The sequence below is a fragment of the Methyloversatilis discipulorum genome (assembly GCF_000385375.1).
Taxonomy (GTDB): Bacteria; Pseudomonadota; Gammaproteobacteria; order Burkholderiales; family Rhodocyclaceae; genus Methyloversatilis; species Methyloversatilis discipulorum_A.
In genome coordinates, this window is sequence record NZ_ARVV01000001.1 from 3,372,580 (window position 1) to 3,597,819 (window position 225,240).

At 68.0% G+C, this 225,240-nt stretch carries 203 protein-coding genes (3 of these 203 running past the window's edge); 80 read left to right on the plus strand and 123 right to left on the minus strand.

The window, feature by feature from the left end:
• From METRZ18153_RS0115740 to METRZ18153_RS21010, 4 genes are all read right to left on the minus strand, one after another.
• Positions 1-1,044 carry the 5' portion of an AsmA family protein gene (locus METRZ18153_RS0115740; protein ID WP_020165630.1) on the minus strand. It extends 936 nt beyond the left edge of the window, so 1,044 of the gene's 1,980 nt are visible here — the first part of the coding sequence; it begins with the start codon at positions 1,042-1,044; its stop codon lies beyond the left edge, outside the window.
• A 35-nt stretch (positions 1,045-1,079) separates the two neighbouring features.
• The gene (locus METRZ18153_RS0115745) at positions 1,080-1,406 is read right to left on the minus strand and encodes a BON domain-containing protein (protein ID WP_020165631.1); all 327 of its coding nucleotides are present in this window, start codon (positions 1,404-1,406) and stop codon (positions 1,080-1,082) included.
• Between the two features lie 187 nt (positions 1,407-1,593).
• The gene (locus tag METRZ18153_RS0115750) at positions 1,594-3,006 is read right to left on the minus strand and encodes a phospholipase D-like domain-containing protein (RefSeq protein ID WP_020165632.1); all 1,413 of its coding nucleotides are present in this window, start codon (positions 3,004-3,006) and stop codon (positions 1,594-1,596) included.
• Positions 3,007-3,014: 8 nt separating this feature from the next.
• Complete coding sequence (locus tag METRZ18153_RS21010; RefSeq protein ID WP_020165633.1) at positions 3,015-3,167, minus strand: hypothetical protein; 153 nt, start codon at positions 3,165-3,167, stop codon at positions 3,015-3,017.
• Between the two features lie 192 nt (positions 3,168-3,359).
• On the opposite strand from METRZ18153_RS21010, the gene METRZ18153_RS0115760 reads away from it, so the two are divergent.
• Entirely contained in the window at positions 3,360-4,814 is a 1,455-nt protein-coding gene (locus METRZ18153_RS0115760; RefSeq protein WP_020165634.1) for an NAD-dependent succinate-semialdehyde dehydrogenase, read from the plus strand.
• Positions 4,815-4,821: 7 nt separating this feature from the next.
• On the opposite strand, the gene METRZ18153_RS0115765 is transcribed toward METRZ18153_RS0115760, so the two are convergent.
• The 12 genes from METRZ18153_RS0115765 to METRZ18153_RS0115820 all read right to left on the minus strand — a co-directional run bounded on the left by METRZ18153_RS0115765 (position 4,822) and on the right by METRZ18153_RS0115820 (position 19,046).
• On the minus strand, positions 4,822-5,022 hold the full coding sequence (locus METRZ18153_RS0115765; protein ID WP_020165635.1) for a heavy-metal-associated domain-containing protein: 201 nt from the start codon (positions 5,020-5,022) through the stop codon (positions 4,822-4,824).
• Between the two features lie 7 nt (positions 5,023-5,029).
• Positions 5,030-5,731, minus strand: a complete 702-nt coding sequence (locus METRZ18153_RS0115770) for a queuosine precursor transporter (protein WP_020165636.1) — start codon at positions 5,729-5,731, stop codon at positions 5,030-5,032.
• A 74-nt stretch (positions 5,732-5,805) separates the two neighbouring features.
• Positions 5,806-6,153: a hypothetical protein gene (locus tag METRZ18153_RS0115775; RefSeq protein ID WP_020165637.1), complete on the minus strand. Its 348-nt coding sequence runs from the start codon at positions 6,151-6,153 to the stop codon at positions 5,806-5,808.
• A gap of 93 nt (positions 6,154-6,246) precedes the next feature.
• Positions 6,247-7,194 (minus strand): PEP-CTERM sorting domain-containing protein, encoded by a 948-nt coding sequence (locus tag METRZ18153_RS0115780; protein WP_020165638.1) that lies wholly within the window; start codon positions 7,192-7,194, stop codon positions 6,247-6,249.
• 601 nt (positions 7,195-7,795) lie between these two features.
• Positions 7,796-9,214, minus strand: coding sequence for a Re/Si-specific NAD(P)(+) transhydrogenase subunit beta (pntB, locus tag METRZ18153_RS0115785; RefSeq protein WP_020165639.1), 1,419 nt, complete (start codon positions 9,212-9,214; stop codon positions 7,796-7,798).
• Positions 9,215-9,280: 66 nt separating this feature from the next.
• Complete coding sequence (locus tag METRZ18153_RS0115790; RefSeq protein ID WP_020165640.1) at positions 9,281-10,915, minus strand: Re/Si-specific NAD(P)(+) transhydrogenase subunit alpha; 1,635 nt, start codon at positions 10,913-10,915, stop codon at positions 9,281-9,283.
• A 587-nt stretch (positions 10,916-11,502) separates the two neighbouring features.
• Positions 11,503-12,318 carry a PP2C family protein-serine/threonine phosphatase gene (locus METRZ18153_RS0115795; protein ID WP_020165641.1) on the minus strand — a complete coding sequence of 272 codons (816 nt, stop codon included), beginning with the start codon at positions 12,316-12,318 and terminating at the stop codon, positions 11,503-11,505.
• A 102-nt stretch (positions 12,319-12,420) separates the two neighbouring features.
• Positions 12,421-13,275: an HDOD domain-containing protein gene (locus METRZ18153_RS0115800; protein WP_020165642.1), complete on the minus strand. Its 855-nt coding sequence runs from the start codon at positions 13,273-13,275 to the stop codon at positions 12,421-12,423.
• A 389-nt stretch (positions 13,276-13,664) separates the two neighbouring features.
• Entirely contained in the window at positions 13,665-14,897 is a 1,233-nt protein-coding gene (gene glcF / locus METRZ18153_RS0115805) for a glycolate oxidase subunit GlcF (RefSeq protein ID WP_020165643.1), read from the minus strand.
• 10 nt (positions 14,898-14,907) lie between these two features.
• Entirely contained in the window at positions 14,908-15,984 is a 1,077-nt protein-coding gene (gene glcE, locus METRZ18153_RS0115810) for a glycolate oxidase subunit GlcE (RefSeq protein ID WP_029143816.1), read from the minus strand.
• A gap of 2 nt (positions 15,985-15,986) precedes the next feature.
• On the minus strand, positions 15,987-17,495 hold the full coding sequence (locus tag METRZ18153_RS0115815) for an FAD-linked oxidase C-terminal domain-containing protein (protein ID WP_020165645.1): 1,509 nt from the start codon (positions 17,493-17,495) through the stop codon (positions 15,987-15,989).
• 261 nt (positions 17,496-17,756) lie between these two features.
• The gene (locus METRZ18153_RS0115820; RefSeq protein ID WP_020165646.1) at positions 17,757-19,046 is read right to left on the minus strand and encodes a glycerate kinase type-2 family protein; all 1,290 of its coding nucleotides are present in this window, start codon (positions 19,044-19,046) and stop codon (positions 17,757-17,759) included.
• Between the two features lie 210 nt (positions 19,047-19,256).
• Between METRZ18153_RS0115820 and METRZ18153_RS0115825 the strand changes: the two genes are divergently transcribed.
• Complete coding sequence (locus METRZ18153_RS0115825) at positions 19,257-19,823, plus strand: cob(I)yrinic acid a,c-diamide adenosyltransferase (RefSeq protein ID WP_020165647.1); 567 nt, start codon at positions 19,257-19,259, stop codon at positions 19,821-19,823.
• Between the two features lie 39 nt (positions 19,824-19,862).
• Positions 19,863-20,663: a glutamate racemase gene (gene murI / locus METRZ18153_RS0115830; RefSeq protein ID WP_020165648.1), complete on the plus strand. Its 801-nt coding sequence runs from the start codon at positions 19,863-19,865 to the stop codon at positions 20,661-20,663.
• Here the strand turns inward: murI and METRZ18153_RS0115835 are convergent, their stop codons facing one another.
• The 8 genes from METRZ18153_RS0115835 to METRZ18153_RS0115870 form a co-directional block, all read right to left on the minus strand.
• Positions 20,664-21,530 carry a decaprenyl-phosphate phosphoribosyltransferase gene (locus METRZ18153_RS0115835; RefSeq protein WP_020165649.1) on the minus strand — a complete coding sequence of 289 codons (867 nt, stop codon included), beginning with the start codon at positions 21,528-21,530 and terminating at the stop codon, positions 20,664-20,666.
• A gap of 7 nt (positions 21,531-21,537) precedes the next feature.
• A complete protein-coding gene (locus METRZ18153_RS0115840) occupies positions 21,538-23,043 on the minus strand; it encodes an ArnT family glycosyltransferase (RefSeq protein WP_020165650.1) in 1,506 nt (501 codons plus the stop codon).
• A gap of 3 nt (positions 23,044-23,046) precedes the next feature.
• Complete coding sequence (gene aroG / locus METRZ18153_RS0115845) at positions 23,047-24,117, minus strand: 3-deoxy-7-phosphoheptulonate synthase AroG (protein ID WP_020165651.1); 1,071 nt, start codon at positions 24,115-24,117, stop codon at positions 23,047-23,049.
• A 112-nt stretch (positions 24,118-24,229) separates the two neighbouring features.
• Entirely contained in the window at positions 24,230-24,751 is a 522-nt protein-coding gene (locus METRZ18153_RS0115850; protein ID WP_029143818.1) for a DUF2062 domain-containing protein, read from the minus strand.
• A gap of 14 nt (positions 24,752-24,765) precedes the next feature.
• Entirely contained in the window at positions 24,766-26,250 is a 1,485-nt protein-coding gene (gene tldD, locus METRZ18153_RS0115855) for a metalloprotease TldD (protein WP_020165653.1), read from the minus strand.
• An 18-nt stretch (positions 26,251-26,268) separates the two neighbouring features.
• A complete protein-coding gene (locus tag METRZ18153_RS0115860; RefSeq protein WP_020165654.1) occupies positions 26,269-27,051 on the minus strand; it encodes a GNAT family N-acetyltransferase in 783 nt (260 codons plus the stop codon).
• Positions 27,052-27,062: 11 nt separating this feature from the next.
• Positions 27,063-27,881 carry a carbon-nitrogen hydrolase family protein gene (locus METRZ18153_RS0115865; RefSeq protein WP_020165655.1) on the minus strand — a complete coding sequence of 273 codons (819 nt, stop codon included), beginning with the start codon at positions 27,879-27,881 and terminating at the stop codon, positions 27,063-27,065.
• 27 nt (positions 27,882-27,908) lie between these two features.
• The gene (locus METRZ18153_RS0115870; protein ID WP_020165656.1) at positions 27,909-31,829 is read right to left on the minus strand and encodes a YhdP family protein; all 3,921 of its coding nucleotides are present in this window, start codon (positions 31,827-31,829) and stop codon (positions 27,909-27,911) included.
• Positions 31,830-31,988: 159 nt separating this feature from the next.
• On the opposite strand from METRZ18153_RS0115870, the gene glnE reads away from it, so the two are divergent.
• The 4 genes from glnE to trhO all read left to right on the plus strand — a co-directional run bounded on the left by glnE (position 31,989) and on the right by trhO (position 37,013).
• On the plus strand, positions 31,989-34,730 hold the full coding sequence (gene glnE / locus METRZ18153_RS0115875) for a bifunctional [glutamate--ammonia ligase]-adenylyl-L-tyrosine phosphorylase/[glutamate--ammonia-ligase] adenylyltransferase (RefSeq protein ID WP_020165657.1): 2,742 nt from the start codon (positions 31,989-31,991) through the stop codon (positions 34,728-34,730).
• Positions 34,731-34,756: 26 nt separating this feature from the next.
• On the plus strand, positions 34,757-35,134 hold the full coding sequence (locus METRZ18153_RS0115880; RefSeq protein ID WP_020165658.1) for a hypothetical protein: 378 nt from the start codon (positions 34,757-34,759) through the stop codon (positions 35,132-35,134).
• 129 nt (positions 35,135-35,263) lie between these two features.
• On the plus strand, positions 35,264-36,238 hold the full coding sequence (locus METRZ18153_RS0115885; protein WP_020165659.1) for a sulfite exporter TauE/SafE family protein: 975 nt from the start codon (positions 35,264-35,266) through the stop codon (positions 36,236-36,238).
• Between the two features lie 61 nt (positions 36,239-36,299).
• On the plus strand, positions 36,300-37,013 hold the full coding sequence (gene trhO / locus METRZ18153_RS0115890; RefSeq protein WP_020165660.1) for an oxygen-dependent tRNA uridine(34) hydroxylase TrhO: 714 nt from the start codon (positions 36,300-36,302) through the stop codon (positions 37,011-37,013).
• A gap of 37 nt (positions 37,014-37,050) precedes the next feature.
• On the opposite strand, the gene METRZ18153_RS0115895 is transcribed toward trhO, so the two are convergent.
• Together METRZ18153_RS0115895 and METRZ18153_RS0115900 are read right to left on the minus strand one after the other, a co-directional pair.
• Positions 37,051-37,968 carry a DUF808 domain-containing protein gene (locus tag METRZ18153_RS0115895; RefSeq protein ID WP_020165661.1) on the minus strand — a complete coding sequence of 306 codons (918 nt, stop codon included), beginning with the start codon at positions 37,966-37,968 and terminating at the stop codon, positions 37,051-37,053.
• Between the two features lie 92 nt (positions 37,969-38,060).
• A complete protein-coding gene (locus METRZ18153_RS0115900; RefSeq protein WP_020165662.1) occupies positions 38,061-38,333 on the minus strand; it encodes a hypothetical protein in 273 nt (90 codons plus the stop codon).
• A gap of 81 nt (positions 38,334-38,414) precedes the next feature.
• Here METRZ18153_RS0115900 and METRZ18153_RS0115905 point away from each other — a divergent pair, with 81 nt between their 5' ends.
• Positions 38,415-39,083: a biliverdin-producing heme oxygenase gene (locus METRZ18153_RS0115905; protein ID WP_020165663.1), complete on the plus strand. Its 669-nt coding sequence runs from the start codon at positions 38,415-38,417 to the stop codon at positions 39,081-39,083.
• Here METRZ18153_RS0115905 and METRZ18153_RS0115910 read toward each other — a convergent pair.
• The 8 genes from METRZ18153_RS0115910 to METRZ18153_RS0115945 form a co-directional block, all read right to left on the minus strand.
• Positions 39,067-41,226 carry a GAF domain-containing protein gene (locus tag METRZ18153_RS0115910; protein WP_043364276.1) on the minus strand — a complete coding sequence of 720 codons (2,160 nt, stop codon included), beginning with the start codon at positions 41,224-41,226 and terminating at the stop codon, positions 39,067-39,069. The genes METRZ18153_RS0115905 and METRZ18153_RS0115910 overlap by 17 nt on opposite strands.
• 14 nt (positions 41,227-41,240) lie before the next feature.
• Positions 41,241-42,428, minus strand: coding sequence for a transcriptional regulator PpsR (gene ppsR, locus METRZ18153_RS0115915; RefSeq protein WP_232416066.1), 1,188 nt, complete (start codon positions 42,426-42,428; stop codon positions 41,241-41,243).
• 258 nt (positions 42,429-42,686) lie between these two features.
• Entirely contained in the window at positions 42,687-43,178 is a 492-nt protein-coding gene (locus METRZ18153_RS0115920) for a TspO/MBR family protein (protein WP_020165666.1), read from the minus strand.
• A complete protein-coding gene (locus METRZ18153_RS0115925; RefSeq protein ID WP_020165667.1) occupies positions 43,175-44,344 on the minus strand; it encodes a geranylgeranyl diphosphate reductase in 1,170 nt (389 codons plus the stop codon). Before METRZ18153_RS0115925 ends, METRZ18153_RS0115920 begins: the two co-directional genes overlap by 4 nt.
• Before the next feature lie 2 nt (positions 44,345-44,346).
• Complete coding sequence (locus METRZ18153_RS0115930) at positions 44,347-45,711, minus strand: BCD family MFS transporter (protein WP_020165668.1); 1,365 nt, start codon at positions 45,709-45,711, stop codon at positions 44,347-44,349.
• 1 nt (position 45,712) lies between these two features.
• Positions 45,713-46,594: a chlorophyll synthase ChlG gene (chlG, locus tag METRZ18153_RS0115935; RefSeq protein ID WP_081629107.1), complete on the minus strand. Its 882-nt coding sequence runs from the start codon at positions 46,592-46,594 to the stop codon at positions 45,713-45,715.
• A gap of 161 nt (positions 46,595-46,755) precedes the next feature.
• Positions 46,756-48,168 (minus strand): transcriptional regulator PpsR, encoded by a 1,413-nt coding sequence (ppsR, locus tag METRZ18153_RS0115940; RefSeq protein WP_232416067.1) that lies wholly within the window; start codon positions 48,166-48,168, stop codon positions 46,756-46,758.
• A 105-nt stretch (positions 48,169-48,273) separates the two neighbouring features.
• Positions 48,274-49,170, minus strand: coding sequence for a cobalamin B12-binding domain-containing protein (locus METRZ18153_RS0115945; protein ID WP_232416068.1), 897 nt, complete (start codon positions 49,168-49,170; stop codon positions 48,274-48,276).
• A 401-nt stretch (positions 49,171-49,571) separates the two neighbouring features.
• Here METRZ18153_RS0115945 and bchF point away from each other — a divergent pair, with 401 nt between their 5' ends.
• The 12 genes from bchF to puhE are packed head-to-tail and all read left to right on the plus strand — an operon-like array spanning position 49,572 to position 63,686.
• The gene (gene bchF / locus METRZ18153_RS0115950) at positions 49,572-50,093 is read left to right on the plus strand and encodes a 2-vinyl bacteriochlorophyllide hydratase (RefSeq protein WP_020165672.1); all 522 of its coding nucleotides are present in this window, start codon (positions 49,572-49,574) and stop codon (positions 50,091-50,093) included.
• Positions 50,090-51,370: a ferredoxin:protochlorophyllide reductase (ATP-dependent) subunit N gene (locus tag METRZ18153_RS0115955; protein WP_020165673.1), complete on the plus strand. Its 1,281-nt coding sequence runs from the start codon at positions 50,090-50,092 to the stop codon at positions 51,368-51,370. The genes bchF and METRZ18153_RS0115955 overlap by 4 nt, the downstream gene beginning before the upstream one ends.
• An 11-nt stretch (positions 51,371-51,381) precedes the next feature.
• Positions 51,382-52,971 (plus strand): ferredoxin:protochlorophyllide reductase (ATP-dependent) subunit B, encoded by a 1,590-nt coding sequence (gene bchB, locus METRZ18153_RS0115960; RefSeq protein WP_020165674.1) that lies wholly within the window; start codon positions 51,382-51,384, stop codon positions 52,969-52,971.
• Complete coding sequence (locus METRZ18153_RS0115965; protein WP_020165675.1) at positions 52,946-56,722, plus strand: magnesium chelatase subunit H; 3,777 nt, start codon at positions 52,946-52,948, stop codon at positions 56,720-56,722. The genes bchB and METRZ18153_RS0115965 overlap by 26 nt, the downstream gene beginning before the upstream one ends.
• A gap of 31 nt (positions 56,723-56,753) precedes the next feature.
• Positions 56,754-57,680 (plus strand): ferredoxin:protochlorophyllide reductase (ATP-dependent) iron-sulfur ATP-binding protein, encoded by a 927-nt coding sequence (gene bchL / locus METRZ18153_RS0115970; protein WP_020165676.1) that lies wholly within the window; start codon positions 56,754-56,756, stop codon positions 57,678-57,680.
• A gap of 2 nt (positions 57,681-57,682) precedes the next feature.
• Complete coding sequence (bchM, locus tag METRZ18153_RS0115975; RefSeq protein ID WP_020165677.1) at positions 57,683-58,378, plus strand: magnesium protoporphyrin IX methyltransferase; 696 nt, start codon at positions 57,683-57,685, stop codon at positions 58,376-58,378.
• Positions 58,375-59,829, plus strand: a complete 1,455-nt coding sequence (locus METRZ18153_RS0115980) for a BCD family MFS transporter (RefSeq protein ID WP_020165678.1) — start codon at positions 58,375-58,377, stop codon at positions 59,827-59,829. The genes bchM and METRZ18153_RS0115980 overlap by 4 nt, the downstream gene beginning before the upstream one ends.
• A 25-nt stretch (positions 59,830-59,854) precedes the next feature.
• Positions 59,855-60,625 (plus strand): photosynthetic reaction center subunit H, encoded by a 771-nt coding sequence (gene puhA, locus METRZ18153_RS0115985; RefSeq protein WP_020165679.1) that lies wholly within the window; start codon positions 59,855-59,857, stop codon positions 60,623-60,625.
• The gene (puhB, locus tag METRZ18153_RS0115990) at positions 60,622-61,332 is read left to right on the plus strand and encodes a photosynthetic complex putative assembly protein PuhB (protein ID WP_020165680.1); all 711 of its coding nucleotides are present in this window, start codon (positions 60,622-60,624) and stop codon (positions 61,330-61,332) included. The genes puhA and puhB overlap by 4 nt, the downstream gene beginning before the upstream one ends.
• A 10-nt stretch (positions 61,333-61,342) precedes the next feature.
• Positions 61,343-61,813, plus strand: a complete 471-nt coding sequence (gene puhC, locus METRZ18153_RS0115995; protein WP_043364282.1) for a photosynthetic complex assembly protein PuhC — start codon at positions 61,343-61,345, stop codon at positions 61,811-61,813.
• Positions 61,810-62,886 carry a magnesium-protoporphyrin IX monomethyl ester (oxidative) cyclase gene (gene acsF / locus METRZ18153_RS0116000; protein WP_020165682.1) on the plus strand — a complete coding sequence of 359 codons (1,077 nt, stop codon included), beginning with the start codon at positions 61,810-61,812 and terminating at the stop codon, positions 62,884-62,886. The genes puhC and acsF overlap by 4 nt, the downstream gene beginning before the upstream one ends.
• Before the next feature lie 5 nt (positions 62,887-62,891).
• Positions 62,892-63,686 (plus strand): putative photosynthetic complex assembly protein PuhE, encoded by a 795-nt coding sequence (gene puhE, locus METRZ18153_RS0116005; protein WP_020165683.1) that lies wholly within the window; start codon positions 62,892-62,894, stop codon positions 63,684-63,686.
• A 342-nt stretch (positions 63,687-64,028) separates the two neighbouring features.
• On the opposite strand, the gene METRZ18153_RS0116010 is transcribed toward puhE, so the two are convergent.
• The 12 genes from METRZ18153_RS0116010 to METRZ18153_RS0116065 form a co-directional block, all read right to left on the minus strand.
• The gene (locus METRZ18153_RS0116010; RefSeq protein ID WP_020165684.1) at positions 64,029-64,478 is read right to left on the minus strand and encodes a CBS domain-containing protein; all 450 of its coding nucleotides are present in this window, start codon (positions 64,476-64,478) and stop codon (positions 64,029-64,031) included.
• Between the two features lie 199 nt (positions 64,479-64,677).
• On the minus strand, positions 64,678-65,763 hold the full coding sequence (gene pufC, locus METRZ18153_RS0116015; RefSeq protein ID WP_020165685.1) for a photosynthetic reaction center cytochrome PufC: 1,086 nt from the start codon (positions 65,761-65,763) through the stop codon (positions 64,678-64,680).
• Complete coding sequence (gene pufM / locus METRZ18153_RS0116020) at positions 65,760-66,737, minus strand: photosynthetic reaction center subunit M (RefSeq protein WP_029143823.1); 978 nt, start codon at positions 66,735-66,737, stop codon at positions 65,760-65,762. The genes pufC and pufM overlap by 4 nt, the downstream gene beginning before the upstream one ends.
• 23 nt (positions 66,738-66,760) lie before the next feature.
• On the minus strand, positions 66,761-67,585 hold the full coding sequence (pufL, locus tag METRZ18153_RS0116025; RefSeq protein WP_020165687.1) for a photosynthetic reaction center subunit L: 825 nt from the start codon (positions 67,583-67,585) through the stop codon (positions 66,761-66,763).
• A gap of 106 nt (positions 67,586-67,691) precedes the next feature.
• On the minus strand, positions 67,692-67,892 hold the full coding sequence (pufA, locus tag METRZ18153_RS0116030; RefSeq protein ID WP_019916985.1) for a light-harvesting antenna LH1, alpha subunit: 201 nt from the start codon (positions 67,890-67,892) through the stop codon (positions 67,692-67,694).
• Positions 67,893-67,902: 10 nt separating this feature from the next.
• Positions 67,903-68,136 carry a light-harvesting antenna LH1, beta subunit gene (gene pufB, locus METRZ18153_RS0116035; RefSeq protein WP_029143824.1) on the minus strand — a complete coding sequence of 78 codons (234 nt, stop codon included), beginning with the start codon at positions 68,134-68,136 and terminating at the stop codon, positions 67,903-67,905.
• Between the two features lie 138 nt (positions 68,137-68,274).
• Positions 68,275-69,714, minus strand: a complete 1,440-nt coding sequence (gene bchZ / locus METRZ18153_RS0116040) for a chlorophyllide a reductase subunit Z (RefSeq protein ID WP_020165689.1) — start codon at positions 69,712-69,714, stop codon at positions 68,275-68,277.
• Positions 69,715-69,760: 46 nt separating this feature from the next.
• The gene (gene bchY / locus METRZ18153_RS0116045; RefSeq protein ID WP_020165690.1) at positions 69,761-71,308 is read right to left on the minus strand and encodes a chlorophyllide a reductase subunit Y; all 1,548 of its coding nucleotides are present in this window, start codon (positions 71,306-71,308) and stop codon (positions 69,761-69,763) included.
• Positions 71,309-71,318: 10 nt separating this feature from the next.
• Positions 71,319-72,338, minus strand: a complete 1,020-nt coding sequence (locus tag METRZ18153_RS0116050; protein WP_020165691.1) for a chlorophyllide a reductase iron protein subunit X — start codon at positions 72,336-72,338, stop codon at positions 71,319-71,321.
• Entirely contained in the window at positions 72,335-73,270 is a 936-nt protein-coding gene (gene bchC, locus METRZ18153_RS0116055; protein ID WP_020165692.1) for a chlorophyll synthesis pathway protein BchC, read from the minus strand. Before bchC ends, METRZ18153_RS0116050 begins: the two co-directional genes overlap by 4 nt.
• A gap of 92 nt (positions 73,271-73,362) precedes the next feature.
• Positions 73,363-74,556, minus strand: a complete 1,194-nt coding sequence (locus tag METRZ18153_RS0116060) for a methyltransferase (protein ID WP_020165693.1) — start codon at positions 74,554-74,556, stop codon at positions 73,363-73,365.
• 10 nt (positions 74,557-74,566) lie between these two features.
• Positions 74,567-75,460 (minus strand): polyprenyl synthetase family protein, encoded by an 894-nt coding sequence (locus METRZ18153_RS0116065; protein ID WP_029143825.1) that lies wholly within the window; start codon positions 75,458-75,460, stop codon positions 74,567-74,569.
• 141 nt (positions 75,461-75,601) lie between these two features.
• On the opposite strand from METRZ18153_RS0116065, the gene crtD reads away from it, so the two are divergent.
• The gene (gene crtD, locus METRZ18153_RS0116070; RefSeq protein ID WP_020165695.1) at positions 75,602-77,092 is read left to right on the plus strand and encodes a 1-hydroxycarotenoid 3,4-desaturase CrtD; all 1,491 of its coding nucleotides are present in this window, start codon (positions 75,602-75,604) and stop codon (positions 77,090-77,092) included.
• Positions 77,089-78,036, plus strand: coding sequence for a carotenoid 1,2-hydratase (locus METRZ18153_RS0116075; RefSeq protein ID WP_020165696.1), 948 nt, complete (start codon positions 77,089-77,091; stop codon positions 78,034-78,036). Before crtD ends, METRZ18153_RS0116075 begins: the two co-directional genes overlap by 4 nt.
• 10 nt (positions 78,037-78,046) lie before the next feature.
• On the opposite strand, the gene METRZ18153_RS21015 is transcribed toward METRZ18153_RS0116075, so the two are convergent.
• On the minus strand, positions 78,047-78,199 hold the full coding sequence (locus METRZ18153_RS21015) for a hypothetical protein (RefSeq protein ID WP_020165697.1): 153 nt from the start codon (positions 78,197-78,199) through the stop codon (positions 78,047-78,049).
• Between the two features lie 63 nt (positions 78,200-78,262).
• On the opposite strand from METRZ18153_RS21015, the gene bchO reads away from it, so the two are divergent.
• A complete protein-coding gene (gene bchO, locus METRZ18153_RS0116085; RefSeq protein WP_020165698.1) occupies positions 78,263-79,135 on the plus strand; it encodes an alpha/beta fold hydrolase BchO in 873 nt (290 codons plus the stop codon).
• A 10-nt stretch (positions 79,136-79,145) separates the two neighbouring features.
• Here the strand turns inward: bchO and METRZ18153_RS0116090 are convergent, their stop codons facing one another.
• From METRZ18153_RS0116090 to METRZ18153_RS0116115, 6 genes are all read right to left on the minus strand, one after another.
• Positions 79,146-80,195: a phytoene/squalene synthase family protein gene (locus tag METRZ18153_RS0116090; protein ID WP_020165699.1), complete on the minus strand. Its 1,050-nt coding sequence runs from the start codon at positions 80,193-80,195 to the stop codon at positions 79,146-79,148.
• Complete coding sequence (locus METRZ18153_RS0116095) at positions 80,188-81,717, minus strand: phytoene desaturase (RefSeq protein ID WP_020165700.1); 1,530 nt, start codon at positions 81,715-81,717, stop codon at positions 80,188-80,190. The genes METRZ18153_RS0116090 and METRZ18153_RS0116095 overlap by 8 nt, the downstream gene beginning before the upstream one ends.
• A gap of 19 nt (positions 81,718-81,736) precedes the next feature.
• The gene (locus METRZ18153_RS0116100) at positions 81,737-83,563 is read right to left on the minus strand and encodes a magnesium chelatase subunit D (RefSeq protein WP_157257248.1); all 1,827 of its coding nucleotides are present in this window, start codon (positions 83,561-83,563) and stop codon (positions 81,737-81,739) included.
• Positions 83,560-84,579 carry a magnesium chelatase ATPase subunit I gene (gene bchI, locus METRZ18153_RS0116105; RefSeq protein WP_020165702.1) on the minus strand — a complete coding sequence of 340 codons (1,020 nt, stop codon included), beginning with the start codon at positions 84,577-84,579 and terminating at the stop codon, positions 83,560-83,562. Before bchI ends, METRZ18153_RS0116100 begins: the two co-directional genes overlap by 4 nt.
• Positions 84,580-84,697: 118 nt before the next feature.
• Entirely contained in the window at positions 84,698-85,333 is a 636-nt protein-coding gene (locus tag METRZ18153_RS0116110; protein WP_020165703.1) for a trimeric intracellular cation channel family protein, read from the minus strand.
• 28 nt (positions 85,334-85,361) lie between these two features.
• Entirely contained in the window at positions 85,362-85,853 is a 492-nt protein-coding gene (locus METRZ18153_RS0116115) for a hypothetical protein (protein ID WP_020165704.1), read from the minus strand.
• Between the two features lie 231 nt (positions 85,854-86,084).
• On the opposite strand from METRZ18153_RS0116115, the gene METRZ18153_RS0116120 reads away from it, so the two are divergent.
• Positions 86,085-87,221: a M48 family metallopeptidase gene (locus METRZ18153_RS0116120; protein ID WP_020165705.1), complete on the plus strand. Its 1,137-nt coding sequence runs from the start codon at positions 86,085-86,087 to the stop codon at positions 87,219-87,221.
• A gap of 16 nt (positions 87,222-87,237) precedes the next feature.
• On the opposite strand, the gene METRZ18153_RS0116125 is transcribed toward METRZ18153_RS0116120, so the two are convergent.
• On the minus strand, positions 87,238-87,660 hold the full coding sequence (locus METRZ18153_RS0116125) for a CBS domain-containing protein (RefSeq protein WP_020165706.1): 423 nt from the start codon (positions 87,658-87,660) through the stop codon (positions 87,238-87,240).
• 189 nt (positions 87,661-87,849) lie between these two features.
• Between METRZ18153_RS0116125 and METRZ18153_RS0116130 the strand changes: the two genes are divergently transcribed.
• Positions 87,850-88,752 carry a DMT family transporter gene (locus METRZ18153_RS0116130; protein WP_020165707.1) on the plus strand — a complete coding sequence of 301 codons (903 nt, stop codon included), beginning with the start codon at positions 87,850-87,852 and terminating at the stop codon, positions 88,750-88,752.
• A gap of 57 nt (positions 88,753-88,809) precedes the next feature.
• Here METRZ18153_RS0116130 and ssb read toward each other — a convergent pair whose 3' ends face one another.
• The 3 genes from ssb to METRZ18153_RS0116145 all read right to left on the minus strand — a co-directional run bounded on the left by ssb (position 88,810) and on the right by METRZ18153_RS0116145 (position 92,111).
• On the minus strand, positions 88,810-89,343 hold the full coding sequence (ssb, locus tag METRZ18153_RS0116135; protein WP_020165708.1) for a single-stranded DNA-binding protein: 534 nt from the start codon (positions 89,341-89,343) through the stop codon (positions 88,810-88,812).
• 88 nt (positions 89,344-89,431) lie between these two features.
• Entirely contained in the window at positions 89,432-90,778 is a 1,347-nt protein-coding gene (locus METRZ18153_RS0116140) for an MFS transporter (RefSeq protein WP_020165709.1), read from the minus strand.
• Between the two features lie 103 nt (positions 90,779-90,881).
• A complete protein-coding gene (locus METRZ18153_RS0116145) occupies positions 90,882-92,111 on the minus strand; it encodes a M48 family metalloprotease (RefSeq protein ID WP_020165710.1) in 1,230 nt (409 codons plus the stop codon).
• Positions 92,112-92,265: 154 nt separating this feature from the next.
• On the opposite strand from METRZ18153_RS0116145, the gene uvrA reads away from it, so the two are divergent.
• On the plus strand, positions 92,266-95,106 hold the full coding sequence (uvrA, locus tag METRZ18153_RS0116150) for an excinuclease ABC subunit UvrA (RefSeq protein ID WP_020165711.1): 2,841 nt from the start codon (positions 92,266-92,268) through the stop codon (positions 95,104-95,106).
• A 221-nt stretch (positions 95,107-95,327) separates the two neighbouring features.
• On the opposite strand, the gene METRZ18153_RS0116155 is transcribed toward uvrA, so the two are convergent.
• Positions 95,328-95,975 carry a response regulator gene (locus METRZ18153_RS0116155; protein WP_020165712.1) on the minus strand — a complete coding sequence of 216 codons (648 nt, stop codon included), beginning with the start codon at positions 95,973-95,975 and terminating at the stop codon, positions 95,328-95,330.
• Positions 95,972-97,525: a sensor histidine kinase gene (locus METRZ18153_RS0116160; RefSeq protein WP_020165713.1), complete on the minus strand. Its 1,554-nt coding sequence runs from the start codon at positions 97,523-97,525 to the stop codon at positions 95,972-95,974. Before METRZ18153_RS0116160 ends, METRZ18153_RS0116155 begins: the two co-directional genes overlap by 4 nt.
• A 114-nt stretch (positions 97,526-97,639) precedes the next feature.
• On the opposite strand from METRZ18153_RS0116160, the gene METRZ18153_RS0116165 reads away from it, so the two are divergent.
• On the plus strand, positions 97,640-97,837 hold the full coding sequence (locus METRZ18153_RS0116165) for a DUF2970 domain-containing protein (RefSeq protein ID WP_020165714.1): 198 nt from the start codon (positions 97,640-97,642) through the stop codon (positions 97,835-97,837).
• A gap of 15 nt (positions 97,838-97,852) precedes the next feature.
• On the opposite strand, the gene METRZ18153_RS0116170 is transcribed toward METRZ18153_RS0116165, so the two are convergent.
• The gene (locus tag METRZ18153_RS0116170) at positions 97,853-98,668 is read right to left on the minus strand and encodes an IclR family transcriptional regulator (protein WP_020165715.1); all 816 of its coding nucleotides are present in this window, start codon (positions 98,666-98,668) and stop codon (positions 97,853-97,855) included.
• 178 nt (positions 98,669-98,846) lie between these two features.
• Here METRZ18153_RS0116170 and METRZ18153_RS0116175 point away from each other — a divergent pair, with 178 nt between their 5' ends.
• The 9 genes from METRZ18153_RS0116175 (at position 98,847) to METRZ18153_RS0116215 (ending at position 107,152) form a co-directional block, all read left to right on the plus strand.
• Entirely contained in the window at positions 98,847-99,512 is a 666-nt protein-coding gene (locus METRZ18153_RS0116175) for a pyridoxamine 5'-phosphate oxidase family protein (protein WP_020165716.1), read from the plus strand.
• A 101-nt stretch (positions 99,513-99,613) separates the two neighbouring features.
• Positions 99,614-100,159, plus strand: a complete 546-nt coding sequence (locus tag METRZ18153_RS0116180; protein WP_020165717.1) for a DUF1097 domain-containing protein — start codon at positions 99,614-99,616, stop codon at positions 100,157-100,159.
• Between the two features lie 116 nt (positions 100,160-100,275).
• Positions 100,276-101,298, plus strand: coding sequence for an AAA family ATPase (locus METRZ18153_RS0116185; protein ID WP_020165718.1), 1,023 nt, complete (start codon positions 100,276-100,278; stop codon positions 101,296-101,298).
• Entirely contained in the window at positions 101,295-102,158 is an 864-nt protein-coding gene (locus METRZ18153_RS0116190) for a DUF58 domain-containing protein (protein ID WP_020165719.1), read from the plus strand. The genes METRZ18153_RS0116185 and METRZ18153_RS0116190 overlap by 4 nt, the downstream gene beginning before the upstream one ends.
• The gene (locus tag METRZ18153_RS0116195) at positions 102,155-103,186 is read left to right on the plus strand and encodes a hypothetical protein (RefSeq protein ID WP_020165720.1); all 1,032 of its coding nucleotides are present in this window, start codon (positions 102,155-102,157) and stop codon (positions 103,184-103,186) included. The genes METRZ18153_RS0116190 and METRZ18153_RS0116195 overlap by 4 nt, the downstream gene beginning before the upstream one ends.
• A complete protein-coding gene (locus METRZ18153_RS0116200) occupies positions 103,183-104,265 on the plus strand; it encodes a vWA domain-containing protein (RefSeq protein ID WP_020165721.1) in 1,083 nt (360 codons plus the stop codon). The genes METRZ18153_RS0116195 and METRZ18153_RS0116200 overlap by 4 nt, the downstream gene beginning before the upstream one ends.
• Positions 104,262-104,798, plus strand: coding sequence for a hypothetical protein (locus tag METRZ18153_RS0116205; RefSeq protein WP_020165722.1), 537 nt, complete (start codon positions 104,262-104,264; stop codon positions 104,796-104,798). The genes METRZ18153_RS0116200 and METRZ18153_RS0116205 overlap by 4 nt, the downstream gene beginning before the upstream one ends.
• 10 nt (positions 104,799-104,808) lie before the next feature.
• On the plus strand, positions 104,809-105,729 hold the full coding sequence (locus METRZ18153_RS0116210; RefSeq protein ID WP_020165723.1) for a vWA domain-containing protein: 921 nt from the start codon (positions 104,809-104,811) through the stop codon (positions 105,727-105,729).
• A 229-nt stretch (positions 105,730-105,958) separates the two neighbouring features.
• Entirely contained in the window at positions 105,959-107,152 is a 1,194-nt protein-coding gene (locus tag METRZ18153_RS0116215) for an OpgC family protein (RefSeq protein ID WP_020165724.1), read from the plus strand.
• A 404-nt stretch (positions 107,153-107,556) separates the two neighbouring features.
• Here METRZ18153_RS0116215 and METRZ18153_RS0116220 read toward each other — a convergent pair whose 3' ends face one another.
• Together METRZ18153_RS0116220 and METRZ18153_RS0116225 are read right to left on the minus strand one after the other, a co-directional pair.
• On the minus strand, positions 107,557-108,336 hold the full coding sequence (locus METRZ18153_RS0116220) for an SDR family NAD(P)-dependent oxidoreductase (protein ID WP_020165725.1): 780 nt from the start codon (positions 108,334-108,336) through the stop codon (positions 107,557-107,559).
• 33 nt (positions 108,337-108,369) lie between these two features.
• Positions 108,370-108,699, minus strand: a complete 330-nt coding sequence (locus tag METRZ18153_RS0116225; protein WP_020165726.1) for a YnfA family protein — start codon at positions 108,697-108,699, stop codon at positions 108,370-108,372.
• A 135-nt stretch (positions 108,700-108,834) separates the two neighbouring features.
• Between METRZ18153_RS0116225 and METRZ18153_RS0116230 the strand changes: the two genes are divergently transcribed.
• Both METRZ18153_RS0116230 and METRZ18153_RS20275 read left to right on the plus strand, forming a co-directional pair.
• Positions 108,835-110,034: an MFS transporter gene (locus tag METRZ18153_RS0116230; protein ID WP_020165727.1), complete on the plus strand. Its 1,200-nt coding sequence runs from the start codon at positions 108,835-108,837 to the stop codon at positions 110,032-110,034.
• Between the two features lie 69 nt (positions 110,035-110,103).
• Positions 110,104-110,568: a hypothetical protein gene (locus METRZ18153_RS20275; protein ID WP_020165728.1), complete on the plus strand. Its 465-nt coding sequence runs from the start codon at positions 110,104-110,106 to the stop codon at positions 110,566-110,568.
• A 47-nt stretch (positions 110,569-110,615) separates the two neighbouring features.
• Here METRZ18153_RS20275 and METRZ18153_RS0116240 read toward each other — a convergent pair whose 3' ends face one another.
• The 17 genes from METRZ18153_RS0116240 to msrA form a co-directional block, all read right to left on the minus strand.
• Positions 110,616-110,909, minus strand: coding sequence for a type II toxin-antitoxin system RelE/ParE family toxin (locus METRZ18153_RS0116240; RefSeq protein ID WP_020165729.1), 294 nt, complete (start codon positions 110,907-110,909; stop codon positions 110,616-110,618).
• Entirely contained in the window at positions 110,906-111,130 is a 225-nt protein-coding gene (locus METRZ18153_RS0116245; RefSeq protein ID WP_020165730.1) for an addiction module protein, read from the minus strand. The genes METRZ18153_RS0116240 and METRZ18153_RS0116245 overlap by 4 nt, the downstream gene beginning before the upstream one ends.
• A gap of 179 nt (positions 111,131-111,309) precedes the next feature.
• Positions 111,310-111,756: an SRPBCC family protein gene (locus METRZ18153_RS0116250; RefSeq protein WP_020165731.1), complete on the minus strand. Its 447-nt coding sequence runs from the start codon at positions 111,754-111,756 to the stop codon at positions 111,310-111,312.
• A gap of 101 nt (positions 111,757-111,857) precedes the next feature.
• Positions 111,858-112,430: a dihydrofolate reductase family protein gene (locus tag METRZ18153_RS0116255; protein WP_020165732.1), complete on the minus strand. Its 573-nt coding sequence runs from the start codon at positions 112,428-112,430 to the stop codon at positions 111,858-111,860.
• Positions 112,431-112,593: 163 nt separating this feature from the next.
• A complete protein-coding gene (locus METRZ18153_RS0116260) occupies positions 112,594-113,082 on the minus strand; it encodes a VOC family protein (protein WP_232416069.1) in 489 nt (162 codons plus the stop codon).
• Positions 113,083-113,169: 87 nt separating this feature from the next.
• Complete coding sequence (locus METRZ18153_RS0116265) at positions 113,170-113,997, minus strand: DUF817 domain-containing protein (RefSeq protein ID WP_029143829.1); 828 nt, start codon at positions 113,995-113,997, stop codon at positions 113,170-113,172.
• Positions 113,998-114,542: 545 nt separating this feature from the next.
• A complete protein-coding gene (locus tag METRZ18153_RS21305) occupies positions 114,543-114,749 on the minus strand; it encodes a tetratricopeptide repeat protein (RefSeq protein ID WP_415857704.1) in 207 nt (68 codons plus the stop codon).
• The gene (locus METRZ18153_RS0116270) at positions 114,704-114,886 is read right to left on the minus strand and encodes a hypothetical protein (RefSeq protein ID WP_020165735.1); all 183 of its coding nucleotides are present in this window, start codon (positions 114,884-114,886) and stop codon (positions 114,704-114,706) included. The genes METRZ18153_RS21305 and METRZ18153_RS0116270 overlap by 46 nt, the downstream gene beginning before the upstream one ends.
• 101 nt (positions 114,887-114,987) lie before the next feature.
• Positions 114,988-116,226 carry a serine/threonine protein kinase gene (locus METRZ18153_RS0116275; RefSeq protein ID WP_020165736.1) on the minus strand — a complete coding sequence of 413 codons (1,239 nt, stop codon included), beginning with the start codon at positions 116,224-116,226 and terminating at the stop codon, positions 114,988-114,990.
• Between the two features lie 94 nt (positions 116,227-116,320).
• On the minus strand, positions 116,321-116,752 hold the full coding sequence (locus METRZ18153_RS20925; protein WP_157257250.1) for a hypothetical protein: 432 nt from the start codon (positions 116,750-116,752) through the stop codon (positions 116,321-116,323).
• 13 nt (positions 116,753-116,765) lie between these two features.
• Positions 116,766-117,176: a hypothetical protein gene (locus METRZ18153_RS0116280; protein ID WP_017901443.1), complete on the minus strand. Its 411-nt coding sequence runs from the start codon at positions 117,174-117,176 to the stop codon at positions 116,766-116,768.
• 239 nt (positions 117,177-117,415) lie between these two features.
• On the minus strand, positions 117,416-121,375 hold the full coding sequence (locus METRZ18153_RS0116285) for a translocation/assembly module TamB domain-containing protein (protein WP_020165738.1): 3,960 nt from the start codon (positions 121,373-121,375) through the stop codon (positions 117,416-117,418).
• Between the two features lie 58 nt (positions 121,376-121,433).
• Positions 121,434-122,732, minus strand: coding sequence for an HlyD family type I secretion periplasmic adaptor subunit (locus METRZ18153_RS0116290; protein ID WP_020165739.1), 1,299 nt, complete (start codon positions 122,730-122,732; stop codon positions 121,434-121,436).
• Positions 122,716-124,431: a type I secretion system permease/ATPase gene (locus METRZ18153_RS0116295; protein WP_020165740.1), complete on the minus strand. Its 1,716-nt coding sequence runs from the start codon at positions 124,429-124,431 to the stop codon at positions 122,716-122,718. The genes METRZ18153_RS0116290 and METRZ18153_RS0116295 overlap by 17 nt, the downstream gene beginning before the upstream one ends.
• Before the next feature lie 76 nt (positions 124,432-124,507).
• Positions 124,508-126,277, minus strand: coding sequence for an autotransporter assembly complex protein TamA (locus METRZ18153_RS0116300; RefSeq protein WP_020165741.1), 1,770 nt, complete (start codon positions 126,275-126,277; stop codon positions 124,508-124,510).
• Positions 126,278-126,952: an FKBP-type peptidyl-prolyl cis-trans isomerase gene (locus tag METRZ18153_RS0116305; protein ID WP_020165742.1), complete on the minus strand. Its 675-nt coding sequence runs from the start codon at positions 126,950-126,952 to the stop codon at positions 126,278-126,280.
• Positions 126,953-126,991: 39 nt separating this feature from the next.
• Positions 126,992-127,546 carry a peptide-methionine (S)-S-oxide reductase MsrA gene (msrA, locus tag METRZ18153_RS0116310; protein ID WP_020165743.1) on the minus strand — a complete coding sequence of 185 codons (555 nt, stop codon included), beginning with the start codon at positions 127,544-127,546 and terminating at the stop codon, positions 126,992-126,994.
• Between the two features lie 165 nt (positions 127,547-127,711).
• Here msrA and METRZ18153_RS0116315 point away from each other — a divergent pair, with 165 nt between their 5' ends.
• The 11 genes from METRZ18153_RS0116315 (at position 127,712) to METRZ18153_RS0116365 (ending at position 140,500) form a co-directional block, all read left to right on the plus strand.
• Complete coding sequence (locus tag METRZ18153_RS0116315) at positions 127,712-128,731, plus strand: AAA family ATPase (protein WP_019916915.1); 1,020 nt, start codon at positions 127,712-127,714, stop codon at positions 128,729-128,731.
• A gap of 14 nt (positions 128,732-128,745) precedes the next feature.
• Positions 128,746-129,597, plus strand: coding sequence for a DUF58 domain-containing protein (locus METRZ18153_RS0116320; RefSeq protein ID WP_020165744.1), 852 nt, complete (start codon positions 128,746-128,748; stop codon positions 129,595-129,597).
• A gap of 1 nt (position 129,598) precedes the next feature.
• Positions 129,599-130,660, plus strand: coding sequence for a hypothetical protein (locus METRZ18153_RS0116325; protein WP_020165745.1), 1,062 nt, complete (start codon positions 129,599-129,601; stop codon positions 130,658-130,660).
• Positions 130,657-131,685 (plus strand): vWA domain-containing protein, encoded by a 1,029-nt coding sequence (locus tag METRZ18153_RS0116330; protein WP_020165746.1) that lies wholly within the window; start codon positions 130,657-130,659, stop codon positions 131,683-131,685. Before METRZ18153_RS0116325 ends, METRZ18153_RS0116330 begins: the two co-directional genes overlap by 4 nt.
• The gene (locus tag METRZ18153_RS0116335) at positions 131,682-132,221 is read left to right on the plus strand and encodes a hypothetical protein (RefSeq protein WP_020165747.1); all 540 of its coding nucleotides are present in this window, start codon (positions 131,682-131,684) and stop codon (positions 132,219-132,221) included. The genes METRZ18153_RS0116330 and METRZ18153_RS0116335 overlap by 4 nt, the downstream gene beginning before the upstream one ends.
• Complete coding sequence (locus METRZ18153_RS0116340; protein WP_020165748.1) at positions 132,218-133,195, plus strand: VWA domain-containing protein; 978 nt, start codon at positions 132,218-132,220, stop codon at positions 133,193-133,195. The genes METRZ18153_RS0116335 and METRZ18153_RS0116340 overlap by 4 nt, the downstream gene beginning before the upstream one ends.
• A 323-nt stretch (positions 133,196-133,518) precedes the next feature.
• Positions 133,519-135,321, plus strand: coding sequence for a methanol/ethanol family PQQ-dependent dehydrogenase (locus METRZ18153_RS0116345; protein ID WP_020165749.1), 1,803 nt, complete (start codon positions 133,519-133,521; stop codon positions 135,319-135,321).
• Between the two features lie 451 nt (positions 135,322-135,772).
• Positions 135,773-137,575, plus strand: coding sequence for a methanol/ethanol family PQQ-dependent dehydrogenase (locus METRZ18153_RS0116350; protein WP_029143830.1), 1,803 nt, complete (start codon positions 135,773-135,775; stop codon positions 137,573-137,575).
• A 297-nt stretch (positions 137,576-137,872) separates the two neighbouring features.
• On the plus strand, positions 137,873-138,742 hold the full coding sequence (locus METRZ18153_RS0116355) for a quinoprotein dehydrogenase-associated putative ABC transporter substrate-binding protein (RefSeq protein ID WP_020165751.1): 870 nt from the start codon (positions 137,873-137,875) through the stop codon (positions 138,740-138,742).
• A gap of 10 nt (positions 138,743-138,752) precedes the next feature.
• Positions 138,753-139,790 (plus strand): trypsin-like peptidase domain-containing protein, encoded by a 1,038-nt coding sequence (locus METRZ18153_RS0116360; protein WP_020165752.1) that lies wholly within the window; start codon positions 138,753-138,755, stop codon positions 139,788-139,790.
• 47 nt (positions 139,791-139,837) lie between these two features.
• Entirely contained in the window at positions 139,838-140,500 is a 663-nt protein-coding gene (locus tag METRZ18153_RS0116365; protein WP_020165753.1) for a hypothetical protein, read from the plus strand.
• Positions 140,501-140,516: 16 nt separating this feature from the next.
• On the opposite strand, the gene METRZ18153_RS0116370 is transcribed toward METRZ18153_RS0116365, so the two are convergent.
• Genes METRZ18153_RS0116370 through METRZ18153_RS0116385 form a run of 4 tightly spaced genes read right to left on the minus strand, consistent with a single transcriptional unit; the run spans position 140,517 to position 147,987 of the window.
• Positions 140,517-142,610: a putative bifunctional diguanylate cyclase/phosphodiesterase gene (locus METRZ18153_RS0116370; protein WP_029143832.1), complete on the minus strand. Its 2,094-nt coding sequence runs from the start codon at positions 142,608-142,610 to the stop codon at positions 140,517-140,519.
• The gene (locus METRZ18153_RS0116375) at positions 142,591-145,380 is read right to left on the minus strand and encodes a hybrid sensor histidine kinase/response regulator (RefSeq protein ID WP_020165755.1); all 2,790 of its coding nucleotides are present in this window, start codon (positions 145,378-145,380) and stop codon (positions 142,591-142,593) included. The genes METRZ18153_RS0116370 and METRZ18153_RS0116375 overlap by 20 nt, the downstream gene beginning before the upstream one ends.
• Positions 145,377-145,940 (minus strand): YfiR family protein, encoded by a 564-nt coding sequence (locus tag METRZ18153_RS0116380; RefSeq protein ID WP_020165756.1) that lies wholly within the window; start codon positions 145,938-145,940, stop codon positions 145,377-145,379. Before METRZ18153_RS0116380 ends, METRZ18153_RS0116375 begins: the two co-directional genes overlap by 4 nt.
• 1 nt (position 145,941) lies before the next feature.
• Entirely contained in the window at positions 145,942-147,987 is a 2,046-nt protein-coding gene (locus tag METRZ18153_RS0116385; RefSeq protein ID WP_232416070.1) for a TonB-dependent receptor plug domain-containing protein, read from the minus strand.
• Between the two features lie 172 nt (positions 147,988-148,159).
• Here METRZ18153_RS0116385 and METRZ18153_RS0116390 point away from each other — a divergent pair, with 172 nt between their 5' ends.
• From METRZ18153_RS0116390 to METRZ18153_RS0116410, 5 genes are all read left to right on the plus strand, one after another.
• Positions 148,160-150,214 (plus strand): M3 family metallopeptidase, encoded by a 2,055-nt coding sequence (locus tag METRZ18153_RS0116390; RefSeq protein ID WP_029143833.1) that lies wholly within the window; start codon positions 148,160-148,162, stop codon positions 150,212-150,214.
• Between the two features lie 10 nt (positions 150,215-150,224).
• Positions 150,225-150,803 (plus strand): DUF4124 domain-containing protein, encoded by a 579-nt coding sequence (locus METRZ18153_RS0116395; protein WP_043364288.1) that lies wholly within the window; start codon positions 150,225-150,227, stop codon positions 150,801-150,803.
• Positions 150,804-150,905: 102 nt separating this feature from the next.
• Positions 150,906-151,664, plus strand: a complete 759-nt coding sequence (gene xth, locus METRZ18153_RS0116400) for an exodeoxyribonuclease III (protein ID WP_020165760.1) — start codon at positions 150,906-150,908, stop codon at positions 151,662-151,664.
• The gene (locus tag METRZ18153_RS0116405; RefSeq protein WP_020165761.1) at positions 151,661-152,323 is read left to right on the plus strand and encodes a Crp/Fnr family transcriptional regulator; all 663 of its coding nucleotides are present in this window, start codon (positions 151,661-151,663) and stop codon (positions 152,321-152,323) included. Before xth ends, METRZ18153_RS0116405 begins: the two co-directional genes overlap by 4 nt.
• A 12-nt stretch (positions 152,324-152,335) precedes the next feature.
• Positions 152,336-153,115 carry an amidohydrolase family protein gene (locus METRZ18153_RS0116410; protein ID WP_020165762.1) on the plus strand — a complete coding sequence of 260 codons (780 nt, stop codon included), beginning with the start codon at positions 152,336-152,338 and terminating at the stop codon, positions 153,113-153,115.
• On the opposite strand, the gene METRZ18153_RS21310 is transcribed toward METRZ18153_RS0116410, so the two are convergent.
• From METRZ18153_RS21310 to METRZ18153_RS0116425, 4 genes are read right to left on the minus strand one after another with little or no spacing between them, the layout of a single operon-like run.
• On the minus strand, positions 153,112-153,318 hold the full coding sequence (locus tag METRZ18153_RS21310) for a zf-TFIIB domain-containing protein (protein WP_081629108.1): 207 nt from the start codon (positions 153,316-153,318) through the stop codon (positions 153,112-153,114). The genes METRZ18153_RS0116410 and METRZ18153_RS21310 overlap by 4 nt on opposite strands.
• Positions 153,319-153,337: 19 nt before the next feature.
• Positions 153,338-158,446, minus strand: coding sequence for a two-partner secretion domain-containing protein (locus tag METRZ18153_RS0116415; RefSeq protein ID WP_020165763.1), 5,109 nt, complete (start codon positions 158,444-158,446; stop codon positions 153,338-153,340).
• A 14-nt stretch (positions 158,447-158,460) separates the two neighbouring features.
• Complete coding sequence (locus METRZ18153_RS0116420) at positions 158,461-159,189, minus strand: peptidylprolyl isomerase (protein ID WP_020165764.1); 729 nt, start codon at positions 159,187-159,189, stop codon at positions 158,461-158,463.
• A 21-nt stretch (positions 159,190-159,210) separates the two neighbouring features.
• Positions 159,211-160,833: a ShlB/FhaC/HecB family hemolysin secretion/activation protein gene (locus tag METRZ18153_RS0116425; RefSeq protein WP_020165765.1), complete on the minus strand. Its 1,623-nt coding sequence runs from the start codon at positions 160,831-160,833 to the stop codon at positions 159,211-159,213.
• Between the two features lie 176 nt (positions 160,834-161,009).
• Between METRZ18153_RS0116425 and METRZ18153_RS0116430 the strand changes: the two genes are divergently transcribed.
• Positions 161,010-161,207: a YgaP family membrane protein gene (locus METRZ18153_RS0116430; RefSeq protein ID WP_020165766.1), complete on the plus strand. Its 198-nt coding sequence runs from the start codon at positions 161,010-161,012 to the stop codon at positions 161,205-161,207.
• Positions 161,208-161,212: 5 nt separating this feature from the next.
• Here METRZ18153_RS0116430 and rsmA read toward each other — a convergent pair whose 3' ends face one another.
• From rsmA to METRZ18153_RS0116450, 4 genes are read right to left on the minus strand one after another with little or no spacing between them, the layout of a single operon-like run.
• Positions 161,213-161,989 carry a 16S rRNA (adenine(1518)-N(6)/adenine(1519)-N(6))-dimethyltransferase RsmA gene (gene rsmA / locus METRZ18153_RS0116435; protein WP_020165767.1) on the minus strand — a complete coding sequence of 259 codons (777 nt, stop codon included), beginning with the start codon at positions 161,987-161,989 and terminating at the stop codon, positions 161,213-161,215.
• Entirely contained in the window at positions 161,989-162,984 is a 996-nt protein-coding gene (gene pdxA, locus METRZ18153_RS0116440; protein WP_020165768.1) for a 4-hydroxythreonine-4-phosphate dehydrogenase PdxA, read from the minus strand. Before pdxA ends, rsmA begins: the two co-directional genes overlap by 1 nt.
• A gap of 7 nt (positions 162,985-162,991) precedes the next feature.
• Positions 162,992-164,326 carry a peptidylprolyl isomerase gene (locus METRZ18153_RS0116445; protein ID WP_020165769.1) on the minus strand — a complete coding sequence of 445 codons (1,335 nt, stop codon included), beginning with the start codon at positions 164,324-164,326 and terminating at the stop codon, positions 162,992-162,994.
• Positions 164,327-164,338: 12 nt separating this feature from the next.
• Positions 164,339-167,248: an LPS assembly protein LptD gene (locus METRZ18153_RS0116450; RefSeq protein ID WP_232416071.1), complete on the minus strand. Its 2,910-nt coding sequence runs from the start codon at positions 167,246-167,248 to the stop codon at positions 164,339-164,341.
• 198 nt (positions 167,249-167,446) lie between these two features.
• On the opposite strand from METRZ18153_RS0116450, the gene METRZ18153_RS0116455 reads away from it, so the two are divergent.
• On the plus strand, positions 167,447-168,451 hold the full coding sequence (locus METRZ18153_RS0116455; RefSeq protein ID WP_020165771.1) for an aminoglycoside phosphotransferase family protein: 1,005 nt from the start codon (positions 167,447-167,449) through the stop codon (positions 168,449-168,451).
• Positions 168,452-168,459: 8 nt separating this feature from the next.
• On the plus strand, positions 168,460-169,140 hold the full coding sequence (gene murU, locus METRZ18153_RS0116460; RefSeq protein ID WP_020165772.1) for an N-acetylmuramate alpha-1-phosphate uridylyltransferase MurU: 681 nt from the start codon (positions 168,460-168,462) through the stop codon (positions 169,138-169,140).
• A 6-nt stretch (positions 169,141-169,146) separates the two neighbouring features.
• On the opposite strand, the gene METRZ18153_RS0116465 is transcribed toward murU, so the two are convergent.
• From METRZ18153_RS0116465 to METRZ18153_RS20285, 7 genes are read right to left on the minus strand one after another with little or no spacing between them, the layout of a single operon-like run.
• Positions 169,147-170,625 carry an ATP-binding protein gene (locus tag METRZ18153_RS0116465; RefSeq protein ID WP_020165773.1) on the minus strand — a complete coding sequence of 493 codons (1,479 nt, stop codon included), beginning with the start codon at positions 170,623-170,625 and terminating at the stop codon, positions 169,147-169,149.
• A complete protein-coding gene (locus tag METRZ18153_RS0116470; protein ID WP_019916878.1) occupies positions 170,625-171,305 on the minus strand; it encodes a response regulator in 681 nt (226 codons plus the stop codon). Before METRZ18153_RS0116470 ends, METRZ18153_RS0116465 begins: the two co-directional genes overlap by 1 nt.
• A gap of 58 nt (positions 171,306-171,363) precedes the next feature.
• A complete protein-coding gene (locus METRZ18153_RS20280) occupies positions 171,364-172,020 on the minus strand; it encodes a tetratricopeptide repeat protein (protein WP_332308866.1) in 657 nt (218 codons plus the stop codon).
• Positions 172,017-172,829, minus strand: coding sequence for an SDR family oxidoreductase (locus tag METRZ18153_RS0116480; protein ID WP_029143835.1), 813 nt, complete (start codon positions 172,827-172,829; stop codon positions 172,017-172,019). Before METRZ18153_RS0116480 ends, METRZ18153_RS20280 begins: the two co-directional genes overlap by 4 nt.
• Positions 172,826-173,494 (minus strand): TenA family transcriptional regulator, encoded by a 669-nt coding sequence (locus METRZ18153_RS0116485; RefSeq protein WP_020165775.1) that lies wholly within the window; start codon positions 173,492-173,494, stop codon positions 172,826-172,828. Before METRZ18153_RS0116485 ends, METRZ18153_RS0116480 begins: the two co-directional genes overlap by 4 nt.
• The gene (locus tag METRZ18153_RS0116490; protein ID WP_020165776.1) at positions 173,481-174,950 is read right to left on the minus strand and encodes an AMP-binding protein; all 1,470 of its coding nucleotides are present in this window, start codon (positions 174,948-174,950) and stop codon (positions 173,481-173,483) included. The genes METRZ18153_RS0116485 and METRZ18153_RS0116490 overlap by 14 nt, the downstream gene beginning before the upstream one ends.
• Complete coding sequence (locus METRZ18153_RS20285) at positions 174,947-175,627, minus strand: thermostable hemolysin (RefSeq protein ID WP_020165777.1); 681 nt, start codon at positions 175,625-175,627, stop codon at positions 174,947-174,949. Before METRZ18153_RS20285 ends, METRZ18153_RS0116490 begins: the two co-directional genes overlap by 4 nt.
• 138 nt (positions 175,628-175,765) lie before the next feature.
• Between METRZ18153_RS20285 and pepP the strand changes: the two genes are divergently transcribed.
• From pepP to hemF, 9 genes are all read left to right on the plus strand, one after another.
• Positions 175,766-177,079, plus strand: coding sequence for a Xaa-Pro aminopeptidase (pepP, locus tag METRZ18153_RS0116500; protein WP_020165778.1), 1,314 nt, complete (start codon positions 175,766-175,768; stop codon positions 177,077-177,079).
• Positions 177,076-178,251 (plus strand): FAD-dependent monooxygenase, encoded by a 1,176-nt coding sequence (locus tag METRZ18153_RS0116505; protein ID WP_020165779.1) that lies wholly within the window; start codon positions 177,076-177,078, stop codon positions 178,249-178,251. The genes pepP and METRZ18153_RS0116505 overlap by 4 nt, the downstream gene beginning before the upstream one ends.
• A gap of 90 nt (positions 178,252-178,341) precedes the next feature.
• Positions 178,342-179,844 carry an MBOAT family O-acyltransferase gene (locus METRZ18153_RS0116510; RefSeq protein ID WP_020165780.1) on the plus strand — a complete coding sequence of 501 codons (1,503 nt, stop codon included), beginning with the start codon at positions 178,342-178,344 and terminating at the stop codon, positions 179,842-179,844.
• A gap of 2 nt (positions 179,845-179,846) precedes the next feature.
• A complete protein-coding gene (locus METRZ18153_RS0116515; protein ID WP_020165781.1) occupies positions 179,847-181,040 on the plus strand; it encodes a hypothetical protein in 1,194 nt (397 codons plus the stop codon).
• Positions 181,041-181,150: 110 nt separating this feature from the next.
• Positions 181,151-182,185: a tRNA dihydrouridine synthase DusB gene (dusB, locus tag METRZ18153_RS0116520; RefSeq protein ID WP_020165782.1), complete on the plus strand. Its 1,035-nt coding sequence runs from the start codon at positions 181,151-181,153 to the stop codon at positions 182,183-182,185.
• A 50-nt stretch (positions 182,186-182,235) separates the two neighbouring features.
• The gene (locus METRZ18153_RS0116525) at positions 182,236-182,472 is read left to right on the plus strand and encodes a Fis family transcriptional regulator (RefSeq protein WP_019916864.1); all 237 of its coding nucleotides are present in this window, start codon (positions 182,236-182,238) and stop codon (positions 182,470-182,472) included.
• Between the two features lie 53 nt (positions 182,473-182,525).
• Positions 182,526-184,115 (plus strand): bifunctional phosphoribosylaminoimidazolecarboxamide formyltransferase/IMP cyclohydrolase, encoded by a 1,590-nt coding sequence (purH, locus tag METRZ18153_RS0116530; protein WP_020165783.1) that lies wholly within the window; start codon positions 182,526-182,528, stop codon positions 184,113-184,115.
• Between the two features lie 34 nt (positions 184,116-184,149).
• Positions 184,150-185,412, plus strand: a complete 1,263-nt coding sequence (gene purD, locus METRZ18153_RS0116535; protein WP_020165784.1) for a phosphoribosylamine--glycine ligase — start codon at positions 184,150-184,152, stop codon at positions 185,410-185,412.
• Complete coding sequence (gene hemF / locus METRZ18153_RS0116540; protein ID WP_029143836.1) at positions 185,409-186,332, plus strand: oxygen-dependent coproporphyrinogen oxidase; 924 nt, start codon at positions 185,409-185,411, stop codon at positions 186,330-186,332. The genes purD and hemF overlap by 4 nt, the downstream gene beginning before the upstream one ends.
• Before the next feature lie 186 nt (positions 186,333-186,518).
• Here hemF and METRZ18153_RS0116545 read toward each other — a convergent pair whose 3' ends face one another.
• From METRZ18153_RS0116545 to hemC, 8 genes are all read right to left on the minus strand, one after another.
• On the minus strand, positions 186,519-187,154 hold the full coding sequence (locus METRZ18153_RS0116545; protein WP_020165786.1) for an OmpW/AlkL family protein: 636 nt from the start codon (positions 187,152-187,154) through the stop codon (positions 186,519-186,521).
• An 80-nt stretch (positions 187,155-187,234) separates the two neighbouring features.
• Positions 187,235-187,594 (minus strand): M48 family metallopeptidase, encoded by a 360-nt coding sequence (locus METRZ18153_RS21175; protein ID WP_232416072.1) that lies wholly within the window; start codon positions 187,592-187,594, stop codon positions 187,235-187,237.
• The gene (locus METRZ18153_RS21180) at positions 187,594-188,256 is read right to left on the minus strand and encodes a DUF7092 domain-containing protein (RefSeq protein WP_232416073.1); all 663 of its coding nucleotides are present in this window, start codon (positions 188,254-188,256) and stop codon (positions 187,594-187,596) included. The genes METRZ18153_RS21175 and METRZ18153_RS21180 overlap by 1 nt, the downstream gene beginning before the upstream one ends.
• 1 nt (position 188,257) lies before the next feature.
• On the minus strand, positions 188,258-189,343 hold the full coding sequence (locus METRZ18153_RS0116555) for a YjgN family protein (RefSeq protein ID WP_020165787.1): 1,086 nt from the start codon (positions 189,341-189,343) through the stop codon (positions 188,258-188,260).
• A 56-nt stretch (positions 189,344-189,399) separates the two neighbouring features.
• Positions 189,400-190,563 carry a heme biosynthesis HemY N-terminal domain-containing protein gene (locus METRZ18153_RS0116560; protein ID WP_020165788.1) on the minus strand — a complete coding sequence of 388 codons (1,164 nt, stop codon included), beginning with the start codon at positions 190,561-190,563 and terminating at the stop codon, positions 189,400-189,402.
• On the minus strand, positions 190,563-191,660 hold the full coding sequence (locus METRZ18153_RS0116565; RefSeq protein WP_020165789.1) for a uroporphyrinogen-III C-methyltransferase: 1,098 nt from the start codon (positions 191,658-191,660) through the stop codon (positions 190,563-190,565). The genes METRZ18153_RS0116560 and METRZ18153_RS0116565 overlap by 1 nt, the downstream gene beginning before the upstream one ends.
• Before the next feature lie 4 nt (positions 191,661-191,664).
• On the minus strand, positions 191,665-192,462 hold the full coding sequence (locus METRZ18153_RS0116570; RefSeq protein ID WP_020165790.1) for a uroporphyrinogen-III synthase: 798 nt from the start codon (positions 192,460-192,462) through the stop codon (positions 191,665-191,667).
• Positions 192,459-193,469: a hydroxymethylbilane synthase gene (hemC, locus tag METRZ18153_RS0116575; RefSeq protein WP_020165791.1), complete on the minus strand. Its 1,011-nt coding sequence runs from the start codon at positions 193,467-193,469 to the stop codon at positions 192,459-192,461. The genes METRZ18153_RS0116570 and hemC overlap by 4 nt, the downstream gene beginning before the upstream one ends.
• A gap of 196 nt (positions 193,470-193,665) precedes the next feature.
• Here hemC and ppc point away from each other — a divergent pair, with 196 nt between their 5' ends.
• Positions 193,666-196,449: a phosphoenolpyruvate carboxylase gene (gene ppc / locus METRZ18153_RS0116580; RefSeq protein ID WP_020165792.1), complete on the plus strand. Its 2,784-nt coding sequence runs from the start codon at positions 193,666-193,668 to the stop codon at positions 196,447-196,449.
• 137 nt (positions 196,450-196,586) lie between these two features.
• Here ppc and METRZ18153_RS0116585 read toward each other — a convergent pair whose 3' ends face one another.
• On the minus strand, positions 196,587-197,345 hold the full coding sequence (locus tag METRZ18153_RS0116585; protein WP_020165793.1) for a LytR/AlgR family response regulator transcription factor: 759 nt from the start codon (positions 197,343-197,345) through the stop codon (positions 196,587-196,589).
• A gap of 2 nt (positions 197,346-197,347) precedes the next feature.
• On the minus strand, positions 197,348-198,346 hold the full coding sequence (locus tag METRZ18153_RS0116590) for a sensor histidine kinase (protein ID WP_020165794.1): 999 nt from the start codon (positions 198,344-198,346) through the stop codon (positions 197,348-197,350).
• 102 nt (positions 198,347-198,448) lie between these two features.
• Here METRZ18153_RS0116590 and argH point away from each other — a divergent pair, with 102 nt between their 5' ends.
• The 5 genes from argH to METRZ18153_RS0116615 all read left to right on the plus strand — a co-directional run bounded on the left by argH (position 198,449) and on the right by METRZ18153_RS0116615 (position 204,332).
• Positions 198,449-199,885 (plus strand): argininosuccinate lyase, encoded by a 1,437-nt coding sequence (gene argH, locus METRZ18153_RS0116595; protein ID WP_020165795.1) that lies wholly within the window; start codon positions 198,449-198,451, stop codon positions 199,883-199,885.
• Between the two features lie 81 nt (positions 199,886-199,966).
• Positions 199,967-201,268 carry a protein kinase domain-containing protein gene (locus METRZ18153_RS0116600; protein ID WP_020165796.1) on the plus strand — a complete coding sequence of 434 codons (1,302 nt, stop codon included), beginning with the start codon at positions 199,967-199,969 and terminating at the stop codon, positions 201,266-201,268.
• Between the two features lie 4 nt (positions 201,269-201,272).
• Complete coding sequence (locus tag METRZ18153_RS0116605) at positions 201,273-202,607, plus strand: protein kinase domain-containing protein (protein WP_020165797.1); 1,335 nt, start codon at positions 201,273-201,275, stop codon at positions 202,605-202,607.
• A complete protein-coding gene (locus tag METRZ18153_RS0116610) occupies positions 202,604-203,473 on the plus strand; it encodes a fructosamine kinase family protein (protein WP_020165798.1) in 870 nt (289 codons plus the stop codon). The genes METRZ18153_RS0116605 and METRZ18153_RS0116610 overlap by 4 nt, the downstream gene beginning before the upstream one ends.
• A 295-nt stretch (positions 203,474-203,768) precedes the next feature.
• On the plus strand, positions 203,769-204,332 hold the full coding sequence (locus tag METRZ18153_RS0116615; protein ID WP_020165799.1) for a phasin family protein: 564 nt from the start codon (positions 203,769-203,771) through the stop codon (positions 204,330-204,332).
• 72 nt (positions 204,333-204,404) lie between these two features.
• Here the strand turns inward: METRZ18153_RS0116615 and METRZ18153_RS0116620 are convergent, their stop codons facing one another.
• From METRZ18153_RS0116620 to ubiD, 3 genes are all read right to left on the minus strand, one after another.
• Positions 204,405-205,436: a hypothetical protein gene (locus tag METRZ18153_RS0116620; RefSeq protein ID WP_020165800.1), complete on the minus strand. Its 1,032-nt coding sequence runs from the start codon at positions 205,434-205,436 to the stop codon at positions 204,405-204,407.
• Between the two features lie 125 nt (positions 205,437-205,561).
• Positions 205,562-206,314 carry a competence/damage-inducible protein A gene (locus tag METRZ18153_RS0116625; RefSeq protein WP_020165801.1) on the minus strand — a complete coding sequence of 251 codons (753 nt, stop codon included), beginning with the start codon at positions 206,312-206,314 and terminating at the stop codon, positions 205,562-205,564.
• A 76-nt stretch (positions 206,315-206,390) separates the two neighbouring features.
• Positions 206,391-207,884 carry a 4-hydroxy-3-polyprenylbenzoate decarboxylase gene (gene ubiD / locus METRZ18153_RS0116630; protein WP_020165802.1) on the minus strand — a complete coding sequence of 498 codons (1,494 nt, stop codon included), beginning with the start codon at positions 207,882-207,884 and terminating at the stop codon, positions 206,391-206,393.
• 168 nt (positions 207,885-208,052) lie between these two features.
• Here ubiD and METRZ18153_RS0116635 point away from each other — a divergent pair, with 168 nt between their 5' ends.
• From METRZ18153_RS0116635 to METRZ18153_RS0116645, 3 genes are all read left to right on the plus strand, one after another.
• Positions 208,053-208,982 carry a histone deacetylase family protein gene (locus METRZ18153_RS0116635; RefSeq protein WP_232416074.1) on the plus strand — a complete coding sequence of 310 codons (930 nt, stop codon included), beginning with the start codon at positions 208,053-208,055 and terminating at the stop codon, positions 208,980-208,982.
• Between the two features lie 101 nt (positions 208,983-209,083).
• A complete protein-coding gene (locus tag METRZ18153_RS0116640; RefSeq protein WP_020165804.1) occupies positions 209,084-209,752 on the plus strand; it encodes a hypothetical protein in 669 nt (222 codons plus the stop codon).
• A 1-nt stretch (position 209,753) separates the two neighbouring features.
• On the plus strand, positions 209,754-210,302 hold the full coding sequence (locus METRZ18153_RS0116645; protein WP_020165805.1) for a FlgO family outer membrane protein: 549 nt from the start codon (positions 209,754-209,756) through the stop codon (positions 210,300-210,302).
• Positions 210,303-210,325: 23 nt separating this feature from the next.
• Here METRZ18153_RS0116645 and METRZ18153_RS0116650 read toward each other — a convergent pair whose 3' ends face one another.
• Genes METRZ18153_RS0116650 through METRZ18153_RS0116665 form a run of 4 tightly spaced genes read right to left on the minus strand, consistent with a single transcriptional unit; the run spans position 210,326 to position 212,318 of the window.
• A complete protein-coding gene (locus METRZ18153_RS0116650) occupies positions 210,326-211,240 on the minus strand; it encodes an alpha/beta hydrolase family protein (protein ID WP_020165806.1) in 915 nt (304 codons plus the stop codon).
• Positions 211,237-211,737 carry a DinB family protein gene (locus METRZ18153_RS0116655; RefSeq protein ID WP_020165807.1) on the minus strand — a complete coding sequence of 167 codons (501 nt, stop codon included), beginning with the start codon at positions 211,735-211,737 and terminating at the stop codon, positions 211,237-211,239. The genes METRZ18153_RS0116650 and METRZ18153_RS0116655 overlap by 4 nt, the downstream gene beginning before the upstream one ends.
• A gap of 13 nt (positions 211,738-211,750) precedes the next feature.
• A complete protein-coding gene (locus METRZ18153_RS0116660) occupies positions 211,751-211,948 on the minus strand; it encodes a YjiS-like domain-containing protein (protein WP_020165808.1) in 198 nt (65 codons plus the stop codon).
• The gene (locus METRZ18153_RS0116665; RefSeq protein WP_020165809.1) at positions 211,923-212,318 is read right to left on the minus strand and encodes a tautomerase family protein; all 396 of its coding nucleotides are present in this window, start codon (positions 212,316-212,318) and stop codon (positions 211,923-211,925) included. Before METRZ18153_RS0116665 ends, METRZ18153_RS0116660 begins: the two co-directional genes overlap by 26 nt.
• A gap of 193 nt (positions 212,319-212,511) precedes the next feature.
• Between METRZ18153_RS0116665 and METRZ18153_RS0116670 the strand changes: the two genes are divergently transcribed.
• The 4 genes from METRZ18153_RS0116670 to METRZ18153_RS0116685 all read left to right on the plus strand — a co-directional run bounded on the left by METRZ18153_RS0116670 (position 212,512) and on the right by METRZ18153_RS0116685 (position 216,932).
• Complete coding sequence (locus METRZ18153_RS0116670; protein ID WP_020165810.1) at positions 212,512-213,915, plus strand: aminotransferase-like domain-containing protein; 1,404 nt, start codon at positions 212,512-212,514, stop codon at positions 213,913-213,915.
• Positions 213,916-214,043: 128 nt separating this feature from the next.
• The gene (locus METRZ18153_RS0116675; RefSeq protein WP_020165811.1) at positions 214,044-214,607 is read left to right on the plus strand and encodes a PEP-CTERM sorting domain-containing protein; all 564 of its coding nucleotides are present in this window, start codon (positions 214,044-214,046) and stop codon (positions 214,605-214,607) included.
• Positions 214,608-214,650: 43 nt separating this feature from the next.
• A complete protein-coding gene (locus tag METRZ18153_RS0116680; protein ID WP_020165812.1) occupies positions 214,651-216,147 on the plus strand; it encodes a PhoX family protein in 1,497 nt (498 codons plus the stop codon).
• A gap of 71 nt (positions 216,148-216,218) precedes the next feature.
• Entirely contained in the window at positions 216,219-216,932 is a 714-nt protein-coding gene (locus METRZ18153_RS0116685; RefSeq protein WP_020165813.1) for a DNRLRE domain-containing protein, read from the plus strand.
• A 52-nt stretch (positions 216,933-216,984) separates the two neighbouring features.
• Here METRZ18153_RS0116685 and METRZ18153_RS0116690 read toward each other — a convergent pair whose 3' ends face one another.
• The 6 genes from METRZ18153_RS0116690 to METRZ18153_RS0116715 all read right to left on the minus strand — a co-directional run bounded on the left by METRZ18153_RS0116690 (position 216,985) and on the right by METRZ18153_RS0116715 (position 222,501).
• The gene (locus METRZ18153_RS0116690) at positions 216,985-217,866 is read right to left on the minus strand and encodes an alpha/beta hydrolase (RefSeq protein ID WP_232416075.1); all 882 of its coding nucleotides are present in this window, start codon (positions 217,864-217,866) and stop codon (positions 216,985-216,987) included.
• Between the two features lie 76 nt (positions 217,867-217,942).
• Entirely contained in the window at positions 217,943-218,806 is an 864-nt protein-coding gene (gene ubiA, locus METRZ18153_RS0116695) for a 4-hydroxybenzoate octaprenyltransferase (protein ID WP_020165815.1), read from the minus strand.
• The gene (locus METRZ18153_RS0116700; RefSeq protein WP_029143838.1) at positions 218,803-219,345 is read right to left on the minus strand and encodes a chorismate--pyruvate lyase family protein; all 543 of its coding nucleotides are present in this window, start codon (positions 219,343-219,345) and stop codon (positions 218,803-218,805) included. Before METRZ18153_RS0116700 ends, ubiA begins: the two co-directional genes overlap by 4 nt.
• Before the next feature lie 62 nt (positions 219,346-219,407).
• Positions 219,408-219,755, minus strand: coding sequence for a hypothetical protein (locus tag METRZ18153_RS20705; protein WP_019916823.1), 348 nt, complete (start codon positions 219,753-219,755; stop codon positions 219,408-219,410).
• Positions 219,756-219,823: 68 nt separating this feature from the next.
• Complete coding sequence (ccoS, locus tag METRZ18153_RS0116710) at positions 219,824-220,018, minus strand: cbb3-type cytochrome oxidase assembly protein CcoS (RefSeq protein ID WP_020165818.1); 195 nt, start codon at positions 220,016-220,018, stop codon at positions 219,824-219,826.
• Complete coding sequence (locus tag METRZ18153_RS0116715) at positions 220,018-222,501, minus strand: heavy metal translocating P-type ATPase (protein ID WP_020165819.1); 2,484 nt, start codon at positions 222,499-222,501, stop codon at positions 220,018-220,020. Before METRZ18153_RS0116715 ends, ccoS begins: the two co-directional genes overlap by 1 nt.
• A gap of 248 nt (positions 222,502-222,749) precedes the next feature.
• Between METRZ18153_RS0116715 and cfa the strand changes: the two genes are divergently transcribed.
• Entirely contained in the window at positions 222,750-223,916 is a 1,167-nt protein-coding gene (cfa, locus tag METRZ18153_RS0116720) for a cyclopropane fatty acyl phospholipid synthase (RefSeq protein ID WP_020165820.1), read from the plus strand.
• Positions 223,917-223,923: 7 nt separating this feature from the next.
• Here the strand turns inward: cfa and METRZ18153_RS0116725 are convergent, their stop codons facing one another.
• A protein-coding gene (locus tag METRZ18153_RS0116725) for an N-acetylmuramoyl-L-alanine amidase (protein ID WP_043363944.1) crosses the window boundary here: on the minus strand, positions 223,924-225,240 show its 3' portion. It continues 39 nt past the right edge of the window; the window shows 1,317 of its 1,356 coding nt (coding positions 40-1,356); the start codon falls outside the window, past its right edge — the gene reads right to left on this strand; its stop codon occupies positions 223,924-223,926.
• On the minus strand, positions 225,228-225,240 hold the 3' portion of the coding sequence (tsaE, locus tag METRZ18153_RS0116730; protein WP_029143839.1) for a tRNA (adenosine(37)-N6)-threonylcarbamoyltransferase complex ATPase subunit type 1 TsaE. Its footprint extends 500 nt past the window's final position; the window shows 13 of its 513 coding nt (coding positions 501-513); its start codon lies off the right edge, out of view; the stop codon is at positions 225,228-225,230. Before tsaE ends, METRZ18153_RS0116725 begins: the two co-directional genes overlap by 52 nt.

The window sequence follows — 225,240 nt, forward strand, 5'->3', positions numbered from 1 at the left end:
ACCGAGATCGGCCAGCCAGAGTACGCTGCCATTCAGCGTGCCGCCCAACCAGGGCAGCCCGTCGCGCCCCGTCTCATAGCGGAACTGGCCCGCCAGCCGGCTGCGGCCGATGCGTGCGGTGTCGATCGCCGTCTGCCAGGCATCGGGCTTGCGCTGCAGTCTGCCCTGCAGCGAGAACGCGGGGGTCGATGGCAAGGTCATCGCGAGAGCGTCGCCCAGCGCCGCGAGCGAAGGGCCGCTCACCGTGTAGCGCCCGTCCAGTCCGCGCTGCGTCAGCAGATCCTGCACCCGACCGTCGAACGACAGTGCGGCACGACCAAGCTTCAGCGCCAGCGTGATCGGTACGGCCGGTACATCGTCTTCGCCGGACAACCAGGGCAGCGTGGATCCGGTGCTCAGGGTCGCCGTCAGCGGCGACTGCCGATAACGGCCGTCGATCATCGCCCGGATGCCAAGGTCGTCCCGCGCGTCGCCGGCCCGCTCGCTGCCATCGCGCATCGAGAAGTTCGCCGTCAGTGCCAGCGTGAGCGGCGCATCGTCGACCACGAGACGCCCCTGCGTCACTTCGACGTGTGCCGGCTGCACCCAATCCAGCAGTGGTCGGGCCGGTTCATTGCCCGTTCGCTCGAACTGCCAGTTGGCGCGGCCGTCATCGCCGCGGGCGAGGTGGAGGTCCAGCCCTTCGGCGACCAGGCTCTCGATGCGCAGCGGCGCACCTCTCAACATGCGGAACACGTCCGTATAGCGCAGCTTCAGACGGGCTTCACGGGCATCCATCAGCGCCGGCTGCGGCGCCCATTCCGGACCGCCGATGCGCAGACGGCTGACGCGAAGGTCGATGCCACCGAGAAGCCGGAGCGCGAAGGTGTCGCGCCCGCCGAGGTCCACCGGGCGGGCGACTGCAGCCGTCAGCCAGCGCTCGGCCGGCTCGGCCAGAAAGAACCAGCCACGCCATTCGCTCCATGCGAACAGCGCGGCCAGCAGACAGCAGGTGGCAAGGAAGAGACGGCAGGCCAGGCCTGCAGCGATGGAACGCGCGCTCATCTGCCTCTCCGGCTCGCCGCGTTCCCGCTCACGCATCAGCTCTGCTTGGCGCGGATCTGGATCGCGTTCTTGACCGACTTGGCGCCCTTGACGCTCTTGGCGATGCGCTCGGCCTCGGCCTTTTCGGTGGCGTCCTTGGCGAAGCCGGACAGCATCACCTCGCCGTTCAGCGTTTCGACGCTGATGGCCGCCGCGTCGACCGCCTTGGATTCAACGAACTTGGCCTTCACCGACGCGGTGACGGTCGCGTCGTCGATGTATTCACCGACCGAGGACTGGTCGCGCGTGACGGCGCAGCCCGGCAGCACGGTCAGGGCAGCCAGGGCGGAGAAGGCGGTGGCGAGCATGAGATTGGAACGCATGATGGACTCCCTTGTAATGAACGCTGGTCGCCGGTCGCGACCGCTGCGCAATGAACGGAACCGATCTCGACGGCGCCCGGAACCGGGCAGAAGTCATGCATCCGTCAAGTCGATGACTGCAGTCTAGGGGGGACGCATCGGCCCGCCCGTCGGACAAGCGCCGTCCGCCGTGTAGGACAGCGCCGTCCTACCACCAGCGTTCGAACAGCCGCGCTGCGCGCTCCTGCAGACGCGGCCACAGCGGTCGTCTGCGCCAGGTCTGCGCGTCGATCGCCTGCGACGCAGCGACGTCACGCTCGAACATGCGCGTCATCGCATCGCCAAAGTCCTCGCCGAACACCACCGCATTGACCTCGTTGTTGGCGACGAAACTGCGCCAGTCCATATTGCTGGAACCGACCGTGGACACCACGCCGTCGATGACCGCCGTCTTCGAGTGCAGCACCGCGTCCTGCAGTTCATGAATGCGCACGCCGGCGTCGAGCAGTTCCTGGTAATAGCTGCGGCCGGCATGCAGCACCGGCGAGAAGTCGCTGACCGACGGCAGTACCAGCTGCACGTCGACACCGCGCCGTGCAGCGTCGGCCAGCGCGTCGACCATGTCCTGGCCAGGCGCGAAATAGGCCATGGTCAGATGCACGCTGCGGCTGGCGGCGTCGATCGCGGTGAGCAGCAGCGTGTAGATGCGATTCTGTCCGTCGTCCGGCGACGACGGCACGATGCGCACCGCGTGCGGGCCTGCGGCCTTGCCGGCCGCCTGCTCGAGGGGCGGAGGAAGTGCCGGCTCGCAGCGCTGGTTGCGCCAGGTGTCGCGTACCAGATCGTCGAGCGCCGCGGCGGCCGGGCCGCGCAGTTCGATCTGCGTATCGCGCCAGCCGTTCTGCTCCGGTGCGCGCGACTTCCTGCCGAACGAACCGGAGGAATAGACCGCGCTGACGTTGATGCCGCCGGTATAGGCAACATCCCGATCAACCACCAGAATCTTGCGGTGATCGCGGTGAGTGATGTCCTGATAGCGGCGCTTGCGCAGCGGCGACAGCGGATTGAATTCGCAGACGGCGACGCCGGCCGCGCGCAGCACTTCGAAATAGTCGCCACTTGTGCCGAAGGAGCCGACCGCGTCATGGATCAGCGCGACCGACACGCCCTCGGCACGCTTGCGCACCAGCAGCGCGGCGAGATCCTGCGCGATCTTCGCGTCATCGATGATGTAGCTTTCGAGCAGGATGGAGCTGCGCGCGCGCGCGATCGCGCCGAACATCGCATCGAAGGTGGCCGGCCCGTCGATCAGCAGGCGGGCGGCGTTGCCCGCGTACAGGTCGACGTCACCGAACTCGGCCATCGCGGCGAGCTGGCGCTTCAGCGGCGAACCGGCACCCTCGCGGCCGATGCGCTCGACCAGTCGCGCACGCTGATCGTGGTCGAGCCGTCCGCGCGGCCCGGTCACGTCCATCTTCGCAACCACCTGGCGTGCAGCCGGAGCCGGGCCTTCCGCCTTCGTCTGCAGCGTGCGCGCGGACGGCAGCGACGCCGCGCATCCGGCCGCGCAGATCGCCAGCGCCGCGAGCAGCGTCCGGCCGCGACGCCTCGACGCGCACATGACCGTGGTCAGCGCTGCAGCGGACAGGCGGCTGCAGGCAGTTGCAAGGACGGGATGAGGAAGGGCAGCGCGCATTCGCAGCCCCACAGCGCCTGCACATCGTCGCTGTCTGCAGCGGGGCGGAGCGTCGGCTGTTCGAGTTCGGTCGTCATGCTGTTCATCGGCGATCTCCTCCAGAAGCGATTCGACAGCGGCCGCGTTGCCGCGTCGTGCAGCCACTGTACGGAGCGCGGGCGCCGCATCGTGTCGGCGGAGACCGGGCCGCGTGTAGGAATTCATCCCGGTCCGCGTACGCAACCGTCGTTCGCTGGGACAATCGAGGAACTCCCCTGCGCAAGTTCCGCCCCACTGCCATGCTGCTGAACGATTCAACGCTGCTGCACACCCACTGCCTGATCGCTGGCGTCTGGACGCACGCCGACGACGAAGGCGTGATCGAAGTACGCAATCCGGCGAGCGGCGCGCTGCTTGCGACCGTGCCGCGCTGCGGTGTCGCGGAAACACGCCGCGCCATCGACGCCGCCCACGGCGCCCTGCCGGCCTGGCGCGCGCTCGGCGCACACGAGCGCGCACACCGGCTGCGTGCGTGGTTCGCGCTGATCAACCAGCACGCGGACGATCTTGCGCGGCTGATCACCGCCGAGGGCGGCAAGCCGCTGAACGAGGCGCGTGGCGAAGTGCGCTACGGCGCCTCCTTCGTCGAGTGGTTCGCCGAGGAGGCGAAACGCACTTACGGTGAGACCATCCCGTCGCCGGATCCCGGCCAGCGTCTGCTGGTGATCAAGCAGCCGGTCGGCGTCTGCGCAGCGATCACGCCGTGGAACTTCCCGCTCGCCATGGTCACGCGCAAGGCAGCGCCGGCGTTGGCTGCCGGCTGCACCGTGGTGCTCAAGCCTGCCGAAGCGACGCCGCTGACTGCGCTGGCGCTGGCCGATCTGGCGCTGCGCGCCGGCATCCCGCCCGGCGTGCTCAATGTGCTCACCGGCGAGCCGGCCGACATCGGCGGCGAGCTGTGCGCGCATCCCCGGGTGCGCAAACTGTCCTTCACCGGATCGACCGCCGTCGGGCGTCTGCTGATGACGCAGTGCGCGCCGACGCTGAAGAGACTGTCACTCGAACTGGGCGGCAATGCGCCCTTCATCGTGTTCGACGACGCCGACCTCGAACTCGCTGTCGACGCGGCCATCGCCGCCAAGTACCGCAACAGCGGCCAGACCTGCGTCTGCGTGAACCGCTTCATCGTGCAGTCGGGCATACACGACGCGTTCGCCGCCCAACTGGCGGCGCGGACGGCGCAGCTGAAGGTCGGCGATGGCATGGAGGACGGCGTTCAGCAGGGCCCGCTGATCAATGCGGCCGCGCTCAGCCGGGTCGAGGAACAGGTGGCCGACGCCATCGCGCGCGGCGCCACCGCACTGTGCGGCGGACGCCGTCACGCGCTCGGCGGCAACTTCTTCGAACCGTCGGTGCTGGTCGGCGCCCGGCCCGACATGGTGCTGGCGCACGAGGAAACCTTCGGGCCGCTGGCGCCGGTGTTCCGCTTCGACAGCGAGGACGAGGCGATCGCGCTCGCCAACGACACCGAATCCGGTCTCGCCGGCTATTTCTTCACGCGCGACATCGACCGCGCCTGGCGCGTTGCCGAAGCACTGGAGTGCGGCATGGTGGGCATCAACACCGGCCGGCTGTCGAACGAGGTGGCGCCGTTCGGCGGCATCAAGCAGTCCGGCTTCGGTCGAGAAGGTTCTCGCTATGGCATCGAGGAATACCTGGACATCAAGTACCTGTGCTTCGGCAAAGGCCGTTGAGCGCGGATCAAACCGCGTCGTAACCGGCCGCCTCGACCGTCTCCAGCAGCCGCTCACGCGGGAGCGCCGCGTCGTGCTCGATCTCCGCGTCGCCGTGTTCGAAATGCACGGTCACGCGCCCTACCCCGGGCAACGCGGCGAGCGTGGCTTCGAGGCCCGCCACGCATTTCCTGCAACGCATGCCGACGATGCGGATGCGCGTGCGCACGGTTGCCTCAGCCGCGCAGCGAGAAGGGGTTGAAGTCGGTATCGCGGTCATAGTAGTCCTCGTTCTCGGCCCGCTTCAGCCAGGCAACGATGCGATAGGTGAGCGGCGTGAAGGCGACTTCGACCCCGACCTTGGCGACGAACTGCGCCAGCATGACCGCGGGCAGCTGTTCGTCCGGAATGATGCCGGTGCCCCAGAAGGCGAGCGGGTAGAACAGCAGCGAATCGACGCCTTCGCCGAACAGCGTCGACCCTATCGTGCGCATCCACAGCCGGCGCCCGGCCATCCACAGCTTCATCTTGGCCAGCACGAAGGAATTGACGAACTCGCCGCAGCAAAAGGCGATCAGCGACGCGATGGACACGCGCCAGGCCGAACCGAAGGCGACTTCGTACGCCTGCTGGTTGTGCCAGAACGGCGCTGGCGGCAGCGCCACCACCACCGCCGCCATCGTCGAGGCGAAGGCCAGCGCGGCAAAGCCGGTCCAGATGACGCGACGCGAACGCGCGTAGCCATAGACCTCGGTCAGGATGTCGCCGAACACATAGCTGATCGGAAAGAACAGCACGCCGGCACCGAAGGTGAGCGTGCCGAGCAGTGGCGCGTCGACCTGCGCGATCTTGGCCGGGCCGATCAGGTTGGAACAGACGAGCACGGTCACGAAGGCGACCATGACCCAGTCGTAGTAGCGGTATTGACGTGCGGTCACGTGCGCGGCCCGATGAATGCAGACCGCGATTGTGCATCGCCACAGGCGGTCCGTCAGCCCGGACCGCCCAGGACTCAGACGCTTTCGAGGAAGCCCAGGTGGAAGGCCGACACGCGGTCGAGGCCGATGCGACAGACGACCGATTCATTGGCCGGCACCGGGTCCTGCCCCGGCGTGAAGTACATCGCGTCACGCAGATGGATGAAGGCGCGCGCTCCGTCGTCGGTCGGCGAGCCCGCCGCCAGCGCATCCTTGATGCCCTGTTCGATCGACGACGTCAGGACGTGGTGCTGCATGTACTGCGCCCGGCTGATGACGAAACCGGAGATGAGGAAGCCGTCGACCACGAGCGTGACCGCCGTTTCAAGCTGATTCTCGGATTCGGCGAACTTGACGATGAGTTCGAGTATCGGGTCTTGCATGGTCTGCTCCTCCGTATCGATGAGCACAAGCCGCAGGCGTCGGCTCGCTCAGCGCGACAGCCTACGCCTGTTTGGCTCTGGTCGCCGATACGGTCAAGCGGCCGCCGTACGCCGCACCGCGACGATGAGCACGCAGGCTCCGGCGAGCAGCATCCAGACGGTCGCCGGCTCGGGAACGGCCGGCAGCGGCGCGGTGCCCGGGAACAGACCTGAGGACGAGTAGGCGACCACGTCGTCGGCCGCGCTGAAGCGCGCCAGCAGCGTGTTGCCGAAGTCGGCGGACACAGCCGTATTGCTCAGCGACGCATCCAGTTCGGCCACGCTCTGCATCATGACCAGCCACTCGAAGGTGTCCGGCGCATCGAAGGAGACGTCGATCACCGTGGGTGTTTCGCTGTTCGGCACGTAGACGTCGACCGGCGCCATCGAATCGAGGTAGTCCTGGCGTTGGGCTGTTACGGCGTCGAGAAACAGTGCGCCTGAGGTGGTGATCTCCAGGCCCTGGATCTGCGCATACAGCGTGTTTGCCGTGTTGAAGTCCATGTTCTGCAACGCGTCGTCGTACTGGCGCCACAGATCCAGCGCGCCGGTCCGGTAGGCGCCGAAGAAGAAGCCGGTGGACAGCTGGCTGTAGCCCTCACCCGCCACGAAGGGTCCGCTGACGGTGATTTCGCCGGTCAGGTCGAAGGAGAAGGTCACCGTGCCGCCGCCGATCGACGAGAACGGACTGCCGTCACCGAGTGCCAGCGTGAAGCGGTCGCCCATCCAAGCCGAGGCGCGACTGTAGAGCGTACCCGTACCGGGCGCCAGATCGGGGCCACTGACCTGCGCGCCGAAAGCGGCTCTCGCAACCGTCGCGAGGCGACCGGCGGCGAGTTCGCTCTCGGCGCTGCGCGAAACATCGGCGACCTTGTCGGTGATGGTGAAGGGATCGGAGTTGTAGCCGACCAAGCCCTGGTAGCTGGTGGCCGCGGCACTGTAGCCGCCGCCGAGATCCACTGTGCGATCCGCCGCCTGCGGGCCGCTTCCATCGACCGCCACGCCCGAGTACGTCTCCGTCGCAGCTGGGCTCGTTGTCGCGAACAGCCCGCACAGGACCGCACACAGCAGATGAGTTTTCGTCCTCACTCGGCACCTCCTCACGATAGGGAATTCGATTGCACACGAAGCACGGTGCAACGCGCGGACGGCACAGCAAGATCCGAACCCGACCTGAAAAATCGACTTGAATTCAATAACCTGCGCTCCCGCACTCTCGTCCCCGTCAGTTCTCTGTAAAGCTCACCGACACTGCACTGCGACGTGACAGGGACAAAAAAACCGCGTGCCGCTCTCGCGGACACGCGGTTTTGCCGGCGGTGGAACAGAGTCAGCTCTTCCAGTGGAAACTTGGCTGCGACCCCGATTACCTCCGCATTCGCATCTCCATGGGTGTTGTTCAGGCAACCGTCCGGGCTGACGGCAGCGGCACATTGTGTGCCCACCACCATGGGGTCGGCGATTCTGTTCTACCCTGACCCGAGACGGACGCAGGGCCCCAGGCCGCAGCGGGACGTCACGCTGCGCTACAAATAAAAAAGGCGGGCAACAGGGCCCGCCTTGGCACGTCGGGCCGGGCCTTCCGGCCCGACACCGTGTCCGATCAACTCTTGAGCGCCACCAGGATCTCGTCGAGCATCTTCTTGGCGTCGCCGAACAGCATGCGGTTGTTGTCCTTGTAGAACAGCGGGTTGTCCACGCCCGCGTAGCCGCTGGCCATGGAGCGCTTCATGACGATGCTGGTGCGGGCCTTCCAGACTTCGAGCACCGGCATGCCGGCGATCGGACTGGTCGGATCGTCCTGCGCGGCCGGGTTGACGATGTCGTTGGCGCCAATGACCATGGCCACGTCGGTGTCCGGGAAGTCCTCGTTGAGTTCGTCCATCTCGAAGACGATGTCGTAGGGCACCTTGGCTTCGGCCAGCAGCACGTTCATGTGGCCTGGCATGCGGCCGGCCACCGGGTGGATGCCGAAGCGCACGTTCACGCCCTTCTCGCGCAGGGTGCGGGTGATCTCGAACACCGTGTGCTGGGCCTGCGCGACGGCCATGCCGTAGCCGGGAACGATGATCACGTTCTTGGCCTCGCGCAGCATCTCGGCGGTCTCGGTGGCGCTGACGGGCGTCACCTCGCCCTGAGGCTCGGCGGCAGCGCCGTCGGCCTTGGCGGCCGGCTTGCCTGCGCCGCTGCCGAAGCCACCGGCGATCACGCTGATGAAGTTGCGGTTCATCGCGTTGCACATGATGTAGGACAGGATGGCGCCCGATGAGCCGACCAGCGCACCGGTGACGATCAGCAGGTCGTTGCTGAGCATGAAGCCGGTGGCGGCTGCCGCCCAGCCCGAATAGCTGTTGAGCATGGACACGACCACCGGCATGTCGGCGCCGCCGATGGCCATGACCATGTGCACGCCGAACAGCAGCGCGATCACCGTCATCACGATCAGCGGCGTCATGCCGCTCTGCACGTCGTGCGCGTTCAGGAAAACCCGGCCGAACCCGATCACCACCAGCAGCGCGATCAGGTTGAGCCAGTGACGCGCAGGCAGCAGCAGGGGCTTGCCGCCGATCTTTCCGTTGAGCTTTCCGAAGGCAATCAGCGAACCTGAGAAGGTGACCGCACCGATGAGGATGCCCACGTAGATTTCGACTTCATGGATGGCTTTCTCGACACCTTCGAGTTGCAGCGAGGTGTCGACATAGCTGGCGAAGCCGACCAGGCAAGCGGCCAGACCGACCAGGCTGTGCATCAGCGCGACCAGCTCGGGCATCTGGGTCATCTTGACCGTTTTCGCGGCGTACAGGCCGATGCTGCCGCCCACCACCAGCGCGCCGACGATCCAGGGAATGCCGGCGGGTGAAACGCGCGGCCCGAAGACCGTGGCGAGCACAGCCAGCGCCATGCCGACCATGCCGTACAGGTTGCCGCGGCGCGATGATTCGGGGTTGGACAGGCCGCCAAGACTGAGGATGAACAGGATGGCGGCTCCGAGGTAGGCCACCGTGGCAAGGCTTTGGGACATGGGTGTCTCGTCTCTTTCTTGTCTTGATCGGTCGGGGACGGAGCCGAAGGTCCGTCCCCGGGGTCCTTACTTCTGGAACATCGCCAGCATGCGGCGCGTCACGGCAAAGCCGCCGAACATGTTGATCGCGGTCAGCACGATGCCGGCGAAGGCGAGCCAGAGGATGAGCTGGTCCGGTCGACCGTTCGCACCGGCATCGGGCGGCGCGATCTGGATCAGCGCACCGATGACGATGATGCTGGAGATGGCGTTGGTCACGCTCATCAGCGGCGTGTGCAGCGCGGGCGTGACGTTCCAGACGACCATGTAGCCGATGAAGCAGGCCAGCACGAACACCGTGAAGTGGCCCAGGAACGCGGCCGGCGCGAACGAACCGATGGCCCCGAACACCAGAGCCCCCAGGGCGAAGATGATGGCCAGCGTCTTGGCGGGCATCGGGCCGCCGGGGCCGTGCCCATGACCGCTCTTCTTTTCAACCGCTGCCGCGGCCGGCTTGGGCGCGGGCTTCGGAGCGGCGGCGATGGGCGGTGCCGGCCAGGTGATCTCGCCGTCCTTGATCACGGTCAGACCACGGATTGCATCGTCGTCCATGTTGACGTTGATGACACCGTCCTTGGTCTTGCACAGCTCTTCGGTCAGGCGGAACAGGTTGGTGCCATAAAGCGTGGACGACTGGCGTGCCATGCGTGAGGCCAGGTCGGTGAAGCCGACGATGGTCACGCCGTGCTTGACGACGGCCTTGCCGGGCTCGGTCAGTTCGCAGTTGCCGCCCTGCTCCGCCGCCATGTCGACGATCACGCTGCCGGGCTTCATGCTCTTGACCATCTCGGCCGTGATCAGGCGCGGCGCGGGTTTGCCGGGGATCAGCGCGGTCGTGATGATGATGTCGCACTCCTTGGCCTGCTGCGCGTACATTTCGCGCTGCGCGGCCTGGAAGCCTTCGCTCATGACTTTGGCGTAGCCGCCACCGCCCGAGCCCTCTTCCTCGTAATCGACCTTGACGAACTCGCCACCCAGCGAGACGACCTGGTCGGCCACCTCGGCGCGGGTGTCGTTGGCGCGCACGATGGCGCCCAGGCTGGCCGCCGCACCAATGGCGGCCAGGCCGGCCACACCGGCACCGGCAATGAACACCTTGGCCGGCGGCACCTTGCCCGCGGCGGTGATCTGGCCATTGAAGAAGCGCCCGAAGGCATTGGCCGCCTCGACCACCGCGCGGTAGCCACTGACGCCGGCCATGGAGGTCAGCGCGTCCATCTTCTGCGCGCGGCTGAGCGTGCGCGGCAGCGCGTCGATGGCCAGCACGGTGACCTTTTTCGCCGCCAGCTGCTGCATCAACTCCGGGTTCTGCGCCGGCCAGACGAAGCCGATCAGGGTCTGCCCTTCGTGCATCAGCGCCACCTCGTCGGCGGTCGGCGGACGCACCTTGAACACGATGTCGGCGCTGCTCCACAGCTCGGTCGCAGAGCCGGCGATGCTGGCGCCCGCTTCGCGGTAGGCGTCATCGGACAGGTCGGCCAGATCACCCGCGCCGGTCTCCACGACGACGCCAAAACCCAGCTTGGCCAGTTTGGTCACCACGTCTGGCACGGTGGCCACGCGCTTTTCGCCCGGGAAGATCTCTCGGGGGACGCCGATGCGCTGCGGCGTGGGGGCTGCCGCGCTGGCCGCGGCGTTGTCGTTCGATGCGCCAGAACTCATGGGTAGGTCCTCGGTCGGTTTGTTGGAATTTGGTCAGTTGCTGCGCGATGGGCGTATCAGGGAGCGGAAGCAGTGGCGGAACCGTCGGCCTGCGCCGAACACTGAAGACGCTGCCCGTCGCGGCCTTGTGCAGTTGGCGCCCTCAGCGCATGCTGGCGGCGGACACGCCCTTCGGCAGCGGTTCTGTCGATGGCCCAGAGGTGCCGGGGATCACGGGCAAGGCTTCGGGCACCACAAGGCCATCAAATCCACGAAGGCGGCGTTGTAAGGATCGTACCCTCCCCTGTTCGAAAACGGCCCCTGGCCGCACATGACCGGTACGGCGACAGGCGCATGACAGCCCGCTCGGCGCACCTGCCGGTGCGTCTTCTCCTGCCTTCCGGAGCGCGCAGTCTAGCGTGTCGGGCTTCACGGCGCAGCACTTTGTGCCACAAAAGATGCACGTTGCGCCGCAACACGCTATAGCCGCGCAATGTTCTTGACAAAGGGCAAGGCCATGTGCTGCGGCGCAGCACATGCAGAGCCTCGTGCGATGACGATCAACAGGGGATGCAGCAAAGGGACGCGCGGCGAGATGCCGCGGCGGGTCAGGCGGGGAGTTTGCCGAGCTTGCGACGAGCGGCGTCGAGACGCTCTTTTTCGGCCTTCTGGCGGGCTTCGACGTCCACCAGCTTGATGATGATGAGCGACACGTTGTCGCCGGTCGGGCGACCGCGTTCGCGGGCGCGCTTGATGAACACCTCGGCCGCCTCGCGCGCCGAATACACCGACAGCACGCCGCCCATTTCCTCGTCGGAAAAATACGCCCACAGACCGTCGGAACAGATGACGAAGGTGTCGCCATCGGACAGCGTGTCGGTGCCGCCGAAATCGATCACCGGTTCCTTCTGCGCGCCGAGGCAGTGCAGAAGCAGGTTGCGCTGCGGGTGCGTCTTGGCGCCCTCTTCGTCGAGGCGCCCCTGACGCATCAGTTCGCCGACCAGCGAATGGTCCTTGCTGCAACTGACCAGCTTGTCGTCGCGGAAATGGTAGATGCGCGAATCGCCGCAATGCGCCCAGTCGGCGCGGCCACCGTTCATCAGCAGCACGCAGGCGGTGGAATGCGGATCCTGCTCGGACGTGAAGCGGGTGAGCTTGATGACGACGTGCGATTCCTCGACCACGCTGCGCAACAGCTCCTGCGGCGACTCGATCGCCGGAGCGAAGCTCTCGAAATTCTCGCGCGCCTTATGTACGACCTGCTCGGCCGCCATCGCGCCACCGCTGTGGCCGCCCATGCCGTCGGCGAGCACGGCCATCAGCATTCCCTTGTGGCGGGAATGCGGAAACACCGCTGCGCGATCCTGCTGTTCCTTGCGATCGCCGATGTGCTGCGCGACGCAGCTGTCTAGTTTGAGCGCCATGAAGCTTTCCGGATACCTGTAGCCGATTCTAGCTTCTCAACAGCACACGCTCGTGTAAGCAGCTGTTCATGTCTGCAAGCACAGGTGCAATTTCACGATTCTTCACACCGAGAAGCTCACGTGCTGTTCGTTGATCTCGTCGATGTACTCGTCGAGCGCACTCGCGTGTATGCCCAGTTCTTCGAGCACTTCGCCCGAACGCATGCTCCAGATCGGATCCGGCAGGCCCTTATTGCGCAGATAGATGTGCGTGGCCAGCGCGACGATGCCTATCGTGCTGCGCAGGCCGTAGGTGTCGTCCTCCGGCATTTCGTGGTGATAGCGGATGGCCTGCACGATCAGTTCCGGCAGCCCCCAGTTGCGGGCGACCCAGTAGCCGACCGTCGCGTGATCGAGACGGTAGCGGACGTTCTCCATCCCGGTATCGACCCAGTAGGACTCCTCGTCCAGATTCAGCGTCTTCCAGTAGTCGGCGTAGCGCAGCATCAGCAGGGGAACGCCGCAGTCGTGGAACATGGCGGCCAGATACGCTTGATCGGGAAACACGTTGCAGACCGCGACGCGTTCGCCGGCGATCTGCGAGGCCAGGCTGGCAATCGTTTCGCAGCGTTGCCAGAAGCGCTCCATCTGCGGCCCCGGACCGCCTGCCGCCTGTCGGATCGAAATGCCGCGCACCAGATTGATGGTCTGGTTCAGGCCGACCAGCATCAGCACCTGTTCCGCATTGGCGGGCGCACGTCCGCGCCGGTAGGCGGGCGAGCGACATACCTTGAACAGCGCAGCAAGCACCCCCGGATCGCGCGAAATGCTGTCGGCCAGGAAGGCAACCTCGAAATCCGGGTTGCGCATCAGGTTCTCGATTTCCTGCAGCAGTCGGGGCTTGGGGGGAAGAAGGACGGCGGACGATTCGAGTACTGCATCGATGACTTCGGGTGCGGGTACGGCTGCATGCTGCATGGCGGGCTCACTCGGAACTGTATTGCGGGCTGCGAGCATTAACGGCCGCTGCCGACAGTACTTGAGCAAGAAAATGCAACGGATCCGCGGCAAGCGGACCCGGGCCGGTTGCCGCTTCAGGCGCCCCAGGGTCTGTTGCAATTGAATCGCGGGCCGCGCGCGATTCCCGATGCGTCCAGATCAAGGCGGGCCGACGCCGGCTGACTGGCCGTCAGGCCAGGAGGCCCCACGCGGAGCTGGGCGCAACGGGGCTCGCGTCCTTCGGGTTTGCAGCGTGCGAGGCAAGGACCGCGTTGCGCTCTTTGTCGAGACGGCCAGTCTCGACTTCGTCGCACGCCGTGCACGTGCCTCGCAGCTGCAAACGCGGCCCGCGATTCAATAAACAGACCCTAGGTGAGCGCCTGATCGAGCCACTCTATCCAGTGGCGCACCGGCGTCGCGGTCCCAGTCTGCAGGTGGGCAATGCAGCCGACGTTGGCACTGGCGATGCCGGCCGGCTGTTCGGCCTGCAACGAGCGCAGCTTGTTGTCGCGCAAGGTCGTCGCGAGCGCCGGCTGCAGCAGCGAATAGCTGCCGGCCGAACCGCAGCACAGATGACTGTCGGCGACCGGCTTCAGGTCGTAGCCGGCGGCGCGCAGCAGCGCTTCGGCGTGTCCGCGCACCTGCTGACCGTGCTGCAGCGAACAGGGCGGGTGGTAGGCAAGAGGACGACGCCCGGTGCCACCGGCGGCGAACAGCCCTTCGATCTGTACGCGCTCCGCGGCCAGGATTTCCGACAGGTCGCGGGTCATCGCCGCCACCTTCGCCGCGCGCTCGGCGTAAAGCGGGTCATCGGCCAGCAGGTGGCCGTACTCGCGCACCGTGCTGCCGCAGCCGGAGGCCGTCATCACGATGGCTTCGACGTCGCCGCGCTCGATCGCCGGCCACCAGGCGTCGATCAGCGCACGCATATCCTGACGACCGCCGTCCTGGTCGTTGAGGTGGAAACGCAGCGCGCCGCAGCAGCCGGCGCGCGCGATCTCGACCAGCGAAATGCCGAGCAGATCGAGCACGCGCGCTGCCGCGGCGTTCACGTCCGGCATCAGCGCGGGCTGCACGCAGCCGGCCAGCACCAGCATGCGGCGCTGATGGCGCACCGGCGGCCAGGCGCCGGCGCTGCGCGCGTCGGCCACCTTGGCGGCGAGCGGCGCCGGCAGCAGCGGCTTGGCGAGCCGACCGAGCGCCAGCGCGGTGTTGAACACCGCCGGGCGCGACAGCCCTTCGCGCAGCAGCCAGCGCTTCGCGCGCTGCGCCAGCGGGCGCTTTGCACGCCGCTCGGCCACCGCGCGACCGATATCGACCAGTTCGCTGTAGCGCACCCCGGACGGACAGGTCGATTCGCAGTTGCGGCAGGTGAGGCAGCGGTCGAGGTGAGGCAGCACGGTGTCGGCAGGCACCTCGCCTTCGAGCATCTGCTTCATCAGATAGATGCGACCACGCGGACCGTCGAGCTCGTCGCCCAGCAGCTGGTAGGTAGGACAGGTGGCGTTGCAGAAACCGCAGTGCACGCACTTGCGCAGCAGGGTGTCCGCGGCGTCGCCTTCGGGGGTGTTGCGGATGAAATCGGCCAGTCCGGTCTGCATCAGTCGGCGCTCACAGTTCAGCGTACAGGCGTCCGGGGCTGAACACGCCGGACGGGTCGAAAGCCTGCTTCAGGCGGCGATGCACCGCCATCACTTCAGGCGCCAGCGGCTCGAACACGTCGCGTTCCCGATCGACGGCCCGGCCGCCGCGGAACAGCGTCGCGTGACCGCCGACGGCGTTTACCGCATGACGCAGCGCGTCGGCGTCGACATCGCTGCGCAGCCAGCGCTGCATGCCGTTCCACTCGATCAGGCGGGCGCCGTCGAGCGGCAGTACCGGCGTCATCGGCGGCAGCGACAGACGCCACAGCGGTGTGTCACCGGCGAAGAAATCGTGCGTCTGTTCGCGCATCGACTGCCACAGCGCAGCAGCCTCGGCCGCATCGAGCAGGTCGCCGCCGATGTTGCGCACGGCCGCGTCGAGCGCGGTCTGCGCGCCGGACAGTCGCACCGCCAGCCGGCCATCCAGCCAGGCCGTGGCTGACACCGGCAGTGGCTGGGCGCCCCACTCGCGCATGCGGGTCAGCGCCTGCGCCTCGTCGAGCGCGAACACGCGGGTCTGTTCCGCCTGCGGCCGCGGCAGCACCTTCAGCGTCACCTCGAGCACCAGGCCCAGCGTGCCGAAGCTGCCAGCGATCAGGCGCGATACGTCGAAGCCGGCGACGTTCTTCATCACCTGCCCGCCGAAGCGCAGCACGCGGCCCTGGCCGTCCATCAAAGTGACGCCGAGCACGAAGTCGCGCAGGCTGCCGGCACTGATGCGGCGCGGCCCGGACAGTCCGCTGGCGACGGCGCCGCCCAGCGTGGCGTGGGCACCGAAGTGCGGCGCCTCGAACGCCAGCATCTGGCCGTGTTCGGCCAGCAGGCTTTCGATGGCCGACAGCCGAGTGCCGGCGTGCGCGGTGATGTAGAGCTCGGACGGTTCGTAGGCGATAACGCCCTGGGCACCGCGCATGTCCAGCGGCATGCCGTCGAGCGAGCGGGCGAGGAAGTCCTTGGAGCCGCTGCCATGCGGGCGCAGCGCGCGACCGTGCGCGGCGGCCTCCAGCACCTGCTCGCGCAGCACTGCATGAAGAGTGTGGGTCATGGTCAGAAACGCGGCAGTTCGGGATGCGGCAGCTCGCCGTGATGCACGTGCATGCGGCCCATTTCGGCGCAGCGGTGCAGCGTCGGCACCGCCTTGCCCGGATTCATCAGGCCGGCCGGGTCGAAGGCGGCCTTCACGCGGTGGAACATGTCGAGTTCGTCGGAAGCGAACTGGCTGCACATCTGGTTGATCTTCTCCAGCCCCACGCCGTGCTCGCCGGTGATGGTGCCGCCCAGCGCCACCGACAGTTCGAGGATTTCGACGCCGAAGGCTTCGGCGCGGTGCACCGAATCCGGGTCGTTCGAATCGAACAGGATGAGTGGGTGCAGGTTGCCGTCGCCGGCATGGAACACGTTGAGCAGGCCCAGGCCGTACTTCTTCGCCATGACCTCCATCGCCTCAAGCATTTCGGCCAGCCGCTTGCGCGGAATGGTGCCATCCATGCAGTAGTAGTCGGGCGAGATGCGCCCGGCCGCCGGGAAGGCCGCCTTGCGGCCGGCCCAGAAGCGCAGCCGTTCCGCTTCGTCGCTGGAGATGCGGATTTCCGTCGCGCCCGCGGTGTCGAGCAGCGCACGGACGCGGGCGATCTCGTCCTGCACCTCCTCCTCGGTGCCGTCGGACTCGCACAGCAGGATGGCCGCCGCGTTCAGCGGGTAACCGGCGTGCACGAACTGCTCGACCGCGGCGGCGGTAGCCTGGTCCATCATTTCCAGCCCGGCCGGGATGATGCCGGCGGCGATGATGTCGGCCACCGCCTGACCGGCGCGGCGGATGTCGTCGAATGCAGCCAGCACGCAGCGTGCGACGCGCGGCTTGGGTACCAGTTTCACGGTCACTTCGGTGACGACGCCGAGCAGACCTTCCGAACCGATGGTGACCGCCAGCAGGTCGTAACCGGGGCTGTCCGGCGCGGCGCTGCCGATTTCCATCACTTCGCCCGCCATCGTCACCATGCGCACACGCAGCACGTTGTGCACGGTCAGTCCGTACTTCAGGCAATGCACGCCGCCCGAGTTCTCGGCCACATTGCCGCCGATGCTGCAGGCGATCTGCGACGACGGGTCGGGCGCGTAGTAGAGACCGTAGGGCGCCGCCGCCTCCGACACCGCGAGATTGCGCACGCCCGGCTGCACGACGGCCTGCTGGGCGAGGCGGTCGACCGACACGATGCGGTTCAGCCGCGCCGTCGACAGCACCACACCCTGCTTGTGCGGCGTCGCTCCGCCCGACAGGCCGGTACCGGCGCCGCGCGGCACCACCGGCACGCCCAGACGGTGACAGGTGCGCAGCACCGCGATCACCTGCGCTTCGGTGGTCGGCAGCGCGACCGCCAATGGCATCTCGCGCATCAGCATCAGGCCGTCGCATTCATAGGCGCGCAGACGGCCGAGGTCGGTGATCAGACAGTCCTCCGGCAGCACGCGGGCCAGTTCAGCGATCAGGGCCGGGCGGTCGGTACTTCCGGGTGGCGGAACAGCGGTGGCTTCGTGGGCCTGTGGCAGAGCGCTCATGGCGGCTTCCGGTGGGGCAGAGAGACAGGCGGCAGATGATACCCGCAGTGCCCCGGCGGCGCCTCCTGCAGCGCGGGATCGCTGTCCGTGGAAGTCACCTCTGCTCGTAATGCGGCGTCGGAAACCGCGCCGGCTCCCGATACAGGCCGCTGGCGGGGTCAGAAGACCCCTCCCACAAGACCCCGGCTCGCGACTGCGCTTCCGGAGGCGGCAAAAGAAACGGCGCCCGCAGGCGCCGTTTCCGGGGAGAGCCGAGGTCGTTCAGACCTTCTTTTCGACGTAGATGGCGCGGAAGTCGTTTACGTTGGTCAGCGTCGGGCCGGTCACGATGAGGTCGTCGATGCCGAGGAAGAAACCGTAGGCGTCGTGCTGGTCCAGCATCGTGCGGGCGTCGATGCCGGCGGCGCGGGCGCGGGCCAGCGTGTCGTCGGTGACGATGGCGCCGGCGTTGTCCTCGCTGCCGTCGATGCCGTCGGTGTCGCCGGACACCGCGTGGATGCCTTTCATGCCGTCCAGCGCGATCGCCAGCGACAGCAGGAATTCGGAATTGCGGCCGCCGCGCGGCTTCTGGCCCGGCTTGATCTGACCCAGAGTGACCGTAGTTTCACCGCCCGACAGCAGCACGCAGGGCGGTTGGACCGGCGTGCCATTGATCGCGCAGGCCTTGGCGATGCCGGCCAGCACCTTGCCCGCGTCGCTCGATTCGCCTTCGATCATGTCGCCCAGCACCAGCGGGGTCACGCCGTGCGCGCGCGCCACTTCGGCGGCCGCCAGCAGCGAGGCCTGGGCAGTGGAAATGACCCGGGTTTCGCAGCGCGCCAGTCGCGGATCGTCGGCCTTCGGCGTTTCCGATTCCGGCTTCGCCAGCCAGGCCATCACGGCCGCCGGCACTTCGATGTTGTAGCGGCGGATGATGGCCAGCGCGTCCTCGCGCGTGGTGGTGTCCGGCACCGTCGGACCGGAGGCGACCACGGCCGGGTCGTCGCCCGGCACGTCGGAAATGACCAGCGTGAACACGCGCGCCGGATAGGCGGCCTGCGCCAGCCGGCCGCCCTTCATCGACGACAGGTGCTTGCGCACGCAATTCATTTCCTGGATGGCGGCGCCGCTGGCCAGCAGCGCGCGATTCACCGCCTGCTTGTCCTCCAGCGTCAGGCCTTCGGCCGGCGCCGACAGCAGCGCCGAGCCACCGCCGGAGATCAGGGCGATCACCAGATCGTCTTCGCTCAGGCCCTGCACCTTGTCGAGAATGCGCTTCGCAGCCTGCTGACCGGCCGCATCCGGCACCGGGTGCGACGCCTCGACCACCTCGATGCGCTGGCACGGCGCGCCGTGGCCGTAGCGGGTGACCACCAGGCCGGACAGGTCGCCCGACCAGTTCTTCTCGACCGCCAGCGCCATCGACGCCGCGGCCTTGCCAGCGCCGACGACGATGGTGCGGCCCTTGGGCGGCGGCGGCAGATTGGCCGGCACGCACAGATCGGGATTGGCAGCGTCGAACGCCGCCTGGAACAGCTTGTTCAGGAAATCTTTCGGTTCGGGGGTACTCACGGCAACTCCGTCTGTTCTGTTCATTTGCGGGGGATGTGTGGTCTGCGTGTATGTGCATGAACCGCGCAGCGCTGCCGGGTGATGGCCGCCCGCATATCCGGCTGTCGCGGGGTGGGCGCCAGCATGGGATGATGTGCAATTCTAGCGTGCGCCGGCCTTATATTTGCGCGCACTTATAATCAATACCTCTTATCCAAGTCATCACACGCCATGGGTCATCGACTATCCAAGATTGCCACCCGCACCGGCGACGGCGGCGAAACCGGCCTCGGCGACGGCACCCGGGTTTCCAAATCCAGTGCGCGGATACACGCGCTCGGCGACGTCGACGAACTGAACAGCGCTATCGGCGTGCTGCTGTGCGAGGACATGCCGGCCGATCTGTCGGCGCTGCTGACCGAAATCCAGCACGATCTGTTCGACCTCGGTGGCGAACTGGCCATCCCCGGCTACCACCTGATCAAGACCGAACAGGTGGCGCGCCTCGATGCCGAACTGGAACGCTTGAACGCCGAGCTGACGCCGCTGAAGGAATTCATCCTGCCCGGCGGCACCCGCGCGGCAGCCCACGCCCACCTCGCCCGCACCATCTGCCGTCGCGCCGAACGCGCGGTGATCGCTGCGGCCGCCGAAGGCAAGGTGTCGGAGGCGAGCCGGCAGTATCTGAACCGCCTGTCCGACCTGCTGTTCGTGCTCGGCCGCACCTACAACCGGCTGGCCGGCTGCGGCGACGTGCTGTGGCAGCGCGGCCGCGCCCACGACGGCGCAACGGACTGAAGGGATGGCCGCGGACACGTCCGCGACCGAGCACTGCCCGTGACCAGCACTCCCGACGCGCCGATAGGCGTATTCGACTCCGGCCTCGGCGGCCTGTCGGTGCTGCGCCATGCGCGCGCGGCGCTGCCGGCCGAGGATTTCCTGTACGTCGCCGATTCCGGCTTCGCCCCCTATGGCGAGCGCAGCGCCGACTGGATACGCGCACGCAGCGCCGAGTTGGGCGAATTCCTGATCGCACGCGGCGCCAAGGCGCTGTTGATCGCCTGCAACACGGCCACCGCGGCGGCCGCGCAGGCGCTGCGCGAGCGCTGGCCGGCGCTCCCCATCATCGGCATGGAACCGGCGGTCAAACCGGCGGTGGCGGCGACGAAGACCGGCACGGTCGGCGTGCTGGCCACCACCGGCACGCTGGCCAGCAGTCGCTTCGCGGCACTGCTCGACACCTTCGGCCGCGACATCCACGTGGTGACCCGTCCGGGCAGCGGTCTGGTGGAAGCGGTCGAGCGCGGCGACTTCGACACGCCGGCCACGCGTGCGCTGGTGGCCTCGCACGTCGAACCGCTGATCGCCGAGGGCGCCGACGTGATCGTGCTCGGCTGCACCCATTACCCCTTCCTGCGCCCGCTGATCGAACAGTCGGCCGGGCCCTCGGTACGCGTGATCGACACCGGAGATGCGGTCGCCCGCCAGCTCGCGCGCGCGCTCGGCCGGGCCGGTCTGCTGCGCAGCGGCCACCACGGCGGCGAACGTTTCTGGAGCAGCGCGCCGCCAACGCAACGCAACGCTGCGCTGCAGCGGCTGTGGGGGCAGGACGCGACGGTCGAACCGCTGACCGGCTGATCAGCGCAGGATGAGGACGGTGACGACCACCCAGCCCGCCATCGCGACGATCAGGTGGACATCGCGGAACAGGTCGTGCGACGGATCGCCGCCGCCGCCCTGCCGATGCAGCAGATAGAGGTAGCGAAACAGGCCGTACAGCACGAAGGGCAACGTGTAGATCAGGTCGCCGGTGCCGTGGGTGCGCACCGTGTCCTCATCCACCGTGTACAGCGCGTAGGCCACGACGGCGCAGGCGCCGCTGATGGTGATGAACTGGTCGAGCAGTGCGGCCGAATACTGGTCCAGCACCTTGCGGTGGGCGCCGCCGCCCTCCTCCATCAGCATCATTTCGGCGCGCCGCTTGGCGAAGCCGAGGAAAAGCGTCAGCAGCAGGCCACACATCAGCAGCCAGTTCGACGGCGGGATGCCGAGGCCGGTCGTGCCGGCCAGCAGGCGCAGCATGAAACCGGCGCTGATCAGGAACACGTCGAGCACGACCACGCGTTTCAGGCCGTAGCTGTAGCCGAGGTTGATCAGCCCGTAGATGCACAGCAGCCACACCAGCATTTCGCCAACCTGCCAGGCCAGCGCGAGCGAACTGGCGGACAGCGCCCCCATCAGCAGCACCGCTACCGAGGGTGACAGCGCGCCGGACGCCAGCGGACGCCGCCGCTTGACCGGGTGCAATCGGTCCTGCGCGACGTCGCGGAAGTCGTTCAGCGCGTACACGGCACTGGACATCAGGCAGAAGGCGGCGAAGGCCAGCAGCGCCGACTGCACCATGGCTGCCTGATGCCAGGCGTGACCAAACAGCAGGCCGAAGAACACGAAGCCGTTCTTCACCCACTGCTTCGGACGCATCAGCTGCAGGGCGGCGACGATCATCGCGGTCTCAGTTGAAATAGCGTTCCTCGAAATAGCAGCCGCAGTCCGGCAGCCATTTCGGTATTGCGTACCACAGGCGGCGCGCCGGCTCCAGCACGCCTGCATGGTAGGCCGCGTAGTCGAACCCGTGGCCGCGGATGCGCCAGAAGGTGGCACCCCGCACCTGCAGCGTGTCCTCGCTCACCTCGCGGAAATAGGGCGTGTAGTCGGCGAGGTCCGGCTTCTCCTTGCTCAGGATCAGGATGTCGCGGCCGGCCAGCGCGCGGAAGTCGGTCAGCACGTCGTCGTGCCGCGCATGGCTGGACGCCGGGCCGAACACCGGCCAGTAGCGGCCGTGGTTGTAGCCCAGCGTGACCGAGGGCGAATAGCCGTCGGTCATCAACACGTAGCGGTCGACGTCGCTGCCCAGCGCGGCGATCACCTCGTCCGCCTTCACTGTCTGCACGACGCCGGCGTACTTGCGCGGCCCCAGCCGCTGCGCCCAGCTATCGACCGGCTGCGTCGCCACCGCGACCACACCGGCCACGTGCAGCAGCGCCAGTACCGCGGTGATGTTGCGGGTACGACGCAGCATGCCGTCGGGTACTGCGCGCGCATACATCAGGAAGGCCAGCGGCACGAAGGAGAACACCCAGTGCAGGCCTATGGTCTTGACCAGCGACAGCAGACCGAACACCGCCAGCGGCACGACCACCAGCGCCGGCAGCGCGGCCTGGCGCATCCAGGCGCCGGGCGCACGCAGCAGGCGCCACGCCACCATAGGCGTCAGCAGCCACAGCATCATGCCGGCGTACAGCAGCGGCGTCTTCCACGACAGCCCGGCACCGCCGTGTCGATTGAACACGTTGAACATGACGTTGGCCCAGCAGTGCTGGCTGTTCCACCACGCGTTGTACAGACCCGCCGGCAGCGCGCACAGCACGAGCAGCGCCAGCCCCTTCCACTTCCACGCCGCGGGGCGCCACAGCGCCCACACGATGTAGGCCAGTCCTAGCAGCACGGCGAAGTACTTGGACAGGAAGGCGCCGCCGAGCAGCAGACCGGCCAGTGCGAAAGCCGGCATCGACCGTGTGCGCTGCGCGTGCAGGAACACCAGCGCCGAGGCAACGCTGAAATACACCAGCGGGATGTCGGTCGTGATCAGCACGTCGAGCACGCTGGCCGGCGCCAGCAGCATCAGCGTCGCCGCGCCCCAGCGTGTGGCGGCGGCATCGTCGCGCAGAAAGCCGAGCAGCATGAAGGACAACAGCGCCGGCTGCAGGATGGCCGGCAGACGCAGCCACCACTCGGCTTCCGACACCGATATCAGCGCCGCCAGCCACCAGCCCACCATGGGCGGATGGTCGTAGAAGCCGCCAGCCGGAATCTTGCCCCACCAGTAGAAGTAGGCTTCGTCGCCGGTAAAGGGCAGCACCGCGCCCAGCCAGCCGCGGAAAACCAGCGTCAGCAGCAGGCTGATGAAATAGAAACGGCGCCAGCTGGAAGCCGGCGCCGTAGCGAACAGCGTATTCACCGATCAGTCGCGGTCGGCGAGCGCACGGCGACGCGCGCGCACGGCTTCGGCCAGGATGTCGAGCAGTTCGACGCTCTTTTCCCAGCCCAGGCAGGCGTCGGTGATGCTCATGCCGTATTCCGGCTCCTTGCCGGCGACCAGATCCTGACGGCCTTCCTTCAGATGCGATTCGACCATGACGCCGAAGATGCGGTCCTCGCCGCAGGCCATCTGCGCCGCGACGTCGCGCGCGACGTCCATCTGCAGCGCGCACTGCTTGCGGCTGTTGGCGTGCGAGAAGTCGATCATCACCTTGGCCGGCACGCCGGCGGCGGCCAGTTCGCGGCACACCTTCTCAACCGCCTCGGCATCGTAGTTCGGCTCCTTGCCGCCGCGCAGGATGACGTGGCAGTCCTCGTTGCCGGCGGTCGACACGATGGCCGAGTGGCCGGCCTTGGTGACCGACAGGAACACGTGCGGCGACTGCGCCGACTTGATCGCGTCGGAGGCGATGCGCACGTTGCCGTCGGTGCCGTTCTTGAAACCGACCGGGCAGGACAGGCCGGACGCCAGTTCGCGGTGCACCTGGCTTTCCGTCGTGCGCGCGCCGATGGCACCCCAGGCCACCAGGTCGGCCGTGTACTGCGGCGTGATGGTGTCGAGGAATTCGGTGCCCGCGGGCAGGCCCTGCTCGTTCACTTCCAGCAGGATGCGGCGCGCCAGGCGCAGGCCGTCGTTGATCTTGAAGCTGTTGTCCAGATAGGGGTCGTTGATCAGCCCCTTCCAGCCCACCGTGGTACGCGGCTTCTCGAAATAGACGCGCATGACGATTTCGAGGTCGGCCGAAAGACGCTCGCGCTGCGCTTTCAGCAGCTTCGCGTATTCCATGCCGGCCTTGTAGTCGTGGATCGAGCACGGGCCGATCACCACCAGCAGGCGGTCGTCGGCGCCGCGCAGGATGCGGTGGATGGCCTGACGCGCGGCAAACGTCGTTTCGGACGCCACATCGCTGGCCGGCAGTTCGCGCAGCACGTGCGCGGGCGGCAGAAGTTCGCGGATTTCCTTGATGCGGACGTCGTCGGTGATCTTGTGCATGGGAGCGTTCATGGCTACGTTGTTCGGTACCGCGCCGGCAGGTGTGCCGTTGCAAAGCGGTGGATTCTAACCCGGCGCGGGGTTTCCTTCGTTCAAGCGCATCCTGGCCGGCTCAGTTGCGGCGCTCGCGCCACAGCAGGTGGACCGCAAAATAGCCGATCACCGAGGCGCTGCAGGCCATGATGAACAGCCCGGTCACCAGCGGCAGGCCGGCTGCGCTGAGCCAGATCCAGAAACCTTCGAGCCAGCCGGTCGCCAGTTCACCGATCTTTTCCGCACTCTGTTCGATCTGCTGCGATTCGCGGACCGACGCCGGCTTGGCGAGCACGAAGCTGCCCAGTTCGTAGGCCGCCCAGTAGATCGGCGGAAAGGTGAAGGGGTTGGTGATCAGCGTGCAGCCGGCGCTGATGGCGATGTGGGCACGCAGGAAGAGCGCGGTGGCGATGGCAAACAGGAACTGGGCGAACGGAATCATCAGCCCGAAGAACAGGCCGATCGACACCGCCTTCGCGACGCTGTGGCGGTTGGCGTGCCACAGTCTGTCGTCGCGCAGGTGATGGGCGAACGGCGCGACGACGCGGGAGGCGAGGATCTGCTCGCGCGTCGGGAACCAGCGTCTCAACCAGGTAGGCATGCTGCAACTGACCGTCAGGCCGTGCCTCCGACGGTGAGCCCGTCGATGCGCAGCGTCGGCTGACCGACACCGACCGGCACACTCTGACCTTCCTTGCCGCAGGTGCCGACACCGCTGTCCAGCGCCATGTCATTGCCTATCATCGACACCCGTGTCAGCGCATCCGGCCCGTTGCCGATCAGCGTCGCGCCCTTGACCGGATAGGTCACGCGGCCGTTCTCGATCATGTACACCTCGGCACCCGAGAACACGAACTTGCCGCTGGTGATATCCACCTGGCCGCCACCGAAATTGACCGCGTACAGGCCTTTCTTGACCGAACGGATGATCTCTTCCGGCTCGCGGTCGCCATTGAGCATGTAGGTATTGGTCATGCGCGGCATCGGCAGATGGGCGAAGCTTTCGCGCCGGCCATTGCCGGTCGGCGCCACGCCCATCAGGCGGGCGTTCAGGCTGTCCTGCATGTAGCCGACCAGGATGCCGTCCTCGATCAGCGTGGTGCAGCGGGTCGGGTTGCCCTCGTCGTCCACGGTCAGCGAACCGCGGCGGTTGGGCAGCGTCCCGTCATCGACCACGGTGACGCCGCGCGACGCGACCTGCTGGCCGATGCGGCCGGCGAAGGCGGAACTGCCCTTGCGGTTGAAGTCGCCTTCCAGGCCGTGGCCGATCGCCTCGTGCAGCAGGATGCCGGGCCAGCCCGGGCCGAGCACCACGCTCATCGTGCCGGCCGGTGCGGGGCGGGCGTCGAGATTGACCCGTGCCTGATGCACCGCCTTTGCCGCGTAGTCGCGCAGCACCGCGTCGCTGAAGTAGCCGTAGTCGAAGCGGCCACCGCCGCCACTGGAGCCCTGCTCGCGGCGATCGCCGTCCTGCATGATGACGGTGACCGACACCCGCACCAGCGGGCGCACGTCGGCCGCCATGTGACCGTCGCTGCGCATCACCATCACCACCTCGTGCGTGCCGGCGATGTGTGCCATCACCTGGGTGACGCGGCTGTCCTCGGCGCGGGCGTAGCTTTCGAGCCGTTCGAGCAGCTTCACCTTGTCGGTGTCGCTGAGCGAGGCGTGCGGATTGCGCGACGAATACAGCGGCACCGGCGACGCCGAGGTGACCGTGCGTGCGCTCAGGCTCTGCCCCTGCGAGGCGATCGCGCGGGTTGCGCGGGCGGCCGCTTCGAGCGCCGGCAGGCTGATTTCGTCGGAATAGGCGAAGGCCGTCTTCTCGCCCTGGATCGCGCGTACGCCGACGCCCTGTTCGATATTGAAGCTGCCGGACTTGACGATGCCCTCCTCCAGGCTCCAGGCCTCGCTGCACTGGTGCTGGAAGTAGAGATCGGCGTAGTCGATGCGGTGGCCGCCGAGCAGACCGAACACGCGGTCGAGTTCGCCGCGGTCGAGATCGAAGGGGGCGAGCAGCGTGGCACGCGCGGTGCCCATCAGGTCGGCGCCGGTGAGCGCAGTCGGTTCGCGGGTCGTGACGGTGGAGCCGGTGGTCATGAATGCATCAGTCCTGGTTCAGTTGCGCGCCGGACGCCCGAGGCGTTCGGCGATGGCGTCCTCTTCCTGGCGCGGGAAGAAGTACTTGTACATCGATTTCTCTTCCTTCAGATCACGCCAGCGGCCGCCCAGTTCATCGACACGGCTGCGATAAAGCTCGCGCGTCAGCCGCAGCAGGATGGCCGGCGCGCCGACGCGCTTGCACATGCGCTCCTCGGCGGCCGGGACGAAATCGAGATATTTCTCGTAGAAGGCGCGATGGCGCGGGTTTACCTCGATCAGCACGTCGTCGCAGTCCTGGATGCGGAAGGCGTAGATGCACATCAGGTGGAACAGCGTGCCCATCAGCCGCTTCGAGCGCACCGACTGCTCGACCGCGAACTTGCCGAACTCGCACACCTTGCGACCTTCGTCGCGCAGCGCGTGCATCACGTCCGGATAGGTTTCGTCGGCCGACAGGCCGGTGTCGGAGTCGAGATTGACCGTGATGGTGCCGTAGATGTGGCCGTCGAACTCGGCTACAAGGGTGATGCGGTTCGGCGCCTCGTCGATCTGCTTCTTCGTGTGATAGCCGCGCCACGAGTACATCTTCTCGATCAGCAGGCTGGTGCCCTCGCGCTTCTCGTTGTCGCTGCTCAGCAGGCGCACGCGGAACTTGTCCTTCTGCTGCGCCATTTCGCGCGTACCAGGAATGTCCTCCTGCTCGATGCACATCGAGCGCAGCCGTTCGACGTCCATGACCGTCACTTCCGCCAGCGTGTGCGGAAATTTCGACGGATTCCGAGTGGTCTGGTCATTCATGCGGGGAGACCTCAACAAGCGATGCGCCGGTGGCCCAAAGCAGGAAGATTCTGCCTTATTTCAACAAGATAGTCCGAATCCAGATCACCTATGACCACGCCCGGACCACGCGCCAGGCGATTGATCACATTGCCCCACGGATCGATCAGCATCGAGTCACCCCAGGTGCGCCGGCCGGACGGGTGCACGCCGCCCTGCGCCGCCGCCAGCACGTAACACTGATTCTCGACCGCGCGCGCACGCAGCAGAAGCTCCCAGTGGGCCCGGCCGGTGGTTTCGGTGAAAGCGGCACCGAGCACCAGCAGCTTCATGTCACCGAGCGCGCGGAAATACTCCGGAAAGCGCAGGTCGTAGCAGATCGACAGGCCGACCCGGCCGAAAGGGGTCTCGATCGACACCGGCTGATGGCCGGCTTCGATCGTCCGCGCCTCGTCGTAATTCTCGGTGCCGCGGGTGAAGGCGAACAGATGGACCTTGTCGTAACGGGCCACCTGGCTGCCGTCCGGGCCGTAGGCGAGGCAGGTGTTGCGGACCTTGTTCGCGGCATCCGCCACCAGCGGCACCGAGCCGCCGATCAGCCAGATGCCGTGCCGGCGCGCGCAGTCGGCGAGGAAACGCTGGATCGGGCCTTCGCCCTCTGATTCGCGTATGCCTATCTTGTCCGCTTCGTCGCCGGAAATCAGCGGAAAGTACTCCGGCAGCGCCACCAGCTGCGCGCCCTGACGCGCCGCCTCGGCAATCCAGTGCCCCGCTTCCTGCAGGTTGTCCGCCACCACCGGGCCGGACACCATCTGCACGGCAGCAACGCGGGTCTTGGTCGTAGTGTTCATGACGCACCTTTCAATCGGATGACAGGCTCATTCGGCCGCCGGCGCCGTCGACAGCTTGGCCACCAGCGGATCCTCCCACGAGCCGGTGACGGCGTAGCGGAACGAGAATATCTGGCCGAGCGGATCCTTCAGCACCTTCTGCGCCAGATAGGTCGCCACCCCGACCGCCGGATTGGCGATCAGCGCGCCGACCGACACGCTGTCGCTCAGCGCCGGCTGGACGTTCACCGTCAGGTTCTGGGTTTCGGCAGCGATGTTGGCACTGCCGCTGATCTGCACGCGCGCGGCCGGCCCGGCCAGTTCGAGATTGTCGGTGTTCATGATGCCACGCTCGACCGCCACCGTTCCTTCGATGCGATCGAAGGCGAAGCCCTCGCTGAACACGTCGCGGAAGTCCAGCGTGATGCGCCGTGGCAGCGACTGCAGGCTGAGGATGCCGAGCAGGCGACCGGCGCCCGGATTGATCTTGCTGAACTGGCCGTTGCTCGCCTTCAGCTCGAACGATCCGGACAGCGACGGGTAGTCGATCGACAGCGGACTGCCCTGCCAGCGCAGCATGCCCTTCATGCCGGCCGTACCGCGGCGCAACGCGCCGGCGTGACCGAGGCGGTCGAGCAGCTTTCCAGCGTCCTCGCTGTCGATGACGAAATCGAGCCGCGTCTCGCGCGTGCCGCGCAAGCCGGCCAGCGCGCGGCCCCAGGCGCCGCTGGCGACGAAGCTGCCCTCGGGCATGGTCAGCGCCAGCCGGTTGATCAGCCAGGCGCGGCGCTCGTTGCTGGCCTGCAGTTCGAGCCGGCCGAGGTTGCGGCCGTCGAGCACGAAGCGCTCGGCCTCGATGTCCAGCGCCGGCAGTTCGTCCAGTTCCTCGTCCGGCTCGACGCTGCTGACCTGGGCGCCCGCCTCGTCCGCCGTGTCGATGCGCAGCTGATCGAAGCGCGCTTTCACCTGACCCTTGCCCTGCGCGTTCCAGCTCACGCGACCGCGCGCCTGGGTGCTGGCAAGATCGATGTCCCACACCTCGCCACGGCGCGTCGCATCGATCTTCACCGCCTCCAGCCAGTGCCCGGACAGGCGCAGATTCTTCGCGTCGAGCTTCACCCGCGACACCGGCAACGCGTCACCCGTCGTGCCGCCGGCAGACGTCGGCGCGGCAAAGGCGCGGCGCAGCGCGTCGAGATCGACGGTCTCGGTGCTCAGCGCCAGCGCGAGGCCCTGATCGGGAAGAGCGGGCATCTGCGGCAGGCCGACCGCGCCACGCTCCAGCACCCAGCCGGCCGGCGTCGAGCGACGCACGAGGTCGGCGCTGCCGAGCCGGCCGGCGTCGATGTGCAGCAGTTCGCGTTCGGCACCGAGCGCCGGCAGGCCGCGCCGTGCCGCTTCGCGCGCATCGAGCGTGCCAAGGCGCTCGACCTTGAGCGCCAGCGCTTCGCCGACCGACTTGCCGAAGGGCGCCGGCAGCGTCGAGGCGACCTGCGACAGATCGGCGTCCAGAACCATGTCGGTGCCGTTGCGGCGCACGCCCAGCCGCGCCTGCCAGCCGGCGACGCCGGACAGCGCCGCCATCCACGGCTGGCCGAACTGGGCGCGCAGCGCGTCCATCGAGGCGCGGCCGCGCACGTCTACATTGACCGTGCCACCGCCGCCGGAGCCGACATCCAGCGTCATCGGAAAGCCGAGCACGCTGGCCTGGGCGCCGCGGATGGACAGCGAGCTGTCGGTAAAGGCCACCTTGCCCGACGCGTCGGTCAGCGGCGGCAGCGTGCTGTCCAGCACGAGCTTGTTGGCGGTGAAACTGTATTCGCCCTCGACCTTGGTGTCCTTCGAATGGCGCAGCGGGATGGTGAGTGCGATCGCCAGCTTGCCGTTGCCTTCGGCACGCATGGTCGAGGTGAAGCCGTCGATGCGTTCGGCCACCGGGCTGGCGTCGATGTAGCGCAGGAAATCTGCGGTCGCACCGCTGGTCGAGCCTTTCACCAGCAGCAGTTCCTCGGCCGCGTCGAGATCGGGAATCTCGGCCGTGGTCGGGCCCAGCTTGGTGTTCATGATGCGGCCGTCACGCGAGGTGATGAGCATGCGCGGCCCCTCGAACAGCACATCGGCGCGCAGGCCGGTCAGCGGCGGCCAGCTGGGACCGAAATCGACGGTCACGTCCTCGGCCTTCACCTTCACCTGGAAGATGCCGGGCTGGCCACGGTCGAACGGGAAATCATCGAGCCGGCCGCGCAACTTCAGCGTCGCCTCCGGCGCGCGCCCCGCGGTCAGCGCAGTGCGCAGCCAGTCGCGCGTGTCGGGTCCGATGTCGAGCGGCAGATAGCGCCACACCGCCCGCGCGTCGCCGTCGAGCAGCTTGGCTTCGATGTCGATCTCGCCGGCCGTGTTACCCGCCGTGCGGTAGCGCCCGCGCGCCTGACCGTGTACGTCGTCGTTGCGGAAGGCGAGCGATTCGATCACCACCTCGGTTTCGCCGTCGCTGCGCGACCAGCCGGCGCGTGCCTTGAACTGTGAGAACGGGATTTCCGGCTGCGGGAACACCGCCGGCAGGTCGAGCACCAGCTCCGGCGCGTCGATCTGCACGCTGCCGCGCACGTCGCTGCCCTCGATGCGGCCACTCAGCCCGCTGACCCCGGGCAGTGCGCCGTCCGCGCGCAGACCGACCCGGTCCAGCCGCGCGCTGACGCGGAAGGCGGTCGGCGCCGACAGCGGGCCGGTCCACCCACCGTCGAGTTCATGCACGACGCCCTGCGCCGCGTGACGCAGCAGCCGGTCGCGCACCGGGTCCGGCAGCGGAAGGTAGGCCGACAGCCGGGTCAGCGCGTCGAGATCGAGCGCGCTGGCCGACACCTCGCCACGCTCCACTTCATTGCCGGCCGCCGCCTGCCAGCGCAGATCGACGCTGGTCGGCGGGACGCGCAGTCCGTCGCGGGTCGCCAGCTGCAACTGACGGGCCGAGGCGACGACGCGCTCCTGGCTCAGTTGTTCGGCGCTGACGCGGCCGGACAGGCTGACCAGATCGAGCAGCGGCAGATCGGGCGCCAGGCGCAGCCGCACGTCGGCCAGCGCCAGTTCGCCAGTCCCCTCGGCCAGCCGGGCGCCGTCGAAACGCGTCCATGCACGCGCCGCACCACGCCCCTGCGACAGTTCGAGCGGGTAATCGACCCAGGTCTGCCAGACCGCCATATCGGCGCCTTCGAGCGACACGAACAGTTCGCCCGACGCGCTGCGCCAGTCCTCGCGGTCGGGCAGCGTCACGTCGCCGCGGATGTCCAGTCGCTGTGCCAGCTCGCTCGGCGGCCGTGCCGACAGGCCGAAGCGATGGTCGCGCCCGGAATTGTCGAGGCGGAAATCGACCTGGGTGAGCTGCAGCGGCGGCGCCGTCTCGCGCAGCGCGTCGTCCCACTCCAGCCGCGCGCCCCGGATATTGATCTGACCCTGCGACAGCAGCCAGCGCATGAAGCCGCCCCGCTCGCCGTCCTGTCTTATCTCCAGACCGGCGACGAAGAAGCGTCCGTCCGCTTCGCGGCGTATCCAGAGATCGGGGCCGTTGATGTCGAGCCGGTGCAGATGCAGTTCGCCGCGCACCAGCGACGAAAAGCCGAGCGCCGCTTCGACCTGTTCCAGCCGCAGCGCCGGCTGGCCGGCTTCGTCGAGCAGGGTCAGACCGCGCAGCGACAGCTGCGGATGCAGACCGCTCCAGTCGGCACTCAGGCTGTCGATGCGCACCTGGCGCTGCAGTGCGTCGCCGAGCGACTGTTCGATGCGTGCGCGGTGCTGATCCACCTCGGGCAGCACCCAGTGGCGAGCGACCAGCACGATGCAGGCGACGACGACGTAGGCGATCAGCGCCGCGTCGAACAGCCGCCCGGCGATGCGACGCCACATGGAGCGGGCCGCCGCCGCGCGGACGGTGGCGACCGCGGCGGCGAGTTCAGCGTGGGCGGAGTCGGACAAGATTTGCGGGCAGTCAAACCGGCGATGACTGCATTTATGGAACGATGCGGGAGTTTACCCGCAACGCAGGCGCTGTCGCGCTTTGTAAGGCCATGCTTACATGCCGGCCCGCAACGCGGTTTTTTGCATAATCGACATCTTCATACCGGAAAACCTCTCATGGACGCCCCCGCCGCCATTGCCCACGCCCGCCGCCACAGCCGCTACCTCGCCCGCCTGCTGGACGCGCGGCCGGCGCTGGAAGACGCGCTGGGCAGCACGCTGCAGGCCCAGATCAGCGCGGCCCTGCTGGGCGAATGGCTGACGCAGACGCCGTTCGGACACGGCGACGAGGCGGCGCTGAAGTCGGCGCTGCGCCGGCTGCGTGCCCGCACCATGGCCCACCTGATCGTGCGCGATCTGGCGGGTCTGGCCGATCTGGACGAGGTGACCGAGGGCATGACGCTGCTGGCTGAACAGACGGTGCGGGTGGCGGTCGATCAGGCGCGCGCCGCGCTGGTCGAGCGCTTCGGCGAGCCGCGCGGCGAGGCGGACAACGCCGTGCAGCCCTTCATCTGCATCGGCATGGGCAAGCTCGGCGGGCGCGAGCTGAACGTCAGTTCCGACGTCGATTTCATCTTCGTCTACCCGGAATCGGGCGAAACCGACGGCGAAACGCCCACCGGCCCGGGCAAGCGCATCGACAACTTCGACTTCTTCACCCGCCTCGGCCGCAAGGTGATCGAGCTTCTGGCGGACGTGACCGCCGACGGCTTCGTGTTCCGCGTCGACATGCGGCTGCGCCCGAACGGCGATTCCGGCCCGCTGGCCTGCAGCTTCGACATGCTGGAGAACTACTTCGTCACGCAGGGCCGCGAGTGGGAGCGCTACGCCTGGATCAAGGCGCGCGCGCTGACCGGCGGCGTCAATGACGAACTGGAATCGCTGCGCAAGCCCTTCGTGTTCCGCAAATACCTCGATTTCGGCGCGATCAACGCGATGCGCGACCTGCACGCGCAGATCCGGCGCGAAGTGGCGCGCCGCGACATGGCGGACAACATCAAGCTCGGCCCCGGCGGCATCCGCGAGATCGAGTTCATCGCCCAGGTATTCCAGCTGATACGCGGCGGCCGCGAGAGCGCGCTGCAGATCCGGCCGACGCAGAAGGTGCTCGACCGGCTGGCGATGCGCGGCGTGCTGGGCGAGGACGCAGTCGAGCAGCTGCAGTCCGCCTACGTCTTCCTGCGCCGGCTCGAACATCGGCTGCAGTATGTCGAGGACGCGCAGACGCACAAGCTGCCGGCCACCGCCGAAGACCAGGCGCTGATCGCCTCGGCCATGGGCTTCGGCGATTACGCCGCGCTGCTGGACGAACTGGACCACCACCGCGGCCATGTGAGCCGCCATTTCGACGCCGTATTCGGCGCGCAGGACAGCTCGACCCCGACGCCGCGCGCCGTCTGGCAGGACATCGGTCAGGACAGTGCCCCGTGCGACGACTGCCACAGCGCGCTCGATGGCATGGGCTTCGCCGACACCGAGCAGCTGGCGCGCCGCCTGTCCGCCTTCAAGTCGGGCAGCCGCTACCGCCAGTTGCCCGACAGTTCGCGCACGCGGGTCGACGCGCTGGTACCCAAGCTGCTCGAAGCCTGCCGCGATACGCCGCAGCCCACGGCCACCGCGCTGCGCGGCCTCGACCTGCTGGAAACCATCAGCCGGCGCGCCGCCTATCTGGCACTGCTGGCCGAGTTTCCGCAGGCGCTGAGCCAGGTGGCGCGGCTGATCGGTGCGTCGAGCTGGGCGGCGAACTATCTGGTACGCCATCCCATCCTGCTCGACGAACTGCTGGACGCCCGCCTGCTCACCGCCGAACCGGACTGGCCGGCCTTCGAACAGGCGCTGCGCCAGCAGCTGGACGAGCTGGGCGACGACACCGAGCGGCAGATGGACACCATGCGCGACGCCCACCACGCCCAGGTGTTCCGTCTGCTGGCACGCGATCTGGCCGGCGAGCTGTCGGTCGAACGCCTGTCCGACCACCTCTCGGCGCTGGCCGACGCGATGCTGCGCATCACGCTGGACATGTGCTGGCGCAAGCTCACGCGCCGCCATTGCGACACGCCGCGCTTCGCCGTCATCGCCTACGGCAAGCTGGGCGGCAAGGAATTGGGCTACGCGTCCGACCTCGACGTCATCTTCCTGTTCGACGACCCGCACGAGTCGGCGCCGGAAACCTATGCCCGCCTCGCGCAGCGCATGCTCACCTGGCTGTCCAGCCATACCAGCGCCGGCATCCTGTTCGAAACCGACACCCGGCTGCGACCCAATGGCGAATCGGGGCTGCTGGTCAGTTCGATCGAGGCCTTCCGCGACTACCAGCAGAAATCGGCCTGGGTGTGGGAACACCAGGCGCTGACGCGCGCCCGCTACTGCGCCGGCGATACGGCTGTCGGCGAACAGTTCGAGGCGATCCGCCGCGAACTGCTGACCCAGCCGCGCGATGTCGCCGCGCTGCGCCGCGAAGTGCTGGACATGCGGCAGAAGATGATGGACGGCCACGCCAACAAGTCCGAACTGTTCGACATCAAGCACGACGCCGGCGGTCTGATCGACCTCGAATTCGCCGTGCAGTACATGGTGCTGGCCCACTCGGGCGCGCATCCCGAGCTGACCGGCAACCTCGGCAACATCGCGCTGCTGCGCATCGCCTCCGAAGTCGGCCTGCTGCCGGCACTCGATGCGGTCGCCGCCGGCAACGCCTACCGCCGGCTGCGCCACCTGCAGCACGGCCTGCGGCTCAACGATGCGCCGAAAGCCCGGGTGCCGAAGGACGAGGTGGTGGCCGAGCGCACCGCGATACGCGCCGTATGGTCGCGCCTGTTCGACGACGCGTCGAACTCGGGCGACGTCGAGCGACTCTGACGCATGGATACCTGATGGAGTCACGCATGCACACGCTTACCCTGCGCCGCAGCCTGCTGCTCGCCGGCCTCACGCTCGCCCTTGGCGGCTGCGTCACTGCGCCGCCGCGCCCGCCGGCGCCGACCACCGACGAAATCGTGCAGATGTCGAAGGACGGCATCCCGCCGGCGGAAATCATCCAGCGCCTGGAGGAGAGCCGTGCGCTCTACCCGCTCAAGGCCTCGCAACTGGCGAAGCTGCGCGAGGAAGGCGTGTCGGACGAGGTGATCGACTACATGCAGCAGACCCTGATCGAAACCGAGCGCATGCGCGAGGCGATGCGCGAGCGCGACCGCATGTGGATGTATGGCTATCCCTATTACCCGGCCTACCCCTGGGGCTACTGGCGGCGGCCTTACCGGTAGTACGGCCTCGCCCCGGGCGACACCTGCCGATAAATACCGACCGGTGATATCTATAGAACTAAATATCACTTTTTTGAATAAGCATTGCTGACTAGACTGCGCGCTCCCTGAGATATCGAGCGACGCGCAGTGAAAATCCGCCACATCGACACCCGGCCCACCGAGGTCGGACAAGCCCACGAAGCGCTCGGCCTGCCGCCGGTCGAACAGGTGATAGACCGCGCGCACGCGCACCCGCTGGCCACCGTCGCCAGCTGGTTCATGGGCTTCACGCTGTTCGGTCTGGCCGCCATCCTGCTCGCCCGCGGTCTGCCACTGGGCGACCCGTCGGCGGCGCTGGACATCGTGATCGGCGTCGTCACTTCGGACGAATTCCTGAAGGCGGCCGCCGTCGGCTTCATCGCGCAGAGCATCGACGGCGCGCTCGGCATGGCTTACGGCATTTCCGCCACCACCTTTCTGCTCGGCACAGGTGCGTCGCCCGCGGTGGCGAGCGCCAGCGTGCACATCGCCGAAATCTTCACGACAGGCCTGTCCGGCCTGTCGCATCTGCGGCTGGGCAATGTCGATCGCAAGCTGATGCTCAAGCTGCTGATACCGGGCGTGATCGGCGGCGTACTCGGCGCGCTGGTGGTGACGAAGTTCGACGGCGCCGCGCTGAAGCCGTGGATTTCCGGCTACCTGCTGGTGATGGGCATCTACGTGCTGGCCAAGGCCTGGCGCCATCGCCGCAAGCCGGCGCAGGAGCCTAAGCATGTCGCCAAGCTGGCGCTGTTCGGCGGCTTCGTCGATGCAGCCGGCGGCGGCGGCTGGGGACCGGTGGTCACGACCAGCCTGGTCGGCGCCGGCCAGGACCCGCGCCGCACCATCGGTTCGGTGAACTTCGCCGAATTCTTCATCGCCATCGCCAGCGCCGGTGCCTTCGTCATCTTCATCGACGCCGCCCCGTGGGCGACCGTGGCCGGTCTGGTCGCCGGCGGCATGTTCGCCGCACCGCTGGCCGCCTTCCTGTGCCGCGCGCTGCCGGCGCGTGCGCTGCTGGTGCTGGTGGGCACGCTGATCAGCGGCCTCAGCGTCTACAACCTGATGAAGGCGCTGGGCTGAGCGCCGCCGGAGGCGTATCAGGCGACAGGTATACTTGGCGCCTGATCTCCGGACCGTGAGCATGACCCGTTACGCCAACACCGCCGCCTACCGCTTCGTCCGCCTCGACGACCGCGAAGCGCTGCGCACTCGCATCCACGAAGCGGCGCAGTCGCGCCAGCTGCTCGGCACCGTGCTGCTCGCCAGCGAAGGCATCAACATCTTCCTCGCCGGACTGAAGAGCGACCTGCGCGACTTCTTCGCCGACCTCGGGCAGGACCCGCGCTTCGCCGCACTCGACGTGAAATGGAGCGGGTCGGACACGCTGCCGTTCAAGCGGCTGCGCGTGCGTCTGAAGAAGGAAATCGTCACCGTCGGCGCGCCCGACTTCGACCCGACGGAGACGCCGGCGCCCTATCTGCCGCCGGCCGAACTGAAGCGCTGGTACGACGAGGGGCGGCCCTTCGTCATCATCGACACGCGCAACCGCTGGGAAGTCGAGCAGGGCAGCTTCGACAACGCGCTCGATCCCGGCGTCGACAGCTTCGGTCAGTTCCCGGCCGCGCTCGAACAGTACGCCGACCTGAAGGACACCCCCATCGTCACCTTCTGTACCGGCGGCATCCGCTGCGAAAAGGCCGCACCCTTGATGAAGAAGGCCGGCTTCAACCAGGTGTGGCAGCTCGAAGGCGGCATCCTGCGCTATTTCGAGGAAGTGGGCGGCGCCCACTGGCACGGCAACTGCGTCGTGTTCGACGACCGCGGCGCACTGAAGCCCGATCTGAGCCCGGTCTGAGCCCGGTCTGAGCCCGGCCAGCGGAGTCCGCGCCGGGTCAGGCGGTCGCGCTGCCGCGCAGCTTCTTGGCACCCAGCACCACGGCCAGCGTGATCGCACCGGCGACGACGCCGGTCAGCGCGTCGGCGACGAAGGGCAGCAGCACGCCCAACACCGAACCCACCGCTTCCGACAGATGATGTATCCGGTCGTGCAGCGCCGGGATGCCGTGTGTCAGGATGCCGCCGCCGACCAGGAACATGGCGGCGGTACCGGCCACCGACAAAGCCTTCATCAACCACGGCGCCAGTGCGAGGATGCCGCGACCGAGCGCACGCGTCGCACCCGAGGCGGCGCGGCTGAGGTAGAGGCCGGCGTCGTCCAGTTTGACAATGCCCGCCACCAGTCCATACACCCCGACCGTCATGATGGCGGCAATGCCCGCCAGCACCGCGACCTGGGTGCCGAAAGGCGCGTCGGCCACGGTACCCAGCGTGATGGCGATGATTTCGGCCGACAGGATGAAGTCGGTGCGGATGGCGCCCTTCACCTTTTCCTTCTCCAGCGCGACCAGGTCGACCTGTTCGTCGGCCAGCGCCTTCATGTGCTCGGCGTGGTGCGCGGCGTCTTCATCGGCGCTGTGCAGGAATCTGTGCGCCAGCTTCTCGACGCCTTCGTAACAGAGGAAGAGCCCGCCTATCATCAGCAGCGGCGTCACCGCTGCCGGCAGGAAGGCGCTGATGGCGAGCGCCGCCGGCACCAGGATGAGCTTGTTGCGTACCGAACCCATGGCCACCGCCCACACCACCGGCAGTTCGCGATCGGCCTTGACGCCGGCCACCTGCTGCGCGTTCAGCGCCAGGTCATCGCCAAGTACGCCGGCCGTCTTCTTGGCGGCGACCTTGGTCAGGACGGACACGTCGTCCAGTACGCTGGCGATGTCGTCTATCAGTGCGAGAAGGCTGGCTCCGGCCATGGCGAAATCCTGTGAATGTTGTCGGGATCGATCCGTACGGCATGGATCGCGCGGCGCATGCTACCGGAAGTCGGCGATGAGACTGCAGTCGATCAGCGCGCCCGCGGTCGGCGCAGGTAAAGATCGCATCCGTGCGCCACGCCGGACGCCGCCAGCCAGAACAGCACCAGCGTCGCGCCGCCGCCGGTGAGGGCTGCGCGCAGGGCCAGCATCAGGCACAGGCCAGCGGCCAGCGTCGGCAGCCAGCGGCCCGGCGCGAAGCCCAGACCGCGCCGGCGGTGCAGCAGCGCCAGTGCCGCCGCTTCGAACAAAACCCCTATCATGATCAGGTCGATCAACAAACCATTCGCCAACAGGTCGGACATGCGAGCGCTCCACGCTGAGATCGGCAGCAGGCTGCCGCATCCGCACACCGTACACGACTGACAGGCCGAAACACCTCTCCCATGCACGCCACCGAACAGCCCCCGCTGTCGCAGCGCCTCAGACAGGTGACGGCGGCACATCACGCACGCGCCGAGCGCAGCGGTCCGATGCCGGCGCTGCTGCGCGGCGAACTCGGTCTTGCCGCCTACTGCACCCTGCTGCGCAACCTGCACCCGATCTACCGCGAACTGGAGGCCGCGCTGAGGCAGCATAAGACCCACCCGGCCCTGGCCGGGCTGGACATCGACGGGCTGGCGCGCAGCGCCGCGCTGGAAGCCGACCTGGCCACACTGCACGGCGACGGCTGGGGACACGCGCTGCCGCTGGTCGACGCGGCGGCATGCTACGCGGCGCGCCTGCGCGAACTGTCGGCACACCGGCCGGAACTGCTGCTCGCGCACATGTATGTGCGCTACCTCGGCGATCTGCAGGGCGGCCAGATCCTGCAGCGCATCGTCGCCCGCTGCTACGCGCTGGACGGCGAAGCCGGCACGCGCTTCTACCGCTTCGGCGCGCACGCGCCGGCCGAGCTCAGCGCACGACTGCGCGCCGCACTCGATGGCCCGTCGCGCGACGACGCCACGCGGGCGGCCATCGCCAGCGAAGCCGAAGCCGCCTTCCTGCGTCACGTGGACATTTTCGAGGCGCTGCCGGCCGGCGACGCCGCCGCGCTCAGAGTGGGCGGTTGAATTCGCGCAGGCGGGCATAGACCGCCGCGGCGCGCGTCGCCGACGCCTCCAGTTCCTCGATCAGCGTAGCGACCGGGATCGACGCCGTGGTGTCGGTCAGTTCCATCGCCGCCACGCTCGCATTGGCCAGGATGGCGCCCATCACCTCGTCGGGCAGGCCGCGCGCCTCGCGCGTGGTCAGCTGCGCATCGGCCTGGCCGGTCATCGTCAGCGACTGTTCGAGATGGCGACGCGCCGCCTCGGTGCGCTTCGCATCGGTGAGGTCGGTGAAGATCAGGATGCAACCGAGCACGGCATCGCGCGGGCCCGGCACGACGTCGGCGCGCACGCCCAGCGCAATGCCACCGCTCATCCGCCACTCGCCGCGCCACGACACACGTCCTTCGCGCAGCGACCTCAACACATCGCGCACAGAGGCCTGATCTTCGAACAGCGCCGCCAGTTCGTCGAAATTCGCCGGCTGCCGGCAACCGCCCGGCAGGATGCCGGCGAGCGCCGGACTGGGAAACAGGATGCGACCGTCGCCGTCGGCAACCAGCAGGGGCTCCGGCGACTCGTCGACGGCAGTGCGAAATTTTTCAAGCTGGTGCTGGGCGATGAGCAGGCGCACCGCCTGCGTCTGCATGATCACATCGCGCAGCGAGGCGCCGATCGCGCGCGCCAGCGCCAGATCGGCGCGCGACCACGGGGCCGCGGTGCCGCGCACGATTTCCGACCACGCCTCGAAGGAGCGCCGCGGCGACAAGGTCAGCGGATCGTTGTCGACCATGGGCTTCGCGGGGTCGCCGGCCCAAGTCAGCTTGGCACGCTGCTCGCGCCGGAACCACATCAGCAGATTGCGGCCGCGCGTCGACAGATCGATCGCCAGCACGCCGCACACCACCGGCGTCAGGTAGGCCAGCGCCGGGTTGGCGCGCTCGACCGAGGCGCAGCTGAACAGCATCTGCTTCATTTCGCCGGACACCCAGCCGGCCAGCGCGCGCACCGCCTCGGTGGACGGCACCTCGCCGGCGGTCAGCAGTTCGCCGTCGTGCAGCAGCGCGACACCGCTGGCGTCCATCGGCAGCAGCAGCGTGCGCGCGTTGCGCATCAGTGCCGCACGCCAGTCGCCCTCGGTCGACGTCGCCTCGATCAGCCGCAGTTCCATGCGCCGCACCAGCACGTCGACCTGGGTGCGTACATAGTTCTCGATCGCCGCGATGCGCGTCGACATCACCTCCGCCAGCACGTCGACGGCGGCGCGCTGTGCGTAATGGATACGCCGCGGCGCATAGTGATGACAGGCGATCAACCCCCACAGCCGCCCCTCGCGCACCAGCGACACCACCAGCGTCGCGGTCACGCCCATATTGCGCAGGTACTGGATGTGCAGTGGCGACATGCTGCGCAGGTGGCACATCGACATGTCCAGCTCTTCGCCGCTGTGCGGCAGCCGGCGCGGTTCGACGGCGACCGGCAGGTAGCGCGCATCGACCAGCACGCGCACCCGGTTGCGCAGATAGAGGTCGCGCGCGCGCTGCGGAATGTCGGTTGCCGGATAGCGGTGACCGAGCAGGGTGTCGAGCCGGTCGTCGCGCGCCTCGGCGACGATTTCGCCATGGCCATCGGCATCGAAGCGATACACCATCACGCGGTCGTAATGGGTCAGTTCGCGTATCGACTGCACCGCCGTGTCCGCCAGCGCATCGACGCTCATCGCCTCGCTGAAGCGACGCACCGCCGTCGCCAGCAGCGCCTGTGCCGCGACATCTTCGGCCGGTGGCCCGGCGGTTTCGAGCTCGACGATCAGCGTGCCGGACTGCCCGCGATGCGCCATGCCCTCGAAATGCCGCAGCAGCCCGCCGTGGCCGGTGCTGCAGTGGAAGGGCGTCAGTTCGACTTCCGTCAGCGTCCGGCCCAGTTCGCGCACACGCGCCGCCAAGTCGCCGCCAAGCGCCGGCAGCGGCGCCTCGACCACCGCCGCGTGCGGCACGCCCAGCCACTGTTCGGTATTCAGGCTGGCCTGCAGCACCTGCAGGTCGGATTCACGCACGACCAGCAGCACGCCGTGCGGCTGTATCGAGCCGGCAAGGTGGATGAGCTCGCGCTCGCAGTTGGTCAGGTCGGCCTGACCGAAAGGCGGACTGTAGAGAGGATCGTTCACTTTGCGCGACACGCTCAGTGCATGCGACCCCTGACCCCCACGCCGGGACCGCGCGGCTGCACTGCGCGGATGATGAGACCGATGGTGTTCGAGTCTCCGTTATGGATCAGTACTGCCGACAGTTCAACATCGACGTCGTGCCCGCGCTCGTTGCGCATGCGCGTCGCCAGACGCAGCGTGCCGCTCTGCCGCACCGCGGCGAGCAGACCACCCAGTCCGTCGCTCTCGCCCGACAGCCACGCCGCCATCGAGCGGCCACGCAGCGACGCCATGTCGACGCCCTGCACCAGCTCGACGAAGGCCGGGTTGGCACTCAGCAGCACCCCCTGTTCGTCGGTGAAGGCGACCGCATCAGGTGTCAGGCGCACCAGTTCCGGCAGCATCGCATCGTCGACCGCCGGCGGCATCTGCCCGCCTTCGGGCCAGGCGCGCATCAACAGCAGCGTGCTGCCCTCGTCGCGGAACAGCGATACCCAAGCGTGGATGCGGCCGCCCGACGCCAGGTCGAGCATCGCGTCACCCGGGCGCTCGGACACCCGTACCGTGCCCAGTAGCTCCTCCAGCGCGGGCAGCGAGGACGGCGCCAGCGCGTAGCCGGCCTGACGGCCCGGCATGTCCTGCACCGTGCCGCCGAACAGACGGCCGGCGGCACGGTTGGCATCGACGATGCGCAAGGTGTCGGCGTCCACCACCAGCACTGCGTCGGTGGCGATCTGGAACAGCAGGCGGTAGCGGGTTTCCGCCTGGCGCATGCGCCAGTAGTCGCGCTCCATCGATTGCTGGGCGTCGACCAGCCGCTGCTGCATCGCCGAGACGGCGCGCAGGTCGCGTCCGACCACCAGCAGCGGACCGCCGTGGCCGAGGCGCACGGCGGTGTAGGCCACCGGCAGATCGCTGCCGGCCAGCGACGGGTGGTTGATGTGGCGGGTGCGCGAAACGCCGGACTCGGCCGCCTCGCTCAGCAGGTCCTCGACCTTGCGGCGGGTGTCCGGCGTCACCGTGTCTATCCACTGGCGGCCCAGCCATTCGCCCGCCGCTGCGCTGACCGGCTCGGTGCCGCCCAGCGCAACACTGCGGATGACGCCCTTGTCGTCGATCACCAGCGCAATGTCGCTGGCGACCGACACCAGCATGTCGGCCAACTCCGGTGCCACATCGGAGAAGGCGCTCAGGTCTCCTGGATCGTTCGGTAGCTTGTTCACGGCATGGGCCTGGTTAGCAGGACGGAGAGATACGGGACCGACCTGCTGCAAATTTCGGGCCCGGCCTGGACCGGGACATGCGCTGCCGCGTGGTTCGGAAAAGCCCGGTACGCGCAATTCAACGGAAGCACACCCGCTGATCACCGGACTGCCGACGGCGCAATCGCGACAACGCCTTCAATTGCTTGAGTTTAACGCCTGCATGCTACGGCAAGTCGCTTGCCGGCACACGTGACCGGCGTCAAAAAGTGCGGCGCGTCAGCCAAAGGGGGCATTCAGGCGGACGATGGACAGATTCAGCGCTGCCGCAAACGCGACCCACACCGCATACGGCAGCAAAAGCGCGGCCGCACGTGCGGACCATGGTCGCAGGCGGACCATCAGGAACACCACCGACAGCCACAGCAGCACGACTTCGGCCAGCGCCCAGTCGGGACGGCGCAGATGGAAGAACAGCGCACTCCACAGCACGTTCAGGCCACCGTTGGCGGCGAACATCGCCAGCAACTGGCGACGCCCTCGCGCGTCCGGCGCATGGCGCCAGCCGAGCACACCGGCGGCGGCGGCAAGACCGAAGATGAGGGTCCAGGCCGGCCCGAAAGCCCAGTCCGGCGGCTGCCAGGAGGGTTTGGCGAGCGCACGGTACCACTCGCTCAGATCGGTCATGGCACCGCCCAGGCCGGCCACCGCAAGCGCGGCAAGTGCAGCGACGGCCACCGGCTTCCAGCGCGTGGCCGTCCGGGCATTCATGGCGACACGATGCCGCAGAGGTGCGCGAGGTCCTTGAAGAAGATGCGCATGTGCGCCAGCGGCCGCGCGCGGACCAGCCGCTTGTGCATATAGGCCTGCCAGGTGAGCTGCTGCACGTCGGGATCGCGGCAGATGCTGACGAAGCGTTCGCGCCGCTTGTCGCTCGCGTACCAGAAGCGCTGCATGATGCCGAGCACCATGAACACGCGGCCGTGCGCCTTCATGAAACGCTTGCGCGCCAGCCTCAGCGCGCGCGCATCGCCGGTGACCAGATAGGCATCGACCGCCTCGGCCGCCAGCCGGCCGCCACTGAGCGCGTAATAGATGCCTTCGCCCGACGCCGGCGCGACGACGCCGGCCGCGTCGCCGGCCAGCACGACGTCACGCCCGTTGTCCCAGCGCCGCAGCGGGCGCATCGGAATTGGCGCGCCTTCGCGGCGAACGGTGCCGGCGGCGCCGAGGCCGGCGCTGTCGCGCAAGGCGCTGACGCCGCCGCGTATCGAGAAACCCTTGCGCGCCGAGCCGACGCCAACACTGACCGTGTCGCCGTGCGGGAACACCCAGCCGTAGAAATCGGGCGACAGCCGGCCCTGGTAATAGACATCGCAGCGGCTGCCGTCGAAACCGGTTTGCGGCGCGCGCACGATCTCGTGGTAGGCGAACACGCAGGGCACCTGGTCGGCGCCCGGCACACACTGCCGACCGACCGCCGACAGCGCACCGTCGGCGCCGATGATGGCGCGGGCGCGCACGCAGCGTTCGCCCTGCTCGCCGACGCGGTAATGCACGACAGCCGAGCCGGCACCGTCGCGGCTCACCCGCTGAAAGCTGCCGGTGCGCCGATGCGCGCCGGCGAGTCCGGCACGCTCGCGCAGGTATTCGTCGAACTGCTCGCGATCGACCATGCCTACGAAACCGCCGTCGATCGGCATGTCGACCTCGCGCCCGCTGGGCGCCACCATGCGTGCCGAACGGGCACGGGCGACCAGCAACTCATCCGGAATGCGGAACTCCTCGATCGCCTTCGGCGGTATCGCGCCGCCGCAGGGCTTGATCCGCCCGCCGCGATCGAGCAGCAGCACCGCGTAGCCGCGGCGCGCCAGATCGGTCGCCGCGGTGGCCCCGGCGGGCCCGCCGCCGACCACCACCACATCGTAGTTTTCCATGATCAGGCCTCTCCTTCCGCGCGTGGCATCAGCGGCAGCGGCGCAGCCGGCGCACGCGCCGCCACGGTCGCCGGCTGCAGGCCGGAAATCCGCATCGCCATGGCGGCCGATACGATGAACAGCAACGCCTCGCCGGCGAACACCAGCGCGTAGGCGACGCCCGGCTCGGCGATCAGGGCGCGCGTCAGATCGACCGCGACAGTGCCGGCGAAGCCGCCCAGTGCGAAGGCGATCGCCTGCGCCGCACCCCACAGACCCATGCGCACGCCCTCGCGACCGGCGCCGCCCTGGCCGGCCAGGCGCATCATCGACGCGATCGCCGCCACCGCGAACGCGCCATTGGATACGCCGAGCAGGAACACGGTTTCGCGCAAGGGCCAACCCTGGCCGCTGAAGCCGGCGGCGGTCAGGCCCGCCAGCGCGCAGGCCGAGGCGATGCAGCCGCCGATGATCCACAGCCGCAGCGAGCCGATCTGCCGCCCGCCGAACACGGTGCCGGTCAGCGCCACCAGCAGCATGCCGGCGAACACGCCGCCGTGCTGCAGACCCGACAACTGGGTCGACTGCCCGGGCGAGTAGCCGAACACAGTGCCGGCAAAGGGTTCGAGTATCAGGTCCTGCGCGCTGTAGGCGAGCATGGACACGAAGACGAACAGTGTAAAAAGCCGCGCATGCGACTCGCCCCAGACCTGGGCCAGTGCAGCGCGGAATGGGGTGCCTTTGGGAGGAGAGTGCGGCAGCCCCGTCGAAACCGGTTTGGTTGCGGGGCTGACGCCCTCGACGCCGCGCACGGCGACGAGTGCAAGCATGAAGGCGCAGACCGAGGTGCCGGCAACGACCTGCAACAGCCGCTCGCCGGAGAACGGATCGAGCAGCTTGCCGGTGATGCCGGCCGTCACGGCGAAGCCGAGAATCATCATCATCCAGACGATGGTGGCGGCGGCCGCACGGCGGCCGTCGTCCACGCGCTTGGCGAGCAGCACCAGCAGCGAGGTGCCGGCGGCGCCGACACCGACGCCGATCAGCATGAAGGCAAGCACCGCCAGTGCGACACCGGCGACGAAGTGGTCGGCCATCAGCACGGTGGCGAGCGCGGCCAGCGTGCCGCCGGCGGCAAGCACCGCCATGCCGCCGATGATCCAAGGCGTGCGCCGCCCACCCAGATCCGAACCGTGCCCGAGGCGCGGCCGCAGCATCTGCACCGCGTAATGCAGCGCCACCAGGATGCCGGGCAGCATGGCCGGCAAAGCCAGTTCGACCACCATGACGCGGTTCAGCGTCGACGTGGTCAGCACGACGATGGCGCCGAGCGCGGTCTGCACCAGACCGAGGCGGAAGATGCCGATCCAGCCGAGGGCCTGGTTCATGTCAGTCGCCTCCGAGCGCGCGCAGCGCGAAGGCGCTCACCAGCATGCCGAGCACGTAGAGCGTAATGCCGGTGCCGTTGTACCAGGGCGCGCGAGCGCGCGGGTCGTCCAGCAGCCGGGACATCAGCATCAGCTGGGCACCGAGCAGCATGCCCACCAGCGCAGCGTGCGCCGGCGCCCCCCAGTGCGCGAGCAGCGCGACGACGACGACCTGCGGCACCGCCATCACCCAGCAGGCGACCCGACCGGCGCGCGCAACGCCCAGTTGTACCGGCAGCGAAGCGATGCCCATGCGGCGGTCGCCATCGACCGACTTGAAGTCGTTCAGCGTCATGATGCCGTGTGCGCCGGCGCTGTACAGACCGGCCAGCAGCAGACTGCGCAGGTCGGGCATGGCGCCGCCGGCCATCACCGCGGCACCGGTGACCCAGGCCAGTCCTTCGTAACAGAGCGCGCAAGCACTGTTGCCCCACCAGCCGTTGGCCTTCAGCCGCAGCGGCGGCGCGCTGTAGGCCCAGGCCAGCAGCAGGCCAAGCGCGGCGGCGGCAAAACCCCAGGGACCGAGCGCGGTCGCCACCAGCAGCGACAGCACCGTCCAGACGACGGCGATATAGAGGCCCCAGTGACCCGGCATGCGACCGGATGGAATCGGACGCTGCGGTTCGTTGATCGCATCGACGTGACGGTCGAACCAGTCATTCACCGCCTGGCTGGTCGCGCAGACCAGCGGCCCTGCCAGCAGCACGCCGAGCAGCACGACCTGCCAGCGCTCTCCGGCCGGCAGGCCGGAGGCAACGACGCCACAACCGAAAGCCCACATCGGCGGAAACCAGGTGATGGGCTTCAGCAGTTCGGCAACGGCAGAGAGGGCTGGACGAGTCATGAGCTAACAGTAGGCTTGACACACGAGAGCGTCAAGACAAACTTACACTCAGCCAGTCCATTTTGATTGACACCGGACGCAAGGCCGCCGTCCGTGCCTCACGACAGGTCCGCGCGGACGCGGTCGGCGGGGCCCGGCCCGGCCGACCGACCCGCTTCGGATCACTCCTCGCCCGGCTCCTGCCCGCCGTCGTCGCCCTGATCGGCGTTGAGATCGCCGATGCCATAGCGGCGCAGCTTCACGTACAGGCTCTGCCGGCTCAGGCCGAGCATTTCGGCCGCCGACGCGCGGTTGTCGTGCGTCATGTCGAGCGCCGCCTCGATGCACAGCTTCTCGATCAGATCGGTCGATTCGCGCACCAGATCCTTCAGCGACACGCGCCCAACCAAGCCGGTCAACTGCTCGACCGAACGCGGCATCTCGCGGCTGATTCGCGGTTCCGGCTCGATGCGGCGGCTGACGCCGCGCACCGTGAAACCGATGCACGGACGCTCACCGCGGTCCACCGCGACCGCCGACACCTCGACGTCGACGTCCGAACCGTGCTCGCCGCGCAGCACGGTCGAAAACAGGCGGATCGAACCGTGCTGGCGCACGTTCACCATCAGCACCTTGAAATCGACACCGGGACGGCCGAGCCAGCGTTCGAGCGACTGCGTGCGTGCCTGCTCGATGCTCGCCAGCTGGGCGAGATCGACGAAGGCCTGGTTGGCGGTCAGGATGACGCCGTCCTCGCCGGTCAGCACGAAGGCGTCCGGCACCATTTCGACCGCATCGGCCACCGACATCCGCTCGCCGGATTCGGTGCCGGAGGCACCGACCTGCGACAGCCGCACCAGATACAGCGATGTTGCGTCCTGTCGCACCAGCGAAGCGGCCACCAGCCAGTCGCTGCCGCCCGGCCCACGCACGCGGACGTCGTCGGAACGACCGTTGGCACGCACCGCGGCGAACAGCCCCTGCACCGCCTGGTTGCCGGCGTCGTCCAGCCCTTCCGGGAAATTGCGCCCGACCACACTGCGCGCGTCCTCACCCAGCATCCAGTTGGCGGCGGCATTCGCCTCGACGATGCGCTGGCTGACGGTATCTACCACCAGCACCGCTTCCGACGTCATCTGGAACAGCAGGCGGTAGCGCGCCTCGAGCTGGCGCAGGCGCGCGTAGTCGCGCTCGATCGACTGCTGCGCGTCCACCAGCCGCTGCTGCAGCATGGACAGCGCCGTCAGGTCGCGGCCGAGGGCGACGACGGTGCCGTCGTGGCCGATGCGCACGGTCGAGTAAAGCAGCGGCAGATCGCTGCCGCCCTGCACAGGATGATTGACGTGCCGTGCACGGCGGCTTTCGCCACTGGCGGCGTCCTGCAGCAGCGCCTCGACCTTGGGGCGGCTTTCGACCGTCACCACCTCGGTCCACCGGCGCCCCAGCCAGCGCGCGCCGGCTTCGGGCAGCAGCGCGCCGTCGTTGAATGCAAGGTCGCGGATGACGCCCTTGTCGTCGAGCAACAACGCAACGTCGGAGGCGGCGGCAATGAGTCGTGCAGCCGACTCGGCATCGACGCCATGTAACAAACCCATCGGCGAATCAAAAGGCTTCACCGTCAACCTTCCCGCATCGGCGTCCATTTTCGCGATTTGATCGCGCCCCTGCTCCGAACCCAATCGATACCCTCCAGAAACTGATCACCCATGCGCAAATCGCACAGGCAGCAATGCCTCGGCCACATCGACCGCGGCACTCGCATCGCGCGCCGTCGCGTCGGCGCCGACCAGCGGCACCCACTCCGGCCGGCTGGCGAAGATCGGGCCGCCTACCATCACCACGAGGTCGCGTTGCAGCGACACGCGGCGAGCGGCGGTGATCCACTCCGCCAGTTCGTCGAAGCGCGTTTCGCTGCCGAGTGACACGCCCACCAGATCGAAGCGCTCGGCGCGCAGCAGGCGCAGCGCTTCGCCGCGCGGACCCGGTGTGTCGAGGCGCACATCCCAGCGGCGCTGGCGGAAGAAGTCGGCCACCATGGACATGCCGAAGGTGTGCTGCTCCCCCGGCAAGGTGGCGAGCAGCACGCGGCGGCCTGTCTCGCCCGAATGCAGATCGCTGCGGAAACTCGGGCTGACGTCGTGCAGCACCTGCTGGATCCGCCACAGGCCGAGCGTGACCTGAGTGAAATCGCACAGATCCGCTTCCCACAATTCGCCGAGCCGGCGCGCCGCCGGTGCCAGCAGGTCCAGACAGATGACCCGTGGCTCGACGCCGCGGGCGCGGATCGCCTGCACGCAGCTGCGTACGACGCCGGCATCCTGTGCCAGCACGAGATTGGCGAACTCGTGGATTTCGCGCGCCGAGATGGTTGTTGCGCTGACCCCGGCCGGCGGCAGATCGACCAGATCACCGTGCGCCAGCATCAGCCGCGGAATGATTTCCGCCTCTATCGTCTGCGCCAGATCACCCAGCCAGTCAGGGGCAGCGAACACCGGCGGGCCGATCGGCGGCCCGCCGAACTGACTGACCCCGCCCTGCTCCTGCGCGGACAAACCCTCACCCGACATCTGCGCCCTGCGGGCGCTTCGCTGCGTCATCCCGGCCATCTTCCTGCCTCCTTGGGTCTTTTTGTCGTGCCCCGGCCGTGTCGGATGCGCCCCCGGTGGACGCCCCATGGATGCGGACGGGCTTTACGGCTGCTGCGGGTGGTGAACCCAGTGTCCGTGGTGGCACTGACGACGAGGGTGAGCAAGTCTCTGGGCAGGAAGGCGGGGTTCGAATCTGTCTGCAGAACTGGACGCCAACATTGTAGGAATAGAGCGCGGCACCCCGCACTGTCAAGTTAACTTGTCAATTTTGATGACGCTCCAGCCGGAACGGGCCTCTGGACCACGCGCACTGTCATCCGGTCGATGTAATTTCGTCGTGACGTCAATTTACATTGACACTTTGTCCCCAGCCGTCTAGATTCGATTACGAGGACAGAGGAGACGCGACGATGCGCAACAGAGAGGCCTCACCGGCGATGCGGCACACACCGCTTTACACGCCGGAGGAACGCCGCCGGCGGGACGAATCACCCTGGACCCTGGTTCAGGGGGTGCTGGCGCCGGTGCAGTTCGTCGCCTTCGCGATCAGCCTCGTGCTCGTGCTGCGCTATCTGTGGTCCGGCGAGGGCCTGCAGGCTGCAACCTGGTCGGTGGTGATCAAGACCCTGCTGCTGTACGCGATCATGGTCACCGGCTCGATCTGGGAGAAGGCGGTGTTCGGCGTCTGGCTGTTCGCCCGCCCCTTCTTCTGGGAAGACGTATTCAGCTTCGCGGTGCTGGCGCTGCACACCGCCTATCTGGTCGCACTGGCGACCGGCACGCTGGACGGAACCGGCCTGATGTGGCTGGCGCTGGCGGCCTACTTCACCTACGTCATCAACGCCGGACAGTTCCTGCTCAAGCTGCGCGCCGCGCGGCTCGACACGGCGAGTCCGGCGGCCGGCAACCACGGCGCGGTGGTGCAGGCATGAGCAATCTGCACGACATTCCGATCGCCACCCGCAGCGGCTGCGACGAGCGCCCGGTGCTGCGCGAACGCGGCCAGCGCGAGGTGTTCTGCGGTCTGACCGGCATCGTGTGGCTGCACCGCAAGCTGCAGGACGCCTTTTTCCTGGTGGTCGGCTCGCGTACCTGCGCCCACCTGATCCAGTCCGCCGCCGGCGTAATGATCTTCGCCGAACCGCGCTTCGGTACAGCCATCCTGACCGACCGCGACCTGGCCGGCATGGCCGACGCCAACGACGAACTCGACCGCCTGTGCGTCACGCTGCTCGAACGCCGGCCGGAAATCCGCACGCTGTTCCTGGTCGGCTCCTGCCCGTCGGAAGTGATCAAGCTCGACCTCGCGCGTGCCGCCGAGCGGCTCAACGCCCGGCTGCTGCCGCAGGTGCGCGTGCTGAACTATTCCGGGTCCGGCATCGAAACCACCTTCACCCAGGGCGAAGACGCCGCGCTGCGCACCTTCGTGCCGCTGATGCCGCACACCGACGCGCGCCAGCTGATGGTGGTGGGCTGTCTGCCGGACATCGTCGAGGACCAGTTCCGCCGCCAGTTCGAACAGCTGGGCATCGCCAACGTCGTATTCCTGCCGGGCCGCCGCGCGGCCGACGTGCCGGCGATCGGTCCGAACACCGACCTGCTGCCGGCCCAGCCCTTCAATGGCGACACCGTGCGCGCACTGGTCGCCCGCGGCGCCCGGCTGCTGCGCGCGCCCTACCCTTTCGGCGCCGAAGGCACGACCGCCTGGCTGCAAGCGGCCGCCCGCGCCTGGGGCGTAACCCCGGCCGCATTTGACGCGGTGACCGGCCCGGCGCGTGCGCGCACCGAAACGGCACTGGCACGGCAACGCCCGCTGCTGGCCGGGCGCAGCCTGTTCATGCTGCCCGACTCGCAGCTCGAACCTTCGCTCGCGCGCTTCCTGCACCGCGAACTGGGCATGCGACTGATCGAGGTCGGCACGCCCTTTCTCGATCGCCAGATGGTCAGTGAGGAACTGGCGCTGCTGCCGGAGGACATCGTGCTCAGCGAAGGCCAGCACCTCGATCGCCAGCTCGACCGCGTGCGCGCCGCCCGCCCCGACCTCACCGTATGTGGCCTCGGCCTGGCCAACCCGCTGGAGGCCGAGGGGCTGGCCACCAAATGGTCGATCGAACTGGTGTTCTCGCCGATACACGGCTACGACCAGGCGGGCGACCTGGCCGAACTGTTCGCCCGCCCGTTCGCGCGCCGCGCACGGCTGGCCGTCTGAAGGGGCACGCGATGCAGCTCACGCTCTGGACCTACGAAGGACCGCCGCACATCGGTGCCATGCGCATCGCCACCTCGATGCGCGACCTGCACTACGTGCTGCACGCACCGCAGGGCGATACCTATGCCGACCTGCTGTTCACGATGATCGAGCGGCAGGACCGCCGGCCGCCGGTCACCTACACCACCTTCCAGGCACGCGACCTCGGTGGCAGTACCGCCGAGCTGGTGAAGGCAGCAGTGGCCGAGGCTTTCGAGCGTTTCCGTCCGGCCGCGCTGCTGGTCGGTGACTCCTGCACCGCCGAACTGATACAGGACCAGTCCGGCGCGCTGGCCGCCGGCATGCAGCTGCCGATACCGGTGGTGGCGCTGGAACTGCCCGCCTATTCGAAGAAGGAAAACTGGGGTGCCGCCGAAACCTTCTATCACCTGACGCGCACGCTGCTCGCCGACCAGGTGCCCGCGCCCGAAAGCAAGCGCCCGGCGCGTGACCCGGCACGCCGGCCGCGCGCCAACCTGCTCGGCCCGACCGTGCTCGGCTTCCGCTGTCGCGACGACGTGACCGAAATCCGCCGCCTGCTCGACGCGCTCGGCATCGACGTAAACGTTGTGGCGCCGCTCGGCGCCTCGGTCGACGATCTGCGCCGCCTGCCGGATGCCGACTTCAACATCGATCTCTACCCGGAAGTATCGCGCACGCTGACCGGCTGGCTGAGCCGCAGCTTCGGCATGCCGGCCACGCGGACCATTCCGATGGGCGTTGGCGCGACGCGCGACTTCATCGCCGAAGTCGCCGCCCTGGCCGGCGTCGATCCGTCGCCGCTGCTGGCCGCCGAAACGCCGGGCGCCGCCGGCCGTGGCAGCTCGGCCTCACGCCAGCCCTGGTATGCGCGCTCGGTCGACTCGACCTATCTGACCGGCAAGCGGGTGTTCATTTTCGCCGATGCCACGCACGCCATCGCGGCCGCGCGCATCGCCGCCGAAGAGATGGGCTTCACCGTGGTCGGCCTCGGCTGCTACGCGCGCGACTTCGCCCGTGACGTGCGCGAGGCGGCGGCGCGTTACGGCGTCGAGGCGCTGATCAGCGACGACTACCTCGAAGTCGAAAAGGCCATCGCCGCCGCCGCGCCCGAACTGGTGCTCGGCACGCAGATGGAGCGCCACATCGCCAAGCGGCTGGGCATCGCCTGCGCCGTCATATCGAGCCCGATCCACGTGCAGGACGTGCCGGCCCGCTACAGCCCGGTGTATGGCTTCGAAGGCGCCAACGTGCTGTTCGACAGCTGGGTGCATCCGCTGGTGATGGGGCTCGAAGAACACCTGCTGCAGATGTTCCGCGACGACTTCGAATTCAACGATGCCGCGCCCGCCTCGCACCTGCCTGCCGTCGCCGCACAGACGATGGCGGTGGCCGAACTGGGCATGAGCGACGCGGACGACGCCCCGGCCTGGACCGCGGACGGCGAGCGCGAACTGAAGAAGATTCCGTTCTTCGTCCGCGGCAAGGCGCGCCGCAATACCGAAAGCTTCGCCCGCAGCCGCGGACTGAGCACCATCACGGTGGAGACGCTCTACGATGCCAAAGCTCACTTCGCGCGCTGAGCCCTCGACCGCCGATGCCACGCCCATACGCGTGGTCATCGTCACGATGGACACCCACCTGGCCAGTGCCACCGAGCGCGCACGCAGCGCGCTGCGGCGCGAACTGCCCGGTCTGGAACTCGAGGTGCACGCCGCCTCCGAATGGAGCGACCGGCCGGAGGCACTGGCGCGCTGCGAAGCCGCAATCGGCGCCGCCGACATCGTCATCGCCACCATGCTGTTCATGGAGGATCACTTCCGCCCGGTACTGCCGGCGCTGATCGCGCGCCGCGAGCACTGCGACGCCATGGTGTGCGCGATGTCGGCCGGCGAGGTCGCGCGGCTCACCCGCATCGGCCGCTTCGACATGAGCGCGCCGCCGAGCGGACCGATGGCACTTCTCAAGCGGTTGCGCGGCAACGCCGGCAAGGGCGGCAGCAGTTCCGGCGAACGGCAGATGCGCATGCTGCGCCGCCTGCCCAAGCTGCTCCGCTTCATTCCCGGCACCGCACAGGACGTGCGCGCCTACTTCCTGACGCTGCAGTACTGGCTGGCCGGCTCGCAGGACAACGTCGCCAACATGGTGCGCTTCCTGATCGACCGCTACGCCGACGGCCCGCGCGCCCACCTGCGCGGCCGCATGAAACCGGGCGCACCGTTCGACTACCCGGAAGTCGGCGTCTATCACCCGCGCATCGCCCAGCGCATCGCCGAGCAGGTCGCCGCGCTGCCGACTGCGCCGGAAGCGCGCGGTACGGTCGGCGTGCTGCTGATGCGTTCCTACCTGCTGGCCGGCAACGCCGCCCACTACGACGGCGTGATCGCCGCGCTGGAGGCGCGCGGCCTGTCGGTCATCCCCGCCTTCGCCACCGGCCTGGACGCACGGCCGGCGGTCGAGCGCTTCTTCATCCGCGACGGCCGCGCCGTGGTCGACGCGGTGGTGTCGCTGACCGGCTTCTCGCTGGTCGGCGGCCCGGCTTACAACGACGCGAAGGCGGCCGAAGACCTGCTGGCAAGACTGGACGTGCCCTACCTCGCCGCCCACCCGGTCGAGTTCCAGACGCTGGAACAGTGGGGTGCTTCCGAGCGCGGCCTGCTGCCGGTCGAGAACACCATCATGGTGGCCATTCCGGAACTCGATGGCGCCACCAGCCCGATGGTATTCGGCGGCCGTTCGGCCGGAGCCGGTGGCACCTGCGAGGGCTGCGCACGCCGCTGCAGCTTCCCGCCCAGTGAAGGCGGACGCGACATGCACGTGTGCGCCGAGCGCGCCGACATGCTGTCCGACAAGGTGGCGCGGCTGATCGCGCTGCGCCGCGCCGAGCGCGCGCAGCGGCGGGTCGCGGTCGTGCTGTTCAACTTCCCGCCCAATGGCGGCGCGGTCGGCACCGCCGCCCACCTGTCCGTCTTCGCCTCGCTGTACCGCACGCTGGGCGCGCTGAAGCGCGAGGGTTACCAGATCGACATGCCGGCCAGCGAGGCGGCATTGCGCGACGCGCTGCTGACCGGCAATGCCGAGCGCTTCGGCGCACCGGCCAACGTGCATCACCGGATACCGGCGGACGAACACGTGCGGCGCGAAACCTGGCTGGGCGAGATCGAGGCGCACTGGGGACCGGCACCGGGCCGCGACCTGAGCGATGGCCGTCACCTGTTCGTGCTCGGCGCCCGGTTCGGCAACGTGTTCGTCGGCGTGCAGCCGTCCTTCGGCTACGAAGGCGACCCGATGCGCCTGCTGTTCGAACAGGGTTTCACGCCGACGCACGCCTTCTCCGCCTTCTACCGCTGGCTGCGCGAGGACTTCGCCGCGCATGCCGTGCTGCACTTCGGCACCCACGGTGCGCTCGAATTCATGCCGGGCAAGCAGGCAGGTCTGTCCGGCGCCTGCTGGCCGGACCGCCTGATCGGCGCGCTGCCCAATCTCTATCTGTACGCATCGAACAATCCGTCCGAGGGCGCGCTGGCCAAGCGCCGATCCGGCGCCACGCTGATCAGCTACATGACGCCTCCGGTCACTCAGGCCGGCCTGTACGCCGGACTGGCCGAAATGAAGGTGTCGGTCGAACGCTGGCGCGCACGCGAACCGGGCAGCGAGCGCGAGGCACCGGCACTGGCCGCGCTGATCCAGGCGCAGGCGGCGGCGCTCGAACTGAGCGCGGCGACACCGCCGTGGACCGACGCCGAAGCCGCCATCGCGACGCTCGGCCTGCAGATGCATGAACTGGAGCGCACGCTCATCCCCTGCGGTCTGCACGTGGTGGGCGAAGCGCCGACAGAAACCGAACGCGCCGACCTGCTGCACGCGGTCGCCCAGGCCGGTCACGGCATCGAGCTGCCGCGCACCATGATTGCCGCCGTCATGCGCGGCGACAGCCCGGAGCGCATCCGCAGCGCAGGCAATCTGGCCGATGACGACGGCACGCGCGCACTGATTGCCGAACTGACGAAAACGAACAGCCTGCTGGCCAAGGACCACGAGGTCGATGCGCTGGTGCACGCTCTGGACGGCCGCTTCGTGCGTCCGGCCCCCGGCGGAGATCTGCTGCGCACACCGGCGGTGCTGCCGACCGGCCGCAACCTGCACGGCTTCGACCCTTTCCGCATCCCGAGCGCCTTCGCCGTCATCGATGGCGCGAAACAGGCGGCCCGCCTGCTTGCCCGCCACACCGACGACGGTCACCCCTTCCCGGAATCGATCGCCATGGTGCTGTGGGGCACCGACAACCTGAAAAGCGAGGGCGGGCCGATCGCGCAGGCGCTGGCGCTGATGGGTGCGAAGCCGCGCTTCGACAGCTACGGCCGCCTGGTCGGCGCGCAGCTGCTGCCGCTGGAAGAACTGGGCCGGCCGCGGGTCGACGTCGTGATCACGCTGTCCGGCATCTTCCGCGACCTGATGCCGCTGCAGATCCGCATGCTGGCCGAAGCCGCCTTCCTTGCCGCCAGCGCCGACGAGCCGCTGGCGCACAATTTCATCCGCAAGCACGCGCTGGCCTTCCAGGCCACCAACGGCTGCGACCTCGAAACCGCCGCGCTGCGCGTATTCGGCAATGCCGAAGGCGCTTACGGCTCGAACGTGAATCACCTGATCGAGAACAGCCGCTGGGACGACGAGGACGAGCTGGCGGAAACCTATACCCGCCGCAAGGGCCACGCCTACGGCCGCAGCGGCCGGCCGGTTGCCCGCAGCGCGCTGCTCACAAGCGTGCTGGCCGACGTCGAACTGGCCTACCAGAACCTCGAGTCGGTCGAACTGGGCGTGACCACGGTCGACACCTATTTCGACACGCTGGGCGGCATCTCCCGCGCGGTGCGCCGCGCCCGCGGCGCCGACGCCGCGGTGGCACCGGTCTATATCGGCGACCAGACCCTGGGCGAAGGATCGGTGCGCACGCTGGACGAACAGGTGGCGCTGGAGACGCGCACCCGCATGCTGAATCCGAAGTGGTACGAAGGCATGCTGGCGCACGGCTACGAAGGCGTGCGCCAGATCGAAGCGCACATCACCAACACCATGGGCTGGTCGGCCACCACCGGCCAGGTGTCGCCCTGGGTGTACCAGCAGCTGACGCAGACCTTCGTGCTCGACGAAAAGATGCGCAGCCGGCTGGCCGAACTGAACCCCACCGCCGCCGCCAAGCTCGCCAACCGGCTGATCGAGGCGCACGACCGACGTTACTGGCAGCCGGACGACAGCGTGCTCGCGCGCCTGCGCGAAGCCGGCGACGAACTGGAAGACCGCCTCGAAGGCGTGTTCCAGCGGGCCAGCGCATGAAGCACCTCACCCACCTTTCCAGGGCCGCACCGTGAATACAGTCACCACCACCCATGTCCCGCTGTCGTCGCTGAAGACGCGCCGCGGCCCTTCGCATCCTGACGGCGAAGGCAGCGTGCAGGTGCATCAGGACCCGGCGCTGCGCATCGGCACCGCCAAGGTGTTCGCCGTCTATGGCAAGGGCGGCATCGGCAAGAGCACGACATCGTCCAATCTGTCGGTCGCCTTTTCCAAGCTCGGCAAACGCGTACTGCAGATCGGCTGCGACCCCAAGCACGACTCGACCTTCACGCTCACCAAGTCGCTGGTGCCGACGGTGATCGACATTCTCGAGACCGTCGATTTCCATTCCGAAGAACTGCGGCCGGAGGACTTCGTGTTCCCCGGCTACAACGGCGTCATGTGCGTCGAAGCGGGCGGCCCACCGGCCGGTACCGGTTGCGGTGGCTACGTAGTCGGCCAGACGGTGAAGCTGCTGAAGGAGCACCACCTGCTCGACGAAACCGACGTCGTGATCTTCGACGTGCTCGGCGACGTGGTGTGCGGCGGCTTCGCTGCCCCGCTGCAGCACGCCGACCGCGCGCTGGTGGTGACCGCCAACGACTTCGATTCCATCTTCGCGATGAACCGCATCGTCGCCGCCATCCAGGCCAAGTCGAAGAACTACAAGGTGAGGCTGGGCGGCGTCATCGCCAATCGCAGCAACGCCACCGACCAGATCGACCGCTTCAACGAGCGGGTCGGCCTGAAGACCATGGCGCAGTTTCCCGACCTCGACGTGATCCGCCGCAGCCGGCTCAAGAAAGCCACGCTGTTCGAGATGGATCCGACGGTCGAGGTCGAGGCGGTGCAGCACGAATACCTGCGGCTGGCCGCCTCGCTATGGGCCGGCACCGATCCGCTGGAATGCGCGCCGATGAAGGACCGCGACATTTTCGACCTGCTGGGATTCGACTGATCATGGACAGCTCCTACCTCGAACGCCGTGGCGAGATCGCCACCTATTTCGACCGCACCGCGGTGGACGCTTGGAAGCGACTCACCTCGGACGCACCGGTAGGCCGCATCCGCGCCACCGTGCGCGCCGGCCGCGATCGCATGCGCGCCACGCTGCTCGACTGGCTGCCCGACGATCTGAGCGGCTGCCGCCTGCTCGACGCCGGCTGCGGCACCGGCGCGCTGGCGGTCGAGGCGGCGCGCCGCGGCGCCCATGTGGTGGCGATCGACCTGTCGCCGACCCTGATCGGACTGGCGCGCGAACGCATGCCACACGGCCTGGCCGGCCACATCGACTTCCGCTCGGGCGACATGCTGGACCCCGCGCTCGGCCACTTCGACCACGTGGTGGCGATGGATTCGCTCATCCACTACCGTCCGCGCGATGCCGTGCGGGTGCTGTCGGGCCTGGCCGCGCGCACCGCCGCCTCGCTCATGTTCACCTTTCCGCCCAGCACGCGCGCACTCGATGCGATGCACTTCGTCGGTCGCTTCTTCCCGCGCGGCAACCGCGCGCCGGCGATCGAACCGGTACGCGAAGCGGTGCTCGGCCGGCTGATCGCCGAGGAGGACGGCCTGCGCGCGATGGCACCCCTGCGCAGCGAACGCGTCGCCAGCGGCTTCTACACCTCGCAGGCGATGGAACTGGTGCGCACATGAACGCACCGCGCAGAGGGCTCGGCCTGCCCGCACTGAACGCCCGCGCCGCACGGCTGTGGACCGGTGTCGGCACGCGCTTCCTGCCCTTTGCCGACGCCGCCAGCGAGGCGCTGCCGCTTGGCCGCCTGCTGCGCCTGTCGCTGTTCCAGGTGTCGGTCGGCATGGCTACCGTGCTGCTCATCGGCACGCTGAACCGGGTCATGATCGTCGAGATGGGCATGGCGGCCTGGCTGGTCGCCGCGATGGTGGCGCTGCCGCTGCTGTTCTCGCCCTTTCGCGCCCTGCTCGGCTACCGCTCGGACACCCACCGCTCGGCGCTCGGCTGGCGCCGCGTGCCCTATCTGTGGATGGGCACGCTGGTGCAGTTCGGCGGACTGGCCATCATGCCTTTCTCGCTCATCCTGCTGTCCGGCGATACGCGTGGCCCCGAATGGGTGGGTCAGGCCGGTGCCGCGCTGGCCTTCCTGATGGTCGGCGCCGGCATGCAGACGGTACAGACCGCTGGCCTCGCGCTCGCCACCGATCTCGCGCCGCCGGCGGCACGGCCGCGCGTGGTGGCGCTGATGTACCTGATGCTGCTGGCCGGCATGGTGGGCAGCGGCGTCGCATTCGGTCTGCTGCTCGCGGACTTCTCGCAGCTGCGGCTGATCCAGGTGATCCAGGGATCGGCCCTGGTGACCATGGCGCTGAACATCGCCGCGCTGTGGAAGCAGGAGGCGCGCAGCGCGCGCAGCACCGACGCGCCGCGCCAGCCCTTCCGCGCGATATGGCAGCAGTTCTCGACGCACGCGCGTGCCACCCGCTACCTGCTGGCGCTCGGCCTGGGCAGCGCCGCCTTCAGCATGCAGGACATCATTCTCGAACCGTATGGCGCCGAGGTACTGGGCATGGGCGTCGGCGCCACCACCGCACTGACCGCGCTGATGGCCTGCGGCGCGCTGGCCGCCTTCGCCTTCGCGGCACGCACGCTGGCGCGTGGCGTCGATGCCTGCCGCGTCGCCGCCTTCGGCGCGCTGATCGGCATCGTCGCCTTCTCGACCGTCGTGTTCGCCGAGCCGCTGCAGTCGACCGCGCTGTTCCGCGGCGGCGTCGGCCTGATCGGCTTCGGCGGCGGACTGTTTTCGGTCGGCATGCTGACCGCCGCAATGGGCCTCGACAGCGGCGGCATGAACGGGCTGGCGCTCGGCGCATGGGGTGCGGTGCACGCCTGCAGCACCGGCCTGGCGATCGCCCTCGGCGGGGCGCTGCGCGACCTCGTGTCGACGCTGGCAACCGCCGGCGCGCTCGGCCCGGCACTCGCCTCGCCGGCCACCGGCTACAGCTTCGTCTATCACTGCGAAATCTATCTGCTGTTCGCCAGCCTGGTCGCACTCGGACCACTGGTGCGCAGCGCCCCGCGCGCGCCGGTCCCGGCCAGCGCGAAGTTCGGACTGGCCGATTTCCCCGGCTGAACATCCATCACACAGGAGAATGACCATGGAAACCGGCGCCATCACCCAGTACTTCGACGTCGCACAGATCGTGCTGTACGTCTTCTGGATATTCTTCGCAGGGCTGATCTACCACCTGCACCAGGAGAGCAAGCGCGAGGGCTACCCGCTGGAATCGGACCGTTCCGACAGCATCCGCGTGCAGGGCTTTCCGCCTATCCCCGACCCCAAGACCTTCCGCCTGCAGGACGGTCGCACGGTGACCGTGCCCAATGACTTCAGGTCGCCGCAGACGCTGAAGGCCACGCCCAGCGGCAACTGGCCCGGCGCTCCGCTGGACCCGACCGGCAACCCGATGCTCGACGGTGTCGGCCCCGGCGCCTGGGCCGACCGCGCCGACCTGCCCGACCTCACCTTCGACGGTTCGCTGCGCATCGTGCCGCTGCGCGACGCGCCCGACTACGACGTCGCGCACCAGGACACCGACCCGCGCGGTCTGCCGGTGATCGGTGCCGACGGCGCACAGGGCGGTGTGGTGCGCGACCTGTGGGTGGACCGTTCGGAAGCGATCTTCCGCTACCTCGAACTCGACGTGCCGGCAGGCGGCGGCACGCGTCGCGTGCTGCTGCCGATGAACTTCTGCCGCGTCGGCGAACGCGCGGTCAAGGTGGCGTCCATCCTCGGCCACCAGTTCGCCAGCGTGCCGCAGCCCAAGGCGGCCGATCGCATCACGCTGCTGGAAGAGGAAAAGGTGATGGCCTACTACGGCGGCGGCACCCTGTACGCCGAAGCGTCGCGCAAGGAACCCCTGCTGTGAGCGGCCTGCGCGCAGTCCGCCACGACGGCCACGAACACGAGTTCGAAGCCTCGCCCGGCCTGCCGGAGCGGCTGCCGTCAGACGAAACCCTGCTCTGGCAGGGTGGCCCGGACTGGAAGCAACTGGCACGCGAGCGCTTCCACGTGCGCGCGCTGACGCTCTACTTCGCATTCATCCTCGCGCTGCGCGCCGGTTTCGTCGTCGCCGACGGCGGCAGCTTCGGCGACGCAGCCAGTGCCGTGCTGATGCTGCTGCCGCTGGTGCTGGCCGCGCTCGGCATGATGACGCTGCTGGCCTGGCTGAGCGCGCGCACCACGGTCTATACGATCACCGACCGGCGCGTCGTCATGCGCGTCGGCATCGTGCTGAGCCTCACCTTCAACCTGCCGCTGAACCGGATCGAGGCGGCCAGGCTGAAGCTCACGCGCAAGGGGCACGGCAACATTCCGCTGCTGCTGGCCGCGCCCGATCGCATCGCGCTGCTGCACCTGTGGCCGCACGCCCGTCCGTGGCGGGCCGCCCGGCCGGAGCCGATGCTCTGCTGCATCGCCGACGCCGCCCATGTCGCCAGCCTGCTGACCGATGCTTGGCAGGCCGCGCGCAGCGACGCGCCGCAGACGGCTCCCGCAGCGGTCGCGCAGAGGGCCGATGCGCCCGCGCCGCGTGTCCGCCGCACCGGTCGCGCACCGCAGCTGGCCACTCACTGAGGAACGCGGCATGAGCGCACACACCGAAGCCGCACTGCCGCGTTGGCCGCTGCTCGCCATCGGCCTGATGCTGGCCGGCGTGCTGGCCGCGGTGGCGCTGGTCCGTCTGTCCGGGACGCCGATCGCGACGCCGGACGCCGCTGCGGTCGCGGTACGCGAGCTGCGCTTCGAGGACAGGCCGGACGGCAGCATCGCGGTGATCGATGCGCGTACCGATACGCAGATCGAATCCTTCGTCGGCGAACAGGGTTTCGTGCGCGGCACCTTGCGCGGCCTGGTGCGCGAGCGCCGCCGTCAGCAGATCGGGCCGGAACAGCCGTTCTCGCTGATCGCCCGCGCCGACGGCCGGCTCACACTGGTCGATCGGAGCACCGCGCGCCGCGTCGACCTTGAATCCTTCGGCCCGGTGAACGCCGGCGCCTTCGGCCGGCTGCTCGACGCCGGTCGCCCCACCCTGCATGCATCGGGAGCACAGCCATGAGCACTGCCACACAGCCTGCGCCGCAGGTCGCCGTTTCCGCCGAGGCCACCGACAAGGCGCGCGTCAGCACCATGCTGAGCCCGCGCTTCTACACCACCGATTTCGCCGCGATGAACCGCCTCGACGTCGGCCCGGTGCGCGCCGAGTGGGACGCGATGATGCTGGAGTACGAAGGCGACAACAATCACGACCACTTCCAGCGCAGCGCCGATTTCGGCGAACAGATCCGCGACCTGCCGCCGGCGCTGCACCAGGAGTTCATGGACTTCCTGATCAGCTCGATCACCTCCGAATTTTCCGGCTGCGTGCTGTACAACGAAATAAAGAAGAACGTCGACAACCCGGACATCAAGGCACTGATGGCCTACATGGCGCGCGACGAGGCGCGCCACGCCAACTTCCTGAACATGTCGCTGAAGGACTACGGCCTCGGCGTCGATCTGGGCAGCCTGAAGCGCACCAAGCGCTATACCTTCTTCAAGCCGAAGTACATCTTCTACGCCACCTATCTGTCGGAGAAGATCGGCTACGCACGCTACATCACCATCTACCGTCAGCTCGAACGCCACCCCGAACTGCGCTTCCACCCGATCTTTCGCTGGTTCGAGCGCTGGTGCAATGACGAATTCCGGCACGGCGAATCGTTCGCCCTCATCCTGCGCGCCCAGCCTCACCTGCTGCGCGGCGCCAATCTGCTGTGGGTACGCTTCTTCCTGCTCGCGGTGTACGCGACGATGTATGTGCGCGACCACATGCGGCCGCAGCTGCACCAGGCCATGGGACTGGAGGCCGACAGCTACGACTACGCGGTATTCCGCATCACCTCGGACATTTCCAGGCAGGTGTTCCCGCTGACGCTGGACACCGACAGCCCGTCCTTCCGCGCTGGCCTCGAACGGCTGTTTGCGCTGGCCCAGGCAAACGAGGCGGCGAAGCAGCAGGGCGGCATCACCGGTCTGTTCAAGCGCGGCGCCTGCGCAGTGGCCGCCTTCGGCACCTTCGTCCGCCTCTACCTGCACCCGGTCAAGCCAAACGCGGTGCCGGACGACGTGCGCATGTCGCCGGCCTGGTGAGCGCGATGGACGGCGCCCTGCCCGGCTGGGCGCTGCCCCTGCTCTACGCGCTGGCGCTGTGGTGGGCGGCCACCGGCGCCATCCTCTATCTGGACGGTCTGCCGCGACGCACCTTCCGCCTCAGCATGACGGTGGCCAGCGTGCTGGCGATCGCCGCGCTGGCCGGCCTGCAGCACAGTGCGCAGCTCGACAGTGCCCTCGGCAGCTACTGCGGCTTCACCAGCGCGCTGGTGGTGTGGGGCTGGATGGAAATGAGCTTCCTGATGGGCTGGGTGACCGGCCCGCGCAAACACGCCTGCGCCGCGGGTTGCGACGGCGTCGCGCATTTCCGTCACGCGACCGAGGCCATCATCCACCACGAACTGGCCATCGCCGGCGGCGCGTTGCTGATCTGGCTGCTCACGCTGGACGCCGTCAATGCGACCGCGCTGCACAGCTATCTGCTGCTCTGGGGCATGCGGCTGTCGGCTAAGCTGAACCTGCATTTCGGCGTGCGCAACTTCAGCGAGGAATTCCTGCCGCCGCACCTGCTCTACCTGAAGAGCTTCTTCCGCCGGCGCCGCATGAATGCGCTGTGGCCGCTGTCCATCGTCGCCGGTAGCGCGCTCACCGGCGAGCTGATCGGTCACGCCGCCGCGGCAGTACCCGGCAGCGCCGACGCCGTGGCCCTCACCCTGCTCGCCACGATGGCCGGCCTGGCCGTGGTTGAGCACCTGTTCATGGTGCTGCCGCTGCCGTTCAACGCGATCTGGAACTGGGGACTAAAATCTCGCGCTCCGGAAGAGGTGAAGCCGCTCTGACCGCGGGAGCGACCTCTGGTCGCGATGCGGCGATTGCGGACCGCCCAGACCGCTATCGCGAGCAAGCTTGCTCCCACAGAAACCTTGCCCATGCTGCCGACGCGGCGTGTTCTTGTGGGAGCGGCCCTGGCCGCGACAGGGCTTTCGCTGTCCGCCGGCTCCGATCAAGGTCGATGTCGGGGTCAGAAGACCCCTCCCACAGAAACCCGATCCCGGCGCCGGCCGCAGGGCAGACGCACCCCCTGTGGGAGCGGCCTTGGCCGCGACGAGGCTTTCGCTGCCCGCGGGCTTCGATCCAGACCACTTTCGCGAGCAAGCTCGCTCCCACCGGAGCCTTGTGCCCTAGCCGCCAATGCGTGCGAAGAACAGGCCGCGGTTGATGTCGCCGATGCTCACCATGCCGACCAGCTTGCCGTCGCGCGCGACCGGCATGCGGCGGAAGTTCTTGACGCCCATCCACGACGCCGCTTCGAGCACGGGCGTATCGGGTGACAGCGCCAGCGGGTTGCGCGTCATCACCGCGTCGACGCGCATCGCCAGCACGGCGTCGTAGCCCTGCTCCATCGCGAGAAAGTCACGTGTGCCGACGTTGTCGTGGATGTAGTCGCCGAGCTTGGGATACATCGGCAGCATGATGTCGCGCACCGACACGATGCCGACCAGGGTGCCGTCCGGCTCGATGACCGGGATGGCGCCGCAGTGACGGCTGAGCATGTGGATGACGACGGATCTGACGCTGTCGCCGGGTGCTGCGCTGAGCACGCCCGACGACATGACTTCGCTGACCTGCATGACTGTCTCCTCTGCGCGGAGTGCGGGAGGGGCCAGCCGACCCGGGCGCTGCGCGGTCCGGACGCACCGGGTGGCGCGCCCTGTCTGCGTGGTGTCCGGATCCGCTCCCGCAGAGGCGCTGTCTGGCCCAGCGCGGAGGAGAACTGCAGGAGCGGCCGAACGGGGTCGGGTCGGCGCACCGTGGCGCGCCGACCGTGGATCAGGGCTTCGCCGCTTCCGCCTCGGCGGCCGGTTGCGGCGCCTCGGCTGCGGCGGCAGGCGGCAGTGCCGCCTGCGCGCCCGGGGCGCTGAGCGCCAGGTAGTCCTTCAGCATCGGCGTGCCATAGAGCGGCTTGTAGGCGCCCTGGTGGCAGGTCGCGCAGTTCAGCTTGGCAACGTCGCCGGTCGGGCCGAGCCGATGCGCCGGGAAGGTCGCGGTCAGCGGCACCATGTACTCGTTGTTCAGGTCGCGTGCCATCCGTATGCCGTGCCAGGCGGTCTGCCGCTGCGGCGTGCTTTCGGTCCATGGCGCGAAGGCGCGGCTGTTGTGGCAGTAGGTGCAATTGACGCCGAGCGCGTCCGACATGTGCATCATCAGTCCGTAGGTGCCCTCGGTATCGGCCAGCGAACCATGCGCCGCGGTCGGCAGCGCGGTCACCGCATTGACGCGGATTTCCTGCCCTTTCTGCAGATAGCGGGTGAAGGCGTCGTAGGGCAGCGAGGCGTAGGCGACCGCGGCGTCCGGCGTGTTCTGCTGCATTTTCGACCCGGCCATGCGCGTCGCATGCTTCTGCGGCGGCGGCTGGAACCACACCTCGGCCGGTACCGGCATGCCGCGGTGGCAGGTGTAGCAGGTGACGCCGGTGTCGGCGACGTGCGGCTTCCAGTCGGCATTGATGTGCTGCGTCATCTGGATCATCCGCCGTGCCACCACCTTGGTGTACATCGAGTCGTCGGCCATGTTCTCCAGCTTGTGGCAGTAGGCGCAGCCCTGTTCCGGCGACACCCAGGCGGTCATCGCCACCATCAGCCGGGTGAACTCGGCCACGCTGACGTCGCCCAGCACCTTCACGTTCTGGAACACCTCGGACGCCTTCTGCCCTTCGCGCGGCGCCGCCGGTATCGGCTCCGGCACCACGTTCTTCTGCTGCTCGCCCTCGACGATGCGCGGGTTATAGACCTGGACCATGCCGGTGCCGCGCACGCCGCGCTGCACCGTGTCTATCGGCGGTTTCTCGCAGGCGGCGAGCAGCAGCCCCGCCCCCAGCATGGCGACGACACGCAGTGTTGCCTTCAGGGTGTTCATGGCTGCACTCCTTGCACGGTGGCGGGATCGACGACGGTGCCGAACACCGCCGGATACATCGGTGCAACGTGATGCTTGACGGCCCACAGATACCAGTTGTCGACCACGGTGCCGGTCAGCAGGATGCCGATGCCGCCGGTCAGCGGACACAGCACGGCGAACCACCAGGCCCAACGGTGGATGGATTCCATCGACGCGTTGAAGCCCATGGTCCAGCGCCAGAACAGCGCGGCGCGTTCCGACGCGGTGCCGCGATCGACGATCTGTTCGATCTCACGCTCGCCGCCGAAGCGACTGACCGCCAGGATGGTCGCGCCGTGCATCGCGAACAGCAGGGTCGAACCGTAGAGGAAGGCGATCGACAGCATGTGGAAGGGGTTGTAGAACAGGTTGCCGTAGCGGATAGAGAACGCGGCGGTCCAGTCCAGGTGCGGGAAGATGCCGAAGGGCACCGCCTCCGACCACGAGCCCATCAGCACCGGGCGGATGAAGCCGAGCACCAGGTAGAGCCAGATCGCGGCCGCGAAGGCCCACGCCACGTGGGTGCCCATGCCGAGTGCGCGTGCCCTGCGGTACATGCGCACCCACCAGAGCAGGATGGAAGCGGTGAGGAAGAAGCCGGCCATCAGCCACCAGCCGCCCTCGTTCAGCGGTGGTATCGACAGTCCGTAGTGCGGCGCCGGCGGCTCCAGCGCGAGCCAGAACAGCTGGCGCACGAACTCGATCGGATCCCAGTTCACCGAGGCCATCATGTTCAGGCCGATGATCTCGAAGGCGATGAAGCCGCAGATCAGCGACGCCAGCCCAAACCAGCCGAGATAGATCGGCCCGATCTGCGCGTCGCCGAGGCGACCGAACAGATGCACGTGGGTCGGCGTGCCGGTGCGTTCGCGGTCGTCACGACCGACCGAAACACCGGGGAAGGACGGTGCGTGCACCTGCACCTGCGTGAATAGATTCTGGTACTCGGCCATGATGGCACCCTCGCTTTCGTCTGTTATCGCCACACGGGAAGGTTGAGCCACCAGCTCCACCATTCCGGCCACCCGCGTGTCCAGAACGGACCGCTGATGACGATGCACACCGCGCTCCAGAAGCCGGCCGACAGCGCGAGGAAAAGACCCAGCCGATGCACGCCCAGCGTGCCGATCGAGTAGCCGATGGCGTCGCGGAAGAAGGTGTTTTCGTGGTCCGGCGTCTTGACCACACCGTCACCCGGCGGATTGGTCGCCGACAGGATGAGCGCACCGTGCAGCGACAGCGCCAGCGTGGTGGCGAAGAAGCAGCTCACCGCCAGCATGTGCGCCGGGTTGTAGTGGAAGTGCAGATACTGGTAGCCGGTGTTCGACACCCAGTCGAGGTGGCTCATGATGCCGTACGGAAAACCGTGGCCCCAGGCGCCGAGCAGCAGCGGCCGGAACACCACCAGCGTGACGTAGGCGAAGATGGCGAACGAGAACGCCACCGGCACGTGATACCCCATGCCGAGCTTGCGGCAGATCTCGACCTCGCGCAGCGCCCACGACACGAAGGCGCCGATCGCGCACACCGTGATCAGCTGCCACAGCCCGCCTTCCATCAGCGGTGCCATGCCCAGGCCGTACTTCAGGTCGGGCGGCGCGATGTTGATCTGCCAGAGATTCCAGGTGGTGCCCTGCGAGGCGCCCCAGATGATGAGCAGTGTGCCCAGCAGCGCGAAGAACAGGCTGGTGACACCGAAGAAACCGACGTAGAAGGGGCCGACCCAGAAGTCGAACAGGTCTCCGCCGAGCAGCGTCCCGCCACGGATGCGGTATTTTTTTTCGAAACTGAGCATGGACATGCCAACCCCCTTATCCGGAAGCGCGATGCCTCCGCGGTAGAGACGCGCTGCAGCGCTCATGCGAGGCCGGGCAGGCCCGGTCCCCGCACTCCTGCCGTCAGTGCATTTACTGCGTTGTCCGCATCGCGACCGGAGCCGGCATTGCGCTCTGGGCCGTTGCTGCGGGTTTCTTGCTCGGGCCTTCGATCCAGTTGAAGCGATCGGTGCTGAGCAGGATGAAATGGATCAGGAGCGCCAGCACCATGAGGAAGGTGAAGAGCGCGACCAGTGATCTGCGCGGATCGAAAAGCAACCAAATACGCCACATATCTGCGCTCCTATGCCTGGTAGATGTAAGGAATGACCGAGTAGGTCGCCGCCCTGACGCCTTCGATCAGAGACGCATAACCCTCGGAACCCGGCAGCCAGGGGCGCCAGTTCCAGACGAGGATGTGCGCGATGATCGCGACGACCAGAAAGACGATGAAACTGGTCATGAAAATGGCGTGGAATTCCCGCGCCTCGGAATCTGTCAGTCCTGACAGGGATCCGCTTCTAGTGCCATCAGCCATACCGATTACCTCCTGACGGGCCTTTCGGCCATTGCCGCGCAACGCCCGCGCGGCGGGGACTTCCGGGGCTGACTGCGCCCCGCAAGAGGGTGGACGGACGCGTGCTGCGCCCGCTCCGGACGGTGGCCAGACCGGTCCTCATGTCGTTTCCAGCGCACGCTGCACGCGCGCTGCGGTGATGCGTTGCTCGTCGGCGCTGCGTGCCGCCTCCTCCGCCTTGTCGCGCAGCCGCTTGGCAGCCGAGATGCGCACCAGGAAGGGCTGCTTGTCGAGGTACTGATCGAGCAGCCGCTGGGCGTCTTCGTCCCACGGCCGTGCGTCGGCGCGGGCCAGCCGCGACGGTGTGGCATCGACGCGATCCATGTCGCTGCCCAGCGGCAGGATGTGGAACAGCGCGTCGAACAGCGCGTTGCACACCTCCTGCACCAGATAGGTGGCGCCGGCGTAGCCCATGAAGGGCGTGCCGGTATGGCGGCGGATGATGGCGCCGGGAAAGGAGGCAGGGATGTAGCTGCCGCGTGCGCCGCACTCGGCCATGTACATGCGCTCGTTGTAGCTGCCGAACATGACCAGCGGTGCCTTGTCGCGCACCAGCGCGCGCACTGCGTCGTTGTCGGTCTTGGCGCCGGCCCGGCGCGACACCGCGAAGGCACAGGGCAGACCCATGTCCTCCTCAAGGAAGTGGCGGATGCCGCGTGCGTAGGTGTCGTTGGCGACCACAGCGAAGCTGGCGGTGCCGAAGAAGTCCTGCGTCACCGAACGCCACAGATCCCACAGCGGCTTGATCGTCGTGTGCTTCTCGCGCTCGATGAAGGGCTCCGGATCGAGTCCGGTCAGTTCGCCCAGTGCGCGCAGGAAGCGGGTGGTCGAGTGCAGGCCTATCGGCGCCTGCAGATAGGGCCGTTCCAGCGTTTCGCAGAGCAGCCGGCCGTACTCGCGGTACATGCAGATATTGACGTCGGCATCGACCAGTTTCGGCACGTCGGCCAGATGGCTGCCGAGCGGGAAGCTGAGGTTCACCTCGCAACCCATGCCTTCGACCAGGCGACGGATTTCCGCCAGATCGCTCGGCGTGTTGAAGCAGCCGTAGATCGGCCCGATGATGTTCACCCGCGGCTTCACGCCGTCGGCGCGCGGCTTGCGTTCGGGGATGCGCTTGACGCCGTACTGCGTCCACAGCCAGTTGATGGCGCGATTGGCGCACTGCCACTGGTCCTCGTCTATCGTGCGCGGCAGGAAGCGCTGGATGTTGGTGCCTTCGGGCGTCACGCCGCCGCCTATCATTTCGGCGATCGAGCCGGTCACGACCACCGCCGGCTGGTCCGGGTCCAGCACCTGGTGCGCTCGGCGCATGCTGCCTTCGGTACCCTCGCGGCCGAGCTGTTCTTCGGCCAGGCCGGTCACGACGATGGGCAGTTCGTGCGGCGGAAGGCCGTCGGTGTAATGCAGCACCGACGTGACCGGCAGGTTCTCGCAACCGACCGGACCGTCGATCACCACCTGCAGACCCTTGATCGCGGTGAAGGTGTAGACCGCGCCCCAGTAGCCGCCTGCGCGGTCGTGGTCGAGGATCAGCATGTCGCCACCTGCCCGGTGCGGGCTCGCTGCGCGCTCCGATTCGTACTCATATCGCCTCCTCGACGCTGCGCGCGCGGGCCAGCTTGGCCATCTTCGCGCGGTAGGCAGCGCGATACTCCGGCCTGTCCTTCGGCACGTCCTGCCACACGCCGCCGGCGTGACCGCTGCCGACGCCGTCGAAGAACTCGCTCATCGTGTCGAAGCGCGCCTTGTTGCCGATGGCACCATTGATCACCTGCGCCAGCGAGCCGGCACCGGCCGGCCCCATCAGCGGCCGCGCGGAAATCAGGTTGGTGAAGTAGAGCGCCGGGATGCGCGCCTCCTTCGCCGCCTGCACCACCGGCGTGGTGCCGATCGCCAGGTCCGGACTGAATTCGCGCATCGCGGCGAGATCCTGTTCGAGCGAGGCGCGGTACTGCACATGTACGCCGCGCGCACTCAGCCATTCGCGGTCGGCCGCGCTGTGCGGCGTCTGCGGGCAGGCGGTGCCGACGTAGCGCAGATCGGCGCCGCTCTCGACCAGCAGCCGTGCCACCAGCAGTTCAGAGCCTTCGTAGCCGGACAGCGTGATGCGCCCCCTGATCGGGTTGGCCGCGAGCGCGCCGCGTATCGCCGGCAGGAAGCGGTTCTTCGCCGCGTCGATCTGCGCCTGACCGACATTGGCCGCCTGGCCGATGGACTGCAGCCAGGCGTCGGTGCCATCGTGGCCGATCGGCGCCGAACCGACGATGGGTCGGCCGGCCGCCTCAAACTCGCGGAAGCTGGCGGTATAGAAGGGATGGATGGCGCCGACCACCGCGCAGTCGAGCGCGGCATACAGCTCGCGCCACTCGCGCGTCGGCACCACCGGGCCGGCCGCCAGACCCATCGGTTCGAGCAGCGAGCCGATGATGACTGGATCGACCGGGAACATTTCGCCCACCAGCGCCACCGTCGGCCGGTCGGCCACGCCGTTGCGCGGCGCCTGCACCGGCCCCTGCTCCGCCTCCTGGCGGGCATAGCGCAGCATGGCGCCGGCCAGCACGTCCTTCGCCTCGGCGTGGGTCGGTACGCCGAAGCCGGGCACGTCGATGCCGATGATGCGCACGCCGTCGATCTCTTTCGGCAGCAGCTGCAGCGGCACACCGCTGGCCGTCGGCACGCACAGATTGATGATGACGATGGCGTCGTACTGGGCCGGATCGGCCAGCTTGTACACCGCCTCGCGGATGTCCTCGAACAGCTTGCCGGTCACCAGCGTTTCGCTGTTGAAGGGCACGTAACCGACGCTGCGGCGAGCACCGTAGAAATGCGAGGTGAAGGTGAGGCCATAGACGCAGCATGCGGAACCGGACAGCACGGTCGCGGTGCGGCGCATGCGCAGGCCGACGCGCAGCGAACCGAAAGCCGGGCACATGCTCTGCGGCTGGTCGTGCGGGCCCTTCGGATAGTCGGCGGCGTAGCGGTCCAGCGTTTCGCTCTTGCCGGCCGCGCGCGCCGCGCCGTCCAGCTGTTCGCGCCCGGCGTGGCAGCCGATGCCGTCACCGTCGGCCGGCCGACGCTGCGTCGACAGCGCGTCGGTGTTGATGACCTGTGTATGCGTTGTGTCGGTCATGGTGGCCACCTCAGACGGTGTCGTACACCACTTCGAGCGACGGCCGGACCACGTCTTCGCGGCCCAGCATGTCGGCCACCGTGGCCGGCGTCATCACGTAGTCGCGACCGGTCACGTCGGCGGCGAACAGGCCGAGCAGGCCGTCCTGGGTCATCGGCTTCGGCCGCACCGGTGGCGCTTCCGCCACGTTGGTGGCCAGTTCCTCGAACAGCGGCGCCCACTGCGAACCCGGACGGCCGATGATTTCGTAGCTGGCGCTCTTGCGCCGGATGTCGTCGTTGGCCGGAATGGTGGCCAGCACCGGAATGCCGGCCGCATCGGCGAACCTCGCCGCCTCGCCGGTGCCGTCATCGCGGTTGATCACGACGCCCGCCACACCGACGTTGCCGCCCAGCTTGCGGAAGTACTCGACCGCGCTGCACACGTTATTGGCGACGTACAGGCTCTGCAGGTCGTTGCTGGCGACCACGATCACCTTCTGGCACATGTCGCGGGCGATCGGCAGGCCGAAGCCGCCGCACACCACGTCGCCGAGGAAGTCGAGCAGCACGTAGTCGAAGCCCCAGTCATGAAAGCCGAGCTTCTCCAGCGTTTCGAAGCCGTGGATGATGCCGCGCCCGCCGCAGCCGCGACCGACCTCGGGGCCGCCCAGCTCCATCGCGAACACGCCATCGCGGATGAAGCAGACGTCGCCGATGCCGACCTCCTCGCCGGCCAGCTTCTTCTTCGAACTGGTTTCGATGATGGTCGGGCAGGCCTTGCCGCCGAACAGCAGCGAGGTGGTGTCGCTCTTCGGGTCGCAGCCGATCAGCAGCACCTTCTTGCCCTGCTGCGCCATCATGTAGCTCAGGTTGGCCAGCGTGAAGCTCTTGCCGATGCCGCCCTTGCCGTAGATGGCGATGATCTGGGTCTGCTTGGTCACTTCGCCGTCCGCGACGGGATCGGGATCGATCGCCGCCTCGGCGCGCAGCACCTTGGTCAGGTCGAACTTGATGGGGCTGACGGCACCGCCGCCACAGGCTTCGGTCATGACAGCTGTCTCCAGTCGAGGATCATCTTCAGGCAGCCGGGGTCGCCGAATGCCGTGCGGTAAGCGAGGTCGGCGCGGATGGCCGCCTCGCGGTGCGTGATCAGGCCATCGAGCGACAGCCGGCCGTCGGCGGCCATGTCGCGCACGGTGGCCAGATCGGCGTCCTGCCATTGGGCGGCGACGCGCAATCGCGCCTCGCGCATGAAAGCCGGTGCGAAATGGAAGGACAGTGCGTCCTCGTAGAAGCCGGCCAGCACGATTTCGCCCTGTGGCGCCAGCCGTGCGATCAGCGTATCGAGCAGCGTCGCGTCGCCGCTGACGTCGCAGATGCAGCGGTAGTCGCGACGGCTGTCCAGCGCGGCCGGGATGACCGGGTAACCGGTGCTGCCGGCGGCGCGCATCGGATTCGTCTCCCACACCACCGGATCACCGCCGGCGGCGACCGTGAGCCGTGCAACCAGCCGGCCGAGCACGCCGTGACCGATGATGAGATCGGGCAGCGTAGCGCCGCCCATGACCGCGTGCTGCGCGGTGGCGGCCAGCGCCAGCAGGATGCCGCGTTCGGCCAGGGCTTCGTCTATCGGCAGCGCCCGCGCCGCCGGTACCACCAGCCGTGAGGCGGCCCCGCCGAACAGGCCGCGCACCTCGCCGAAACAGCGCGCACCCGGTACGAACACCCGCTCGCCGACGCGCAGTCCTGCGGCGCGCCCGGCGGCGCTGACGCGGCCCACCGATTCGTAACCCGGCACCAGCGGATAACCCATGCCCGGAAAGGGCGGCATGCGACCGGACCACAGCAGGCGTTCGGTGCCGGTGCTGATGCCGCTCCACTCGACATCGACGACGACGTCGGCGTCTCCTGCAGGCGCCAGATCCAGCCGTGTCACGACCAGCTGTTCCGGTTGCTGCAGCACTACGGCCATGCTGTCCATCGCGCCTCCCCGTTGAGGACGGTCGGCTGACGGTGTCAGCACGGCCTGTCGCATAAGTGTCATTCTATGTTTACTATGATCTGTGTCAACGTTTAATTACACTTTGTCGCTTCATCTGCTGTCAGCGGTCGTGGACGCGCCACCAGCACGCAGGTCTGCAGCGGGATCCGCGTCGGCAGACGGCCGATCTGGCAGAAGCCAGCGGCGCGCAACATGTCGGTGAGCCGCGCCTCGCTGCGCGGGCGGCCCCGCCCCATTGCCATCAGGTAGAAGCCGAAATAGGCGTCGCCTACCGGCTCGGCGCCGGCGACGCCGGACATCGGTTCGGCGATCAGCAGCGTGCCGTCGGGTGGCAGCAGCGCGCGGATGGCGCGCAGCAGCTGCATCACGTCGTCGTCGTCGTGGTCGTGCAGCACGCGCACCACCGACACCAGGTCGGCACCACGCGGCAAGGCGTCGGTCTGAAAGGCGCCGCCGAAAACCTCGGCGCGCGTCGTCATGCCCGCCTCGACGAAACGCCGGCGCGCCTGCGCCGCCACCGCCGGCAGGTCGAACAGCTGCAGCCGCAGCTCCGGGGCGCGACGCGCGGCGGCACGCAGAAAGCTGCCATCGCCGCCACCGACGTCGAGCAGGCAGCGGTGCATGGCCACCGGATAGGTATCGAGCACCTCGTCGGCCACCAGCGGCTGCGAAGCCGCCATCAGCGCCGTGTAGTCGGCGATGCGGCCGTCGTCGAGCGCCGCCGCATCGGCATTGCCGGCATAGGGCCAGTAGCCGGACAGCGCAGTGGTGCCGGACAGGCCGCGCAACAGCGCCACCGGGTCCTCGAAATCGCGATAGACCCGACCGTGATGCTCGACCATGTCGGCAATGCCCGGATTGGCCAGCACGGCCGCCCCCAGCATGCCCAAGCCGTAGCGGCCGCCGCTGCGGCGCGACGCCAGGCGCAGCGCCACCGCCGCGTCGAGCAGTCGCTCGGCGGCGTCGCGGCTGAGCCCTGTGCGCAGGGCCACCTGCTGCGCGCTCTGCGCGCCGTCGGCGAGCAATTCGAACAGTTTCAGTCGCACGCAGGCGAGCAGCACCTGCGAATAGACGAAGCCGGCGCACAGATCGAACAGCGCACGCGCCTCGCGGCGCGCCTTGTGGCGCGTCAGCGGAAAGGCGGCCGCCCAGCGATGGAAACGCGGGCTGCTGAGCAGGCGCTCCGCCGCCTGGCGGATGCGCTCGATCAGGCCGCCTTCGTTCGCCGCCATCGACGACGGCCGGAAAGTGTCGGGCAGATCCATGACGCGCGCTTCAGGCGGCGCAGTCGACGATCTCTGCCGGCAGGAAGCGTCGCGCTTCCATCGCGATCACCGCGCGCAATCCGTCGGCACCGGAGCACGCAGGCACTGCGTCCATCGCATCGCTCACCAGTTGCTGCAGCCGTTTCACCGCGCCCGGTATGCCCAGTTCGCGGGCGGCGCTCGGCCGGCCCAGCGCGGCGTCGCGACCGATCGGCTTGCCGATGCGCTCCTGCGTCGAGGCCACGTCGAGGATGTCGTCGGCCACCTGGAAGGCTTCGCCCATGCAGTCGCCGAGCGCGCGCCACGGGCCGGGATCGGCCCCCGCCGCCGCCGCGCCGGCCATGGTCGCCGCGGCAAACAGCGCGCCGGTCTTGGCCTGCTGGTACTGGCGCAGGTTCACGTCGGTTTCGCATTCGAGCGCCTGACCGGCGACGATGCCCGACGGCACGCCGACACCGCGACCGATGATGGACAGCAGCGGCAGCAGACGGTACGGCGCCTGGGCGCCGCCGCGTGCCATCGTCTGGAAGGCCAGCACGATCAGCGCATCGCCGGTCAGCACGGCGATGCGCTCGCCGAAGGCGCTGTGCACCGAAGGCTTGCCCCGGCGCAGCGGCGCGTCGTCGAAGCAGGGCAGATCGTCATGCACCAGCGAGGCGCAGTGCAGCAGTTCGATCGCCGCCGCCGCGTGGTCGGCGATCGACGTGTCGTCCTCGCCGCAGGCGCAGGCCGCGGCCAGACACAGCCGCGGCCGGATGCGCGCGCCGCCCGGGAACACCGCGTGACGGATGGCCGCCGCCAGCAGCGGCGGGCAGCCGGGACCGTCGGCATGCGACAGCGCGGCCACCAGCGATTGTTCGACCGCCATCCCCAGGGCCTGCTCGATGCGCTTCATTCCATCCATGGCCTGTTCCCCGCATGTGTCGGCGCGCAGCTGTGTCCGACGAGTTATCGCGCCAACTGTCAACCTTGATTGTCAGGCGCTGGTGTAATGTAATGTAGACATGACAGGTCGTAACGTCAATGAAGGTTTACAGGAGCCGGCATGAGCGGACAGGACGTGGTGGTGATCGGTGCCGGCGTGGCGGGCCTGGTGGCCGCGCTCGAACTGGCCCGCCGCGGCCTGGCGGTGACGCTGACCGAGCGCGCAGGCACGCCCGGCGGCAAGCTGCGCGAGGTGCACGTGGCCGGTCTGCGGCTCGACGCCGGCCCGACGGTGTTTACGCTGCGCGAGGTATTCGAGGACATCTTCGATGCCGCCGGCAGCAACTTCGCCACCCACGTCGGCACGCGCAAGGTCGAGGTGCTGGCGCGGCACGCCTGGTCGGCCGGCGAGCACCTGGATCTGCATGCCGACGTCGACCGCAGTGCCGAGGCCATCGGCGACTTCGCCGGCGCCGCCGAGGCGCGGCGTTTCGTCCGTTTCACGCGCGAGGCGCAGACCATCTACCGCACGCTCGACAGCAGCTTCATGCGCGCCCAGCGGCCAGGGCCACTCGAACTGGCGCGCCGCGCCGGCGTCGACATCCTGCGCATACGCCCCTTTGCGACGATGTGGCAGGCGCTCGGCAGCAACTTCCGCGACCCGCGGCTGCGCCAGCTGTTCGGCCGCTACGCCACCTATTGCGGCTCGTCGCCCTTCGATGCACCGGCCACCTTGATGCTGGTGGCCCACGTCGAACAGCGCGGCGTATGGCTGATCGAGGGCGGCATGTACCGGCTGGCCGAGGCGCTGGCGGCACTGTGCGTGCGTCACGGCGTGCAGTTCCGCTACGGCGAGCACGTCAGCGAGATCACGCTGCAGGGCGATCACGTCTCCGGTGTACGACTGGCCTCGGGCGAGTGGCTGGCGGCGCGCACCGTGGTTGCCAACGCCGACGTCGCCGCGCTGCCTGCCGGCCACTTCGGTGACGACGTGCGCCGCGCGACGGCCGCCGTCGAGCCGGCCGCGCGCTCGCTGTCGGCGGTGACCTGGAATCTGGTCGCGGCCACACGGGGCTTTCCGCTGCTGCGCCACAACGTGTTCTTTTCCGCCGACTACCGCGCGGAATTCGACGACCTGCAGCGCCATCGCCGGCTGCCGCGCGCCCCCACCGTGTATGTCTGCGCACAGGATCGCGGCGATGCACCGCCGCCGTCGTCACTGCCGGCGGAGCGCCTGCTCTGTCTGGTCAATGCGCCGGCCGATGGCGACCGCAGGCTGGCACGCCCCGGCGAGATCGAGCGCTGCGCTCACCTCGCCTTCCGCCAGATGGAACAGTGCGGCCTGCACATCGACCGCCGCGCCAGCGCCTGCGTCACCACCACGCCGGAAGACTTCAACCGGATGTTTCCCGCGACCGGCGGCGCGCTTTACGGCGAGGCCTCGCACGGCTGGCGCGCCGCTTTCCGTCGTCCCGGCGCACGCAGCCGCGTGCCCGGACTCTATCTGGCCGGCGGCAGCGCGCACCCTGGCCCCGGTCTGCCGATGGCCGCGCTGTCCGGCCGGCTGGCCGCCGACTGCATCCTGCGCGACCGGACGGAGGCCCGCTCATGAATGCACGCAACTTCGACGCCGCCGTCGCGCCGGGTGGCTACCGCTGGTGGTATGTCGACGCCACCAGCGATGACGGCCGCTGCGGACTGACGGTGATCGCCTTCATCGGCAGCGTGTTCTCGCCGTATTACGCACTGGCCCGCCGCCGTCGCCCGGGTGCCGCCGATCCGCACGCGCACTGCGCGGTGAATGTCGCACTGTATGGCGACAGGCGCCGCTGGACCATGACCGAGCGCGGCGCATCGGCGCTGCAGCGCGACACGCACAGCCTGCGCATCGGCCCGAGCCGGCTGCACTGGGACGGCGCGGCCCTCACCATCGACCTCGACGAGATCGGCGCGCCGCTGCCGATGCGCGTGCGCGGCAGCGTGCGCCTGCACGCGCCCACACTGGCGCAGGACGCCTTCGCGCTCGATGCCGAGGGGCGCCATCTGTGGCTGCCGATCGCACCCTGCGCGCGAGTCGAAGTGAGACTGAGCGAACCGGCGCTGCACTGGCATGGCGACGCCTATGCCGACAGCAATGCCGGCACTCGCGCGCTGGAGGAGGATTTCACCCGCTGGCACTGGTCGCGCAGCAACCTGCGCGGCGGCGACACCGCGGTGCTGTACGACGTGCAGCGACGCGACGGCACGCCGCATACGCTGGCGCTGCATTTCGACGCCGACGGCGGCTGCCGCAGCTTCGCCGCACCGGCGGCGCATGAACTGCCCGGCACGCGCTGGGGCATCGCCCGTGCGACGCGCAGCGAGGGCGGCACGACACCGCAGGCGCGCACGCTTGAAGACACGCCCTTCTATGCGCGCTCGCTGCTCGACACCTGTCTGCTTGGCGAGCCGGTGCATGGCGTGCACGAAAGCCTGGACCTCGAACGCTTCCGCAGCGGCTGGGTGCAGATGCTGCTGCCCTTCCGCATGCCGCGGCGCAGCGCATGGGCCGCCTGAGAGGCCGTCGTCAACGCCCGGCTCCGCGCTCCGGCGCTTCGTCCTTGCGGTCGCCCTCGCGCTTCTGCAGGCGGCGCACCGACACCAGCTGGTACACGGCGAACACCAGCACGCCGCCGAATATCAGTACCGCCTCGACAATGACCAGCGTGGTCGGACTCATTGCACGCCCTCCTGTATGGTTGAATCGACTGCACTGAACCTGCCCCCGAAACTTCACAACGCCATGGCCGCAACCGAAAGCCTCGACTGGCCGCGCGACGGCGCCGACTGGCCCAATCGCGATGCAAGCCGCTTCGTCGACGCCGGCGGCGTGCACTGGCACGTGCAGATCGCGGGCAGCGGCCCGCCGCTGCTGCTGCTGCATGGCAGTGGCGCGTCGACCCACTCCTGGCGCGAGCTGCTGCCGCTGCTGGCGTGCGAACACACCGTCATCGCGCCCGACCTGCCGGGCCATGCCTTCAGTTCGACCCCGCCGGTCCACACGCTGTCGCTGCCCGGCATGGCGCGCGCCATCGGCGCGCTGCTGCACGCACTGCAGATCGCACCGGCGGCGGTGGCCGGGCACTCGGCAGGTGCGGCGATCGCGCTGCGCATGCGACTCGACGGCCTGCTGCCAGGCCGCCACCTGGTCAGCCTCAATGGCGCGCTGCTGCCGCTGCCCGGCCTGGCCGGCCTGCTGTTCCCGCCGGCCGCCCGCCTGCTGTCACTGACACCGTTCGCCGCCGCCCTGTTCGCGCGCAGCGCGTCGCGCAACGGTGCGGTCGAGCGGCTGATCGCCAGCACCGGGTCGCACATCGACGCACGCGGCATCGCGCTGTACGCGCGGCTGGTGCGCTGCCGCGCGCACGTCGCCGGGGTACTCGGCATGATGGCGAACTGGGACATCGCGCCGCTGGCGCGCGACCTGCCGCGGCTCGACGCCGCGCTGACACTGATCGCGGCGCGCGGCGACCGCACGGTGCCGCCCGACTGTTCGCGCCGCGTGCAGCGCATGGTGGCGGACGCTCGCCTGATCGAGCTCGACGGGCTGGGCCATCTGGCGCACGAGGAAGCGCCGCAGCGACTGGCCGCACTGATCGCCGAAGCGGTGCAGTAGGCCACCGGCCTCAGCCGCCCTGCGCGCGCGCCCTGTCCTGCCGCTCCAGCCGCTCGAACAGGTCGATCAGCCATTCCAGCCGCTGTCGCGGCGTGCGCGACGGCAGGCGGTCGAGCCGTCCCTGCACGGCCAGCGGCAGCGGCGCCGCGGTGACCGCGTCGACCAGCATCGACACCTCCTCCAGCTCGGCGTAGCGCGCCTCCGCCTGCCGCGCGGCGGCGGTCAGCGAGCCGGCCAGCAGCACCGTCTTGCGCCAGGACGACACGACTGAGCGCTGCGACACTGAATCGTGTCCGTTGGCCACCACGCCGCGGCCGATGTCGCGATAGATGGCACGTGCCGCCCGGATGCCCGGCCGGCAGGCCGGCGGCAGCTGTTCGATGCCGGCAGCGGCGCGCTCGTACAGCAGGTCGGCACAGCCAAGCAGGCGATCGAGCACCGGCACCAGCCGCGCGTCGAACACCGGCCGCGCCAGCCAGTCGTCCGGGTCGATGCCCGCGACGCGCAGCCAGCCGCGCGGCAGGTAGAGCCGGCCGCGCCGCGCGTCCTCGCCGATGTCGCGGGCGATGTTGGTGAGCTGCATCGCCAGCCCGAGGTCGCAGGCGCGCGCCGCCTGTTCGCGGTCGCGCACGCCCATCAGCATCGCCATCATGGCGCCGACGGTGGCCGCGACGCGGGCGCAGTAATCGTACAGCTCGGACAGCGTTTCGTACTGCCGGCCGCGGGCGTCCCAGGCGAAGCCCTCGATCAGCGCGTGCAGCAGTGCCGGCGGTATCGCGAACTGCACCACCACCCGCGACAGCATGCGATCGACCGGATCGTTACGCGGCCGGCCGGCACAGGCGGCGTCGACCCGCCGGCGCAGCGCCTCGACGGTCGCCTCGTCGGCGGCGCTGTCGTCGACCAGATCGTCGGCGATGCGGCAGAAGGCGTACAGCGCGCAGGCCGGTTCGCGCACCGCGCGCGGCAGCAGCAGCGAGGCGGCGAAGAAGGAGCGCGAGCCGTCGCGCAGCAGACGGCGGCAGGCCGCCATGTCCTGGGCTGCGTCGTGGTCAGACATGAGACGGATCCGGCACCAGCCGGTCGAGTACGCGCGCCGAGGACAGCACGCCGGGCAGACCGGCGCCCGGGTGCGTGCCGGCGCCGACCAGATAGAGCCGCTCCAGTTCTTCGCTGCGGTTGTGCGGACGGAACCAGGCGCTCTGCGTCAGCACCGGCTCCAGCCCGAAGGCCGCGCCCTTCAGCGACAGCAGGCGGTCGCGGAAATCGACAGGCGTAGTGACGCGCGAGGTGACGATGCGTTCGGCCAGCCCCGGTAACAGGGTTTCCGACAGGCGGTCCTCGATCGCCTGCCGATAGCGTTCCGCCTCGACTGTCCAGTCGGTGCCGCTGTCGAGATGAGGCACTGGCGACAGCACGTAGAAGGCGTCGCACCCAGGCGGCGCCAGCGACGGGTCGGTCGCGGTCGGCCGGTGCAAGTAGAGGCTGAAATCGTCGGCCAACACCTGGCGTTCGAAGATGTCGTGCAGCAGCGCCCGGTAGCGCGGACCGAGCAGTATCGTGTGGTGCGGCACCGCGTCGTAGCAGCCGCGCGTGCCGAAGTACCAGACGAACAGACTCATCGAATAGCGCGCGTCGTCGAGGCGGCGGTCGGTCCAGCGCTTGCGCCGGGTGGATGGCAGCAGGTGCTTGTAGGTGTAGGCGGCGTCGGCGTTCGACACCACGACGTCGGCCGCCAGCAGTTCGCCGTTGCGCAACCGCACCCCGGTGGCGCGGCCGTTGTGCGCGGTGATCTCGACCACCTCGGCGTCGCAGCGCACGCGGTTGCCCTGCCCCTCGATCAGCTTCACCAGGCCGCTGACCAGAGAGCCGGTGCCGCCCATCGCGAAGTGCACGCCCCACTGCCGCTCCAGGTGGGCGATCAGGCCGTAGATCGACGTGACAGTGAACGGATTGCCACCGACGAACAGCGGATGAAAGCTCAGCACGAAGCGCAGCCGCTCGTCGCGCACATGGCTGGACACCAGGCTGTAAAGGCTGCGGTAACTCTGCAGCTTCACCATCGCCGGCAGCACGCGCGCCATGTCTATCCAGCTGTCGAAGGGCACGTGGCCCAGCTGTTCGAAACCGACGCGGAAGGTGGCCTCGCTGGCCCGCATGAAGCGCTCGTAACCGGCCACGTCGTCCGGCGCCAGCCGCGCGACCTCGCGCCGCATCGCCTCGGGATCACCAGAGCAGTCGAAGCTTTCGCCGTCGTCGAAACGGATGCGGTAGAACGGCGACAGCGGTCGCAGATCGACGTCGTCGGCCATCCGTCGGCCGCAAAGCTGCCACAGTTCCTCGAACAGGAAGGGCGCGGTGACGATGGTCGGGCCGGCGTCGAAGGTGAAGCCGTCCTGCCGGTGTACGTAGGCGCGTCCGCCCGGCGCGTCCAGTCGTTCCAGCACGGTGACGCGGTAGCCGCGCGCCCCGAGCCGGACCGCCGCGGCCAGTCCGCCGAAGCCGCTGCCTATCACCACCGCATGCGGTGCGCTGCGGCGCACGCCGGTCACCGCTGGCGGCAGATCATTCATCGAGGTCATGGCCGCATACCGGTCGTGTTCATCCGTTCTGGCCGGCGGACTGCGCGCCCGCCTGCTTCACCAGCTGCGAGATGCCCTGTGCATCGGCCGCCGACAGCGGTGCATACAGGGCGCCCATGCCGGCCGCCAGCGACTGCGCGGACGGATGCGGCCGCGGCGAGGTGTCGATGAACAGCGTGCGCAGTGCCGACGCGCGCACCCGCCGCGCCGCCGCCTGCGCGTCCTGCTCGGCGCGGGCACGACCGCCCTGACCGTCGCGCGCGACATTGCCCCGGCCGTCGGTGAGCAGCACCAGCGTCGGCGTGTCGCCCTGCCGGCGCAGCGCGTCCGCCAGGCTCCAGCCCGCTTCGATGCCGGCGGCCAGCGGCGTGCCGCCGCCACCGGGCAGGCCGGCCAGGCTGCGTTTGGCACGCACCAGCGAACGGGTCGGCGGCAACAGCAGTTCGGCGCGCGTGCCGCGGAAGGCGATCACCGCCACGCGGTCGCGCCGCACGTAGCAGTCGGCCAGCAGAAGTTCGACCGCGCCCTTGGCTTCGCCCAGCCGGTGCAGCGCCGACGAGCCGGAGGCGTCGACGACGAAGATGGTGGTGGTCTGCGTACGCTGCCGGTAACGGACGACGCGGAAATCCTCGGGCCGCACCGCCACCCGCGTCGCCGGCATGCCCTGGCGTCGGCGCAGCAGCTGCCACGGCGCCGCCGCACGCAGCGTGTCGATGACGCTGAGCCGCAGTCCGCCGCCCGGCCGCCCCTTGCGTACGCCGACCGGCCGGCCGCGCTGGCCGTTGCCGCGCAGCGCGCCGGAGCGCCCGGCGCTGCGCGCCCGCGGCAGACGACCGCCAGCCAGCCGGATGTGCGCCAGCAGGTCAGGGCTCAGCGCGGCGCGTACCGCATCGAGCACGCGGTCTTCAAGTGGCTGTTGCAGATCGGCGGGCCTGTCGTCCTTCTGCTCGCCGCCCGCATCGCCCGGCGGCGGCGCGGCCTCGGCGGGCGTGTTGTCGGGCGCGGGGGAATCGGGTGGCACATCGGCCGACGCCTCGACGGCACTTGCCGGACACTGCGTCGCGCGCGGCGCCAGCACGAGCTGGGCGGCCAGCGTCACGTCCGGCTCGCCCACCTGGTCGCGCCCGTCCAGCGCGGCCGCGGCGCGGGCAGCGCGTACCGCGAGCATGAAGGCGCGCAGCGAATCGACGCCGAAGGCCTGTGCCGCTGCACCGAGCGACTGGATCACCACCGGCGATACGCTGACCGTCGGCAGGCGCGCACGCGCGGCGGCGATGTGTCCGGCATCGAAGGGCAGTTGCGGGCAGTCGCCGGCACGCAGGCCTTCGAGCTCGACGATGCAGGCCAGCCGATCGCACAGCGCGGCCGGCAGGTTCTCGTCGTCGCCCTGTGCCTCGTCCAGCGCGATCACTCCGAACTCAGCCGCCTCGCGCGTTTCCAGCCCATCGCGCAGCATCACCACGACGCCCTCGTCCATCACCGCGGTCAGCCGCGCTGCGGCCGCCGAACTGATGCGCTCGGCCATCGCCAGCAGCACGACGCCGCCGTGCGCCTCGACCAGCAGGCCGCGCTCGGCCACCGGTCGGCCGGCGCGCAGCGTGGCCGCGAGGTCGAGCCCGCCGAGCAGGCGGGCATCGGGTGCGTCGAGCGGAATGCGGCGCAGCGGCGTGCCGGGCGGCAGCAGCGCGCGCAGTTGCGCCAGCCAGGCGTCGCGCGCCGGACCGGCCTGGGCGCGCAGCCGCACACCGCCACATCCGGCCGGATCGAGCGCACACAGCGCGGCCGGCAGCAGTGCGCGCAGCCAGCGCGCCATCGTGTCGTCAGTCTGCATCGGTACCCCGCTCATGCCGGCAGCAGCTCATCGACCGCGCGCGCCACGCGCACGCCGGAGCCGGATTCGTCCAGTGGATCGCGGCGCAGCCGGTGGCGCAGCGCCGACGGCGCGATCCGTCGCAGATGCGCGTCGCCGACCTCTTCGTCGCCGTCATAGGCCGCCAGTGCGCGCGCCGCGCGCACCAGCGTCAGTTCGCCGCGCAGGCCGTCGGTGCCGAGCTGCATGCACAGCCTGGCCGCCTGTTCGAGCGCCGCATCCGGCACCCGCACGGCGGGCAGGCGCTCACGCGCACCGACGATGCGACGACGCAGCTTGGCGTCGCGTCCGGACCACTGCGCACAGAAGCCGGCGCGGTCGCGCTCGAAGGCGTCACGACGTTTCACGACATCGACGCGGGTCGGCAGATCGGTCGGCGTACTCACCTCGACCGACAGGCCGAAGCGGTCCAGCAGCTGCGGCCGCAGTTCGCCCTCCTCCGGGTTGCCGCTGCCGACGAGCACGAAGCGCGCGGGGTGACGCACGCTGAGCCCTTCGCGCTCGACCACGTTCTCGCCGGAAGCGGCCACGTCGATCAGCAGATCGACCAGGTGGTCCTCCAGCAGATTGACCTCGTCGACATAGAGAAAGCCGCGGTGGGCGCGCGCCAGCAGTCCGGGCTCGAAGGCCTTTTCACCGCGGGTCAGCGCGCGTTCGAGATCGAGAGCGCCAACCACGCGGTCCTCGGTGGCGCCAAGCGGCAGATCGACCACCGGCACCGGCACCAGCCGCGCGCGTCGCGATGCGGCAGCGGCGGAACAGACCGGGCAGACCGAGGCCACTTCGTCCGGGTCACACTGGTAGGCGCAGCCCTCGACCGCGCGCATCTTCGGCAGCAGCGCCGCCAGTGCGCGCACGGCCGTCGACTTGCCGGTGCCGCGGTCGCCGAACACGAGCACGCCGCCGATGGACGGATCGACCGCCGACAGCAGGATGGCCTGCTTCATTTCGTCCTGGCCGACGATGGCCGAAAACGGGAAGGCTTGCGACATGGCGCACCTCGCGCGGAAGTCGGGCGCCATGGAAGATCGATGGCACAGCCGATAGTGTCACTTTATGCTGACACTTCGAATGTGTCTACAGATTGACGATCTACGGTGTGCGGCGCGCTCAGCTTTCGTCGCGCGGCCAGCGCGGTACCGACCAGCCTGTCATCACAGCCAGCAGCCGCAGGCCGGCGATCAGCGCGACCGAGACGGCCAGCGACAGCAGCGGTGTCACCGCCAGCGCGTCCATGCCGAGGTAGAGCCAGGCACCGACGAAGGCGCACAGGGCATAGGGCCGGTGGTCGTGGAACACGTTCGGCACCTCGTTGCAGATGACGTCGCGCATGACGCCGCCGAGCACGCCGGTGACGACGCCCATCATGACCGACACGAAGAGCGGCATGCCCATCTGGTGCGCCAGGCTGACGCCGGTGACCGAAAACAGACCGAGGCCCAGAGCATCGGGAATCAGCATCGCGCGTTCGGTGACGATGTCGCGGTGCTTGTGCAGCCACGGTGCTGCCACCAGCGTGAGCACGAAGACGAGCCACACATAGCCCTGGTGCTCGACCCAGAAGAAGGGCCGGCGGTCGAGCAGCACGTCGCGCACCGTGCCGCCGCCAAAAGCGGTGATGAAGGCCACGGCGAACACACCGACCACGTCCATGCGGCGGCGCGCTGCTTCGATAAGGCCAGACACGGCAAAGGCGAGCGTGGCGGCGAACTCGATCGCCGAAATGAGCAGCTGGAATCTGGGCATGCGGCGATTGTAGGCGCCGCGGGCGGTTTCAGCGTTGCCGTGCCTCGAACACGTTGGCGCCTGCCGGCGTCACGAAGGATTCGAGAAAGCGGGTGCGCTGGAAGTCGGCGACGGTCGGCGGATGCGCCCGACAGGGCGCCTGCAGGAAGGGCGTGTACATATAGACGGACATTTCCGGCGATTCGAAATGGACCCGGACCGACGACGTGCGCGCCGCATCGTATTCCGGCGGCAGGCCGATCTGCGCCACCAGCGTGTAGGCGATCAGCTTGTCCTTCCACGCCATCGCCACCAGCCTGTCGTGCAGTATTTCGTACTGCATGTAGTGCGGCAGCGCGTAGTTTGCGGGGTCGGACTCCAGCGGATGGACAAAACCGGCCGGACAGACATAGCTGCCGAAGGGCCACACCGTGCCGAAGCGCCGCAGGCGTTCGCGCGCCTGCCGGTTGCTGCGGTCCAGCAGTTCAAGCAGTTCGAACTCGGCGAGCGGGGAATCGGGCTTGAACAGGGGAAGCGCCATGGTGAAACGGAGGCCGATGAAAATGACCGTTCCAGTCTATGCCGACCGTGCGCACCGGCATGCCCAACGCATCACGCTGATACAAATCGGCGCGAGCAGACGCCACATCGTTGTTTTGAACGGGGAAATTGCCTGATCGGGCTCAGGCATTCGGCTGATTGCCGCGGCGCTGGCGCGCTACGTATAAGTCGGCCCAGTCCCCTCGCGTTTGCCCTGCCCGGAGCCGCCATCGTGAATGCGCACAGCCGACAACGCCAGCTTCGCCGCCTGCTCACGCTGCGCGCCACCCTATGCATCGGGCTGCTGACCGCAGCACTGGCCGGCTGCCTGCTGTCCGGGCTGATGCTGCTGCATGCGCTGGAAGGCGCCTCGACGGTGACGACTGCCGTTGCGCTGGCCGTGCTGCTGACCGTAGTCTGGGTCAGCGTGCGACTTTCGCGCTGGCTCTGGGTACCGACGCCGGACTGCGCGGGCATCGTGCTGCCGGACGCGCTGGCGCCCGGCTTCCGTCGGCGCATCGACCGTCTTTGCACACGGCTCGGCGCGCGCCGCATCGACCGCGTGCTGGCCACGCCGGAGGTGAACGCCGCCGTCGTGTGTCGCCCGGCTTTCGGTCTGTTCGGCCCGATGCGCACGACGCTGCTGCTGGGCATACCACTGGCCCACTGCCTGACGCCGCAGCAACTGTCGGCGGTGCTGGCGCACGAACTGGCTCACCTGTCGGCGCAGCGCGGCCGCCGCGGTGCCTGGGCCGCCCATCTGCGCACCTGGTGGCTGCGCTGTTTCGACCGCATCGACGAGGACGACGGCCCTCTGGCGCGTGCCGCCCGTCGTGCGTTCGCGCGCACCGCGCGGACCGACCTCGAACAGTCCGTACAGTTGTCGCGACTGGACGAATTCGAGGCCGACGCACTCGCTGCCCGCGCGGTCGGTGCACCGGCGCTGGCCGGCGCACTGATCGATCTGGCGATGAAGGACCGCTTCCTGACCGAGAACTACTGGACCAAGGTGATGGAACAGGCGCGCAGCAGGCGCCGGCCGCGCATCCGCCCCTTCCGCGAAATGGGCCTCGGCATGCAGGTGGGCTTCGTGCGCGACGAGGCGCTGGCCGATCTGGAGCATCTGCTCGGCGCCCGCGCCGACACCGCCGCCTTCGACACCCACCCGGCGCTGGCCGAACGCCTGGCGGCGCTCGACATCGACCACGCCGACGGCCTGCCCGACGCGGCCGACGGCCCGAGCGCGGCCGAGCACTACTTCGCCGATCTGCTGCCGACGCTGTCGCTGGCCTTCGACCGCATGTGGTGGCTGGCCTCGTCGCGCGACTGGCGGCAGCAGTACCGCAGCGCGCACGCTGATCGTCGCTGACTCAGCAGATCCTGAATCAGCAGATCCTCTCCCACAGGCTGGTTTCGTCGCCCAGCCGTTCCAGTTCGGCGCCCTTGAAGTCGCCGCGCGACACGATGCCGACGATCACCCCGTTGTCGACCACCGGCAGGTGGCGGAAGCCGCGATCGTTCATTTCGCGCAGCGCGTCGATCGAGGTCTGGTCCGGCGCAATCGTGTGCGGATCCGGCGTCATCGCCTCGGCCAGCGTCATGGCCGGCGCGTGATGCCCTTCGGCAAGTATCCGCACTGCGTCGCGGCCGGTGAAGATGCCGACCAGCTTCTGCTTGTCGTCAACGATCAGCACCGCCCCGGTCCCCTTCTCGTGCATCAGCCGGCAGGCATGACTGACCGTGTCGTTCCGCTGCAGCAACAGCGGTTCCCTGTTCTTGATGATGAAGGCGATGTAGCGCTTTTCCATGATGTCTCCTGAAATGCCCGGGGCGAGTCCCCTTTGAATCTAGCCGCCGGCCGGTCGGCCGTCTTGAGCAGGATCAGGCGGGCGCGCCTTGACTGTGCCGCCGCGCCGACCGGAACAGCCGGCAGCACGACAGGGAGGCGGACCACGACAGGCTCTACACTGATGCCCCGTCAACCGGTTGCCCTCGCAATGCCCCGCTTCACCCTGTCCCCGCGTATCACCGGCTATCTCGCCGCCGCCGGTACCGTCGCCATCTGGACCGGCTTCATCCTGGTATCCCGCTACGGCGGCAAGAGCCCGCTGACCGCCTGGGACACGCTGGCGCTGCGCCTGGGCACGGCCGCACTGTTGCTGCTGCCTTTCGCCGGCAGCCTGCCGCGCGGCGCCTGGCGCGACGCGCAACTGTGGACGCTGACCCTGCTCGGCGGCCTCATCTACGGCCTGTTCGTGTTCGCCGCCTTCAAGTACGCACCGGCCGCGCACGGCGCCATCCTGCTGCCGGGCATGCAGCCCTTCCTGGTCGCTGCGGCCGCCTGGTGGGTGCTCGGCTCGCGACCGGGCGCCGGGCGCATGGTCGGCCTGGCCGGCATTGCGCTGGGCATTGCCTGCGTGGCGGTGCACTACTCCGCCGGCGGCCACGCATGGACGCACGACATGCTGCTGGGCGACCTGCTGCTGCTCGGCGGCTCGGCCGCGTGGGCGCTGTACAGCGTGCTGGCGAAGAAATGGAAGCGCGACGCCTGGACGCTGACCCGCTTCGTCGCACTCGGCTCGACCGCGCTCTACCTGCCGGTCTATCTGCTGTCGCTGCCCAAGGCGCTCGACCAGGTGCCGACCGGCATGCTGGTGCTGCAGGGTCTCTACCAGGGCGCCGGCGTCACCATCGTGGCGATGATGCTGTTCCTGAAGGCGGTGCATGAGCTGGGCGCCGAACGCACCGGCGCGCTGGTGGCGCTGGTGCCGGTACTGGCCGGCGTCGCCGCGGCGCCGCTGCTCGACGAACCGCTGTCCGGCTGGCTGGTCGCCGGCCTGATCTGCGTGTCGGCGGGCGCCTTCGTCGCCGCGCGGCCCGGGCGGGCGACGGCACGCTGAAAAAAAAACGGCGCACCCGCGGGCGCGCCGTTTTTCTGTCCGGACTGACCGTTCGTGTCAGAACGGGATGTCGTCGTCCATGCCGCCGAAGCCGCCGGACGAGGACGGCGGTGCCGACTGCGGCGCCGGCGCCGGCCGGCTGGGCGCCTGACGCGGCGCGGACTGGCGCGGTGCCTGATCGAAATCGTCGCCACCGCCGTAACCACCACCGCCACCGCCGCCGTAGCTTTCACCGCCACCGCCGCCACCCGAGCCCTGCCGACTGCCCAGCATCTGCATCTGCTCGGCGCGGATTTCGGTGGTGTAGCGGTCCTGACCTTCCTTGTCCTGCCACTTGCGGGTGCGCAGGCTGCCCTCGACATAGACGGCGGAGCCCTTGCGCAGGTACTGGCCGGCGATCTCGGCCAGGCGGCCGTAGAAGGACACGCGATGCCACTCCGTCTGTTCCTTCTTCTCGCCGGTCTGCTTGTCCTTCCAGCTGTCGGTGGTCGCCACCGTGATGTTGCAGATCGCGTCGCCGTTTGGCGCGTAGCGGGTTTCCGGATCGCGGCCCAGGTTGCCGACGATGATGACCTTGTTTACTGAAGCCATGATTTTCCTCCCGCGAGATTCGTGTATTTCGTTTCTGACAGAGGCGCTACGCACCGGACGGGCGCTGCGCCATTATTCCATATGAATTTCAGGCAACAACCGGCGCATCGAGCAGCCGGCGTACGCCCTCTTCGTCCCACAGTTCCAGATTCACCTTCAGATACGCCATCCGGCGCTCCCGTTCTACGCTGGCTTCCCTGACACCCGGCAGTTCGAGCAGGCGCTCGCGCAGCCACTCGATGTCGACATGATCGCCGATCGCGTACTCGCGCAGTGCAACCACCGGCGGCGCTTGCATGCTGCGTGCCCACAGCCACCAGGCGATGGCCAGCGCAATGCAGAAGCCGAACACGCCAGCGGCGCCGAAACGCAGCGCGATCGCCCCGCCGATGGCGCTGCCGGTGGCGGCGCCGATGGACTGCGCGGTATTGAACACACCGAGCGCCGCACCCTTGGCCGCCGGCGGCGCGATGCGCGACACCAGCGAGGGCAGCAGCGCCTCCAGCAGGTTGAAGGCGATGAAGAACACGAACAGCCCGCCGACCAGCACCCACATCAGGTCGACCTGCGCCAGGAAGATGAACTGCGAAACGATCAGCGTGACGATGGACGCCAGGAACACCGACTTCACGCGCGCCCGCTTTTCGGCCCAGACGATGGCCGGCACCATGACGACGAAACTGGCCAGCACGATGGGCAGGTAGAGCGTCCAGTGTTCGGCCACCGGCACGCCCATCACCTCGACCAGCGCCAGCGGCACCATCAGGAACATGGCCATCTGCACCATGTGTACGGTGAACATGCCGAAGTTGAGGCGCATCAGCTGACGGTCGGCGATCACCCGCGCAAACGGCGTCGGCTGCACCACCGGCGCGTGGTCCGGATCCGGCACCACCTTGAGCAGCACCGGAATCGCGGTCAGTGCCAGCACGGCGATGAACAGGAACATGCCGTCCATGCCCACCCAGCCGTAAAGCGCCGGCGACAGCACCAGAGAACCGGCGAACACGAGGCCGATGGTCGAACCTATCATCGCCATCACCTTGGTGCGGTGCTGGTCGCGCACCAGATCGGCGGCAAGCGCGGTCACCGCGGCCGAAATGGCGCCGGTACCCTGCAGGATGCGCGCCGCGATCATCCAGTGGATGTCCGGCGCCCACATCGCCATCAGGCTGCCCGCCGCGTACAGCAGCAGACCGACGACGATGACCGGCTTGCGACCGAAGCGGTCGGAGGCAATGCCGAACGGAATCTGCATGAAGGCCTGGGCGAGACCGAACACGCCGAAGGCCAGCCCGGCCATGAAAATGTTGTCGCCGCCGGGCAGCGTCCGCGCGAAAACCGAAAACACCGGCAGCACGAGGAACAGGCCGAGCATGCGCAAGGCGAGAATGAATGCGAGCGCCACGCCCGCACGCCATTCGGTGCGGGTCATGCGGTCTGAAATAGGGGAAGTCATGGCGGGACGGCGAAGGAACCGCCGAATTCTAGCAAAGCCGCGGCCACTGCCACGGCCTCTCCGTCACCGCCGCCCGGTTTCAGCGGCACCAGGACGGCCGGCGGGGCTCAGGTCGCTCGGTCTGGCACTGCCACTGGACCGCGCCGCTGACGTCATCCAGCGAGGGCACGAAGGCCAGCGCGTCGTCCTGGCCGCTGGGCCGGCCCAGCGGCGTCACGATTACTGTACCGCCCTCGCGCATGTCCACGCTTGCCACCGCCTGCAGCGCCTGTACCGCCGGCACGCGGTCGAGCGCGGACAACAGGGTGTTCGCCTGTTCCAGCGTCGCCGCCTCGGTCTGCAAATGCTGCAGCAGCGTGCCGGCGGCCGCATCGACCTGTGCCAGACGGGCGCGCTTCACGTAGTCCTCGTACTGCGGAATGGCGATGGCAGCCAATACGCCGATGATCGCGACCAGCATGATCAGGCCCCCGCCGCCGCCAATCCCGGGAAAGCGCGGCACGAACAGCGCAAGCAGCTTGGCGCGCAGGCTGCGTCGCGGCACCCGCAGTTCGCGGCCGGACGACAGCGCGCGCAGCGCCAGCATGCGCTTGGACAGCCAGGGGTAGTCCGAGGTCAGCTCGTTGAACGACATCCAGAAGCCACCGCTTTCGGCGCTCTGACCGATGAAGGTGTCGCTGTTCAGCGTCATCCACCGGCGCGATCCACCCACCACGACCGCCAGCGCGCGTTCGGCATCCTCCGGCTTCGGGCACAGCGCAAGACCATAACGGTCGCAGGTGTATTCCTGGGCGCGGCGGTAGGCGGCACCGATCAAGGGCAGGAAGGCCGACGGCCAGAGAAAGACCGAACGCAGCAGGCCGGTGTGCTTGCGGTGGATGTGCGCCAGTTCGTGTCCGATGTAGAAATCCAGTGAATCCGGACGCTCCTCCAGCGCATCGACGATGGGCGAGAACAGCACGACGTAGTGGCGACCCAGGAATTTGGCCGCCAGCGCGTTCAGGATGCCGTCGGACTGGATCAGGTAGCACTCGGGCAGTTCGCGTATGCCCAGCCGCTCGCAGGCGCTGACGATGCGCGCGTGCAGGTCCGGAAACTGGTCCGGTCCGATGCGCGCTCCGTTGCCTTTCAGGTGGGTGATGAACCAGGAAAAGCCGAACAGGTAGAACAGTCCGCCGAACAGCAGGTACACCAGCACGAGGCCGAAGGTGGCGACCAGGATGAGCACCCACAGCACTGCGGACAGCACGGCGTGAATTCGGAACAGCGTGTTCTCGCGCGGATAGGGCGCAACGGTCAGTATCTGCATGTCTGTTGTCATCGTTGTTGGAGGGAGACGGCGAGCGGCACGCCAATCAATACGCATGCGCGACGCAAGTGCGTGCAGCCCGACCTGTGCAGCCGCTCGCAATTCGACGGGAAATGGGGTCTCATACCCGGTTTGCCCTGCCCCCGGCCGGACCATGGACTGGATACGCATACGCGGTGCGCGCACCCACAATCTGAAGAACATCAACATCGACATTCCGCGCGACCGCCTGACGGTGATCACCGGGCTGTCCGGCTCGGGCAAGAGCTCGCTCGCCTTCGACACGCTGTACGCCGAGGGCCAGCGCCGTTACGTCGAGTCGCTGTCGGCCTACGCGCGCCAGTTCCTGCAGCTGATGGAAAAGCCGGACGTGGACCTGATCGAAGGCCTGTCGCCGGCGATCTCGATCGAACAGAAGGCGACCAGCCACAATCCGCGCTCCACCGTCGGCACGGTGACCGAAATCCACGACTACCTGCGCCTGCTGTTCGCCCGCGTGGGCACGCCGCACTGCCCGGAGCACGGCGCGCCGCTGGCCGCGCAGAGTGTGTCGCAGATGGTCGATGCGGTGCTGGCGATGCCGGAAGAGAGCAAGGTGGCCATCCTTGCGCCGGTGGTGAGCGAGCGCAAGGGCGAACAGGTCGAGCTCATTTCGGACCTGCGCTCGCGCGGCTTCGTGCGCGTGCGGCTGGACGGCGAGCTGATGGACATCGACAAGCTGCCCAGGCTGGACAAGAACATCAAGCACTCGATCGACGTCGTCGTCGACCGCCTGAAGGTGCGCGCCGACGCGCGCCAGCGGCTCGCTGAGTCGATCGAGACCGCGCTGCAGCAGGCGGAAGGCCGCGCCATCGCGCTGGACATGGACAGTGGCGCCGAACAGCTCTTTTCCGCCCGCTTCGCCTGCCCGGTATGCGGCCACAGCGTGGCCGAACTGGAGCCGCGGCTGTTCTCGTTCAACAACCCGGCCGGCGCCTGCACCAGCTGTGACGGCCTGGGCATGGTCACCTTCTTCGACCCGGCGCGCATCGTCGCCCACCCGCACCTGTCGCTCGCCTCCGGCGCGATCCGTGGCTGGGACCGGCGCAACCAGTTCTACTTCCAGCTGCTGTCCAGCCTCGCCACCTTCTACAAGTTCGACGTCGATACGCCGTGGGAGCAGCTCGACGCGAAGCTGCAGGACATCGTGCTCAGCGGTTCCGGGCGTGACCGCATCCCTTTCCGCTACCTGTCGGAATCCGGCCGCACCACGGTGCGCGAGCACACCTTCGAGGGCGTGGTGCCGAACCTGGAACGGCGCTACCGTGAAACCGATTCGGTGGTCGTACGCGAAGAGCTGGGCAAGTACCGCAACACCAAGGTGTGTCCGGACTGCCACGGCACGCGGCTGCGCTCGGACGCTCGCCATGTCCGGGTCGGCGACCACACGCTGCCGCAGCTCGCTTCACTGCCGCTGCGCGCCTGTCAGCAGGTGTTCGAAGGGCTGGAACTGGATGGCGCGCGTGCCGCCATCGCCGCCCGCATCATGCGCGAGATCGCCGCCCGCCTTGGCTTCCTGATCGACGTCGGTCTCGACTACCTGAGCCTGGACCGCTCGGCCGAGACGCTGTCCGGCGGCGAGGCGCAGCGCATCCGGCTGGCCAGCCAGATCGGCTCCGGCCTGACCGGCGTCATGTACGTGCTGGACGAACCGTCGATCGGCCTGCACCAGCGCGACAACGCGCGCCTGCTGGGTACGCTGAACAAGCTGCGCGACCTCGGCAACACGGTGGTGGTGGTCGAGCACGACCAGGAAGCAATCGAGATGGCCGACCACGTGGTCGACATGGGCCCGGGCGCCGGCCAGCACGGTGGCCAGGTGATCGCACAGGGCACGCCGGCCGACATCGAGGCGTCGGAAGACAGCCTGACCGGCGCCTACCTGTCCGGCCGCAAGCAGATCGAGGTGCCGAAGAAGCGCACCAAGCCGTCGGACGCCTGGCTGCACGTGCGCGGTGCACGCGGCAACAATCTGCGCGGCGCCGACGCGTCGATCCCGCTCGGGCTGATCACCTGCGTGACCGGCGTGTCGGGCTCCGGCAAGTCCACGCTGATCAACGACACGCTGTACACCGCAGCCGCCCATCACCTGTACGGCTCGGCCGCGCTGCCGGCGGCGCACGACGCCATCGAAGGACTGGAGCAGTTCGACAAGGTGATCAATGTCGATCAGTCGCCGATCGGCCGCACGCCGCGCTCCAACCCGGCCACCTACACCGGCCTGCTGACGCCGATACGTGAGCTGTTCGCCGGCACGCCGGAAGCGCGCTCGCGCGGCTACGGCCCCGGCCGCTTCTCGTTCAACGTCAAGGGCGGACGCTGCGAAGCCTGCCAGGGCGACGGCCTGGTGCGCGTCGAAATGCACTTCCTGCCGGACGTGTTCGTGCCCTGCGACGTGTGCAACGGGAAGCGCTACAACCGCGAAACGCTGGACATCCGCTACAAGGGCAAGACCATCCACGAAGTGCTGGGCATGACGGTGAACGAGGCGCGCGAGTTCTTCGACGCGGTGCCCACGGTCGCCCGCAAGCTGGAAACGCTGGTCGAGGTGGGCCTCGGCTACATCGGTCTCGGCCAGAGTGCCACCACGCTGTCCGGCGGCGAGGCGCAGCGGGTGAAGCTGGCGCTCGAACTGAGCAAGCGCGACACCGGCCGCACGCTCTACATCCTCGACGAGCCGACCACCGGCCTGCACTTCCACGACGTCGACATGCTGCTCGGCGTGCTCTACCGGCTGCGCGACGCCGGCAACACCATCGTCGTGATCGAGCACAACCTGGACGTGATCAAGACCGCCGACTGGATCATCGACCTCGGCCCCGAGGGGGGTGCCGGCGGCGGCGAAATCATCGCGGCCGGCACACCGGAACAGGTGGCCGCGGAAGAGCGCTCGCACACCGGGCATTACCTGGCGCCGCTGCTGAAGCCGCGCAAGGCGGCGGGGCGCCGGAAGTAGCGGCGTCCGTGGGAGCGAGCTTGCTCGCGATTGCGGCCTGTATCGAAGCCAGCGGCACGCAATCGCCGCATCGCGACCAGAGGTCGCTCCCACCAGAAGCACGCCCGCCTCGTCGTCGGAGCCCGGCTTCCCGTGGGAGCGAGCTTGCTCGCGATTACAGCCTGAATCGAAGACGGCGGCACGCAATCGCCGCATTGCGACCAGAGGTCGCTCCCACAACCTCAGTCGATCAGCCCGAGCTGCCGCGCCGCGTGCATCAGTTCGATATCGGTCGACACGCCCAGCTTGGACTTGATCTGGTAGTGGATGTTGAGCACCGTCTTCAGGCTCAGGTGCAGCGTGTCGGCGATGTCCTCGCGCGACTTCGCGGCGACCAGCATGCGCAGGATTTCGAATTCGCGCGCGCTCAGCGCGGCCAGCGGGTTCTTCGACGCGCTGCTGGCACGGCGCAGTGCAGCCAGTTCGGTCTGCACGTCCGGGCTCAGCGTCTGCCGCCGGTGGTACACCGCGCAGATCGCCTCGACCAGCAGATCGGGCGACGAGCTCTTGGTGACGTAGCCGAGCGCGCCCGATTCCAGCGCCTTCTCGACGAAAGTGGCGTCGCGGTGCATGGTGAAGATGAGCACGCGCGCGTCGCGGTCGCGCTGCAGGATGTGCTGCAGCGTCTGGATGCCGCTGGCACCCGGCAGCGTGATGTCCATCACCACCACGTCCGGTGCCAGTTCGACGTAGCGCCGGTAGGCCTCCTCGCCCGAACCGGCTTCGGCCGCGATGGTCAGCGGCGGATGCCGCTCGATCAGCCGCCGGTAGCCCTCGCGCACCACCGCGTGGTCGTCGACCAGCAGCACGCTGATCGGTGTATCCGTCATGCCGGTGTTCCTCCGTCTGTCAGTTGCCAGGGCACGACGATGTCGACCGCCAGCCCCTGCGGTTCGCGCGCCGACAGCTGCACGCGGCCGCCGAGCGCGATCACCCTTTCCTTCACGCCGATCAGGCCGAAGCCGCCGGATTTGCCGCGTGGCGCCGGCAGGTCAGGCCCGCGCACGACGCCGTCGTCGCTGACGCGCAGACGGATGTCGTCACTCGCCGTGCGCCGCTCCAGTTGCACGTCGACCGTCGTCGCACCGGAATGTTTGGCCGCATTGGTCAGGCATTCCTGCACGATGCGGTACAGGTTGATCGCGATGTCATCCGGCACGTCGGCGAAATCGCCGCTGACCTCAAGGCGATAGCTGCAGCGGCCGCGCGCCTGCGCGTCCCACATGCGCACCAGCTTGTCGAGGCCGGCGATCAGTCCGTACTCGTCGAGCCCGACCGGCCGCAGCTGGCGCAGGATGCCGTGCAGCGATTCCATCATGCCGCTGACCGTGCGCAGCACGGTGCGGCCGCTGGCGCGCAGCGCGTCCGGCGCCGGCTGTGGCCGCCCCGCTTCGTTCACGACACATGCGGCCTCGGCACTGATCGACGCCAGGCTCTGCCCGAACTCGTCGTGCAGTTCGCGCGCCAGCCGCCGGCGCTCGCCTTCCTGCACGGTGAGCAGCATTTGCGCCAGGCGCTGCTGCTCCCGCGTCTTCTGTTTCAGATTGCCGGCCATCGCGTTGAACACCGAGCCGATGCGGTCGAACTCGATCAGTTCGAAGGCCGGCAGCCGCGCGTCCAGATCGCCGCGTTCGAGCTTGCCGAGGCCGTCCAGCACCGCCGCCGCCGGGCGCAGCGCGCGGCTGATGCTGAAGTAGATCAGCACGTTGAACGCCAGCAGGGCCAGCACCGCCCACATCAGCAGGCGCGTGATCTCGTTCCACACGGCCGCACTTTCGCGGTCGGCATCGACACGTATCAGGACCTCGCCCATCTTCAGGCCCGGTGCGCGCCCGACGTCGAGGCCGACGCCGTAAGGCTGGTACCACAGCACGCGCCGCCCGACCTTCACGCCCGGCGATTCACCGCTGTCGGTGGCCGATTCGGCACCCCGGTCGATGCGCCGGTTCAGCGTGTAGCGGATCAGTTCGCGGAACCACGCCGGCGCCTCGGCTTCCGCCTGTGGCGGCGGCGCCTGCTGGCAGCTGTTGGCCGACAGCGTGCCTTCGAGGTCGAAGTACTGCACGCACAGCCGGGTCACTTCGGAAAACTCGGCGAAGCGCGCGAGGTCGGGCTTGCCGATATTCAGTTCGAGCCCGCTCAACTGACGCGACATCTGGTCGGTGATGAGCCGCGACACCAGGTCGGCGTTGCGCACCGCCTCGGCCTGCAGCCGCGTCGTCGTGCGCCAGATCAGGCCGGCCGACGCGAGCACGCCGATGGCCACGGCGAGCAGCGTGATGCGCAGCATCAGCGTCAGTTTCAGGTTGGTGCCGCGCTTCATCGCACCGATTCTAGCCGGCTGGCGCGCGGGCATCTTGCCCGCGGCGGCGGCCGTCAACTGTGCCGATCCTGTTTCGGCGCGACTGGATCTGTTTCCTCCGTGCGGCCGGCTCTAGTGTGGCGACACGATGCGCCCGCGTGCGCATGCCTTCATCGCTGCAGGAGATCCGTCATGTCCTCGCCCACCGCCCCGTCCGTGCTGCGCATCGCCACCACCGTGTTCTGGAGCTTCTTCGGCGTGCGCAAGCGCAGCCGGCACGACGTCGACACGGTGACGCTGAAGCCGCTGCATCTGGTCGCCGGTGCCGTGCTCGGCGCCGCGCTGTTTGTCGGCACGCTGCTGACGGCGGTGCATTTCATCACTCGCTGAGCGGGCGATCTTCGCTCAGGCCTCGCCATCCGGCAGCGCGAACAGGCGCTGCGCGATGCGCGCAGCCGCCGCCTCCAGCCGCGCGCGGCAGGCAGCGCGACCCGACTCGTCCAGCCAGGCGCTGATGAAGGTGGTGCCGATGCCCGCCACCGGGTAGCCCCCGGCGTCGCAGATCGGCACACCCATGCCGCTGGTGCTGCGGTCCAACACCATGCCGTCGAAACAGCAGTAGCCGTTGGCCAGCGCGAAGTCGATCGCCGTGCGATGGCGGATTTCGTCGTAGCGCTCGACGCGGTGGAAGCGCGACAGATTGATGCGCATCACCTCCCACACCTCGTCCGCCGGCAGCCGCGACATCATCGCGATGCAGCTCTGCGTGATGCCGAAGGCGGTACGCAAGCCGACGTCGCCGCGCCCGACCTGTATCTGCGAGCGCGTGTCGTAGCGGCCGATGCACACGCTGTCCAGCCCGCTGCGGATGTTCAGGAACACCACCTGGTCCAGTTCCTCGGCCAGCGCGCTCAGTTCGGTCGCTGCCGCGCGCTCGACCGGCTGGCGGCTGATCGCCGAATAGCCGAGCGCCGCCAGGTCGCGGCCGAGGTTGAAACGCAGCGTCAGCGGGTCGCGCTCGACCCAGCCCATGTCGATCAGCATGTCGAGCACGCGGTGTATGGTCGGCCGCGGCAGGCCGGTACGCGCGACCAGTTCGGTCAGCAGGCTGCCGCGGCGGGAGCCGCGCGCAATCGTCGTCACCAGCAGCCGCGCGCGGTGCAGGCTGCCTGCCGGCGCCTCGTCCGCCTCGCCGCGCTGCGCTGAAGCTCGTCCGTTCATCCGGCCGTCCGCCCCCTGTCCGTTCATCCGCAAAAACCGTGTCCGATATGCGGACACCTATGTAGGCCCGGCTTATTGCCGCCTGCAGATGCGAACACTAGCATCGGCTCCACACAACAAGACCTCGAACAACCGGTTTGTCCGTTCATCGGACAGCTTTCTTGATTCAGGAGGAGACATGGCCACGCTCTACGGCGCGCAGCACCGCGCGCTGCAGGAAGAGTTCGACATGCGGCCGCTGGCCGACCGCGTGCAGCAGTTCATCGTGCATCCGGACATACAGCCCGAACACCAGGGCTTCATCGAGTCGCGCGACTTCTTCTTCCTCACCACGATCGACCATCGGGGGTACCCGTCCGTGTCGCACAAGGGCGGCAGTCCCGGCTTCGTCCGGGTGGTCGATGGCACGACGCTGGCGTTCCCGAGCTTCGACGGCAACGGCATGTTCCTGTCGATGGGCAATATCGGCGCCAACCCGAAGGTGGGGATGCTGTTCATCGACTTCGAAACACCGCACCGCGTGCGCGTGCATGGCGACGCCACGGTGAGCCGCGACGATCCGCTGCTGCATGAAGGCCTGCCTGCCTTCCACGGTGCGGAATTCGTCGTGCGCGTGAAGCTGGCGGAAATCTTCATCAACTGCCCGCGCTACATCCACCGCTACCAGCGGGTCGCCGGTGCGCCGCACGTGCCGCAGCCCGGCTGCGAAACGCCGCCTGCGACGTGGAAGCGCATCGACGGCCTGCAGGACGTGCTGCCCGCGCACGACAGCCAGGTCGCCGCTGCGCAGGGCCTGATCACGCCGGACGAATACGCCGAACTGGTGCAGCAGGGCCGCACCTGACAGCGCGGCTACGGCCGCTCCCCCTCCCGCCGCCCGAACGCATGCAGCCCCACCGGGGCCGCAGGGGCGGCTGCACGCCCACGCCTCGAAAGGACACCGCCATGCACGCACTGAAGCCCTTCTCCGCCCTGGTCTGCGCCAACGTCATTCTGGCGGTGACGATGACCTTCACGATGCAGACCTTCCCGCTGCCGATGTGGCCGATGGTGATCGCCTGGGCCTGCTTCTTCCACCTCGGCGGCGGCGACCGGCCGCCGGCCGCACTGGCGGCGGTGCTGGCGCACGCGGTGTTCGGCGTGTTCGCCGGCTGGCTGGCGGCGCTGGCCATCCTGTTCAACCCGACGGCACTGCCCGGCACCGTATGGGTACCGCTGGTGGTCGGTGCCGCGGTCGGTGTCATGAGCCTGGCCTCCGGCTGGCCGCGGCTGGCGGTGCTGCCGGTCTGCGTCTATGGCTTCGCCGCGAACTGGGCCTATCTCGACGTGCCCGGTCGCTTCGACGCCACGGTGCTCACCACACTGCGTGCCGACAACGTCATCGTCGCGCTGCCGCTGGCGCTGCTGATCGGCTGCCTGTTCGGCTGGGCCAACGCCCGGCTGATCGCGCAACTGAGCGCACCCGACACGCGGACGCGCAGCGCCGGCTGAGCCCTCGTCCACGCACACAGGGCAACTTGCCCGTCGCCTCCTGCCTAGACTGCGCCGCAGTCGGTGCACGATCAGCGCCCCCGCCTCCACTATCGATTCCGCATCCGGGAGACAGCATGAACAGGGAAGAACATCTGCAGGACTGGCGCGACGCCGCGCTGCGCGTCGAAACCGAAGTACGCAAGGCCGTGATCGGCCAGGACAGCGTGGTGCGGCTGATCAACGTCGCGCTGTTCGCCCGCGGCCACGTGCTGCTGGAAGGTGACGTCGGCGTCGGCAAGACCACCGTGCTGCGCGCCTTCGCCCGCGCCATCGGCGGCGACTTCGAGCGCGTCGAGGGTACGGTCGACCTGATGCCGAACGACCTCGTCTATCACACCTATGTCGATGCCGACGGCAAGCCGCGCATCGAACCCGGTCCGCTGCTGCGTCACGGCGAACGCCTCACCACCTTCTTCTTCAACGAAATCAACCGCGCCCGCCCGCAGGTGCAGTCGCTGCTGCTGCGCGCAATGGCCGAGCGCACGGTGTCGGCCTTCAACCGCGAATACAGCTTCCCGCACATGACGGTGTTCGCCGACCGCAACAAGGTCGAGAAGGAAGAAACCTTCGAGCTGGCTTCCGCCGCGCGCGACCGCTTCATGTTCGAACTGCGCATGGAAACGCCCCGCGATCCGGCAGTGCGCCGCGCGCTGGTGTTCGACACCGCCTTCCACGACGTCGACGCGCTGATCGACCAGGTCGCGCCAGGCATCCTCGACTGGCAGTCGCTGAACTCGATGGCCGCCGCGATCCAGCGCAGCGTGGTGGCGAGCGAAGCGCTCGAGCGCTATGTGATGGACCTGTGGGACGCCAGCCAGAATCCGGCCGCGTTCGACGTGCGCATCGACGGCGTCGACATGAAGAAACTCATCCTCGCTGGCGCCAGCCCGCGTGGCATGAGCGCCATGCTGCGCGCCGCGCGCGTCGTCGCCTGGATGGCCGGCCGCACCCATCTCGTGCCGGACGACGTGCAGGCCATCCTGCCGTCGACGCTGGGCCACCGCGTGTTCTTCACACCGGTCTATGAAATGCGCCGCGCGCAGATCGCCGACGCGCTGGTCGCGCAGATCATCGAGAAGGTCGCCACGCCGCGATGAGTGCCGCCGACGAGCTGCACGAATTCCACTACCGCCTGCCACAGCGCGCCGCCGGTCAACGGCCCGGCTCGCACCCGGGCAGCAGCCTGGGCGCCGGCCAGGAATTCGTGTCGCACATGAGTCTTTACGACCGGCCGGACCCGCGCCGGCTCGACCTGCGCGCCAGCGTGCGCAGCACCACCGGCGACTGGCTGGTGCGCGTCAATCGCCAGCGCGTCGGCGTCACCGTGCAGCTGCTGGTGGACGTGTCCGCCTCGATGGGCTTCGGCGCCCGCCGGCGCAAGATCGACGTCGCCGCCGACTTCGTCGAATCGCTGGCGCGCAGCGCCTTCCGCGTCGGCGATGCGCTGGGCATGCTGGCCTTCGACCAGCGCGAACGCGCCGACCTGTGCGTGCCGGCCACGCTGAGCCGTGGTCTGGGCAGCGTGATGGCGGACAGCCTGCGCCAGTGCACACCGGCGCCCGGCGGCATCGAGGGGCTGGAAGACGCGCTGCAGCAGCTGATCGGCCGCGAGGCGCTGGTCTTCCTGGTCAGCGACTTCCACTGGCCGCTCGACCGGCTGGGTGGCGCACTCGATCTGCTGTCGCACGCCTTCGTCGTGCCTGTCGTCGTGTGGGATCCGGCGGAAACAGAGCCGCCGCCGCACGACGCCATCGCACCGCTGCGCGACGCCGAGAGCAGTGTCCGCCGCACGCTCTTCATGCGGCCCAAGCTGCGCACGCAGTGGCGCGACGCGGTGACGGCACGGCGCGCCGAGCTGGATGCCTTCTTCTCCGCGCGCGACCTGCGCCCCTTCTTCATCCACGGCGCCTTCGACGCCGAAGCGATGTCCGATTACTTCTTCGAGGCCACCGCATGACGCCCTTGATCCGAGCGTCCCTGATCGCCAGTCTGCTGCTTGCACAGGGCGCATTCGCACAGACCCCCGCCGCCGCACCGGACGCGCCGGCTGCGACCAGTGAAGACAGCCCTGCGCCGCAGGACGCGCCTGCCACCGACGCACCCGGGAACGGCGCCGACGCCGCTGCCACGCCCGCACCCGAGACAGCCGCCCCGGCAGCCGCTGCGGCACCGCAACCGCAGGGCGCGCCCGCCCGCGTCGAACAGCCGCGCGCCTTCGGTCATACGCTGGGCGATGTGCTGACGCAGCGCGTGCTGCTCGCGATCGACGGCAAGCCGGTCGAGCTCACCAAGCCGCCGGCACCCGGCCGCGTCGGCGTCTGGCTGGAACGCCGGCCGACCCGCGTCGAACGCGACGCCGACGGACGGCACTGGCTGGTGATCGAGCACCAGCTGATCAACGCACCGCAGGCACTCACCGCGCTGACGCTGCCGGCGCTCGACCTGCAGACCTCCGGCGGCCTGCTCGGCGTGGCCGCCTGGCCCTTCAGCGCCGCACCGCTGACACCGCGCAACGCCTTCGGCGAAGGCGCACTGGACGCGCTGCAGCCGGACCGTGCCGCACCGGCTGTCGACACCACATCGATCCGCCAGCAGATCGCGGTGTGGGGCGGGCTGTGCGTGGCCACGCTGCTCGCCTGGGGCGGATGGCTCGGCTGGCGCAGCTGGCGCGCCGGACGCAGCCAGCCCTTCGCCCGCGCGCTGCGCGAACTGAAGGGTCTGCGCGGCCGCGGCGACGACGCCCCCGAAGCCTGGCAGGCACTGCACCGCGCCTTCGACCGCACCGCCGGCCGCAGCCTGCAGCCGGCTTCGCTGCCGCGCCTGTTCGAACGCGCACCGCAGTACGCGCCGTTGCGCGCCGACATCGAACGCTTCTACGCACAGTCGGCCGCGCTGTTCTTCGGCGACGGCCGCCCGGCCGAAGCGCTGCCGCTGCGCAGCCTGGCGCGGCGCCTGCGCGACATCGAAAGGCGGCACGAAGCATGACCTTCGGCGCCATCGACTTCGCCCAGCCGTGGGCGCTGCTGCTGTTGCCGCTGGCCGCGCTGCCGCTGCTGCGCCGGCGCCGCGACACGCTGCTGTTCCCGACCCTGGACTGGCTGCCGCGCGACCGCGCCGGCCGCGTCGCCGGTTTCGCCTGGCGGGCACTGGCGGTGCTCGCGCTGGCCGGCATCGTCATCGCGCTGGCCGGCCCCGGCTCGCCCGAAACCACGGTGACGCGCACCGGCCGCGGCGCCGAAATAATGATCCTGATGGACCGCAGCCGCAGCATGGACGCCAAGATGAAGCCCAGCGACTGGCGCACCATCGATCCGCACTCGCTGCTCTACCAGGTGGACTCGCGCGGCGAACCGAAATCGGCGGTGGCGCGCGACCTGCTGTCGAAATTCGTCGAGCAGCGGCCGGACGACCGCTTCGCGCTGATGTTCTTCAGCGCCGGCCCGATGAACGTCGTGCCCTTCACCCAGCACGACGCCGTCGTGCAGGCCGGCATCACGGCCGGCGGGCTGGGGCGCGGTCTGTCCGACACCAACGTCGGCCGCGCATTGACCGCCGCCATCGACACCTTCACCGAGCGCGCCTACACCGGCAGCCGCATCATCCTGCTGGTGACCGACGGCGGGGCCCACCTCGACGAGCCGACGCGCAAGCGCATCCGCGAAGGCCTGCAGGCGAACCGCATCGCGCTGCACTGGCTCTACCTGCGCACGCTGAACGCACCCGAACTCGACGCCGAGGCGAGTGCACCTCCGCCCGCCGCCGAGGGCGACAGCATGGAAGCCATCGAGGTGCGCAACGCCTACTACGCGCAGGAGTCGATCGCCGAAGTGTCGCTGCACCGTTTCTTCCAGTCGCTGCCGGTGACCTACCGGCTGTACCAGGCGGACAGCCCGGAAGACCTCGCGAAGGCGGTGGCTGAAGTGGGCCGCCAGCAGAACTTCCCGCTCGACTTCGAAGAACGCGTGCCGCGGCAGGACCACAGCCGCCTCTTCTTCTCGCTGGCGGCGCTGTGCTGCGCGCTGCTGCTGGTCTATCGATCCCTTCTTCTGCGGAGCTGGCTGTGAAACGACGCACCGTACATCTGATCTTCGGCGCCACCGCGCTGTTCACCGGGCTCGCCGCCGGCTGGCAGACATCGCAGCTGTGGCAGGCCGAACGCGTGAATGCGGCCATCGCCGCCGCCGGCAGCGTCGACGCCGACCTGCCGGAAGCGCAGTTCGCGCAGGCGCTGGCGCTGAGCCGCGGCACCGACAGCGAAGCCGCCACCCGTGCCTGGAAGGCGCTGATCGCCGGCGAACGCGCGGACCTGCGCGAGGGCGCGCGCTACAACCTCGGCAACCTGCATCTGCGCGAAGCGCTGGCGCACGGCGAGGCCGACATCGCCAACGCGCTGCCGCTGGTCGAGCTGGCCAAGCAACGCTACCGCGACGCGCTGCGCGAGCGGCCGGACGACTGGGAGGCGCGCTACAACCTCGAACGCGCGCTGTGGCTCGCGCCCGAGATCGAGCAGGCCGCGGCCGCCGAGGACGAAGGCCCGGAGCCACCGAGAGAACGCGTGGTGACGACGCTGCAGGGCGTGCGGCTGGACCTGCCGTGAGGACGCGCGCATGAGAACACGCGTCTTCCTGCGCAACCTGCTCGCCAGCCTGCGCGAGCGCGACGCCCGCTCGCTGCTCGCCGCGTTCGCACTGCTGGTGATCGCCGCCGTGCTGCCGCCGGTAAACCTGCCGCGCGACAGCTGGGACACCATCGTCGTGTTCGATCTGACGCAGAGCATGAACGTCGAGGACTACGAACTGGACGGCGTGCCGGTGAGCCGCCTGACCTACGCCCGCGAGTCGGCCAAGCGGGCGTTGCGCGAACTGCCCTGCGGCTCGCGCGTCGGCTGGGCCGGTTTCGCCGAGTACCGCACGCTGCTGCTGCTGGCGCCGATCGAGGTCTGCGCGCATTACAGCGACCTGATCGCCTCACTCGACCAGATCGACGGCCGCATGCGCTGGGGCAATTCGAGCGAGGTGGCGAAGGGCGTGTTCTGGTCGGTGCGTACCGCCAAGACGCTGGACGAGTCGCCTGCCGTCGTCTTCGTCAGCGACGGCCAGGAAGCGCCGCCGCTGCGCGACGGCGACAAGCCGGGCTTCGACGACATCAAGCCGGGCGAGGTACGCGGCTGGATCGTCGGCGCCGGCGGCGAGGCCGCGCGGCCGATACCGAAGAGCGACGACGACGGCCGCCCGGTCGGCTACTGGCAGGCCGGCGAGGTGATACAGCGCGAGCTGCGCACCGCCGACGGCCGCAAGGTGCCTGGTACCGAACACCTGTCGGCGCTGCGCGAAACCCATCTGCGCGAGATCGCGCAGCAGGTCGGATTCGACTACGCGACGCTGTCCGACACCGGCACGCTGGTCCGCGCCATGAAGCACGACGGCGCCGCAGTGTCGCGTCCGGTACCGACCGCACTGAACTGGCTGCCGGCGCTTCTTGCGCTGACCGTGCTCGCGCTGCGCTTCCGCCCGGAGTCGCGCCGCTGAAGTCCCGGCGGGTCGTCCGGCCCGCCGCGCAGCCTGTCAGCATCCTCTGACAGACGCCTACCTGTACGCCCATCTGGTCTACCCTTGCGCGGCGCTAGCATTCGCGGGCGCATCAAGGACACCTCATGGGCCACGACGCCGTGGCCACATGCCTCCCTACAGCATCGGGTAACGGACATCGGCCGACGGCACGCAGCGTCCGCGACCCGCCCGCATGGAGCCGTTGACGATGAATTACGCACCTCCACCCGCGGCGCGCGACCTGCGCGTCGACCTCTTCCGCGGCGTCGCACTGATCTGCATGTTCTGGGACCACCTGCCCGGCAATCCGCTCGGCTACGCCACGCTGCGCAACTTCGGTCTCAGCGATGCCGCCGAGCTGTTCGTGTTTCTCGCCGGCTATGGCGCCATGCTCGCCTACGGCCGCCGCTACGAGCGCGAGGGCTTCTTCCCCGCGGCGGTGCACGTGCTGCGCCGCGCCTGGATCCTGTACGTCGCCCACGTGTTTCTGCTGGCACAGCTGATGGTGGTCGTGTTCGTCGCCAACGACAATGTCGAGACACGCGACTTCATCGCCGAGATGGGTCTGCGCTACTTCCTCGACCAGCCACAGGAGGCGCTGCTGGCGGGCATCCTGATGCAGTTCAAGCCGGTGCTGATGGACCCGCTGCCGCTCTATGTCGTGCTGATGACGCTGATGGCCGGCCTGCTGCCGCTACTGGTGCGCCGACCGTTGTGGGTGCTGCTGCCGTCCGGTCTGCTGTGGCTGCTGGAGAAGCAGACGGGGCTGAATCTGCCCGCCGCGCCGGAAGGCGTGTGGTTCTTCAATCCGCTGGCCTGGCAGTTCCTGTTCTTCATCGGCGCCTGCTGCGCACGACCGCGATCGCTGCTCCGCATGCGTCCACTGGAGCGGCGCATCGGCCGCAACATCATGATGCCGGCGGCGCTGGCCTTCCTCGCGGCCTCGCTGCTGCTCAGCCTGTCCTGGCGCTGGCCGGAGATTCATGACGCGCTGATGCCGCAGTCCATCGCCACGCTGATCTATCCGATCAGCAAGACCGACCTCGACTTGCTGCGCGTCGCCCACTTCCTGGTGCTGGCCTGGGTGGCCACCACGCTGCTGCGCCCTGGGGCATGGCTGCACAGCGCACCTGTATCGGCGCTGCGCTGCATGGGCCGTCATTCACTCGAAGTGTTCTGCGTCAGCGTGCTGGTGGCACCGCTGGCCGACGCGGCCGGCGCGGTGGCGGGCGATCATCCGGCCATTCAGGTGGCCGCCGGCCTCGCTGGCGTGCTGCTGATGTGGACGCTCGCCGCGTGGCTCGACGTCGTGCGCAGACCGCAACGCTCGCCCGCGCCGTACCATCGTGCGGATGGCGAATACGTCGGCGCCGTAGCGGCCCCGATCCGCAAGGGCGGCTGAAGCGACATGCCCTGTCGCGGCCAGGGTCGCTCACAAGGATCGCACCCTGTTCGCAGTCAGAGCCAGTTTTCTGTGGGAGCGAGCTTGCTCGCGATAGCGGCTTGTACCGAAGCCAGCGGCCCGCACAGGCTGCATCGCGACCAGAGGTCGCTCCCACAAAAAGCACGCCCGCCGTCGCAGTCGGGGTTCTGTGGGAGGGGTCTTCTGACACCGACTGCAGCTTGAATCGAAGCCGGCGGACAGCAGAGGCCGTGTCGCGGTCAGAGGACCGCTCCTGCAGCGGCGGCGCACTGACCCCGGACCCAAGCCTGAGCCGGGGTTCTGTGGGAGGGGTCTTCTGACCTCGACAATGCCTGCAGATCACCGTGGTGTCCGACCCACCGCGCTCATTCATCCGACCGCCGTCAGAACGCGCTCTTCACCGTGCCGCCATCGACGCGCAGTGCAGCACCGGTGGTGGCGGAGGCGAGCGGGCTGCACAGATAGGTCACCATCGCCGCGACCTCCTCGGTCGTCGCGAAGCGCTTGATCAGCGAGGTCGGGCGCACCTTCTCGAAGAACTCCTTCTCGAACTCGTCGAAGCTCTGGCCGCTGTCGCCGGCCAGCGCCTGCACGAAGTCCTCGACGCCACGCGAGCGGGTCGGGCCGGGCAGCACGCTGTTGACGGTGATGCCGCTGCCGGCGACCGATTCGGCGATGCCCCGCGCGATCGCGATCTGCGCCGACTTGGTCATGCCGTAATGCACCATCTCTGCCGGAATCTGCACACCGCTCTCGCTGGAGATGAACAGGATGCGCCCCCAGTTGCGGCGCTTCATGCCGGGCAGCACCAGTCGCGCCAGACGCGCGCCGCTCAGCACATTCACCTCGAAGAAACGCAGCCAGTCCTCGTCCGGAATGTCCTCGAAGGCCTTGGGTTCGAAGATGCCAAGGTTGTTCACCAGGATGTCGATGTCCGGGTAGTTATGCACCACCGTCTCGGCGTCGCCCGCCTTCGACAGGTCGCCGGCAAAGCCGATGGCACCCGCGCCCAGCCGGGCGACCGCCGCGTCCACCGACGCCTGCGAACGGCCATTGACGATGACGCGCGCACCTTCGCGCAGCAGCGCTTCGGCGATCGAGTAGCCGATGCCGGCCGTGCTGCCGGATACCAGCGCGAGACGGTTGTTCAGTTGCAGATCCATACGGGAACTCCTTTCGAAGACAGCGCCGCGGCGTCAGCCCCGCGGTGCGAACATGATGATGGCCATGCCGGCCAGCGCGACCGCCACACCGGTGACATCCCACAGATGCGGACGTTCGCCGTCGACCAGCCACAGCCACAGCACGGCGACGCAGACATAGACGCCGCCATAGGCCGCATAGACCCGCCCGGCCGCGGTCGGATGCAGAGTCAGCAGCCAGACGAAGGCGACCAGCGAGGCCGCGGCCGGCAGCAGTACCCAGGCCGGCGCGCGGTCCTTCATCCACAGCCAGGGCAGGTAGCAGCCGATGATTTCGGCGAGCGCCGTGGCGACGAACAGTGCGGTCGTTGTGATGAGATTCAAGAAGCAAGACTCAGGATGCAAGGTTCGACAAGCACGGTACAAGAAAAAGGTCTGCCGGAACTGCACTGCACAGTCGATTTCGCGCGACCAGATTTTCCTTGTATCTTGCATCTTGTCGCTTGCACCTGTCTTTCCATGCCTACCGCCCTGTCGGCCGTGCTGTGCGCCGCCCTCTTGCTGATGGTGAGCATGGGTGTGCGGCAATCCACCGGTCTGTTCATATCGCCGATCAATACGAGCACCGGCTTGGGCATCGTCAGCCTGAGCTTCGCGCTGGCCATCGGCCAGTTCATGTGGGGCGCAATCCAGCCGGTGGCGGGTGCCGTGGCCGACCGTTACGGTCCGGGCCGCGTGCTGGCCGCCGGGCTGATCGTGCTGGCACTCGGCTGCGTGCTTACCACCTTCGTCGACAGCACCTTCGGCATGACGATGACGCTGGGTGTGCTGGCCGCCGCCGGCTCCGGCGCGGGCAGCTTTTCGGTGCTGATCGGCGCCGCCTCGCGCCGGCTCGATTCTGCGCAGCGCGGCCAGGCTGCCGGCATCATCAACGCAGGCGGCTCGCTCGGCCAGTTCGTGTTCGCGCCGCTGGCGCAGAAGCTCATCGCCAGCGTCGGCTGGATGGGCGCGATGTACGCGATGGCCGCCGCCGCACTGGCCGCGCTGCCGCTGGCACGCGCGCTGCGCGCGCGCGAGCCGCACCCGCAGCACGCAGCCGGTGGCGACGGCGGGCTGCGTCGTGCGGTCGGCGATGCGATGCGCGACCGCAGCTACCTGCTGCTGCACGCCGGCTTCTTCACCTGCGGCTTCCACATCGCCTTCCTGATCACCCACTTGCCGGGCGAGGTCGGCCTGTGCGGTCTGCCGGCCGAGGTGGCGAGCGGCGCACTGGCGCTGATCGGGCTGGCCAACATCTTCGGCAGCCTGCTCGCCGGCTGGGCGGTCGGCCGCTGGCGCAGCAAGATGATCCTGTTCTGGATGTACGCCTCACGCGCGGTGCTGGTGCTGATCTACCTCGCGTCGCCGCGCACCGAATGGACCTTCTACCTGTTCGCCATCGGCCTCGGCGTGACCTGGCTGGCCACCGTGCCGCCGACCGCGGGCGTCGTCGGCAAGCTGTTCGGTACCCGCTACCTCGCCACGCTGTTCGGCCTGACGCTGCTGTCGCACCAGACCGGCGGCTTCTTCGGCGCCTGGCTGGGCGGGCTGGCGCTCGAACACAGCGGCAACTACCAGTGGATGTGGTACGCCGACGCCGCACTGGCCGCGGCCGCCGCGCTGGTGAATCTGCCCATACGCGAGGCGCGCGTCGTGCGCGCGACCGCCGCGGCCACGTAGGCGCCCACCGATGGCGTTGCGCGCGCAGCGGCGCCACAATGCGGTGATCACAACAAGAGGAGACACCGCATGAGACTGCTCGGCGCACTCGGCATACTCGTACTCGGCCTGCTGGCCGCCTTCGTCATCGCCAACTGGCACGTGCTGGCGGCACCGGTCGAGGTGTCGCTGCTGGTGGCAACGATCGTTGCCCCCGCGGGCGTCATCCTGCTCGGCGGCACCGCACTGCTGCTCGTACTGCTCGGCGCCTACACGCTCAGCCTGCACACCTCCACCCTGCTCGAAGCACGCCGCCACGCCAAGGAACTGCGCGAACAGCGCCTGCTCGCCGACCAGGCCGAAGCCTCGCGCTTCACCGAACTGAACGCCGCGATGCAGAAGGAATTCGCCGACCTCAGGGTCGAACTGCAGAAGGTGTCGGTGGAGTCATCGAACTCGCTCGCCGCCGCCATCGGCGAGGTCGAGGACAAGCTGGATCGGGCGCTGGGTACGACGGGGGCGGCGACTGGATTGACGCAGAGATCTATTTCGTAAGACGCGTCGCGCGGCCAGTGCAAGGCTGGCCGCGAAGTTTGGCGCTCTTACCTACGCATCTCTCCGTGGTCAGGATCGCGATGGTGAGCGCGGACCACGAGAATTCGCAGTCGGCCATCGATTTCGCGATAGATCACCGAGTAGGGAAACTCATGCAGCGGATGCACCCGCCTCAATTCGTCCGCCGGCGTACCGATGCCGGGGTATTCGAGCAGCAGCTCCACCACCCGCTCGAATTCGCTCAGAAAGCGGTTCGCCAGCATGACACCGCCCTCGCGCCGGTAGAACTGTGCCGCCTCCAGCAAGTCGAGTTCCGCGCCACGGTGAAGGCTGTATGTCATCCGAGGCTGGCCCGGATACGCGCGATCGCCTCCGGGCCGGACACAAGTGCCGATGGATCGGCGTCCGCCTCGGCGTCGCGTTGTGCAGCGAGGGCGTTCCAGCGGGCATCCCGCTCGCGGTCTGCATCGAGACTGCTGATCACTTGATCCAACAGACGTGCGCGATCCGTTGCGGGCAACTGAAGAACCTGTTGAACCAGGAGTTCTATAGGAGCAGCCATCGTGTTACCTCCTGTTCGGGAATGCGAAGGGTGCCATAACGCTCATTCTGAGCTCAAGACAAGCGGAAGCGTAAATCAAGGCCGGAGTTCCGGCGCACCGCTCTCGCTCTGTGACACCTTGCTCGCGAGGCACTGCCCGGCCCGCTGGCGCAGCACGTTGTCACGAGGGCCCTAGGCCCTCACTCGCGTATCTCCGGCTCCACGAGCAGGGTCAGCAACTGCAGCGACTGCTGCCAGCCCAGGTAGCAGCCTTCGGGCGGAATGACGGCCGGAATGCCCTCCTGCACGATGTTCATGTCGACGCCGCAGGACACGGTCTTCAGCGTCACCGTCGTCTGCATGGTGCCCGGCAGGTTCGGATCGTCGAACACCGCCGTGTAGCGCAGCGTCTGTCCGGGAATCAGCTCCAGATACTCGCCGCCGAAGGAATGGCTATGACCGGTCGTCAGGTTGGTAAAGGACATCCGGTACCTGCCACCGACGCGCGGCTCCATCAGATGGACCGTGCCGATATAGCCGTGCGGCGGCAGCCATTTGGCCCATGCGTCGGGATCAAGGAAAGCGCGATAGACGCGGTCGGCAGTCGAAGGAATGACGCGATGAAGCCGGACGGTATGGGTAGACATGATGAACTCCGTTGCCGAGGACGACCCTCTGTTCACACGACGGATGGCAGGCGCCGGTTTCGACAGGGCGGCGTGCCCCGTCGCTGCTCCGGCCTGTCCTGTCAGACCGCGGGGGCGATCGCGCTTGAAGGCACCTGATAGCGCAGTTCGGCGAAGCCCGTGCCCACCTGCCTGACCGACAGGAGCACCAGCGGCGGGCTGGTGAGCTGGCGGGGAAACAGCGGCTTGCCCCTGCCCAGCGTGACTGACCCCACCTGCACGATGATCTCGTCCAGCAGCCCGGCGTCATGGAACTGCCCGGCCAGATCGCCACCGCCGACGATCCAGATATTCCTGTCGCCCGCCGCCGCCCGCATGGCGCCATGCACGGGTCGCACATCGCCCCGGACGAAGCGGATGTCGGCGCCGGGAACGGTTGGCAGGGTCCGCTTCGAAAACACCCACGTCGGCTGGCTGTAAGGCCAGGCCGCGCCGGTTTCCGCGGCCACCGTGTCCGCGTGACGCAGCATCCATTCATAGGTGGACGACCCCATCGCCAGCGCACCGACCTCGGCGATGAAGGCCGGGTAGCTCGTGTCACTGACGTCGCCCAGCGGAAACAGCCAGTCCAGCGAGTCGTCCTCGGTGGCGATGAATCCGTCGAGGCTGGTGGCGGTGTAGTACTGGGTTCTCATGGAAGTACCTCGGGGAAAGTGCGGACGGACGTTCCGGCGTGGGGCTGCCGGGCGCTGTCGGCCACGGACAACATGTTCTCCGGTCTCACGTAACGAGATGACCTGTGATGGGTGGAACGGCGAAGCCGCGGTAACGAGCCGGTCGTCCGCGCCGATCTGTCCGCTAGGCTACGTGCTCAGGCAGATGCACGATATTGCCCTCCGGGTCGCAGACATTGCGCACCTGCATGCCGGGGCCCGGCCACACCGGCCCCCAGACCCGTCCGCCACATTGCTCCGCAATGCGCTCCGCCGCCACCAGACTTTCAACCGTGAAGAAGGGCTTGATGGCCTGCCCCTCACGCGCCACCGGCGGCTCCTCAATGACGATGGAACGGCTGTACTGCTCGGGGATGGCGTGGATGATGAGCTGGACGTCAGGCGCCTGCAGGACTCTGTGTTCGTCGTCTGCATGCAGCACCTCGGCGCTCAGGACCTGTTCGTAGAAGGCGGAAACGGACGACAGATTCTTCGCGTAGATGAGCACACCGGTTCGTGCGGGGCCGGACATCGGGATCTCCATGTTGAAAAGACTTTCGAACTGGTGGGTATCAGCGCTGAGCGGTGCACCGCGTGAAAGTGCGGCTGCAATTCGCTCGATGGACCAACGCACCAGGAAAGACCATCCGGTTCATGCGCCAAGAAGCTCCAAGAACCGTGACAGTCGGCGATTGTAAGGTGCTGCCCCACACTGGCCCGCTCACGCCGGCACGTGCACCGTGGCCTTGATGTGCTTCAGGTTCGTCACGATGGTGAAGCTCATCAGCACCAGCAGTGACCATGCGCTCCACTTGGTCACATGAACGGCCGCCCACGCGCCGAGCTGATGCGGATACGCCCACAGGCCGAAGAAGGTGCCGATGTTCTCGGCGAGCCAGATGAAAAACCCGATCAGCACCAGCGCCAGTGACAGCGGCATGCGGCGATCGACACGGTGCGGCCGGAAGACCACCTGCGCCCGTGCGTACAGACCCAGCGCGGCGGCGGCCAGGTACCACCGGTAATCGCCGATGAAGTGGTGGGTGAAGAAGTTCAGGTAGAGCGCAGTCGCCACCAGCCCGGCCATCCAGTATGGCGGGTGATGCTCGACCCGCAACTGCAGCAGCCGCCACGCCTGGATGATGTAGCTGCCCACCGCCGCGTACATGAAGCCGGAAAACAGCGGAACGCCCAGAAGCTTCGTGTACGCGAAGTCCGGATAGGACCACGAACGGATGCCGCTGGACGTCTTGAAAACCTCGAGCGCGAAGCCAAGCAGATGGAACAGACAGATGGCCTTCAGCTCATCGAGCGTCTCGCGGCCGCTCCAGAGCATCCACCCCTGAATCACCAGCGCGATCAGCAGCAGCATGTCGTATCGGGACAGCCCCAGCACCCCAGTCCGCGGAACGCAGAAAACCGCGACAAAGAACAGCCCGGCAAACAGGCATGCCTGAGCTTCCTTCCAGGTGAACTGCAGGAACTCGACGCCGATCCCGGCGATCCGCGCTCGCGCATCCGTTGCAGGTGAGAATGAAGCTTCAGGCATCAGTCGGTGTCGACCGACAGGTTAAACGGCATTCAGTACCTCACTCGCGATCTCTTCGATGCCTGAAACGATGGGTGCAAGGGACTGCCACTCTCTCGGCAGTTCGCGCCACCAGTTGAATTCGCAAAAGCTAGCTCCGCGCCATACCCTAAGGCGGTATGAAGTCTCGTGGATACCCAATTCACTGGATGCAACAAGCGGAGTCCGCACCGCGGTCACCTGCATCAGAATTGCTTGCGCGCGCTCCGCATCAACCTTCCGAGGTTCGACGCTTCTCAACGTGGCCTCCGGTTCATGCTCCATCCAATCCAGAGCTTGATACTGATGCGCTTGAATCTCAGCGCACGCAGTTGTTGGTGGGTGCGGAATGGTGAGCCGTGCAAAAACTCCCACGATGTGAGGGCGCTCAAGTGGAGGGCATACCCGCAGTTCCACCATCGTCGAACTCATAGCCGTCCTTCGGTGCTGATTAACGCTCGCGCTCAGGGGCGCACCCGCCGAAGGCGGGGACGTCCCTCTGCAGCGCCTTGTTGGGCGACAACGGCTTAGTTGCTGGAGCGTGCATGCCAGTCTTTGGCTCCTGGAAACGCTGGATCGAGCCTGAGACACTGCTCGAAATCGATGAGCGCATTTGCTTTATCGCGCATCTCTAAATGGGCTATGCCTCGCTCAAAATATGCCCTTGGCCGATTGGGTTCTGCTTTGATCAGGCGACCGCTATACGATGACCGCCAAGATCGGAAATATCCGATGCTGAGATCACCTTCGCATCATAGACATCACCCCCTGTCAGGAGCGCCTTCAGGATGCGGTGTGCACCGAGGACGGTCAGCAAAAATGCTTCGACAAAATACTGCGCGGCTTGGCTGATGGACCGGCTGATGCTCATGTATTTGTCGCCCAACGTGAAGGTGACCGGCGCCTTGCCGCAACGTGTCCGAGTCGACCGATCTGTTAGCTTTCAGCTTCCGGCCCCCGTGCCCGCACGATTCACAGCTTGACGTTCCTCAGGATGTTTTTGCGCAATTCGGCTTCAGCAACAGATCGCTCCAAAGCCAGTCGTTGCTCACGTTCAGCGCGAGCATTGAGCTCTTGCTGTTGCTGGACATATCCGCGGTTCGCAGCAGCTACATAGTTCTTCGCGTGATCCACCACTTGCTGCACCAATCGTTCATCGTCCCTGATGTTCAGCGTCAGCGTGCTCCCTCGGACTTGAAACGCTTCCGGACCGTATCCCATGATCGCCGAGTGCCCGCCCCGCGGGTTGTGGAACTCCTGCGCCCACCCTGAGGGGACATTCCGACTGAGCTGAAGTGTCAGCAGGCCCCTGGAATAGTCGAGACCAACAAGAGTGATCGGCTCGAACTCCAACGCTCCGGCAGTCGGAACCACCTGCTTCCTGGTTGCCTCGTACTGCTGCAGCGCGACGAATGCGTTCTTTCGTCCAATCAGCTCCTTTTTGATGTCCTCGATCGACTGGAACCGCTTCTGAGGGTCCTGCTGAATCATCCCGTCGACAAGGTCGTCGATGTACGAGTATTCCGGGCTCACGGCTGCAACTCTTATAAATCCTGCTCCTTGCGGCACTTCACCGGTGAAAAGCTCGTTCAGAAGCAGGCCCAACGAGTAGATATCTGCGCGATGGTCAACTTTCGCGCCTCGCACCCTCTGCTCGGGGGCCGAGTAGAGAAAGTTTGCTAATCGCGAAGCGACCTTGGTCTCGACTGCCGTGTATATCTCCTCCACTTCAAAGTGAGCGATGCCGAAATCGGAAAGAACAAGTCTGGCACCCGCCTGATCCCACAGTACGTTTTCGGGCTTTACGTCCCGGTGCCAGACATTGGAGAGGTGCGCAGCTTCGACTCCGTCAAGCACCTGTGAGAACGCCTTCAGCGCGTCTCCAGGCGAAAGCCCAGGCATGTGAGTCCTGAGCGTGCCGGTGTATCGACGCATGACGTAAAAGGGAACCTTGACACCCTTCAATAGCGCTGCGCCGGTGTCGAGCACCTTCACTATGTTCGGATGGTCCTGCCGCTGGCAGAAGGCGATCTCGTTCTTAAACCGCTTGAGTCGATCGGCGTTAACTCGTTCCGGAGCTAAGCACTTCAAGGCGAACGTCTCGCCCGCGACATTTCGGACCTCGTACACCATGCCGGCGCCACCTTCGCCGATGACGCTGACACTGGTGTACGAGTCGAATGGGGTTTCAAACGGAGGAGGTTTGGCCATTTCTGAAAGCTAACGTGGAAGTATGCGGACGCCGGAGCGCGAAGCGCGGAGGGAACCACAAGCGCAGCTTGTGGCGGTCCGCTTGACTGTAGGGTTAGACACCATTCTCAAACCAGATCTCATCAAGATCTTCCGCTTGCCCGCGAAACGGCATGGGCTTGTGGTGGTCATTGAGAGCAGAGGGCGGTTCGCCCGCAATGATGCTCCGATGCATTTGCAGCAAGTGACTCAGGCTTTCGCCTGCATACATGTTGTTTGGCCAAGATGACTCAGCGCCATGCCGCAGCAACAACGCAGCGTATGCCCGCTCGCTCGCGGCCCAAAATTCAATCCGATCCAACTCACTTAGACCTCTCAGATCGAATTCGCAGAACGGTGATGTTCGTTCAGCTTTGTCTGCGAGCCACGCCTTCAGCCGTGCATGCGTATCAGCCACCTCTTTGGAAATCAGAACGAGCATCCCGCAGAAGCCCAGATTCGATCGGTCTAATGCGCGCCCATCCTCAAGAAGAAGAATCGCTGCCATGCTGTCTAACGTGCTAGGTCAGCGGCGGTCGAAGGCCGTCCGCTGGAGCGGTGGGTTGGGCGTCTGCTTCGCGGCCAAGTAGCTCCACAAGGGTGAAGTGCGCGATTCGTTCGGCACCGGCCATGAAGAACCCCTCCTGGCCCACGCGTAGCCACTGCCGCAGATCTTGTCGGTACTCCGGCTGGTCGAACAACACCCACATAGTGGCGGTTCCACATTCCAGCGGTTCATCAGTCTCCGGAATGGGTTCGCGCCCCACTGACTCGAACTCCGGCCAAATAGACCACTGTCGAGTCTGGTCGTCGTCGGCCGCCCAATGCACGTTGCAGCGCATGTGTTGAAAGAGGCGCTGACGCGCCGGCAGCCGCTTATACGCGACTCTAAAGTCCGGAGCCCTTCCCGTTTTCTCGGTGTAGCTGCTCATGACGTCCAACGTGAGGTCGACGCCAGATTTGGCGAGTAAGCCGGCGTCTGTCCGGATAAGCAAACAAACCGGACGCCGGATTTTCTTTTCATTTCAAAACCCTCCGTCTACCTACTCGTTTACTCACGGTACGAAAGAGGCCGTGAAACCGGACACCCCGCCAACCTGCGTCCGCAGTCGTCTGAATTCCATTCAATTATGCACGGAATGGATAAGCACGCGGCCGCGGCGCGCACGCCCTACTTGAACGAGAACACATACCTCACATCCACTGCCTGCTCGGTCCCCGTGCTGCCGATCAGCGCGAGGTGGCGGGTGAGGTTCCAGGTGAGCTTGACGACGCTGGTGGCGCCGGCCACGCCTTGTTCGTAGGTGAGCAGCGCGTTCGATGACAGGCGCTTGCCGACGCTGACGACCTGGCCGCCGACGGTGGTCGTGTTGTTCGACGAGGTGACGACCTGGCTGCGCGGGCCGGTGGTCGTGCTGCTCTGGGTCAGCGCGATCTGGTCAAGGCCGAGCGCCTGCGCGAGCGAGCCGGTGATGCCTTCGCCCTCGCCGCCGAGCAGCGCGCTGGCGGCGGTGGCGAGCAGCGACAGGTCGGAGCCGCCGGCGCGGTCCTGGCCGCGGCCGAGCACGACCCACGACAGCTTTTCGCTGTCCGGCATGGCCGAGTCGGACACCAGCCGCACGCGCGGCTTCAGCACCGTGCCGCTGACTTCGACGCCGGCCTGCACCGGCAGGTTGGGGCGGATGGCGCGCACGTTGAGACCGGGGTTGGACACCGAGCCCTGGAAGCTGATGACGCCGCGCTCGATCACCAGGTCCTGACCGTAGGCGCGGTAGCGACCGTCGACGGTGCGGATGTTGCCGGTGGCGCGCAGGCCGCGGCCTTCGTCGCGCAGCGCGAGTTGGCCGGCCAGCCGCGTATCGAGCCCGCGGCCCTTGAAGTAGACGCGCTCGCCGAGATCGACGTCGATCGCCAGGCCGAGCGGCGGGCCGGCGGCTTCTTCCGGCGTGCGGCCCTTGATGACCACGTCGTCGCCGAGCGTGGGCGCCGACTGCTCCGGCACGGTGAACAGACCGGCGTCGGCCTTCAGCGCCAGCTGCAGCTTCATGCCCTCCTTGGCCGAGCCGCGCACCGTGCCATCGCCGGACAGCATGAGCCACTGTTCGCCGCCCTGCAGCGGCACGAAGCGGCGGATGGCGACCTCGATGTCGGCGCGCGTGGTGGCGAGGTCGACGCTGCCGCGCGCCGACAGCCGACCCGGTTCGCGCGTCAGGACGGCGGCGCCGAGCCGTGCATCCGGCGGCGGGCTGCGGTTGTCGCTTTCGAAGCTGAGCGACTGCAGCGTCAGGTGGTCGCCCTCGAACTGCGCGCGCAGTTCGCCGCGCTCCAGCTTCACACCGGCATCGACCAGCGCGAACGCCAGCGCGTCGCCGTCGATGCGGCCCGACAGTTCAGGTGCGCGCAGCGTGCCGGCCAGCTTCACGTCGCCGCGCAGCCGCCCGGCGGTACTCATGTCGAGGCGCAGCGTGCGACCGACCCAGGCGAGCGAGGGCACGTCCAGCGTCGCGCTGCCGCGCGTCGGCGCGTCGAGGTCGGGCTGCCACAGGCTGCCGTCGCGGCGCAGCGGCAGCGCCACCTCGGCGCGCGCCTCGCCGATGTCCGGCCCGGCCAGCACCGCCTTCGCCAGTGCTTCGCGGCCGGCGAAGGTCACATCGACGCGCGCCGCCGACAGCGCCAGTTCGTTGCGCGTTTCGCCCGACACCACCACGTTGCCGGCTTCGCGGAACAGCGACAGCGTGCCGTCGATGCGCTCGTCGCCGGCCAGCAGTGCGGCCAGCGACCAGTCGGCGCCGAGCTTCAGCGGCGCGCGCACATTGATGCCGGCGGCGCGGTCGCGCCACACCAGACGCAGCGGCACGCCGCGGGCGCGGCCGCGTGCATCGAGCCGCTCGGGTGTCCAGCCGGTGTGCGCCAGAACCAGTTCGCCACCGCCAGTCAGCGCAAAGCGCGCGTCGTCGAGCGTCGCCTGCTGCGGCGACGCGCTGAGCCGCGCGGGTGCGCTGAGCGTCGCACTCAGTTCGGACGAAATCACCAGCGCCAGCCGGTCGATGATGCCCGACCACGCCGGGCCGTCACCCAGCGCGCCGTGCGCGGCCAGCTTCAGCGACGGCTTGGCTGGCGTATCACCGCGCTCCGTCGGCAGCGCGCCGGCGACGATGTCGGCATCCAGCGTATGTGCGGCGCGCGTGCCTGCGATGTCGATGCGCAGCTGCTCGACCGGCACCGGCGCCTGCGGGCTGCGCAGGTCGGCGGCGTCGAGCGCGAGGCGCAGGCGACCGTCGGCCCCCGGAGCCAGTTCGGCATCGATGTCGGCGCGCGACACGCTGCCCAGTTCGCCCAGCGCCAGCGCGCGAGCCTGCAATTGCAGGCGTCCGTGCGGCGCCGGAAAGCTGCCGGCGAGGCGCCCGCTGCCGGACACGCGCCCGGCCAGCGTCTGCCCGGTGAATGCGCGCAGCGCCGCCAGATTGCGCGCGTCGAGGGTCCAGTCCAGCGCGTCCTGCGCGCCGCCGAAGCCACCCTGCGCGGTCAGACTGTTGCCCGACCAGTCGAGCGCGACATCGACGGCGGACAGGCGCTGCCCCTGCAGGCGCAGCGTCGCGCGGCCGGCCAGCGGTTCGCCGATCAGCGTGCTCGGCTCGATGTGCAGCGCGGCGCGCAGATCGATCTGCGGACCCAGACGGCCGGCGGCGTCGAAGCGGGCCGACAGCGACGCGGCCGGTGCCTTCACGAAGGCCGACGGATCGAACTTCTGCAGTCGACCGTCGACCGTGAAGGCCAGCGTGTCATCCAGCTTGAGCGTGCCGCGCACGCCGGCCTGAGCGCCGCGCGCGGAAAGATCGGCCTGCGCCAGCGTGAGCAGCGCGTCGGCGACATGGCCGCTCGCCTTCAGCGCGAGGCGGCTGGGGCCACGGTCGGCCAGGTCGACAACGAACTGCTGGCGCGCGCCCGAGGCCTGGATATCGATGCGCCCGCCGAGCTTCGTGCGCACACCCTGTGCGTGCAGTTGCGCGCTGTCGATGTCGCGCAGCGTCAGTGCGGCGGTGATCGGCAGGTCGCCGGCGCTGCGCCAGCCGACCTCGCCACTGACTGCGCCGCCGCCGGCCAGCGCGAGGCGCAGATCGCGCACATCGACCGCCGCCACGCTTGCTTCGATGCGTGCTGTCAGCGCGGTCACCGGTGCCCGGCCCTGATCGATACGGCCCGGCGCGGCGTTGGCCGCGCTCAGCGTGCCGGTCAGCGCAAGCGCGTCGCCATCGCGCGGCGCCAGATCGGCGCGCACCGTCCACCGACCGGACGGCGCCGATGGGTGCAGGCTGTGCGGATCGAATTCGTCGAGCGCCAGCTTCAGCGCCGCCAGCGGTTGCGCGGCGAACGGTCGCACGCCGACGCGCGCGGTACCCGACAGGCCATAGCCGCTGGCGCGCAGATCGACGTCGGCCGCTTCGGCCAGCGCGCCGCCCAGCGTGGCCTGCGCCGCGTAGTCGGCCGCCTTGAAGTTCAGTTCGCCGTTCAGCGCGAAGGGCGCGGCGCCGTCGAGCTGCAACCGGCCGTCGAGCGCGCCCCAGGGCGTGCCGAGCGACAGCGAATCCAGGCGGTGCGTACGCCCGTCAGATTCCACTTGCGCGTGCAGCGCGTCGAGCACGATGTTGTCGACCGCAGGCCTCGCGTAGTCGGCGAGCACCAGCCGTTCGATCTCGACCTGCGCGGCAAGCGACAGCGGCAGTTCGAGGCTGGTTGGCACCACCGGCGCCTCGTCGCTGGGCGAGGTGGCGATGCGCAGTTCGTCGACCGACAGCCGTGCGATATCGAGCCGGCCGCGCAGCAGCGCCGAGGCGCTCCAGTCGAGCGCCACCGTCCGCGCGTCGATGCGCAGGCTGCCGTCGTCATGCACCAGCCGCGCCAGACGCGGCGTGTCGACCAGGCTGCCACTCGCGACTTCGATCTGCAGCGCCGGCACGGCCCACTGCGCAGCCGCGGCCACTGCCCGCAAGCCGCTCTGCGTCGCCAGCGCCCAATAGACGAGGAGCACGGGCAAGGCAAGCAGCGCGAGGTCGGTGAAGGCCAGCCCGAATAGCTGGCGTCGGCGGCGCGGCGGCGGCGCGGAATTGTCTGCAGGTTCGCTTTCGGTCATCGCTCAGTCAGGCATGCGTGTCCGGACCTGACAGCGTCCGGGCACCGGCGTTCGCGCGTCAGCTTTCGCGCATCGAACGACGGGTCACGTTGATCACCGGATCGAGCAGGTAGTCGAGCATGCTGCGCTCGCGCGTACGCAGGAAGGCCTCGACCGGCATGCCCGGCTCGATGCGCTCGGCCGGCCGGGCGTCGAGCGTCACGTGCACGGTGTAGTAAGGATTGCCGTGCGCCGGATCGATCAGGCGGTCGGCCGACACATAGCTCACCTTTCCGCTGACCAGCGGCGTCGTGCGGGCGTTGTAGGCGGCCAGCCGGACTTCGGCCGGCATGCCGGTGTGCACCTCTTCCACGTCCTGCGGCTGCACCCGGACCTCGACCACCAGCGCGGTTTCGTCCGGCACGATGTCCACGATGGGTTCCCCGGCGCGCACGACGCCGCCCACGGTATGCACCTGCAAGTTCACCGCGCGGCCGGCCACCGGCGCAATGACCTCCTTGCGCAGGCTGCTGTCCTTCGCGGGGTTCAGCCGCGCCTGCAGGTCGAGCAGCTTGCGCCCGGTCAGTTGCGCCTCGTCGACCGCGCGCTGCACGAAGTCGGCACGCAGCTGCGCCTTGCGCAGCCGGAAGTCGCCGATGTTCTGCCGCGTGCGCGACAGCATGGCCTGGTGCTCGGCCATTTCCGCCTCGCGTATCGCCAGGCCGCTGCGCAGTTCGAGCAGCCGCGTGTGCTGGATGAATTTCTGCTCGGCCAGTTTCTCCGACGCCTGCAATTGCTCGCGCAATGCCGCCACTGCTCGCTGGTCGGCCTCGACCTGCACCTGCACGTCGGACGCTTCGCGCTGCGCCTCGACCGCCTGCGCTTCGAGCAGAGCCAACTGCTCGCGCAGGTTGTCGCGCCGCGTGCGGAACAGCCGCTGTTCGCCGTCGATCAGGCTGCGGTAGCGCGGCGACGATGCGAGCTCGACGAGATCGTCGGGCAGCGCCAGTGCCGGCAGCTCGCGTTTTTCCGATTCGAGCCGCGCCAGCGTCAGCCGCTCGCCGATGATTTCGTTCTCGATCGCGTCGAGCGAGGCGTCGACGCGTGCGTCGCCGAGCACCAGCAGCACCTGCCCCGCCTGCACCACGTCGCCGTCGCGCACCCGCAGTTCGGCGACGATGCCGCCCTCCAGGTGCTGCACCGTCTTGCGTTCGCCGGAAACGCGCACTTCACCGCCGGCGACCACGGCGCCTGAAACCGGCGCCAGTTCCGCCCAGGCCAGCATCGCGGCCAGCGTGCCGCCGATCACCCACAGCCCGGCGCGGACCACGCGGTCGCGCGCCAGCGACGGCAGGCCGGCATCAAGCTCGATGGCCATGCTGCGCACCTCCCTGCTGTGCCGCTCTGTCATTCAACGCCGTCACGCGCGGGCTGCGCGTGACGCGGGCGGCAATCTCGGCGTAGTCACCGTACTGCTCGACCACGCCATCGCGCAGCACCAGCAGCTTGTCCATGCCCTGCAGCATGCGCGGCCGGTGCGCCACCACGACGGCGGTGATGCCGCGCTCGCGCAGCCGCGCCAGCATGTCGAGCAAGGCGTCCTCACCTTCGGCGTCGAGGTTGGCGTTCGGTTCGTCGAGCAGCACCAGCGCGGGCGCCCCGTAAAGCGCACGGGCGATGCCGACGCGTGCGCGCTGGCCCGCCGACAGCTGGGCACCGCCCTCGCCCACCTCGGTGTCGTAGCCCTGCGGCAGCCGCAGGATGAGTTCGTGCGCGCCGCACATGCGGGCGGCGTCGATCACCGCGTCGGCGTCCGGCGACGGCTGCATGCGGGCGATGTTCTCGGCCACCGTGCCGGGGAACAGTTCGACGTTCTGCGGCAGATAGCCGATTGCCGCGCCCAGCGTGTCCGGCGGGTAGTCCTGCAGCCGCGCGCCGTCGAGGCGCACGGCGCCGGACGCCGGTGTCCAGATGCCGGCCAGCAGGCGCAGCAAGGCGGTCTTGCCGGCACCGCTCGGGCCGATCACGGCCAGTTGCTGACCAGCCTGCAGCGAGAAACCGACGCCGCGCAGCAGCACGCGCTGGCCGGCCATCATAGTGAGGGCTTCGACGTCGACACGCCCGATCGGCCGCGGCAGCGGATGCGGCTCGCGCGCCTGCTCGCTGCCTTCGAGCAGCGACGAAAGCCTCGCCACCGACTCACGGAAGTCGAACAGGCTGCGCCAGCTCGACACGATGGCTTCGACCGGCGACAGCGCGCGTGCCAGGATCAGCGTGCCGGCCATCATGGCGCCGGAGCCGAGGTCGCCGCGCACCACCAGCCAGGCGCCGCAGCCGAGCATGAGCACCTGCAGGTAGAGACGGACGAAGCGCGTAAGGCCGGTCCAGGGAGCGCCGACCGCCTGCGACGCGGCACCGGCGCGGATCACCTCGTCGTTCAGCGCGCCCCAGCGGCGGCCCAGATCGGGCGCCATGCCCATCGCGCGGACCGCGTCGGCATTGCGCACCGAGGCGTCGATGAACTGCGAGGAGGCGCGCGACGCACGGGCCGACACTTCGTTGTAGTGACGGGTGACGCGGCTGTTGACCCAGGCGCAGACCAGCAGCACCAGCGCGCCCACGGTCGCCACGATGCCGAGCAGTGGATGGAAGACGAAGATGAGCAGCAGGAAGAGCGGCGCCCACGGCGCGTCGAACAGCGCGATCACGCCGGGCCCGGTCAGGAAACCACGCACATTGGCGATGTCGCGGATGTACTGGGTCTGCGCCGGATGGCCAGGCGATCCTGCCTCGGCGAACAGTCGCGTCACCACCTGCGGGCCGAGCGCGCGGTCCAACCCGAAGGCGCAAGACATCAGCAGGCGCGCGCGCACCTGGTCGAGCAGCATCATGCCGACCAGCGCGATCGTCGTGACCAGCGTCAGCATGACCAGGGTCGGCACGCTGCGGCTGGCGAACACGCGGTCGAACACCTCCAGCGTGTAGAAGGGCAAGGCCAGCGCGAGCAGGTTCAGCACCAGGCTGAACAGTGCAGCCCAGAAGAGATGCCGGCGACAGGCCTGGATGAAGGCGTTCAAGCGGAATCCTCGTGTTCTTATGTCTTATCCGGACGCCATCTTGGCACCGGCGGGCCGCTTGTCAAACCACCTTGCCTCAGAACGCGATCGCCAGCGAAAAATGCGGGCGCCACTGGCGCTCCCGTTCGCCGTAGGCAAGGTCGAAGGCGATCGGGCCGGCTGGCGAGCGCCAGCGCACGCCGGCGCCAGCGCCGAAGGCGGGTTTGAAATCCTCGCGCGTGTCGGCGGCGTCGCCGGCATCGACGAAGAACGCCGCGCCCCAGGTGTCGGACGTCCAGTGCACATACTCGACACTGGCCACGCCGAGCGCGCGGCCGCCGACGATGGCGCTGCCCTGGCGCACGCCCAGTTCGAGGTAGTCATAGCCGCGCACCGTGGTCGAGCCGCCGGTGCGGAACAGGAAGTCCTGCGGCAGCGATTCGGTCACGCCGCCGGTCAGGCCGAGCTCGCCGCGCAGGATGAGCTGGTCGCGCTGGCCGACCGGGATGAACCACTGGCCCTTCAGGTAGCCGCGCAGGAAATTGGCGTCGGACAGCAGGGCCTTCACGCCGCCGCCGATCTGCGCGTTCAGCACCCAGCCGTCGCGCGGGTTGAACAGATCGTCGACGCGGCGCCAGGTCCACGAGGTGTTCAGCGCCAGCGACTGCTGCGTGCTCTGCACCAGGCCGTCGATCTCTCGCTGTTCGCGCTGCAAGCTCAGCGAATGGCGGATTTCGACGTCGCCCTTCACGCGTGCGCGCACGATGCCGGCGCCGACCCGGCGGGTGATCAGGTCCTGGATGTCGGCGTTCTCGGCCAGCACGCCGAAGCTGTCGCGATAGCCGTCCTCGTGCGGCGGCAGCATGACGTCGGCGAAGGCGATCTGGCGCAGCTGTTCCAGCCGAACCGCGCTGTTGAGCAGCCAGGAACGCTTGAACAGATTGTTGTCCGACCAGCCCACCTCGCCGCGATAGCCGGTATTGCTGCTCAGGCCGGCACCGAAGGACAGGCGGCGCGAACTGGCTTCGGTTACCGCTACGCGCACCGGCGTCGCGTCGGCACGGGCTGGGTCGACGTCGGCGAGGATCTGTACCGAACTGAAATAGGGTGACGACAGCAGTGAGCGCTCGAAGGCGAGCACCGCTTCGGTCGAGTATGGGTCGCCCGGCTTGATGGTCGAGTAACGGCGCACCAGATCGAGGTCGTGCAGCGCCAGCCCGGTCGCCTCGATGTCGCCGAAGCGGAAGGCCGGGCCACTGTCGAAACGCACGCTGAGGTCCACGCGCGCACTGTCCGGGTCGACTTCGGCGCGGCTGTCGCCCATCACGGCGGCCGCGTAGTCGCGCGCGGTCAGGTCTTCGAGCAGCGTCTGCTTGGCGGCCGACCAGTCCGCCTGGCGGAAGGGCTGGCCCTCGGCCAGTCGCCAGCCGGCACGCAGTGCGGCACGGCGGGCCGCACGTTCGTCGCCCTCGCCCGCCAGATCGCCGTCGAACACGATGGACACCGACGACACGCGCGTCCGCTCGCCCGGCTCGATGCGCAGCACCGGCGGCTGGCCGGCGATGTCGAAGGTGGGGCTGAACCAGCCCTCGGTGGCGAGCAGCTCGGTCATTTCGCGGCGCACGCGGCGCAGCGCGCGCCGCTCGGCGCGTTCGTCGTCGAGCGGCTCGCGCAACTGCAGCGAGCGGGCGTGAGTGTTCAGCATGTCGAGCACCGGCTCGGGCAGTCCCGGCGCCTCGATGGTCAGGCGGCCGTGATCGACGTCGGCCGGCGCCGTCTGCTCATCAGGCGGATCGACAGCTTCGTCTGCCGCCTGCGCTGTTTCGCCGGCAAGCAGCAGGCCGGCGCAGAGGATGAAACGGCGCAATCAGCTCGCGCTCAGCAGCTCGACCTCGAACACCAGCGTGGCGTTCGGCGGAATGACGCCGCCAGCGCCGCGGGCGCCGTAGCCCAGTTGCGGCGGTATCGTCAGCTTGCGCACGCCGCCTTCCTTCATGCCGGCGACGCCCTGGTCCCAGCCGCGGATGACCTGACCGCCGCCCAGATTGAAGCTGAAGGGCTGGCCGCGGTCCTTGCTGGAATCGAACTTGCGGCCGTTGGTGAGCCAGCCGGTGTAATGCACGCTGACGCGCTGACCCGGCACCGCTTCACGGCCGGTGCCTTCGGTGATGTCCTCGATTTCCAGCTCGCCCGAATTGCGGATGACCGACAGCAGCTCGACCTCGAATACCAACGTAGCGTTCGGCGGAATGACGCCGCCGGCGCCGCGCTCGCCGTAACCCAGATGCGGCGGAATGGTGAGCTTGCGCACGCCGCCTTCTTTCATGCCGGTGACGCCCTCGTCCCAGCCGCGGATGACCTGGCCGGCGCCCAGCTGGAAGCTGAACGGGTCGTTGCGGTCCTTGCTCGAGTCGAACTTGCGTCCGTCGGTGAGCCAGCCGGTGTAATGCACGCTGACCTCGTGACCCGATGCCGCTTCATGGCCGGTGCCCGGCGTGGTGTCCTCGATGACGAGGCCGCTTTCGGTGGTGCTTGAAGTCATTGTGTTCATCCCGCGAAGTTGGAAAAGAATGAAGTGTACTCAGCGCAGCTGGGTTTTGACGCGCCCGGCAAACAGTTTGCGCAACTTCGCCACCTTGGGCGCGACCACCGCCATGCAGTAGGGCTGCAGCGGATTGTGTTCGTAGTAGGCGACGTGGTGATCCTCGGCCGGCCAGAACTGCACCGCGCCCTCGATCTGCGTCCGCACCGGTGCAGCATAGGTGCTGGCTGCCGTGAGACGGTCGATGGCGGCGCGCACCGCCTGCCGCTGCGCGTCGTCGCGACAGAACACGACCGAGCGGTACTGGGTGCCGACGTCGTTGCCCTGACGGTTCTCGGTGGTCGGGTCGTGCAGCGCGAAGAACACATCGAGCAGCGCGTCCAAAGTGGTCAGCGAGGCGTCGAAAGTGACGCGCAGCACCTCGGCGTGCCCGGTCTGGCCGGCGCAGACCTGATCGTAGGTCGGGTTGTCGACGTGGCCGCCGGCATACCCCGGCTCGACCCGTATCACCCCCTCGACCCGGTTGAACACGGCTTCGAGGCACCAGAAGCAACCTCCTCCAAGAATCACGGTCTGCGTGGGCACGGCATTCATCGCTCTCCCCCTGTCGTTGGTCTCCCGATCCTGATCGACCGGGCACTTTCCACGAGGTTCATCCGATGAGACAGATGCCTCGCGCTGCAACATGCAGACGGGACACAAACCTTGTATCGTGCGTCGCGTTTCCCGTACCCATAAATCGAGCAGGAATCTCCGCTAATGCTCTCTCAGGAAGCCTTGCAGGACTGGCGTGGCCTCGCGCTGCGCGTGGAAGAGGAAGTGCGTCGCGCAGTGGTCGGGCAGGACGACACGCTCCGGTTGATCAACGTTGCGCTGTTCGCCCGCGGCCACGTGCTGCTGGAAGGTGACGTCGGCGTCGGCAAGACCACCGTGCTGCGCGCCTTCGCCCGCGCCATCGGCGGCGACTTCGAGCGCGTCGAAGGCACCGTCGACCTGATGCCGAACGACCTCGTCTATCACACCTATGTAGACAGCGAGGGCAAGCCGCGCATCGAGCCCGGTCCGCTGCTGCGTCACGGCGAACGCCTGACCACCTTCTTCTTCAACGAGATCAACCGCGCCCGCCCGCAGGTGCAGTCGCTGCTGCTGCGCGCGATGGCCGAGCGCACGCTGTCCGCATTCAACCGCGAGTACAGCTTTCCGCACATGACGGTGTTCGCCGACCGCAACCGCGTCGAGAAGGAAGAAACCTTCGAGCTGGCCTCCGCCGCACGCGACCGCTTCATGTTCGAACTGCGCATGCTGACGCCGTCGGACGACGACACCCGGCGCGCACTGGTGTTCGATCCGCGCTTCCACGACACCGACGCGCTGATCGACACGGTGACGCCGGGCGTGGTCGACTGGATGCAGATGAACACGATAGGCGCCGCCATCCAGCGGGCGGTGACCGCCTCCGATGCGCTGCAGCGCTACGCGATGGACATCTGGGCGGCCACCAGCGACCCGGTGAAGTACGGCCTGCAGATCGAAGGCGTGGATATGTCGCGGCTGATCCTGGCCGGTGCCAGCCCGCGCGGCATGGGCATGCTGATGCGCGCCGCGCGCGTGGTCGCCTGGTTCAGTGGACGCGACTACCTGACGCCGGAAGACATCCGCGCCGTGCTGCCGTCGACGCTGGTGCATCGCGTCTTCTTCACCCCGGTGTACGAACTGCGCCGCGCCGAACTGGCCGATGCGCTGATCGCGCAGATGCTGGAGCGGGTCGCCACGCCCTGAGTCACGCCGCCGCCATGAGTTTCCAGCTCGACTTTCACTACCGCATGCCGATGCGGGTCGGCGGCCAGCGCCCCGGCGCGCACCGCAGCTCGACCACCGGCAGCGGCCAGGAATTCATCGCCCACCAGACGCTGTTCGACCGGCCGGACCCGCGCCGGCTCGACCTGCGCGCCAGCATCCGCGACCCGGAAGGGCGCTGGCTGGTGCGGGTGAACCGGCAGCGCGCTGGCATTCCGGTCTATCTGCTGGCCGACGTGTCGGCATCGATGGCTTTCGGCTCGGCGGCGAGCAAGATCCAGCGGATGTCGGAATTCGCGCTGTCGCTCGGCGACTCGGTGTTCCGCACCGGCGACGCGCTGGGCATGCTGGCCTACGACGCCAGCGAGCGTACCGACCTGATGCTGGCGCCGATGCATTCGCGCGGCGCCGGCGTCATGATGGCCGAATCGCTGGCCCGCGCCCGCGCCGACCAGCCCTCGACCGCCGGCATCTTCCAGGCCTGTTCGCGCATCGCCGGCAAGCAGGCGCTGGTCTTCCTCGCTTCCGATTTCCACGCGCCACTGGAACAGACTTCAGCCGCACTCGACCTGCTGTCGCACGCCTACGTCGTGCCGATGGTGATCTGGGACGAGGTCGAGCCGAAGGCGCCGGAGGGCGAAGGTCTGCTCGCGCTGCGCGACATCGAGAGCGGACGCCGCCGCGGCCTGTGGCTGCGGCCGCAGATACGCCGCCGCTGGGAGGACGCTTTCGCCGAGCGGCGCGAGGCGCTCGAAAAACTGTTCTCGTCGCGCGGTGTCCGCCCCTTCTACATGACCGGCCGCTTCGACGCGGACGCGCTGTCACGCTATTTCTTCGAGGCCGTCTGACATGCCTTCCTTCTGGAGACTGCGCCTGCTGAGCGCCTGTGCGGCGCTGGCCCTGATCTGCTGTGGCGCCACCCAGGCGCAGGACACAACACCGCCGGCACCTGCCGCCGGTACCGATGCAGCGGCTGCTCCGGACACGCCGCCGCAGCCCACCGGCTACGTCATTCCGCCGCCGCCGGACCCGGCTGCGGCCCCCGCCGAGCCCGCTGCAGCGCCGGCCGAACCGGCGGCCGACGTGGCCGCACCGGCTGCGCCCGCGATCTCGGCCGTCAATCCTGAGGTCGATCCGCTGCGCCCCTTCGGTTACGTCATCGGTGACATCGTGACGCAGCGGGTGGTGCTGGAATACGACGGCAAACCGCTCGAACTGGGCGCGCTGCCGCCGCTGGAGCGCACCGGCAACTGGTTCGAGCGCCGCGACGCACGTATCGAGCGCGACGCGGCCGGCCGCCGCTGGCTGGTGCTGGACTACCAGATCATCAACGTGCCGGAAGAGCTGCGCGCGATCGAACTGCCCGCGCTCGACATCGAAACCGCGGTATCGGGTCGCCGCCTGCAGACCACGCCGATGCCGCTGACGGTGGCGCCGCTCACGCCCAATGTGGTGCTGGCGCGCGCCGGACTGGAAGAGATGCGACCGGACGACCCGGCGCCGCACATCGACACCGCGCCCTACGAACGCGGGCTGCACGCCGCGCTGTATGCGGGCGCGCTGCTGGTGGCGCTGTGGGCGGCGCTGGCCCTGCTGCGCCAGTTCAACGCGCGGCGACGCCTGCCGTTCTCGCGTGCCCAGCGCGACATCGCGCGGCTGGATGCCGGTTCGATCGAGGTCTGGCGCCGGCTGCACCGCGCGCTCGACGACACCGCCGGCCAGGTGGTGCGCGATCACAACCTGCCGCTGCTGCTCGCCCGCGCGCCGTGGCTGGCCCCGCTGGAAGCCGACCTGCGCCGCTTCTTCGAGGCCTCGCAGACGCGCTTCTTCGCCGACCGTGCGGTCGACGGCGTGGAGCCGCGCACGCTGTGTGCGCAGGCGGCGAAACTGGAACGCAGCGCGCTGGCATGAACGATCTGGTCCTGAACCTGTGGCCCGGTGCGCTCGAACTGACCGCGCCGCTGTGGCTGCTCGCGCTGCCGCTGGCGCTGCTGCCGCTGTGGCCGCGGCGGCGCCATTCGCTCGATTACGGCTGCATAGACTGGCTGCCGCGCGATGCGCTGGGTAATGCCGTACTGCGCGGCGGTCGCATCGCCGCTGCGCTCGCCATCGTGGCGGCGGTGCTCGGCCTGGCCGGGCTGGCGCAGCCGGCAACCGAACAGCAGCGCACCGGCCGCGGCGCCGAAATCGTCATCGTGCTCGACCGCAGCCGCAGCATGGACGAACCGCTGCTGCCCAAGGGCCGGCAACCGTCGATCGACACCACGGCGGAGGCCAAGGGCAAGGTGGCGCGCCGCCTGCTCGCGGAGTTCGCGGCACGACGCCCCGAGGATCGCTACTCGCTGCTGCTGTTCAGCTCGTCGCCGATGCTGGTCGTGCCCTTCACCCAGCACGGCGACGTGGTGCAGGCCGGCATCGAGGCCGGCGGCATCGGCCGCGGCCTGTCGGAGACCGACATCGGCCGCGCCTTGCTGGCCGGCGCCGAACAGTTCGACCGCCGCGCCTATTCCGGCAGCCGCATCCTGCTGCTGGTGTCGGACGGCGCAGCGCAGATCGACGACGAAATGCGCGGCAAGATCCGCCGCGCCTTCGAACGCAACCGCGTCGCCGTCTACTGGGTGTTCATCCGCTCGGCGCTGAGCCTGGGCCTGAACGCGGACGAGAACGACGGCAACGTGCCGGAGGCGGCGTTGCACAAATTCCTGAAATCGACCGGTGTGCCGTACGAAGCTTTCGAGGCGGAAGACCCGGAGGCGGTGAAGCAGGCGGTGGCCGAGGTCGATCGCCAGCAGAACCTGCCGCTCGACTACGTCGAACGCATTCCGCGGCGCGATTTTTCGGGCTGGTGCTTCGCGCTGGCCCTGCTCGCCGGCGCGATCGCACTGGCCTGCCGTCTGATCACGCGGCCGGCATGGAAAGAGGAGTTGCAGTCATGAAGTTGCGCAGTGTCGCGTCCCTGCTCGCCGCGGGCATCGCGGTCAGCGTCGCGGTGGCGGCCTGGGAGGGCTACCGCCTGTCCAAGGCCCGCGATTTCAATCGTCTGGTCGACAGCGGCATCGACGCGGCGGCGACCCAGGACACCCCGCAGGCCGAGTTCGCGCGCGCGCTGTCGCTGGCGGCGCGCAACGACTACGAAGGCGCAGTGCGTGCCTACAAGGACCTGTCGCGCAGTACCGACGGCGATCTGCTGCAGTCGGTGCTGTACAACCTCGGCAACCTGCACCTGCGCGAGGCGCTGCAGTTCGGACCGGAGAGCATAGGCAAGTCGCTGCCGTTGGCCGAGCTGGCGAAGTCGAGCTACCGCGAGCTGCTGCGTCTGAACCCGCAGCACTGGGACGCCAAGTACAACCTCGAGCGGGCGCTGCGCCTGGCACCCGAGCGTGAAAGCGCGATCGAGGAAGGACCGCCGCTGCCGCAGAACAGCGAGCGGGCCGTGACGACGATGAAGGCCTTCACGCTGGGTCTGCCATGATCGCGACGACGCGACAACTGCTGGCGCGTGCGCGCAGCCCGCAGGCGCGGCCGCTGACGGTGGCGGTGCTGTTGTTCGGGCTTGCCGCCGTGCTGCCGCCGGTGTCGCTGCCGGGTCGCAGCTACACGCACATGGTGGTGCTGGACATCACGCAGAGCATGAACACGCGCGACTACGAGCTCGACGGCAAACCGGTCGACCGCCTGACCTATGCCAAGCACAGCCTGGCCGAGTCGCTGCGCGCCCTGCCCTGCGGTTCGCGCATCGGCTGGGGCGTGTTCTCGGAGTACCGGCTGCTGGCGCTGATGACGCCGGTCGAGGTGTGCAGCAACTATCACGAACTGCTGGCAACGCTGTCCAGCATCGACGGCCAGATGTCCTGGGCCGGCGCCAGCGAGGTGTCGAAAGGCCTGTTCTCGTCGATCCGCGCATTGAAGGATCTGGAACAGAAGCCGTCGCTGGTGTTCGTCACCGACGGTCACGAGGCGCCGCCGCTGCACCCGAAGATTCGCCCCTCCTTCGATGGCGAACCGGGCGCGGTGAAGGGGCTCATCGTCGGCACCGGCGGCAGTGCGCTGAGCCCGATCCCGAAGTTCGATCCGGATGGTCGGCCGCTCGGTTACTGGCGTGCCGACGAGGTATCGCAGACCGACACGGCGACGCGCGGACGTACCGGATCGAGCGCAAATGGCGAAGCGATGGTGGATGAGTCCGGTCAGGCCGTGGCACAGCAGGCGGTGGTCGCCGGCACCGAACATCTGTCCAGCCTGAAGTCGCCGCACCTGCGCGAACTGGCGTCGCAGACCGGCATGGCCTACCACACGCTGGCCGACGCCGACGGGCTGGCGGCCGCGCTGACCGACCCCGAACTCGGTCGCACGCAATCGGTGCCGACCCGCTTGGGCTGGCTGCCGGCCCTGCTCGGCGTGCTCAGCCTCGCCTGGGGTTTCCGCCCGGACCGTTTTCGGCGCTGAGCCCGCGCTCCGGCCTGCGTCTGCCGGCAGACGTTGCATATCGCCACACCCCGGATTCCAGCCTGCGTCCCGCTCGAATGACAGCGGCACACACGCCCCCGCCAAATCCTTGAATCCGGGATATATCCCCGTTTTGACCGTGAATCCGTCCCGACATCGGGGCATCCAGGCTCTTGGTCGGGGGATTCCATCCCGTCGTTGCATTCTGCGATGTATAAGTCCATAACCCGTCAACAGAGAGTCACTTATGGGCTCCGGCGGGGGCCGCCGGTCCGGGCCGTTCAGGCGTGGGCCATTGGGAAAGCAACGAGGAGAAACACCCCATGTCCGTGAAGATGAAACAACTGCCCCTGTGGCTCGCCGCGCTCGCCGTTCCGGGCGCAGCGATGGCCAACGCCGATCTGGCGAAACTGATCAAGGATCCGAAGAACTGGGCCATGCAGGCCGGCAACTTCGAGAACCAGCGCTACAGCACGCTGAACCAGATCAACAAGAAGAACGTCAAGGATCTGAAGGTGGCGTGGACCTTCTCGACCGGCGTGCTGCGCGGCCACGAGGGCGGCCCGCTGGTGATCGGCGGCATGCTGTTCGTGCATTCGCCTTTCCCCAACAAGGTGTTCGCGATCGATCTGGAAACCCAGAAGATCGTCTGGAAGTACGAGCCCAAGCAGGACCCGTCGGTGATTCCGGTCATGTGCTGCGACACGGTTAACCGTGGCCTCGCCTACGCCGAAGGCAAGATTCTGCTGCAACAGGCCGACACCGTGCTGGTCGCGCTCGACGCCAAGACCGGCAAGAAGCTGTGGGACGTGAAGAACGGCGATCCGAAGATCGGCGAGACGAACACCCAGGCTCCGCACGTGTTCAAGGACAAGGTGATCACCGGCATTTCCGGCGGCGAGTTCGGCGTGCGCGGTCGTGTGACCGCCTACGACCTGAACACCGGCAAGATGGTGTGGAAGGGCTACTCGACCGGCCCCGACGCCGAAATGCTGATGGACCCGGAAAAGTCGATGACCTGGACCAACGGCAAGATGGCGCCGGTGGGCAAGGATTCGTCGCTGAAGACCTGGCAGGGCGACCAGTGGAAGATCGGCGGCGGTTCGACCTGGGGCTGGTACTCGTACGACCCGCAGGAAAACCTGATGTATTACGGCACCGGCAACCCGTCGACCTGGAACCCGTCGCAGCGTCCGGGCGACAACAAGTGGTCGATGACCCTGTGGGCGCGTGACGTCGATACCGGCAAGGTGCGCTGGGTCTACCAGATGACGCCGCACGACGAGTGGGACTTCGACGGTGTGAACGAGGTCATCCTTGCCGACATCGACGTCAAGGGCAAGAAGCGCAAGGTCGCCGTTCACTTCGACCGTAACGGCTTCGCCTACACGCTGGATCGCGTGACCGGCGAACTGCTGGTGGCCGAGAAGTTCGACCCCAAGGTTAACTGGGCCACCCATGTAGACATGGTGACCGGCCGCCCGCAGGTGGTGGCCAAGTACTCGACCCGCCTGAACGGTGAGGACGTGAACAGCAAGGGCATCTGCCCGGCCGCGCTCGGCACGAAGGACCAGCAGCCGGCGTCGTTCAACCCGAAGAACGGCCTCTTCTACGTGCCGACCAACCACGTCTGCATGGACTACGAGCCGTTCCGCGTCGAATACACCGCGGGTCAGCCCTATGTCGGCGCGACGCTGTCGATGTATCCGGCCCCGGGCAGCCACGGCGGCATGGGCAACTTCATCACCTGGGACGCCGGCAAGGGCAAGATCGTCCAGTCCAAGCCGGAGAAGTTCTCGGTGTGGTCGGGCACCCTGGTCACGGCCGGCGGCATCGCCTGCTACGGCACGCTCGAGGGCTACCTCAAGTGCGTCGACGCCGACGACATTACTAAGGAACTGTACAAGTTCAAGACCCCGTCCGGCATCATCGGCAACGTGACGACCTGGGAATTCAAGGGCAAGCAGTTCATCGGCATCCTGTCGGGTATCGGTGGCTGGGCCGGTATCGGTCTGGCAGCCGGCCTGGAGAAATCCACCGACGGTCTGGGCGCCGTCGGCGGCTACGCCGAACTGGCCAACTACACCGAGCTGGGTGGCGTCATGACGGTGTTCGCACTGCCCTGATCCGCTGTCTGTCCTGGACAACCGGCCCGAGCGGCCGGTGATCGAGCGGCACTTCGCTTTACCGCGAAGTGCCGTTTTTTTTCGCCCGGACTGCCTAATTATTAAGCAATACCAAGTGTTCCATTCCGGAACGTTCCAGCGTCACACAGTGTCGGCGACGCTGTTGCGCGCTGCAACATCCAGCGATTTTTTCCATGTTGCAGCGCGCCACAAGCGAGGGCAATCATCCCGACCAAACGACATTTGGACGCGGAAGAGCACGTTTACAACAACTCGTCAAGTTTAAAATTTTAAGATCTTGCGGGGAAAACTTCCCGCTGTTCAAAAATCGTGTGCTATATCTTCATTACCTCGACGCCCGGGGGCACTTATGGGCGTCGCAGGGCAACAGCGGCCGGAGCCTACGACATGGGGTGTCCGGTCACATTTTGGTAGCAATGAGGAGGAGCCTATGTCTAGCAAGATGAAACAACTGCCCCTGTGGGTCGCCGCTCTGGCCATCCCGGGCACTGCGCTCGCTAACGCCGACGTCGCCAAGCTGATCAAAGACCCGAAAAACTGGGCAATGCAAGCCGGCAACTTCGAGAACCAGCGCTACAGCACGCTGAACCAGATCAATAAGAGCAACGTAAAGAACATGAAGGTGGCCTGGACCTTCTCGACCGGCGTTCTGCGCGGTCACGAAGGCGGTCCGCTGGTGATCGGCGACACCCTGTTCGTGCACTCCCCCTTCCCCAACAAGGTTTTCGCAATCGATCTGGAAACCCAGAAGATCAAGTGGAAGTATGAGCCGAAGCAGGATCCGTCCGTGATCCCGGTGATGTGCTGCGACACGGTGAACCGTGGTCTCGCCTACGCGGAAGGCAAGGTGTTCCTGCAGCAGGCAGACACCATGCTGGTCGCGCTGGATGCCAAGTCCGGCAAGAAGCTGTGGGAAGTCAAGAACGGCGACCCGAAGGTCGGCGGTACCAACACCAACGCCCCGCACGTGTTCAAGGATAAGGTCATCACCGGTATCTCCGGCGGTGAATTCGGTATCCGCGGCTACGTCGCTGCCTACGACATCAACACCGGCAAGCAGGTGTGGAAGGGCTACTCGACCGGCCCCGACGCAGAAATGCTGATGGACCCGGAAAAGACCATGACCTGGACCAACGGCAAGATGGCGCCGGTGGGCAAGGATTCGTCGCTGAAGACCTGGCAGGGCGACCAGTGGAAGATCGGTGGCGGCACGACCTGGGGCTGGTACTCGTACGACCCGCAAGAGAACCTGATGTACTACGGTTCGGGCAACCCCTCGACCTGGAACCCGTCGCAGCGTCCGGGCGACAACAAGTGGTCGATGACCCTGTGGGCGCGTGATGTCGATACCGGCAAGGCTCGCTGGGTTTACCAGATGACCCCGCACGACGAGTGGGACTTCGACGGCATCAACGAAGTCATCCTGGCTGACGTGGATGTGAAGGGCAAGAAGCGCAAGGTTGCGGTGCACTTCGACCGTAACGGCTTTGCCTACACGATGGACCGCGTGTCCGGCGAACTGCTGGTGGCCGAGAAGTACGATCCGAAGGTGAACTGGGCGACCCACGTCGACATGAACACCGGCCGTCCGCAAGTCGTGGCCAAGTACTCCACCCGTCAGAACGGTGAAGACGTGAACACGAAGGGCGTCTGCCCGGCAGCTCTGGGTACCAAGGACCAGCAACCCGCTGCGTTCAGCCCGAAGAATGGCCTGTTCTACGTGCCGACCAACCACGTCTGCATGGACTACGAGCCGTTCCGCGTTGAGTACACCGCTGGCCAGCCGTACGTCGGCGCCACCCTGTCGATGTTCCCGGCCCCGGGCAGCCACGGCGGCATGGGCAACTTCATCACCTGGGACGCTGGCAAGGGCAAGATCGTCCAGTCCAAGCCGGAGAAGTTCTCGGTGTGGTCGGGCGCCCTGGTCACGGCCGGTGGCATCGCCTGCTACGGCACGCTCGAGGGTTACCTCAAGTGCGTCGATGCTGACGACATCAACAAGGAACTGTTCAAGTTCAAGACCCCGTCCGGCATCATCGGCAACGTCAACACCTGGGAATACAAGGGCAAGCAGTACATCGGCATCCTGTCGGGTATTGGTGGCTGGGCCGGTATCGGTCTGGCAGCCGGTCTCGAGAAGCCGACCGATGGTCTGGGCGCCGTGGGTGGCTACGCCGAACTGGCGAGCTACACCGAACTGGGTGGCGTGATGACGGTGTTCGCACTGCCGTAATCTGGCACAGCACAAGGAGGGCGTCTGAGGCGCTCTCCCGTCTGACCCTGAACTGGCACCTCGCGGCAACGCAGGTGCCAGTTTTTTTGCCCGGATGGCACAGGGACCCGGCGCACCTGCCTGCCGTCATCGATCGCGAGTGCGCCCCGCGCATCGCGCGCGTGGAACAAATCACCGGAATTCACAAAACAAAATCCCCTCGGTCGATGTCAGACTGTCACCTTGAAGGTTTGGCGCCTGCCACCCCTTCGATAAAAAAGACATCACGCCATATAGACACGGAGGAGAGACCCCAAGATGAAGTATCGACTGTCCGCTGCCCTCGCCCTGGCTGCCGCCACCGCACTCGCCGCGCCGCTCGCTTCTGCCGAAACCGGCGACGACAAGGTGCTGCGCGTCTGCGCCGATCCGAACAACCTGCCCCTGTCGAACGACAAGGGCGAAGGTTACGAAAACAAGATTGCCGAGCTTCTGGCCAAGGATCTCGGCTACACCCTCGAATACGCCTTCTTCCCGCACCGCATGGGCTTCGTGCGCATGACGCTGCGCGCCAAGCACGAGAAGATTCCAGGCAAGTACAAGTGCGACCTCATCGTCGGTGTCCCGGTCGGTTTCGACATGGGCGCCACGATCAAGCCCTACTACCGCTCGACCTACGCGATGGTGTTCAAGAAGGGGCGCGGTCTGGACGACGTGAAGGTGCCGGACGACCTGCTTAAGCTGCCGCCGGAAAAGCTGTCCAAACTGAAGTTCGGCGTTTTCTCGCAGACGCCGCCGGTGGACTGGCTGCTGCGCAACAAGCTGTTCGATCAGGCCATCTCGTACCAGCGCCAGTCCGGCGATCCGGGCGCCTACCCGGGCGAAATCGTCGAGAAGGATCTGGTCGCCGACAAGCTTGACGTCGCGATGGCCTGGGGTCCGATCGCCGGCTACTTCGCGAAAAATTCCGGCGCTACCGACCTGGTCACCGTCGGCTTTCCGCCGGAAAACAACGTCAAGTTCGACTACGCGATCACGATGGCAGTGCGTTACGGCGAGAAGGACTGGAAGAACAAGATCGAGGAATCCGTCCAGCGCAACCTGCCGGGCATCCAGGCCATCCTGACCTCCTACGGTGTGCCGCTGATCGACGAATCGCAGGCCAGCCACACCGCGGCGGATCGCTGAGACTCGGGTCGTGTCGACGTACTTCCGCCTGACCGCGACCCTGCTGCTCGCCGCCTTGCCGTCGCTGGCCAGCGCGCTGGGCGAGCGGGACATCGCGGCGCTGATCAGCCTGCGTCCCAGCGTGCTGAAGGTGGAAGCGTCCGATGCCCGCGGCAACGTGGGTGTCGGCACCGGCGTGGCGGTGGCGCCGGGCGTCATCGCCACCGCCTGCCACGTCACCGCGCGGGCAAGCACGCTGCGCGTGGTGTCCAACGGTGAACGGATGCAGGTGAGCAGCCAGCGGGCGATGGTCGCGCGCGACCTGTGCCTGCTCGATGTGCCGGGTGCTGCGCAGGTGCCGCCGGTACCGCTGCGCGAAACGCCGCTCAAGCCGGGCGAGGAACTGGTGGCGCTGGGTTACATCCTCGGCGCTGCACCGCGCGTCAGCAACGGAACGGTATTGCGTCTGCATGCACACGACGGTGCGCAGGTCATCCAGAGCACCACGCCGTTCACGTCGGGCGCCAGTGGCGGCGGCATGTTTGACCGCGACGGCCGCCTCGTGGGTCTGATGACGTTCAAGTTCCGCGCCGGCACCGACAATCAGTTTTCCGTACCGGTCGCCTGGATCACCGAGGCGCTGAAGCTGCCGCCCGGCCCCGAGGTCGCACCGCTCGACGGCCGTCCGTTCTGGGACGCCCCGGAGCCGGCTCTGCCGCCCTTCCTGCAGACGCTGCGTCTCGAAGCGGAAGGTCGTTGGGCCGACCTGGAACGCCTCGCGCGCGACTGGATCGCCGGCGATCAGCAAAATGCCTCCGCCTGGCACGCGCTCGGCCGCGCACAGGCCGGGCGCGGCATCGACGCGACAGCCGCCTTTGTGCGCGCCGATGCACTCGAAAGCAACAACCCCGTTTTCATCAGCGACCTCGCACTGGCGCAGTACCGGACGAATGATCAGGCCGCCTATGCCAGTGCGCGCGCCCGTCTCGAGCGCATCGCGCCGACCGCCGTCGAAGCCCTCGACGCGCGCGTCAACGCCTGCGCCGGCGGTGCGTCAACAACATGCTGAATTCACCCCCAGAACGGGCATAGACCCGGCAATCACGAGGAGTCACCATGAAGTTCCGCCCCACCCTTCCCGCCCTGCTTTTCGGACTGTTCGCATCGATCGGCATCGCTCACGCAGAGCCGAGCCAGGAAATCACCGAAGCCGAGAAGCAGCTGTTCATGAACGACCAGATGTCGGCCGTGAAGGCCCCGGCCACGCTCAGCTATTCGTTCAAGCGCAGCGGCAGCCAGGAGGCCGCGTTCCAGGACACGGTCGAAGTGCGCGTCAGCGAGGAAAAAGGCGCCCGCAAGGTGAGCACCAGCTGTCTGAGCGGCGTTCGCAAGACCGAAATTCCGGAAATCGACGCCGCGCAAAGCAACCCCGCCCTGATGTGCTTCCTCGAACGCGACATCCGTGAAATGGAGCGGCTGACCGGCGGCAAATCGAACTACTTCCGCAAGCGCATCCGCCTGGCACTGGCCGAAGGACCGAAGGCCACGCCGGTCAAGGTGAGCTTCGGCGGCAAGACGGTGGATGCGAAGGAATACCGCATCACGCCTTACCGCGACGATCCGAACAAGCAGAAGTTTCCGAAGTACCTCGGCAAGACCTATATCTTCGTGCTGTCCGACGCCGTGCCCGGCGGCATCTACCGCGTGGACACCGTGGTGCCGGATGGCAACAACGTCCTGATCGAGGAAGACATGGTGCTGGCGGGCAGCAAGGGCTGAGCCTGTACGGTGCCGCTCAGGCCTGACGCGGCACCGCTCCGAGCAGCCGGGCGAATCCGTCGGCCGGCAGCGGCTTCGAGAACAGGTAGCCCTGCATCAGGCCGCAACGACGGCTGCACAGGAAGTCTCGCTGTGCAGTCGTTTCGACCCCTTCCGCCACGACGCCCAGACCGAGCGCATTCGCCAGCGCCAGTATGGCTTCGACGATGGACGCGCTGCTGCCGTCTTCCGGCAGATCGCGGACGAAGCTGCGGTCGATCTTCAGCAGGTCGATCGGGAACTGCTTCAGCGTAGACAGCGACGAGTAACCGGTGCCGAAGTCGTCGATCGACAGCTTCAGACCGATCGCCTTCAGCGCGCCCAGCGTCTTCATCGCCGCCGCGGGCTCCTGCATCACGGCACTCTCGGTCAGCTCGACGTGCAGATAGCTCGACGGCAGGCCGGTCGATTCGAGCGCGTGCGCGATCGACGTGAGCAGCGAATCCGAGCGGAAGTTGTGCGCCGACAGATTCACCGCGACCGGCACCACCGGCAAGCCGGCCTGACGCCATTCCGCCATCTGGCGGCAGGCGGTCAGTACCACCCACTCGCCGAGCGGCACAATGAGGCCGGTTTCCTCGGCCACCGGAATGAACTGAACCGGCGACACCATGCCGCGCTCCGGGTGCTCCCAGCGCAGCAGCGCTTCCGCCGACACGATGCGGCCGCTGCTGGCGTCGACCTGCGGCTGATAATGCAGAGAAAACTGGCCGCTCTCCAGTGCCCGCGCCAGATCCTGCTCCAGCGAAAGCCGTTCGACCGCCTGCTGCTGCATCGCTTCGGTGAAGAACTCGTAGGTGTTGCGCCCGCGCTGCTTGGCCGCGTACATCGCCATGTCGGCGTGACGCAGCAGCGTTTCCGGATCGGCGCCGTTGTCCGGGAAGATGGCGATGCCGATCGACGCGGTCACCACCAGTTCGACGTGGGTCACCTGCAGCGGCCGGCCCAGTTCGGCGCAGATGCGCGCCGCCACGCGCGCGGCGTCCTCGGCGCGCGACAGGTCGGTCAGCAGCACGGTGAATTCGTCGCCGCCCAGCCGCGCCACCACTTCCTCGTGCAGCGAATCGTCGTGCGCCACCAGATCGGCGGAGCGGATGGACGCGAGCAGCCGGCTCGCCACCTCGCGCAGTATCTGGTCGCCCAGCGTGTGACCATAGCTGTCGTTGATGCGCTTCAGGCGATCCAGATCGAGATAGAGCAGCGCGCAGCGCGAGCCGGTGCGCTGCGAGCGCGCCAGTGTGTGGTCCAGCATTTCACGGAACATCTGGCGATTGGCCAGACCGGTCAGGCTGTCGTGGTAGGCGAGGAAGCGGATGCGTCGCTGCGCCTGCTCGCGCTCGGTCACGTCCTGCGTGACGCCCTCGATGCGCACCACGCGGCCGAATTCGTCGCGCACCGGCAGCGCCTGCTCGTACAGCGTCACCACGGTGCCCTCGTCGCGCTGCACGCGGAAACTCATCTGGTAGGCCTCGCCTTCGCGGGCGCGCTCCATCGCCTCGCGCAGATGCTGACGGTCCGGGCTGAGCACGCGCGACAGCAGACCGAAGGGCTCCTCGTGCAGCGAACTGGGCGTGTCGCCCCACAGGTCGAGGCAGATCTTGCTGCGCTCGCAGCGATCCTCGTCGACATGCCACAGCCAGCCGCCCAGTCTGGCGACGCGCTGGGCAACCGCCAGCCGGCGCTCCGACGTTTCGAGGTCGGCGACGGTGTGAGCCGCACGCAATGCGTAGCGCACACGATAGACGAGCAGGGTCCAGTTCAGCGGCTTGGTGACGAAATCGGTGGCGCCCAGCGAGTAGGCGCTGTCGATCGAGTGCGTGTCGTCCATACCGGTGAGCATGATGATGGGCAGCGAACGCCCGTGCGGCCGCTCGCGCATCTGTCGGCACACCTCGAAGCCGTCGATGCCGCCCAGACTCACGTCGAGCAGCACCAGCGAGAACTCGTGGCGGTCAAACAGGTCGAGCGCCTGTTCGCCGTCCGCGGCCTCCATCACCTCGAACCCCGAGGCGATCAGCGCCTCTGCCGCCATCAGGCGGACCATCACATCGTCATCGACCAGCAATATCACCGTCGGCTCCCGTCGCATCCGGCGCGCATGCAGCGCCCTGTGTCGTCATCAAATATTCCAGAGCGCTGCATGTCTGCAGCAGAATCTGCTCGAATGTGCGCTGTGCCACGTCGTCGAAGTCGACGCGGCCGGTGCGCGCCGCGTTCTCGATCTCGCGCGCCCTCTCATAGACCAGGCGGGCCCCGAGCGCACCGCTCGAGCTCTTGAGCCGATGCGCCGCCGCCCGCAGCGCCGGCGCATCGCCCTTCGCCGCAGCCGCCTGCATCGCCGCCAGGCTGGACGACGACTCGCGACGGAACAACGCAGTCATGCGTGTCATCAACCCTGAACCATTGCTGCGCATGCCGGGCACGCTGAACAACTGTACTTCGTCGATCAGGGTCGCCGCCATCGCGCCCGCCGCCGGCGTCGCATCGGCCACGCCCTCCTTGCGGACGTAGCGCTCCACCATCCTGTTCAGTTCGCGCAGCGGCAGCGGCTTGGGCAGGTAATCGTTCATGCCGGCCTCGATGCAGCGCTCGCGGTCGCCGCGCAAGGCGTTGGCCGTCAGCGCGACGATGGGCACCGGGGTCCGTCCGGCGTCCTGCTCGAATTCGCGGATACGCCGCGTCGCCTGGAAACCGTCCATTACCGGCATCTGGCAATCCATCAGCACCAGGTCGAACACGGTCTGTTCGACCGCTTCGCACGCTTCGACGCCGTTGTCCGCGGTGCTGACGCGGTAGCCAAGTTCGCGCAGCATCTCGACCGATATCTCGCGATTGACCGGATGGTCATCCACCAGCAATACGGAAATCGGCCGCGCATCCGGTGCGGCGGCCGATGGGGCGACATCGGCCGAAACACGGCGCGGCGGCGTGTCGCCGCCCAGGACGGACTGCAGCTCACCACGCAGCACCGGTTTGCGCAGCGTGGCCATTGGCGGTTCGACGACCTCGGGGTCGGCGAAGCCCTGCACGCAGACGAACAGCGGCGGCTCGGCCAGGCGCTGCGCGAGCACACCGGCCAGCGTGGGCGCATCGCCGTCCGGAAGCTTCTGCGCACACAGCACCGCGTCGAACGGCAGGCCGCAGAAGTACGCATGCATCAGCGCCGCCATCGCACCGTGCGCGTCAGCACAGCGCGCATGCTCGACGCTCAGTTCGTCAAGCATGTCCGCCAGCGTCCGCGCAGCGCGCGGCACCGGATCGACGACGAGTACCCGGCGCACCGTGCTCGGCGGCAGCGGCGACGACGAACGCACGCTGGCGATGTCGAACGGCAGCACGAACCAGAATCGCGTGCCGTAGCGTGGCACGCTGCAGAAGCCGATGGCCCCCTTCTGCAGCAGGATCAGTTCGCGCGTGATCGCCAGCCCGAGGCCGGTGCCCCCGTACTGGCGGGTGGTCGAACTGTCGCCCTGCGAGAAGGCCTCGAAGATGTCCGCTTCGGCCACCGCCGGAATGCCGGCGCCGGTATCGATCACATCGACATGCAGCACGGCGCGACCGGGCCGTGCCTGCTGGTCGGCGCCGGTGGTCGACACATCGACCAGCACCTCGCCGCTGGCGGTGAACTTCACCGCGTTCGACACCAGGTTCACCAGCACCTGGCGCAACCGGTGCGGATCTCCGATCAGCGCCCGCGGCAGCGCCGGATCGATGCGCAGCGACAGCTCGATGCCACGTGCCCGTGCGCTGTCGGCGAACAGCATGACCACATCCTCGACCACCTGGCGCGGAAAGAACACGACCTTTTCCAGCGTCAGCTTGCCCGCCTCGATCTTGGAGAAGTCGAGCACGTCGTTGATCACGCGCAGCAGCGATTCGGCCGAGCCGGCGATGCCTTCGACATAGCGCCGCTGACGGTCGTCGAGGCGGGTGCGTTCGAGCAGACCGGCCATGCCGATGACACCGTTCATCGGCGTGCGGATTTCGTGGCTCATGTTGGCGAGGAAGCGGCTCTTCGCCTCGTTTGCCGCCTCGGCCTGTTCCTTCGCCACCCGCAGCTCGCTGGTCCGCGCCTCGACTTCGCTTTCCAGGCGATCGCGATGGCCGCGCAGTTCGGCGTCGCGCAGCGCGATCTCGTGCAGCATTTCGTTGAATCGATCGGTGAGCTGGCCGATCTCGTCATTGGCCAGGCGCGGCACCGCCACGTCGTAGCGACGTTCGTCGACCACCCGGCGCGCCGACGCGATCAACGCCTGTACCGGATCGGTCACCCGCCGCTGCATGCCGGCCGACAGCCGGTAGGCGAGCAGGAAGGACAGCGCGGTGGCGATGCCATTGATCAGCATGGTGGTGGCAACCCGGCTCCACAACGGCAGCAGATCGGCCTCCAGCACGATGACGCCGAGGCGCTGATCGTCGTCGACCAGCGGCCGCGCGAACAGCAGGCGCGGCGACCACAGCGCACCGATCACCGTCATTTCGTTGATCTGCTGCCCCGGCAGCGGCGGCGGTGCGGACGGCGGAAATGCGGCGAAGGGCACGCCGTCGTTCAGCTGTATCCAGGCACGCGTCACCGCCGCCACGCTGGACACCGCGGACAGTGTGCCGCGCGCCGCATCGGGGTCGCTGAAGGCGAGTGCCGACGCGCTGTTGGCACCGATGATGCGCGCAGTCGCGTCGAGCTGATCGACCAGCCGCTCGCGTTCGCCGAGCAGGCCATTGAGCGAGGTGAGCACGAAGTTGATCACCAGCCCGGTCGCCAGCGACAGCAGCAGCACGCGGCGCAACCGGGCGCGCAGCGGCAGATCGGGCGGCTCGGCGAACAGGCGTGGCAGCTTCATCGGGGCCGCGCTCCAAGGTTGCGTGCCAGTTTCAGCAGCTGCGAACTGGCTTTCAGGTTGGCCCGCTGCAGCGCCGCCTGATTGATGTCGAACTGCAGCCGGTCGCCATTGCGCACGATGCCTATCATGCCGCCGCCATCGACGAAGCCGTCGGCGTCGCTGACCGTCAGCACCGCCTGCGCCGGCACGTGCTTCAGCGCGGCCACCACCCCTCGGTCGCTGCTGTCGCTCAGCACCGCGATGTGGCAACGATCGAGCTCCTCGGGCTGCACATGGCGTCTCACATGGAAGGTGCGCCCGGCCACGGCCCGTCCGTGGAAGGCGCCCAGCGCGTCGCCGATCGCGCTGGCATCGCCGATCACGCAGGCAACGATCTGCGCCAGCGTGCCTTCCTCGGCCGGCCATTCGATGTACTTGGCGAAGTTGAACACGAAGGCCGCCTTCAGCTGCTCCTCCGGCAGGTGCGGCTGCGCCTGACCGGCCAGCGCACACAGCAGTGCGCCGACGGTGCCGACCCAACGCAGGCAGCGCAGAGCCCGGGTGCGCGTGCGGAGCGCCATGTCAGAAGGACCAGACCGCCTTCACATAGGCGCCGCGTTCAATCGCCAGTGAAGAGGACGGCAGCGTGTCCGCCGCGTAGTGCACGCGACGCGCGTGCAGCAGGTTCTGTCCGACCAGCGACAGTTCGAGCCCGCTGCGCGGCGTCCACGCCAGACGCAGGTCGAGATCGGAGAACGACGGAATGCCCGCCGGTTCGACCCGACTGCTGTGGCGCAGCCAGGCATCGAACTTCAGTCGCGGCGTCAGGTTCCACAGCGAACGCAGCGACAGGCGGTGTCGCGCATCGGCCGAGTAGATGAAGAAGTTGGTCAGCGGAATGTCGGCGCGAAAGGTGCGGTCCAGCGCCGTCGAGTCGGTGTAGGTGTAGGCGCCGTGCAGCGACCAGTCGGTGACCGGGCGATAGTCCGCCGCCAGTTCGAGACCGTGCGCGCGGCTGTCGTCGCTGGCGCGCACTTCGAACTCGGCCAGCAGGGTGGGATCCGGCATCGCGACCACGCCATTGAACACATTGACGTACTCGGCCTGATGACGGTAGCGCGTCGCGAACGCGGCGACATCCACGGTCAGCGGGCCGCTGCGGTAGCGGTAACCCAGCTCCAGCGAGGTGGCGGTTTCGCTGCGCATGTCGTGGCCCCCACCGGCGCTGCGTATGCGGAAGCCGCCGGCCAGCGGCGGCTGCGGGAAGGGGCCGAGTTCGGCGTTGAAGTCGCGCAGCGCACGCGACGGCTGCCGCGTGGTACGCGACGCCGCCGCCCAGAAGCTGTGCGGGCCGTCCGGCGTGAACATCAGGCGTGCGGTCGGTTGCACTTCCGGCTTGTCCAGATTGCTTTCCTCGACACGGGCGCCGAGCACCAGGTGCAGACGCTCCGGCAGCAGCGTGATGTCGTCCTGCACGAATACGCTGGTCCAGGTAGTGCTGCGGCTCGGCGGCTGGATGAAGCCGCCGATCAGCTGCACGTTCAGCTGGTCCGAGGTATGGCGGTAGCTGGCGCCCCAGATCACGTCATGACGACCGCCCCGCGGCTCGCGCCGCTGGAAGTCGATGTCCAGCGTATTCCGCGCGTCGTCGATCGGGCCGACCGCGTTGTCGACGGCAAAGCTCGAATGCGCGTAGGACGCCTGCAGCGAGTAGTCGGCACCGCTGTCGGCGATGCCGGCATAACGCATCAGCAGATGGTTCTCCTGCGAATCGAAACGGCCGGGTATCGGTGCACCGCCGAAGGTATAGCGCGTCAGATCGAGTTCCTCGCCATGCCGCGTGCTGCTCGCCCCGGCCTGCAGCGTGAAGGTATGGCCGCCGCCGAGCCGGCTTTCCCAGAGCACACCGCCGGCGGTGTTGCGTCCGTCGTCGTAGCCGGCCGAACCATCCGGCCGGTCGCTGGCGTCGCTCACGCGGCGCTTGGCCCAGATGCGTCCGCTGTGACTGTCGCCAACGCTGAAACCGTGACGCACGGCAAGCCAGCCACGCTGTTCCGTCCCCGCTGCGGCGCTGACCAGCGTGCCCTGCGTGTCCTGCGCGCGGCGGGTGATGATGTTGATCACGCCATTCATTGCGTTGCTGCCCCACAGCGCACCGCCCGGCCCACGCACCACTTCGATGCGTTCGACGTCCTCCAGCATCAGTTCGCGGTCTTCCCACACGGTGCCGGAGAACAGCGGCGTATAGACACTGCGGCCGTCGACCAGCACCTGCAGCTTGTCGGCGAAGCGGCTGTTGGCCCCGCGCAGCGAAATCGCCCAGCTGCCGGAAGAAATGCGCCCGACCTGCACGCCCGGGGCCATCTGCAGTGCCTCCGGCACCGATGCCGCACCGGAACGCTCGATGTCCTCGCGCGAAATGACGAACACCGCCGCTGGCGTGCTGCGCAGCGACTGCGGCTTGCGGGCGGCGGTGGTGACCTTGATCTGCAGCAGGTCTTCCAGCGCGAGCCCGGCCAGGTCGGCGCTCTCGTCATCTGCGGCAGCCACCGACGACGCGCAGCAGAGTGCCAGCGCGCAGGCGCGCACGCGCAGGGAATCAACTCGCGTCGGACGATGTCTTTTCATGGCTCGGGCTTATGTTTGCGGCCCCGTCTCCAGACGCGGCTTTATTCTGCATCTGCTTTCGGCATGGAAATGCCCAACTTGAGTGAGCGGCGCGCAGAGCGGGCTAGAATCCCCATTGAAATCCGCGCGCGACCGCCGCACGTGTCAACCCGTACCGAACAGTCCGCACACCATGACCACGAATCCATTGCTCGATTTTTCCGCCCTGCCCCGCTTCGATGCGGTGCAGCCCGAACACGTCGCACCGGCCATCGGCGAACTGCTCAAGCGCTATCAGGCGCTGATCGACGACCTGACTGCGCGCGCCGAGCCCCCCACCTGGGACAGCTTTGCAGCGCCGATCACCGACATGGGCGAGCAGGTGAACCGCGCCTGGGGCATCGTCGGTCATCTGCACGGCGTCAATGACGTGCCGGCGTGGCGCGAGGCCTACAACGCGACACTGCCCGACATCACCCGCTTCTACAGCGCGCTCGGCCAGAACCTCGCGCTGTTCGCCAAGTACAAAGCGCTGCGCGAATCCGCCGAATACGCGACGCTGTCGCCGGCGCGCCAGCGCATCCTCGACAACGAGGTGCGCGATTTCCGGCTGTCCGGCGCCGAACTGGCCGAGGACCAGAAGCCGCGCTTCAAGGAAATCCAGGAAGAACTGGCCGCGCTGTCGGCGAAGTTCAGCGAGAACCTGCTCGACGCGACCAATGCCTTCGCCGAGTACGTCACCGACGAAGCGCTGCTGGCCGGTCTGCCGGAAGACAGCATCGAGGCGGCGCGCGAAGCCGCCCAGCGCGACGAGCGCGACGGCTGGAAGTTCACGCTGCACATGCCGTCCTACCTGCCAGTCATGCAGTACGCGGACAACCGCGACCTGCGCGCCCGCATGTACCGCGCCTACGCCACCCGTGCCTCCGAGTTCGGCGAAGCCGAGCGCGACAACACGCCGCTGATCGCCCGCATCCTGGCGCTGCGTGCCGAGGAATCGAAGATGCTGGGCTTCGCCAGCTTCGCCGAACTGTCGCTGGTGCCGAAGATGGCGGACACGCCGGAACAGGTGATGGACTTCCTGCGCGACCTCGCCGGCCGCGCCCGGCCGCACGCGCAGCGCGACCTCGACGAACTGCGCGCCTTCGCCCGCAACGAATTCGGTCTCGACGAACTGCAGCCCTGGGACATGACCTGGGTGTCGGAAAAGCTGCGCGTACAGCGCTACGACTTCTCCGAACAGGAGGTGAAGCAGTACTTCCCCGAGCACAAGGTGCTCGAAGGCCTGTTCCGCGTGGTCGAAGGGCTCTATGGCGTCACCATCAAGCCGGACACTGCGCCGGTGTGGCACCCGGACGTGCGTTTCTTCCGCATCGAGCGCGCCGGTGGCGAACTGGTCGGCCAGTTCTACCTCGACCTGTACGCGCGCGACACCAAGCGCGGCGGCGCCTGGATGGACGAGGCGATCACCCGTCGCGCGGTCAGCGGCGGCGTGCAGACGCCGGTCGCCTACCTGAACTGCAACTTCCCGTCGCCGGTCGGTGGCAAGCCGGCCACCTTCACCCATGACGACGTGATCACGCTGTTCCACGAAAGCGGCCACGGCCTGCACCACCTGCTTACGCGAGTGGACGACCTGCCGGTATCCGGCATCCACGGCGTCGAGTGGGACGCGGTCGAACTGCCCAGCCAGTTCATGGAGAACTTCTGCTGGGAGTGGGACGTGCTGTCCGGCATGACCGCCCACGTCGATAGCGGCGAGCCGCTGCCGCGCGCGCTTTACGACAAGATGATCGCCGCCAAGAACTTCCAGAGCGGCATGCAGACGCTGCGCCAGATCGAGTTCTCGCTGTTCGACCTGCGCCTGCACCACGACTTCGTACCCGGCGGCGACAAGACCCTGCTGCAGCTGCTCGGCGAAGTGCGCGACGAAGTGGCCGTGGTGCGCCCGCCCGAGTGGAACCGCTTCGCCAACAGCTTCAGCCACATCTTCGCCGGCGGCTATGCGGCCGGTTACTACAGCTACAAGTGGGCGGAAGTGCTGTCGGCCGACGCCTTCGAAGCGTTCGAGGAGGCGCGCGGCGCCGCCGGCACCGTGCTCGACACCGCCACCGGCCGCCGCTTCTGGGACGAAATCCTCGCCGTCGGCGGTTCGCGCCCGGCACTGGAATCGTTCAAGGCCTTCCGCGGCCGCGAACCCAAACCCGACGCGCTGCTGCGTCACAGCGGCATGGTGGCCGCGGCCTGAGGAGAAGATGATGACGCTGCGCAGACTGCTCTGCGTGACCCTCGCCGGCGCCGTGTGCGCCGCGCCGGTTCTGGCCCAGACCTACAAGTGGAAGGACGCCCAGGGCCGCACCCACTACTCGGACACACCGCCGCCGGCCGACGCGCGCGCGGCGACCGAGAAGAAGCTGCAGCCCAGCGTGGTCGAACAGGGGCCGAGCTATGCCGAACGCGAGGCGATGAAGAACGCGCCGGTCACCGTCTGGCTCGGCAACGAGTGCGACAAGCTGTGCGAGTCTGCGCAGGCGCTGCTGAAGAGCCGCGGCATCGCCTACAGCGAACAGCGCATCACCACCGAAGAGCAGAAGCAGGCCTTCGCCACACGCTTCAAGGTGAAGGAAGCCCGCGTGCCGGCCATCGCCGCCGGCGCCGACCAGCTGATGGGCTTCAGCGCCGACGCCTGGACCCGCTTGCTGGATCGCGCCGGCTACCCGGCCAGGGGCAGTGCAAAGCCGCGACCGCCAAAACCGGCCGCGGCCGCGCCGGAAGCTCCGGCAGGCGCCACCGCGGATGACGATAGCCAGATCCCGGAGCCGCCCGTGCCGCGTTGAAGGGCCCGCCGGGCGCAACTGTTCAGTCTCCGGCGCAGATGGGACAATGCGGCGGCCCCGCGGGCCCCGCCCGCTCACCGTCTGCCCGCGACACCGATACCGATGAAGATTGCCTGCTGGAACGTCAATTCGCTGAAAGTCCGCCTGCCCCACCTGACCGACTGGCTCGCTGCCGAACAGCCGGACGTGGTGTGCCTGCAGGAAACCAAGACCGAAGACGCCAACTACCCGCGCGCCGAACTCGAGGCGGCCGGCTATCACAGCGCCATCAGCGGCCAGAAGACCTATAACGGCGTGGCCATCCTGTCGAAGCGGCCGGCCGAGGACGTGCAGATCGGCATCCCCGGCTTCGACGACGAACAGAAGCGCGTCATCGCCGCGACGGTCGATGGCGTGCGCATCGTGTGCACCTATTTCCCGAACGGCCAGGCGGTCGGCTCGGAAAAGTTCGAGTACAAGATGCGCTGGCTGGTCGCGCTGACCGACTGGCTGCGCGACGAACTCACCCGCCACCCGCAGCTGGCGCTGCTCGGCGACTACAACATCGCGCCCGAGCCGCGCGACGCCCACCCGGACTGGAAGGATGAAATCCACGTATCACCGCCGGAACGCGCCGCCTTCGCCGGCCTGGTCGCACTCGGTCTGACCGACGCCTTCCGCTTGTTCGAGCAGCCGGAGAAGACCTGGTCGTGGTGGGACTACCGCGCCGGCGCCTTCCGCCGCAACTTCGGCCTGCGCATCGACCACATCCTGCTGTCGGCGCCGCTGGCCGCACGCTGCACCGCCTGCGTCGTCGACAAGGCGCCGCGCAAGCTGGAGCGGCCGTCCGATCACGCACCGGTCATCGCCACGCTGTCATGAACGGACACACCGACGCACTGACCGCGATCTATCCGCTGCTCGCCGGCCTGTCGCCGGAAGCACGCGCGTTGATCGAGAGGGAAGGCCGCGCGATGGAGGTGCCGGCCGGCACCCGCATCTTCGACGAGCACCAGCCCTGCGGCGGTTTCCCCTTCGTGCTCGAAGGCCAGGTGAAGGTGGCGAAATCCTCGGCCAACGGCCGCGAGCTGCCGCTGTACCGCGTGCATGCCGGAGAGACCTGCGTCATATCGAGCGCCTGCCTGCTCGGCCACATCGACTACAACGCCCACGCGGTCGCCGAAACGCCGGCCCGGCTGCTGGTGCTGCCGACTTCGCTGTTCGACCGTCTGCTGTCGGAGCCCGCCTTCCGCCACTTCGTATTCGGCCTGTTCGCCGAACGCGTCGCCGAGCTGATGCAGCTGGTCGAAGCGATCGCCTTCCAGCGTCTCGACCAGCGCCTGGCCGCGCTGCTGCTCGGCCACGGTCAGACCCTGCACACCACGCACCAGCAGCTCGCCGACGAACTGGGCAGCGTGCGCGAAATCGTCAGCCGACTGCTGAAGAGCTTCGCCGAACAGGGCCTGGTCGCGCTCGGCCGCAACCAGATCGACATCCTCGACCCGGCCGGCCTGCGCGCGCTGGCCGCCGAACGCAAGTAGGACGGCACCGCTATGAACAGCACCGCTCTGCCGGACGTGGAGGGCGGCCTGTTCGACGCCCACCTGCACATCATCGCACCCGGTTTCCCGCTGATCCCGAACCAGGGCTACACGCCGGATTACTTCACCGTAGATGACTACCTCGCCCGCGCCAGGCCGCTGGGCATCACCGGCGGCGCCGTCGTGTCCGGCAGCTTCCAGGGCTTCGACCAGACCTACCTGCTCGACGCCCTCGCCCGCCTCGGCCCCGGCTTCGTCGGCGTGACACAACTGCCGGCCGACACGCCGGACGACGTCATCCTCGATCTCGATTCAAAGGGCGTGCGCGCCATTCGCTTCAACCTGCAGCGCGGCGGCTCGGAAGACGTATCCCAGCTCGAACACATGGCGCTGCGCGTGCATGAACTGTGCGGCTGGCACGTCGAACTCTACGTCGCCAACCGCCACCTCGCCGGCCTGCGCGCCCTGCTCGCGCGCCTGCCGAAAGTGTCCATCGATCACCTCGGCCTCACCGCCGAAGGTTTCGACGACCTGCTGTGGCTGGTCGAGCGCGGCATCAAGGTGAAGGCGACGGGATTCGGACGCTGTGACTTCGACGTTGCAGAGGCACTGCGCCGGATCGATGCGGTGAATCCGGAAGCGCTGATGTTCGGGACGGATTTGCCGTGTACGCGGGCGCCCAGGGTGTTTCGCGCCGAGGACATCAACCTGCTTGTGGCTCGGATTGACGGATACGAAGGGAGGGCACTTCGCGACAATGCAATGACGTTCTTTCGGACAAGCTCCGACTAACTGGCGAGCACCGTCAGTTCAGTCCACACAGGTTGGAGCCCAACACTTTCCATATAGGTTCCAAAATCCACAAAAGGCTTCCTACCAATGTCTCTCCTGGAGAACCAGGTCGCCTCACACTCTTGACACACATATACGAGAAGACCCGTTCTTCGTATCTGTGCATCAACTACATTGCCTTGCCCACACCGAGGACACAACATCGTTCAACCCCCGTTTCATTCACCGGACCGGGTAAGCGGTGATGATTTTATTGGTTCCCGGACGAACGATAATTTTGATGCTCTTCTCGCCTGCAGTTCCCACAACGCGTCCCATAGGGATGACATATGCGCCCGGATCATTCGGAAGCGGCGTGCTTCGATTAACCCATGCTTCATCCACCAGCCCCAATACTTCCTCTCGCCGAACATTGAATACGCTATGCGTAGTCTTGCCGGGATTTGGCACCGCGTGATCGAGAACATGCTTAATTCTATTGCCATGTACGGACCCCTGCCCGTATTCAAGGCCGGCTGGTGTCGTCCACGTTCGGGACACACGGTCGAATTCGAGCCTAATAGTGCTTGATGGATTATCTGTCGCACGCCCCTCACTAGTCGGGGGAACCTGAGAATCCAACTGCGACGCGCCCTGTCGATCTGGTAGTTGTCCTGCGCCCGCATCCAAAGGCACTCGTGGAGTCTCACTTGGCGGAGATCTAACGCCATGCTTCCATGCCCTCGTTATAAGCGTTCCACCGCCGACAACGGTGAGCGCTCCATCAGTGAATAGAGCTGCACGCATCCGCTGCGCTGCGTCGATCTCCCCGGCTGCCTCCAGTCGCGCTGCCTCGTCAAGCTGTGCCTTGATCCCTTGTTCGATCGTATCGATCGGCGACTGAAGAAACTGTCCGGTAGCAACTGCCAGCTGCGCCAGCGCGTCCCGGGCGGCGGGATCGACGGGCGCGCGTATCAGCAGGGTGCCAAGCTCGATCGTCCCGGCGAGTCCCGTGGCGACGGACTGTGCAGCGCCATCGACGACGTTGTAGACCATCGCATGGGTCATGCGCATGCGGTACATCGTCTCCAGCGCCTGGATGCTCGCAAGCTCCCGATCGGTAACGGAACCGGGCTCGATACGCCGCTCCTGGTAGCTCGCGACAGCGCGCGCCAGGTCGAGATAGGCTGCCTGACACGCCGTGCTCGACGGAGCCGAGCAGGCCGTCGACAGGGCTTCGTCGCGGTTGCGGTCGAGCGTGCCCAGCCGCCGCATTTCCATGCGGTCAGCGTCCGTGCAGCGGCTGGCGATCGAGCACTTCTGCCTAAGGCGCTCCAGCGCCTGTGATTCAGCGTGGGTCAGATAGTTGAACAGCGTGACGTTCTGCGCCGCCAGCGCACCCGACACCGCATTACCGCCCACACCTTCAGCGGCGGCTCCGCCGGCCATCATGCTGAGAGCGGTCAGCAGGGCGTCGCCGCCGGGGCTGCCGCTCAGCCCCAGGCTGGCATCGATCGGCCGTTCGACCAGTACTGCGGTCATCGCGCCGATGGCACCTGCCATCGGGTCACCGCCACGCGCTGCCTCGGCCATCGCGCCCAGTGCGCCGTGCGCGAGCAGGTGGCCGACGCTGCCGTGCTCGCCGAACACGCCGTCGCCGATCCGGCCTGCGCCCAGGGCGGAGGCCTGATTGACGGCCGAGTAGAGCAGCGCAGCTTCGAAGCTGCTGCCGGTCACCTCGCCGATCAGGCCGGAGGTCAGCGCCCGGGCGGCGAAGCGCTCGAGGGGATCGTTGAAGGTCGTGCCGGTCCACTGTGCGGATCCGGCACTGAGGCCGGCAGCGAGGCCGCTGTTCAGTGCGTTGCCGATGTCGAGACGACCGCTGGCCACCATCTGGCCGACCGACGACGAGATCGTCTGCGTCACGAAGGCGCTGGCCACGGTGTTGCCGAAACCGGCCGCACCCGCCGACGAGGCCGCCGCGAAAGCCGAACCGGGCGACGCGAAGCTGCCGATGAAGGTCGATACGTCCATGCCTATCATCGAGGCGACCAGGAAGCTGGTCGCCAGGCCCATCACGTCGCTGAAGCCGAAGTCCTTCTCGAAGCGGTAGTGCAGGTCGTCGCGCGCCACGTCGCGCACGAAACGGCTGCCCAGTTCATCGATCAGTTGCGCCTCGAACGCCGCGCTGCGCAGCTGGGTCTCTTCGGCGCTGTCGCCGAGCAGACGGAACTCGCCGGACAGCGACTGGATGCGATCGACATCGAGTGCCCAGTGCGCGGCCTGCATGAAACCGCCGGCCTGGACCTGGCTGCCTTCGACGATCAGCGTGCCGCCGTCGACCTTGAATTCCTCGTAGTAATAGGCCGAGCGCTTGCGGTTCAGCAGTTCGTCGGCGGTCACCGACAGCGTTCCGTCCGACAGCACGAAGCCGGTGTTGTCGACCGTGCTGCCGACGATGACGATGCCGACGTCAGCATCGAGCAGACCGCCCGGAATCACCGCAAGCTGAGATTGCCAGTCCTCCGGCAGATAGATCCACGGGCGCAGTGCGCCATCGCGCTCGACGTACCAGAGGATGGGCGATCTCAGCAGCGACTGCTGCGCCTCGCCGAGCGCCGCCCCCATCGGAATGCCGTGCTCGACGGCGAACGCATAGCCGTTGGCCGCCAGCAGCGTGCGCTGCTGGGCCTCGGGCGATTGCCCGGTCAGCGGGTCCCAGCTCAGCCCGGGCAATATCCAGCCACGGTGCGTAGTCGCGAGCAGCGCGTTGCGCAGCGCCGCCGCCTCCTCTTCGGGGGTCAGCGCGAACGGTGCGCTGCTGGCGAGGTTCGCCGGCAGCAGACGCATCAGTGCGGCGCCGCTGTAATCGCCCGGCGGCACGGCAAGACCGCCGTGGGCACCGTAGGCGGCGACGTCGATGGCGGCCGGCGGCAGCGACAGTTCGGCGGTGCGGTGGTAGTAGTCCGCGACCACGTCGAAGCCATTGCGGATGTGGTCGGCGCGTACCGCCATGCTGCCGGCGTGGATGCTGCCGGTATTGACGAAGGAGGACAGCGCCGCCGGAACGTTGCCCAGGCTGCCCGGCCCCTGGTCGATCAGCCGGGCGAGCGAAGCCAGCAAGAGAGCTGAACGGTCAGCCGACGGGACCGGGGCAGGCGGCGGAGGCGAGCCTCCACCCGGTGTGCCGCCGGCGGCGCCATCCGGAGGCTGGCCGACCGAAAAGTCCGCCCCTGCCTGGATGATGCCCGGCAGCACGCCCAGCTCGACGCTGCCGGATGCGCTGCGCATCCAGTCGATCGGGTCGAGACAGACGTCGGTGGCGACGTCGCCGCAGCTGCCGTCGTCGCCGAACTGGGTGTCCGGATCGATCAGCGAGTAGCGCGAGGACCAGGCCGCGCCGTAGCGCCTGTCTTCGTTCAGGAAGTCGGGCGCCGTGATATCGATGCGTCCGCCAGCGAGCACGCGCGCACCGCGATTGACGAAACGCTGCGCGCTGACTGTCAGGTCGCGTCCGGCCACCATGGTCGCTGGCGCCGCCGGCTGTTCGATATCGGCGCTGCAGACGCCGGCATACTCGGTTCGGCAGCCGTCGAAGTATTCGTAAGCGACCTCGACACGGCGGCTGTCGACCCGTGTTTCGTTGCTGACCTCTTTCGCTACGATGGTCAGATCGCGGCCCGCTTCGATCACCGACGCGTTGGCGAAGCGCGCGTCGAGCAGCACCTGCAGATCCCGGCCGGCCGCCAGCGTGTCGCGATTGACATAGTCGTCGGTGCCCGACCCGTTCGTGGTTGCCGTGCCTGCGAGCAGTTGCGTGCGCAGCGTGTCGTGGCCGCTCAGGATGTCCGGCGCGTCGAGCAGGTAAAGATCACTGGCGGCGCGGAACAGCCGGCCACTCACCTGCGGCGGCTCATGTTCGTCAGGAACCGGCGCAAACAGAAAGAGGTCGCGCCCGGCCGATGCGTTACCGGACGCAGCGGACTGCTGCGGCTCCTGCCACAGGAACAGGTCACGCGCTGCGACCAGCGAGCCGCCCTCGTTGTCGGCCGCGTTCACGAACAGATCAAGTCCGGCCGACATCGTGCCGGCGTTGAGCATCCGCACTGGCGCCCGCTCGTCATCGATCGCGCGACTGGAATGAGCGCCCGTCAGATGGCGCTGATGATCGGGCACGCGCACTGTCGCCGCGGCTGCGTTCATCGTGCCGCCCGAGCGGATGACACCCGTGTTCAGGCCCATGCCGAGACCGGACATCGACAGCGCGCCGCCGGCCTCGATGCGCCCGGCGTTGCGCAGCGCCGTCCAGCCGTCAGAGTTGTCGCCGACGAAGCCCAGACCGATGTCGCCACCCGCGCTCATGCTCGCGGCCGCCGCGAGATCGAGACCGGTGCCGACGAAGTGCAGATGGCGGCCAGCCTCGACCGACGCGGACAGCGCGGAGTCCATGGCGCCGATGTTGTAGAACTCGACGTCTCTCCCCGCGCTTACCGCGGCGTCGAGCAGCACGGTCTGGCGCGACGCGATCAGGATGTCGGCGGCCGCGAGCAGCGGCGCAGAGGTGCGCACGCCGATGTTCTCGCCCATCGCTATCAGCTGGATGCTGCCGGCGCTGACGGTCTGGCCGATGTCGATGGCGATGAAATCATCGCTGCCCTGCGGATACGCCGCGAGGTCGTCCGGGACCAGCGACGTGCTATCGACCACGGCCCGGCCTGCAAACAGCCGTGCGTCGCCGGTCGTGCGCAGCTCGCCACGCGTGCGCACGGTCTGCGCGACCAGGTCTATGCGCGCCGCCAGCGCGGCCAGCCCGCTGGCACCGATGTCGATGCGGCCACCGGTCACGTCGAAATGCAGTGCGCCGTCTGCCCAGACCGGCCGACCGGTCGTCAGCTGCACGTGCGGCGTGCCGACGAAGCCGCAGCCGTCACAGCTGATGCCGTTCGGATTGGCGATGACCAGACGCGCCGCTTGTCCGGCCACTTCGATGTGCCCCAGCAGCGCGCTTGGTCGATTGCCAGTCACCTCGTTGACGATGAGGCTTGCTGCCGCACCACCAAGATTCGTGTTGGCCGGCACCGATCCGACCAATGCTGAACTGGCTCCCGTCGGTGCATTGTTCAGCACCAGCCCACGTGCAGGTACATCGAAGGCCGACCAGCGGTTGTGCGATGTGCCGCGCGCATCGGCGGCCACGATGTCGACGACTGACACGCCCCCGACCGTTCCGACGCGCGCCTGCTGATGCGCGGCGGCCGTCGCGTCCGGCGTCAGGTCGGCACGCACGGGCAGCGAAGCCATCAGCATGACGACGGACATCGATGCCGCAAGGTGGCGACGGATCGAGCGCATGGAGGCCTCCTGTCTCACGGTCGCGAGCCCATGGCTTCGTGGAGGATCTCGTCGCCCAGTGCGCGCGCCTGCGCCAGCGCCGATTCGCGCAGGAAGAGCGCGCGCAGCGTTTCGCGCGCGCTTTCGAAGGACGGCCGCTGCGTATCGCGCACCGCTTCGAGCAGCACGAGGGCCCAGCTGTCGGCCAGCGCCAGTGGCTCGCTCACTTCTCCGGGCGCGAGATGCGGGAGCACCCGGGCAATCTCCAGCGGCAGACCGTTCGTATGCCCGACGGTCGGCGGCGAGGCGAAGCCGATCCAGCCCAGTTCGCCGCCGCGCGCGGCCGACGGCACGCGCGACAGTTCGCCGGCAAGCTGCGCGAACGGAACGCCGGCCTTCGCACGCTCGTGCGCCCGCCTCACCGCCGCGGCGTCATCGCTCTGCAGCAGCCTGATGCGGTACTCCTGCGGCCCCGTCCTCCCGATCAGATCGCGATAGCGCGCCTGCAGCGCCTGTTCGCTCGGCTCGACGGGCCGGATGCGGCTGCCGACGTAGGCGTCGATCGCCGCCTGCCTACGGTCTGGGTCGGAAGCGCCGGTACCATCGTCGAAACCGGCTGCCAGCGCGCGCCGCCACAGCAGGTCGAGCGCGAGGGTCTGCGTGGCGGCGGCCGCGGCCGTGCGTTGGTCCGGCGGACTGGCGGCGGACACAGCTACCGCGAATGCCAGCAGCGTGGCGCAGACGAGGGCTCGAAACGGGGTCATCGTGTGCTCCGTGCGTGTCCGTCAGATGGCATAGCCGAGGGCAAAGCGAATGGTCCAGCCACTGTCGGGAAGCGCCTCGGGGCGCCGTAGCGGCGTGCTGATGACGGCTTCCCATACGAAGTCCGGGGTGCTGCCGCGCACACCGGCTCCGGCGCCCGCCAGCGTCATGCGCGCCCCTTCGATCAGCCGCGTCGCGCCCTGATCGAAATGGACGAACGGTGTGGCCACCCGAGTGTCGCGGCCGAAAACACCCGGGAAGCGCACTTCGCAGCGCAGCAGGTAGCCGGTATCGCCGGCCACCGCTGCCTCGTCGAAGCCGCGCACCGTGTTCAGCCCTCCGAGCAGCAGCTGTTCTGCGCCGGGCAGGCTGACGCCGGTGCGCTGTAGCGTCAGTTGCGACGCGAATTCGATGCGCCCGCCGTCGTCCCTCGCCACGGCCGCAGCGGCCAGCGACCACTTGGCGAACTGGTAGTGGGTGTGACTGGCTGGCAGTCGCTCAGCATCGACCTCGGCGCCGAAGGACCGCAGCCCGACCGACAGCGAAGGTTCGACGAAGTACTGGACGTGGCCGAAGCGCCCGGTCCGGCTCCACGCAAGACGCGCCACGGTGCTGCGGCGGGTGTCGAGTTCGACCGGTCCGAGCGTGCGTGCGATGCGCGTGCGCTGGACGCTCAGATCGAGCGCGTCGCGTCGCTCTGCATCGAGGGTGAGCACGCGGTTCCAGCCGATGACGGCAGTCCGTGCTGAGCTGTCGAAGGACAGCCCGGCAAGCGTGCTGTCCGAACTGGAGCCGGACAGCGTCGCCGACCAGGTATTGAAGCCATCGGGCACCGACAGCGACGCCAGCAGGGCCTCACTGTGGGCGCTGCGCAGATGCATGAGCTGGATGTCCTCGAACAGTCCGAGGCGATTGCCGAAGCGCAGGCCGACGCGGGCGCGGCCGGTTCCGGTCGACCGCGTGCCCAGATTGTCCGCGCCGATGGAGACCGAGGTGCTCTGCCCGGGCCGCAGCGCGAGATCGATCACGCTGCGGCCGTCCTGTGCGCCGGGCAGCACACGCACCTGAGCCTGCACCATGCGCAGCCGGTTGATCTGCTGTACGCCCTGTTCGAGCGCCTCCTGCGTCAGTACATCACCGGGAGCCAGCGGAAAGGCCCGCGCGACCGCCGACGGTGGCGCATCGGTCGAGCGGATGACCTCGACACGACCGGGCACGACTTCGATACGGAGCAGATTTCGCGCAGGGTCGAGGGTGGCCAGACGCGACCGGCTGGTGATCCAGCCTGCTTCGACCAGCCGGGCGTCCAAGCGGCGAAGCAGCAGCGCGATGCGGCGTACGCCGAGCGGCACAGCGGAGAACTCGTCGGTCAGCGAGGCCAGCACATGCGCCGGCAACAGGCCTGCGGCGTCGATCTCTATCGATGGCCGCTCGATCACGACGCCGTCCTCGACGACCGAGTCGGGCCGCACGTGCAGCGCCGGAGCGGGTGCGTCCGCAGGTGGCAGTGCGTCGCGTTCCAGTCGCGAGCGCTCCGCGGCCTGACGCTGTTCGTCGAGCAGGCGCTCGGCTGGCTCCCGCGCATGCACCTGGAGCGTGCCGAGCAGCGCAAGGATGCAGCACACGATGCAGCGGGCGAGCGACATGTCTGACGACCTCGTTCACGACGATCGCGCCACTATCCATATGTCATTTTCAGATGTCAACAGCGCTGGCCGGACAGCTGCAGCGACCCTGCGCACGCTGTGTAACCTGGGTCACTGAAGGCGGATGGCTCCGCGCGGAGCATGGCGTTACACCTTACCTACTCGGGAGAACGATCATGAAAAGCAATGTGGGCGGCATCGACAAGATCCTGCGCATCGTCGTCGGCGCCGCGCTGATCGCGCTGGCGGCGATGGGCCAGATAGGCGTGTGGGGCTATATCGGCGTGGTGCCGTTGCTGACCGGGCTGTTCAATTTCTGCCCGGTCTATCCGCTGCTGGGCATCAGCACCTGCGGCATCCGCAAGGACGCCTGAGGAGTTCAGCGGCGCTCGGCGCAGTGGTTGGCGATTCGCACGTAGTCAGCGACTTCGAGGGTTTCGCCGCGGCGTGACGGGTCGATGCCCAGCGCGTCCCAGTCCGCCGTATCGAGGTGCTCGCGCAGCGTGTTGCGCAGCGTCTTGCGGCGCTGTCCGAAGGCGGCCTTGACGATGGCCGACATCAGCAGCGGATCGCGTGCGGTCAGCTCTTCGACCGGGCGCGGACGCAGATGCACGATGGCCGACATCACCTTGGGCGCCGGCCGGAAGGCGCCCGGCGGCACGTCGAACAGGTGGGCACATTCGAAGCGGTACTGCAGCATGACCGACAGCCGGCCGTACTCGTCGGAGTCCGGCGCGGCAACGATGCGATCGACCACTTCCTTCTGCAGCATGAAGGTCATGTCGCGCACGTGTTCGGCGTGCTCGGCGAGGTGGAACAGCAGCGGGCTGGAAATGTTGTACGGCAGATTGCCGATCACCCGCACGTCGTCGCCAAGCGCGCCGAAGTCGAACTTCAGCGCGTCGGTTTCGTGTATTTCGAGCTTCGACGCCAGATCGCCCTCGCGCAGACGCTGCGCGAGATCGCGGTCGATCTCGACGACGTGCAGGCGATCGATCCGCTCAGTCACCGGCCGCGTCATCGCGCCCAGCCCCGGGCCGATCTCTACCATCACCTGACCGGGTTTCGGATCGATGGCCGCGACGATCTTGCGGATGATGTTGCCGTCGACCAGGAAGTTCTGGCCGAAGCGTTTGCGGGCGCGGTGCTGTTCCATCAGTGCCGGCTCATCGCAATGGCCGCCTCCACCGCCTCGATCAGACTGCCGGCATCGGCGCGGCCGCTGCCGGCCAGGTCGAGCGCGGTACCGTGATCGACCGAGGTGCGGATGATGGGCAGACCGAGCGTGATGTTGATGCCGTGGCCGAAGGTCGCGTACTTCAGCACCGGCAGGCCCTGGTCGTGGAACATCGCAAGCACGGCGTCGGCGCCGTCCAGGTGGCGCGGCACGAACAGCGTGTCGGCCGGCAGCGGGCCTTCGAGGTCCATGCCTTCGGCGCGCAGCGTGTCGAGCACCGGCGCGATCACGTCGATCTCCTCGCGCCCCATGTGACCGCCCTCGCCGGCGTGCGGATTCAGGCCGGCGACAACGATGTGCGGTCGGGCGATATCGAAGCGCGTACGCAGGTCGGCGTCGAGGATGCGCAGCGTCTGCGTCAGCGATTCGCGGGTGATGGCGGCTGGCACGGCGGACAGCGGCAGGTGCGTGGTGGCGAGCGCGACGCGCAGCCAGGGGCCGTCGGCGTTCGCGCCGGTGCGGCCGGCCAGCATCATGACGACGCGCGGCGTGCCGGTGCTGTCGGCCAGGTATTCGGTGTGACCGGAGAAGGGCACGCCGGCGTCGTTGATGACGCCCTTGTGCAGCGGCGCGGTGACCATGGCGGCGAACTCGCCGCTGACGCAGCCGTCGCGGGCGCGGTCGAGCAAGGACAGCACGTAGCGGGCGTTGGCGACGTCGAGCCGTCCAGCCGCCGAGGGCACGGCCAGCGGACTGTGCAGCACTTCGAGCGCGCCGTCGTCGGCGTCGCTTGCCGGGTCATACGCGCGCAGTTGCACCTCTAGACCGGCCGCCTGTGCGCGTTCTGCAATCAGGCCTGCATCGCCGAGCACCACCAGCCGGGCGGCGAAGCGTCGGCCGCTCAGGGCCGCGCACAGTTCGGGGCCGACGCCTGCCGGTTCGCCGCTGGTGACTGCGATGCGGGGACGGTTCACCGCGGTCTCATCGCTCGTCGTTCAGACGGATTTCGACGTAAGCGCGGTCGCGCAGCTGACGCACCCAGTCCTGATACACCTCTTCCGCCTTGCGCTCGCGCAGCGCGAGGCGCGCGGCGGCACGCTGACGTTCGGTCGATACGTCCTCGACCCGGCGTTCGACCACCTGGATCAGATGCCAGCCGAAAGGCGACTGCACCGGTTCGCTCACCTTGCCCGGTTCGAGCGCATTCATCACCTTCTCGAACTCCGGCACCGTGTCGCCCGGGTAGAGCCAGCCGAGGTCGCCGCCCTTGGCGGCGGACAGATCCTGCGAGTTGGAGCGCGCCAGTTCCTCGAAATCGCCGCCGTTGTCCAGGCGTTCCTTGATGCCGGTCAGGCGGCGGCGCGCCTCGGCGTCATTCACCACTTCCGAGGTTTTGATCAGGATGTGACGGGCGCGCGTCTGACTGACGCGGGCATCGCTGGCGCCGGCACCGCCGCGCTTGTCCACCAGCTTCATGATGTGAAAGCCGGCCGGGCTGCGCATCACCTCGCTCACCTGCCCCGGCTTCAGATTGGGCAGCATGTCGGCGAACAGCTGCGGCAGACGGTCGAGCGGACGCCAGCCCAGGCTGCCGCCCGACAGTGCGTCCGGCGCATCCGAATAGGAAGCCGCGACGCGCGCGAAATCCTCGCCCTTGGCCAGCTGTTCCATCGCCGCGTCGGCACGTGCCTTCAGCCGCATCAGCGTCTCCGGGCTGGCCCCTTCGGGTACGCGCAGCAGGATGTGCGACACATTGAATTCCTCGCGCTGGTCGGCCTTGCGTTCCGGGTTGGCGAGATAGTTGTCGATCTCGCCCTCGGTCACCACGACGCGGCTTTCGACCTCGCGGTCACGCAGGCGGCTGAGGATGATTTCCTTGCGGATGTCCTCGCGGAAGCGCGGCCACGGGATGCCGTCGCGCTCGACCGCAGAACGCAGCTGCGTCGCGTTCATGTTGTTGCTCTCGGCAATGCGCCCGAGCGCGGCTTCGAGCATGCGGTCGTCGATGCGCATCTGCGTCTCTTCCGCGTGCTGCAGCTGCACCTTCTCGTAAATCATCCGCTCCAGCACCTGGCGTTCGAAGTCCTCGCGCGGCGGCGGTGTCACGTTTCGTCCGCGCAGCTGGGCGATGGCCTGTTCGGTACGCGAACGCAGTTCGAACAGGGTGATCGCGTCGCTATTGACCACGGCGACGATGCGATCGACCTCGACCACGTCGGAGGGCTCGGCCTGTCCGTTCGGCTGAGCCTGTGCGACCGCTGCACCGAAGAGGCCCAGAACGGCCAGCAGGCAGGCCGGAATCAGTTTGTTCAGCATTGGATAAGTCCGTCAGAAATCGTCGCCGAAAATCGGGTCGGCGGCACTCTGGTTGATCTGGCCGTAGCCGGGAATGCTGCGCTTGAGTGCATCGAGCGGGTTGGAGCCGATGCGCGAGAAATCGTTGAGCTCGAGCTGGAAGAACAGCGCGGTGCGGGTACGTTGCACATTGGTGGCGATACGCTGGAACACGACGCGGCCCACCCAGCAGCCACCGTTGTATTCGAAACCCGCGAGGCCTTCGACCAGACGGCGCTCGGCAATCGAGTAGTTGTGGCGCGCCACGGCGTACCAGCGGTTGGTCAGCGGCCACTGCGCCGACAGGTCCAGATCGCGCACGTCTCCTACCGTGGTCGAGGCGCGGCGGAAACGGTAGGACGCATTCAGCACCTGCGCCTCACGCGGATTCCAGCGCATGGTCAGGTTGTAGCGCTCGGTCTGCGAAAGGTCGGTGTTGTACTGCACGGCCGCATCGACCCAGGTCTTCGGCAACAACTCGCCGGACACCGCCGCCAGCGTACTGGCGACGCGCTCGGTACGTGGGGTGCCGCCGGGCAGGGTGACCAGCTGGTCGCTGAAGTAGAAGCGCTGCCCCAGCGCGAGGCGGGCACGCTCCGAGCCATTGACCGGATCGATGAAGCGCGAGATCGCGGCCGTCGTGACCTGATTGCTGTCGGCGATGCGGTCCTGACCGACGAAAACGTTCTCCGAGAAGATCTGCGCGAAGTTGAAGTCGGCCAGCGCACTGTCGAACACCGGGTATTTCGACTGGTCCTTGTAGGTCGACAGCACGTAGTACATGCGCGGTTCGAAGGTCTGTATGAAACCCTGACCGAACAGGTCGGAATCGCGCTCGAAGACGGTGCCGGCGTCGAGACTGAAGATCGGGATCGAACGCGAGAGCGAGGTCGACTGCGCGGCGTTCGCCGTTCCGCGGTCGAGATCGTAATTGCTCAGATGCACGCCGACCTTGGGCGTGATGAACATGTAGGAGTTGCGCATCGGCAGCGACAGCTGCGGATAGACGACGGCACGGCGCCCCTGGTCGCGCGTCACGTCGTCGATGCGGAAATCGGTGTAGTTGGCCAGCGTGCTGAACACCAGCCCGCCCGGCAGATCGGAACGCAGCGCATTGAACGTGACCGATGGCATCTGGCGGTAGATGTCGGGCCGGTTGGCCAGCGACTGGTACTCGGACGCCTTGGCACTCAAGGTCCACCAGTCGCCTGCATACGACAGCGAGCCCTCGCGCGGCAGATAGCTTATCGACGTGATGGCCAGGCGCGAACCCAGGTCGGTGTAGTAATTGCGATCCGATACCGAGTTGATGTTCAGCGAGCCGGTCAGGCGTTCGTTGAACTGATGCGCGTGCTGCATGCTGAAGGCGTAGCGATCGCGCTCTGCCAGGCGATCGCTCGGCAGGTAATCGAGTCGTATCTTGCCGGCGTAGTCTTCCTGCAGGTAGCGGAACTCGCTGCTTAACATCAGGCCACGCGTACCGAGCACGCGCAGGCCTATGGTCGCATCCATGTTCGGCGCGATATTCCAGTAGTACGGCAGCAGCAGATCGATACCGGTACGGTTGGTCACGCCGAAGGTGGGCGTCAGGAAACCGGACTTGCGGCGATTGTTCAGCGAGAAATCCAGCCAGGGCGAATACAGGACCGGCACACCCTTGAAGATGATCTTGCCGTTGCGGCCCTCGCCCTCTTCCGACTCGAAATCGAGATTGAGCGTATCGACCTGCGCGTACCAATCCTGATTCTCCGGGCCACAGGTCGAGTAGGTCGCGTTCTCCATGCGGATGCGGTTCTCGCCGAGAAACTCCATCACGTCGGCCTCACCGCGGCCGGTGGTGGTGCGCAGGTTCTCGCCGGTCTGCAGATTGCGCCGCACGGTGTAGCGCGGCTTGTCGAACACGCCTTCGCTGCGCGTCAACTGGTAACGGAGTGACGGGCCCTCGACCACGTCCTCGCCGCGCACCAGGCGCACATTGCCCTGCGCCCGCAGTTCGTCGGTCGGCGGCTCATAGACGATGGAATCGGCGGTCAGCGAGGTGGTCGCGCGGCGCAGTTCGGCAGCGCCTTCGGCGCGCATCACGGCGTCGGTGGTGCCATCCAGCTGGTCGGCGGCGATCAGCGTCGCGCGCGACTCGGGGTGACGCTCGACATACTCCGACAGCGTGATCGCGCCCTTGAGCATGCGCGTCTCGTCGTCCTCCGGAACCTGCGGCGGCAGCGCGCCGGTGACGTCCGCTTCCTGCGCGGCCGGCGTACCGGCGATGACGGTCTCGCCGGTCTGACCGGCCGGCACACGCCGACGCGCCACCGGTGGTGTGCCCATCAGCGATCTGTCGACCTTGAGCGGCGGCATGTTGCGCGCCGTCGTCACGTTGCGGTAGGGCGGCGCCTCGTCGAGCGCGGCCTGAGCCGTCGGCGGCACTGCACGCCCACCGGGCGGCGCCTTGACCAGTGAACGGTCAACCTTCAGCGGCGGCAGGTTGCGGGCATTCGACGTCGTCGCCGGCGCGGCAGGCGAAACGGCCGGTGCCGCCTGCCTGACAGACGCTGGCGCGGCCTTCAGCGCTGGGGCCGGAACTGAAGCGGGGGTCGAAGTCGAGGCGGGAGCAGGAGCCGGCGCCGACTCGACGGCAACCGGTGCCTCTGCTGCCGGCTGTCCCGGCGTCGCCACCGGAAACACTTCCACGCCCGAAGCAGCCGCCGGCGTCTCTGCCGGCGCCGCAGCGCCGCCGGTCGCGGCAGGCTGCTTCGACGCCGCGGCGGGCTTGGCGGCGCCCGTCTTGGCCGGCCGCTGTGACGGCGGCACCAGGGACGGATCGACCTTCAGCGAAGGAAGTGCATCGGCCGCCTGCGCGCCGCAGGCCATCCAGGCCAGATAGAGAATGACGGAACGCCTGAGCACGAATGAGAGGGCTGGAAGCGGGCTGATCGCGGGTTGAACTCCGGCTTTCGCGCCCGGGCGACGGATCGCCGGCTTGCACGCAGCCGCGTTATAGAATCGCGCATCTTATCAAACGCGACCCGGTTGCCGGCCGGCGATGGCAACAATTTGCAGATCGCGACGCCGGCCCGTCGTTCAGCCGCCCCGGACCCACCGAACATGACCCAAGACCCGCGCCTCGACGCGCTCACTGCCTGGCTGCAGGCGCAGTTTCCCGGCCAGACCCTCGACATCCGTCCGGCCTCGGCCGATGCCAGCTTCCGCCGCTACTTCCGCGTGACGCTGGCCGACGGCAGCACCCACATCGCGATGGACGCCCCCCCGCCGCAGGAAGACTGCCGCCCCTTCGTCGCCGTGCAGGCGCTGTTCGAGGCAGCCGGCGCCCATGTGCCGGCGCTGCGCGCGCAGGACGTCGAACAGGGTTTCCTGCTGCTGTCCGACCTCGGCAGCACCACTTATCTCGACGTGCTCGACGCGGAAAACGCCCCGGCGCTCTATTTCGACGCCACCACCGCGCTGATCGCCATGCAGAAAGCCAGCCGGCCCGGCGTGCTGCCCGAGTACGACCGCGACCGCCTGCTGGCGGAGATGGAGCTGTTCCCGGTGTGGTACGTCGGGCGCCATCTGAAGGCCGAACTGTCGGAGGCCGAGACGACCGCGCTGTACGAGGTGTTCGACCGCATCCTGGACGTGAATCTGGCCGAGCCGCAGGTGTTCGTGCACCGCGACTACCACAGCCGCAACCTGATGGTGACGATGCCCAACCCCGGCGTGCTCGACTTCCAGGACGCCGTGTATGGTCCGATCAGCTACGACCTGGTCAGCCTGTTCAAGGACGCCTACATCGCCTGGGAAGAGGAACAGACGCTGGACTGGCTCATCCGCTACTGGCAGGACGCCAAGCGCGCCGGCCTGCCGGTGCGCGAAGACTTCGCCGACTTCCACCGCGACTACGAATTCATGGGCGCGCAGCGCCACCTGAAGGTACTGGGCATCTTCGCCCGCCTGTACCACCGCGACGGCAAGGACGGCTACCTGAAGGACATGCCGCGCGTGATGAACCACCTGCGCGCCACCGCCCGCCGCTACCGTGACCTCGCGCCGCTCGCCAGGCTGCTGGACCGACTCGAGGGCGTGACGCCGCAGGTCGGCTACACCTTCTGATGAAAGCGATGATTCTCGCCGCCGGCCGCGGCGAGCGCATGCGCCCGCTGACCGACCACCTGCCGAAACCGCTGCTCGAGGTCGGCGGTCGGCCGCTCATCGTCTGGCATATCGAAGCACTCAGGGCGGCCGGCATCACCGACCTCGTGATCAACCACGCCCATCTCGGCCACAAGCTCGTTGAAGCACTGGGCGACGGCAGCGCACTCGGCGCGCACATCGCCTGGTCGGCCGAACCCGAAGGCGCGCTGGAAACCGCGGGCGGCATCGCGCACGCGCGCCACCTGCTCGGCGACGCTCCGTTTGTCGTGGTCAATGGCGACATCTGGTGCGACGCCGACTTCGCCGCCATCGCTCAGGCCGCATCGGCGCTGCAGGCCGACGGCGACCTCGCTCACCTGCTGCTGGTTCCGAACCCGGCGCACAACCCGGGCGGCGATTTCGTACTGCGCGACGACCGGGTATGCGACGAGAGCGAGGGCCGGCTCACGTTCTCCGGCATCGGCGCCTATCACCCGTCGCTGTTCGACGGCCTCGATCCGGACGCACCGGCAAAGCTCGCACCGCTGCTGCGCGCGGCGATGCGCGAAGGCCGCGTCGGCGGCGCGCTGCACCGCGGCCACTGGCACGACGTCGGCACACCGCAGCGGCTGGCCGAGGTCGACGCGCTGGCGCGCAAGAAAGGCTGAAACCGGTCAGGCGGCCAGCGGCAGACGCAGATCAATGTGCATGCCGCCACCGTCGGCATCGCGCAGTTCGATGTCGCCGCCAAGCCGCTCGACCACTTCGCGCACGATTGCCAGTCCCAGCCCGGTGCCGCTGCTGACCGAACCGGGAATGCGGTAATACGGCTCGAAGACCCGCTCGCGCAGTTCAGGCGGTATCCCCGGCCCCGCGTCGATGACGGCCAGGCGCGCCACATTCCCGTCGCGCGACAGGCGCACCGTGATGGTCGTCCCCGGTGGGGCATAACGCTGCGCGTTGTCGATCAGATTGCCCGCCATGCTGGACAGGCCTGTCGGGTCGGCCCGCATGATCAGCGGGTCTCCGCAGCTTTCGAAGGCCAGCAGATGACCGCTCGATTCGCAGGCCGGCAGCCGCTGCGCCACCGCGTCGGACACCACGTCGCGCAGTGACACCTCCATGTCGTGGGTGGCCCGGCCGGCCCGGCTGTGCGCCAGCATCTGTTCGGCCAGGTGAACGGTGCGTGCGACACCTTCGAGCAGACTGTCGAGCGACTTGTCGCGTTGCGCTGCGTCTTCCGCGCGGCGGGCGTTCTGCGCGTGGATACGCAGCGCGGCCAGCGGCGTGCGCAGTTCGTGCGCGGCCGAATCGATGAAGCGCCGCTCGCGTTCGAGCGTACTGCGCACCCGTTCGAACAGCGCGTTCAGCGCACCGAGCACCGGCGTCATTTCGCGCGGCACGCGCGACAGCGTCAGGGGCTGATCGTCCTGCGGGCGGCGGGCCGCAATGCGCTCGGTCATTTCCGACAATGGGGCCAGACCGTAACCGATCAGCAGCGCGTTGAGCAGCAGCACGACCACCAGTCCGACCAGCAGCGGCGCACCGGTCGCCCAGCCCAGCTTGGCCGTCAGCTCGGCGCGCGCGTCGGTGCGCTCACCGACCTGCACCCACACCTCTCCGGCCTGCAGCACAAACACGCGCCACATGCCATCGTCGAGATCGTGATCGCTGAAACCGGCCCTCATCGGCGCAAACGGCTTTTCCGGTGCCGATGACGAGCGCGCCAGCAGTCGATGGGCGGCGCCGTCGACATCCACGCTCCACACCTGGTAGGCGATGTGCGTCTCGTATTCATGTCCGAGCGGCGTTTCGACGTCGTGATGGCCGAACAGCCACTCCTGCAGTATCCACAGCAGTGCGAAACCTGGCTTTCCGGCCAGTTCGGCGTCATGCTCGTGCGCCATGTCGGCCAGCGGCGCCGGCAGCGACATCACCAGCGGGGCATTGATGGTGGCGTGCTCGACCTGTTGCGCGAGCAGGCTTTCGAGCACGCGCGCCGAGGTGGCCAGACGCGCATCGAACAGTTCATCCGCCTCGTCCTGTCCGGCCATCACCGCCAGCACTGCGGTGGTGCCGATCACGCACAGCAGGATGATGGCGCTGCCGGCCAGCAGCAGCGCGCGTATCGACATGCCGCGGAACGGCCGCATCACTTGCCCTGCCGCGTCGCCGGCAGCGGGTCGATCACGTAGCCGACACCACGCACGGTGCGTATCAGTTCGGGGTGGAATTTCTTGCGCAGGTTGTGGATGTGCACATCCAGCGCATTGCTTTCGAGGTCACTGTCCCAGCCGTAGATGTTCTCCACCAGCTGCTGCCGGCTCAGCACGTGGCCGATGTTCTCCAGCAGGCGCCGCAGCACCATGAACTCGCGCCGCTGCAGCTCGACCGGCCGGTCGTCGATGCTCACCGTCAGGCCCGCCGTATCCAGCGTAATGCTGCCGTAGCGGATCAGGTTAACGACGGTGCCGCGGGTGCGTCGTTCGAGCACCCGCAGCCGGGCCAGCAGCTCGTCGAGATCGAAGGGCTTGGTCAGGTAGTCGTCGGCGCCTGCGTCCAGCCCGCCGATGCGTTGCGCCGTCGTGTCACGGGCGCTGAGCACCAGCACCGGCGTCGTGACGCCCGCCTCGCGCGCGCGGCGCAGCACATCCATGCCATCCAGCCGCGGCAGCCCGAGGTCGAGCACCGCCATGTCGACGCCGCCACCGCGCAGCGCAGCCAGCGCCTGCGCGCCGTCGCGCACCCACTCGACCGTGTAGCGCGCGCGTTCGAGCGCGTCACGGATACCGGCACCAAGCAGTTCGTCGTCTTCAACCAGCAGAACCTTCATCGGTCTGGAAACGCCGTAACGGAAAGCCGTCATTGTCGCTCCGCGCGCATTGTTCCGCTCATGACCCGCTTACTTCAGCTTCTCGCGCACCTTGACCAGCAGCGCCTCGATCTCCTTGCGCCGCCCTTCGTCGGCCAGCGGACGGCTGGGGCGGGGCCGGCGCCTGCAGCGCCGCTTCGAGCGAGGCGCGTGCCTTCTCGTACTCGCCGTTGCGGTACAGGAAGTCGCCCATGAAGTAGTTGCTGTCGATGCCCTTGGGATTGATGGCCAGTGCCTTGGTCAGCAGTTCGCGCGCCTTGTCCTTGTCGCCGAAGCCGATCGGCCAGCCCGGCACCTGGTAATAGAGCGAGCCGAGGCTGGTGTAGGCCGATCCGTCGAGCGCGTTCGGGTTCTTCGCCAGCGCCTTCTCAAGCGCCGAGCGCGCGTCCTTGACCAGCGACAGCGCACCCAGCCCGCCCTTCGCACCGGCGTGGCTGGCGACGATGATGCCGTACCAGATGTCCGCTTCGGCGCGATCCGGATGCTCGGCGCGCACCGCCGCCGCCTCCTTGCTCAGCGCCTCGAAAGCCTGTTCCTGCTTGTCGGCCGGCTGCCTGTACTTGATCTGTTCCCACTCGGTCTGCAGCTTGGCGACCGACTCGTCCACACCGGCGAAGGCCGGTGCAATGACCATTGCTGCGAACAACGCGCACGAGGCGCGAAAGAATGCGTTCACGATTTGACTCCCTGTTGTGCGTGACGGCGGATGACGGACAGCTGCTTCGCCAGGCTGGAATCGACCAGCGAAGGCAGCAGGCGGTTGATGCGGACGAACAGCTTTTCGGGCCAGCCCAGGTGGCGCTCGGCGCGTGCGCCGTCGAGCAGCTTCAGCAGTTCGGCGGCGACATGCTCCGGCGCGTCGCTGGCGACGCCAAGCTCGGCGTTCAGTGCCACCTGGGCCGGACTGTTCAGCGCGGTGCGGGTGGCGCGCGGCGCCAGGTAGCGCAGCTGTACGCGGCTGCCGGCCAGCTCGCGACGCAGCGCCTCGGTGAAGCCACGCAGCGCGAACTTGCTGGCGCAGTAGGCGACGCTGCCCGGGTGGCCGATGTCGCCGAGGATGGAGCCGACGTTGACCACCTGAGCCCGCGCCTGACGGTGCAGCGCCGGCAGCAGCGCGTGCGTCAGCAGCATCGGCGCGACGACGTTGGTATGCACGATGCGCTCGATCTGCGCGTCCGACTGGTCCTCGAACCAGGCCAGTTCGCTGACGCCGGCATTGTTGATGAGCAGGTCCGGCCCGCCCGGCAGCGCTTCGGCGGCGTTCACCACGGCGGCGCGCCCGGCGGCCGTGCCGAGATCGGCGGCGACGGTGCGCACCTGCGTGCCGGGTGTCCCGCGGACAAGGTCGTCGGCCAGTGTCGCCAGTTTCGACGGGTCGCGGCCGACCAGCAGCAGCGCGGCGGCGCGCGGCGCCAGCGCGTGCGCCATCGCGCTGCCGATGCCGCCGGCCGCACCGGTCAGCACGATCTTCAGTCCCTTGGTCATGCCGCGCACGCCTCGTCGCAGGCGGGCAGCGCGCGGAAGATGTCGCCGTAAAGGCGGAACATGACGCGCGCGACATGGATGACCGCCTGCCGGTCGTCCTCGTCGTCGAGACCATCCATCAGCGTGGCGAAGAAGCGCACGTGGTCCTGGTCCAGGCTGCCGTGCGAATTCAGGTAGGTGAAGGCGGCGGGCGGCAGGTGCAGCGTCTGCGCGATGCGCTCGGCCGCCGTGGTCGCGATCTGCACGCTGGTGCCTTCGAGCACATGCACCATGCCGAAGAAGCCGACCGGATTCTTGCGCGCGATGCAGTCGTAGGCGTAGGACACCATCAGTTCGGTCTCGATGGCGGGTTCGGACATGCGCGCAGCTTCACGGTCTCCGCCGCAGGCGACGATGTCGTCGAGTATCCATTCCTCGTGGCCGATTTCCTCGTCGATGTACTCGGCCACCGCGCGACGCAGCGATTCGTGCCGCGCCGGCAGCCGTGCGCCGCAAGCCATCAGCAGCGGCACCGTGTGGCGCACGTGGTGGAAGGCTTCGCCGAGGAAGGCGCGGTACTGGCGCAGCGTGACGCGGCCGGCCAGCGCGTCCTGGATGATGGGCGCGCTCAGCAGGTGAGCGCGTTCGGCGGCGGTTTCGTGTTGCAGGCGTTCATGAAAAGACATGTCGGTTCTCTCCGCGGGCATCCCCGCATTCGTACAGCTCGGCGATGCGTTCGCCGTAGCAGGTCCACACCGCGTCACGGCGCACGCGGCCGTTGTCGGTCGCCAGACCGTTGGCGGGGGAAAAGGGGGAATCGGCGCGCAGGTAGACGCCGATGCGTGCGTAGTCGGGCAGCCGTGCGTTGGCGGCGGCGACCGCGGCATCGAGCGCCGCGTCCGGCAGATCGCCGCGCGGCACGATGACTGCGGCAAGCGTCGGCCGCGCCTCGCCGAACACGACCACCTGCGCCACCGCGGGCGAGGCGAGCAGTTCGGCTTCGGGCCATTCGGGCGACACGTTGCGACCGAAGCTGGTGATGATCTGGTGCTTCAGGCGGCCGGTCACGTGCAGCCGGCCGTCGGCGTCGAGGCGGCCCATGTCGCCCGTCGGCAGAGGTCCGTCCGGCAGCGCCGGCGCACCGAGATAGCCGGGCAGCCGCGGCCCGTCGACCAGGATTTCGCCGCGCGCCGACAGCTCGACACGCAGATGCGGCAACACCCGCCCGACCGCGCCCGGCGGGTCCGACGGCAGATTGAGCGCGACCACCGACCCGGCCTCCGACAGGCCGTAGCCCTCGCAGGCCGGAATGCCGAGCGCGCGCGCGCGCTCGATCAGGTCGGGCGACACGCGCGCGCCGCCGACCGCGACCAGTTTCAGGCCGCGCGGCGCCGGCAGGCCGGCGTCGACCGCCGCCACCAGCGCGGTCAGCATCTGCGGCAGCAGGATGAGGCTGTCCGGCTGCCAGCGCTCGAGCGCTGCCAACGCCGCACGCGGGTCGAAACGGCTGGAACCGCTGAGGCCGACTTCGGCCAGCGGCGGCACGACACACTGCGCGCCGGCCAGCCAGGCCGCATCGGCGCCGGCGACGTTCTCCAGCAGCACGGCCAGCGGCAGCATGCAGAGGTGGCGGCGGATGCCGAGTTCGCGCGCGATACCGGCGACCGACACGCTCACCGCCGACAGCTGCTCCGTGCTCAGGCATACGCCTTTGGGCTGGCCGGTGGTGCCCGAGGTGAAGGTGATCTTGGCAGTGCCGTGCGGCAGCGCCACCCCGGCCACATCGTTGCGGCCGAACAGCGACAGCGCGCCAACCGCCATCGGCGCGACGCGCTCAGCGCCCAGCGCCGCGGCCCGCGCGGCGTCGTCGGTCAGCAGCAGGCGCGCACCGGCGGCGTCGAGCGCGTGCCGGCACTGGTCGTCGGTGAAGAAGGTGGGCAGCGGCAGCAGCACGCGGCCAGCCATGCGCACCGTGCGGTCAGCCAGCAGCCAGTCAGGACCATTGTCGGCGAGCAGCGCGACGACCTCACCGTCGTGCGCGCGCAGTGCGCGCGCCAGTGCGTCGATGCGCGCGGCCACTGCGGCGGCGTCGAGCACGCCGTCGCGACCGGCCACGGAGGGCGACAGCTGTTCGCCGCTCATGCCGCCTGCTCGCCCACGGTGTGCAGGCCGCTGACGATACGGCCGACCATAACGGTCGGGCTGTTGCGGTAATACGTTCCCCAGCCGTCCTCGCCGTCGTGCAGCCGTGCCGGATCAGCCGGCGCCACCGGGAAAATGGGTATGCCGAGGCGGACGAAGGAATTGGCCAGCGCGCGGGTGGCGGTGAACACCACGTAATCGAGACCGCGCGCGTACAGGTGGCGGGTGGCCAGCGCGATCAGTTGCCGCCCCATGCCGGCCGACGTCGCCGCCATATTGCCGACCTCGGCCAGCGCCGAGCGCGCAACCGGCTCGCGCAGCACCGCCGACAGCGCCTGTTCGAGCGGCAGGTCCAGATACTGTTCGACGAACACATGCGGTCTTGCCACCGGCAGCGAATAGCCGAGCGCCGCCTGCCACTGGCCGTCGGCCCCGCGCACGCCGAGCAGCGTGTCGGCGAAATGCCGGATCACCGCGCCGTAGCTGCGGAAGAAGCAGCCGGCGATGAAACGTTCGAGCGAGGCCCTCGCCGGGTGGCCGTGGCCGACCACTTCCAGAACGGGTTCGCCCTCTTCGTCCGGCATGCGCAACCCGATCACGCAGGCGCGCAGCGACGCGGCGCCTCCGGAACGGGCCTGCAGCGGGGTCAGTGCAATCAGCGCGGCGGTGTGCGGCATCGCTTGCCTCCTTTTCGATGGAGGCATGCTCGCGGCTGAAGATTAACCGGCCCTTAACTGCCCTGGCCGGCCTGCAACAGAACGTTTCCGGCGCCGGAAGCCCTAAACTCACGTCCTGAACGAAAGCCGGAACCCGACATGCATCCCTATTCCGAACGCCGCGCCCGCCTGATCGAACGCATGGGATCGGGCGTGGCCGTCATCGCCACCGCCCCCGAACGCGCGCGCAACCGCGACACCCACTACGGCTACCGCCACGACAGCTACTTCTATTACCTGACCGGTTTCGCCGAGCCGGAAGCGGTGCTGGTGCTGGTCGCCGGCGACAGCCCGCGCAGCATCCTGTTCTGCCGCGAAAAGAACGAGGAAAGGGAAATCTGGGACGGCTGGCGCCACGGCCCCGACGCAGCGCGCGAGAAATTCGGCTTCGACGAAGCCCACGTATATGGCGAACTGGACGCGAAGCTGCCCGAACTGCTGGCCAACCAGCCGCGCCTGCACTACGTGATCGGCGAGGACGCAGCGTGGGACCAGCGCATGATGGCCGCACTGAACGCCGTGCGCGCCCAGGTGCGCGCCGGCCGCCAGGCGCCGTCCGAGCTGCTGGACATCCGCCAGCCGCTGGACGACATGCGACTGATCAAGGACCTGCACGAACAGACCCTGATGCGCCGCGCCGCCGACATTTCCGCCCGCGCCCACCGGCGCGCGATGCAGGCCACCCGCCCCGGTGCGATGGAATACGAGATCGAGGCGGAAATCCTGCACGAATTCCGCCGCAGCGGTTCGGAAGCGCCGGCCTACGGTTCCATCGTCGCCGGTGGCGCCAACGCCTGCGTACTGCACTACGTGTCGAACGACGCAGAACTGCACGGCGGCGACCTGCTGCTGATCGACGCCGGCTGCGAACTGGGCGGCTACGCCTCGGACATCACCCGCACCTGGCCAGTCAGCGGCCGCTTCAACGCGGCACAGCGCGACGTCTACCAGCTGGTGCTCGATTCACAGACCGCCGCCTTCGCCGAAGTGAAGCCGGGCGCGCGTTTCATCGACTACCACGACGCCGCGGTCAAGGTGCTGGCGCAGGGCATGCTGGACCTCGGCCTGCTCAAGGGTTCGCTCGACGAAGTGATCGACAAGGGCGATTACCGACGCTTCTACATGCACCGCACCGGCCACTGGCTGGGCATGGACGTGCATGACGCCGGCGAGTACCGCCCGCGCGGCGGCGGCCCGAACGAATGGCGCACGCTTGAAGCCGGCATGGTGCTGACGGTCGAGCCCGGCTGCTACATCCGCCCGGCCGACGACGTGCCGGAGGCCTTCTGGAACATCGGCATCCGCATCGAGGACGACGTCATCGTCACCGCCGACGGCTGCGACATCTACACCGCGGCCGCACCCAAGACCATCGCCGACATCGAAGCCGTGATGGCCGAGGCGCGCGGATGAGCGAGGTCGTCGTTGCTCCGCCGCTCGATGCCTTCATCGTCGGCGCCGGACCGGTCGGGCTGGCAGCCGGCTGCGCCTTGCGTGCAGCCGGCCTGCGGGTGGTCGTGGCCGACGCCGGCCCGGCCGAGCGTGCGCTGGAAGACACGCGGGTGATCGCGCTGTCGGCCGGCTCGCGCGACATCCTGCGCACGCTGCAGGCCTGGCCAAGCGCCGATGCGACGCCGATCGGCACCATCCACATTTCGCAGCGCGGTCATTTCGGCCGCACCGAACTGCGCGCCGCCGACTACGGCCTCGACGCGCTGGGCCACGTCGCTCGCGCCGGTACCGTGGTGCGAGCCTTGCGCAGCCGCGCGCAGGCGCTCGGGCTCGATGTGCGACACGAGCTCGCCGTCACCGGCGCCCGTGAGGACGGCGACTTCGTGCAGGTCGACACCGCCGCCGGCACCTTCGCCACACGAGTGCTGATCTGGTGCGAAGGCCGCATCGCCGACGACGAGGCGCTGGCGCGCAGCCGCGACTACGGCCAGCACGCGGTGATCGCGCTGGCCACGCCAATGCGTCCGCACGGTCACGTCGCCTACGAACGATTCACGCCGGACGGTCCGGTCGCGCTGCTGCCCTGTGGCCGCGACTACGCCGTCGTCTTCACCTGTGCCGCGGCCGAAGCCAGCGCACTGCGCGACGAGCCGGATACGCAGTTCCTCGCCCGCCTGTCCGACGCGCTCGGCGGCCGCGTGCAGTTCTCCGCGCTGGGCCCGCGCAGCGCCTGGCCGCTGACGCTGCGCATGCGCGCCGACGTCGTACGCGGACATCAGGTTTGGCTGGGCAATGCCGCCCAGACGCTGCACCCGGTGGCCGGCCAGGGGCTGAACCTCGCACTGCGCGACGTCGGCCAGCTGGCCGAGTGCCTGCTGCCGGTGCTGGCGCGCGGTGAGGGCGACATTGCCGAAGTGCTCGAACGTTACGGCCGGCTGCGTCGCACCGACCGCGCGGCGACCGGCGGTTTCACCGACGCGCTGGTGCGCATCTTCGGCATCGGTGCCGGCCACCCGCTGCTCGGCCCGCTCGCCGGTCACGCCCGCGGCGCCGCGCTCGCCCTGCTCGACGCCTGTCCGCCGGCGCGCCAGTTCATCGGCCGGCGCATGATGTTCGGCGCGCGCGGCTGGTAAGTGCCGGCAGCAGCGCGGTAAGGACGCAGTTCCTCGCCGCGCCGCCGGCCGGCCCCTAGAATCCGCGCACCCCATGCCCGCCGGCTGCGCATGCTGTTCAACTCCTACGCCTTCCTGTTCGCCTTCCTGCCCATCACGCTGGTCGGCTATTTCCTGCTCGGACGGCGTTCGGTCACGCTGGCAGCGGGCTGGCTGGCGCTGGCGTCGCTGTTCTTCTACGGCTGGTGGGACGCGCGTTACCTGCCGCTGCTGATCGGCTCCATCCTGTTCAACTACCTGACCGGGCGCGCCATCGCGACCCGCGCCGGCACGCCGGCCGCGGGCCGCCTGCTGGCACTGGGCATCACAGCGGACCTCGCGCTGCTGGTCGGCTACAAGTACAGCGCGCTGTTCATCGACACCGCCAACCGGATGGCCGACCTGGGCCTGCCGGTACCCGACATCGTGCTGCCACTGGGCATTTCGTTCTTCACCTTTACGCAGATCGCCTTCCTGGTCGACGCCTGGGCAGGCAAGGTGCATGAGACGCGGCTGATCAGCTACACGCTGTTCGTGACCTATTTTCCGCACCTGATCGCCGGGCCGGTGCTGCATCACGGCGAAATGATGCCGCAGTTCGAAAAGGCCCGGAATTACCGCCCGCATCTGAACAATTTCCTGATCGGCGGCAGCATTTTCGTGTTCGGCCTGGCGAAGAAGGTGCTGCTCGCCGACAACCTGGCACCGCTGGCCGGCGCGGTATTCGACCGCAGCAGCGAACCCGGCCTGCTGGTGGCGTGGGGCGGCGTGCTGGCCTACACCTTCCAGCTCTACTTCGACTTCTCCGGCTATTCGGACATGGCCATCGGCCTGTCGCGGCTGTTCGGCGTCAAGCTGCCGCTGAACTTCGATTCGCCCTACAAGGCAGCCACCATTTCCGACTTCTGGCGGCGCTGGCACATGACGCTGTCGCGCTTCCTGCGCGACTATCTCTACATCCCGCTCGGCGGCAACAAGTACGGACCGCTGCGCCGCTACGGCAACCTGATGGTGACCATGCTGCTCGGCGGCCTGTGGCACGGCGCCGGCTGGAACTTCCTGCTATGGGGCGGCCTGCACGGCGCCTATCTGTGCATCCAGCACGCCTGGTCGTCGATGTTCCGGCTGCCGCGACCGCTCGCCGTGCTGCTCACCTTCGTCGCCGTGGTCGTCGCCTGGGTGTTCTTCCGCGCCACCAGCCTGCCGGTCGCGTTCGATCTCTTGGCCGGCATGGCGGGTGCGCACGGCATCGGCCTGCCGGAGGCGATCGGGCTGCGCCTCGGTCCGCTCAAGCCGCTGCTGCTGGATCTGGGCATCGAGTTCTACGGCGGCGGCGGCGAACAGTTCGTCAGCACCTGGTGCTGGGTGACGGTGGCGGCCGTGATCGCCTTCGCCTGCCCGAACACGCAGCAGATCCATGCGCGGCTCAGGCCGGCGATCGAACGGGTGCGGCCGCTGCGCGGCAGCCTGCACTTTTCGCTGCGCCCGCGCTGGGCGATCGGACTGGGCCTGGCCAGCACGCTGTGCGTGCTGGCGCTGTCGCGGCCGTCCGAATTCCTCTATTTCCAGTTCTGACCATGACGCTGCGCCGCCGCTTCGCCCGTCTGTGGCTCCTCACGCTGGCGCTGTCGCTGGCTGCGGTCGCACTGTTCAACGCCTTCATCGACCCGTGGGGACTGCACGGGCTGGTGCGCATCGACGGTGTGAACGCGGTCAAGATCCGTCCCGAGCGGGCGATCGGCGAGCTCAAACTGGCACGCGCGCTGCGCCACCGGCCGGACGCTCTCATCCTCGGCAACTCGCGCGCCGACATCGGTATGGACCCGACTCACGGCATCGTCGTTGCGCTCGCGCGCCGGCCCTTCAATCTGGCGGAACCGGGAGCCCGCCTGACCGCCCAGGTGCACCAGCTCGAAGCGCTGCTGACTGCCGGACATCGCCCGCGTCTGCTGCTGGTCGGGCTGGAACTGTTCGATCTGCTGAACGCCGAACCGCTGCGCCGCACCGACTGGCGGCCGCGCGACGACCTGTGGGCGCAGCAGCGTGTGACGCGGTTACAGAGCGTGATCACTCTGTCAGCGCTCGGCGACAGTCTGCTCACGCTGCGCGCGCAACACGACCCTCACGCGGCGACGCTGCGCGACGACGGCTTCAACCCGCTGCGCGACTACGAAGGCATGGCGGCGCGCGAAGGCTACGCGCCGCTGTTCCGTCAGCGCGCCGCCGAAAACGCCCGTCGCATCGGTGCTCACCGCTGGCCGTCGCGGCTCGATGCGACGGCCGATTTCATCGCACTGCGCCGCCTGCTCGAACTGGCCGACCAGCACGACATCCGCGTCGAGTGCTTCACCTACCCCTACCACGCGCACATCCTCGGCACGCTGCACCGGGCAGGCCTGATGGACGAAGTCGCCGCATGGAAGCAGGCGCTGGCTGACACGGTCCATGCCGCCGCGGCGCAGGGTGCGAACGTCAGGCTGTGGGATTTCGTCGCCGTCACGCCTGAAACGGCGGAAGCGGTGCCGCCGCCGGGCGACCGGCACAGCGTCACGCACTGGTACTGGGAAGGCGGGCATTTCAAGGCGGCGCTCGGACACCGCATGCTGGAGCGGATGCTGGGCACGGGCGGTACGGAGAACTTCGGCCGCCAACTGCCGCCGGAAGCGGTCGCCACCGATACGCTGGCGCGCGACGTCGATGCGCTGCTGGCGGCACGCGCCGATCTGGACGCCGATCTTGACCGCGCCTTCGCGACAGCCGGGCTCGACTGAGCTCCCCGGATACGCCCTGCCACCGGCGGGCTTCGCTGCAGATTTTCTCTGCACCGCCGCATCGGGGTAGAATCGCGCCCCTGCCCGTCCGTATACCGTCCCCACCCACCATGCAGTTCGTCGGCTTCAACCTGCGGAACAACCTTTTCGTCGCGCCCATGGCCGGCGTGACCGATAGACCCTTCCGCCAGCTGTGCAAGAAGCTGGGTGCCGGACTGGCCGTGTCGGAAATGGTCACGTCCAATTCCCTGCTCTACGGCAGCGCGAAGACGCAGCGCCGCGCAAACCACGACGGCGAGGTGGCACCGATCTCGGTGCAGATCGCCGGCGCCGACCCGAAGATGATGGCCGAAGCCGCCCGCCACAACGTGGACCGCGGCGCCCAGATCATCGATATCAATATGGGCTGTCCGGCGAAGAAGATCTGCAACGTGATGGCCGGTTCGGCGCTGATGCAGGACGAGCCGCTGGTCGAGCGCATCCTGGAGGCGGTGGTCAAGGCGGTGCCGGACACCCCGGTCACGCTGAAGATGCGCACCGGCTGGAACCGCGACAACAAGAACGCACCGATGCTGGCGCGCGTGGCTGAGCAGTGCGGCATCCGCGCGCTGGCCATCCATGGCCGCACGCGCGCCGACCAATACACCGGCCACGCCGAGTACGACACCATCCGTGCGGTGAAGGCGGCAGTGAACATTCCGGTGATCGCCAACGGCGACATCACGACGCCGCAGAAAGCGCGTGAGGTTCTGGCGATCAGCGGCGCCGACGGCGTCATGGTTGGCCGCGCCGCCCAGGGCCGGCCGTGGATCTTCCGCGAGATCGAACACTTCCTCGCCACCGGCGAACTGCTGGCGCCGCCCGAAGTATCGGAAATCCATCGCGTCTGCCGCGAGCACATCGAAGACCTGTACGGCTTCTACGGCACCGACAGCGGCGTGCGCATCGCCCGCAAGCACATATCCTGGTACACCAAGGGCCTGGTCGGTTCCGCCGCCTTCCGCCACGCGATGAACCAGCTCGAAGGCACGACCGCGCAGCTGGCGGCCATCGACGAATTCTTCGGTCGCATGGCGGCCGACAACGACAGGCTCGCCTACGAGCCGGAATCCACCGAAGACGAGACGCAGGTACTGGCCGCCTGAGCGCCCGAACACGGCGCAGCATCGGGACGGACCATCAGGGAGACGCCGCCATGAGCGGACGCAGTGATATTGCCGAGTGCGTGAGGCACTCGCTGGAACGTTATTTCCGCGATCTGGATGGCGAAGCGCCGAGCGACATCTATGACATGGTACTGCGCCAGATGGAGCGCCCCATGCTCGAGGTGGTGATGCGCGAAGCCGAAGGCAACCAGACGCGCGCTGCCGACATGCTCGGCATGAACCGCAACACGCTGCGGCGCAAGCTCACCGACCACGGCATGATCTGAGCGGCGCCCCGGCACCGCCCACCGAATTCCTCAACCTCCCACTGGAACGGCGCATGAAAGTACAGCGTGCATTGATCAGCGTATCCGACAAAACCGGCATCGTTGAATTCGCCACCGCCCTGACCGGGCTTGGCATCGAACTGCTGTCCACCGGCGGTACCGCATCGCTTCTGGCCAATGCCGGCCTGAAGGTGACCGAGGTGGCCGACCACACCGGCTTCCCGGAAATGCTGGATGGCCGCGTCAAGACGCTGCACCCGCGCATCCACGGCGGCCTGCTCGCCCGGCGCGAAGTCGAGGCCCACATGCAGGCGCTGGCGGAACACGACATTCCGACCATCGATCTGCTGGTGGTGAATCTGTACCCGTTCGAGGCGACGGTGGCCAAGGCTGGCTGCACGCTGGAAGACGCGATCGAGAACATCGACATCGGCGGCCCGGCCATGGTGCGTTCGGCAGCCAAGAACTGGCGCGGTGTCGGCGTGCTGACCGACGCCTCGCAGTACGCGGGCGTGCTGGACGAACTGCGCGCGAACTGCGCGCTGTCCGACGCTACCCGCTTCGCGCTGTCGGTCGCCGCCTTCAACCGCATTTCGAACTACGACGCGGCGATCAGCGACTACCTGTCGGCGCTGAACGCCGACGGCACGCGCAGCGAATTCCCGGCGCAGTCCAACGGCCGCTTCGTCAAGATCCAGGATCTGCGCTACGGCGAGAACCCGCACCAGCGCGCCGCCTTCTACCGCGACCTGTACCCGGCGCCGGGTTCGCTGGTCAGCGCGAAACAGCTGCAGGGCAAGGAACTGTCGTACAACAACATCGCCGACGGCGACGCCGCCTGGGAATGCGTGAAGAGCTTCGACAGCGGCGCCTGCGTCATCGTCAAGCACGCCAACCCCTGTGGCGTGGCGCTCGGTGCGACCCCGCTGGAAGCCTACCGCAAGGCCTTCGCCACCGATCCGACCTCGGCCTTCGGCGGCATCATCGCCTTCAACATGCCGGTGGATGCAGCAACCGCCGAAGCAGTAAGCGGCCAGTTCGTCGAGGTGCTGATGGCACCCGCCTTCACCGCCGACGCGCTGAAACTGCTGGCCGCCAAGGCCAATGTGCGCGTGCTCGAAATCCCGCTCGACGGCGTCGATGCCAAGGGCGCGACCGCTTGGGCACGCGGCCGCAACCTGCATGACGTGAAGCGGGTCGGCTCCGGCCTGCTGATCCAGACCGCGGACGAACCGGAATCGCTGGACGGCCGTCTGAAGGTGGTGACCAAGCGCGCGCCGACCGCCCAGGAAATGACCGACCTCACCTTCGCCTGGCGCGTCGCCATGTACGTGAAGTCGAACGCCATCGTCTATTGCCGCGACGGCGCGACGGTCGGTGTCGGCGCCGGCCAGATGAGCCGCGTTGATTCGACGCGGATTGCGCGAATCAAGGCAGAGAACGCCGGTCTGACCATTGCCGGTTCGGTGGTGGCGTCGGACGCCTTCTTCCCGTTCCGCGACGGCGTGGACGTGCTGGCCGAAGCCGGTGCCAAGGCCATCATCCAGCCGGGCGGCAGCATGCGCGACGAAGAAGTGATCGCCGCCGCCGACGAGCACGGACTGGCCATGGTGTTTACCGGCACCCGCCACTTCCGTCACTGAGCTGTACCCGCGCACGATTGAAGAAGGACGTGAAATGAAACTGCTGGTCATCGGTTCGGGCGGCCGCGAACACGCCATCGCCTGGAAGCTCGCACAGAGCCCGCGCGTGCAGAAGGTCTACGTGGCGCCGGGCAATGCCGGCACCGCGCTGGAACCGAATATCGAAAACCTGCCGATCACCGATTTCGCCGAGCTGATCAGCTTCGTCGAGAACGAGAACATCGCCTTCACCGTGGTCGGTCCGGAAGCGCCGCTGGCCGCCGGCGTGGTCGATTGCTTCCGCGTGCGTGGCCTGAAGATCTTCGGCCCCACCCGCAAGGCGGCCCAGCTCGAGAGCTCGAAGGACTTCGCCAAGCAGTTCATGGTGAAGAACAACATCCCGACCGCCCACTACCAGACCTTCACCGACGCCGCCGCTGCGCGTGCCTACGTCGACGAGAAGGGCGCGCCCATCGTGATCAAGGCCGACGGCCTGGCGGCCGGCAAGGGCGTGGTCGTGGCGATGACGCTGACCGAAGCGCACGCCGCCATCGGCACCATGCTGCCGGGCGACGACGGCGGCAAGTCGCGTGTGGTTATCGAGGAGTTCCTGCAGGGCGAGGAAGCCAGCTTCATCGTCATGTGCGACGGCATGAGCGCACTGCCGCTGGCCACCAGCCAGGACCACAAGCGCCTGCTGGATGGCGACGCCGGCCCCAACACCGGTGGCATGGGCGCCTATTCGCCGGCGCCGGTGGTGACACCGGAAATCCACGCCCGCGTGATGCGCGAGGTGATCCAGCCGGTGCTGACCGGCATGGCGCTCGACGGCCTGCCCTTCACCGGCTTCCTGTACGCCGGCCTGATGATTTCGCCGGACGGCGACATCAAGGTGCTGGAGTTCAACTGTCGCATGGGCGACCCGGAAACCCAGCCCATCATGATGCGGCTGAAGACCGATCTGGTCGACCTGATGGAAGCCGCGCTCGACTACAAGCTCTCCGAAGCCAGTACCGACTGGGACCGCCGCGTCGCACTCGGCATCGTCATGGCAGCCGCCGGCTACCCGGACGCGCCGCGCAAGGGCGACGTGATCAACGGCCTGCCGGCCGCGACCGCGGAAGGCCACGTATTCCACGCCGGCACCACCGAGCGTGACGGCAAGGTGGTGACCAATGGCGGCCGCGTGCTCTGCGTCACCGCGCTCGGCGACACGGTAAAGCAGGCGCAGCGCGCGGCCTACGCGTTGTGCGACCAGATCCAGTTCGACGGCGCGCAGTTCCGCCGCGACATCGGCCACCGGGCGGTGCGTCGATGAGCACGCGGGCGGAGATGGTCCGCGCCTGGCTGCTCGATCTGCAGGACCGCATCATCGCCGGCCTCGAAACGGCGGACGGCTCACCCTTCCTGACCGACGGCTGGGTGCGCGGCCCGGAAGAACGGCTGCAGGGCGACGGCCGCACGCGGCTGATCGAGGAAGGCAAGCTGTTCGAGCGGGGCGGCTGCAACTTCTCGCACGTGCGCGGCGACACACTGCCGCCGTCGGCCTCGGCCAACCGCCCGGATCTCGCTGGCGCCTCATTCGAGGCGATGGGTGTGTCGCTGGTGCTGCACCCGCGCAACCCCTACGTGCCGACCGTGCACCTGAACGTGCGCTTCTTCACCGCGCAGCCGAAGAGCGGCGACGCGGTGTGGTGGTTCGGCGGCGGCATGGATCTGACGCCCTATTACGGCGTCGAAGAGGATGCAGCCCACTTCCACCGCACCTGCCGCGACGCGCTGGCCCCCTTCGGCACCGACACCTGGGCGCGTTACAAGAAGTGGTGCGACGACTACTTCTACCTGAAGCACCGCAAGGAAGCGCGCGGCATCGGCGGCGTGTTCTTCGACGACCTCGGCGCCGACGGCGAAGTGAGTTTCGACCACGCCTATGGGCTGACGCAGGCCGTCGGCAACGCCTTCCTCGACGCCTACCTGCCCATCGTCGAGCGTCGTCGCGACACGCCCTACGGTGAGCGCGAACGCGACTTCCAGGCCTACCGGCGCGGTCGCTACGTCGAATTCAACCTGGTGTTCGACCGCGGCACGCTGTTCGGCCTGCAGTCGGGCGGACGCACCGAGTCCATCCTGATGTCGATGCCGCCGGTCGTGAAGTGGCGCTACGACTGGCACCCCGCCGACGGCTCGCCGGAGGCGAAGCTCTATACCGACTTCCTCCCGCCGCGGGACTGGATATAGCAGGCGTTCGCGAAGCATTGCTTCGCGCCTGCGGAGCCGGCCGCTCGTCAGTCCTGCGCGAGCTCAGCCTGAGAATCAAAAAAACGGGCACCTCAAGGGTGCCCGAACCGGGACTGCAGGAAGAACCTTTTGGCTTGCCCGCCGGCCTTCAGGCTTGTGGCCCTCGACCGGCGAACCCGCTCAAACTCAGAAGCGATAACCGATACCGACCGAATACAGCATCGGGTCGATGCCCAGCTTGGTTACCTTGGCGCCGCCGGCGCCCTTGATGAAGATGTCAGTGTCGATAGCAACGTACTTGACGTCGAAGTTCAGGAACCACTTCGGCGCGATCTGCACGTCGGCACCGACCTGTGCCGCCCAGCCGAAGCTGCTGCGGTCGATGCGCAGCGGCACGCTGCCGCCGAGAACGGTGCCGGCATCCAGATCGACGCTGGAGAAGCGCGTGTAGTTCAGGCCAAGACCGGCGTACGGACGGATCGTGCCTTCGGGATTGAAGTGGTACTGCAGCGTCAGCGTCGGCGGCAGGTGCTTGACTGAACCGATGCCCACACCGCCCAGTTCCACGTCATGCTTCTGCGGATAGGTCAGGATCAGTTCGGCGGCGATGTTCTTGGTGAAGAAGTAGGTGATGTCGATTTCCGGGAACACCTTGTTCTCGGCTTCGACATCGATCGGCAGGCCCAGACCGCCCGAATTGTCATTGTCCGGGTTCATGTACAGCGCACGTGCGCGCACCATCCAGTTGCCTTCATCAGCCGCGTTCGCCACGCCTGCCACGGCAGCCAGTGCTGCCACACCCACCCACTTGATCGCCTTCATTTTTACGTGCTCCAGAGGATTTAAACCGCATTCGGTGACGGCAGTATCCTCAAGAGGCGAAAACCCCACGTTGACCAAGGTCAATCGGCGGCGAAGTCTCCACTGCGGAGCTTTTCGATACGTTGTGCGCTATCCGGATGGCTTGAAAGCCAGCCCGCAGCCGTGCCATCCTCGCGCGCGCCGTGCGCGCGGGCGAGGCGTTCGAGCATGTCGGCCAGCAGCGCCGGCGAGCGCCCCTGACCGCGCAGCGCGCGCGCCGCGTAGGCGTCGGCTTCCTGTTCCATGCCGCGCGAATAGCCCGACTGCAGCAGCACGGTCGGCGCCATCGCGAGCAGGCTGCTCACGTCACCGGCGTACCAGGTCATGAACAGCGCGACGGCCGACCCCTGCAGCACCATGCGCATGCCATGCCTGAGTTCGACGTGTCCGAGTTCGTGCATCAGTACCGCCAGCACCTGTTCGTCATCGTTGGCCAGCGCGACCAGTTGGCCAGCGCGACCAGTTGGTCGGTGACGATGAGCGAGCCGTCGGGCAGCGCAAATGCGTTGGCACCGACCGATCCGCCCGAGCGGAACAGCAGCGTGTGCGGCAGCGTGCTGCGCGCGGCGAGCGCCGAGCGCAACTGCTGCTGGCGCGCCTCGTCGAGCTTGCTCGGTGCGAGCAGGCGGTCGTCCAGCAGTTCGAGCGCCTGCTGCGACATGGCCGCCACCACCGCCTGCGGCACGTGCGGCGCCGCCATGCCAGCCGCCCACGGCAAGCCGTAGCGTGCGCCCAGCCAGACGATCAGGATCAGCGCTGCGACGGCACCGAGCACGACGCGCGCATCGAAGGCCCAGCGTACCGTCGCACGGTCGCGGTGACCGCTGGCGTCGAGGATCTGCGCCAGCGCGGCATGATCGCGCACCTCGACGTGCGCACCGTCGGCGAAGGTGATCAGCCGCGGCGCCGCCCCCATCGGCTCTGACAGACGCAGCGTAGCCAGCGGCTCGCGGCGCGCGACACCTTCGGCCTGCACGTGCAGTGCGTCACCGTCGAGCTCGATGGTCGCCGCGTGCGCCCGCGCGCTGACACCGTCGAAATAGAGGGCCGCCACTGACGGCATGTCAGAGCGCGATGTCGACGTCGAACAGATCGGCTGCCTCCTCGCCGGTCGCTGCCACGTCCTGCGACTGACCGGCGACGAAGTCGTCGAGCGGACCGGCGCTGATCATCGTGACGCTCTCGATCCGGTAGCGCGCGAGCCTGATCGCGGCGAAAGGCATGAACAGGCCGAAGGTGCAGACGATGGCAATCAGGTTGGTCAGCGTGATCGCATACAGCGTGCGGGCACGGGCACGCGACTCGAAGCGATGCGGGCCGAGTCGCGTGTTGTTCCACACCAGGTTCTGCAGGCGTGCAAGCAGATAGGGCTGAACCAGCATGAGCACGCCCAGCCAGCCGAGAAACAGAAGTATCGGCAGCATGGACAGACTTTCCGGCCCACCGCCACTCAGCGCGAAGAGACCCACCATCATTGCCCCCATCACGAGCAGCCCCGCCAGAAGGAGCAGGAACAGGACGCCGTACATCCTGTAGAAGGCGGACACCGGCACATCCAGACGAAAACGCGTGGCGCCGAAGCGTGTGTTGTCGAGCTGATAGCGCTTCATGCGCTGGTGCCACATCGGCGCCAGCAGGTAGAGCGTGAGAACGGACAGCAGCGGCCACATCAGGAAGACCGAGTAAGCCCCCCTCTCGTCGCCATCGAAGGCGAAGCGCAGGCCACGCCAGCTGGTGTTGCGGGCGCGGAACTTCAGCGAGCGCATCAGCAGCATCGGCATCACGGCGGCCAGCACGATGGCGACCGCAATGCCGAGGACGGGCGAGAACTCGAATGACAGGTTATAGGCAACCAGCAGGATGACGCCGATCACCCGTCCCTTCAGGATGGCGCGCGGATCCCCGTGGTAGTCGAAGGCCGCACCGCCCAGCGTGGTATGACGATGGAAGTACTGCAGCCGCCGGACCTTGGCCCAGGCGGAGTAGATGCCCAGCGTGACGATGCTGAGCAGCAGGTTGACGATCCAGATGCCGAAGTATTCGGCACCGCGGCCGGAGAAGATGAGCGCCTCCGCGTGCGGCGCGCCGGAAGGCCCGAAGGGGTCGGCAGGCGGCTGCGCCGCGACTTCACTTTCGAAGGGATTGTTCATGTCTCGCCCGCGCCGATGATCACGCGCGGATCATGACATACGCACAGCGACGCGGTTCACTTCATCAGTGCCGCCGCGCGGAAATGTGCCCGTGCATCGTCGGGTCGCTCCAGGTGCTCGGCCAGCAGCGCCAGTTCGACATGGACGATGCGCGACGGCTGCACCGCCAGTGCCGCTTCGAGATAGCTCTGCGCCTTGCCCCAAAGCTGCTGCGTGCGGCACAGGCGGCCGAGCGCGAGCAGCAGTTCGGCATCGTCCGGATGGTCGCGCAGCCAGGCCTCGGCCCGGGCGATGCGCGCCAGCGCGTCGGCGCCGTCGGAGTGCGCGTACAGCGTCATCAGCGACGATTCCCAGCCGCGCTCGATCTGCGCCTCGATCAGCTTGCGCGCCTGAGCGAACTGGCCGGCTGCGACCAGCGCCTCGCACATCGCGCGCACCACCTGCGCGTCCTCACGCTCGACCGACGGCAGGCTCTTCCAGTAGGCGTCCAGTTCCGACGGATCGATGTCGTGCAGCGCCCCCATGTGCGCCTGGCGCCGGACCGGTGCCGCCTGTTCCGGCGTCAGCGCACGGTGCTTCTGCAGCAGACGCACCACACGCAGCAGGCCGCCCCAGTCGCCGAGGCCGCGGCGGGCGCGCATCGCCAGCCGCAGTGCGGCGACGTGGCGCTGACCGCCCGACTGCAGCACGTCGATGCGCTCCAGCGCGTCACCGTATTCGCGGCGGTCGGTCAGGATGTCGGCTTCGGTCATCAGGCGCGCAGTGCGCAGATCGTCGAAGCGCTCGGCCTGGCGCAGCCACTCGTCGGCTTGTACCTGTTCGCGCATCGCGTGCGCCGCGCGGGCACCGATGAGCGCTGCCAGGCCGGGCGACTCGCCGCCCTCGACCGCCACCCGCGCGCTGCGCTGGGCGTGACCGTAGCGGCCTTCGAAATAGAGCCGGGCCGCGTCGCGCAGCGCAGTCACCGCACGATGACGGCGCTGGCGGGCGCGATAGCGCGCGGCGCGCGCCGGCATCCGCATCAGGCCGTCGATGAAATGGAACAGGCTGTACAGCAGCGCGACCCCGAGCAGCAGCGTGACGATGAACAGGTTCAGCGACAGTTCGACGCGCCAGGGCGACCACTGGATCAGCACGAAGCCGTCGTTGTGACGGGCGGCGATGACCAGACCGACAGCCAGCGCACACAGGCCGAGCAGCCACAGCAGCAGGCGCACCATCAGCGCTTCTCCTCGCGCGTGACGGTCGGGCGCTGACGCTGCGCCTTCAGCTGGGCCAGCGAACTCATCGATTCATTCAACCCCGGCAATGCCTCGCCCGGATCGACCGCCGCCAGCTGGCGCAGCGTGACCAGCGCGTTCTCGGTCTGGCGGGCGCGGGTGTCGTAATAGCGCTCGATCCACTCGCGCGCCAGCCGGATGTCCTCACGCCAGACGGCACCGTTGCGCTGCAGCAGCGCAACGCGCGCGTTGATCAGTCGAAGTTTCAGGTTCTCGCGCAGGAAGAAGCTGTGTTCCGGCGACAGCAGCGCGGGATCGGGACGGTCCAGGCGTTCGATGCGCACCAGCTGACGGACTTCCTCCCACACCGCCCGTGCCAGCCGCTGCGCCTGCGTCGGCTCCGCCCCCTTGTCGTCGCCGGCCGCTGCCGTCGACGCACCCCGGGCCGGCGAGCGTTCGAAGGCGAGCGGCAGCCCATCGACGACGGACAGCAGGGTGTCGATGCGCAGCGCCTGGCCGGACAGGTCGGCCATCGGCGCCCGGCGCAGCCGCTCCATGTCGTTCGCCATGGCACGGCGCAGCGGCAGGTAGCGGCCGGTATCGACGCGCGCCAGCCGGGCTTCGGCGCCAGACAGCGCACTGAGGGCGAGCTTGGCGTCACCGGCCAGCTGCAGCTGCTGCTGGCCCAGCACTAGCGCATGCTCGACTTCGGCCAGCACGCGCTCGTCGTAACTGCGCACCAGGTCGTCGGCCAGGTACTCATAGGCTTCGATGCGTGCCCGCAGTTCGGCCAGCTGCACTTCCTGGCTGCTCAGTCGCGTGCCGTAGCCAGCGATGCCAGCGGCCTCCTGTTCGGTCGCGCGGGTCGCCTGAGCCGCCTGTTCGCCGACCACCTCGACCCGTCTGTGCAGTTCGGACTCCAGTGCACGCATGCGCTGCAGCATCAGGAAGCTCGCCACGCCGAGCGCCACCAGCAACAGCAGCGACAGGCCCAGCGCCCACAGCGGAACGACGCCCTCGCGTTTCGACGACGCCGGCTGGGAGGCGGCTGCGCCGACGGGGGTGACAGGGGTATTCGGTGGTGTCTGCTCGCTCATGTCGTCAGTGAAGGTCGCGCGACGGCGACGAAAAGTAATCGGTCAGACCGGCCATCAGGCCGGCATCGGCGGGATCGGTTTCGATCACGCGGGCAAAGCCCTGTTCGCGTGCCTGCTCGGCAATGCGCGCGTGCGGCGCGAACAGCGGCAGCGCGCGCAGCGCCTCCGCGCAGTCCAGGCCGGGCAGCGCCAGCAGGTTACGCAGCGACTCCGACGAGGTGATGGTCAGCGCGTGCAGGGCGTCGCGTCGTACCGCTTCGCACAGCGGCGCGCCATCGCGCGGCGGCACTCGCCGGTAGCAGGTGACGTGTTCGACCGTCGCACCGCGCGCGCGCAGCGTGTCGCCGAGCAGTTCGCGGCCACCGTCGCCGCGGAAGATGAGCACCCGGCGCCCGGCCAGCGCGGTCGCCGACAGTTCGGGCAGCGCCAGCAGCGCCTCGGAATCGAAGCGGCCCTGCTGCGGCACGAGCACGCGGGCGATCCCGCGCGCGCGCAGCGCCTGCGCCGACTGCTCGCCCACCGTGGCGGCCGGCAGTTCTGCCGGCCAGGCACGCCGCGGCAGAATCAGGTCGAGTGCGTGACAGACGGCGTTGGCGCTGACGAACACCGCAAGTGCCGCATCATCCAGCATCGCCGCGGCCGCTGCCACCGCTCTCGTATCAGCAAGCGGCTCGATATCGATCAGCGGAAACTCGAAGGGGGTACCGCCGGCGGCGCGGATCGCGTCGCTGAGCGCAACCGCCTGCGCGCGCGGGCGGCTGACCAGCACGCCGCGTCCGCTCAGCGCGCCGCGCGGATTCATCGTCCGGCCAGATCGTCGAGGATGGACTGCGCGCCGTCCGCCAGCAGGGCCTCGACACAGATCGCCGCCAGCTCATCCGGCTGCGCGATGTTGCCGCGCGCCTCGGCCATCGCGATGCGCGAACCATCGGGCATCGCGACGCGCGCGCGCAGCCACAGCGCACCGCCGTCGGGCACGCAGTAGGCCGCCAGCGGCACTTCGCAGGAACCGGCCAGCGCGCGCGACACCGAACGTTCGGCGCGGACGCAGGCTTCGCTGGTGCCGCACACCAGCGGCGCCAGCCAGGCCGCCACTTCCGGCCGCGACGACAGCGCCTCGATGCCGAGCGCGCCCTGACCGGCTGCCGGCAGCGACAGTTCGACCGGCAGCAGCGAGCGGATGCGATCGCCCAGCCCGAGTCGCTTGAGGCCGGCCGCGGCGAGGATGATCGCGTCGTACTGGCCCTCGTCGAGCTTGCGCAGACGGGTGTCCAGATTGCCGCGCAGGCTGCTGACCGCCAGATAGGGGAAGTTCGCGCGCAACTGCGACTCGCGCCGCAGGCTGGAGGTGCCGACGACGGCGCCCGGCGGCAGTTCGTCGAGACTGGCGTAGCGCGACGACACGAAGGCGTCCTGCGGCACTTCGCGCTCCAGCGTGGCGACCAGCGCGAACTCGTCGGCCAGCGTCATCGGCACGTCCTTCATCGAATGCACGGCGAGGTCGGCGCGGCCTTCGAGCAGGGCGGTTTCCAGCTCCTTGACGAACAGACCCTTGCCGCCGACCTTGGCCAGCGGGCGGTCGAGAATCTGGTCGCCGCGCGTGGTCATGCCGAGGATGTCCACGGTCGTACCGGGGTACAGCGATGACAGTCTGTCACGCACGTGTTCCGCCTGCCACATGGCGAGCCGCGACTCGCGCGATGCGATCACGATGCGCCCGGGCTTCGGGTAAGCTTGGGTTTCCTGCTGCGGTACCGACTGCGCGCGATCCGCCGCAATGAGGTCCGCCGGGCCGGCCGGATGATCCATATGGAAAATAGGCGTGTGGTGATCAGTTAGGTGAACACACCGCGCGCCAGCGTGTGCGAGTGCCTACAGGCAGCGCGCGAATCGGCCCGAATTCTAGCAGCCCCGGATGGAACATCGCATCGCCTCAGCCAGAGCAGGCCGGCGGCGCGCATGAATCAGACACTCATTCAGGACCCTCTTCGAGGAAGGATTGCCAGTGAATCAACAGGCCCAGACGCCGGTTGCGGTGCACGATCGCGCCACGCACGACAAGGACCAGCCGCTGTTCGACGACATCCGCCTGCTCGGCCGCATGCTCGGCGACGTGGTACGCGAGCAGGAAGGCAGCCGCATGTTCGAACTGATCGAGAACGTGCGCCAGCTGTGCGTGCGCTTCCGCCGCGACGACGATCTCGACGCACGTGCCGAACTGGCCAAGCTGCTGAATGGCCTGTCGGACGACGACACCATCATCGTCGTACGCGCATTCAGCTATTTCCTGCACCTGGCCAACATCGCCGAAGACCAGCACCATATCCGCCGCGCCCGCGCCCATGCCATAGCCGGCGACCCGCCGCGCCCGGGCACGCTGGCCAACGCGCTCGCCAAGGCGCTCGACGCCCAGATCCCGGCCGAGGAAATCCTCGCCTTCTTCCGCGACGGACTGGTGGTGCCGGTGCTGACCGCGCACCCGACCGAAGTGCAGCGCAAGAGCATCCTCAGCCAGGAAATGAAGATCGCCCGCCTGATCGACGAACGCGACCGCATGCGGCTGACGCCGGAGGAACTGGACGAGCGCGACGAGGCGGTGCGCCGGACCATCACCTCGCTGTGGCAGACGCGCATGCTGCGGCGCACCCGGCTGTCGGTGGCCGATGAGGTGATCAACGGCCTGTCGTTCTACGACTACACCTTCCTGCGCGAACTGCCGCGCGTCTACAACGCGGTCGAGGACCAGCTCGAGGCGGCCTTCCCCGAGCACAAGCGCGAGATCGGCAGCTTCCTGCGCATGGGATCGTGGATAGGCGGCGACCGCGACGGCAACCCCTTCGTCACCGCCGACGTCCTGCGCGCCACGCTGCGCGTGCAGTCGTCGAAGGCGCTCGATTACTACCTGACCCAGGTGCACATCCTGGACACCGACCTGTCGCCGACCACGCTGCTGAACAACGTCAGCGACGAGCTGCGCGTGCTGGCCGCCACCGCGCCGGACAAATCGCCGCACCGCGAGGACGAGCTGTACCGTCGCGCGCTGGCCGGCATCTACGCCCGGCTGGCGGTCACCGCGCGCACGCTGGACCAGCACGAGGCGCTGTGGAAGGCGGTCGGTGACGCCGACCCCTATACCGACGCCGCGGAGTTCGTACGCGACCTCGACGTGATCCACGATTCGCTGGTCAGCCACAAGTCGGCACTGATCGCGCGTGGCCGCCTGCGCCGCCTGCGCCACGCAGCGCGCGTGTTCGGCTTCCATCTGGCGGCACTCGATCTGCGCCAGAACTCGGACGTGCACGAGCGGGTGATCGCCGAACTGCTGGGCAACGCCCACGTCTGCAACAACTACCTCGAACTGCGCGAGGAACAGCGCATCGAGGTGCTGATCAACGAACTGGGCACGCCGCGCCCGCTGACCGCGCCCTTCATGCAGTTCTCGGCAGAAACCGAGGGAGAGCTGGCGATCGCGCGTACGGCGGCCGAAATGCACAAGCTGTACGGCGAAGCGGCGCTGCCGAACTACATCATTTCGAAGACCGACGGCGTGTCCGACATGCTGGAAGTCGCGCTCATCCTGAAGGAAGTCGGCCTGCTCAATGTTCATGAGCGGCAGGCGGCGATGAACATCATCCCGCTGTTCGAAACCATCGGCGACCTGCGCAACGCGCCGCGCATCATGGACCGGCTGTTCACGATACCGATCTGGCGCGTGCTGCTCGATGCCCGCTCGACTACGCAGGAAGTGATGCTGGGCTATTCCGACTCGAACAAGGACGGCGGCTTCCTCACCTCCGGCTGGGAGCTGTACAAGGCAGAAACCAAGCTGGTGCAGGTGTTCAAGCGCCACGGCGTGCGGCTGCGCCTGTTCCACGGCCGCGGCGGTTCGGTCGGCCGCGGCGGTGGCCCGAGCTTCCAGGCCATCCTGGCGCAGCCAGGCGGTGCGGTGCAGGGACAGATACGCATCACCGAACAGGGCGAGGTGATCGCCTCCAAGTATTCCAATCCGGACGTCGGTCGACGCAACCTCGAAGTGCTGGCCGCGGCCACCTTCGAGGCGACGCTGCTGGGCAAGCGCGAAGCCGCCGCACCGCCGGAATTCACCGACGCGATGGAAGAGCTGTCCGGCTACGCCTTCAAGGCCTACCGCAACCTGGTCTATGAAACCCCGGGCTTCGAGAAGTATTTCTGGGAATCGACCGTCATCACCGAAATCGCCGAGCTGAACATCGGCTCGCGCCCGGCCTCGCGCAAGAAGGGGCAGAAGATCGAGGACCTGCGCGCCATCCCGTGGGTGTTCTCGTGGTCGCAGTGCAGGCTCATGCTGCCTGGCTGGTTCGGTTTCGGTTCGGCGGTGAACGAATATCGCGCCCAGCACGCCGACGGCATGGCGCGGCTGCAGGCCATGGTGCACGAGTGGCCCTTCTTCGCCACGCTCATTTCCAATATGGACATGGTGCTGTCGAAGACCGACATCGCGATCGCCAGCCGCTACGCCGAACTGGTCGAGGACGAGGCGCTGCGCACCGCCATCTTCACGCGCATCCGCACCGAATGGCAGGCCACGCTGGACGCGGTGCGCCAGATCACCGGCGCACCGGAACTGCTGTCGACCAACCCGCTGCTCGCGCGCTCGATCCGCAACCGCTTCCCCTACATCGAGCCGCTGAACCACCTGCAGGTCGAACTGCTGCGCCGCTTCCGCGCCGGCAACCGCCACGAACGTACCCGCCGGTCGATCCACCTGACCATCAACGGCGTGGCGGCCGCGTTGCGGAACAGTGGGTGAAGCAGGGGTTTCGCGAAGCACCGCTTCGCGCCTGCGGAACCGGACGGCTGTGCAACGCCGTCCGTGGACGATGAGGTGAGGGTTTCGCCGAGCACTGCTCGCCGCCCGTCGAACCGGTCGGCCTTGCAGGGCCGACCTCAGCCCCGCTCCGTCCCCCGGATGTCGGCGAACTCCGCCCTGACCTGCGCCCATTGCCGCCGGCTCACCGGCAGGCGTTCGTCCAGGCCCCTCAGCACGACCGCCCAGTGTCCTTCGGCGCCATCACGCACGTGTTCGAAGCCGACCACGGCGTCGCGCGCCACCAGGCAGTTGCGGTGTATGCGCACGAAGCGCCGGGCGAATTCCTGCTCCAGGGCGGCCAGCGCTTCCTCAAGCAGGTATTCGCGTGCAGCGGTGCGCGCCGTCACGTATTTCAGTTCGGCGCGCAGATAGAGGATGTCGGCCACCGGCAGCAGCAGGATGCGGCCGCGTTCGCTGCACGACAGCTGGGTGCGCCCGGCCTCAACCGGCTGTGCCCGCCGCTCGGGTACCCGGCGCAGCGCGTCGAGCAGCCGGTTTGCGCGCACCGGCTTCATCAGGTAATCGACCGCCTGCAGTTCGAAGGCGCGCACGGCGTACTGGTCGTAGGCGGTGCAGAACACGAGTACCGGCGGCCGCGGCAGTGCCGCCAGGCGCGTCGCCAGTTCGACACCGTCCATGCCAGGCATGCGGATGTCGACCAGCGCAACGTCGGCCTGATCGTCGGCAGCCAGCGCGGACAGACGTTCCAGCGCCTCCTGTCCGTTCGCCGCCTCGCCGACTACCCGGTTCGGCAGTTCGGCCTCGATGTCGGACAGCAGCGCGCGCAGTCGCAGGCGGGCCGGGGCTTCGTCGTCGGCGATGAACACACGCAGCATGCTCAGGCCCCCACCCGGTACGGAAAGCGGATGCGCACGCGGTACAGGCCGTCCTGTTCGCCTGCTTCCAGTTGCGCTTCGAGGTCGAAGAACAGCATCAGCCGCTCGCGGATGTTGTCCAGCGCCATCCGGTTGCCGCTGCCGTGACCGCTGGCGCCGTCGCGCGGCGGCGCCGGATTGTCGATTTCGACCACGACGTCGCCACCGGCGCGCTGCACGCTCACCCTGACCTCGCCGTTGCCGGCCAGCGGCTCGACGCCGTGATACACCGCGTTCTCGAGCAGCGGCTGCAGCATCAGCGGCGGTACCCGTGCGTCAGCCGGGCAGCCGTCGGTCTGCCAGCGGACGCCCAGGCGGTCGCCCAGGCGCAGCGTCTCCAGCGCGATGTACTGGCGGCACAGCGCCAGTTCGTCGCCCAGCGTGACCAGATCGCGGTTCTCGCGCATCAGCACGCGGAACAGGTCTGACAGCTCCTCCAGCGCGCGCTCGGCCCGGCGCGGGTCCTCGCGCATGATGCCGAGCACGGCGTTCAGGCTGTTGAACAGGAAGTGCGGCCGGATCCGCGCCGACAGCGCCATCAGCCGCGCCTGGGCGATGGCCGGACCGAGCGCGCGCTCCTGTACGGTGAAGTAGGTCATCACGGCGGCGGCCGCCAGCAGCGCCCACGCCGCCTCGCGCACCGGCCAGGACGGCAGCGAGTCGACATCCCAGCCGCCGAGCGCGGTAGTCGCCAGCACGCTGCCGAGTGCGACCACACCGGTCAGCGCCCAACCACTGCGCGCACGGAGCCGCGCGAACAGCGGCGCAGTAAGGTAGAGCAGCAGCAGCGACAGAATCAGCGCCGGCTCGACCCGCGCCGCCATTTCCGCCGCATCGAGCGGCAGCGTGTCCCAGCTGCGGTTGCGCGCCAGCAACGCCAGCGCCGCCAGCGCATTGACCAGCAGCACGGTGCGCAGCATCACGCCGAGATTGCGCCAGTCAGGTGCGCGCGCCGGCCTCATGTCAGCTCCCATGCCGGACGCACGCCGGCCGGCGCGTCGGGCTTTGCGCCCCGCTGGCCTATAATTGACGGTTTCCCGCAGCGTGCCGAACTTCTTTCCATCATGAGCGCATCTTCGCAGTCCGAGCCGACCAAGGCGTGGTCAGGCCGTTTTTCCGAGCCCGTGTCCGATCTGGTGAAGCGTTATACCGCTTCGGTGTTCTTCGACCAACGCATGTGGCGGCAGGACATCCGCGGCTCGCTGGCCCATGCTGCCATGCTGGCAAAGCAGGGCATCATCGCGCAAGCCGATCTCGATGCCATCCGCTCGGGCATGGCACAGATCACGCAGGAAATCGAAGCCGGCCAGTTCGACTGGAACCTCGACGACGAGGACGTGCACCTCAATATAGAGAAGCGCCTGACGGCGCTGGTCGGCGACGCCGGCAAGCGCCTGCACACCGGCCGCAGCCGCAACGACCAGGTGGCGACCGACATCCGCCTGTGGCTGCGCGACGCGATCGACACCATTCTCGCGCTGATCGCCGACTTCCAGCGCGCCGTGCTCGACCTGGCCGAACACCACGCCGCCACACCGCTGCCCGGCTTCACCCATCTGCAGGTCGCGCAGCCGGTCACTTTCGGCCACCACCTGATGGCCTATTTCGAAATGCTGCGGCGTGACGCCGAGCGCTTCGCCGACTGTCGCAAGCGCACCAACCGGCTGCCGCTCGGTTCGGCCGCGCTGGCCGGCACCACCTTCCCGATCGACCGCGAATTCGTCGCCGCCGAACTGGGTTTCGACGAAGTCTGCTTCAACTCGCTGGACGCGGTGTCCGACCGCGACTTCGCGATCGAATTCTGCGCCGCCAGCAGCCTGCTGATGACCCACCTGTCGCGGCTGTCGGAAGAGCTCATCCTGTGGATGAGCCCGCGCGTCGGCTTCATCGATCTGGCCGACCGCTTCTGCACCGGCTCGTCCATCATGCCGCAGAAGAAGAACCCGGACGTGCCGGAACTGGTGCGTGGCAAGACCGGCCGCGTGAACGGCAGCCTGGTGGCGCTGCTCACGCTGATGAAGGGCCAGCCGCTGGCCTACAACAAGGACAACCAGGAAGACAAGGAACCGCTGTTCGACACCGCCGACACGGTGATCGACACGCTGCGCATCTACGCTGACATGATGGGCAGCACGACCGCCGCCGACGGCACGAAAGTGTTCAACGTGCGGGTCAAGGCCGAAGCGATGAAGAGCGCGCTGCGGCAGGGCTACGCCACCGCCACCGACCTCGCCGACTGGCTGGTCAAGCGCGGCCTGCCCTTCCGCGACGCGCACGAGGCGGTGGCCCGCGCGGTGCGTCTGGCCGAACAGAAGGGCTGTGACGTGTCGGACCTCACGCTGGACGAGCTCAAGTCCTTCTCGCCGCTGGTCGATGAATCGGTGTTCGCGGTGCTGACGGTCGAAGGTTCGCTGTCCGCCCGCAACCACATCGGCGGCACCGCACCGGAGCAGGTGCGCGCCGCCATCGGCCGCGCCCGCGCGCGGCTGGCGACCGGCTGAACGGGAGAAACCGCTTGAAACCGACAGGCATCACACGCACCGGAGCGACCGCGCGACGCCTGTCACCGGCCCCACGCTGACATGGACCTGCTCGGCAAGTACCGCATCCAGCGCCTGCTCGGCGAAGGCGCCACGTCCAAGGTGTTCCTCGCGCACGACCCTTTCGGCCGGCGCGACGTGGCGATCAAGATCGTCGCCCGCGGCGACGATACCGGCGCCAGCGGCAGCAAGTCCGAGCGCTATCAGCGCAAGTTCTTCGTCGCCGAGGCCTCGCTGGCGGGCAAGCTCACGCACCCGCACATCGTGCAGATCTACGACGCGGTGGCCGACGCCGACCCGGCCTACATCGTGATGGAATACGTGCCGGGCGGTACGCTGGAACCCTACATCTCGCCCGACCGGCTGCTGCCGGTCGGCGACGTGCTCGAAATCATCTTCAAGTGCTCGCGCGCGCTCGACTTCGCGTGGCGGCTGGGCGTCATCCACCGCGACCTGAAGCCAGCCAACATCATGCGGGTCGAGGACGGCGCCGCCGTCGGCGGCACCAATGTGAAGGTGTCGGACTTCGGCGCCGCGATGTCGGTATCGGCCACCGAAACCCAGGTGTCTGGCGTCGGTTCGCCGGCCTACATGAGCCCGCAGCAGATCAAGGAACACCCGCTCAATCACCAGACCGACATCTTTTCGCTGGGCGTGGTGATGTACCAGCTGCTGACCGGCCAGCTGCCGTTCCAGGGCAGCAACAATTTCAGCATGATGTACCAGATCACGCACGCCGATCCGGTGCCGCCGTCAGCGCTGCGGCCCGAATTGCCGCCGGTGCTGGACGACATCGTGATGCGTGCGCTGCAGAAATCGCTGGACGACCGCTACCCGAGCTGGGACGCCTTCTCCTTCGACCTCGCCGAGGCCTTCCGCACCGAGGCGCAGCGCGACCACGGCAACCGCATCGCCGACAGCGAAAAATTCAATTCGCTGCGCCGGCTCGCCTTCTTCCGCGATTTTTCCGACGTCGAGCTGTGGGAGGTGGTGCGTCTGGGCGAATGGCACCGCGTGGCCGGCGGCCAGATGCTGCTGCGCGAAGGCGACCCGGGCGACGGTTTCTTCATCATCGCCGAGGGCGAAGTGAAGGTGACAAAGGGACGCAAGCTGCTCAACGTGCTGTCGGCCGGCGAATGCGTCGGCGAGATGGCCTGGCTGACGCCCGAGCGCGGCACCCGCGGCGCCGACGTATCCACCCTTTCCGAGGCGGTGGTGATCCACCTCGCCAACGCGGCGCTCGAACACGCGTCGGAAGCCTGCCGCCACCGCTTCGATCGCGCCTTCCTGCGCATCCTGGTCGAGCGGCTGTCGCTGGCCAACCAGCGCCTGACCGGTGTCTGAGCGGATGCAGACAGCTGCGCCGCCGCCGCCCGACGCACCGACACCCGGCAGTTCGCTGGGCCGTTATCAGCTCAGACGCATCATCGGCCGCGGCAGCACCAGCACCGTCTGGCTGGCATGGGATCCGCAGGCGCAGCGCGAAGTGGCGATCAAGTGCATCGACCCCGACGTGCTGAACGACCACGCGCGCGGCCGGCTGCACCGCAATCTGCTGATCAACGAAGCGTCGCTGGCCGACAAGCTGCAGCATCCGCACATCGTCGCCATCCACGACGCCGTGGTGACCGGCGATCAGGCCTATATCGTGATGGAGTACGTCGCCGGCGGCACGCTGGAGGCGCACGTGCAGCGGCCGGGGCTGCTGCCGGTGGAGCGCATCGTCGAACTGATGTTCAAGTGCACGCGCGCACTCGACTACGCCTGCCAGCTGGGCATCACGCACCGCGACATCAAGCCGGCCAATATCCTGCTCACCCGCGACGGCGAACTGAAGCTGACCGATTTCGGCGCGGCGCTGTTTACTGCCAACGAACGCACCCAGGTCGAGGGCGTTGGCTCGCCGGCCTACATGAGCCCGCAGCAGGTGCGCGAGATGCCGTTGAACCACCAGACGGACATCTATTCGCTGGGCGTCGTGCTCTACCAGCTGCTGGCCGGCGAGCTGCCCTTCCAGGCGAGCAACAAGTACAGCCTCGTCTACCAGATCATCCACGTCGAACCGCCTCCGCCCTCGGTACTCCGTCCGGGCCTGCCGCCTGCGCTCGACGCCGTCGTGGCGCGCGCGATGCAGAAGGACATCGCGCTGCGCTACGCGACCTGGGCCGAGTTCACGCACGACCTCGCTCAGGCTTTCCGCAATCGCCGGCTCAAGCCGCGCGAGGACGAATCCGGCGCAGCGGAGCACTTCCGTTTGCTGCGCACGCTGACTTTCTTCAATGACTTCAGCGACGTCGAACTGTGGGAGGTCGCCCACTTCGTCCGCCAGGAGCGCGTCGCTGCCGGCACGCTGCTGATGAAGGACGGCGAACAGGGTGACCGCCTCTGCGTGCTGGTCGAGGGCGAACTGTCAGTGTGCAAGTCGGGCCGCACGCTGAACATACTGACCAGCGGCGAATGCTGCGGCGAAATGTCGGTGATCGCCCGTCGCGACCGCAAGCTGCGCGCCAACGACGTGCAGGCGAACACCGACAGCCTGCTGTTCGCGATCGACGGCGAACGCATCCGCCGCGCCTCGGAAACCTGCCGCATGCGCTTCTACGAAGCCTTCCTGCAGGTGCTGGCCGCACGCCTGTCGTCGGCCAATATGCGTCTGGCCGACAGCTGGGGCGGCGGCGAATGAACGCGGTTGCGACACGGATTGCCGCTGCGCTCGGCGTCGGCTGCAGCGCAGTGGCCGAGCTGGCGCCCGGTCGTACGCGCCGTGCGCTGAGGATCGACACTGGCGACGCTCCCCTTTTCGTCAAGCTGCTGCCGGCCGATCGGGCGGAGGTGTTCGCAGCCGAGATGGAGGGACTGGCGCTGCTGCGCGGTACAGGCTGTTTCCGGGTGCCGGCCGCGCGCGGCAGCGGCACCGCCGACGACGTTGCCTGGCTGGCGCTCGAATGGCTGGACCTGAAACCGGTGTCCACCGACGACGACGGGCGCGCCTTCGGCAAGGCGCTGGCAGCGCTGCACGAAGTGCACGGTGACCTGTATGGCCTGCCGCGCGACAACTGGCTCGGCGACAGCCGTCAGGAGAACGGCACGTCCACCACCTGGCCACTCTTCTATGCGCAGAAGCGCCTGCGGCCGCAACTCGAACGACTGATCGCCGAAGGCATGCGCGGCGAGCTGATACGCAACCTGCAGGGCATCGTCGAACGCGTACCGGCCCTGTTCCTCGAGTATCGCCCGGCCCCCTCGCTATTGCATGGCGACCTGTGGCACGGCAATGCCGGCATGGTCGGGGACCAGCCCGCCGTGTTCGACCCGGCTGTGCATTACGGCGATCGCGAGGCGGACTACGCGATGACGGAACTGTTCGGAGGCTTCCCGATCTCGATGTACGCCGCCTATCAGAAGAGTGCCCCGCTGGACGCTGGCGCTGCATCCCGACGCGGTCTTTACCGGCTGTATCACCTGCTGAACCACACCTTGCTGTTCGGCAGCGCCTACCTGCGGGAAACCGAACGCACCGCAGCACGACTGCTGTCGGAACTGCGCTGAGAGCGCCCTTGCGCGGCATCTGACGCAGCGCACTGCGACCCCTGCTGTTTTATGAACGTACGTTCACATCTCATTGTTTAGGCGAAGAAATAATCCGGAAAAGTTTTTGTGTGCAGTGCAACAAAAACATGTTGACATCACGTCGACCATCCCTATAATCGTGTTCATGGTGCAGCGCAATACGAACCCTTGGGGCAAGTATTGAGTCGCACGATTTAGGTGACCTCGTGGGTGTTCCCGGTTTTACCGCCCGGTCGTGGTCGCTCTTTCAACTAAATGTACGGAGATAACCACCATGGCCTTCACCCCTGAACATTTCGCCGCCGCCAACAAGAACGGCATCGAAGCCCTGCTGACCCTGGCCAACACCGCCTTTGCCAGCACCGAGCGCCTCGCCGCTCTGAACCTGAACACCGCCCGTTCGCTGCTGGAAGACAGCGTCGCGAACGCCAAGACCCTGATGGGCGCCAAGGACGTGCAAGAGATCGTGTCGCTGCAGAGCGGCCTGGTCCAGCCGGCGATCGAGAAGGTCGTTGCCTACTCGCGCAGCGTCTATGAAATCGTTTCGCAGACCCAGGAAGAGCTGAGCAAGGTTGTCGAAGCTCAGGTCGGTGAAGTCAACAAGGCTGTCACCTCGACCCTGGATCAGGCCGCCAAGCAAGCCCCGGCCGGTTCCGATGTCGCCGTCGCCGCTGTCAAGTCGGCCATCGCCGCCGCCAACAGCGCCTACGACAGCATGGCCAAGGCTGCTAAGCAGGCCGTCGAAATGGCTGAAGCGAACGTGAACGCCGCCACCTCGGCGACCGTGCGTGCCGTCGGCGCCGCCAGCACGACCGCGAAGAAGAAGGCTGCTGCCTAAGTCTTCACGAGCAGTCTGAAAAGAGCCCCGCCTTGTGCGGGGCTCTTTTCGTTTACGCGACTGCAGCGCGTTTCAGTCGGGAGTCATCACGAAACCGCTCACGTCGCCCGCCACATTGACGCCGTAGCCGGCGATCTGACCTCTGTCATTGATCGCTCGCGCCAGCGCCAGGCGACGCCACCCCGCCCGCCGTACCTCCGGCAGGTCCTCGAGCACCGTCAGCCTCTCCGTGCCAAGGTCATAGAGCACCGCGCGCCCGCCCTGTACGCCGACCACCTGCCCACGATTGTTGATGTCATAGGGCTCGAACGGAATCTCTATCGTCGTGCCCTGCACCTCTCCCGGTCCGGCCGGCGTCCATACGAAGCCCCGCCCGTCGAACACGCCAACGACCTGTCGCTGGTCGTTGATGCCGCGTGCCTCGCCGCTCGTACTGGCCGGCGCCGACAACTCGCCAACCCGATGACCACGTCCGGTGGCCGGATTCCATAACCAGGGCGGATGCGGCGTGACGTATGCGTGCCCCGCTACCCAGCCCAGCGGTCCGACGGCGCGCGCCATGCCGGAGCCGGCAAGATCAGACGGCAGAGGCGTGATGCCTCGTAAGGGCTGCGAACTGCCGTACTGCCAGCTGAAGGCAATGTCGACCACGAAGGAGCGACCCACTTCCTCGCGGAAACCGCCGACAGCGTCGCCGGCCTGATTCACGGCGAGCAGTTCGCTGCTGAGCACGCGCCGGCCCGGAAACTGCACAGCCTCGACCTCGCCGCCGGACCAGACGACGGCGATCTTCCGGCCGCCGCCGCTCGTCTGGCAGTGTCCGACGACGAGACCCGCGTCATTGATGCCGGCGGCAGTGCACGCCCTCGTGCCCGCGTGCAGCGGCAGAGGCGTCAGACCGGCGCCCCGCCGCCAGACGAAAGCGCGATTGCCGTCGGCATCGCTACCGTAGCCGACCACATCCCCGCCTTCGTTGATGGCGTAGGCCTCGCTGAAGTGCGGACCACCGGGCAGGTCACCGAGATCGTCGATCTGCCAGCACCCGGCCAGCAAAACCGCAAGCGTGAGCACTGCACAGGCTCGCGTCGCCGACAGGCGATTCATCGAACACTCTCCACACGAAAATTCCGCGCGAATAGTGAATCGTCGTATCGACGGTGTCGACCGGTTCTGCTCCCCGGCCGTGACAGGCGTCTTGATCAGGGGTACGACAGCCCGCCTGGCGCCGGTCAGATCGGGTCGGCGTCGACCTCCAGGCCGCGCTGGATCACCTCGGTACGCATGGCTGCCAGCGCCGGGGCGACCTTGTCCGGATCGCCCTTGGCGCCCAGTTCGATGTGCGGGCGTGCCCGCTTCGCGTTGCCAAAGCTCGGCAGACTGAACACGGTGACACCGTAGTCGCGCTCGATCGCCTGCATCAGATCGAGCAGCCGGCTCTCGTGTGCGTCGAACACGAAGAAGGAGGCCTCAGTCCAGTTGCGGGTGTGATGCAGCTGCCGGTACTTCGTGTCGAGCACCCACTGCATCATCGGCCAGGCCATCTCAGGAAAGCCCGGCACGAAATGGTGGTCGCCACAGCTGAAGCCGGGAATGCGATTGAACGGATTGGGAATGATGTCGCAACCTGCCGGAAACTCGCCGAGACGCAGACGGTTTTCCGTCACCTCGGCGCCGAAGCGCGCACGGATTTCGACCTCGGCCGCCGGATGCAGCACGCAGTCGACACCGAGCGCCGCCGCGGCGGCCTGCCGCGTGTGGTCGTCCGGCGTGACGCCTATGCCGCCGCAGGAGAACACGATGTCGGTCGTCGCAAGCGAACGACGGAAGGCGTCGATCAGACGTGGACGTTCGTCGCCCAGATAGCTCACCCACGACAGCTGCAGGCCGCGCTCGGCGAGCAGTTCGCGCACTTTGGCGAAGTGCCCGTCCTGACGGCGGCCGGACAGGATTTCATCGCCGATGATGTAGAGGCCGATGGCCATGATCGCAACTCCTGTTCAGCGCGGAGGGCGCTGAATGTCGTGAAAAAAAGACCGACGCGTGATCGAGGCGCGTGCGTCAGAGTCCGAGTTCGGACCACATCGCATCGACGCGCCTCTTCACGTCGGCATCCATCTCTATCGTGCGCCCCCACTCGCGGCTGGTTTCGCCCGGCCACTTGTTGGTCGCGTCCAGCCCCATCTTCGACCCGAGGCCAGCGACCGGGCTGGCGAAATCGAGGTAGTCGATCGGCGTGTTGTCGACGATGACGGTATCGCGCTTCGCGTCCATGCGCGTGGTCATCGCCCAGATCACCTCCTGCCAGCTGCGGATGTCGATGTCCTCGTCCACGACGATGATGGTCTTGGTGTACATGAACTGGCGCAGGAAGCTCCATACGCCGAACATGACCCGCTTGGCGTGCCCCGGGTACTGCTTGCGCATGGACACCACCGCCAGCCGGTAGGAACAGCCTTCGGGCGGCAAATAGAAATCTGTGATTTCCGGAAACTGCTTCTGCAGCAGCGGCACGAACACCTCGTTCAGCGCCACGCCAAGCATGGCCGGTTCGTCCGGCGGCTTGCCGGTATAGGTCGAGTGGTAGATCGGATTGCGGCGCATGGTCATGCGCGTGATCGTGAACACCGGAAACTCGGCCACTTCGTTGTAGTAGCCGGTGTGGTCACCGAACGGCCCTTCCGGCGCGTGCTCATAGCCGGACGGATGGCTCGCGTCCGGCCGCAGTTCGCCTTCGAGCACGATTTCGGCACTGGCCGGCACGTCGAGATCGTTGCCGATGCACTTCACCAGTTCGGTGCGGCTGCCACGCAGCAGGCCGGCGAACTGGTACTCGGACAGCGTGTCCGGCACCGGCGTCACCGCGCCCAGTATCGTCGCCGGATCGCAGCCCAGCACCACCGAAACCGGGAAGGGCGTGCCCGGAAACCTGCGCGCGTGGTCGCGGAAATCGAGCGCACCGCCGCGGTGGGCCAGCCAGCGCATGATCACCTTGTCCTGCGCGATCACCTGCTGGCGGTAGATGCCGAGGTTCTGTCGCTTCTTGTCCGGTCCGCGCGTCACCACCAGACCCCAGGTGATCAACGGTGCCGCATCACCGGGCCAGCAGTGCTGAACCGGCAAGCGCGACAGATCGACCTGACTGCCCTCCCACACGACGTCCTGACACGGAGCCGACGACACCTTCTTCGGTGCCATCGAGAACACCTGCTTCAGCATGGGCAGCTTGTCCCAGGCATCCTTCAGGCCCTTGGGCGGCTCCGGCTCCTTCAGCATCGACAGCGTGCGACCGATGTCGCGCAGCGCTTCCGCCCACTTGTCGCCGCTGACGCCCATGCCGAGTGCCACGCGTCCCGGCGTGCCGAACAGGTTGCCGAGCACAGGCATCGTGTGACCGGTCGGCTGCTCGAACAGCACCGCTGGCCCCTGCGCGCGCAGCACGCGGTCGCAGATCTCGGTCATCTCCAGATGCGGCGATACCGGGCGCGCAACGCGCTTCAGTTCGCCCATCCGTTCGAGCTGCGCGATGAAGTCGCGCAAATCCGTGTATTTCATGTCGTGTTACGGCTCCAGTACTTCGCGCCTTGCTGAGTGCTGCACAGTGCGCGGCCGATGGTAAGCGATAGTGAAGGCCGCCGCACCCCGCACGCGGCCACTGACCGCGCGGCACTGCAGGCGTTCCGATACAGCTGTCGCAACCGCCGCCGGCAGTCGACTGTCAGAATGCGCGACCGTCCCGCTCACACGCCCGACATGCTTGCCTGGTACGCCGACCACTTCGTTCTGCCGCTGCCTGAAACCCATCGCTTCCCGATGGACAAATACCGCCGACTGCGGGAACGCGTGGCTGCCGAGCTGCCGGGCATCACGCTGAGCGAGCCGCCGGCCGCGACCGACGCCGAACTGTGCCGCGCGCACGACGCCGGCTACGTCGATCGCGCCAGCCGGGGCGAACTGAGCGTGAACGAAATCCGCATGATCGGCTTTCCGTGGTCGGCGCAGATGATAGAGCGCTCGCGCCGTTCCGCCGGCGCCACCATGGCCGCGTGTCGCAGCGCGCTGCGCGATGGCGTGTCGGTCAATCTGGCCGGCGGCACCCACCACGCCAAGCGCGCCAGCGGAGCCGGTTATTGCGTGTTCAACGACTCGGCGGTGGCCGCACGCATGCTGCAGGCCGAATGCGGCATCGAACGCGTGGCCATCGTCGACCTCGACGTGCACCAGGGCGACGGCACCGCGGAGATCCTTGGTCGGGCCGATGACGTATTCACGCTGTCGCTGCACGGCGACCGCAACTTCCCCTTCCGCAAGGAGCGCAGCCACCTCGACGTCGCGCTGCCTGACGGCTGCGGCGACGACGCCTACCTCGCCACACTCGACGACGCGCTGACACGGATGAGCGCGCGCTTCGACCCGCAGTTCATCCTCTTCCTCGCCGGCGCCGATCCGTTCGAGGGCGACCGCCTCGGTCGGCTCAAGCTCACCAAGCCGGGCCTGGCCGCACGCGACGCCCGGGTGTTCGACTACTGCCGCCGGCGTGACCTGCCGCTGGCGGTGGCGATGGCCGGCGGCTACGCGGAGGACATCGCCGACATCGTCGACATCCACTTCGCCACCGTCGCCGCCGCGCTGCACCACGCCACGACCCGCTGACGCAGCGGTTGACGCAAGCCCGCCGTGTTCTGGTAGATTCCGCCCCGTATATGCTTTTTGCATATACGTGGATTCAACCAACCGGGAGGTCAGACCGTCCGATGAACACCCGACACCTGGGCGCAGCCCTCGCCCTTGGCACATTGCTCGGCGGCTGCGCCGCACCGCACAGCGAAACACCGCTCGCCACCAATTTCCCGACCACGAAGCAGCCAAAGGTACAGGCGGCCGGCCACTGGTCGGTCATCGCTCGTGACGTCGCGGCGCAGATCACGCGCGACCTGAAGGACGAACGTCCGCTGTTCGTACGCGAGAGCAGCGCGCGCACCCACTTCAATCTCGCCTTCGAAAAGCAGCTCATCTCGGCGCTGCTCGAACAGGGTCGCACCGTCAATCGCACGCCGCAGGGCGCGCTGGTGCTCGAGTTCGATACCCGCACGCTGCGCTTCTCGGCCGATCGTCCGCAGTACAAGCACACCGGCACGGCAACCATGCTGGCGGCCGGCCTGTGGGGCCTGGCCGTGGCCGACGCCAGCGCGGCCGGTGTGGCGACGGCCGGCGCAGTGGGCAGCGACGCCTACGGCTGGTTCCGCTCCGAATTCGCGTCGGGTGCCACGCCGCAGACGGAAATCATCGTCACCGCACAGGTCAGCGACGAGCAGCGCTTCCTCGCCCACCGCACGCACGTCTATTACGTCGCCGACGGCGACCGCGCGCTGTACGACGCCGGCAGCGGCACGCACACCATCCGTCTGAATGGAGACCAGTGACATGCGCTCTTCTGTTCTCACGCTGCTGTGCGCCGGCCTGTTGCCGCTGGCCGCCTGCACATCCTCGGTCAAGCCCGACCCCACTTATGAGCAGGCGGCCAGCGACCGCTTCGTTCCGGCGAACTACAAGGCGGCCGATGCGCTGCTCGGGCAGATCGACAATTCGATCGGCAGCGGCAATCCGCTCATCATCGCCACCGTGGTGAACATCGACGCGCTGGACCAGTCGTCCACGCTGGGCCGGCTGGTGTCGGAGCACGTGTCGTCGCGCTTCTCCCGCGCCGGCTACCACATGGTGGAAATGAAGTTCCGCAACAACGTCTATGTGCGCCAGCATCAGGGCGAAATGATGCTCACCCGGGAGATCAAGGATCTCGCACGTTCGCATCAGGCACGCGCCGTCATCGTCGGCACCTATGGCGCCGCGGAGGACATGGTGTTCATCAACCTGAAGGTGATCGACCCGGCCACCAATGTCGCGCTGGCCGCGCACGACTACGTGCTGCCTCGCGACGCGGCAATGAAGTCGCTGTTGCGCAGCACGCGCTGACGAAGACGTCCTTCGCCCCCGGATCAGCGGCTGCGGCGCCCGCGCAGCCACTTCAGGCCAAGCGGCCACAATGTGCGCTGCATGTCGGAGTGAAAGGGCGCGAAGTGGCCGATACGGGTCAGGCCGAAGCGCGCCGGCAGGAACTGCACCTGGCGGGTGCGCGCTTGGGTGAACCAGCCAAGCAGCCGTTCCATCGCCGCCGGCGTCGCGTACGGGTCGTCGGCCGACGCGCAGGCCAGCACTTCACCGTGATAACCGGCAAAGGCGGCGCGCGCCGCGCCGCCGTCCGGGGCGCCGCCGGCGCCGGGCAGCCAGCGGTACAACCGGTCGAAATCCGGCCACAGCCGCAGCCCCCATTCGAGCGCGACGCCACGCGGCAGGTCCTCCAGCCAGCCCAGGCGCTTGCCCGGGAAATAGCCCATCATCAGTGCGAGCGCCGGCATCAGCAGATGCCAGCGCAGCAGGTAGCCGACACGCTGGCGCGGCGCGTAGTCCGGCCAGTAGGCGTATTGCGAGCCGACCAGAAGCAGCCGGGCGAGCCGCACATTCGACGGCGCCGACCCGAGGCAGAAGCCACCGATGCTGTGCCCAACGCCGACCAGCGTGCGTCCGGGAAAGCGGGTGGCGAGCGTGCGGATCGCTGCGTCGGTATCGAGCGCGCCCCAGTCGTGCTTGGTGGCACGCAGCCCGCGCAGGCTGCCGTAGCGGCTGTCACCGATGCCGCGATAGTCGAAGGTCATCGCTGGCAGCCCATGTGCGGACAGCCAGGCAGCGAATCGTCCGTAGTAACGCGCGGCCACGCCGGTGGCACAGCAGACGATCACCGCCGGCCGACTGCCGTCGTCCCTCTCCGGTCGCCAGAGCCGGCCGCGCAGCAGGTAGCCGTCCGTCGCCGCGAACTCGATGTCCTCCGGTACGGGCACCTTGCTCCCGCTCACAGACCGCTCAGGCGAAGGAAGTAGACGAGGTCCATCTCCGGCGCCGGCTGCCCCAGGCGCGTGGCGACCGCCGACATCTGGCCGCGGTGGTGGGTCGCGTGGTTGAACACGTGCAGCAGCGTGCCGGCCCACTGTGTGTCACACGCCTGACCCGCCATGTTCGCGTAGCGCAGCCGGCTCGCGAAGACGGTCTCGTCGGACGCCTCGACCAGTTCGATCCAGCGCTCGGCCTGCTCGCGTGCCCGCTGCTGCAGCGCCGACCGGTCGGACTCGACTTCGTCAGCGAGCGAAGTGGCCGCATACGGCCGTCCGGTGAAGCGGCCGTACCAGATCAGGTCGGCAAGCAGCAGGTGATTCAGCGTGCCGTGCAGGCTCTTGAAGAACAGCCCATGATCAGCACGCCAGTCGACGTCGCTGACCGCATCGAGCGACGCGAACAGGCGATCGCAGGCCCAGCCGTGATAGCGGGCCATGGTCAGACTGTGCGCTTTGATCATTGCAGGTCCGGAGTCAATGCAGGCGTTTCGCCTGCGCGCGAAACCCGTCCTCGAAACGTCCGCCGAGTACCGACGGCAGGTCCGAGCGACCGAGGCCGAGATCACGCAGTTCGAGATCGTTCATTGCCTGCAATTCTGCACGCGCGCGACGCTGCCGGCGGCCCTCACGCAGCCGGCGCGCCACTTCACTGAGCCAGGCGTGCGCGGACATGACGCACCTCCTGTGTCTCGCCGGCATAGCCCCAGGAATCCGCCGCCAGATCGCTGACCACGATGTAGCTGGCCGGGTGCAGCGGGCCGATCAGTTCGTCCAGCGCCTGCCAGACGGCGGAAACATAGTTCGCCTTCTCCGGCTTCGTGTTGGTGCCGGCGGTGATGCGCACGTCCAGATGGAAGGCGGTCAGCGCACCGCCAACCGCCTCCGCGCCGACAGACCAGTGTTCTACGTGACCCATGGCCAGCGCCGTCAGCTCGCGCTTCTTGCCGAGCACCTCGGCTGTCAGATCGGTGACGGCGCGGGTCACGGCGAGGCGTGTTTCGGCGTCGAGCGGGCGGGACAGCTGCAGCGTGATCATCGGCATGGCGGGGCTCCTTCACTGAATGACCGGATCATGCCGGCCGCAACTGTGACGGTCGATGCACAGGATTCGTTTTTTTGACCGACACAATTCCGGTTCTGACGGATCTGTACCGGCAACTGCGCACACAAACTGTACTGGTCCATGAACAAGGTCGCACAGTACAGTATCGATCGCCACCGCGAGAGGACGCCGCATGAACCGCTACGAACAACTCGCCGACCGGCTGCGCTCCGATATCCGCGCCGGTCTGTACCCGCCGGGCCAGCGCCTGCCGTCGGTGCGTCGCATCGCGCTGCAGCAGGGCCTCAGCATCGCCACCTGCATCTCCGCCTACCGCAAGCTCGAAGCCCAGGGCTGGCTGGAGGCGCGCCCGCAGTCCGGCTTCTACGCCCGTACGCCCGAGGCGCTGCCGCCCCGCGCCTGCCAGACCTGCGACGACGAATCGCCGGGCGAAGTGACGATGTCGGAACGGGTGGCCCAGGTCATGCGCGCCTCGCACCGCGACGACCTGCTGGTGTTCAGCACCGCGATTCCGCACGCCGACTTCCTTCCGGTGAAGGACATCCGGGCCAGCCTCGGCCGCGCCCTGCGCGCCGACGACGCCGGCAGCGCGCGCTACGGAGAATTCATTGGCGAAGAGGCGCTGCGCGTGCAGATCGCCCGGCGCGCAGTCGATTCCGGCTGCCAGATCCATCCCGACGACATCGTCATCACCACCGGCTGCCAGGAAGCCCTGACGCTGGCGCTGCGCGCCACCACGCAGCCGGGCGACGTGGTCGCCATCGAGTCGCCGGCCTTCTTCGGCACGCTGCAGCTGATCGAATCGCTGGGTCTGAAGGCGCTCGAAATCCCGACCGACGCGCAGACCGGCCTCAGCCCGGACGCGCTCGAACTGGCGCTGGAAAAGTGGCCGGTCAAGGCCTGCCTGGCGTGCACCAGCTTCAGCAACCCGAGCGGTGCGCTGATGCCGGACGCGCACAAGCGGCGCATCGTGCAGATGCTGTCGAGCCGCGGCATCGCGCTGATCGAGGACGACATCTACGGTGAACTGGCACACGACGGCGAACGCCCGCGCGTCGCCAAGGCCTGGGACCGCACCGGTCACGTGCTGCTGTGTTCGTCCTTCTCCAAGACGCTGGCGCCCGGCCTGCGCATCGGCTGGATTGTCGCCGGACGCTGGCGGCGCGAGGTCGAGCGTCTCAAGTACGGCAGCACGATGGCGACCGCGCTGCTGCCGCAGCGCGCGCTCGCCGACTACCTCACCAGCGGCCGGCCGGAGCGGCACATGGCGCGCATCCGCCGGCAGTACGCCGAGCAGATGGAAAGGATGCAGACCGCGATCGCGCGTCACTTCCCGCCCGGCACGCGCTGCACGCGTCCGGCCGGCGGCTTCATCCTGTGGGTCGAACTGCCGGAGCACATCGACGCGCTGGCGCTGCAGTCGCGGGCACTGGCGGCCGGCATCAGCATCGCACCCGGCCCGCTGTTCTCGCCGCAAGGCAAGTACCGCAACTGCATACGCCTGATGTGCGCGGTGCGCTGGGACGCACGCGTCGACGCCGCACTCGCCAGCCTGGGTTCGCTCGCCAGCCGATAGTCCGACCGGACCATGCGCACCGGCCGAACGGCCTATGACTTCCCGCGTCGAACATTAACGGGAGATTAACTGGCGGGACATCGTCGCCGGCCAGACTTTCCGCGTCTCAACCCAGACCGGAGAGTCCCATGTTCACGCGTTCCACCCTTGCAGCCGCCCTGCTGGCCGGCCTGATGTCGGCCGGCGCCCAGGCGGCCGCCCCGACCATCAGCGGCCAGTTCGGCAGCGGCATCACGGCCGGCACCGTCGCCGCCGAAAGCTATTCCTTCATCGGCAGCGCCGAAAACTGGTCCTTCTGGACCTTCAAGGCCGATTTCCTGAGCGAAGTGTCGATCACCGTCACCCCGACGGATCCGACGCTCGACGTCGTTTTCGGCATCTGGTACGGCGTCGAGAGCGATACCGCGAACTACTTCGACCTCGGCAGCGCCTCGGCGACCACGATGTTCGTCACCGGCGCCGACGGCACGCCGTCCAACCCCTACGCCGGCGCCGGTGAAGCGGCCAGCGCGAACTTCTTCAACGACTACGGCAACGGCCTGTTCGTGCTCGCCATCGCCGACTTCAGCGACAACGTCGGGGTCGGCCAGCTTGGCTACACCATCACCGCCACCGTGCCGGAGCCCGAAACCTACGCGCTGCTGCTGGCCGGCCTCGGCCTGATCGGCGCTGCCGCCCGCCGTCGCGCCTGATCCATCCGCACGGCCCCCACACACTCAAAACGGAGAGACAACAATGAACCATCAAGACGACCTGATCGACGTCCTGCGCGATTTCAGCAAGGCCGACGCCTCGAAGGACATGGACCCGCACTGGACCTATGGCCGCCGCGGCTTCCTGAAGAGCGGTGTCGCCGCCGCCGCCACCGTCGCGATGCCCTTCAGCATCCTCGGTTCGAAGAAGGCGCACGCCGTGCAGCTGCCGTTCAGCCCCGACTACGGCCCGCTCGCCCCGGTCGCCGATGAAGTCACCGGCCTGCCGCTGCTGCAACTGCCGGAAGGCTTCAAGTACTGGTCCTACGGCTGGACCGGCGACGTGATGACCGACGGCATCGCCACTCCGGGCGCGCACGACGGCATGGCCGTAGTCGCCGCCGACGCGAACAAGATCGTGCTGGTGCGCAACCACGAACAGGGCAGCCGCACCGCCGGTTCGTACGCCAACCCGAAGATCACCTACGACCCGCTGTGCAACGGCGGCACGACCAACCTCGTGTTCTCGCCGCGCACCAAGCAGTGGGTCGGCGCCTACGCGTCGATCTCCGGCACCATCCGCAACTGCGCCGGCGGCCCGACCCCGTGGAATTCGTGGATCACCTGTGAAGAAACGTCGGACGGCCCGCACAACGGTGCTTCCAAACAGCACGGCTACTGCTTCGACGTGCCGGCCACCGGCGCCGCCAAGCCGGTTCCGCTGGTCGACATGGGCTGTTTCAGCCATGAAGCCGTCGCCGTCGATCCGGTCACCGGCATCATCTACGAAACCGAAGACAGCACCCCGTCCGGCTTCTACCGCTTCATCCCGAACGTCATCGGTCGTCCGGAAATGGGCGGCAAGCTGCAGATGATGAAGCTGAAGACGGCCAACAACGCCACCCGCACCATCAACGGTGTCAGCTACGGCTACTACAACACCGGCGTGGCACAGGCTCCGGGCACCACCTTCGACGTCGAGTGGGTGAACATCGACGAGCCGAACAAGCCCTTCATCAGCGGTACCTCCTACGGCGGCGTGGTCGCCCAGGGCATCATGCAGGGTGCGTCGAGCATCGTCCGCGGCGAAGGCGTGTGGTACGGCAACGGCGTGATCTACGTGTGCTCGACCAGCGGCGGTGCCGCCGGCAAGGGCCAGATCTTCGCCTACGATCCGCGTCGCGAAACCTTCACGCTGGTGTACGAATCGTCCGGCGCCGACGTCTGCGACAACCCGGACAACATCGCCTGGAGCCCGCGCGGCAGCCTCATCCTGTGCGAAGACGGTGGCAACTCGGTCTCGCGCTGCCACGGTCTGACCACCGATGGCACCGTGTTCCCCTTCATCGCCAACAACGCCGACTTCCGCGCTGGCGCCATCGGCACCTACACCCGTCCGTCCGGCCGTTCCTTCAGCAGCAACTCGATGGGTTCCGAGTTCTGCGGCGCGACCTTCCACAACGAGTGGCTGTTCGTGAACACCCAGTCGCCGGGCATCACCTACGCGATCACCGGCCCGTGGGATAACGGCGCGCTGTAATCGCACTCCTGCAGTCCGCAGTTCCGGGCCGGCGCACGCGCGCCGGCCCTTTCCGATTCGAGAGGCTTCCCATGTTGAGCAAATCCCTGATCGCGGCCGCGCTGTTCGCGGCCGCACCGGCGTTCGCCGCGACCTATACCTTCCAGCAGGGCGCCGGCGGCTACGACGGCACGATGGACGTCACGATGTACAGCAGCGACCCCGATGCAAGCAGCGGCTACGAGCAGGAAGTAAGCATCGACGCGTCGGACAACGGTTCGCCGAACCACGTGCTGCTGCGCTTCGACAATCTGTTCGGCAGCGCCGCCAACCAGATCAAGACCGGCGAAACCGTGGTGTCGGCCACGCTGACGCTGCAGATCACCAGCGCCGGCAGCGGCATCCGCTTCTACGACATGCTGAGCGACTGGAACTCCGCATCCGCCACCTGGAACACGATGGGCGACGGCATCCAGACCGACGGCATCGAGGCCGCCGCGCTGCCCTTCCTGACTATAGGCAGCAACAACAGCGACCCCAACATCGAATCGGGCACGCTGGTGCTGGACTTCACCGACGCGCTGCGCCGCATGCAGGACGGCGGCGTGCCGGGCTACGGCTGGGCGCTGCTGCCCTTCGAGCCTAACGGCACCAATGGCATCGATTTCTACAGCGCCGAGGGCTTCATGGTCAGCGATCGCCCGCTGCTGACGGTCGAGGTCGCACCGGTGCCGGAACCCGAAACCTACGCGCTGCTGCTGGCCGGGTTGGGCCTGATCGGTCTGCGCGCCCGTCGCCGCGACTGAAACAGGCACCACTGCGCAATGAAAACGCGGGGCTCCCGGGCCCCGCGTCTTTTCATTTCAGCGCACCGATGTCGCGCAGGAAGGCATCGACCTGCCGCGTGTAGTCGCCGGGCAGACCCAGCTGTTCGTTGATGTCGCCGTGCGACAGATCGAGCGGCAGCTCGTCGATGCGGCCGCCGGTCTCGCGCACCCGCTGCGCGAACACCTTCACCTGGTCGCAGGCCTGGCGGCGCCGGCTGGAGCACACCGCCAGCCACGGCGCGGTCGGCCCGCCAAGCTGGTGCAGTGGCGAGGTCGCACGCCAGAAGGCGGGGTCCTTGCCGAAGGCGTCGTCGAACAGGCCGGCGTGGCGTTCCTTCATCAGCCGTTCGACGTCGAGCGCGCCGCTGTCGAGCAGCACGCTGCCCAGCCATCGCAGATCGCCACGTGGCGAGGCGGCCAGCAAGGCCACCAGATGCGCACCGGCCGAATGCCCCATCAGCACGAAGCGCGACGGATCGCCGCCCCAGGAGGGCGCCAGCGATTGCGCCCTGGCCAGTGCGGCCGCCACGTCGTCGCGCTGTGTCAGCACGTCGGCGTCGGGCAGCATGCGGTAATTGACCGACACGACGATGACGCCGGCCGGCAGCCAGTGCGCGAGCTTGTTGCCGATCAGCCGGCCGTGCGCCTTGTCGCCGCGACGCCAGCCACCGCCGTGCACGAGGAAGAGCACCGGCGCGTCGCGGGCGCCGTCGGGAATATAGACGTCCATGCGCTGGTCGGCATGCTCGCCGTAGGCGATATTGCGTTGCGCGCGGCTGCCGGCGGGCAGGCGGACCTCGGCCCCGCTGTCGGCGCGCCGCTCCGCCAGACGCTCGCGCAGCGGCCCCGCCTGCGCCTCGAAAATGCATAGCAGTGCGGCCGCAGCAAGACCCACGGCGCTCATCCTCTTCATGTCGCTCTCCTGTTGCCGGGCCGGACGCGCCCTGCCGAGGTAGACGCGGGGCGGCGGCCCGCCTTACGCCGCCGCGTCAACGCAAGGCGTAGTCGGCGACGATGCCGGCGAACACCGCGGCGCCCAGCCAGTTGTTGTGCAGGAAGGCGCGGAAACAACGCGCGCGGTCGCGGCCGCGGATCAGGGCCCAGTGATAGCCGGCGATGCCGGCGGCAACGACCAGCCCGACGTAGTAGGGCCAGTGCAGCCCTTCGAGCCGGCCGTAGAGCGCCAGCAATGCCAGCGTGATCGCGTAGCAGGCCATCACCGCTGCAACGTCGAAGCGGCCGAAGGTGATGGCGGAGGTGCGGATGCCTATCTTCAGGTCGTCGTCGCGATCGACCATCGCGTACTCGGTGTCGTAGGCGACCGCCCAGAACACATTGGCCGCCAGCAGCAGCCAGGCTTCCATCGGCACCGTGTACAGCTGCGCCGCATAGGCCATCGGGATGCCGAAGCCGAAGGCGATGCCGAGGTAGGCCTGCGGAATCGCGAAGAAGCGCTTCGTGAAGGGGTAGCTGGCGGCCAGGAACAGCGCGGCGAACGACAGCAGGATGACCAGTCGGTGCAGCGGCAGGATGAGGATGAAGGCGAACAGCGCCAGCGCTGCGGCCAGCAGCAGCGCCTCGCGCGTGCCGACCTCGCCGGTCGCCAGCGGGCGGTTCTTCGTGCGCTCGACGTGACCGTCGAAATTGCGGTCGGCGTAGTCGTTGATGACGCAGCCGGCGCTGCGCATCAGCACCGTGCCGAGCATGAATATCCACACGATGAAGGCGGAGGGCTTGCCGCCGCCCGCCACCCACAGCGCCCACAGTGTGGGCCAGGCAAGCAGCAGGATGCCGATCGGCTTATCCAGCCGCATCAGGCGTTCCCAGGCGTTCAGGCGGGCGAGCAGATTCATGGCGCGAGTTCCGAAATGGCCGGCAGGAAGACTTCGGTCACCAGCAGCGGCCGGCCGCGGCGCACGAACAGCGAACGGCGCGCCCACAGCGGGCCACTCACCGCGATGCCTTCGGCCAGCACCCGCCGGTACAGCGGGTGGCGGGCGTCGAGTCGGCGCGCCGCCAGCGGCGAGCGGGCGATGCGCGCGTCGGCGAACAGCAGCGCGCCGAGCGGCCGCGTGCCGACGCCGGCGAACATGTGCCAGACGCCGCGCACGTCACGCATGTTGACCACGCTGTGCGCAAACACCACCGGCACGCCATCGGCGTGCAGCAGCACCTCGCGCGACAGCGCCTGCGCCCGGCCGCAGCCGAGCAGACAGGCCTCGTCAGCCGCCAGCGCGGCACGACCGGTGCGCAGCGGCTGCACCGCGAAGTGCCGGCAGCGCGCCCTGATGCGTGAGGTCAGCGAATGAGGATCGGTCAGCCAGCCGCGCAGTGCCGCCGGCATGAATAGCGCCGGCGAACGCCACGCGTCGCCGGCTCGATGAAAGGACATTTATTGCGACGCAGTCTTCAAGCCCGGCCTGCATGATAGCCGTGGCAGACGGCGCCGGCGCGTCAGGCGATCTGCAGCGGACCGTGGTCGTCGCAGTGATCGCCGTGCGGATGGTGCAGATGACCGTCGACCAGGTAATCGACGTGGTCGCCGTGCGGCACCGCTTCATGCCCGCAGCCAGGCCCATGCACATGACCGGCGCCATGGCCGGCACAGTGGTGCTGCGGCGTGCAGCCGTCCGGGTTGGCGGCGCTGACGGCGATCACGTGTTCGTCGACATGGTCGCCATGCACGTGATGCAGGTGGCCGTCATGCAGGAAATCGACGTGGCCTTCGTGGCGCACCGCGGTGTGACCGCATTGCGGGCCATGCTGGTGGTCGTGATGGGCGTGCTGGGTGCAACGGGTCATCGGCGCTCTCCGGTCGGTGGGTGCATCCGCACTATAGACAGGAAATGACGCTTCGGCCGCCTCGGGCGTCACACCTTGCGCTCGTCCCTGCCGGTCTCCGGCGCCTCGTCGATGGTCTGCGCGCGGTCGTCGTCCATCAGCATGCGATGGGCCGGGCCTTCGAGATCGTCGAACTGGCCGCTGCGCGCCGACCAGATGAACACCGCGCCGATGCCCAGCGCGATCAGTACCGACATCGGTACCAGCAGCCACAGAATGTCCATCAGTTCCGCTCCTTTGCCCGCCGCTGCAGACGCAGTGCGTTGAGCACCACCATCAGCGAACTGAGCGACATGCCGATGCCGGCCATCCACGGCGTGATCCAGCCCAGCATCGCCGGCGGGATGGCCAGCAGGTTGTAGGCAAAGGCCCAGCGCAGGTTCTGCCGCACGATGGCCAGCGTCGCCTGGGCGGTGTCGAGCCCGCGGGTGAGCGCGTCGAAACGTTCGGACAGCAGTACCAGGTCGCCCTGGGCGCGCGCCAGTTCGGTGCCGCCGCCCATCGCGACCGACACCTGGGCCTGCGCCAGCACCGGCGCGTCATTGACGCCGTCACCCAGCATGGCGACGACGGCGCCGCGCTGCTGCAACGCTTCTATATAGGCGCGCTTGCCCTCTGGCGTCATCCGCGCATGCGCGTCGGCGATGCCGAGCTCCTGCGCCAGCGCCTCGACCGGTGCGTGTGCGTCGCCCGACAGCAGGCTGACCGCGATGCCGCGTTCGCGCAGGTGCGCCAGCAGCTCGGACGCACCGGGCCGCAGCGCGTCGCTGAGATCGAAGCGCGCAAGCAGCCCCTGTTCGTCGCCCAGCCACACCGGCGTCGAGATGCCCGACGGCGAGGCCGGAAGCGGTGCCCCGGAAAGCCCACAGACGTAGTCCGCGCTGCCCAGCCGCAGGCGGCGGCCGGCGATGACGCCCTGCACGCCCTGCCCGGTCACCGCAGACAACTGATCGACGACCGGTCGCACCTGCTCACCGGCAGCGGCGCGCAAGGCGCGCGCGATCGGGTGAGTCGACGGCCCTTCCAGCGCCGCGGCCAGCGCGGTGGCCCGTGCCGCGTCGACGTCGCCCATCAGTTCGACCGTCTGCAATGCCATGGCGCCGGTGGTGAGCGTGCCGGTCTTGTCGAACACGACGTGGGTGACGCGTGCCAGCGTTTCGATCGCGTGTGCGCGGGTGACCAGCAGACCGCTGCGCGACAGCACACCGGTGCCGACCGTCAGCGCCGCCGGTGTGGCCAGAGACAGCGCGCACGGGCAACTGACGACCAGCACCGCGACAAAGACGGACAGCGCCTGCGACGGATCCAGCCACAGCCAGACGCCAGCGGTGACCAGCGCCAGCACGATGAGCGCCTTGACGAAATGCACGGCGATGCGGTCGGCGAACTGCACCACCTCGGGCCGGCTGGCCGAAGCACGGCCGATCAGCCGGCGGATCGCTGCCAGCCGCGTCGCCTCGCCGACCTGTTCGACCGCCAGCACGACCGGGGAGCCGATGTTCAGGCTGCCGCCGACCACGCGGTCGCCGGGGCCTCGACCCTGCGGCTTCGACTCGCCGGTGAGCAGGCTTTCATCGACCTCGCTGCGACCATCGACCAGGCGGCCGTCGGCCGGAAACACCTCGCCGGCGGCGACGACGACGTGGTCGCCGGCCAGCAGCCGCGCCACCGGCACCGCCTCGGTGGCCGTTCCCGGCCAAGCGGTGAAGCGGTGCGCCAGCGCCGGCATCACGCGCGCCAGTTCCTCGACGCCGCGCACCGCACGCTGGCGCGCCAGCATTTCGAGGTAGCGTCCGCCGAGCAGCAGGAATACGAACATCGTGACCGAATCGAAATACACCTCGCCCGAATGCGTCACCGTGGCCCACAGGCTGGCGATGAAGGCGGCGCCGATGCCAAGTGCGACCGGCAGGTCCATGCCGACCCGCTTCGCCGCCAGATCGCGCAGCGCGCGCGAGAAGAAGGGAGCGGCCGAGTAGCACACCACTGGCGCGGTCAGCACCAGACTGGCCCAGCGCATCAGCGCGGCGATGCTGCCCGGCAGTTCGGCGTCGCCGGCGGTGTACTCCGGCCACGCGTACATCATCACCTGCATCATGCCCAGTCCGGCCACCGCCAGCCGCCACAGTGCGTCGCGCCGCTCGCTGCGGGCGACCGATTCGGCGTGTGCGCGGTCGTTCGGCCAGGCTTCGTAGCCGATCTCGGTCACCGCCCGCAGGATGGCCGACAGCTGCACGCGGGCCGGGTCCCACACCACGCGAGCGCGACGGGTGGCGTAGTTGATTTCCAGCACCAGCACGCCGGGCAGGCGGCCGACGTGCTGCTCGTTCAGCCACACGCAGGCCGCGCAGCGTATGCCCTCGATGATGAGCAGCGCCTCGCGCGCGTCGGCGCAGTCCGCGTGGGCGACGGTGCGGACGAAATCGGCTTGCACTTCCGGCAGGTCGTACACCGACAGGTCGCGCGCACCGCCGTCGGGTGCCATTTCGGGCAAGGCGTCGCGGTGGGCGTAGAAAGCGTCCAGACCGCCGCCGGAGATGGCTTCGGCGACTGCGGCGCAGCCGGCGCAGCACATCGGCCTGTCCTCGCCGGCGACGCGGACGCGATAGCGCACCGGGCCATCGACCGGCAGCCCGCAGTGATAGCAGGCCGTCGTCGCGGCGGCGCCATCCGGACTCAGGTTCAGCGGTGATTCCGGCGCGTTCATCACGGGGGCAGGGTTCGAATCATGGGCTCACATTCTAGGCGGCTGCGCACCCACCGCCCATGACGTGAGTCAAGCGCGCGCCGGCAAGCCATTTCAGGGATTTCACGCCGGGCAAGCGGACGAAAGCTTGACCTGGGACATTGCGAAGACGCCTGCCTTGGACTACGTCTAAAACTTCAGGTGGCGACGCCGGCCGCCTGCTCACGGTCACTTTTTTCCTGCCTTCGCCCAGACGAGGAAGACCACGGATGAAAAGAGAAGCGTTCGAACAACCGGCCGCCTCGCCTGCGCCGGCCCCCTCGCCCCGCCTCCGGCTGCTGTCCGGCCTGCTCGCCGACGCCGGCATTACGCTCGACGGCGAAGCGCCGTGGGACCTGCAGATGCGCAATCCGCGCCTGCCCGAGCGCGTGCTCGCCTACGGCAGCCTCGGTCTGGGTGAGGCCTACATGGATGGCGACTGGGACGCCGCCCGGCTCGACGAATTCTTCGCCCGCCTGCTGCGTGCCCGGCTGGACACGCGGGTCAAGCCGGCATCGCTGCTGATGCATGCATTCAGCGCCCGCCTGCTGAACCGGCAGACGCCGCGTCGCGCCTGGCAGGTCGGCGAACGCCACTACGACCTCGGCAACGATTTCTACGCGGCGATGCTTGACCCGCGCATGACCTATACCTGTGGCTACTGGCAGGACGCCGCCGACCTGGCGTCGGCGCAGGAGGCCAAGCTCGAACTGATCTGCCGGAAGCTGGACCTGCGTCCCGGCATGCACCTGCTGGACATCGGTTGCGGCTGGGGCAGCCTGCTCGGCTACGCCGCCGAGCACCACGGCGTGCGCGGCACCGGCGTCACCGTATCGCGCGAACAGGCGGAGTGGGCACAGCAGCGCTACGCCGGGCTGCCGGTCGAGTTCCGGCTGCAGGACTACCGCGAACTCGACGGCAGCGAAACCTTCGACCGCGTGGCCAGCGTCGGCATGTTCGAACACGTCGGCCGGCGCAACTTCCGCACCTTCATGCAGGTGGTGCGGCGCGCACTGGTGCCTGACGGGCTGGCGCTGCTGCATACGATAGGCAAGAACACGCGGCGCGGCGTCACCGACCCGTGGATAGACCGCTACATCTTCCCCAATGGAGAACTGCCGTCGATCGGCCAGATCGGCGATGCGGTCGATGATGTATTCGTGGTCGAGGACCTGCACAACTTCGGCGCCGATTACGATCGCACGCTGATGGCCTGGCACGAGAACTTCGAAGCGGCCTGGCCGCAGTTCGCCGACCGCCTCGGCGAGCGCTTTCGCCGCATGTGGCGCTACTACCTGCTGTCCTGCGCCGGCGCCTTCCGCGCGCGCGACATCCAGCTTTGGCAGTGGGTACTGTCGCCGAGAGGCGTGGCAGGCGGCTACCGCAGCGTGCGCTGACGGCGGCTCAAAGCGACGCCAGCCGCGACTTGGCCAGCGGCGGGTTCTTCGCCAGATAGCGGCGGATGCCGCGCAGGATGGCGTCGGCCAGCTTGTCCTGGTAGGCGTCGTCGGTCAGCCGCTTCTCTTCTTCCGGATTCGAAATGAAGGCGGTCTCGACCAGGATGGACGGGATGTCCGGCGCCTTCAGCACGGCGAAGCCGGCCTGCTCGACATGCGGCTTGTGCAGCGTGTTCACGCCGCCCAGTTCGCCCAGCACGGCGCGGCCCAGCTTCATCGAGTCGTTCATCGTCGCCGTCTGCGACAGGTCGAGCAGCGTGCGCGCGAGATAGGGATCCTTGACGTCGAGATTGACGCCGCCGATCAGGTCGGCCGAGTTCTCGCGCTGCGCCAGCCAGCGCGCGGCGGAACTGGTGGCACCGCGGTCGGACAGCACGAACACCGAACTGCCGCGCGCGTCCGGCCGTACGAAGGCGTCGGCGTGGATGGACACGAACAGGTCGGCGCGCACGCGGCGCGCCTTGGCGACGCGAGTGCCCAGCGGCACGAAGAAATCGGCGTCGCGCGTCAGCACGGCGCGCATCGTCGGGTCAGCGTCTATCTTCTTCTGCAGGCGCTGCGCCACTTCCAGCGTCACGTTCTTTTCGTAGCTGCCGCCGCGGCCGACCGCGCCCGGGTCTTCGCCGCCGTGACCGGGGTCGAGCACGATGGTGACGAGGCGGCTCACGTCCACCTCCGCCTTCTTGCTGCCCGCATCGCGCGACGCGGTCTGGTTCGCCGGTTCGGGTGCCGGCTCGGCCGCCTGCGACTGTGCCGGCGCGTCGGGCTGGTCGGGTGCCACGTCGCCCTGGTACTGGATGTCGCCCTGACGCGCGAGCTGCATCAGCGGATCGATGGGCATCGCCGGATAGATGTCCATCACCAGCCGGTGACCGTACTGGCCGACCGGCGCCAGCGTGAACACCTGCGGCTTCACCTCGGTCTTCAGTTCCATCACCAGCCGCACCACGCCCGGCTTGTTGCGACCGGCGCGGATCAGCTTGATGTAGGGATCGGTATCGGCAATCTTGCCCGGCAGGCTGCCGAGCACGTTGTTCAGCTCCACGCCCTCGATGTCGATCACCAGACGTTCCGGGTTCTGCACGGTGAAGTGCGCGAACTTCAGCGCGTCGCGGGATTCCAGCGTGATGCGGGTATATTCCAGCGAAGGCCACACGCGGACGGCCAGCAGCGAGGTGGCGGCGGCGCGCCCGACCGGGCTCACCGACAGCAGCAGCGCGGCACCGGAAAATCCGAGAAAATCGCGCCGGCTCAGGTCGCGGAC

Excerpts from the sequence above, each read along its gene's own strand:
- METRZ18153_RS0115745 (WP_020165631.1), bottom strand. The coding sequence starts at position 1,406 with ATGCGTTCCAATCTCATGCTCGCCACCGCCTTCTCCGCCCTGGCTGCC.
- METRZ18153_RS0115750 (WP_020165632.1), bottom strand. The coding sequence starts at position 3,006 with ATGTGCGCGTCGAGGCGTCGCGGCCGGACGCTGCTCGCGGCGCTGGCG.
- METRZ18153_RS21010 (WP_020165633.1), bottom strand. The coding sequence starts at position 3,167 with ATGAACAGCATGACGACCGAACTCGAACAGCCGACGCTCCGCCCCGCT.
- METRZ18153_RS0115760 (WP_020165634.1), top strand. The coding sequence starts at position 3,360 with ATGCTGCTGAACGATTCAACGCTGCTGCACACCCACTGCCTGATCGCT.
- METRZ18153_RS0115775 (WP_020165637.1), bottom strand. The coding sequence starts at position 6,153 with ATGCAAGACCCGATACTCGAACTCATCGTCAAGTTCGCCGAATCCGAG.
- pntB (WP_020165639.1), bottom strand. The coding sequence starts at position 9,214 with ATGTCCCAAAGCCTTGCCACGGTGGCCTACCTCGGAGCCGCCATCCTG.
- METRZ18153_RS0115790 (WP_020165640.1), bottom strand. The coding sequence starts at position 10,915 with ATGAGTTCTGGCGCATCGAACGACAACGCCGCGGCCAGCGCGGCAGCC.
- METRZ18153_RS0115795 (WP_020165641.1), bottom strand. The coding sequence starts at position 12,318 with ATGGCGCTCAAACTAGACAGCTGCGTCGCGCAGCACATCGGCGATCGC.
- METRZ18153_RS0115800 (WP_020165642.1), bottom strand. The coding sequence starts at position 13,275 with ATGCAGCATGCAGCCGTACCCGCACCCGAAGTCATCGATGCAGTACTC.
- glcF (WP_020165643.1), bottom strand. The coding sequence starts at position 14,897 with ATGCAGACCGGACTGGCCGATTTCATCCGCAACACCCCCGAAGGCGAC.
- glcE (WP_029143816.1), bottom strand. The coding sequence starts at position 15,984 with ATGACCCACACTCTTCATGCAGTGCTGCGCGAGCAGGTGCTGGAGGCC.
- METRZ18153_RS0115815 (WP_020165645.1), bottom strand. The coding sequence starts at position 17,495 with ATGAGCGCTCTGCCACAGGCCCACGAAGCCACCGCTGTTCCGCCACCC.
- METRZ18153_RS0115825 (WP_020165647.1), top strand. The coding sequence starts at position 19,257 with ATGGGTCATCGACTATCCAAGATTGCCACCCGCACCGGCGACGGCGGC.
- METRZ18153_RS0115835 (WP_020165649.1), bottom strand. The coding sequence starts at position 21,530 with ATGATCGTCGCCGCCCTGCAGCTGATGCGTCCGAAGCAGTGGGTGAAG.
- aroG (WP_020165651.1), bottom strand. The coding sequence starts at position 24,117 with ATGCACAAGATCACCGACGACGTCCGCATCAAGGAAATCCGCGAACTT.
- METRZ18153_RS0115850 (WP_029143818.1), bottom strand. The coding sequence starts at position 24,751 with ATGCCTACCTGGTTGAGACGCTGGTTCCCGACGCGCGAGCAGATCCTC.
- tldD (WP_020165653.1), bottom strand. The coding sequence starts at position 26,250 with ATGACCACCGGCTCCACCGTCACGACCCGCGAACCGACTGCGCTCACC.
- METRZ18153_RS0115860 (WP_020165654.1), bottom strand. The coding sequence starts at position 27,051 with ATGAATGACCAGACCACTCGGAATCCGTCGAAATTTCCGCACACGCTG.
- METRZ18153_RS0115865 (WP_020165655.1), bottom strand. The coding sequence starts at position 27,881 with ATGAACACTACGACCAAGACCCGCGTTGCTGCCGTGCAGATGGTGTCC.
- glnE (WP_020165657.1), top strand. The coding sequence starts at position 31,989 with ATGGACGCCCCCGCCGCCATTGCCCACGCCCGCCGCCACAGCCGCTAC.
- METRZ18153_RS0115880 (WP_020165658.1), top strand. The coding sequence starts at position 34,757 with ATGCACACGCTTACCCTGCGCCGCAGCCTGCTGCTCGCCGGCCTCACG.
- trhO (WP_020165660.1), top strand. The coding sequence starts at position 36,300 with ATGACCCGTTACGCCAACACCGCCGCCTACCGCTTCGTCCGCCTCGAC.
- METRZ18153_RS0115895 (WP_020165661.1), bottom strand. The coding sequence starts at position 37,968 with ATGGCCGGAGCCAGCCTTCTCGCACTGATAGACGACATCGCCAGCGTA.
- METRZ18153_RS0115900 (WP_020165662.1), bottom strand. The coding sequence starts at position 38,333 with ATGTCCGACCTGTTGGCGAATGGTTTGTTGATCGACCTGATCATGATA.
- METRZ18153_RS0115905 (WP_020165663.1), top strand. The coding sequence starts at position 38,415 with ATGCACGCCACCGAACAGCCCCCGCTGTCGCAGCGCCTCAGACAGGTG.
- METRZ18153_RS0115920 (WP_020165666.1), bottom strand. The coding sequence starts at position 43,178 with ATGAATGCCCGGACGGCCACGCGCTGGAAGCCGGTGGCCGTCGCTGCA.
- METRZ18153_RS0115925 (WP_020165667.1), bottom strand. The coding sequence starts at position 44,344 with ATGGAAAACTACGATGTGGTGGTGGTCGGCGGCGGGCCCGCCGGGGCC.
- METRZ18153_RS0115930 (WP_020165668.1), bottom strand. The coding sequence starts at position 45,711 with ATGAACCAGGCCCTCGGCTGGATCGGCATCTTCCGCCTCGGTCTGGTG.
- chlG (WP_081629107.1), bottom strand. The coding sequence starts at position 46,594 with ATGACTCGTCCAGCCCTCTCTGCCGTTGCCGAACTGCTGAAGCCCATC.
- ppsR (WP_232416067.1), bottom strand. The coding sequence starts at position 48,168 with ATGGGTTTGTTACATGGCGTCGATGCCGAGTCGGCTGCACGACTCATT.
- METRZ18153_RS0115945 (WP_232416068.1), bottom strand. The coding sequence starts at position 49,170 with ATGACGCAGCGAAGCGCCCGCAGGGCGCAGATGTCGGGTGAGGGTTTG.
- bchF (WP_020165672.1), top strand. The coding sequence starts at position 49,572 with ATGCGCAACAGAGAGGCCTCACCGGCGATGCGGCACACACCGCTTTAC.
- METRZ18153_RS0115955 (WP_020165673.1), top strand. The coding sequence starts at position 50,090 with ATGAGCAATCTGCACGACATTCCGATCGCCACCCGCAGCGGCTGCGAC.
- bchB (WP_020165674.1), top strand. The coding sequence starts at position 51,382 with ATGCAGCTCACGCTCTGGACCTACGAAGGACCGCCGCACATCGGTGCC.
- METRZ18153_RS0115965 (WP_020165675.1), top strand. The coding sequence starts at position 52,946 with ATGCCAAAGCTCACTTCGCGCGCTGAGCCCTCGACCGCCGATGCCACG.
- bchM (WP_020165677.1), top strand. The coding sequence starts at position 57,683 with ATGGACAGCTCCTACCTCGAACGCCGTGGCGAGATCGCCACCTATTTC.
- METRZ18153_RS0115980 (WP_020165678.1), top strand. The coding sequence starts at position 58,375 with ATGAACGCACCGCGCAGAGGGCTCGGCCTGCCCGCACTGAACGCCCGC.
- puhA (WP_020165679.1), top strand. The coding sequence starts at position 59,855 with ATGGAAACCGGCGCCATCACCCAGTACTTCGACGTCGCACAGATCGTG.
- puhC (WP_043364282.1), top strand. The coding sequence starts at position 61,343 with ATGAGCGCACACACCGAAGCCGCACTGCCGCGTTGGCCGCTGCTCGCC.
- acsF (WP_020165682.1), top strand. The coding sequence starts at position 61,810 with ATGAGCACTGCCACACAGCCTGCGCCGCAGGTCGCCGTTTCCGCCGAG.
- puhE (WP_020165683.1), top strand. The coding sequence starts at position 62,892 with ATGGACGGCGCCCTGCCCGGCTGGGCGCTGCCCCTGCTCTACGCGCTG.
- METRZ18153_RS0116010 (WP_020165684.1), bottom strand. The coding sequence starts at position 64,478 with ATGCAGGTCAGCGAAGTCATGTCGTCGGGCGTGCTCAGCGCAGCACCC.
- pufC (WP_020165685.1), bottom strand. The coding sequence starts at position 65,763 with ATGAACACCCTGAAGGCAACACTGCGTGTCGTCGCCATGCTGGGGGCG.
- pufM (WP_029143823.1), bottom strand. The coding sequence starts at position 66,737 with ATGGCCGAGTACCAGAATCTATTCACGCAGGTGCAGGTGCACGCACCG.
- pufL (WP_020165687.1), bottom strand. The coding sequence starts at position 67,585 with ATGTCCATGCTCAGTTTCGAAAAAAAATACCGCATCCGTGGCGGGACG.
- pufA (WP_019916985.1), bottom strand. The coding sequence starts at position 67,892 with ATGTGGCGTATTTGGTTGCTTTTCGATCCGCGCAGATCACTGGTCGCG.
- pufB (WP_029143824.1), bottom strand. The coding sequence starts at position 68,136 with ATGGCTGATGGCACTAGAAGCGGATCCCTGTCAGGACTGACAGATTCC.
- bchZ (WP_020165689.1), bottom strand. The coding sequence starts at position 69,714 with ATGCTGATCCTCGACCACGACCGCGCAGGCGGCTACTGGGGCGCGGTC.
- bchY (WP_020165690.1), bottom strand. The coding sequence starts at position 71,308 with ATGACCGACACAACGCATACACAGGTCATCAACACCGACGCGCTGTCG.
- METRZ18153_RS0116050 (WP_020165691.1), bottom strand. The coding sequence starts at position 72,338 with ATGACCGAAGCCTGTGGCGGCGGTGCCGTCAGCCCCATCAAGTTCGAC.
- bchC (WP_020165692.1), bottom strand. The coding sequence starts at position 73,270 with ATGGACAGCATGGCCGTAGTGCTGCAGCAACCGGAACAGCTGGTCGTG.
- METRZ18153_RS0116060 (WP_020165693.1), bottom strand. The coding sequence starts at position 74,556 with ATGGATCTGCCCGACACTTTCCGGCCGTCGTCGATGGCGGCGAACGAA.
- METRZ18153_RS0116065 (WP_029143825.1), bottom strand. The coding sequence starts at position 75,460 with ATGGATGGAATGAAGCGCATCGAGCAGGCCCTGGGGATGGCGGTCGAA.
- crtD (WP_020165695.1), top strand. The coding sequence starts at position 75,602 with ATGAGCGGACAGGACGTGGTGGTGATCGGTGCCGGCGTGGCGGGCCTG.
- METRZ18153_RS0116075 (WP_020165696.1), top strand. The coding sequence starts at position 77,089 with ATGAATGCACGCAACTTCGACGCCGCCGTCGCGCCGGGTGGCTACCGC.
- METRZ18153_RS21015 (WP_020165697.1), bottom strand. The coding sequence starts at position 78,199 with ATGAGTCCGACCACGCTGGTCATTGTCGAGGCGGTACTGATATTCGGC.
- bchO (WP_020165698.1), top strand. The coding sequence starts at position 78,263 with ATGGCCGCAACCGAAAGCCTCGACTGGCCGCGCGACGGCGCCGACTGG.
- METRZ18153_RS0116090 (WP_020165699.1), bottom strand. The coding sequence starts at position 80,195 with ATGTCTGACCACGACGCAGCCCAGGACATGGCGGCCTGCCGCCGTCTG.
- METRZ18153_RS0116095 (WP_020165700.1), bottom strand. The coding sequence starts at position 81,717 with ATGACCTCGATGAATGATCTGCCGCCAGCGGTGACCGGCGTGCGCCGC.
- METRZ18153_RS0116100 (WP_157257248.1), bottom strand. The coding sequence starts at position 83,563 with ATGAGCGGGGTACCGATGCAGACTGACGACACGATGGCGCGCTGGCTG.
- bchI (WP_020165702.1), bottom strand. The coding sequence starts at position 84,579 with ATGTCGCAAGCCTTCCCGTTTTCGGCCATCGTCGGCCAGGACGAAATG.
- METRZ18153_RS0116110 (WP_020165703.1), bottom strand. The coding sequence starts at position 85,333 with ATGCCCAGATTCCAGCTGCTCATTTCGGCGATCGAGTTCGCCGCCACG.
- METRZ18153_RS0116115 (WP_020165704.1), bottom strand. The coding sequence starts at position 85,853 with ATGGCGCTTCCCCTGTTCAAGCCCGATTCCCCGCTCGCCGAGTTCGAA.
- METRZ18153_RS0116125 (WP_020165706.1), bottom strand. The coding sequence starts at position 87,660 with ATGGAAAAGCGCTACATCGCCTTCATCATCAAGAACAGGGAACCGCTG.
- METRZ18153_RS0116130 (WP_020165707.1), top strand. The coding sequence starts at position 87,850 with ATGCCCCGCTTCACCCTGTCCCCGCGTATCACCGGCTATCTCGCCGCC.
- ssb (WP_020165708.1), bottom strand. The coding sequence starts at position 89,343 with ATGGCTTCAGTAAACAAGGTCATCATCGTCGGCAACCTGGGCCGCGAT.
- METRZ18153_RS0116140 (WP_020165709.1), bottom strand. The coding sequence starts at position 90,778 with ATGACCCGCACCGAATGGCGTGCGGGCGTGGCGCTCGCATTCATTCTC.
- METRZ18153_RS0116145 (WP_020165710.1), bottom strand. The coding sequence starts at position 92,111 with ATGCAGATACTGACCGTTGCGCCCTATCCGCGCGAGAACACGCTGTTC.
- uvrA (WP_020165711.1), top strand. The coding sequence starts at position 92,266 with ATGGACTGGATACGCATACGCGGTGCGCGCACCCACAATCTGAAGAAC.
- METRZ18153_RS0116155 (WP_020165712.1), bottom strand. The coding sequence starts at position 95,975 with ATGACGGATACACCGATCAGCGTGCTGCTGGTCGACGACCACGCGGTG.
- METRZ18153_RS0116165 (WP_020165714.1), top strand. The coding sequence starts at position 97,640 with ATGTCCTCGCCCACCGCCCCGTCCGTGCTGCGCATCGCCACCACCGTG.
- METRZ18153_RS0116170 (WP_020165715.1), bottom strand. The coding sequence starts at position 98,668 with ATGAACGGACGAGCTTCAGCGCAGCGCGGCGAGGCGGACGAGGCGCCG.
- METRZ18153_RS0116175 (WP_020165716.1), top strand. The coding sequence starts at position 98,847 with ATGGCCACGCTCTACGGCGCGCAGCACCGCGCGCTGCAGGAAGAGTTC.
- METRZ18153_RS0116180 (WP_020165717.1), top strand. The coding sequence starts at position 99,614 with ATGCACGCACTGAAGCCCTTCTCCGCCCTGGTCTGCGCCAACGTCATT.
- METRZ18153_RS0116185 (WP_020165718.1), top strand. The coding sequence starts at position 100,276 with ATGAACAGGGAAGAACATCTGCAGGACTGGCGCGACGCCGCGCTGCGC.
- METRZ18153_RS0116190 (WP_020165719.1), top strand. The coding sequence starts at position 101,295 with ATGAGTGCCGCCGACGAGCTGCACGAATTCCACTACCGCCTGCCACAG.
- METRZ18153_RS0116195 (WP_020165720.1), top strand. The coding sequence starts at position 102,155 with ATGACGCCCTTGATCCGAGCGTCCCTGATCGCCAGTCTGCTGCTTGCA.
- METRZ18153_RS0116200 (WP_020165721.1), top strand. The coding sequence starts at position 103,183 with ATGACCTTCGGCGCCATCGACTTCGCCCAGCCGTGGGCGCTGCTGCTG.
- METRZ18153_RS0116210 (WP_020165723.1), top strand. The coding sequence starts at position 104,809 with ATGAGAACACGCGTCTTCCTGCGCAACCTGCTCGCCAGCCTGCGCGAG.
- METRZ18153_RS0116215 (WP_020165724.1), top strand. The coding sequence starts at position 105,959 with ATGAATTACGCACCTCCACCCGCGGCGCGCGACCTGCGCGTCGACCTC.
- METRZ18153_RS0116220 (WP_020165725.1), bottom strand. The coding sequence starts at position 108,336 with ATGGATCTGCAACTGAACAACCGTCTCGCGCTGGTATCCGGCAGCACG.
- METRZ18153_RS0116230 (WP_020165727.1), top strand. The coding sequence starts at position 108,835 with ATGCCTACCGCCCTGTCGGCCGTGCTGTGCGCCGCCCTCTTGCTGATG.
- METRZ18153_RS20275 (WP_020165728.1), top strand. The coding sequence starts at position 110,104 with ATGAGACTGCTCGGCGCACTCGGCATACTCGTACTCGGCCTGCTGGCC.
- METRZ18153_RS0116240 (WP_020165729.1), bottom strand. The coding sequence starts at position 110,909 with ATGACATACAGCCTTCACCGTGGCGCGGAACTCGACTTGCTGGAGGCG.
- METRZ18153_RS0116245 (WP_020165730.1), bottom strand. The coding sequence starts at position 111,130 with ATGGCTGCTCCTATAGAACTCCTGGTTCAACAGGTTCTTCAGTTGCCC.
- METRZ18153_RS0116250 (WP_020165731.1), bottom strand. The coding sequence starts at position 111,756 with ATGTCTACCCATACCGTCCGGCTTCATCGCGTCATTCCTTCGACTGCC.
- METRZ18153_RS0116255 (WP_020165732.1), bottom strand. The coding sequence starts at position 112,430 with ATGAGAACCCAGTACTACACCGCCACCAGCCTCGACGGATTCATCGCC.
- METRZ18153_RS0116265 (WP_029143829.1), bottom strand. The coding sequence starts at position 113,997 with ATGCCTGAAGCTTCATTCTCACCTGCAACGGATGCGCGAGCGCGGATC.
- METRZ18153_RS0116270 (WP_020165735.1), bottom strand. The coding sequence starts at position 114,886 with ATGAGCATCAGCCGGTCCATCAGCCAAGCCGCGCAGTATTTTGTCGAA.
- METRZ18153_RS0116275 (WP_020165736.1), bottom strand. The coding sequence starts at position 116,226 with ATGGCCAAACCTCCTCCGTTTGAAACCCCATTCGACTCGTACACCAGT.
- METRZ18153_RS20925 (WP_157257250.1), bottom strand. The coding sequence starts at position 116,752 with ATGGCAGCGATTCTTCTTCTTGAGGATGGGCGCGCATTAGACCGATCG.
- METRZ18153_RS0116280 (WP_017901443.1), bottom strand. The coding sequence starts at position 117,176 with ATGAGCAGCTACACCGAGAAAACGGGAAGGGCTCCGGACTTTAGAGTC.
- METRZ18153_RS0116285 (WP_020165738.1), bottom strand. The coding sequence starts at position 121,375 with ATGACCGAAAGCGAACCTGCAGACAATTCCGCGCCGCCGCCGCGCCGC.
- METRZ18153_RS0116290 (WP_020165739.1), bottom strand. The coding sequence starts at position 122,732 with ATGGCCATCGAGCTTGATGCCGGCCTGCCGTCGCTGGCGCGCGACCGC.
- METRZ18153_RS0116305 (WP_020165742.1), bottom strand. The coding sequence starts at position 126,952 with ATGACTTCAAGCACCACCGAAAGCGGCCTCGTCATCGAGGACACCACG.
- msrA (WP_020165743.1), bottom strand. The coding sequence starts at position 127,546 with ATGAATGCCGTGCCCACGCAGACCGTGATTCTTGGAGGAGGTTGCTTC.
- METRZ18153_RS0116315 (WP_019916915.1), top strand. The coding sequence starts at position 127,712 with ATGCTCTCTCAGGAAGCCTTGCAGGACTGGCGTGGCCTCGCGCTGCGC.
- METRZ18153_RS0116320 (WP_020165744.1), top strand. The coding sequence starts at position 128,746 with ATGAGTTTCCAGCTCGACTTTCACTACCGCATGCCGATGCGGGTCGGC.
- METRZ18153_RS0116325 (WP_020165745.1), top strand. The coding sequence starts at position 129,599 with ATGCCTTCCTTCTGGAGACTGCGCCTGCTGAGCGCCTGTGCGGCGCTG.
- METRZ18153_RS0116330 (WP_020165746.1), top strand. The coding sequence starts at position 130,657 with ATGAACGATCTGGTCCTGAACCTGTGGCCCGGTGCGCTCGAACTGACC.
- METRZ18153_RS0116335 (WP_020165747.1), top strand. The coding sequence starts at position 131,682 with ATGAAGTTGCGCAGTGTCGCGTCCCTGCTCGCCGCGGGCATCGCGGTC.
- METRZ18153_RS0116340 (WP_020165748.1), top strand. The coding sequence starts at position 132,218 with ATGATCGCGACGACGCGACAACTGCTGGCGCGTGCGCGCAGCCCGCAG.
- METRZ18153_RS0116345 (WP_020165749.1), top strand. The coding sequence starts at position 133,519 with ATGTCCGTGAAGATGAAACAACTGCCCCTGTGGCTCGCCGCGCTCGCC.
- METRZ18153_RS0116350 (WP_029143830.1), top strand. The coding sequence starts at position 135,773 with ATGTCTAGCAAGATGAAACAACTGCCCCTGTGGGTCGCCGCTCTGGCC.
- METRZ18153_RS0116355 (WP_020165751.1), top strand. The coding sequence starts at position 137,873 with ATGAAGTATCGACTGTCCGCTGCCCTCGCCCTGGCTGCCGCCACCGCA.
- METRZ18153_RS0116365 (WP_020165753.1), top strand. The coding sequence starts at position 139,838 with ATGAAGTTCCGCCCCACCCTTCCCGCCCTGCTTTTCGGACTGTTCGCA.
- METRZ18153_RS0116375 (WP_020165755.1), bottom strand. The coding sequence starts at position 145,380 with ATGAAGCTGCCACGCCTGTTCGCCGAGCCGCCCGATCTGCCGCTGCGC.
- METRZ18153_RS0116380 (WP_020165756.1), bottom strand. The coding sequence starts at position 145,940 with ATGGCGCTCCGCACGCGCACCCGGGCTCTGCGCTGCCTGCGTTGGGTC.
- METRZ18153_RS0116385 (WP_232416070.1), bottom strand. The coding sequence starts at position 147,987 with ATGAAAAGACATCGTCCGACGCGAGTTGATTCCCTGCGCGTGCGCGCC.
- METRZ18153_RS0116390 (WP_029143833.1), top strand. The coding sequence starts at position 148,160 with ATGACCACGAATCCATTGCTCGATTTTTCCGCCCTGCCCCGCTTCGAT.
- METRZ18153_RS0116395 (WP_043364288.1), top strand. The coding sequence starts at position 150,225 with ATGACGCTGCGCAGACTGCTCTGCGTGACCCTCGCCGGCGCCGTGTGC.
- xth (WP_020165760.1), top strand. The coding sequence starts at position 150,906 with ATGAAGATTGCCTGCTGGAACGTCAATTCGCTGAAAGTCCGCCTGCCC.
- METRZ18153_RS0116405 (WP_020165761.1), top strand. The coding sequence starts at position 151,661 with ATGAACGGACACACCGACGCACTGACCGCGATCTATCCGCTGCTCGCC.
- METRZ18153_RS0116410 (WP_020165762.1), top strand. The coding sequence starts at position 152,336 with ATGAACAGCACCGCTCTGCCGGACGTGGAGGGCGGCCTGTTCGACGCC.
- METRZ18153_RS21310 (WP_081629108.1), bottom strand. The coding sequence starts at position 153,318 with ATGTTGTGTCCTCGGTGTGGGCAAGGCAATGTAGTTGATGCACAGATA.
- METRZ18153_RS0116415 (WP_020165763.1), bottom strand. The coding sequence starts at position 158,446 with ATGCGCTCGATCCGTCGCCACCTTGCGGCATCGATGTCCGTCGTCATG.
- METRZ18153_RS0116420 (WP_020165764.1), bottom strand. The coding sequence starts at position 159,189 with ATGACCCCGTTTCGAGCCCTCGTCTGCGCCACGCTGCTGGCATTCGCG.
- METRZ18153_RS0116425 (WP_020165765.1), bottom strand. The coding sequence starts at position 160,833 with ATGTCGCTCGCCCGCTGCATCGTGTGCTGCATCCTTGCGCTGCTCGGC.
- METRZ18153_RS0116430 (WP_020165766.1), top strand. The coding sequence starts at position 161,010 with ATGAAAAGCAATGTGGGCGGCATCGACAAGATCCTGCGCATCGTCGTC.
- rsmA (WP_020165767.1), bottom strand. The coding sequence starts at position 161,989 with ATGGAACAGCACCGCGCCCGCAAACGCTTCGGCCAGAACTTCCTGGTC.
- METRZ18153_RS0116445 (WP_020165769.1), bottom strand. The coding sequence starts at position 164,326 with ATGCTGAACAAACTGATTCCGGCCTGCCTGCTGGCCGTTCTGGGCCTC.
- METRZ18153_RS0116455 (WP_020165771.1), top strand. The coding sequence starts at position 167,447 with ATGACCCAAGACCCGCGCCTCGACGCGCTCACTGCCTGGCTGCAGGCG.
- murU (WP_020165772.1), top strand. The coding sequence starts at position 168,460 with ATGATTCTCGCCGCCGGCCGCGGCGAGCGCATGCGCCCGCTGACCGAC.
- METRZ18153_RS0116465 (WP_020165773.1), bottom strand. The coding sequence starts at position 170,625 with ATGCGGCCGTTCCGCGGCATGTCGATACGCGCGCTGCTGCTGGCCGGC.
- METRZ18153_RS0116470 (WP_019916878.1), bottom strand. The coding sequence starts at position 171,305 with ATGAAGGTTCTGCTGGTTGAAGACGACGAACTGCTTGGTGCCGGTATC.
- METRZ18153_RS0116480 (WP_029143835.1), bottom strand. The coding sequence starts at position 172,829 with ATGACCAAGGGACTGAAGATCGTGCTGACCGGTGCGGCCGGCGGCATC.
- METRZ18153_RS0116485 (WP_020165775.1), bottom strand. The coding sequence starts at position 173,494 with ATGTCTTTTCATGAACGCCTGCAACACGAAACCGCCGCCGAACGCGCT.
- METRZ18153_RS0116490 (WP_020165776.1), bottom strand. The coding sequence starts at position 174,950 with ATGAGCGGCGAACAGCTGTCGCCCTCCGTGGCCGGTCGCGACGGCGTG.
- METRZ18153_RS20285 (WP_020165777.1), bottom strand. The coding sequence starts at position 175,627 with ATGCCGCACACCGCCGCGCTGATTGCACTGACCCCGCTGCAGGCCCGT.
- pepP (WP_020165778.1), top strand. The coding sequence starts at position 175,766 with ATGCATCCCTATTCCGAACGCCGCGCCCGCCTGATCGAACGCATGGGA.
- METRZ18153_RS0116505 (WP_020165779.1), top strand. The coding sequence starts at position 177,076 with ATGAGCGAGGTCGTCGTTGCTCCGCCGCTCGATGCCTTCATCGTCGGC.
- METRZ18153_RS0116510 (WP_020165780.1), top strand. The coding sequence starts at position 178,342 with ATGCTGTTCAACTCCTACGCCTTCCTGTTCGCCTTCCTGCCCATCACG.
- METRZ18153_RS0116515 (WP_020165781.1), top strand. The coding sequence starts at position 179,847 with ATGACGCTGCGCCGCCGCTTCGCCCGTCTGTGGCTCCTCACGCTGGCG.
- dusB (WP_020165782.1), top strand. The coding sequence starts at position 181,151 with ATGCAGTTCGTCGGCTTCAACCTGCGGAACAACCTTTTCGTCGCGCCC.
- METRZ18153_RS0116525 (WP_019916864.1), top strand. The coding sequence starts at position 182,236 with ATGAGCGGACGCAGTGATATTGCCGAGTGCGTGAGGCACTCGCTGGAA.
- purH (WP_020165783.1), top strand. The coding sequence starts at position 182,526 with ATGAAAGTACAGCGTGCATTGATCAGCGTATCCGACAAAACCGGCATC.
- purD (WP_020165784.1), top strand. The coding sequence starts at position 184,150 with ATGAAACTGCTGGTCATCGGTTCGGGCGGCCGCGAACACGCCATCGCC.
- hemF (WP_029143836.1), top strand. The coding sequence starts at position 185,409 with ATGAGCACGCGGGCGGAGATGGTCCGCGCCTGGCTGCTCGATCTGCAG.
- METRZ18153_RS0116545 (WP_020165786.1), bottom strand. The coding sequence starts at position 187,154 with ATGAAGGCGATCAAGTGGGTGGGTGTGGCAGCACTGGCTGCCGTGGCA.
- METRZ18153_RS21175 (WP_232416072.1), bottom strand. The coding sequence starts at position 187,594 with ATGCACGAACTCGGACACGTCGAACTCAGGCATGGCATGCGCATGGTG.
- METRZ18153_RS21180 (WP_232416073.1), bottom strand. The coding sequence starts at position 188,256 with ATGCCGTCAGTGGCGGCCCTCTATTTCGACGGTGTCAGCGCGCGGGCG.
- METRZ18153_RS0116555 (WP_020165787.1), bottom strand. The coding sequence starts at position 189,343 with ATGAACAATCCCTTCGAAAGTGAAGTCGCGGCGCAGCCGCCTGCCGAC.
- METRZ18153_RS0116560 (WP_020165788.1), bottom strand. The coding sequence starts at position 190,563 with ATGGTGCGCCTGCTGCTGTGGCTGCTCGGCCTGTGTGCGCTGGCTGTC.
- METRZ18153_RS0116565 (WP_020165789.1), bottom strand. The coding sequence starts at position 191,660 with ATGAGCGAGCAGACACCACCGAATACCCCTGTCACCCCCGTCGGCGCA.
- METRZ18153_RS0116570 (WP_020165790.1), bottom strand. The coding sequence starts at position 192,462 with ATGAATCCGCGCGGCGCGCTGAGCGGACGCGGCGTGCTGGTCAGCCGC.
- hemC (WP_020165791.1), bottom strand. The coding sequence starts at position 193,469 with ATGGATCATCCGGCCGGCCCGGCGGACCTCATTGCGGCGGATCGCGCG.
- METRZ18153_RS0116585 (WP_020165793.1), bottom strand. The coding sequence starts at position 197,345 with ATGCTGCGTGTGTTCATCGCCGACGACGAAGCCCCGGCCCGCCTGCGA.
- METRZ18153_RS0116590 (WP_020165794.1), bottom strand. The coding sequence starts at position 198,346 with ATGAGGCCGGCGCGCGCACCTGACTGGCGCAATCTCGGCGTGATGCTG.
- argH (WP_020165795.1), top strand. The coding sequence starts at position 198,449 with ATGAGCGCATCTTCGCAGTCCGAGCCGACCAAGGCGTGGTCAGGCCGT.
- METRZ18153_RS0116600 (WP_020165796.1), top strand. The coding sequence starts at position 199,967 with ATGGACCTGCTCGGCAAGTACCGCATCCAGCGCCTGCTCGGCGAAGGC.
- METRZ18153_RS0116605 (WP_020165797.1), top strand. The coding sequence starts at position 201,273 with ATGCAGACAGCTGCGCCGCCGCCGCCCGACGCACCGACACCCGGCAGT.
- METRZ18153_RS0116610 (WP_020165798.1), top strand. The coding sequence starts at position 202,604 with ATGAACGCGGTTGCGACACGGATTGCCGCTGCGCTCGGCGTCGGCTGC.
- METRZ18153_RS0116615 (WP_020165799.1), top strand. The coding sequence starts at position 203,769 with ATGGCCTTCACCCCTGAACATTTCGCCGCCGCCAACAAGAACGGCATC.
- METRZ18153_RS0116620 (WP_020165800.1), bottom strand. The coding sequence starts at position 205,436 with ATGAATCGCCTGTCGGCGACGCGAGCCTGTGCAGTGCTCACGCTTGCG.
- METRZ18153_RS0116625 (WP_020165801.1), bottom strand. The coding sequence starts at position 206,314 with ATGGCCATCGGCCTCTACATCATCGGCGATGAAATCCTGTCCGGCCGC.
- ubiD (WP_020165802.1), bottom strand. The coding sequence starts at position 207,884 with ATGAAATACACGGATTTGCGCGACTTCATCGCGCAGCTCGAACGGATG.
- METRZ18153_RS0116635 (WP_232416074.1), top strand. The coding sequence starts at position 208,053 with ATGCGCGACCGTCCCGCTCACACGCCCGACATGCTTGCCTGGTACGCC.
- METRZ18153_RS0116640 (WP_020165804.1), top strand. The coding sequence starts at position 209,084 with ATGAACACCCGACACCTGGGCGCAGCCCTCGCCCTTGGCACATTGCTC.
- METRZ18153_RS0116645 (WP_020165805.1), top strand. The coding sequence starts at position 209,754 with ATGCGCTCTTCTGTTCTCACGCTGCTGTGCGCCGGCCTGTTGCCGCTG.
- METRZ18153_RS0116655 (WP_020165807.1), bottom strand. The coding sequence starts at position 211,737 with ATGATCAAAGCGCACAGTCTGACCATGGCCCGCTATCACGGCTGGGCC.
- METRZ18153_RS0116660 (WP_020165808.1), bottom strand. The coding sequence starts at position 211,948 with ATGTCCGCGCACGCCTGGCTCAGTGAAGTGGCGCGCCGGCTGCGTGAG.
- METRZ18153_RS0116665 (WP_020165809.1), bottom strand. The coding sequence starts at position 212,318 with ATGCCGATGATCACGCTGCAGCTGTCCCGCCCGCTCGACGCCGAAACA.
- METRZ18153_RS0116670 (WP_020165810.1), top strand. The coding sequence starts at position 212,512 with ATGAACCGCTACGAACAACTCGCCGACCGGCTGCGCTCCGATATCCGC.
- METRZ18153_RS0116675 (WP_020165811.1), top strand. The coding sequence starts at position 214,044 with ATGTTCACGCGTTCCACCCTTGCAGCCGCCCTGCTGGCCGGCCTGATG.
- METRZ18153_RS0116680 (WP_020165812.1), top strand. The coding sequence starts at position 214,651 with ATGAACCATCAAGACGACCTGATCGACGTCCTGCGCGATTTCAGCAAG.
- METRZ18153_RS0116685 (WP_020165813.1), top strand. The coding sequence starts at position 216,219 with ATGTTGAGCAAATCCCTGATCGCGGCCGCGCTGTTCGCGGCCGCACCG.
- METRZ18153_RS0116690 (WP_232416075.1), bottom strand. The coding sequence starts at position 217,866 with ATGAAGAGGATGAGCGCCGTGGGTCTTGCTGCGGCCGCACTGCTATGC.
- ubiA (WP_020165815.1), bottom strand. The coding sequence starts at position 218,806 with ATGAATCTGCTCGCCCGCCTGAACGCCTGGGAACGCCTGATGCGGCTG.
- METRZ18153_RS0116700 (WP_029143838.1), bottom strand. The coding sequence starts at position 219,345 with ATGTCCTTTCATCGAGCCGGCGACGCGTGGCGTTCGCCGGCGCTATTC.
- METRZ18153_RS20705 (WP_019916823.1), bottom strand. The coding sequence starts at position 219,755 with ATGACCCGTTGCACCCAGCACGCCCATCACGACCACCAGCATGGCCCG.
- ccoS (WP_020165818.1), bottom strand. The coding sequence starts at position 220,018 with ATGGACATTCTGTGGCTGCTGGTACCGATGTCGGTACTGATCGCGCTG.
- METRZ18153_RS0116715 (WP_020165819.1), bottom strand. The coding sequence starts at position 222,501 with ATGAACGCGCCGGAATCACCGCTGAACCTGAGTCCGGATGGCGCCGCC.
- cfa (WP_020165820.1), top strand. The coding sequence starts at position 222,750 with ATGAAAAGAGAAGCGTTCGAACAACCGGCCGCCTCGCCTGCGCCGGCC.